This is a genomic window from Methylobacillus sp. DLP286 (genome assembly GCF_056636515.1).
This window is the reverse complement of record NZ_CM153145.1, coordinates 397,613-628,298: the sequence shown is the minus strand read 5'-3', so window position 1 is coordinate 628,298 and position 230,686 is coordinate 397,613. Positions and strand designations below refer to the sequence as shown.

At 57.1% G+C, this 230,686-nt stretch carries 205 protein-coding genes, 3 tRNA genes, 1 pseudogene and 1 riboswitch (2 of these 210 cut by a window edge); of the genes and pseudogenes, 86 read left to right on the top strand and 123 right to left on the bottom strand.

The genetic code is table 11. The features are described from left to right. The 3 genes in view from ACWXTG_RS02945 to msuE are tightly spaced (each overlapping or abutting the next) and all read right to left on the bottom strand, a layout consistent with a single transcriptional unit that may run on beyond the window. Positions 1 to 749, bottom strand: partial view of an AMP-binding protein gene (locus tag ACWXTG_RS02945; protein ID WP_480220631.1) — the 5' portion only. 184 nt of this gene lie to the left of the window's left edge; 749 of the gene's 933 nt are visible here — the first part of the coding sequence; it begins with the start codon at positions 747 to 749; its stop codon lies off the left edge, out of view. Continuing rightward, the gene (locus ACWXTG_RS02940) at positions 746 to 2,155 is read right to left on the bottom strand and encodes an LLM class flavin-dependent oxidoreductase (RefSeq protein WP_480220630.1); all 1,410 of its coding nucleotides are present in this window, start codon (positions 2,153 to 2,155) and stop codon (positions 746 to 748) included. The genes ACWXTG_RS02945 and ACWXTG_RS02940 overlap by 4 nt, the downstream gene beginning before the upstream one ends. Beyond that, positions 2,152 to 2,742, bottom strand: a complete 591-nt coding sequence (msuE, locus tag ACWXTG_RS02935) for an FMN reductase (protein WP_480220629.1) — start codon at positions 2,740 to 2,742, stop codon at positions 2,152 to 2,154. The genes ACWXTG_RS02940 and msuE overlap by 4 nt, the downstream gene beginning before the upstream one ends. Before the next feature lie 78 nt (positions 2,743 to 2,820). Between msuE and ACWXTG_RS02930 the strand changes: the two genes are divergently transcribed. After that, entirely contained in the window at positions 2,821 to 2,970 is a 150-nt protein-coding gene (locus ACWXTG_RS02930) for a hypothetical protein (RefSeq protein ID WP_480220628.1), read from the top strand. 178 nt (positions 2,971 to 3,148) lie between these two features. After that, the gene (locus ACWXTG_RS02925) at positions 3,149 to 4,375 is read left to right on the top strand and encodes an SfnB family sulfur acquisition oxidoreductase (protein WP_480220627.1); all 1,227 of its coding nucleotides are present in this window, start codon (positions 3,149 to 3,151) and stop codon (positions 4,373 to 4,375) included. A 139-nt stretch (positions 4,376 to 4,514) separates the two neighbouring features. Here ACWXTG_RS02925 and ACWXTG_RS02920 read toward each other — a convergent pair whose 3' ends face one another. Both ACWXTG_RS02920 and ssuD read right to left on the bottom strand, forming a co-directional pair. After that, positions 4,515 to 5,720: an acyl-CoA dehydrogenase family protein gene (locus ACWXTG_RS02920; protein ID WP_480220626.1), complete on the bottom strand. Its 1,206-nt coding sequence runs from the start codon at positions 5,718 to 5,720 to the stop codon at positions 4,515 to 4,517. Between the two features lie 10 nt (positions 5,721 to 5,730). Then, complete coding sequence (ssuD, locus tag ACWXTG_RS02915; protein ID WP_480220625.1) at positions 5,731 to 6,888, bottom strand: FMNH2-dependent alkanesulfonate monooxygenase; 1,158 nt, start codon at positions 6,886 to 6,888, stop codon at positions 5,731 to 5,733. 347 nt (positions 6,889 to 7,235) lie between these two features. Between ssuD and ACWXTG_RS02910 the strand changes: the two genes are divergently transcribed. The 3 genes from ACWXTG_RS02910 (at position 7,236) to ribA (ending at position 10,348) form a co-directional block, all read left to right on the top strand. Beyond that, a complete protein-coding gene (locus ACWXTG_RS02910) occupies positions 7,236 to 8,444 on the top strand; it encodes an acyl-CoA dehydrogenase family protein (RefSeq protein WP_480220624.1) in 1,209 nt (402 codons plus the stop codon). A gap of 71 nt (positions 8,445 to 8,515) precedes the next feature. Further along, positions 8,516 to 9,565: a sigma-54 interaction domain-containing protein gene (locus ACWXTG_RS02905; RefSeq protein ID WP_480221197.1), complete on the top strand. Its 1,050-nt coding sequence runs from the start codon at positions 8,516 to 8,518 to the stop codon at positions 9,563 to 9,565. Positions 9,566 to 9,718: 153 nt separating this feature from the next. Next, a complete protein-coding gene (gene ribA, locus ACWXTG_RS02900) occupies positions 9,719 to 10,348 on the top strand; it encodes a GTP cyclohydrolase II (RefSeq protein ID WP_407996538.1) in 630 nt (209 codons plus the stop codon). A 78-nt stretch (positions 10,349 to 10,426) separates the two neighbouring features. Here ribA and ACWXTG_RS02895 read toward each other — a convergent pair whose 3' ends face one another. The 5 genes from ACWXTG_RS02895 to ACWXTG_RS02875 all read right to left on the bottom strand — a co-directional run bounded on the left by ACWXTG_RS02895 (position 10,427) and on the right by ACWXTG_RS02875 (position 16,193). Beyond that, positions 10,427 to 10,666 (bottom strand): hypothetical protein, encoded by a 240-nt coding sequence (locus ACWXTG_RS02895; RefSeq protein ID WP_309565186.1) that lies wholly within the window; start codon positions 10,664 to 10,666, stop codon positions 10,427 to 10,429. A 94-nt stretch (positions 10,667 to 10,760) separates the two neighbouring features. Next, positions 10,761 to 14,288, bottom strand: a complete 3,528-nt coding sequence (locus tag ACWXTG_RS02890) for a DUF748 domain-containing protein (protein ID WP_480220623.1) — start codon at positions 14,286 to 14,288, stop codon at positions 10,761 to 10,763. Between the two features lie 188 nt (positions 14,289 to 14,476). Next, the gene (locus ACWXTG_RS02885; RefSeq protein WP_309565184.1) at positions 14,477 to 15,067 is read right to left on the bottom strand and encodes a YceI family protein; all 591 of its coding nucleotides are present in this window, start codon (positions 15,065 to 15,067) and stop codon (positions 14,477 to 14,479) included. A 35-nt stretch (positions 15,068 to 15,102) separates the two neighbouring features. Next, positions 15,103 to 16,044 carry a M14 family metallopeptidase gene (locus ACWXTG_RS02880; RefSeq protein WP_480220622.1) on the bottom strand — a complete coding sequence of 314 codons (942 nt, stop codon included), beginning with the start codon at positions 16,042 to 16,044 and terminating at the stop codon, positions 15,103 to 15,105. Then, positions 16,041 to 16,193 carry a hypothetical protein gene (locus tag ACWXTG_RS02875; protein WP_309565182.1) on the bottom strand — a complete coding sequence of 51 codons (153 nt, stop codon included), beginning with the start codon at positions 16,191 to 16,193 and terminating at the stop codon, positions 16,041 to 16,043. The genes ACWXTG_RS02880 and ACWXTG_RS02875 overlap by 4 nt, the downstream gene beginning before the upstream one ends. A 108-nt stretch (positions 16,194 to 16,301) precedes the next feature. Between ACWXTG_RS02875 and ACWXTG_RS02870 the strand changes: the two genes are divergently transcribed. The 21 genes from ACWXTG_RS02870 to ACWXTG_RS02770 all read left to right on the top strand — a co-directional run bounded on the left by ACWXTG_RS02870 (position 16,302) and on the right by ACWXTG_RS02770 (position 42,499). Continuing rightward, entirely contained in the window at positions 16,302 to 16,817 is a 516-nt protein-coding gene (locus ACWXTG_RS02870; protein WP_407994775.1) for an RNA polymerase sigma factor, read from the top strand. Between the two features lie 46 nt (positions 16,818 to 16,863). After that, entirely contained in the window at positions 16,864 to 17,910 is a 1,047-nt protein-coding gene (locus tag ACWXTG_RS02865; protein WP_480220621.1) for a FecR family protein, read from the top strand. 872 nt (positions 17,911 to 18,782) lie between these two features. After that, a complete protein-coding gene (locus ACWXTG_RS02860) occupies positions 18,783 to 22,208 on the top strand; it encodes a TonB-dependent receptor (protein ID WP_480221196.1) in 3,426 nt (1,141 codons plus the stop codon). A 97-nt stretch (positions 22,209 to 22,305) separates the two neighbouring features. After that, positions 22,306 to 23,358, top strand: coding sequence for a hypothetical protein (locus ACWXTG_RS02855; RefSeq protein WP_480220620.1), 1,053 nt, complete (start codon positions 22,306 to 22,308; stop codon positions 23,356 to 23,358). Between the two features lie 88 nt (positions 23,359 to 23,446). Continuing rightward, positions 23,447 to 25,612: a calcium-binding protein gene (locus tag ACWXTG_RS02850; protein WP_480220619.1), complete on the top strand. Its 2,166-nt coding sequence runs from the start codon at positions 23,447 to 23,449 to the stop codon at positions 25,610 to 25,612. Between the two features lie 382 nt (positions 25,613 to 25,994). Then, positions 25,995 to 27,665 carry a type I secretion system permease/ATPase gene (locus ACWXTG_RS02845; protein WP_480220618.1) on the top strand — a complete coding sequence of 557 codons (1,671 nt, stop codon included), beginning with the start codon at positions 25,995 to 25,997 and terminating at the stop codon, positions 27,663 to 27,665. Positions 27,666 to 27,867: 202 nt separating this feature from the next. Beyond that, entirely contained in the window at positions 27,868 to 29,574 is a 1,707-nt protein-coding gene (locus ACWXTG_RS02840) for a type I secretion system permease/ATPase (RefSeq protein ID WP_480220617.1), read from the top strand. Between the two features lie 11 nt (positions 29,575 to 29,585). Further along, positions 29,586 to 30,965, top strand: a complete 1,380-nt coding sequence (locus ACWXTG_RS02835) for an HlyD family type I secretion periplasmic adaptor subunit (RefSeq protein WP_480220616.1) — start codon at positions 29,586 to 29,588, stop codon at positions 30,963 to 30,965. 12 nt (positions 30,966 to 30,977) lie between these two features. Further along, entirely contained in the window at positions 30,978 to 32,345 is a 1,368-nt protein-coding gene (locus tag ACWXTG_RS02830; protein ID WP_480220615.1) for a TolC family outer membrane protein, read from the top strand. A 14-nt stretch (positions 32,346 to 32,359) separates the two neighbouring features. Continuing rightward, positions 32,360 to 33,298, top strand: a complete 939-nt coding sequence (locus tag ACWXTG_RS02825; RefSeq protein WP_480220614.1) for a hypothetical protein — start codon at positions 32,360 to 32,362, stop codon at positions 33,296 to 33,298. 64 nt (positions 33,299 to 33,362) lie between these two features. Beyond that, positions 33,363 to 33,809, top strand: a complete 447-nt coding sequence (gene gspG / locus ACWXTG_RS02820; RefSeq protein WP_457136486.1) for a type II secretion system major pseudopilin GspG — start codon at positions 33,363 to 33,365, stop codon at positions 33,807 to 33,809. 22 nt (positions 33,810 to 33,831) lie between these two features. After that, complete coding sequence (locus ACWXTG_RS02815) at positions 33,832 to 35,019, top strand: type II secretion system F family protein (RefSeq protein WP_480220613.1); 1,188 nt, start codon at positions 33,832 to 33,834, stop codon at positions 35,017 to 35,019. Next, positions 35,016 to 36,731 carry a GspE/PulE family protein gene (locus ACWXTG_RS02810; RefSeq protein ID WP_480220612.1) on the top strand — a complete coding sequence of 572 codons (1,716 nt, stop codon included), beginning with the start codon at positions 35,016 to 35,018 and terminating at the stop codon, positions 36,729 to 36,731. The genes ACWXTG_RS02815 and ACWXTG_RS02810 overlap by 4 nt, the downstream gene beginning before the upstream one ends. Beyond that, the gene (locus ACWXTG_RS02805; RefSeq protein ID WP_480220611.1) at positions 36,712 to 37,569 is read left to right on the top strand and encodes a hypothetical protein; all 858 of its coding nucleotides are present in this window, start codon (positions 36,712 to 36,714) and stop codon (positions 37,567 to 37,569) included. The genes ACWXTG_RS02810 and ACWXTG_RS02805 overlap by 20 nt, the downstream gene beginning before the upstream one ends. Beyond that, positions 37,569 to 38,093, top strand: a complete 525-nt coding sequence (locus ACWXTG_RS02800; protein WP_480220610.1) for a hypothetical protein — start codon at positions 37,569 to 37,571, stop codon at positions 38,091 to 38,093. Before ACWXTG_RS02805 ends, ACWXTG_RS02800 begins: the two co-directional genes overlap by 1 nt. Continuing rightward, on the top strand, positions 38,075 to 38,641 hold the full coding sequence (gene pilO, locus ACWXTG_RS02795) for a type 4a pilus biogenesis protein PilO (RefSeq protein WP_480220609.1): 567 nt from the start codon (positions 38,075 to 38,077) through the stop codon (positions 38,639 to 38,641). The genes ACWXTG_RS02800 and pilO overlap by 19 nt, the downstream gene beginning before the upstream one ends. Beyond that, positions 38,638 to 39,174 carry a hypothetical protein gene (locus ACWXTG_RS02790; RefSeq protein ID WP_480220608.1) on the top strand — a complete coding sequence of 179 codons (537 nt, stop codon included), beginning with the start codon at positions 38,638 to 38,640 and terminating at the stop codon, positions 39,172 to 39,174. Before pilO ends, ACWXTG_RS02790 begins: the two co-directional genes overlap by 4 nt. 50 nt (positions 39,175 to 39,224) lie before the next feature. After that, positions 39,225 to 41,132 carry a secretin N-terminal domain-containing protein gene (locus ACWXTG_RS02785; RefSeq protein ID WP_480221195.1) on the top strand — a complete coding sequence of 636 codons (1,908 nt, stop codon included), beginning with the start codon at positions 39,225 to 39,227 and terminating at the stop codon, positions 41,130 to 41,132. Further along, positions 41,129 to 41,614 (top strand): type II secretion system protein, encoded by a 486-nt coding sequence (locus ACWXTG_RS02780; protein WP_407996516.1) that lies wholly within the window; start codon positions 41,129 to 41,131, stop codon positions 41,612 to 41,614. Before ACWXTG_RS02785 ends, ACWXTG_RS02780 begins: the two co-directional genes overlap by 4 nt. Before the next feature lie 2 nt (positions 41,615 to 41,616). After that, positions 41,617 to 42,018, top strand: coding sequence for a type II secretion system protein (locus ACWXTG_RS02775; RefSeq protein ID WP_407996515.1), 402 nt, complete (start codon positions 41,617 to 41,619; stop codon positions 42,016 to 42,018). Further along, positions 42,005 to 42,499 carry a type II secretion system protein gene (locus tag ACWXTG_RS02770; protein ID WP_309565162.1) on the top strand — a complete coding sequence of 165 codons (495 nt, stop codon included), beginning with the start codon at positions 42,005 to 42,007 and terminating at the stop codon, positions 42,497 to 42,499. Before ACWXTG_RS02775 ends, ACWXTG_RS02770 begins: the two co-directional genes overlap by 14 nt. A gap of 179 nt (positions 42,500 to 42,678) precedes the next feature. Here ACWXTG_RS02770 and ACWXTG_RS02765 read toward each other — a convergent pair whose 3' ends face one another. From ACWXTG_RS02765 to rpsF, 9 genes are all read right to left on the bottom strand, one after another. Beyond that, entirely contained in the window at positions 42,679 to 43,044 is a 366-nt protein-coding gene (locus ACWXTG_RS02765; protein WP_480220607.1) for a hypothetical protein, read from the bottom strand. Positions 43,045 to 43,418: 374 nt separating this feature from the next. After that, positions 43,419 to 43,508, bottom strand: a tRNA-Ser gene (locus ACWXTG_RS02760). Positions 43,509 to 43,675: 167 nt separating this feature from the next. Continuing rightward, positions 43,676 to 45,037, bottom strand: a complete 1,362-nt coding sequence (gene radA / locus ACWXTG_RS02755; RefSeq protein ID WP_407995248.1) for a DNA repair protein RadA — start codon at positions 45,035 to 45,037, stop codon at positions 43,676 to 43,678. After that, complete coding sequence (gene alr / locus ACWXTG_RS02750; protein WP_480220606.1) at positions 45,037 to 46,113, bottom strand: alanine racemase; 1,077 nt, start codon at positions 46,111 to 46,113, stop codon at positions 45,037 to 45,039. Before alr ends, radA begins: the two co-directional genes overlap by 1 nt. Positions 46,114 to 46,115: 2 nt before the next feature. Continuing rightward, entirely contained in the window at positions 46,116 to 47,504 is a 1,389-nt protein-coding gene (gene dnaB / locus ACWXTG_RS02745; protein WP_480220605.1) for a replicative DNA helicase, read from the bottom strand. 123 nt (positions 47,505 to 47,627) lie between these two features. Continuing rightward, complete coding sequence (rplI, locus tag ACWXTG_RS02740) at positions 47,628 to 48,074, bottom strand: 50S ribosomal protein L9 (RefSeq protein WP_309565157.1); 447 nt, start codon at positions 48,072 to 48,074, stop codon at positions 47,628 to 47,630. A gap of 11 nt (positions 48,075 to 48,085) precedes the next feature. After that, the gene (rpsR, locus tag ACWXTG_RS02735) at positions 48,086 to 48,313 is read right to left on the bottom strand and encodes a 30S ribosomal protein S18 (protein ID WP_011479550.1); all 228 of its coding nucleotides are present in this window, start codon (positions 48,311 to 48,313) and stop codon (positions 48,086 to 48,088) included. 12 nt (positions 48,314 to 48,325) lie between these two features. Further along, the gene (gene priB, locus ACWXTG_RS02730; protein WP_480220604.1) at positions 48,326 to 48,625 is read right to left on the bottom strand and encodes a primosomal replication protein N; all 300 of its coding nucleotides are present in this window, start codon (positions 48,623 to 48,625) and stop codon (positions 48,326 to 48,328) included. A gap of 6 nt (positions 48,626 to 48,631) precedes the next feature. Then, positions 48,632 to 49,015, bottom strand: a complete 384-nt coding sequence (gene rpsF, locus ACWXTG_RS02725) for a 30S ribosomal protein S6 (RefSeq protein WP_309565155.1) — start codon at positions 49,013 to 49,015, stop codon at positions 48,632 to 48,634. Positions 49,016 to 49,317: 302 nt separating this feature from the next. Here rpsF and pgi point away from each other — a divergent pair, with 302 nt between their 5' ends. Next, positions 49,318 to 50,970 carry a glucose-6-phosphate isomerase gene (gene pgi / locus ACWXTG_RS02720; protein ID WP_407995245.1) on the top strand — a complete coding sequence of 551 codons (1,653 nt, stop codon included), beginning with the start codon at positions 49,318 to 49,320 and terminating at the stop codon, positions 50,968 to 50,970. Positions 50,971 to 51,074: 104 nt separating this feature from the next. Here pgi and ACWXTG_RS02715 read toward each other — a convergent pair whose 3' ends face one another. The 4 genes from ACWXTG_RS02715 to ACWXTG_RS02700 are packed head-to-tail and all read right to left on the bottom strand — an operon-like array spanning position 51,075 to position 53,976. After that, positions 51,075 to 52,013 (bottom strand): S49 family peptidase, encoded by a 939-nt coding sequence (locus tag ACWXTG_RS02715; protein WP_309565153.1) that lies wholly within the window; start codon positions 52,011 to 52,013, stop codon positions 51,075 to 51,077. Further along, positions 52,006 to 52,368 (bottom strand): Rieske (2Fe-2S) protein, encoded by a 363-nt coding sequence (locus tag ACWXTG_RS02710; protein WP_480220603.1) that lies wholly within the window; start codon positions 52,366 to 52,368, stop codon positions 52,006 to 52,008. The genes ACWXTG_RS02715 and ACWXTG_RS02710 overlap by 8 nt, the downstream gene beginning before the upstream one ends. After that, complete coding sequence (locus tag ACWXTG_RS02705; protein ID WP_407995243.1) at positions 52,347 to 53,003, bottom strand: HAD family hydrolase; 657 nt, start codon at positions 53,001 to 53,003, stop codon at positions 52,347 to 52,349. The genes ACWXTG_RS02710 and ACWXTG_RS02705 overlap by 22 nt, the downstream gene beginning before the upstream one ends. Further along, entirely contained in the window at positions 52,987 to 53,976 is a 990-nt protein-coding gene (locus tag ACWXTG_RS02700) for an RluA family pseudouridine synthase (protein WP_480220602.1), read from the bottom strand. The genes ACWXTG_RS02705 and ACWXTG_RS02700 overlap by 17 nt, the downstream gene beginning before the upstream one ends. A gap of 590 nt (positions 53,977 to 54,566) precedes the next feature. Here ACWXTG_RS02700 and ACWXTG_RS02695 point away from each other — a divergent pair. Then, positions 54,567 to 57,284, top strand: coding sequence for an Rne/Rng family ribonuclease (locus tag ACWXTG_RS02695; protein ID WP_480220601.1), 2,718 nt, complete (start codon positions 54,567 to 54,569; stop codon positions 57,282 to 57,284). A 300-nt stretch (positions 57,285 to 57,584) separates the two neighbouring features. Here the strand turns inward: ACWXTG_RS02695 and ACWXTG_RS02690 are convergent. Both ACWXTG_RS02690 and uvrB read right to left on the bottom strand, forming a co-directional pair. After that, a pseudogene (locus ACWXTG_RS02690) lies at positions 57,585 to 58,721 on the bottom strand (IS3 family transposase). 57 nt (positions 58,722 to 58,778) lie between these two features. Then, a complete protein-coding gene (uvrB, locus tag ACWXTG_RS02685; RefSeq protein WP_480220600.1) occupies positions 58,779 to 60,818 on the bottom strand; it encodes an excinuclease ABC subunit UvrB in 2,040 nt (679 codons plus the stop codon). 119 nt (positions 60,819 to 60,937) lie between these two features. Here uvrB and ACWXTG_RS02680 point away from each other — a divergent pair, with 119 nt between their 5' ends. Together ACWXTG_RS02680 and ACWXTG_RS02675 are read left to right on the top strand one after the other, a co-directional pair. After that, positions 60,938 to 61,990 (top strand): S1 family peptidase, encoded by a 1,053-nt coding sequence (locus tag ACWXTG_RS02680; RefSeq protein WP_480220599.1) that lies wholly within the window; start codon positions 60,938 to 60,940, stop codon positions 61,988 to 61,990. 134 nt (positions 61,991 to 62,124) lie between these two features. Then, the gene (locus ACWXTG_RS02675) at positions 62,125 to 63,318 is read left to right on the top strand and encodes a pyridoxal phosphate-dependent aminotransferase (RefSeq protein WP_480220598.1); all 1,194 of its coding nucleotides are present in this window, start codon (positions 62,125 to 62,127) and stop codon (positions 63,316 to 63,318) included. Positions 63,319 to 63,383: 65 nt separating this feature from the next. Here the strand turns inward: ACWXTG_RS02675 and ACWXTG_RS02670 are convergent, their stop codons facing one another. Both ACWXTG_RS02670 and ACWXTG_RS02665 read right to left on the bottom strand, forming a co-directional pair. Then, positions 63,384 to 68,279, bottom strand: a complete 4,896-nt coding sequence (locus ACWXTG_RS02670) for an autotransporter domain-containing protein (RefSeq protein WP_480220597.1) — start codon at positions 68,277 to 68,279, stop codon at positions 63,384 to 63,386. A 69-nt stretch (positions 68,280 to 68,348) separates the two neighbouring features. Further along, complete coding sequence (locus tag ACWXTG_RS02665; protein WP_480220596.1) at positions 68,349 to 70,055, bottom strand: EAL domain-containing protein; 1,707 nt, start codon at positions 70,053 to 70,055, stop codon at positions 68,349 to 68,351. Positions 70,056 to 70,255: 200 nt separating this feature from the next. Here ACWXTG_RS02665 and ACWXTG_RS02660 point away from each other — a divergent pair, with 200 nt between their 5' ends. Together ACWXTG_RS02660 and ACWXTG_RS02655 are read left to right on the top strand one after the other, a co-directional pair. Further along, positions 70,256 to 70,759: a hypothetical protein gene (locus ACWXTG_RS02660; RefSeq protein ID WP_480220595.1), complete on the top strand. Its 504-nt coding sequence runs from the start codon at positions 70,256 to 70,258 to the stop codon at positions 70,757 to 70,759. Positions 70,760 to 70,823: 64 nt separating this feature from the next. Then, positions 70,824 to 71,777, top strand: coding sequence for a hypothetical protein (locus ACWXTG_RS02655; protein WP_309565142.1), 954 nt, complete (start codon positions 70,824 to 70,826; stop codon positions 71,775 to 71,777). Positions 71,778 to 71,792: 15 nt separating this feature from the next. Here ACWXTG_RS02655 and ACWXTG_RS02650 read toward each other — a convergent pair whose 3' ends face one another. Next, positions 71,793 to 72,290 carry a DUF2059 domain-containing protein gene (locus ACWXTG_RS02650; RefSeq protein ID WP_480220594.1) on the bottom strand — a complete coding sequence of 166 codons (498 nt, stop codon included), beginning with the start codon at positions 72,288 to 72,290 and terminating at the stop codon, positions 71,793 to 71,795. A 118-nt stretch (positions 72,291 to 72,408) separates the two neighbouring features. Continuing rightward, positions 72,409 to 72,822, bottom strand: coding sequence for a hypothetical protein (locus tag ACWXTG_RS02645; RefSeq protein ID WP_407995231.1), 414 nt, complete (start codon positions 72,820 to 72,822; stop codon positions 72,409 to 72,411). Between the two features lie 368 nt (positions 72,823 to 73,190). On the opposite strand from ACWXTG_RS02645, the gene ACWXTG_RS02640 reads away from it, so the two are divergent. The 4 genes from ACWXTG_RS02640 to ACWXTG_RS02625 all read left to right on the top strand — a co-directional run bounded on the left by ACWXTG_RS02640 (position 73,191) and on the right by ACWXTG_RS02625 (position 74,739). Continuing rightward, the gene (locus ACWXTG_RS02640; protein ID WP_407995230.1) at positions 73,191 to 73,580 is read left to right on the top strand and encodes a cupin domain-containing protein; all 390 of its coding nucleotides are present in this window, start codon (positions 73,191 to 73,193) and stop codon (positions 73,578 to 73,580) included. A gap of 215 nt (positions 73,581 to 73,795) precedes the next feature. Further along, entirely contained in the window at positions 73,796 to 74,044 is a 249-nt protein-coding gene (locus tag ACWXTG_RS02635) for an AbrB/MazE/SpoVT family DNA-binding domain-containing protein (protein WP_480220593.1), read from the top strand. Then, on the top strand, positions 74,044 to 74,391 hold the full coding sequence (locus ACWXTG_RS02630) for a type II toxin-antitoxin system PemK/MazF family toxin (RefSeq protein ID WP_480220592.1): 348 nt from the start codon (positions 74,044 to 74,046) through the stop codon (positions 74,389 to 74,391). Before ACWXTG_RS02635 ends, ACWXTG_RS02630 begins: the two co-directional genes overlap by 1 nt. A gap of 262 nt (positions 74,392 to 74,653) precedes the next feature. Further along, a tRNA-Leu gene (locus ACWXTG_RS02625) sits at positions 74,654 to 74,739 on the top strand. Between the two features lie 51 nt (positions 74,740 to 74,790). Here ACWXTG_RS02625 and ACWXTG_RS02620 read toward each other — a convergent pair. Genes ACWXTG_RS02620 through ACWXTG_RS02605 form a run of 4 tightly spaced genes read right to left on the bottom strand, consistent with a single transcriptional unit; the run spans position 74,791 to position 78,019 of the window. Continuing rightward, the gene (locus tag ACWXTG_RS02620; protein WP_480220591.1) at positions 74,791 to 75,780 is read right to left on the bottom strand and encodes a phage integrase; all 990 of its coding nucleotides are present in this window, start codon (positions 75,778 to 75,780) and stop codon (positions 74,791 to 74,793) included. A gap of 2 nt (positions 75,781 to 75,782) precedes the next feature. Then, positions 75,783 to 76,973: a zonular occludens toxin domain-containing protein gene (locus ACWXTG_RS02615; RefSeq protein WP_480220590.1), complete on the bottom strand. Its 1,191-nt coding sequence runs from the start codon at positions 76,971 to 76,973 to the stop codon at positions 75,783 to 75,785. Then, positions 76,970 to 77,293, bottom strand: a complete 324-nt coding sequence (locus ACWXTG_RS02610; protein WP_480220589.1) for a DUF2523 domain-containing protein — start codon at positions 77,291 to 77,293, stop codon at positions 76,970 to 76,972. Before ACWXTG_RS02610 ends, ACWXTG_RS02615 begins: the two co-directional genes overlap by 4 nt. Further along, positions 77,294 to 78,019 (bottom strand): virulence factor TspB C-terminal domain-related protein, encoded by a 726-nt coding sequence (locus ACWXTG_RS02605; RefSeq protein ID WP_480220588.1) that lies wholly within the window; start codon positions 78,017 to 78,019, stop codon positions 77,294 to 77,296. Positions 78,020 to 78,109: 90 nt separating this feature from the next. Between ACWXTG_RS02605 and ACWXTG_RS02600 the strand changes: the two genes are divergently transcribed. After that, the gene (locus ACWXTG_RS02600) at positions 78,110 to 78,421 is read left to right on the top strand and encodes a hypothetical protein (protein ID WP_480220587.1); all 312 of its coding nucleotides are present in this window, start codon (positions 78,110 to 78,112) and stop codon (positions 78,419 to 78,421) included. Positions 78,422 to 78,839: 418 nt separating this feature from the next. Here the strand turns inward: ACWXTG_RS02600 and ACWXTG_RS02595 are convergent, their stop codons facing one another. The 6 genes from ACWXTG_RS02595 to ACWXTG_RS02570 form a co-directional block, all read right to left on the bottom strand. Beyond that, positions 78,840 to 79,064: a major capsid protein gene (locus tag ACWXTG_RS02595; RefSeq protein ID WP_309566164.1), complete on the bottom strand. Its 225-nt coding sequence runs from the start codon at positions 79,062 to 79,064 to the stop codon at positions 78,840 to 78,842. Beyond that, entirely contained in the window at positions 79,051 to 79,284 is a 234-nt protein-coding gene (locus ACWXTG_RS02590) for a hypothetical protein (protein WP_309566165.1), read from the bottom strand. Before ACWXTG_RS02590 ends, ACWXTG_RS02595 begins: the two co-directional genes overlap by 14 nt. A 69-nt stretch (positions 79,285 to 79,353) precedes the next feature. Continuing rightward, positions 79,354 to 79,557, bottom strand: coding sequence for a hypothetical protein (locus ACWXTG_RS02585; RefSeq protein ID WP_309566167.1), 204 nt, complete (start codon positions 79,555 to 79,557; stop codon positions 79,354 to 79,356). Between the two features lie 2 nt (positions 79,558 to 79,559). Continuing rightward, the gene (locus ACWXTG_RS02580; protein WP_309566169.1) at positions 79,560 to 79,847 is read right to left on the bottom strand and encodes a hypothetical protein; all 288 of its coding nucleotides are present in this window, start codon (positions 79,845 to 79,847) and stop codon (positions 79,560 to 79,562) included. A gap of 2 nt (positions 79,848 to 79,849) precedes the next feature. Beyond that, the gene (locus ACWXTG_RS02575; protein WP_309566171.1) at positions 79,850 to 81,085 is read right to left on the bottom strand and encodes a replication initiation factor domain-containing protein; all 1,236 of its coding nucleotides are present in this window, start codon (positions 81,083 to 81,085) and stop codon (positions 79,850 to 79,852) included. Further along, positions 81,085 to 81,264: a MerR family transcriptional regulator gene (locus ACWXTG_RS02570; protein ID WP_226756689.1), complete on the bottom strand. Its 180-nt coding sequence runs from the start codon at positions 81,262 to 81,264 to the stop codon at positions 81,085 to 81,087. Before ACWXTG_RS02570 ends, ACWXTG_RS02575 begins: the two co-directional genes overlap by 1 nt. Positions 81,265 to 81,381: 117 nt before the next feature. On the opposite strand from ACWXTG_RS02570, the gene ACWXTG_RS02565 reads away from it, so the two are divergent. The 3 genes from ACWXTG_RS02565 to ACWXTG_RS02555 all read left to right on the top strand — a co-directional run bounded on the left by ACWXTG_RS02565 (position 81,382) and on the right by ACWXTG_RS02555 (position 83,871). Beyond that, entirely contained in the window at positions 81,382 to 81,657 is a 276-nt protein-coding gene (locus ACWXTG_RS02565; protein ID WP_480220586.1) for a helix-turn-helix transcriptional regulator, read from the top strand. 59 nt (positions 81,658 to 81,716) lie between these two features. Further along, positions 81,717 to 82,451: a hypothetical protein gene (locus ACWXTG_RS02560; RefSeq protein ID WP_480220585.1), complete on the top strand. Its 735-nt coding sequence runs from the start codon at positions 81,717 to 81,719 to the stop codon at positions 82,449 to 82,451. A gap of 85 nt (positions 82,452 to 82,536) precedes the next feature. After that, the gene (locus tag ACWXTG_RS02555; RefSeq protein ID WP_480220584.1) at positions 82,537 to 83,871 is read left to right on the top strand and encodes a hypothetical protein; all 1,335 of its coding nucleotides are present in this window, start codon (positions 82,537 to 82,539) and stop codon (positions 83,869 to 83,871) included. A gap of 311 nt (positions 83,872 to 84,182) precedes the next feature. On the opposite strand, the gene ACWXTG_RS02550 is transcribed toward ACWXTG_RS02555, so the two are convergent. From ACWXTG_RS02550 to ACWXTG_RS02530, 5 genes are read right to left on the bottom strand one after another with little or no spacing between them, the layout of a single operon-like run. Then, on the bottom strand, positions 84,183 to 85,544 hold the full coding sequence (locus tag ACWXTG_RS02550) for a sensor histidine kinase (RefSeq protein ID WP_480220583.1): 1,362 nt from the start codon (positions 85,542 to 85,544) through the stop codon (positions 84,183 to 84,185). Continuing rightward, positions 85,541 to 86,212 (bottom strand): response regulator, encoded by a 672-nt coding sequence (locus ACWXTG_RS02545; protein ID WP_407994018.1) that lies wholly within the window; start codon positions 86,210 to 86,212, stop codon positions 85,541 to 85,543. The genes ACWXTG_RS02550 and ACWXTG_RS02545 overlap by 4 nt, the downstream gene beginning before the upstream one ends. 14 nt (positions 86,213 to 86,226) lie before the next feature. Continuing rightward, complete coding sequence (locus tag ACWXTG_RS02540; protein WP_480220582.1) at positions 86,227 to 89,316, bottom strand: efflux RND transporter permease subunit; 3,090 nt, start codon at positions 89,314 to 89,316, stop codon at positions 86,227 to 86,229. Beyond that, on the bottom strand, positions 89,316 to 90,413 hold the full coding sequence (locus tag ACWXTG_RS02535) for an efflux RND transporter periplasmic adaptor subunit (protein ID WP_480220581.1): 1,098 nt from the start codon (positions 90,411 to 90,413) through the stop codon (positions 89,316 to 89,318). The genes ACWXTG_RS02540 and ACWXTG_RS02535 overlap by 1 nt, the downstream gene beginning before the upstream one ends. Then, entirely contained in the window at positions 90,410 to 91,687 is a 1,278-nt protein-coding gene (locus ACWXTG_RS02530; RefSeq protein ID WP_480220580.1) for a TolC family protein, read from the bottom strand. Before ACWXTG_RS02530 ends, ACWXTG_RS02535 begins: the two co-directional genes overlap by 4 nt. A gap of 139 nt (positions 91,688 to 91,826) precedes the next feature. On the opposite strand from ACWXTG_RS02530, the gene ACWXTG_RS02525 reads away from it, so the two are divergent. Beyond that, positions 91,827 to 92,300: an HAD domain-containing protein gene (locus ACWXTG_RS02525; RefSeq protein WP_480220579.1), complete on the top strand. Its 474-nt coding sequence runs from the start codon at positions 91,827 to 91,829 to the stop codon at positions 92,298 to 92,300. On the opposite strand, the gene ACWXTG_RS02520 is transcribed toward ACWXTG_RS02525, so the two are convergent. From ACWXTG_RS02520 to alkB, 3 genes are all read right to left on the bottom strand, one after another. After that, positions 92,269 to 92,994, bottom strand: coding sequence for a GNAT family N-acetyltransferase (locus tag ACWXTG_RS02520; protein WP_480220578.1), 726 nt, complete (start codon positions 92,992 to 92,994; stop codon positions 92,269 to 92,271). The genes ACWXTG_RS02525 and ACWXTG_RS02520 overlap by 32 nt on opposite strands. 4 nt (positions 92,995 to 92,998) lie before the next feature. Then, positions 92,999 to 93,697 carry a glutamine amidotransferase gene (locus ACWXTG_RS02515; RefSeq protein ID WP_480220577.1) on the bottom strand — a complete coding sequence of 233 codons (699 nt, stop codon included), beginning with the start codon at positions 93,695 to 93,697 and terminating at the stop codon, positions 92,999 to 93,001. A gap of 93 nt (positions 93,698 to 93,790) precedes the next feature. Then, entirely contained in the window at positions 93,791 to 94,432 is a 642-nt protein-coding gene (gene alkB / locus ACWXTG_RS02510; RefSeq protein ID WP_480220576.1) for a DNA oxidative demethylase AlkB, read from the bottom strand. Positions 94,433 to 94,648: 216 nt separating this feature from the next. Here alkB and ACWXTG_RS02505 point away from each other — a divergent pair, with 216 nt between their 5' ends. Then, positions 94,649 to 95,272 carry a DNA-3-methyladenine glycosylase family protein gene (locus ACWXTG_RS02505; RefSeq protein ID WP_480220575.1) on the top strand — a complete coding sequence of 208 codons (624 nt, stop codon included), beginning with the start codon at positions 94,649 to 94,651 and terminating at the stop codon, positions 95,270 to 95,272. 23 nt (positions 95,273 to 95,295) lie between these two features. Here ACWXTG_RS02505 and ACWXTG_RS02500 read toward each other — a convergent pair whose 3' ends face one another. Next, entirely contained in the window at positions 95,296 to 97,518 is a 2,223-nt protein-coding gene (locus tag ACWXTG_RS02500; RefSeq protein ID WP_480220574.1) for a RelA/SpoT family protein, read from the bottom strand. 301 nt (positions 97,519 to 97,819) lie between these two features. Between ACWXTG_RS02500 and ACWXTG_RS02495 the strand changes: the two genes are divergently transcribed. The 7 genes from ACWXTG_RS02495 to cyoE all read left to right on the top strand — a co-directional run bounded on the left by ACWXTG_RS02495 (position 97,820) and on the right by cyoE (position 104,177). Then, the gene (locus tag ACWXTG_RS02495; RefSeq protein ID WP_309565087.1) at positions 97,820 to 98,176 is read left to right on the top strand and encodes a hypothetical protein; all 357 of its coding nucleotides are present in this window, start codon (positions 97,820 to 97,822) and stop codon (positions 98,174 to 98,176) included. A gap of 326 nt (positions 98,177 to 98,502) precedes the next feature. After that, positions 98,503 to 98,988: a serine protease inhibitor ecotin gene (gene eco / locus ACWXTG_RS02490; RefSeq protein WP_480220573.1), complete on the top strand. Its 486-nt coding sequence runs from the start codon at positions 98,503 to 98,505 to the stop codon at positions 98,986 to 98,988. A 431-nt stretch (positions 98,989 to 99,419) separates the two neighbouring features. Further along, positions 99,420 to 100,307: a ubiquinol oxidase subunit II gene (gene cyoA / locus ACWXTG_RS02485; RefSeq protein WP_309565085.1), complete on the top strand. Its 888-nt coding sequence runs from the start codon at positions 99,420 to 99,422 to the stop codon at positions 100,305 to 100,307. 2 nt (positions 100,308 to 100,309) lie between these two features. Next, complete coding sequence (gene cyoB, locus ACWXTG_RS02480) at positions 100,310 to 102,289, top strand: cytochrome o ubiquinol oxidase subunit I (RefSeq protein ID WP_480220572.1); 1,980 nt, start codon at positions 100,310 to 100,312, stop codon at positions 102,287 to 102,289. 2 nt (positions 102,290 to 102,291) lie between these two features. Further along, complete coding sequence (locus ACWXTG_RS02475) at positions 102,292 to 102,909, top strand: cytochrome o ubiquinol oxidase subunit III (protein WP_309565083.1); 618 nt, start codon at positions 102,292 to 102,294, stop codon at positions 102,907 to 102,909. After that, positions 102,910 to 103,245 carry a cytochrome o ubiquinol oxidase subunit IV gene (locus ACWXTG_RS02470; RefSeq protein ID WP_309565082.1) on the top strand — a complete coding sequence of 112 codons (336 nt, stop codon included), beginning with the start codon at positions 102,910 to 102,912 and terminating at the stop codon, positions 103,243 to 103,245. It abuts the gene before it with no gap. Positions 103,246 to 103,256: 11 nt separating this feature from the next. After that, entirely contained in the window at positions 103,257 to 104,177 is a 921-nt protein-coding gene (gene cyoE, locus ACWXTG_RS02465) for a heme o synthase (protein WP_480220571.1), read from the top strand. A gap of 80 nt (positions 104,178 to 104,257) precedes the next feature. Here the strand turns inward: cyoE and ACWXTG_RS02460 are convergent, their stop codons facing one another. Next, on the bottom strand, positions 104,258 to 104,749 hold the full coding sequence (locus ACWXTG_RS02460; RefSeq protein ID WP_480220570.1) for a hypothetical protein: 492 nt from the start codon (positions 104,747 to 104,749) through the stop codon (positions 104,258 to 104,260). Positions 104,750 to 104,790: 41 nt separating this feature from the next. Next, positions 104,791 to 105,093 (bottom strand): hypothetical protein, encoded by a 303-nt coding sequence (locus tag ACWXTG_RS02455; protein WP_480220569.1) that lies wholly within the window; start codon positions 105,091 to 105,093, stop codon positions 104,791 to 104,793. A gap of 120 nt (positions 105,094 to 105,213) precedes the next feature. Between ACWXTG_RS02455 and ACWXTG_RS02450 the strand changes: the two genes are divergently transcribed. Further along, the gene (locus ACWXTG_RS02450; RefSeq protein ID WP_480220568.1) at positions 105,214 to 106,407 is read left to right on the top strand and encodes a CynX/NimT family MFS transporter; all 1,194 of its coding nucleotides are present in this window, start codon (positions 105,214 to 105,216) and stop codon (positions 106,405 to 106,407) included. A 71-nt stretch (positions 106,408 to 106,478) separates the two neighbouring features. On the opposite strand, the gene ykgO is transcribed toward ACWXTG_RS02450, so the two are convergent. From ykgO to ACWXTG_RS02435, 3 genes are all read right to left on the bottom strand, one after another. Next, positions 106,479 to 106,604 (bottom strand): type B 50S ribosomal protein L36, encoded by a 126-nt coding sequence (ykgO, locus tag ACWXTG_RS02445; RefSeq protein ID WP_011479510.1) that lies wholly within the window; start codon positions 106,602 to 106,604, stop codon positions 106,479 to 106,481. An 80-nt stretch (positions 106,605 to 106,684) separates the two neighbouring features. Beyond that, positions 106,685 to 106,969: a cupin domain-containing protein gene (locus ACWXTG_RS02440; RefSeq protein WP_480220567.1), complete on the bottom strand. Its 285-nt coding sequence runs from the start codon at positions 106,967 to 106,969 to the stop codon at positions 106,685 to 106,687. 19 nt (positions 106,970 to 106,988) lie between these two features. Beyond that, on the bottom strand, positions 106,989 to 107,981 hold the full coding sequence (locus ACWXTG_RS02435) for a serine/threonine protein kinase (protein WP_480220566.1): 993 nt from the start codon (positions 107,979 to 107,981) through the stop codon (positions 106,989 to 106,991). Between the two features lie 255 nt (positions 107,982 to 108,236). Here ACWXTG_RS02435 and gdhA point away from each other — a divergent pair, with 255 nt between their 5' ends. After that, positions 108,237 to 109,580 (top strand): NADP-specific glutamate dehydrogenase, encoded by a 1,344-nt coding sequence (gdhA, locus tag ACWXTG_RS02430; protein WP_407996480.1) that lies wholly within the window; start codon positions 108,237 to 108,239, stop codon positions 109,578 to 109,580. 71 nt (positions 109,581 to 109,651) lie between these two features. On the opposite strand, the gene ACWXTG_RS02425 is transcribed toward gdhA, so the two are convergent. The 4 genes from ACWXTG_RS02425 to ACWXTG_RS02410 form a co-directional block, all read right to left on the bottom strand. After that, a complete protein-coding gene (locus ACWXTG_RS02425) occupies positions 109,652 to 111,352 on the bottom strand; it encodes a ShlB/FhaC/HecB family hemolysin secretion/activation protein (protein ID WP_480220565.1) in 1,701 nt (566 codons plus the stop codon). Between the two features lie 86 nt (positions 111,353 to 111,438). After that, a complete protein-coding gene (locus ACWXTG_RS02420) occupies positions 111,439 to 113,361 on the bottom strand; it encodes a beta strand repeat-containing protein (RefSeq protein WP_480220564.1) in 1,923 nt (640 codons plus the stop codon). 308 nt (positions 113,362 to 113,669) lie between these two features. Next, positions 113,670 to 115,568 carry a PAS domain-containing sensor histidine kinase gene (locus ACWXTG_RS02415; protein WP_480220563.1) on the bottom strand — a complete coding sequence of 633 codons (1,899 nt, stop codon included), beginning with the start codon at positions 115,566 to 115,568 and terminating at the stop codon, positions 113,670 to 113,672. A 6-nt stretch (positions 115,569 to 115,574) separates the two neighbouring features. Beyond that, positions 115,575 to 116,192 (bottom strand): response regulator, encoded by a 618-nt coding sequence (locus ACWXTG_RS02410; protein ID WP_480220562.1) that lies wholly within the window; start codon positions 116,190 to 116,192, stop codon positions 115,575 to 115,577. A gap of 187 nt (positions 116,193 to 116,379) precedes the next feature. Here ACWXTG_RS02410 and ACWXTG_RS02405 point away from each other — a divergent pair, with 187 nt between their 5' ends. Further along, positions 116,380 to 116,772: a response regulator transcription factor gene (locus ACWXTG_RS02405; RefSeq protein ID WP_480220561.1), complete on the top strand. Its 393-nt coding sequence runs from the start codon at positions 116,380 to 116,382 to the stop codon at positions 116,770 to 116,772. A 6-nt stretch (positions 116,773 to 116,778) separates the two neighbouring features. On the opposite strand, the gene ACWXTG_RS02400 is transcribed toward ACWXTG_RS02405, so the two are convergent. The 17 genes from ACWXTG_RS02400 to ACWXTG_RS02320 form a co-directional block, all read right to left on the bottom strand. Continuing rightward, positions 116,779 to 117,330, bottom strand: a complete 552-nt coding sequence (locus tag ACWXTG_RS02400; protein ID WP_405029489.1) for a hypoxanthine-guanine phosphoribosyltransferase — start codon at positions 117,328 to 117,330, stop codon at positions 116,779 to 116,781. Between the two features lie 5 nt (positions 117,331 to 117,335). Then, positions 117,336 to 118,211 (bottom strand): UTP--glucose-1-phosphate uridylyltransferase GalU, encoded by an 876-nt coding sequence (gene galU / locus ACWXTG_RS02395; RefSeq protein ID WP_480220560.1) that lies wholly within the window; start codon positions 118,209 to 118,211, stop codon positions 117,336 to 117,338. 21 nt (positions 118,212 to 118,232) lie between these two features. Beyond that, on the bottom strand, positions 118,233 to 120,146 hold the full coding sequence (locus tag ACWXTG_RS02390; protein ID WP_480220559.1) for a polysaccharide biosynthesis protein: 1,914 nt from the start codon (positions 120,144 to 120,146) through the stop codon (positions 118,233 to 118,235). A 92-nt stretch (positions 120,147 to 120,238) separates the two neighbouring features. Further along, complete coding sequence (locus ACWXTG_RS02385; RefSeq protein ID WP_480220558.1) at positions 120,239 to 120,799, bottom strand: sugar transferase; 561 nt, start codon at positions 120,797 to 120,799, stop codon at positions 120,239 to 120,241. After that, positions 120,762 to 121,915 (bottom strand): IS3 family transposase gene (locus ACWXTG_RS02380; RefSeq protein ID WP_480220557.1). Its coding sequence is split into 2 segments (ribosomal slippage): positions 120,762 to 121,675 and positions 121,675 to 121,915, totalling 1,155 coding nucleotides; the frame shifts between segments, so codons are not numbered across the junction. The genes ACWXTG_RS02385 and ACWXTG_RS02380 overlap by 38 nt, the downstream gene beginning before the upstream one ends. 109 nt (positions 121,916 to 122,024) lie before the next feature. Next, positions 122,025 to 122,975, bottom strand: a complete 951-nt coding sequence (locus ACWXTG_RS02375) for a UDP-glucose 4-epimerase family protein (RefSeq protein WP_480220556.1) — start codon at positions 122,973 to 122,975, stop codon at positions 122,025 to 122,027. Continuing rightward, the gene (locus ACWXTG_RS02370; protein ID WP_480220555.1) at positions 122,975 to 123,742 is read right to left on the bottom strand and encodes a glycosyltransferase family 2 protein; all 768 of its coding nucleotides are present in this window, start codon (positions 123,740 to 123,742) and stop codon (positions 122,975 to 122,977) included. Before ACWXTG_RS02370 ends, ACWXTG_RS02375 begins: the two co-directional genes overlap by 1 nt. A 10-nt stretch (positions 123,743 to 123,752) precedes the next feature. Next, positions 123,753 to 124,484: a glycosyltransferase family 2 protein gene (locus ACWXTG_RS02365; RefSeq protein ID WP_480220554.1), complete on the bottom strand. Its 732-nt coding sequence runs from the start codon at positions 124,482 to 124,484 to the stop codon at positions 123,753 to 123,755. After that, positions 124,481 to 125,191: a glycosyltransferase gene (locus ACWXTG_RS02360; RefSeq protein WP_480220553.1), complete on the bottom strand. Its 711-nt coding sequence runs from the start codon at positions 125,189 to 125,191 to the stop codon at positions 124,481 to 124,483. The genes ACWXTG_RS02365 and ACWXTG_RS02360 overlap by 4 nt, the downstream gene beginning before the upstream one ends. Before the next feature lie 95 nt (positions 125,192 to 125,286). Then, positions 125,287 to 126,513 carry a glycosyltransferase gene (locus ACWXTG_RS02355; RefSeq protein ID WP_480220552.1) on the bottom strand — a complete coding sequence of 409 codons (1,227 nt, stop codon included), beginning with the start codon at positions 126,511 to 126,513 and terminating at the stop codon, positions 125,287 to 125,289. After that, on the bottom strand, positions 126,514 to 127,350 hold the full coding sequence (locus tag ACWXTG_RS02350; protein WP_480220551.1) for a methyltransferase domain-containing protein: 837 nt from the start codon (positions 127,348 to 127,350) through the stop codon (positions 126,514 to 126,516). It abuts the gene before it with no gap. Next, positions 127,337 to 128,263: a glycosyltransferase family protein gene (locus ACWXTG_RS02345; RefSeq protein WP_480220550.1), complete on the bottom strand. Its 927-nt coding sequence runs from the start codon at positions 128,261 to 128,263 to the stop codon at positions 127,337 to 127,339. The genes ACWXTG_RS02350 and ACWXTG_RS02345 overlap by 14 nt, the downstream gene beginning before the upstream one ends. Before the next feature lie 63 nt (positions 128,264 to 128,326). After that, on the bottom strand, positions 128,327 to 129,655 hold the full coding sequence (locus ACWXTG_RS02340) for a flippase (RefSeq protein ID WP_407996467.1): 1,329 nt from the start codon (positions 129,653 to 129,655) through the stop codon (positions 128,327 to 128,329). Positions 129,656 to 129,658: 3 nt separating this feature from the next. Then, positions 129,659 to 130,636, bottom strand: coding sequence for a GDP-L-fucose synthase family protein (locus tag ACWXTG_RS02335; RefSeq protein WP_407996466.1), 978 nt, complete (start codon positions 130,634 to 130,636; stop codon positions 129,659 to 129,661). A gap of 17 nt (positions 130,637 to 130,653) precedes the next feature. After that, the gene (gene gmd / locus ACWXTG_RS02330; RefSeq protein ID WP_480220549.1) at positions 130,654 to 131,739 is read right to left on the bottom strand and encodes a GDP-mannose 4,6-dehydratase; all 1,086 of its coding nucleotides are present in this window, start codon (positions 131,737 to 131,739) and stop codon (positions 130,654 to 130,656) included. Then, positions 131,736 to 133,148, bottom strand: a complete 1,413-nt coding sequence (locus ACWXTG_RS02325; RefSeq protein ID WP_480220548.1) for a mannose-1-phosphate guanylyltransferase/mannose-6-phosphate isomerase — start codon at positions 133,146 to 133,148, stop codon at positions 131,736 to 131,738. The genes gmd and ACWXTG_RS02325 overlap by 4 nt, the downstream gene beginning before the upstream one ends. Continuing rightward, positions 133,145 to 133,486 carry a MarR family EPS-associated transcriptional regulator gene (locus tag ACWXTG_RS02320; RefSeq protein WP_309565052.1) on the bottom strand — a complete coding sequence of 114 codons (342 nt, stop codon included), beginning with the start codon at positions 133,484 to 133,486 and terminating at the stop codon, positions 133,145 to 133,147. The genes ACWXTG_RS02325 and ACWXTG_RS02320 overlap by 4 nt, the downstream gene beginning before the upstream one ends. Positions 133,487 to 133,616: 130 nt before the next feature. Here ACWXTG_RS02320 and ACWXTG_RS02315 point away from each other — a divergent pair, with 130 nt between their 5' ends. The 3 genes from ACWXTG_RS02315 to ACWXTG_RS02305 all read left to right on the top strand — a co-directional run bounded on the left by ACWXTG_RS02315 (position 133,617) and on the right by ACWXTG_RS02305 (position 135,689). Continuing rightward, complete coding sequence (locus ACWXTG_RS02315) at positions 133,617 to 134,315, top strand: SDR family oxidoreductase (protein ID WP_407996463.1); 699 nt, start codon at positions 133,617 to 133,619, stop codon at positions 134,313 to 134,315. Then, positions 134,284 to 135,405, top strand: a complete 1,122-nt coding sequence (locus tag ACWXTG_RS02310) for a PA0069 family radical SAM protein (protein WP_480220547.1) — start codon at positions 134,284 to 134,286, stop codon at positions 135,403 to 135,405. The genes ACWXTG_RS02315 and ACWXTG_RS02310 overlap by 32 nt, the downstream gene beginning before the upstream one ends. 122 nt (positions 135,406 to 135,527) lie before the next feature. Next, a complete protein-coding gene (locus ACWXTG_RS02305) occupies positions 135,528 to 135,689 on the top strand; it encodes a hypothetical protein (protein WP_480220546.1) in 162 nt (53 codons plus the stop codon). A 96-nt stretch (positions 135,690 to 135,785) separates the two neighbouring features. Here the strand turns inward: ACWXTG_RS02305 and ACWXTG_RS02300 are convergent, their stop codons facing one another. The 8 genes from ACWXTG_RS02300 to typA all read right to left on the bottom strand — a co-directional run bounded on the left by ACWXTG_RS02300 (position 135,786) and on the right by typA (position 144,622). After that, positions 135,786 to 136,181, bottom strand: coding sequence for an RNA-binding S4 domain-containing protein (locus ACWXTG_RS02300; RefSeq protein WP_480220545.1), 396 nt, complete (start codon positions 136,179 to 136,181; stop codon positions 135,786 to 135,788). A 1-nt stretch (position 136,182) separates the two neighbouring features. Beyond that, positions 136,183 to 138,327: a Lon protease family protein gene (locus ACWXTG_RS02295; protein WP_480220544.1), complete on the bottom strand. Its 2,145-nt coding sequence runs from the start codon at positions 138,325 to 138,327 to the stop codon at positions 136,183 to 136,185. A 38-nt stretch (positions 138,328 to 138,365) separates the two neighbouring features. Continuing rightward, positions 138,366 to 138,815: a molybdopterin synthase catalytic subunit MoaE gene (moaE, locus tag ACWXTG_RS02290; RefSeq protein ID WP_309565047.1), complete on the bottom strand. Its 450-nt coding sequence runs from the start codon at positions 138,813 to 138,815 to the stop codon at positions 138,366 to 138,368. Further along, positions 138,816 to 139,067 (bottom strand): molybdopterin converting factor subunit 1, encoded by a 252-nt coding sequence (gene moaD, locus ACWXTG_RS02285; protein WP_407996457.1) that lies wholly within the window; start codon positions 139,065 to 139,067, stop codon positions 138,816 to 138,818. Beyond that, entirely contained in the window at positions 139,064 to 139,243 is a 180-nt protein-coding gene (locus tag ACWXTG_RS02280) for a hypothetical protein (protein WP_287110344.1), read from the bottom strand. The genes moaD and ACWXTG_RS02280 overlap by 4 nt, the downstream gene beginning before the upstream one ends. Before the next feature lie 5 nt (positions 139,244 to 139,248). Further along, complete coding sequence (locus tag ACWXTG_RS02275) at positions 139,249 to 140,571, bottom strand: DNA recombination protein RmuC (RefSeq protein ID WP_480220543.1); 1,323 nt, start codon at positions 140,569 to 140,571, stop codon at positions 139,249 to 139,251. 272 nt (positions 140,572 to 140,843) lie between these two features. After that, the gene (locus ACWXTG_RS02270; protein ID WP_480220542.1) at positions 140,844 to 142,565 is read right to left on the bottom strand and encodes a tetratricopeptide repeat protein; all 1,722 of its coding nucleotides are present in this window, start codon (positions 142,563 to 142,565) and stop codon (positions 140,844 to 140,846) included. Between the two features lie 248 nt (positions 142,566 to 142,813). Beyond that, the gene (gene typA / locus ACWXTG_RS02265; protein ID WP_480220541.1) at positions 142,814 to 144,622 is read right to left on the bottom strand and encodes a translational GTPase TypA; all 1,809 of its coding nucleotides are present in this window, start codon (positions 144,620 to 144,622) and stop codon (positions 142,814 to 142,816) included. A 345-nt stretch (positions 144,623 to 144,967) separates the two neighbouring features. Here typA and ACWXTG_RS02260 point away from each other — a divergent pair, with 345 nt between their 5' ends. Continuing rightward, positions 144,968 to 146,344: a DEAD/DEAH box helicase gene (locus ACWXTG_RS02260; protein ID WP_480220540.1), complete on the top strand. Its 1,377-nt coding sequence runs from the start codon at positions 144,968 to 144,970 to the stop codon at positions 146,342 to 146,344. Between the two features lie 44 nt (positions 146,345 to 146,388). Further along, the gene (locus ACWXTG_RS02255) at positions 146,389 to 147,744 is read left to right on the top strand and encodes a DEAD/DEAH box helicase (RefSeq protein ID WP_480220539.1); all 1,356 of its coding nucleotides are present in this window, start codon (positions 146,389 to 146,391) and stop codon (positions 147,742 to 147,744) included. 60 nt (positions 147,745 to 147,804) lie between these two features. On the opposite strand, the gene ACWXTG_RS02250 is transcribed toward ACWXTG_RS02255, so the two are convergent. The 6 genes from ACWXTG_RS02250 to ACWXTG_RS02225 all read right to left on the bottom strand — a co-directional run bounded on the left by ACWXTG_RS02250 (position 147,805) and on the right by ACWXTG_RS02225 (position 156,718). Next, positions 147,805 to 148,218: a group II truncated hemoglobin gene (locus ACWXTG_RS02250; RefSeq protein WP_480220538.1), complete on the bottom strand. Its 414-nt coding sequence runs from the start codon at positions 148,216 to 148,218 to the stop codon at positions 147,805 to 147,807. Positions 148,219 to 148,221: 3 nt separating this feature from the next. Beyond that, entirely contained in the window at positions 148,222 to 149,424 is a 1,203-nt protein-coding gene (purT, locus tag ACWXTG_RS02245) for a formate-dependent phosphoribosylglycinamide formyltransferase (RefSeq protein ID WP_480220537.1), read from the bottom strand. A gap of 98 nt (positions 149,425 to 149,522) precedes the next feature. Further along, positions 149,523 to 150,941 (bottom strand): sigma-54-dependent transcriptional regulator, encoded by a 1,419-nt coding sequence (locus ACWXTG_RS02240; RefSeq protein ID WP_309565038.1) that lies wholly within the window; start codon positions 150,939 to 150,941, stop codon positions 149,523 to 149,525. Positions 150,942 to 150,970: 29 nt separating this feature from the next. Beyond that, positions 150,971 to 153,313: a TonB-dependent receptor gene (locus ACWXTG_RS02235; protein ID WP_480220536.1), complete on the bottom strand. Its 2,343-nt coding sequence runs from the start codon at positions 153,311 to 153,313 to the stop codon at positions 150,971 to 150,973. A 214-nt stretch (positions 153,314 to 153,527) separates the two neighbouring features. Next, positions 153,528 to 156,035: an ABC transporter permease gene (locus ACWXTG_RS02230; RefSeq protein ID WP_480220535.1), complete on the bottom strand. Its 2,508-nt coding sequence runs from the start codon at positions 156,033 to 156,035 to the stop codon at positions 153,528 to 153,530. Next, positions 156,032 to 156,718, bottom strand: a complete 687-nt coding sequence (locus ACWXTG_RS02225; RefSeq protein ID WP_480220534.1) for an ABC transporter ATP-binding protein — start codon at positions 156,716 to 156,718, stop codon at positions 156,032 to 156,034. The genes ACWXTG_RS02230 and ACWXTG_RS02225 overlap by 4 nt, the downstream gene beginning before the upstream one ends. Before the next feature lie 2 nt (positions 156,719 to 156,720). Between ACWXTG_RS02225 and ACWXTG_RS02220 the strand changes: the two genes are divergently transcribed. Next, positions 156,721 to 157,347: an arylesterase gene (locus ACWXTG_RS02220; RefSeq protein WP_407996446.1), complete on the top strand. Its 627-nt coding sequence runs from the start codon at positions 156,721 to 156,723 to the stop codon at positions 157,345 to 157,347. Positions 157,348 to 157,374: 27 nt separating this feature from the next. Here ACWXTG_RS02220 and tilS read toward each other — a convergent pair whose 3' ends face one another. From tilS to ACWXTG_RS02180, 8 genes are all read right to left on the bottom strand, one after another. Next, a complete protein-coding gene (gene tilS, locus ACWXTG_RS02215; RefSeq protein ID WP_407996445.1) occupies positions 157,375 to 158,640 on the bottom strand; it encodes a tRNA lysidine(34) synthetase TilS in 1,266 nt (421 codons plus the stop codon). A 127-nt stretch (positions 158,641 to 158,767) separates the two neighbouring features. Next, entirely contained in the window at positions 158,768 to 159,757 is a 990-nt protein-coding gene (locus ACWXTG_RS02210; RefSeq protein ID WP_405029488.1) for an acetyl-CoA carboxylase carboxyltransferase subunit alpha, read from the bottom strand. A gap of 6 nt (positions 159,758 to 159,763) precedes the next feature. Then, positions 159,764 to 163,213 (bottom strand): DNA polymerase III subunit alpha, encoded by a 3,450-nt coding sequence (gene dnaE / locus ACWXTG_RS02205; RefSeq protein ID WP_480220533.1) that lies wholly within the window; start codon positions 163,211 to 163,213, stop codon positions 159,764 to 159,766. A 75-nt stretch (positions 163,214 to 163,288) separates the two neighbouring features. Next, positions 163,289 to 168,217 (bottom strand): hybrid sensor histidine kinase/response regulator, encoded by a 4,929-nt coding sequence (locus tag ACWXTG_RS02200; RefSeq protein WP_480220532.1) that lies wholly within the window; start codon positions 168,215 to 168,217, stop codon positions 163,289 to 163,291. A gap of 9 nt (positions 168,218 to 168,226) precedes the next feature. Beyond that, complete coding sequence (locus tag ACWXTG_RS02195; RefSeq protein ID WP_480220531.1) at positions 168,227 to 169,852, bottom strand: methyl-accepting chemotaxis protein; 1,626 nt, start codon at positions 169,850 to 169,852, stop codon at positions 168,227 to 168,229. Between the two features lie 19 nt (positions 169,853 to 169,871). Then, positions 169,872 to 170,396: a chemotaxis protein CheW gene (locus ACWXTG_RS02190; protein WP_480220530.1), complete on the bottom strand. Its 525-nt coding sequence runs from the start codon at positions 170,394 to 170,396 to the stop codon at positions 169,872 to 169,874. Position 170,397: 1 nt separating this feature from the next. Continuing rightward, positions 170,398 to 170,763 carry a response regulator gene (locus tag ACWXTG_RS02185; RefSeq protein WP_480220529.1) on the bottom strand — a complete coding sequence of 122 codons (366 nt, stop codon included), beginning with the start codon at positions 170,761 to 170,763 and terminating at the stop codon, positions 170,398 to 170,400. A gap of 20 nt (positions 170,764 to 170,783) precedes the next feature. After that, positions 170,784 to 171,164: a response regulator gene (locus ACWXTG_RS02180; RefSeq protein ID WP_309565027.1), complete on the bottom strand. Its 381-nt coding sequence runs from the start codon at positions 171,162 to 171,164 to the stop codon at positions 170,784 to 170,786. 404 nt (positions 171,165 to 171,568) lie between these two features. Between ACWXTG_RS02180 and ACWXTG_RS02175 the strand changes: the two genes are divergently transcribed. The 4 genes from ACWXTG_RS02175 (at position 171,569) to ACWXTG_RS02160 (ending at position 174,102) form a co-directional block, all read left to right on the top strand. Then, positions 171,569 to 172,714, top strand: coding sequence for an FIST signal transduction protein (locus tag ACWXTG_RS02175; protein ID WP_480220528.1), 1,146 nt, complete (start codon positions 171,569 to 171,571; stop codon positions 172,712 to 172,714). Between the two features lie 95 nt (positions 172,715 to 172,809). Further along, positions 172,810 to 173,310, top strand: a complete 501-nt coding sequence (gene tpx, locus ACWXTG_RS02170) for a thiol peroxidase (protein ID WP_309565025.1) — start codon at positions 172,810 to 172,812, stop codon at positions 173,308 to 173,310. A gap of 48 nt (positions 173,311 to 173,358) precedes the next feature. Next, positions 173,359 to 173,658 (top strand): hypothetical protein, encoded by a 300-nt coding sequence (locus tag ACWXTG_RS02165; RefSeq protein WP_480220527.1) that lies wholly within the window; start codon positions 173,359 to 173,361, stop codon positions 173,656 to 173,658. 3 nt (positions 173,659 to 173,661) lie between these two features. Further along, entirely contained in the window at positions 173,662 to 174,102 is a 441-nt protein-coding gene (locus tag ACWXTG_RS02160) for a phytanoyl-CoA dioxygenase family protein (RefSeq protein WP_480221194.1), read from the top strand. Positions 174,103 to 174,113: 11 nt separating this feature from the next. On the opposite strand, the gene ACWXTG_RS02155 is transcribed toward ACWXTG_RS02160, so the two are convergent. The 6 genes from ACWXTG_RS02155 to ACWXTG_RS02130 form a co-directional block, all read right to left on the bottom strand. Continuing rightward, positions 174,114 to 174,518 carry a group III truncated hemoglobin gene (locus ACWXTG_RS02155; protein WP_480220526.1) on the bottom strand — a complete coding sequence of 135 codons (405 nt, stop codon included), beginning with the start codon at positions 174,516 to 174,518 and terminating at the stop codon, positions 174,114 to 174,116. 170 nt (positions 174,519 to 174,688) lie between these two features. Continuing rightward, positions 174,689 to 177,295, bottom strand: coding sequence for an aminopeptidase N (gene pepN, locus ACWXTG_RS02150; protein WP_480221193.1), 2,607 nt, complete (start codon positions 177,293 to 177,295; stop codon positions 174,689 to 174,691). Positions 177,296 to 177,413: 118 nt separating this feature from the next. Continuing rightward, positions 177,414 to 177,791 carry a nucleotide pyrophosphohydrolase gene (locus ACWXTG_RS02145; protein WP_407996435.1) on the bottom strand — a complete coding sequence of 126 codons (378 nt, stop codon included), beginning with the start codon at positions 177,789 to 177,791 and terminating at the stop codon, positions 177,414 to 177,416. Further along, complete coding sequence (locus tag ACWXTG_RS02140; protein ID WP_480220525.1) at positions 177,784 to 178,941, bottom strand: THUMP domain-containing class I SAM-dependent RNA methyltransferase; 1,158 nt, start codon at positions 178,939 to 178,941, stop codon at positions 177,784 to 177,786. The genes ACWXTG_RS02145 and ACWXTG_RS02140 overlap by 8 nt, the downstream gene beginning before the upstream one ends. Positions 178,942 to 178,959: 18 nt before the next feature. Next, the gene (locus tag ACWXTG_RS02135) at positions 178,960 to 179,763 is read right to left on the bottom strand and encodes a polyamine aminopropyltransferase (protein ID WP_407996433.1); all 804 of its coding nucleotides are present in this window, start codon (positions 179,761 to 179,763) and stop codon (positions 178,960 to 178,962) included. Next, positions 179,763 to 181,631 (bottom strand): ribonuclease catalytic domain-containing protein, encoded by a 1,869-nt coding sequence (locus tag ACWXTG_RS02130; RefSeq protein ID WP_480220524.1) that lies wholly within the window; start codon positions 181,629 to 181,631, stop codon positions 179,763 to 179,765. The genes ACWXTG_RS02135 and ACWXTG_RS02130 overlap by 1 nt, the downstream gene beginning before the upstream one ends. 80 nt (positions 181,632 to 181,711) lie before the next feature. On the opposite strand from ACWXTG_RS02130, the gene ACWXTG_RS02125 reads away from it, so the two are divergent. From ACWXTG_RS02125 to ACWXTG_RS02110, 4 genes are all read left to right on the top strand, one after another. Beyond that, the gene (locus tag ACWXTG_RS02125) at positions 181,712 to 182,113 is read left to right on the top strand and encodes a Fur family transcriptional regulator (RefSeq protein ID WP_480220523.1); all 402 of its coding nucleotides are present in this window, start codon (positions 181,712 to 181,714) and stop codon (positions 182,111 to 182,113) included. A 152-nt stretch (positions 182,114 to 182,265) separates the two neighbouring features. Beyond that, positions 182,266 to 182,685 carry an RNA polymerase-binding protein DksA gene (gene dksA / locus ACWXTG_RS02120; protein WP_287110365.1) on the top strand — a complete coding sequence of 140 codons (420 nt, stop codon included), beginning with the start codon at positions 182,266 to 182,268 and terminating at the stop codon, positions 182,683 to 182,685. A gap of 142 nt (positions 182,686 to 182,827) precedes the next feature. Further along, entirely contained in the window at positions 182,828 to 184,048 is a 1,221-nt protein-coding gene (gene zigA, locus ACWXTG_RS02115; RefSeq protein ID WP_480220522.1) for a zinc metallochaperone GTPase ZigA, read from the top strand. A gap of 112 nt (positions 184,049 to 184,160) precedes the next feature. Continuing rightward, positions 184,161 to 185,183 carry a CobW family GTP-binding protein gene (locus ACWXTG_RS02110; RefSeq protein WP_309565015.1) on the top strand — a complete coding sequence of 341 codons (1,023 nt, stop codon included), beginning with the start codon at positions 184,161 to 184,163 and terminating at the stop codon, positions 185,181 to 185,183. 72 nt (positions 185,184 to 185,255) lie between these two features. Here ACWXTG_RS02110 and ACWXTG_RS02105 read toward each other — a convergent pair whose 3' ends face one another. Next, on the bottom strand, positions 185,256 to 186,236 hold the full coding sequence (locus ACWXTG_RS02105; RefSeq protein WP_480220521.1) for a CobW family GTP-binding protein: 981 nt from the start codon (positions 186,234 to 186,236) through the stop codon (positions 185,256 to 185,258). 115 nt (positions 186,237 to 186,351) lie between these two features. On the opposite strand from ACWXTG_RS02105, the gene ACWXTG_RS02100 reads away from it, so the two are divergent. From ACWXTG_RS02100 to ACWXTG_RS02090, 3 genes are all read left to right on the top strand, one after another. Next, the gene (locus tag ACWXTG_RS02100) at positions 186,352 to 186,606 is read left to right on the top strand and encodes a PLD nuclease N-terminal domain-containing protein (RefSeq protein ID WP_309565013.1); all 255 of its coding nucleotides are present in this window, start codon (positions 186,352 to 186,354) and stop codon (positions 186,604 to 186,606) included. 68 nt (positions 186,607 to 186,674) lie between these two features. Then, positions 186,675 to 186,977 (top strand): DUF1840 domain-containing protein, encoded by a 303-nt coding sequence (locus tag ACWXTG_RS02095; protein ID WP_407996428.1) that lies wholly within the window; start codon positions 186,675 to 186,677, stop codon positions 186,975 to 186,977. Between the two features lie 39 nt (positions 186,978 to 187,016). Beyond that, a complete protein-coding gene (locus tag ACWXTG_RS02090; RefSeq protein WP_480220520.1) occupies positions 187,017 to 188,075 on the top strand; it encodes an AI-2E family transporter in 1,059 nt (352 codons plus the stop codon). Positions 188,076 to 188,214: 139 nt separating this feature from the next. Here ACWXTG_RS02090 and ACWXTG_RS02085 read toward each other — a convergent pair whose 3' ends face one another. The 8 genes from ACWXTG_RS02085 to nrdA all read right to left on the bottom strand — a co-directional run bounded on the left by ACWXTG_RS02085 (position 188,215) and on the right by nrdA (position 197,854). Continuing rightward, positions 188,215 to 188,577, bottom strand: coding sequence for a DUF3325 domain-containing protein (locus tag ACWXTG_RS02085; protein ID WP_480220519.1), 363 nt, complete (start codon positions 188,575 to 188,577; stop codon positions 188,215 to 188,217). A gap of 87 nt (positions 188,578 to 188,664) precedes the next feature. After that, the gene (locus ACWXTG_RS02080) at positions 188,665 to 190,200 is read right to left on the bottom strand and encodes a PepSY-associated TM helix domain-containing protein (protein ID WP_480220518.1); all 1,536 of its coding nucleotides are present in this window, start codon (positions 190,198 to 190,200) and stop codon (positions 188,665 to 188,667) included. After that, the gene (locus ACWXTG_RS02075) at positions 190,197 to 190,469 is read right to left on the bottom strand and encodes a hypothetical protein (protein ID WP_407994092.1); all 273 of its coding nucleotides are present in this window, start codon (positions 190,467 to 190,469) and stop codon (positions 190,197 to 190,199) included. Before ACWXTG_RS02075 ends, ACWXTG_RS02080 begins: the two co-directional genes overlap by 4 nt. Beyond that, positions 190,466 to 191,383 (bottom strand): alpha/beta hydrolase, encoded by a 918-nt coding sequence (locus tag ACWXTG_RS02070; RefSeq protein ID WP_480220517.1) that lies wholly within the window; start codon positions 191,381 to 191,383, stop codon positions 190,466 to 190,468. The genes ACWXTG_RS02075 and ACWXTG_RS02070 overlap by 4 nt, the downstream gene beginning before the upstream one ends. Before the next feature lie 107 nt (positions 191,384 to 191,490). Next, entirely contained in the window at positions 191,491 to 193,725 is a 2,235-nt protein-coding gene (locus tag ACWXTG_RS02065; RefSeq protein WP_480220516.1) for a TonB-dependent siderophore receptor, read from the bottom strand. 128 nt (positions 193,726 to 193,853) lie between these two features. Further along, positions 193,854 to 194,267 (bottom strand): class I ribonucleotide reductase maintenance protein YfaE, encoded by a 414-nt coding sequence (gene yfaE / locus ACWXTG_RS02060; protein WP_480220515.1) that lies wholly within the window; start codon positions 194,265 to 194,267, stop codon positions 193,854 to 193,856. After that, complete coding sequence (nrdB, locus tag ACWXTG_RS02055; RefSeq protein WP_309565005.1) at positions 194,264 to 195,397, bottom strand: class Ia ribonucleoside-diphosphate reductase subunit beta; 1,134 nt, start codon at positions 195,395 to 195,397, stop codon at positions 194,264 to 194,266. The genes yfaE and nrdB overlap by 4 nt, the downstream gene beginning before the upstream one ends. Before the next feature lie 180 nt (positions 195,398 to 195,577). Next, the gene (gene nrdA / locus ACWXTG_RS02050) at positions 195,578 to 197,854 is read right to left on the bottom strand and encodes a class 1a ribonucleoside-diphosphate reductase subunit alpha (protein ID WP_309565004.1); all 2,277 of its coding nucleotides are present in this window, start codon (positions 197,852 to 197,854) and stop codon (positions 195,578 to 195,580) included. A 150-nt stretch (positions 197,855 to 198,004) separates the two neighbouring features. Beyond that, positions 198,005 to 198,217, bottom strand: a riboswitch (cobalamin riboswitch). A gap of 190 nt (positions 198,218 to 198,407) precedes the next feature. Between nrdA and ACWXTG_RS02045 the strand changes: the two genes are divergently transcribed. Next, complete coding sequence (locus tag ACWXTG_RS02045) at positions 198,408 to 198,731, top strand: thioredoxin family protein (RefSeq protein ID WP_309565003.1); 324 nt, start codon at positions 198,408 to 198,410, stop codon at positions 198,729 to 198,731. 21 nt (positions 198,732 to 198,752) lie between these two features. On the opposite strand, the gene ACWXTG_RS02040 is transcribed toward ACWXTG_RS02045, so the two are convergent. Then, complete coding sequence (locus ACWXTG_RS02040; RefSeq protein ID WP_407994096.1) at positions 198,753 to 199,949, bottom strand: hypothetical protein; 1,197 nt, start codon at positions 199,947 to 199,949, stop codon at positions 198,753 to 198,755. Positions 199,950 to 200,068: 119 nt separating this feature from the next. On the opposite strand from ACWXTG_RS02040, the gene ACWXTG_RS02035 reads away from it, so the two are divergent. Further along, positions 200,069 to 200,980 (top strand): LysR family transcriptional regulator, encoded by a 912-nt coding sequence (locus ACWXTG_RS02035; protein WP_480220514.1) that lies wholly within the window; start codon positions 200,069 to 200,071, stop codon positions 200,978 to 200,980. 40 nt (positions 200,981 to 201,020) lie between these two features. Here ACWXTG_RS02035 and crcB read toward each other — a convergent pair whose 3' ends face one another. The 5 genes from crcB to ACWXTG_RS02010 all read right to left on the bottom strand — a co-directional run bounded on the left by crcB (position 201,021) and on the right by ACWXTG_RS02010 (position 208,682). Then, entirely contained in the window at positions 201,021 to 201,407 is a 387-nt protein-coding gene (gene crcB / locus ACWXTG_RS02030; protein WP_480220513.1) for a fluoride efflux transporter CrcB, read from the bottom strand. Between the two features lie 196 nt (positions 201,408 to 201,603). Next, positions 201,604 to 202,641: a Gfo/Idh/MocA family protein gene (locus ACWXTG_RS02025; protein WP_480220512.1), complete on the bottom strand. Its 1,038-nt coding sequence runs from the start codon at positions 202,639 to 202,641 to the stop codon at positions 201,604 to 201,606. 64 nt (positions 202,642 to 202,705) lie between these two features. Further along, positions 202,706 to 203,959, bottom strand: coding sequence for a lytic murein transglycosylase (locus ACWXTG_RS02020; protein WP_480220511.1), 1,254 nt, complete (start codon positions 203,957 to 203,959; stop codon positions 202,706 to 202,708). A 187-nt stretch (positions 203,960 to 204,146) separates the two neighbouring features. After that, positions 204,147 to 208,208: an ATP-dependent RNA helicase HrpA gene (hrpA, locus tag ACWXTG_RS02015; protein WP_480221192.1), complete on the bottom strand. Its 4,062-nt coding sequence runs from the start codon at positions 208,206 to 208,208 to the stop codon at positions 204,147 to 204,149. Positions 208,209 to 208,322: 114 nt separating this feature from the next. Next, positions 208,323 to 208,682 (bottom strand): winged helix-turn-helix transcriptional regulator, encoded by a 360-nt coding sequence (locus tag ACWXTG_RS02010; RefSeq protein ID WP_407996414.1) that lies wholly within the window; start codon positions 208,680 to 208,682, stop codon positions 208,323 to 208,325. Positions 208,683 to 208,807: 125 nt separating this feature from the next. On the opposite strand from ACWXTG_RS02010, the gene ACWXTG_RS02005 reads away from it, so the two are divergent. The 4 genes from ACWXTG_RS02005 to ACWXTG_RS01990 all read left to right on the top strand — a co-directional run bounded on the left by ACWXTG_RS02005 (position 208,808) and on the right by ACWXTG_RS01990 (position 211,612). Then, positions 208,808 to 209,827: a zinc-binding alcohol dehydrogenase family protein gene (locus tag ACWXTG_RS02005; RefSeq protein ID WP_480220510.1), complete on the top strand. Its 1,020-nt coding sequence runs from the start codon at positions 208,808 to 208,810 to the stop codon at positions 209,825 to 209,827. Positions 209,828 to 209,894: 67 nt separating this feature from the next. Continuing rightward, the gene (locus tag ACWXTG_RS02000) at positions 209,895 to 210,197 is read left to right on the top strand and encodes a hypothetical protein (protein ID WP_407996412.1); all 303 of its coding nucleotides are present in this window, start codon (positions 209,895 to 209,897) and stop codon (positions 210,195 to 210,197) included. Then, on the top strand, positions 210,194 to 210,640 hold the full coding sequence (locus ACWXTG_RS01995; RefSeq protein WP_480220509.1) for a copper chaperone PCu(A)C: 447 nt from the start codon (positions 210,194 to 210,196) through the stop codon (positions 210,638 to 210,640). The genes ACWXTG_RS02000 and ACWXTG_RS01995 overlap by 4 nt, the downstream gene beginning before the upstream one ends. A gap of 33 nt (positions 210,641 to 210,673) precedes the next feature. Further along, the gene (locus ACWXTG_RS01990) at positions 210,674 to 211,612 is read left to right on the top strand and encodes a YihY/virulence factor BrkB family protein (protein ID WP_480220508.1); all 939 of its coding nucleotides are present in this window, start codon (positions 210,674 to 210,676) and stop codon (positions 211,610 to 211,612) included. A 24-nt stretch (positions 211,613 to 211,636) separates the two neighbouring features. Here the strand turns inward: ACWXTG_RS01990 and ACWXTG_RS01985 are convergent, their stop codons facing one another. The 4 genes from ACWXTG_RS01985 to ACWXTG_RS01970 form a co-directional block, all read right to left on the bottom strand. Beyond that, positions 211,637 to 212,458, bottom strand: coding sequence for a class I SAM-dependent methyltransferase (locus tag ACWXTG_RS01985; protein ID WP_309564992.1), 822 nt, complete (start codon positions 212,456 to 212,458; stop codon positions 211,637 to 211,639). A gap of 90 nt (positions 212,459 to 212,548) precedes the next feature. After that, positions 212,549 to 213,274: a hypothetical protein gene (locus tag ACWXTG_RS01980; protein WP_480220507.1), complete on the bottom strand. Its 726-nt coding sequence runs from the start codon at positions 213,272 to 213,274 to the stop codon at positions 212,549 to 212,551. A gap of 100 nt (positions 213,275 to 213,374) precedes the next feature. Beyond that, the gene (locus ACWXTG_RS01975) at positions 213,375 to 214,892 is read right to left on the bottom strand and encodes an alkaline phosphatase (protein WP_480220506.1); all 1,518 of its coding nucleotides are present in this window, start codon (positions 214,890 to 214,892) and stop codon (positions 213,375 to 213,377) included. Between the two features lie 20 nt (positions 214,893 to 214,912). Further along, positions 214,913 to 215,683 carry a PEP-CTERM sorting domain-containing protein gene (locus ACWXTG_RS01970; RefSeq protein ID WP_480220505.1) on the bottom strand — a complete coding sequence of 257 codons (771 nt, stop codon included), beginning with the start codon at positions 215,681 to 215,683 and terminating at the stop codon, positions 214,913 to 214,915. A 264-nt stretch (positions 215,684 to 215,947) separates the two neighbouring features. Here ACWXTG_RS01970 and ylqF point away from each other — a divergent pair, with 264 nt between their 5' ends. The 10 genes from ylqF (at position 215,948) to ACWXTG_RS01920 (ending at position 229,302) form a co-directional block, all read left to right on the top strand. Beyond that, the gene (ylqF, locus tag ACWXTG_RS01965; RefSeq protein ID WP_480220504.1) at positions 215,948 to 216,871 is read left to right on the top strand and encodes a ribosome biogenesis GTPase YlqF; all 924 of its coding nucleotides are present in this window, start codon (positions 215,948 to 215,950) and stop codon (positions 216,869 to 216,871) included. 318 nt (positions 216,872 to 217,189) lie between these two features. Then, entirely contained in the window at positions 217,190 to 217,888 is a 699-nt protein-coding gene (locus tag ACWXTG_RS01960; RefSeq protein ID WP_480220503.1) for a PEP-CTERM sorting domain-containing protein, read from the top strand. Between the two features lie 175 nt (positions 217,889 to 218,063). After that, complete coding sequence (locus ACWXTG_RS01955) at positions 218,064 to 220,070, top strand: UvrD-helicase domain-containing protein (RefSeq protein ID WP_407994122.1); 2,007 nt, start codon at positions 218,064 to 218,066, stop codon at positions 220,068 to 220,070. Between the two features lie 151 nt (positions 220,071 to 220,221). Continuing rightward, positions 220,222 to 221,373, top strand: a complete 1,152-nt coding sequence (locus ACWXTG_RS01950) for an MFS transporter (protein WP_309564985.1) — start codon at positions 220,222 to 220,224, stop codon at positions 221,371 to 221,373. Positions 221,374 to 221,424: 51 nt separating this feature from the next. Next, entirely contained in the window at positions 221,425 to 223,530 is a 2,106-nt protein-coding gene (locus ACWXTG_RS01945; protein ID WP_480220502.1) for an AsmA family protein, read from the top strand. An 80-nt stretch (positions 223,531 to 223,610) separates the two neighbouring features. Continuing rightward, a complete protein-coding gene (locus ACWXTG_RS01940; protein ID WP_480220501.1) occupies positions 223,611 to 225,509 on the top strand; it encodes an ATP-binding cassette domain-containing protein in 1,899 nt (632 codons plus the stop codon). A 98-nt stretch (positions 225,510 to 225,607) separates the two neighbouring features. Next, complete coding sequence (locus ACWXTG_RS01935) at positions 225,608 to 226,792, top strand: GGDEF domain-containing protein (protein WP_480220500.1); 1,185 nt, start codon at positions 225,608 to 225,610, stop codon at positions 226,790 to 226,792. Between the two features lie 98 nt (positions 226,793 to 226,890). Beyond that, positions 226,891 to 227,460 (top strand): alkyl hydroperoxide reductase subunit C, encoded by a 570-nt coding sequence (gene ahpC / locus ACWXTG_RS01930; RefSeq protein ID WP_309564982.1) that lies wholly within the window; start codon positions 226,891 to 226,893, stop codon positions 227,458 to 227,460. A gap of 99 nt (positions 227,461 to 227,559) precedes the next feature. Further along, a complete protein-coding gene (gene ahpF / locus ACWXTG_RS01925; protein ID WP_407994127.1) occupies positions 227,560 to 229,113 on the top strand; it encodes an alkyl hydroperoxide reductase subunit F in 1,554 nt (517 codons plus the stop codon). Positions 229,114 to 229,227: 114 nt separating this feature from the next. Continuing rightward, positions 229,228 to 229,302 (top strand) — tRNA-Arg (locus ACWXTG_RS01920). 133 nt (positions 229,303 to 229,435) lie between these two features. Here ACWXTG_RS01920 and ACWXTG_RS01915 read toward each other — a convergent pair. Together ACWXTG_RS01915 and ACWXTG_RS01910 are read right to left on the bottom strand one after the other, a co-directional pair. Next, complete coding sequence (locus ACWXTG_RS01915) at positions 229,436 to 229,942, bottom strand: FxDxF family PEP-CTERM protein (RefSeq protein ID WP_309564978.1); 507 nt, start codon at positions 229,940 to 229,942, stop codon at positions 229,436 to 229,438. A 349-nt stretch (positions 229,943 to 230,291) separates the two neighbouring features. Then, positions 230,292 to 230,453 carry a hypothetical protein gene (locus ACWXTG_RS01910; protein WP_407996017.1) on the bottom strand — a complete coding sequence of 54 codons (162 nt, stop codon included), beginning with the start codon at positions 230,451 to 230,453 and terminating at the stop codon, positions 230,292 to 230,294. 66 nt (positions 230,454 to 230,519) lie between these two features. On the opposite strand from ACWXTG_RS01910, the gene ACWXTG_RS01905 reads away from it, so the two are divergent. Continuing rightward, positions 230,520 to 230,686: the 5' portion of a hypothetical protein gene (locus ACWXTG_RS01905; RefSeq protein WP_480220499.1), read on the top strand. It continues 1 nt past the right edge of the window; 167 of the gene's 168 nt are visible here — the first part of the coding sequence; the start codon lies at positions 230,520 to 230,522; only part of the stop codon is in view: it crosses the right edge, with 2 bases visible at positions 230,685 to 230,686.

Genomic DNA, 230,686 nt, shown 5'->3' with positions numbered 1-230,686 from the left:
TTGGGCGATGCCACGAAATGCTGCGGCTGGATTTCATGGCGGTCGCGCGCGGACGAGGCCGCCACCTCGGGCGCCGCCAACGTCATGCCGCTTTCCAGCCAAGTTTTCAGTACCTGTTCCAGCCCGCCCTGCCATTCGGTGCCTTCGTCTACCCATAGCACGGGTTGCGAACGCAGGTTGCGGTACAGGTCGGAGGCTACACCGGGACGCTTCGCGCCATCGGCGACCGACTGTGTAACTGCATGCAGCGCGACGATTTGCCACGAGGCGTGCTGATGCCCGGTCGGCTGCGAGGTGAACAGGGTCGCCGGGCCGGCGCTGGCGTAACCGCTTTCCAGCCACGAGGCGATGGTTTTCCTGTCCTGCACGAACGTATGGGTCGGCGCGGCCGCTTGCAGCGCTTTTCTCAGGTGCTCGCCCTGCGCATGGCGATCGACCGTGACCACCCTGACGCCTGCCGCATGCGCGGCCAGCACCAGCAGGATCAGCTCCGGCTCCAATGCGCCGCTCACCGCCAAGCGGGCCTCGGCAACCAGCCCGTGCCGCGCCAATCCCTGGCGCAGGCGTTCCAGTGCTGTAGGCAGGTCATGCCAGCGGAACGCTTCCCAGCGTCCGCGCTGCTTGTGCAGCAATGCAATCGCATCGGGCCGCTGCGCCGCCCAGTCGGCTACATTTGCCAGGATATCCTGCGAGAAACTAACGTCCAGCGCCTGCGAATCCGGCGTTGCCAGCAATGCGCTCCAGGTCATGCCGTTTTCTCCTGCAAGTACGGCGCCTGCTGTTCATGCTTGATGCGCTCGATGTCGCGATAGCGCGCAGCGGGATGGTTGGCCGGCAAATAAGGGCCTTCGCCGAACAGCTTCTCGCGCAGCGTGCCTTCGCGGTATTCCTTGGGATAGACGCCGCGGCGCTGCAATTCCGGCACCAGGTGCTCCACCACATCCTCGAAGGTCTCGTGCGCCACGGCATAGGCCAAGTTGAAGCCGTCGAGGTCGGTAGCCTCCACCCATTGCTGCAACTGGTCGGCCACGGTGGCGGCCGAACCGACGAACAACGGACCCAGGCCGCCGACGCTGGCCCACTTGGCCAGTTCCTCTATGGTCCAGGTCTTGCTGCCTTCGGCCAGGTGCTCCACCGCGGAAATGATGGCGTTGGTCTCGACTTTGCGCACGTTGTCCTTAGGGGCGTAGCGGCCGAAATCGATGCCGGTCCAGCCCGAGGTCAGCACTAGCGCGCCATCGTAGGAGCCGTAGCTTTGGTATTCCTTGAGCTTGGCATGCGCCTTGGCGTCGGTCTCGTCGACGACGATGGTGACCAATGCATAAATGAACAGTTTTTTCGGATCGCGCCCGGCCGCCGCGGCGCGGTTGCGGATGTCCTGCACGTAGGCGCGCGTGGTTTCCTGGGTCGGCGTGGAAATGAACACCAGCTCGGCGTTCTGCGCAGCGAAATCCTTGCCGGCGTTCGACGCCCCGGCCTGGAACAGCACCGGGGTGCGCTGCGGCGAAGGCTCGCACAGGTGGTAGCCGGGCACCTCGAAATACTTGCCCTTGTGGCCGATCTCGTGAATTTTCCCGGGGTCGGCGAACACGCCCTGCTCGCGGTCGCGAATCACGGAGCCCTCCTCCCAACTGCCCTCGAACAACTTGTAGAGCACCTCGAGGTACTCATTGGCGACCTCGTAACGGTTGTCATGGCGCTTGAGGCCGCCCTGGCCGATGTTCTTGGCGCCGCTTTCCAGGTAGGAGGTCACGATGTTCCAGCCCACGCGCCCCTTGGTATGGTGGTCGGCCGTGGAAAGTCGGCGTGCGAACGTATAGGGGTGCTCGAACGAAGTCGAGGCGGTAATGCCGATACCCAGGTGCCTGGTGGCAAGCGCGATCGGGTTGGCCAGCTGCAGCGGGTCGTTGACCGGAATCTGCACGCCTTGCAGGAAGGCGTGGTCGTTGCTGCCCTTGTAGACGTCGTAATATCCGATCACGTCGGCAATGAAAACGGCGTCGAAAATGCCGCGTTCCAGAATCTTCGCCAGGTCGGTCCAGTATTCCAGGTCCTTGTATTGCCAGGAGCGGTCGCGGGGATGCCGCCACAACCCGGGGGATTGGTGGCCGACGCAATTCATTTCGAACGCATTGAAGCGGATGGTCTTGCTCATGCCCTAGCCTTCTGGACGGATGGATTGTCGATGGCAATCGCCTGCAGGTAGGGCAATGCCCGCTCCACAGCAAGGTTGATGCGTTCATTCAACTGCGGGCTGGCAATGGCATAGCCGCCCAGATCCAGCTCCTTGAAATCGGCCTCGCTGCCGTATACGCCCACTGGCAGGGTCAATGCCTGGAAGAAGCTGAACAGGGGCCGCAACTGATGGTCGATCACCAAGGCATGGCGCTCGCTGCCGCCGGTCGCCGCGAGCAGCACCGGGGTATTGGCCAGGGTTTCGTGCCCGACAAAGTCGAACAGGTGCTTGAACAGGCCAGTGACCGATGCGCGGTATACCGGGGTCGCCACGGCCAGCAGGTCGGCCTCTTCTATCTTGAGGATTTCATCGACGGCGGCCTTGGGCAGCTCGAGGCGGCTCAGGCTGCCTCCCAGCGACGGCCCCAGCTTTTGCAACTCGATGAAATGCACGTCCAGCGGCAGCCTTTGCTGCAATTCAGCAACGATGGCCTTCAATAATGTTGTCGTGCGTGACGGATTGCTCAGGCTTCCCGACACGGCGACCAGCTTCAGTCTTTTACTCATTGCCGCCCTCCTGTTTACTTATTACTAATTGCGGTGCTTTCTTCGCCCGCAAATAACAATTAGTAGATAGCAGCAACCGTGCCAAAACTAAAAATCATTAATATTCATATGGTTGATAGTAAAAATAAGAATTTTTACCTGTTGCTTGACAGGCTGAATGCTGAAAATGTGCTGCTGTATCAGCAGCCTGAGGAAGGGAAAATAAGATTGCTGCAGGACAGGCAGTAAAGGGATTGCTGATTGAGCAGCATATTGTCAGCAATATGCTGCTGATGAATAGCGCTCAATTAAAAGGAGTTTAAAATTAAGCAATTGAATTTAAACAAGTTATCCATATGGCATGCTAAATGCAAATCTCGGTCAGGATCGTTGTATCCCACATATTCATTATTTAAAGAGGTAATCCATGACAGCCACATCCGTACCGATCGAAGAAACCGACCTCCCTCGCGCGCCGGCGCACATCATCCAGACCGATGCAGAAGCCATTGAAGTCGCCAGGCAAGTCGCCGCGGAAATCGCCAAGGAGGCGGCAGTCCGCGACGCCGAGCGCCGCTTACCTGCGCCAGAGCTCGACCTGTTCTCGCAAAGCGGGCTGTGGGGCATCACGGTGCCGCGCGAATACGGCGGCGCATTCGTCTCCAATACCACATTGGCCGAAGTAATCGCTATCGTTTCCGAAGCCGACCCGAGTATCGGCCAGATCCCGCAGAACCACCTTTACATGGTGGAAGGCATACGCCTCGACGGCACCGAGTTCCAGAAGCAGTTCTTTTTCGACCTGGTGCTGAAGGGCGTGCGGTTCGGCAATGCCTTCTCTGAAATCGGCACCAAGAGCGTCAATGACGTGCAGACCCGCATCACGCCGACCGAGGGCGGCTACCTGCTTTCCGGCAAGAAGTTCTATTCGTCCGGGGCATTGCTGGCGGACTGGGTGCCCGTCATCGCCAAGAACGAGCACGACAACACGACCGTGGCTTTCGTCAAGAAAGGCACGCCCGGGCTGACCGTGATCGATGACTGGTCCAGCTTCGGCCAGCGCACGACCGCCAGCGGCACCACCATCCTCGACAATATCTTCATCCCGGCGGATTACGTCCTGCTGCACCACCAGGCGTTCGACCGGCCGACCAGCATGGGGCCGGTCGCGCAGATCATCCAGGCTGCGGTCGATACCGGCATCGCGCGAGCGGCCTTGCGCGACACCATCCATTTCGTGCGCCACCATACCCGCCCCTGGATCGACAGCGACCTTGAGCACGGCTATGAGGACCCGTTGACGATCAGAGATATCGGCGACCTGCAGATCCGCGTGCATGCGACCGATGCCCTGCTCAAACGCGCGGGCGAACTGCTCGATGAAGCGCAGCGCAACCCGAACGAGGATACCGTAGCCGCCGCCTCGATCGCCGTGGCGGAAGCCAAGGTGCTGAGCACTGAAACCGCTCTGCTCGCAGGCAGCAAGCTGTTCGAGCTGGCCGGTGCGCGCTCGACGCTCGCCCAGTTCAACCTGGACCGCCATTGGCGCAACGCCCGCACCCACACCCTGCACGACCCGGTGCGCTGGAAATACTACGCCGTGGGCAATTACGCGCTCAACAACGTCAATCCGCCGCGCCATCCGTGGATTTAAAGGCACTAGGCGCGATGGCATGAACGCGGGGTTTCTCCCGCGTTTATCGAGTACATAAAGACGTTAAATATCTGAAGTTTAGCTCGCTAAAGCAATGACAATAAAAAGCCCGGAGATCCGGGCTTTTTTGATTTCTTCATCAGGAATAAAACGACGGCGTGGGGTATTGCTGGTTCAAGGCCCAGTCGCCCAGCTCCCTGAGTTTGAAATCGACCGGGTCGTGCAATGTATAGACCCTTAAATTGCGCCAGAAGCGGTCAAGACGCAAAGCTGCCGTGGTGGCGCGCGCGCCCGTCACCTCGAACATGCGCTGGGTGACGTCCAGGCCGCTCCTAGTGGTCGCCACCTTGGCGGCGGTCACGGCAATCGCCACCTCGCCGCGCTCTTCCTCGGTCAACCTTTCCGCCTTGGCCCAAGCGGCATCCAGCAATGCGGCAGCGCGGCTGGTCAATAACCTCGCCCCCTCCAGCCCGACCCAAAATTCGCCGTAGTGCAGCAAGGTATAAGGGTCTTCCTGGATATGGCTTGCCAACGAGCCGGACCAGACACGCGATTGCTTGAGGGTGTATTGCCGCGCTTCCGCCAACGCCCCTTCGGCAATGCCCAGGTAGATATTGGAAAAGATCAGTTGCGCGATCAATGGCCGCAAACAGGCGAACGGCGTGCTGAGCGGGCCGGGCTGCGTCAGCAGCTCGGACTCTTCCACGCGCACGTGCTCGAAATCCGCGCTGCCGCTGTCGGTCTGCCGCTGGCCGATATTGTCCCAGTCCTGATGCAGGACGATGCCCTCGCGCGCCGTCGGGATCGCGGCGATGAGGAGCTTCTGCGTCGCAGCATCGATCGCGGATGCAATCAGCATGTCGGAATCCGTCGCACCGGAGCAAAAGCTCTTCTTGCCATGAAATTCGCGCCGTCCGTCCACGATTTGGCTGCTCGTGCGCGTATCCAGCGGATTCAAGGCATTGCCCCAGAACCAATTGTTCCTGGCCGTCTCGCGAAACCACGGCTTCCATTGAGTATCCGTGCCGAACAGCCTCACCGTGGCCAGCATGAGGTGCTGGAAGGCGAATACCTGCGCGACCGAGCTGTCCACGCGCGCGAACTCGCGCACCACCTCCAGGGTTTCCATCCAGCTCGCTCCCGTCCCTCCCAACTCCCGGGGGATGATCAGCCCGAGCAGGCCGCTCCTTCGTATCTCGTCGCGCTCCTGCTTGGGAGTGCCGCCCTGCTGATCCCTGGTTACGGCGGTCTTGGCAAACTGCGCGGCAAGCGCGCGTGCAATATCCAGGGAAGTTGCCCGGGTATGTCCAGACTCCAGCGCAGCTATGACTTCAACTTGATTCACGGATATCCTCTTACTTGACAACCGACAGCTTGTCCGAGGCGGGCGGCGGCACGATATCGTTCGCCACCATTTCGCCGAACGGGCCTGTCAGGTTGATATTGCCGAGCGCATTCTGCTGCTCGATCGGCAGCAGCGGGAACAGCAGCTCGGCAACGCGGTAGGCCTCTTCCAGATGCGGGTAGCCGGAAAAGATGAAGTAATCGATGCCCAATGCCGCATATTCGCGGATGCGTTCCGCGACCTCCTGCGGATTGCCTACCAGCGCAGTACCAGCCCCACCGCGCACCAGCCCCACGCCGGCCCAGAGGTTGGGCGCCACCGTCAGTTTGTCGCGGCGTCCGCCGTGCAAGGCAGACATCCTGCGCTGCCCCTCGGAGTCGAATCGCGAGAACGCTTTCTGCGCCGCGGCTATCGTCTCGTCCGTGACGTGGGAAATCAGGTCATCCGCCGCCTGCCATGCCTGTTCGCTGGTCTCGCGCACGATCACATGCATGCGGATGCCGAACTTGAGCGTGCGCCCATGCACGGCGGCCCTTGCCTTGACCGCCTCGATCTTTTCCTTCACGGCTTCCGGCGGCTCTCCCCATGTCAGGTAGACATCGATCTGCTGCGCGGCAAGCTCGACCGCCTCCGGCGAAGACCCGCCGAAAAACAGCGGCGGATAAGGCTTTTGCACTGGCGGATACATGGTCTTGGCATTCTTGACCTTGATATATTGCCCCTCGAAATCCACCGATTCGCCTGCCGCAACCCCGCGCCATACCTTGAGGAACTCATCCGCCTCGGCATAGCGTTCGGAGTGGCTGAGAAAATTGCCGTCCCCATGCTGCTCGTCCGGATCGCCGCCGCTCACGACATTGATCAGCAACCGTCCGTCGGAGATACGGTCAAGCGTGGCCGCCATGCGTGCGGATACCGTCGGGGAAATAATGCCGGGGCGGATCGCGACGAGGAACATCAAGCGCTCGGTGAAGTTGACGAGAGAGGACGCCACCACCCAGGAGTCTTCGCACGAGCGGCCTGTCGGGATCAAGACGCCCTTGAATCCCAGCTCGTCAGCGGCCTGGGCGATCTGCTTCAGATAATGGTGGCTAACGGCACGGCCGCCATGGCTGGTGCCAAGGTAGCGGCTATCGCCATGCGTGGGAAGAAACCAGAATATATCCATCTAACGTTGTCCTTGAACTGATAAACATCACCTGCCCTATTCAGCAAGCTCCATGCCACGAGCCAAGTCAATGTTTTCTAAGAGGTTATAAAAACCACATTCGCATAGGTGCTTATTAATCAGCACAAAACTGCTCGATTGCTGATAGGAAAGCACATCACCCAGCCTCCTGTGCTGATTAACAAGCAACAACCAGTAGCCCAGATTGCATCAGCCTTTACGGGAGATCAAGCCCAGCCTAGCCTCGCGTATTGCTTCCCTGGCAGCAGAATACCGACAAAGCCTTGGCAGGACGGCATGGCACGATAGCTGCTATATCCTTATTAATTTATTAAGGAATATAACTTTTGGCTATTTCAACGACCATACTCCAGGACGATGTCGAGGTACACGAACCGCCATCCATCCAGGAAACCGCGAAAGCGCTGGCAGCGGAATTCCGCCTGACGGCGGTAGAACGCGACGAAGCAGGTGGCACGCCGAAGGCGGAGCGCGACCTGATCCGCAACAGCGGCCTGCTTGCATTGTCGATCCCGGAAACCGAGGGCGGCCTGGGCGCCAACTGGCAGGACACCATGCAAGTCGTGCGCGAGTTCGCCAGGGCGGATAGCTCGATTGCCCATGTGTTCGCCTTCCACCACCTCATGCTCGCTACCGTCAGGCTGTTCGCACGCCCCGACCAGTGGCGCCCATGGTTCGAGCATACCGCCAGGCTGAACTGGTTCTGGGGCAACGCGCTCAACCCGCTGGATGACCGCACCACCAGCCGCCAGGTCGGCAACTGGTATGAGTTTTCCGGCAAGAAGAGTTTTTGCTCTGGCGCGCTGGATTCCGAGATGCTGATCGTTTCAGCCTATACCCATGACAGCCACGACCTCGTCGTGGCGGCGTTACCCACTGGGAGAACCGGCATCAGCGTATTGCAGGATTGGCACAACATAGGCCAGCGGCAGACAGACAGCGGCAGCGTCAACTTCGAGAAGGTACGCGTCGAGGCCAACGACATCCTATCCGACCCCGGGCCGCTGAGCACGCCGTTCTCCTGCCTGCGCCCCCTGCTCGCCCAATTGATCCTGACCAACATCTATCTGGGCATTGCGGAAGGCGCTTTCGAGGACGCGCGGCACTACACGCTGAACGAGGCCAGGCCCTGGCACCGCTCCGGGTTGGAGCATCAAACGGAAGACCCTTACATCCTCGCGCATTACGGCGAGTTCTGGGCCAGCCTGCAAAGCGCCAGGGCGCTGACCGACCTTGCGGCGGCAAGGTTCGACCAGGCATGGAGCAAGGGAAGGCAATTGACAGAGGAAGAGCGCGGCGAAGCCGCTATCGACATTACGTCCGCCAAAATCATCGCCACCCGCACCGGCCTCGACATCACCAGCCGCATGTTCGAGGTTGCCGGATCGAGGGCCACCCATGCGGGGCTCAGGCTAGACCGGCATTGGCGCAACCTGCGCACCCACACATTGCATGACCCCGTTGACTACAAGATCAAGGAGCTGGGCGAATGGGCGCTGAAACAGCAGTACCCGACGCCGACATTCTACTCATGAACATATTGGACAACGATTACATGGGACTCACCTACCAAGAATTTGACGGCATTTACTCGAAAGAGGATGAAATGAACTTGTTGACACTACCCAACTCGCAATCGCTCAGCACCTCGATACGAGCGACGGCACAGGTGTTCGAGGACCCGAAATCCCTGGCGCTCCTCGCACGCATCCAGAAAATCGCCCCCAGCGACGCCAATGTGCTGATCATCGGGGAGACCGGCACCGGCAAGGAGCTGATCGCCCGCCACGTGCATGACTTGAGCCACCGCCGGGGAAAACCTTTCGTGGCGGTCAATTGCGGCGCCTTTTCCGAGACCCTGGTCGAAAGCGAGCTGTTCGGCCACGAGAAAGGCGCCTTCACCGGCGCGTTTTCCGCCAAGACCGGCTGGTTCGAGGCCGCCCACGGCGGCACCATCTTCCTTGATGAAATCGGCGACTTGCCCCTGAGCATCCAGGTCAAGCTGCTGCGCGTCCTGCAGGAGCGCGAAGTGGTGCGCCTGGGAGCGCGCAAACCCACGCCGATCGACGTGCGCCTGGTGGCCGCCACCAATGTGCGCCTGGAAGAAGCCGTACTGGCGGGACATTTCCGCGAAGACCTGTTCTACCGCCTGCGCGTGGCCCTCCTGGAAATTCCGACATTGCGCGACCGCCCTGGCGACATCCTGCCCCTGGCCGAGTATTTCGTCAGCGAATACCGCCGCCGCCTGGGTTACGGCGAGGTGGAGATCGACGAGGACGCCAAGCGCAAGCTGCTTGCCCATCCCTGGCCCGGCAATATCCGCGAGCTCGAGAACGCCATCCACCATGCGCTGCTGATCTGCAAGAGCCACCGCTTGCGCAGCGAAGACCTGCAACTCTCTTCCATGCAACTGTTCCACCGCGCCCGCCAGGAACACGACGGCCATGGCGCAGGCGACCCGCTACAGCACGCATTGCACCAGCTGTTCGAGGCCGGCCATGAAAGCCTCTACGAGCATATCGAGGACACGGTGGTGCGCACGGCCTACCACTATTGCCACAACAACCAGGTGCAGACGGCGCGTCTCCTGGGCGTAAGCCGCAATATCGTGCGGGCAAGGCTGATCAAGATGGGCGCGATTTCCGCATTGAAATGACGGGGCCCCAAGGATATTCGCCACATGCCGGAACCAGCCGGCGCAACACTCGACCGCCCAACAAAACGGCAACAAACCCTGGCGTCATGGGCAGATTTACTTTAATCTGCCTGTCTGCGTTTCGCAGCAGCACTCAACCATTGCATTACCCATATGAGCACGATCAGTAAAATTTCTTCATCCACCCTGCCCACCAAGTACGGTCAATTCATCATCCATGTCTATCACGACGTGCAAACCGGCCAGGAGCATGTCGCCCTGGTGGCAGGCCATGTGCTCAACAATGAGAACGTGCTGGTACGCGTGCACTCCGAATGCCTGACGGGCGACATCTTCTCCTCCAACCGTTGCGATTGCGGCGAACAGCTGGTATTGGCGCAGAGCATGATCGCGGAAGCCGGCCAGGGCGTGCTGCTTTACCTCAAGGGGCACGAGGGGCGCGGCATCGGCCTTGCCAACAAGATCCATGCCTATGCGTTGCAGGACCAGGGGCTGGATACCGTCGACGCCAACCTGCACCTCGGCCTGCCGATTGATCAGCGCAGCTATACCGCCGCAGTGGATATCCTTAAGGATCTGGGCGTGCACTCCCTGCGCCTGATGACCAACAACCCGGAAAAAGTCTCAAGCCTGCAGCAGGCCGGCCTGGCCATCAATGAGCGCATTCCGCTGGTGATCCAGCCAAACCAGGACAACCTGCAATACCTGCTGACCAAGCGCGACAAGCTAGGCCATTTCTTCGCACAAACGGAAATGCAAAATCCTGACTTTGGCGAGCTTTGAGCTTGTAAGACTTTGAATAGGCTCTTATTCCAGAAAAATATATAAAAAAAGAGCGGGTTAGCCGCTCTTTTTGTTTGATCAGTTGAAATTCCGCTTCACGTGATGCAGGTGATAGCCGTGCTGCTCGATATCCTTGATGATCAGGCCGGCATCATAGTGCAAGTGGCGCTGCTCCTTGTCCACTTCCACATCCGCGGTCTGGTGTATTAGCTTGGCATAATCCGGGTCGGGCACGTCCACCTTGGAAATATCGGCCCCTGCCCTGACCGAGATGTACTTGTTGTTGCTGGTCGCACTTTTATAGATATCCACTTTCATGATGATCTCCATCTGGTTGATATTAAAAAGTATTCAAAGGTACAACAGTCCGTATCTCCTTATGACCGCAATATGCCGCAGAAGTGCGATCCGCCTAATCCCTCCGTGCCGCGCCCAACTCCAGCGGCATCTTCACCTCGCCGTCATCGCTGGATTGCTTATTCAAGGGCTTCACCTGCAATTTGCCGGCATCGAGCGCCACTGTCTCGAGCAGGTATCGCTGGACCACTTCCTGGCGCGCGTTGCCCAAGGCTTCGAGCCATGAAGGTTCGAGCTTGGCCTGCTTGTTCAACGCATCCAGCAATTTGCCGTAGTAAACACCCTCGTCCTTTTCCGCCTTGACGGCATCCAATGCCTCCGGCGAGAGCTGCTCCTTGGCGAGCTTGTCGAGCGCGGATCTTGCCTTCCTGTTTGAAGTATCCACCGGGCCCGGCTTTTCGCCAGGCTGCAGCTTGATGCCCATCTTGGCGGCGACCTGGTTGCGCACGAACTGCTCCTGCAAGGCGCGCCCGTCCGCCTTTTCGTCAACCACGGGGGCCACCTGTAATACCAGGGCTGGCCGCTTTGCCAACGCCTCGCTGATCACCTTGAGTTTCTCCTGCTCAGGCGGCGCAAGCTCGGCGCTGCCAGGGTCGAACGCCAATGCCTCCAGCTTGTCGGAGCTGATGCCGAGCAGGTTGCCCAACGCCCGGAACGGCGAAGTCACCAGCTTGCCGAGCACGTTCACGATCGCCTTCCACACCACCTTGCCGTAACTGAATTCGGGGTCGTCCAGGCTGCCTGACACCGGCAAGTCCAGGTCGATAATGCCGCTGCTGTCTTCCAGCAATGCGATCGCCAGGTCCAGCGGCAGGTTCACCGCGTCCTCGCTATCCACCTTCTCGCCCAGCTTGAGCTTGTTGACGACGAACTTGTTTTCCCCCGCGAGCTGGCGGTTCTTGATCTTGTATTCGAGGTCTACCGACAGCTTGCCGGAGTCTATCCGCCGCCCGGCGAACTTGCCGGAATACGGCGTCAGGCGGTTCATCTCCAGGTTGCGGAATATCAGCTTGAGGTCGGTGAATTCCGTTGCCTGGAACGGCTGCACGGAACCGCGAATCCGCGCCGAACCGTAATCGTCGACCTTGCCGTCCAACTCCACCTGGGCCGTCGTGCTCGGGTTAGTGGACATGCCGTTGATCACGCCGGACAAGGTGTTGATATGGGTGCCGAATTGCGGCGTGAGCGAGAGGTCGGCGAATTCGAGGTTGGCATTGTCGATGCGGATACGCTCAACCGCGACCGGGAACGGGTCGGCGGCCTGTTCTGCAGGCTGGCCCGTAGATTGATTGGACGGCGGCGCAGCCTGGGCTGAAGAATCCGCCGGCTGCTCGCGCAGGATGCGCTGGACGTTGAGCGTGCGGTCCTCGTAAATGATGAACTTGCCGCGCGGCTCGTTGATCTTCAATTCGCCGATACGCAGGCTGTCGGGCGCCAATGCCAGCCTAAGATTATTCGTGGACAGGCTGCGCCATCCCAGGAACGCCTGCCCGGTATCCTCTTCCACGATGTCCAGCCTGTCGGCGCTGAAGCCGCCCTTGTACTGCACCGCGAGCTTCTGGCCCTGCTTGAGGCTCAGGTCGCCTTGCGTGCTCAGCGCCCCGCTATTCAGCTTGAGCATGGCGAACTGGTTGACGTATGGCGCAAAAGGCTTGAGCGAGAAATCCGCGAGCTTGAGCTTGATGTCGCCCTGCATGGGTTCCGGCGCCAGCTTGCCGCTGGCGTTGAAGCTGCCGCCCTGCTTCACCTTGAACGCCAGGCTGACAGGCACTGCCCGCTTGGTGTCGAGGCTCACGTCCTTGACTTCCAGGCTGGCGTTTTCAATATCCAGCGCCACAGGGCTCTTCGTGCTTTTGTCGGTAAAGTGCAAGCCGGCGCCCTCGACGGCAAAACGCTTGAGGTCGAACGCCCAGGGAGCATCGTCCGCGACAGGCTTGGCCTGTGCCGTTTTAGGCTGGCTTTTCTGCGGCGTGGATGGATGGGCAGGCTCCAGGATCGCCTGCCAATTGACCTGCTTGGCGTCGCGCAGTACGTCCGCGCCCAGCCCCTTCAACACCACCGCCTCCAGGCCGGCCTTGCGCGCAGCAAGGTCGACCTGCCCGCCCTGTACCGAAAGGCTTTCCAGGCGCGCGACGGGTTTGCCGTTGGCGCCCGAGCGCACGGAGAACGGCCCGATATTGCTCTGCAATTCGTCCACCCTGCTTTGCCCTTGCTCGCTGGCAAACTTGAGGTTGAGCGACAAGCTGTCAACGGCGACTTGCAGGGGCTGCTTGAAGGTTTCGTCCAGGTAGTCCAGCTTGAGGCCGTCGATGCTGGCCTGGTTCAAGTGAATATTCCACGGATTTTCTGCAGCATCAGCACCAGAATCGACTTCGGCAGGCTGTTCCTCGGATTGCTCAGAAGCGGTATGCAATTGCTGCCAATTCACACCGCCATCCCGTTGCCGCACTGCCTTCAATTCGCCTTGCGCGATATTGAAGCTGCCGATATCCAGTTTGTGCGCCTGCAGGTCGAGGGCGACATCCGCAACAGTCACCGAAGGCAACTCCAGCAAAGGCTTGCCCTGCTGAGCCAGCTGGATGCCTTCGAGCACGAGCTTGAGCGCATCGAACTGCACCTGCGCCTGGTCTTGCATCTTGAACTGCAGGCTCGGCAATTCGATCGCCAGTTGTTTCAGCTCAAGCCGGCCTTGCTGCGCTTGCGATTGCAGCAAGACGGCGGCCGCATCCTCCAGCGCCAGGCTGAAGTTGTTGATGGTGGCTTCAGGCTTGTCCTGCACCAGCGCGAACTGGTAATCCAGCCGCGTCTTGAGCTGCCCTGCCTCCAGCTTGACCGGCAACGCATCGGGCGGCAATACCTCGAGCAGCTTCGCCAGCTTCAACCCCTCCAGCTCGACCTTGCCGCTGGAAACAACCGGGTTGAGGCCGAGTTCGCCCTTCCATTTCAGCGTGCCGCCCTGTTCGGGCAATTTCGCCAGGATGGCGTAATCGCCAAGGTCTTCCGGCAAGGTGGAAAATCCGTCCAGCTCCAGCCCCAACGGCTCGAGCACTGCCCGGAAGGCCTCGGGACGATTGCGGTCCACGTATTCGATATCGCCGCGCTCGATCAGGATATGATCCACGAGCAAGCGCGCCATGCCTTCGCTCTTCTCTTCCTCCGGGTTCTCGTTGAGCTTGGCGATCAATGCCGCCCAGTTGCTTTCTCCGCCGGGCAATACCTCGAAGCTCACATGCGGCGCACTCAGCTGGATATCCTTGAGCCGCCATGCGAAACGGAACAGCCCGCTCAGTTCGAGGTCGGCATGCAGGCGCTCGAACCCTGCCAGCGAAGCGCCTTCCTTCGTCGTCAATTGCAATTGGTCTATCGTCAATGCAATCCGCAGGGGGTCGTAATCGACCCGCCCTACTTTTAAATGGCTCGCCAGCTTGTTTTCGGCAATCCACGGCAACAAGCGCTGGACAATCGGGTTGACGGCGAAGTAGCCGAACAGCAGATAGGATATCCAGAACCCGAGCACCATGAGAAAAGGCAGGCTGGTCAACGCCCGCCAGGTTTTCTGCACCAGTATGTTTCTATCTGCCATCGGAAACCTCCTCGCCAGTCTGCTGGCTTATTGCTGTTAGCGCACTCTTTGATTAATGTCAGGCCGTCATGCCGAATTGAAAAGACTGACGAACCCCAATGAAAATATCCTGGCTAGGCGCTGTGCCAAAGGCAATATAAAGGTATAACAAGACAGAGCCGCAACGCCAGGAGAATTGATTACCCGCGCTAGTGCTTATGATCGAACACCAGGCTGAACGTCACCGGCACCACCGTGCTGATCGAAGGCAGCTGCGCCACTTCCCGCAGTTTATCCACGCCCTCGGTATAACCGAGCGCCGCGGCATCGAGCAACAGCGGCTCTATGGTGCTGACCAGCAAGCCCTGCTTGCCAAGGCCGACCACGCGCAAGCGGGCTTCCAGCGGAATGTTCTTGCCGTTGATGGCAAGCTGCAGCTTCACTGCCTCGATTTTGGCCTCGCCCGCAGCGGGCGCCTTGAATGCATTGACGGTATTCCCCGTGATATCGGCCTGGGGGAAGTTGGCGAGGTCGAACAGCATGGTCTTCATGCGCTCATCCCGGATCGGGATATTGGTGTTCACGCTGGCAAGCTTGATTGTCGCCTTGAAGGCGCCGTCCTGGCTGATCGTGCCTGCCAGTTGGTTGAAGCGGTGCGTCTCGCCGATAGTGTTTTTCTTGACCGATACAAAATTGAGGACAGACGCCTCATTGTTCAACGCCCAGTCCGCCACGGCGCCCTGGGAAAACAGCAAGCCCATGCCCAGCAGGCTCGCAGCGACTGCAGAAAGCTTATTCATCCTAACCTCCATCCATATACTATTGTTGTTCAATATCAAACCCGGTCGATCGCCTTGGCGAGGTAGAACCATTCGCTTCCCGGCTCGGCCCCGGGATTGGGAAACACGATGTGCACCGTTTCTGCCGCACGGATTTCCTCCCCGTCATGGCGGGTCCCGATCAGCGTCCCCGCATCGAGGCGCTCGAAGCTGCGCCATTCCTTCGCCAAGCGGTCTTCGGGATGATGCTTGTCCACGACCTCGAACAAGCGCAGGGTTTTCCTGTCCGGGGTTTCCTGCGGCTTTTGCTGGCCGCTCAATCCCAGCCACGCCAATGTATTCAGGATCGCCCGGTATGCCACTTCGGGCGCTACAGCATCCTCATGCTGCCCGCACTCCAGGGTCAGGCCATAGCCGCCCTGCGAGCGCATATATTCCGTGGTGCCCACGCCGTAGCGCACATCGGCGTCTTCTTGCCCAGCCTGGGCTTGCCGGTGGGCAACGCCGTTTGCATAAGTATCCAGCCAGCCGTCCACGAACAGCTTGACGCCCAGCCGCCGGGCCAGCGACTCTTCCTCGGCATCATGCTCGAAAGGCTCCAGGCTTCCCTGGTTATTCTTGGGCCCCAGCATAGCAAACGGTTCGCCGGGGGTATGGAAAGAATGCAGGTCCAGCAATACGTCATGGCTAGCCAGCAACGGGCAGAGCCAATTCGCCACGTGGTCTTCAAACTGCTGCGGATCGTCTGTCGGGAATAGCTTGCGGTTGAGGTTGCGCTCGCCTGCACGGCTGTATTGCGCACGCGCCAGCGGGTTGCAGACCGGCACGAATGTCACGCTGCCAACGACGATGCCGAGTTTTCCGCGCTCCAACTCATCGACCACACGGCGGATTGCCAGCGTGCCGCACGGCTCGTTGCCATGCACGCCGCCCAGCACGATCAGGCGCTTTCCTGGCTGCATCCCGCAGAAAGAAATGGACTCAAAGTGATGGCTCATGCCTGATTATCACCGCTTACGCCCTGTTTGCGCAATGTTGCCGCCTTTGACTTGAGCTGTTTCCAGCCAGAAGCATATTGGCTGTTTACAACCAATTGGTTGTAAACAGCCACCATATTGCAGCCAAGCTTTTCTTTGAATAGAAACACGATATCGCTGCAATCCCATACAAATCACATCCTTACAAATAACTGACGCGCTAGGCCTGTTTATTGCTACCTATTCCCACAAGGTCATCTTTTGTAGGGTAGATCAGCATGAGACTCACTCCAACATGGCATGGTATCGACTTACACTGGGCTTATTCAGATTTGCTGCCTACTATCTACCGTCACACCGGCTACCGTCGCACCGCCTGCGACGTGCTGCATGATGCGCTGATCCGGTTTGCCATCTCCAGCAATGCCGGGCGCATGGAACAACCTCATGCCTACCTGCGCACCATCGTTCGTAACCTGCTGGTCGATGGCTACAAGGACCAATCCCGCTTCCTGCCCTTGGTGGACGAAGAGATCGGCGCAAGCCATGAGCTGGAGCAGCCGGTGGCGCCCTCCACCGAGCACTTGCTCGATATGCAGCAGCGGCTCTCCATCCTGCTCAACATCATCGACCACATGCCAGCACGCTGCAAGGAAGTGTTCGTGCTGTTCCGCATCGAGGGATTGGCCCAACAGGAAATTGCCGAGAAACTGGGCATCTCCGTCAACATGGTGCAGAAACATATTATGCGCGCCATGCTAGACTTGCTCGAAGCAAAAGACCTGATCAATTAGCCATATCCGGGTAGCGCCTTTGCAGGCGCCGCCGCCAACCAAGAAAATGAGCCATAGCCCTGCACAACGGAACGCACGCCAAGCCGCCATCAAGTGGTTTGTCATCATGCAGGATGCCGACACCGAACATCCCGAGCGCAGCCGTTTTGAGGAATGGCTGCTTTCCCACCCTGCGCACCAACGTGCCTATCAGGAAGTATGCGCCTTATGGGAGGACCTGGATTCCTCCGACCGCTTGCTGCATCTTGAAAGCGCCATGCAGCAGAAAATTTTCATCGAGAAGACTGATCGCAGCAAAAAAATACGCACCACCATCACCCGCACCCTCAGCGTCATGTTCTTTGCCGCTCTCGGCATCGGCGGCTATTACGGCTACGAGTCATGGCAGAACCAGCCCACCATGCACATGGCGGCCAGCACCGCAATCGGCCAGATCCGCTCCCAGGTACTGGAAGACGGCACCAAGCTCATGGTCAATGCCAATAGCGATATCGAAGTCACCTACACCCGCAAAGAACGCCGCGTCATCCTGAAACGCGGCGAAGCCAGTTTCGATATCGCAAAAAATCCCGACCGGCCCTTCGTCGTCGATAGCGGCCTTGCCCGGATCACCGTGCTGGGCACCCGGTTTGCCGTCAACAGATTCAGCAGCAAAGTGCGGATCAGCGTCGACCATGGCGTGGTGCGGATCGAGCCTCAGCAATATCTGACCACGGAAAAAACCGCCCCCAACCGCTATGCCGAGCACGTCTTGACGCTGCGAGACAATGAAGTGGCGGAAATCAACCTCAACGGCGAGGCCAAGCGACTGCAACGCTCAGCGGAGGATGCCTTCAGCTTTGAGTACGGCACCATCACCTTCGACCAGGCCGGCCTGGAGGAAATCGCGGAAACCCTTTCCCGCTACCGTACTTTGCCGGTCAGCGCCGAGTTCGCCGCTCAACAGGACGTCAGCATCACGGCCGTCATCCAGTCGAAATATGTAGAGCGCTTCATCAAGGAACTGCCTGTCATTGCTCCGATCAAGGTCACCACGGAGGGCGACATGACCCTCCTGACGCCAAAGAAAACCCAAGCCTCCCGTAAGCAATAGCATCTTGCGACACTGTTTTATACAGGCATCGCTCGTTTGCAAGATATAGGTCGGAACAAATCATCACGCATGAGCGGAGAATGTATTGGTACCTGCCCCTTCCTACTTTCAAGTCGCCATAAAAATATTTCCGAATTTTCATCACAGACATCAGGGTTTTGTTTCCCTGGCGGTTATATCGGTAGTAAGACCGATTTTTCAGGAGAATTAAATTGGATATCTTCAAGCTCATGTACCGTATGGTGATCGCATTGACCGCACTGCTCTTCATCATATTGCTCGGCACCCTCTCGTTTTCCTTGTAGGCAAACGGCAATATTCCAATCGAGGTTTAGCTGAAAAGCTAAAAAACCAAGCGAACTCCTATTCATGTCCGGTTTAGCCCGACATAGGAAGGTTTTCATACTAACTCTGCCGCCTCAATCGACATCCCTCTTGCCGCACTGCCGGCTGCTAAATAAAACCAGTTTTTTACACTCCCAACCTCCCTTCCAAAAATCCCAAAAAAGTCAGGAAAATCTCCCTTACGATTAACTTATTGTTTTAAATAGATAATTAATCGCCACAATCAATTTTCAGTTTTTCTCAAAAAAATGCCGTCAGGGTTTCTCAAACTCAACGGTTAAACAAACATGAAGGGCGAATCTTGCACTTTTCATCCGACTTGAAGAAATCCGCCTGGCGTCAGGCCGTGCCTTCAATGCCGAGAAATTCGATCACAAAAACAAGAATAAAAAATTATTAGACATACACATATGGAGCAAGGGATGAGTCGTAGAGGGAGAATTTTTCATGAACCACCACAATTCAAGAAGCTATCACATGCATTGCACCGCGTTTATAGCCATAAAAGCGCTGTACTGCTAACGGCAATGGTCGGAATCATGCCGTTTCAGCCACAGGCAGCCGAGCTCGACACCACATTGCCAAAAAGCAATGCAAGCACCGGCTCGTTTGCGCCCAGCAATATCGACATCCCCAGCCAGCCGCTGGATGCAGCACTCAAGCAACTCGCACGCACTACAGGCATCAGTGTCGCCTTCGACAGCAAGCTCGCCACAGGCAAGACGGCTCCAGCCGTCAAAGGCCGCATGAAAGCGGACGAAGCTCTTAGATTGCTGCTCGCAGGCAGTGGCCTAGAATCCACGATCGATAAAGATAATGCCGTCATCAAGCCTGCAGCAGAAAAATCCGCGATCGACTTCCAGCAAGTAGATGCTGTGGAAGTACGTGCCAAGCGTTTTTATGAAATTGGTCCCTTGCCAGGATTAGGACTCACAAAAGAAGAAATCCCGGGCAACGTACAAAGCATTACAGCAAAAGAAATCAAGGAGGCCCACTCTCTGAGTATGGCAGACCTCTTCAACCGCAAGCTCCAATCCGTCACGGTAAATGACTATCAGGGCAACCCCTTTCAGATGGACGTGCAGTATCGCGGCTTTACGGCAGGGCCGCAGATTGGTTCTCCGCAAGGTTTATCAGTATTTTTCGATGGTATTCGCGTCAACGAACCTTTTGGCGATGTAGTGAACTGGGACATGATTCCCATGAATGCAATTGCTACTGTTGATGTATTTCCTGGCTCCAACCCGATCTTTGGCTTGAATACACTAGGAGGGGCTTTCACCGTTAAGACCAAGGATGGCTTCAATAATACCGGCTTTGATGCAGAAATTCTCACCGGCTCCTATGGCAGAAAACAACTTCAGGCCGAAGGCGGTTGGAATAACGGGACAATAGCTGGTTTTGCTGCTGCCAATATATTTATGGAGGATGGCTGGCGCGAGAACTCTCCTAGCAAAGTGAATCAAGTATTTGGAAAAGGCAGCTATCGGGGAGACAAACTCGACCTTAACCTCAGTACCTTGGTCATTTGGAATGATTTGGTTGGCAATGGTGTATTGCCAAGTGAAATGTATAAGCAAGATCGCAATAGCGTATTTACATCTCCCGACACTACCGACAATCGCCTCTGGCAAGGTCAGCTTTCAGGTAGCTATTTCGTCAATGACAACTTCACGATTACCGGGCAGATATACAGAAGAAACAGCAAAAGACGTCAAAAAGGAGCTGATGTATTTACAGATTATGACCAAGAGCTTAAATCCTATAAAAAATCAGTGTCTGACTATACATGTTTATTCAATAGTAATAATTCTTATGGCTTGCCAGACTACATAGTTATTCCAGTAGAAAACTATGATCCTAATACTAATAATATATTTACAAGTAGCTTCTTTGCTGACCTACTAGATGGTGACGGCATTAATCCTAATGATTACTCAGCATTTATAAACACGGAACTATCTGGAGATTTTCTAGCGGCAGTGAGAGATCAAACGAGAATTTTCAGAAACTTTACTGAAAATGTTATTTATAACAGGGATACCCCTAATGTTGCTGAAATAGGTTCAACATCAACTAATTATTTTGACGAACCTATCTATAATGCAAATCTTAATTTCCCATATGCATCAATTGATAGCGGAGGATTAGGCGTTGCATCAACCACATTTGAAAATTACTTTTTCACAACAGATACCAACGGTAATATTACAAAAAATTATTATTTTGTTTTACCTGCCACAAATGAATCAAGTTGTCTAACAACTCAAGCTTCTGGTTTAGAACAAACTGATTCCAATGGAAATCCCATTCTAGTGGATGGTATTGGTCTTGGACAACCTGGAGTTGTAGATGGCACTCCTACAGCAGTGTTTACTGATAATCAAGTTAATCAAATCACCGATGGAGCATCTATTCAATTCAACTGGAATTTTGAAAAGCATAAATTAATGATAGGAGCATCTATTGATGATGCTCATGCCTCCTATTCCAATACTCAACAATTAGGTTTCCTTACAGCTAAGCGCAAAGCATTTTTAGATCCAAACTTAGCTAACCCTCAGTTTGCAGGTGCTGATATTACATTAGCCAATAATGATTTTGATGGAACAAATACCACAAAAAGTATTTACTTCAGTGAAAACTGGACACCAATTGAATCATTACATTTGAGTTTCTCTGGTCGTTATAATGAAACTCAAGTAAAAAATAAAATTGCTGCAAGACGTGGATTAGCTAATTACGGTATTGGAGATGTTGGATCACTACCATGGATATTCGATATATGCCCTAATGGTAATTGTGATGGTATTGAAACAGGATATCGAATTCCACAAATATACAATGAGTTAAATTCTGCAGAAACTGAAAAATTTAGTTACTACTCTTTTAATCCATCCTTAGGTGCAACTTGGCAAGCAAAAGAAAATTTAAATTTATATGTTAATTTAGCAAAAGGCACACGAACTCCTAGTGTTGTTGAGCTTGGTTGTGCATTAGATCATAGCCCTACAGGAATTTTTTATTCTGATGGACAAGGTGGCTCATATGAAATTCCCAAGAGCTTATTAGAAAATAGACAATGTACTTTGCCAACTACAATGTCTGGAGACCCTTATCTCCCACAAATTAAATCTACAAGCTATGACATAGGGGTACGTGGAACAATCAATGAAAATATCAAATGGAATTTTGGTCTTTACCAAACTGATCTTAAAGATGATATTTATTATGTAAATGTGGGAAACAATCAAGGATTTTTTGACACAGTAGGAAAAACCAGGCGCCGTGGAATAGAGACTGGAATTTCAGGCATCTATAGTAAATTTAGCTTTTCTCTAAACTATGCATTGACTGATGCTACGTTTGAAGACGACTTTTTGATGATTAGTCGTGACAACAGTAGTTCGTTTTCACTTGGCCAATACGGTGAGGTTATTCGCGTAAAACCGGGTAGTCGCATGCCCGGAGTGGCACTCCATAACTTAAATGCAAGTATTAATTATGCAGTTACTGATAAATGGACTGTAGGTTTAAGTGCGGTTGCACATTCTGAAAGTTTTGTTCGGGGAAATGAAAACAATGAACACCGCCAAGGTGTTACAAGATATCGCCAACTGACCATTCCTGGTATTGGAGCTACAACAGTTGCCAGGCAACCTACGAGCAATCCAGGCACAGTAGATGGATATTTTGTTTTCAACTTTCAGACCAGCTACAAAATCAATACCGAATGGACTGCCTCTTTATTAATCAACAACCTTTTAGATAAAGAGTACTTCAGCGCAGGTCGCTTAGGACATAACCCATTTTCGCCTTCGATTTATGGTGCAATCGGCCCAGATGGTTATAACCACAATTCAGGAGATTGGCTAAGTACAAACTTTGTTGCCCCGGGTGCACCTCGAGGTATTTGGTTTAGTTTGCGATATGAATTTGACTCAAGAAAATAAAAGGATAAAAAGCAAGGGCATTTGTAACTGCCTTTGAAACCCAGATTCAACTACAACCAGCTTAGAACTTGAACGGGACTAATTGGATTGTGGTGGATTGGCACCCCGCAGGCAGCCACAAATGCCTGCTAATTGTAATCTCAAGGAGATGATGATGAAAAGCTCGTTGATTAACTTAGCAGTAATTTCTGCATTTTCTTTTTCTTTTCAAGCACATGCAGGATTTGTCACTTTACCCAGCACAGGATTTTCAACCTCAGCCTATACCAATTGCTATAACAATGGCCGTGTAATTCCTTCTGGCGGTATCGCTAATAATGTCAAAGGCAATTTTGGCTCCTACCCTATTGCTGCTGCAAATTATCCAGCAACTGGTTCTAACGATACTTGCTGGGTTGCTAAGCCAGCAAGTACCGTTGTTCTTCCTGCGGGAAAAACAGGATACACATTAGTGGGAAGCCGCTCAGTTCCAATTCCTCCAGTAACTGGAGCACCATCTGGGTTTACTTCCATTGGAACTGTGACAGATATTGCATGGCGTAACTCCACTACAAATATGTGCATTATTTCCACTCAAGTAATTATGACCAATGCGGATCATGATAGCGGCACTCCAGGCACACAATATTTTGAAGTTAATGACGTTGCTCGTGGTGGTTTTAGTGGATCAACTAACGTTGATATTGCATATACTATTTTTACAACTCCTGTAACTACAGCATCCCCTGTATATAGAGCCGGAAGAACCTTTACATCTGTACAACACCGCGCTTTAGCATACGATACTTTAGCTAATAAGGAACAGAATGGGACTAATTATTTAGACCTTCCGACAAAAAATAGTGTAAATACTGCCATTACAGGGGAAAATACTCCCATTGGCCCAAGCACCCCAGCTAGCACAACATTGGCCACTCAAGATGCTGTTGTAAATTCAAACTGGGTTGATTTTACTCTGGACACTGTTTATGTAGATGATGATGGCTCGACTAATGCTGCCTCAGCATTTACTTACATTGAAGCCTCTTGCAATGCTGCTCCGACAGTGACTACTGGAAATCAGGCAATCCGTTTGAGACAAACGGCACAGGAGAATACAACATTCAAAGAAATAGCTATAGATGGTTATGCAATTGGCAGTACACCTTAATTAGATTTATTAATTAATTTGTAGTTTTATTTCTCAAATATTGGAGCAAGATTTGCTCTTGCTCCAAAAATTAAATAAAGGAAATATCATGGCTATCAAAATATTTAATAGTACAGAAACTACCTATATAGGTACATCAAATAGCGATTTAATTATTGGTAATGATCTTGATAACTTTATTGATGGTGGTGACGGAAATGATATCATCATTGGAAAAGGAGGAAATGACGTACTACTTGGGGGAGAAGGAAATGATTTAATTTTTGGAGGTGATGGTGATGATATTATTGATGGCGGCAACGGCAATAATATAATTTTTGGAGGCAATGGTAACGATAATATTTATGCTGGCAACGGTAACAATATTATTCACGGAGGAGATGGTGATGATGCCATTTTCTCTGGTAGTGGAGATGACATCCTCACAGGTGGCGAAGGAAATGACTATATCTCTGGGGGAGGCAGTTCCGCAGGAGACGAAACAGTTGATGGCGATATCTTCTTAGTTACTTCAAATGACATATTATTGGGTGCTGACGGTAATGATACTTTTGTCATTGGCAGTGAAGAGGATGCTGAAGGTGTCATTATTCAGGGAGGAACTTCTCGTTTGGATAATTCCGGCAATCAAGCCCGCTATACCGATATCCAAGAAGCTGAAGAGGGCAATGAAGATGCTGGTTTCGTTGCGTATGACAACGTTACAGGTCAATTTGTACCACTTGATGACATAGATATTGCTGAGCAAACACAAACTGATGTTCGTCTTAATCTTGTGACTCGTCCTGGATCAAGTGCAATCAGTACTTATGCTAGCAGCATTGCTGGTTATAACGCTGTTGATACTATTTACTTTACTCAATCCGGTGATTTCTCTGAATCATTAATTTTTTCCGGTATTGAACGTATTGAATTAGCCAGTGGCGTCAATATCGTTCTTTCCGCTGAACAATTAGAGGAAAATGGTGAGTCTCTAAGCCTAGGTGAACTCAATCCTGGCACTCATATCTACGGCGTTGCTGGCGGTCCTACCGAATCCGTTACCATCAAGCTGGAATTCGAGGAAGAAGAATTCGAGCCTGATGTTGAAGGAGCTGACGAGGTAGAGTATCAAGCTGCCGAATTTGAGGTGGATGACTACTCCGTTGCCGAGCTCTTCCATAACGTGGACATCATCTACGATGCCACTGAAGGCGAGGCTGGCAGCTATGTCCGTATCGATGGTGCCAATGAAACCGACGGTGCGCGCGAGATCGTGCTGGGTAGCGATGGCGTGGATTACGTGACTGCACGCCTGGGCGATGATGTCGTCTACGGCAATGGCGGCAATGACTTGCTGGTTGGTCACGGCGGTGCGGATTACCTCGACGGCGGCGAAGGCGACGACATCTTCCTGATCGGCGGCTTCGGCAGCGGCGTACAAGGCACTACCTCTAAGGCTGACGATGGCAACCCTGAGTGGATCGCCACTGGCGAGAAGCATGATGTGATTGTAGGCGGTGAAGGTACCGATACCCTGCGCATCACCACTGGCATCGGTGCAAATACCCAAGCTGCAGGCACTATCGTGCTCAACGATGCCAACTTCCAGGAAATGGAAGTGGTGCAGGTAGGCGGCACCGTGGGTCGCTTAAACGTGGAAAACACAGCCCTGCAATTGCTGAATGACCACTACTTCCACGACGCTGGTGGTACTGTCGCCGACCTCTCCAATGCCAGGGGAAACAATGGCGGCACCATCAATAATGTCGTAGTGGATGCTTCCGGCGTGACAGCCAACGGCCTGACCTTTGAAGGCAACGGCAACACCCAGACCTTCATCGGCACGACTCAGGATGACCGCTTCGTTAGCAACGGCGGGCACGATACCCTGACTGGCGGTTCTGGTTCCGATACCTTTGCCTTTGGCAAGATTTGGACGCAGACCGTGACCGGCGATGACGACGAAGTGCAATGGTATGAAAACGTCGGGGTTGATCTCACTAACGCTGACACCGATACCATCACCGATTTCGCCAGCGGCGTCGACAAGATCGAGCTCAATACGGACCAATTCGCTTCGTTGGTCGGCTTCAATGCCGGCAACCTGGTGGTCGGTTCGGGCCCGCTCGATGCAGATGACTACCTTGTGTTCAACACTTCCACCAATACCCTGCAGTATTACGCAGACGGCAATGGCGGAAGCACAGCGGTAGATATCGCGGTCCTGACAGGCGTTACCTCGATCACTGCGGCAGATATCGTGGTTGTTTAAAAGGGTCTATTGAAGTTTTGTTCACGACCGCGCCAGAGCCAGTTTTTGTACGGAGCAAGGCATGAGGAGTGAAGTTTGGTTATTCCAAATAAACGACGAATAACGCAGCACCGTGCAAAAAACCGGCCCGGCCCTTCGGGTTGCTGTGACAAATGATGCCATGCTGCGTTGCGAGACTTGACAAGGGAATGACCATTGCCTGCGTCCCGCGCCTTGCCTATCACCATTTGTCGCAGCAACGCGGCTCGCGAACAAAGCATCAACAGACCCTGGCAACAGGGCCGGTCCCGTACCGGCCCAATCGGCTTTCTACGTTTTTACTTCCAGGAATACTGTTTACGTGACTAAAAGCAACAACTCCGCTCAACTGAAGAAGTCCTTGATGGATCTCATCTCTCTCTTCCGTCGAGTGATTTTCTTCGGTTTTTTTACCAACCTTCTTGTGTTGGCGCCATCGTGGTACATGCTCGAAGTCTATGATCGCGTGATTTTCAGTCGCAATCTTGGCACTTTGCTCATGCTCACCATGATGGTGGTCTTTATTTACCTGATCATGGAAAGCCTGGAATGGGTGCGACGCGGCATGATGCTGCAAGCGGCCTGCCAGCTCGACCAATCATTGAACCATCATATTTTCAATGCCGCATTCGCCGCCAAGCTCGCCAATGCCGGCTTCCCCGCACAGCGCGTGTTTGCCGACTATCGCAGCCTGCGGGAAATACTCTACTCCCCCGCCCTGCTCGGCCTGATCGATATTCCTTTCATCGTGATCTTCGTTGTCGCGATCTTCTTCATCCATAGCAGCCTGGGCTACCTGACCCTGCTTGGCCTGGCAATACAGACCGTGGTCGCGCTGCTCAACCAGGTGCGCGTGCAGCCGGTACTGCAGGAAGCCAATCAATACGCCCTGGCGGCACAAAGTTATTTCAGCAACATCCAACAGCATGCCGACGTGGTAAGGGCCATGGGCATGCAGGCGCCGCTCGAGGCGCGCTGGCAGGACAAGCAGCAAGCCTTTCTCAGCAAGCAGGCCATGGCCTCCGAAATCGCAGGCAGGCACGCGGCATATTCGAAATTCCTGCAAATCACCCTGACATCGCTGGTGCTGGGGCTGGGCTGCTACCTGGTCGTCAGCCAGGCACTGGTCAACGGGGCCGCGATGATGATCGTCGCCTCTATCCTGGCCGCACGGGTGCTGGCGCCGTTCAGCCAGCTTATCGCCCAATGGCGCAGCCTTGCCAATGCATGGCAGGCATACGGCAGGTTAGACGAATTGCTGGAACAACACCCGGCCAAGCGGCCCGGCATGGCGCTGCCTGCGCCGACCGGGCAGATCTCGGTGGAAAACCTCAGTTACGCCCTGCCGGACAACGCGCGTGAACCTTTGCTGCGCAATATCCAGTTCCGCATGCATCCGGGCGAGGCGCTGCTCATTAGCGGCCCTTCCGCCTCCGGCAAGACAACCCTCTCGAAATTGCTGGTCGGCCTGCTGCAACCCAGCACAGGCAAGGTAAGGCTGGATGGCGTGGATGCCTTCCAGTGGGACAAGGCGGAGCTCGGGCAGCACCTGGGCTACCTGCCGCAAGAAATCGCCCTGCTAGACGGCTCGGTCGCGGAAAATATCGCCCGCTTCGGCACGCCAGACCAGGAGAAGCTGGCAAGCGTGGTTGAACTGCTGCAATTGCAAGCCTGGATAGACTCTTTACCCGATGGCCTCGATACGCGCATCGGCCATGAGGGCCACTTGCTCTCCGGCGGCCGCAGGCAGCTGGTCGGCCTGGCGCGCGCCCTGTACGGCAGCCCTTCGGTCGTGGTCCTGGATGAACCGAATGCCAACCTGGACGAAGCCAGCGAACAATGCCTGCAGCATGCGGTGCGCACACTCAAGGCGCAGGGAACGACCTTCGTCATCATCAGCCACTTGCAAGGCATCCGGCACGTTGCCGATACCATGATGGTGATGATGAAGGGCCAGATGCTGCGCTACGGCAAGCCGGATGAAGTGCTGGCCTCGTTGCAACAAGCCGGCAACACGCCGAGGATGCAGGCATGATACGCAGTATCGCGACGAGATGCCGGGTCAAGCCCGGCACGACAAGGGAACAAGGCAGGCCGGTGTCGCCATGCCGCTATCCTGCGTTGTCATGCCGCCTCCCTGCTCTGTCATTCCGGGCGAAGACCCGGAATCTTGCTGCTCCCTCTGGCAACGACGAGATGCCGGGTCAGGCCCGGCATGACAAGGGAATGAGGCAGGCATGAACAGGCCGCCCGCCTCCCTGCGTGGCTACCTGACCTTGTTCAGGCGTGAAGCCTGGGCCATTGCCGCATTCAGCATGGTGACCAATATATTAATGCTCGCACCCACGCTCTACCTGCTGCAACTCTATGACCGGGTATTGCTGAGTCGCAGCGAGATGACGCTGCTCGCCGTCACCCTCATCACCGTGTTCCTGTTCATGGTGATGGCGTTTTCAGACTGGGTGCGCTCCATGGTCGCGATCAAGGCCGGCGTGCGCTTCGATCAGTTGCTGACCTCCAGGCTGTTCTCGCTCGGCCTGGCAACGCAGGCGCCTGCATCGAACGGTACGCACCAGGCCATGCAGGAGCTGACCTTCATCCGCCACTTCGTCACCAGCAACGGATTGTTCGCCTTCTTCGACCTGCCCTGGACATTGCTGTATGTGGCGGTGCTGTTCGTGCTCAGCCCGATATTGGGTACATTGGCAATTGCCTTGTGCCTGGTCCAGTTCGGACTTGCCCTCTGGAACCAGCGCAGTACGGCGCTGCCTTTGGAAAAAACTGCCGAGGCCCGCCAGCAGGGGCTGCAATTCCTCGACAGCAAGCTGCGCAATATCGAGACGCTGCACGTTCTCGGCATGCTGCCTTCCTTGTGGCAGCGCTGGGTCAGCATCCAGTCGCGCTGGCATGCGCTGGACGCCCAGGCACACCAAGTGCAGAGCCGCAACCAGCAGGTCAACAAGTTTGCGCGCTACACCATGCAATCGGGCATGCTGGGCGTAGCCGCCCTGCTGGCGGTGAAAGGCGATATCTCGATCGGCGCGATGATCGCCTCCAACGTGCTGATCGCGCGCGCATTGCAGCCTTTCGACGTCATCGTGAGCACCTGGAAGCAGTTCATCCAGGCCAAGGCATCTGCCGCCAACATCGACCAATTGCTTGCCAACGCCCATAGGGAGGAAGACCTTGCGTACCTGACGACGCCGGACGAACCGATCAAGGGCAGGCTGGCGCTGGTGCAGGTGGCCGTGAAGGCATCCGGCGGCAAGCCCCTGCTCCGCCCCTTGAACCTGGACATCGAGCCGGGCGAGATTCTCGGCATCCTTGGCCCTTCAGGATCGGGCAAGACCACGCTGGTGCGCTGCATCGCGGGCATCTGCGATAACCGCGAAGGCGAAATCCTCGTCGACGGCATTGCGCTCTCGCGTCTGCCTGCCAATGTATATGCGGCAGCGATCGGCTACCTGCCGCAGGAGGTCGCCTTGCTGGAAGGCAGCATTGCCGAGAATATTGCCCGCTTCACGCAGCCGGACCCGGAGAAGGTGATCCAGGCTGCGCAAACCGCGGGCATTCATGACGCCATCCTGCGGCTGCCGCGAGGCTACGACACCCGCATCGACGCCGAGGCGCCTGCGCTCTCCGGCGGCCAGCGCCAATTGCTCGGCCTGGCGAGGGCCATCTACCAGCAGCCTGCCGTCATCATCTTGGACGAACCGAACTCGCACCTCGACGACCAGGGCGAAGCCAGCCTGATCACCGCGCTGCTGCTCCTGAAAAACCAGGGCAAGGCCATCGTCATCGTCTCGCACCGCACGCACATCCTGAACATTACGGACAAGCTACTGGTGCTCGACCAGGGCGGCATGGTCTGCCATGGCCCGCGCGACCAGGTGATCGCAGAACTCAACCGGGCAAGGCAAACCCCGGCAAGCAAGGTGGCATAAGGATGAACAACATGAACCTGCCTTTACATCACACGGCGCCCGATGCGCCTGCGCACGAATCCAAGGTAATCCCCTTGCACGAGCAGGCAGCCGGGCATGTCCATGAACAGCGCACGACCCGGCTGGGCTTTATCATCCTGCTGCTCGGTTTTGGCGGTTTTCTCGCCTGGGCCGCCTTGGCCCCGCTGGACGAAGGCGTGCCGACCGAGGGCGTGGTGACGGTGGAAGGACGGCATAAAACCGTACAGCACCTGAACGGCGGCATCATCAGCCAGTTGATGGTTCACGAAGGCCAGGCGGTGCAGGCCGGCGACGTGCTGTTCACGCTGGATGCCACCGCGAGCAAGGCGCGCTTCGACGAGGTGCGCCAGCGCTACCTTGGGCTGTTGGCGCAGGAAAGCCGCCTGCTCGCGGAAAAGCTGGGCGCGGGCAGCATTGTGTTTCATGAAGAGCTGATCAAGCAGCAAGGCGACCCTTATGTGCAGCAGCTCATGCTGAACCAGTCGCAACTGCTGCGCGCACGCCAGCAGGCCTTGCGCGCCGATGTCGAGGCGATGCGCGAATCCATCCAGGGCCAGCAGGCCCTGATCGAAGGCTACCAGGGGGTGGCCGGCAGCTATCAATCGCAATTGGAACTGCTGACCCAGCAACTGGCCGGCATCAGGCAACTGGTGAGCGAGGGCTTCGCGCCGCGCAACCAGCAGAACGAGCTTGAGCAAAAGCTGGCCCAGACCTACGGCATGATCGCGACCAACGACTCGAACATCCTGCGCAGCCGCAAGGCCATCCTCGAGCTGCAGCAGCGCATCACCGCACGCGAGCAAACCGAGAAGAAGGAAATCGACACCGAGATGGCGCAGGTGAAGCTCGCGGTGCAGGCCGATGCCGAGAAGTACAAGCCGCTCTGGGATGAATTACAGCGCATCACCGTCACTGCGCCGGTAAGCGGCCAGGTCGTCGGCTTGCAGGTGCATACCGTCGGCGCAGTCATCCAGCCCGGGCAGAAAATCATGGATATCGTGCCGTTCGACGAACCGCTGATCCTCGATGCCCGAATCCCCCCCCACCTCATCGACAAGATCCATACCGGGCAGGATGCGGACGTGCGCTTCTCCAGCTTTTCCAATACGCCGCAATTGCTGCTGGAAGGCCAGGTGAAGACGGTTTCCAGCGATTTGCTGATAGACCCCGGCACGGGCGGCCAGGCGCCTTCCAGTTATTACCTCGCGCGCATCAACATCACTGAGGACGGCATGAAAACCCTTGGCGACCGCCGCCTGCAACCTGGCATGCCGGTACAGGTGGTGATCCGCACCGGCGAGCGCACCCTGCTTACCTACCTGATGCACCCGCTGGTGAAGCGGATTGCGGCCTCGATGAAGGAAGAGTGAGGAGCCCGCAGAATGATGGCCCGCCGTTACCGCATGAAATTGAACCGATTGGCGCTGGGGCGCATGCTCTGCGCAATGGCAATCTGCGCCAGCGCCCCGCTGCATGCCGCGGAAAACCTGCTCAGCCTCTATGAAAAAGCCTTGCAGTACGATGCGCAGTACAAGGCGGCCGAGGCCAACATGGCGGCGGAACGCGAGGAGATCAACAAGAGCCGCGCCTTGTTCATGCCCAGGGTGCAATTCGGCGCCAGCGTCGGCCGCGGCGCCACCGACCGCACCACGCAAACCAGCCTGGGCGCCATCGACACCCGGCTCAACTATGACATCCAGAACTATGCGCTGAGCCTGAGGCAGCCCTTGTTCAACAAGGAAAACATCGCCACCTACCGCGGCGCGGAGGCGAACGTGCAAAGCAAGGAAGCCCTGCTGCTCAAGGAAAACGCTACGTTGATCAGCCGCCTTGCCGCCACCTATTTCGAAACCCTGTACGCGCAGGAGAAAGTGGAGGTATTGCGCAGCAATATCGCGGCCACCAGCCAGCAGCTTGACCAGGCCCAGCGGCGTTACGACAACGGCGAAGGCACCGTGACCGAGATCAACGAGGCGCAAGCCAACCTGGAGCTGGCCCAGGCAGAGCTCATCACCACCGAGAATTCGCTGGCGGTGTTCAAGCAGACCTTGAGCAATATGAGCGGCGTCGCCGTGACCGACATCGCCCCGCTCGACATTGCCCAGCTGCCGGCCGGGGTGCCGGATTCCGACGACCTTGAATTCTGGATGCAGCAGGCGCTGGGCAACAACCCGGAGATCACCGCCGCCCGGCTCTCGGTGGAAGTTGCAAGGCAGGATGTGGAAAAAAAGCGCGCGGGGCACTTCCCCACGCTGGACCTGGTCGGCGTCCGTTCCTTTAGCGAGAACGACAGCAACAATACCCTGGGCTCGCGCTTCGACACCACTACCATTGCGTTGCAGCTCAACATGCCGCTGTTCGCTGGCGGCTTCACCAGCGCCAGCGTGCGCCAGGCGTTCAACAGGGTGGATGCGGCCGAAGAGCTGCTCAACCTGCGCATCCGCGACATCGAGGCGAATACGAAAAAATACCTCAACAGCATACGCAGCGGGCTGCTGGCGCTCTCCGCCTACCGCCAGGCGGTGAAATCGAGCGAGATCGCCCTCGAAGGCACGCAGAAAGGCTTTGCCGCGGGCACACGCACCAATATCGAGGTGCTGAACGCGCAGCAAAAGCTGTTCCGCAGCCGGCTGGAACTCAGCCGCGTGCAATACGTGCTGGTCAACGACATCATCAATCTCAAGCAAGCCGCCGGAATGCTCAACGAGGCCCAGCTGCATGCATTGAACCAGTATTTTGCGGCGAATTGACCATGATGCCCGCCATGCCCACGCCTCCCGCCTCCCGCAAGCCCGGCACATGCTTTAAGCGCTGCTGGGCAACCGGCCTGCTCATGTTCTTGTCCACTGCGCATGCCACGGGCTTCGAGCCGATGCCCATCAGCGGCGTGCTGCTGGAGCACGGCAGCAGTGCCTATATTCTCTGCAACACAACCGGCAAGTTCGACCCCGAAGGCCGCCATATGGCCCCGCGCAAACCCACGGTCGAGCATAGCAATGCCTGCGCTATATTTCCCGAAAACGAAATCGCCGCTCCGTTGCCCGGCTTCAAGCTGTTCAAGCACGCCAACCGCCAAGCCGTGATGAACAATGCGCTGACGGGGCAAACGGACAAGAAAATCGCCAGCGTGATGGATGTGGTCTGGCGCAACCCGGCCGCGGGCGAATGCATCTACGGCACCAGAGTTTTGGCATTGTCCAGCCTGGATGCCGATTACAACATGCAAATGCCCGGCAAGCAGTTCTTCCGCATCACGGATATCGCGAGAGGCGGCTTTGCAGGCCAGGACATCGAGGTCGCCTATGCGATGTATGCCACGGGGGCGGAGCCCGTCTACCGCATCGGCCGCACTTTTACTGCCGTGCAGTATTACAAGCGCCCTGGCTACGAGCGCCAGCCCCTGACCGAGCCTGCCTTCAGCGAAGCCATCAACGGCGTGGAAACATCCGAGCGCGCCGTTCCTTCCTTCAGCCAGCAAACCGCTTCCCTGAACGACGACTGGGTCAATTTCACGACATTGGTCGGCCTGCCCAAGCGCCCGGCCTCCCCCATGCTGTACGTGAAAGCGCTTTGCAACAACGAAACGCCGGCCGAACAGCCGCAGGCGATCCGCCTGCGCCAGGCCATCGCTCCCTTTATCGAACTCAGCGTGCCTGGCTTCGTACCCGGTCACACAACCAACAGTACAACACCGCAACCTTGAGGATACCGCCATGCCGTTCTCCCGCACCCGCTCATTGAAAACTGATATGACAGGCAACACTTATATGACCGGCAATCCTTGCGTTCAGCCCTTGCCTGCCAAGCAGACAAACCTCGGCTTCACGCTGCTGGAGCTGCTGGTCGTGATGGTGATCATCGGCCTGCTGGCAGGTTACGTCGGCCCCAAGTATTTCGCCCAGATCGGCAAGTCGGAAGCCAAGACCGCCAAGGCGCAAATCGAGGCGCTGGGCAAGGCGCTGGACCAATACCGGCTCGACACCGGGCGCTACCCCAGCACTGAGCAAGGCCTGGCGGCGCTCAATGCGCAGCCGTCGGACGAGTCCCGCTGGCATGGCCCTTACCTGCAAAAAGCCCTGCCGCAGGACCCATGGGGCAAACCTTACCAATACCGCTCTCCCGGCGAGCATGGGGATTACGATTTGTGGTCGTTCGGCAAGGATGGGCAACTAGGCGGCAGCGAGGAATCTGCCGACATCGTGAGCTGGCAGTAGCGCCTGACGGACACCATCGCGCATGAAATTCGAGCTTAAAGTCGCACGCGGCGCAGAAGTGCAATCGCTGACCCTTGAGGCCAGCGATGGTTTGCAAGCGCAGCTGCAGGCGGAAGCGCAGGGCTACAGCGTCTTGGGCTTGAAGCATCTTGAAAGCGCAGGCATAGGCGCCCGATTGCGCAAGCCCAGGTTCAACCTCATGCTGTTCAGCCAGGAGCTGCTGTCCCTGCTGGATTCGGGCCTGAGCCTGGTCGAGGCCATTGAAGCCCTTGCAGAGAAGGAAGGCCATGCCGAATCGCGCACATTGCTCAAGCAATTGCTGGCTTTGCTGTATGAAGGCTTGCCGCTGTCGGGCGCGCTGGAAAAATTCCCCAATACCTTTCCCCCGCTCTATGTGGCGTTGATCCGCAGCAGCGAGCGCACCGGCGACATGGTACAGGCGCTGAACCGCCATGTGACCTACCAGGGCCAGCTGGATGCAGTCAAGAAGAAGATCACCACGGCCTCCATCTACCCGGTATTGCTGATCGTCGTCGGCGGCTTGGTCATGCTGTTCCTGCTCGGCTACGTCGTGCCGCGCTTCAGCGCCATTTATGAAAGCGCCGGGGACAACCTGCCCTGGATGTCGCAATTATTGCTCTCCTGGGGCCGCCTGCTGCACGAGCATGGAAAAGTCGCCCTGCTGGCCTCCGTCATTGTCTTTAGCGTGCTGGGCATGGCCTTGAGCCGCCCCGTGGTCCGCAACACCCTGTTGCAGCAACTATGGAAAATCCCCGCGCTGGGCGAAACCATGCGCATCTACCAGCTGGCTCGCTTCTACCGCACGCTGGGCATGCTATTGCAAGGCGGCATCCCGCTTGTGACCGGCATGCAGATGGTCGCTTCCCTGCTGCAGCCCAGCCTGAAGCACCAGCTGCAACTGGCAGAGCATGACATCCGCGAAGGCAAGCCGTTGTCGAGCGCGATGGAGGAGCACGGCATGACCACCTCGATCGCACTGCGCATGCTGCGCGTGGGCGAGCGTACGGGGCGGATGGGCGAGATGATGGAGCGCATCGGCAGCTTCTACGACGAAGAAATCGCCCGCGCCGTGGATTGGTTCACGCGTTTGCTGGAGCCGCTGCTGATGGTGGTGATCGGCCTGATCATCGGTGTTGTGGTGGTGCTCATGTACATGCCGATTTTCGACCTGGCCGGGAGCATACAATGAACCAGCCGCTGGACCACCCCTCCCTGCTCCAGGCCGGTTCCGGCCTTGCCCGGATCGACCTGAAAAAAGTGCAGCAGGCGCGCGCACTGGCGCAGCAAGGCAAGCAGCCGCTGCTGGACGTGCTGGAAGAGATTTCCGGCCTCGATGCCGACACCTTCATGCATGCGCTTGGCAGGCTCATGCGCTACCCCGTGCTCGGCATCCTGCAAATGTACGAGTGGCAGCCGGATTTCCAGCTGCTGCCTTTTGCCGAGGCCGGCAGGCAGGAATGCCTCGCCTTGCGCGACGAGGCCGGCAAGCTGCACATGGTGCACGCCAATCCTTTCGATGCGCAGCTATACAGCCGCATGAATCAACTGCTGCCCGAGCCTGCGCAATGGAGCATCGCCCACCGCAAGGATATTGCCGCCTTCCTTTCCCGTTTCGAGGAAAGCATGCGCGCCATGGATGGCCTGGTGCCGGAACAGGTCGAGAGCGAGAGCGGCAGCAGCGCCATCGAGGACATTTCCTTGCGCTCGATCGCAGAAGACACCTCGCCGGTGGTGAAGCTGGTGCGCTCCACCCTGTATGACGCGCTCAAGGCAGGCGCCAGCGATATCCACATGGAGACCGACGCGCACGGCCTGACCATCAAGTACCGCATCGACGGCGTACTGAGCAGCGTGGGCAGCATCCACGGCGTGATGCAGGCGGAACAAGCCATTTCGCGCATCAAGGTGATGTCCGAGCTCGACATCGCCGAGCGGCGCATTCCGCAGGACGGCCGATTCAAGGTCATGGCGCTCGGACGCGAAGTCGACCTGCGCGTTTCCATCATGCCCAGCGTGTTCGGCGAGGACGCCGTGCTGCGCATCCTCGACCGCAAGGCGCTTTCAGATCAGGCGCAGGGATTGAGCCTCGACGTGCTGGGCTTCGAGCCGGACATCATGGCGCGCTTCCGCCTGCTGGCCGAGGAGCCCTACGGCATGCTGCTGGTGACCGGGCCAACCGGTAGTGGCAAGACCACCACGCTGTATGGCGCGATCTCCGAGATCAACCACGGCCAGGACAAGATCATCACCATCGAAGATCCGGTGGAATACCAGTTGCCCGGCGTGCTGCAGATCCCGGTCAACGAAAAGAAGGGCCTGACCTTCGCGCGCGGTCTGCGCTCCATCCTGCGCCACGACCCGGACAAGATCATGGTGGGCGAAATCCGCGATTCGGAAACCGCGCAGATCGCGGTGCAATCCGCGCTGACAGGCCACCTGGTCCTGACCACTGTACACGCCAACAACGTATTCGACGTCATCGGCCGCTTCACCAACATGAACGTGGACCCGTACAGCTTCGTCTCGGCCATCAACGGCATCATGGCGCAACGGCTGGTGCGCACGATCTGCCCGCATTGCGCCATCGACGACACACCCGACCCCGCCTTGATCGCCAAGTCCGGCATTGCGCAGGAGTCGATCGGCGAATACCGCTTCCGCGCCGGACAGGGTTGCGGGCAATGCCATGGCACCGGCTACAAGGGGCGCAAGGCCGTGGCGGAACTGCTGGTGTTCAACGACGTCATCCGCGAGCTCATCATCACGCGGGAGCCGGTGCGCAAGGTCAAGGAAGCCGCGCGCGCAAACGGTACCCGCACCATGCGAGAAGCCGCGCTCGATATGGTCAAGCGCGGCGAAACCACCCTACAGGAGATTAACCGTGTTACCTCGCTCGTTTAGCTGGCCTTCCGCCTCGTGGGCCTTTCCATGGCGGGACGAACTGCGCGTGCTGATCCAGCCGCGCACGCTCACCATGCTCAGGATCAAGCGCGGCATGAAGGCCAGGGTCGTGGCAAAGGAAGATATTGCATTGCGCTCAACCAGCGAGTCGTTCCAGAACCGGGAATTCTGGCAGCCGGCGGTTTCCAGCCTGCACCAGCAATTGCAAAGCCGCCAATGGCAAGGCTGCCAGCCCAGGGTGGTAGTCTCCAACTATTTCGCGCACTATGCCATCGTGCCGTGGAACGCCAGCCTGCATACCCGCAAGGAGCAAAGCGCGTTCGTCAGGCATTACTTCACTCAGGTCTACGGCGAGTTTTCACGTGCATGGGATATCCGCACCACGCCGGTGGCCTACGGTCACCCGACTTTTGCCAGCGCCATTGACGAGAAGCTGCTGCAAGCCCTGCGCGAGGAGTTTAACCAGGCGCGAATGCCGGTGCAGCACATCCACCCCCACCTGATGATCGCCACCGATGTCATCCGGCGCAAGCTGGCGCGCATGCCTTTACCCAATGCCTTGAACCTGGTCATGCTGGAAAACGAACGCATCACCATCGCCTTGGTGCAACACGGGCAGTGGCTGAGCCTGCAGAGCTATGCCGCGGAAAGCGACATCGAAAACCAGTTCCAGGCACTGCTGGACCGCGAATCCATCATCGCAGGCGTGGACAACAGCGAGTGGCCTGTCGTGTTCTACGCCGCGGACGGACGGCCAGCGCTCCAGCTTCCCGGGCGCAAGGTGCACAACATCCTGCCCTCCCCGCAAGACCAACACGGCATGGAGGCATGGCAGTAATGCTACCCGTCATCTCCATCAACCACGCCCCTCTGCTGCAAGACCGGCCTGTCAAGGGAATCGTGACGCTCCTGCTGGCAGCAGCCTGCGGCATCGCGCTGTTGGGCTGGATGCAGCAATTGAATTCCGAGCGCCAACGGCTGAACGCAGACCTGCAGCAGATGCAGGCCCCGGTCAGCGCTCCCAGGCTCAATCCCAAGGAAGACCAAGCCAAGCAGCAGGAGATCGCGGCAGTGCAAGCCGCCATGCACGAACTCGCCTTGCCGTGGCAGAAACTGTTCCTGGCGCTGGAAAGCATCAAGGTCGCGGATATCAAGCTCGCCAGCATTGAGCCCAACGCCAGGCTGCACAAGCTGAGGATTACCGCCAATACCAATGAAGTGGTCAATATGTTCAAATACGTGCACGGCCTCTCCGAGCAGTCCGTATTCAACGATGTGCTGTTGATGTCGCATGAGTTTCATCACGACCAGCCCATGCCGGTGCGTTTTGTGGTGGAGGCCGTATGGATACAGCAGCCATGAGTGTCGACAAGCTGCATAAACTGCGCTACCGCCTCGGCCAGCTCGACGGGCTCAGCAAGCTGGGGCTGGGTTTGCTGGCAACCTGCCTGCTCGTTGCCCTCGCCTATGCCTGGCCGCAGGCCAGGGCATTGCAGCAGCTCAAGCTCGATGTCGCCGACATGCACCGCGCCATGCCGCAGCACCAGGGCCAGTGGATAGACCGTTCGCCGCAGGCTTCGCTCAATGCCTTCTACCAGTTCCTGCCGCGCGAGAGCGAAGCCACCACCCTGCTGAACCAGGTGCTGGACATTGCAGGACAGCACGGCCTGGTGCCGGAAAAGGTCGACTACACCCTGAGCCGGCAATCATCGGCAGCGTTCTCCAAGTATCAGCTCAGCCTGCCGCTACAGGGACAATACCTCGACATCCGCCGCTTCATTGCCGACGTCATGAACACCCTGCCATCGGCCGCGCTGAACGATATTTCGCTCAAGCGCGAAGACATGCTGAGCGACCATGTCGAAGCCAGGCTCAAGCTCACGCTCTACCTGCGCAAGGACGGGCAATGAAGCAGACGCCGAGACAGTGGCTGGTGTGGGCAGCATTGACCATGACGCTGGCTGCCACGGCGTGGACCGCCTTGAATGGCGAACAGGCCGACGAGGTGCAAGTCGCGGCGGCGCGCCCGCAGGGTTCGCGTAACGATGTGAAGGGCCCGTCGAAATCCAGGACGGCTACCGCGGATGTCAAGCCAGCGGGTGCGGACTCCCTGGACATGGCCCGGCTGCGACGCGCGCCCTGGCAGGACAGCGAGCACAATTTATTCGGCGGCGGGCAACTCGTCGCCCAGGCCGAAACCGCACAACAACCCATCGTGCAGCAGGCCATGGAAATTCCACCGGTCCCCTTTACGTATGCGGGCAAGCTGGAGGACCACGGCCAATTCACCGTCTTTCTCTCCCTCGGAGAAAAAAATGTCAGCGTCAAGACCGGCGATATCGTCGGCGACTGGAAGATCAAGGAAATCACCCCTTCCCGCATGATCCTGAGCTATCAGCCATTGCGTGCTGATGTGCCATTGATGATTGGAGAAAGCAATTGAACATCACATCGCACGCAAGCCTGAAATTCAGCGCGGTATTTATCGCGATCATGCTGGCCGCCTGCTCCGGCACGGAAATGCGGCAGAACCAGACCAACCTGGAGTTCCAGCAAGCCAGGGACATGATCAACGCCGGACAGGTCGAGGCCGGGATAGAGCGGCTCAAGAGCCTGGTGCGCACCTTCCCCGACAATCCGGAATACCGCAACTACCTCAAGCAGCAGCAGGACATTCAGCTTGCTATCTCGTTAAAAGAGGCAGACCAGCTCAAGCAGCAAAAGCGCTGGGGCGAGGCCGACATCGCCTACCGGCGCGTGCTCGAACTCGACAGCCAGAACCAGCGTGCGCAGAACGGCATCCAGCAGATGCGCATCGCCACCACGCACGACGCCATGATGCAGCGCGCCGACGAACTGCTCGCCAAGCAGGACTGGGAAGGCGCGCAGAACCTGGCGCGCACGGTATTGGCGGAAGATTCCAGCAACCGCAGCGCGCGCGCCCTGTTCGAGCAGATCGAGCAACAACGCATGGACAAGGCGGTGAACCCGCCGCACATCCGCTCATCCTTCAAACGCCCCATTTCCTTGGAGTTCAAGGACGTCGCCATCAAGTCGGTGTTCGAGTTCATCTCCCAGGCTGCCGCGATCAATTTCACCTACGACCAGGAACTGCGCAGCGACCAGCGCACCAGCGTATTCCTGCGCAACACGCCGATCGAGGAAGCCATCGATGTCATCCTCGCGAGCAACCAGCTCGGCAAGAAAGTGCTCAATGACAACACTCTGCTGATCTATCCCTTGAGCCGCAGCCAGGAATACCAGGAAACCTTCGTGCGCAGCTTCTACCTGAGCAACACCGATGCCAAGAAGCTCATGGCCATGATCAAGACCGTGGTGAAGACCAAGGACATCTATATCGACGAGAAGCTCAACACCCTGGTGATGCGGGATACGCCGGAAGCGATCCGCACCGCGGAAAAACTCATCATGTCGCAAGACATGGCCGAGCCGGAAGTCATGCTCGAGGTCGAGGTGCTGGAAATCAACCGCCGCAGCCTGGAGAATATCGGCATCCGCTATCCCACCAATGTCAGCCTCGGCGTGCAGGGTCGCGATACCGTCAACGGCACCACCACGCTCACGCCAGGCAAGCTCACCATCAACGAGCTCAAGAACTTCAATTCCAACCTCGGCGTCTTCAGCATCAGCGACCCGGTGCTAGCATTGAACCTGCTGCAGCAGGACACCGACACCAACCTGCTCGCCAACCCGCATATCCGCGTCAAGAACCGCGAAAAAGCCAAGATACACGTCGGCGACCGCATCCCGGTGCTCACCAGCGTCGCTAATTCCACCGGCTTCGTATCGCAGACGGTGAACTACATCGAGGTAGGGGTCAAACTCGATGTCGAGCCCACCATCCTGCTGCGCGATGAAGTGTCGATCAAGATCGGCCTGGAGGTCAGCAACCAAACCGACCGCATGGAGACGAGCTCAGGCACCGTCACCTATACCATAGGCACCCGCAACGCCAGCACCATCCTGCGGTTGAAAGATGGAGAAACACAAATCCTTGCCGGCCTGATGCGCAACGACGAACAGAAGATCACAAACGGCGTGCCAGGACTTTCCAAGCTGCCGCTGGTCGGCAAACTGTTCAACAACAATAACAACGACCTGAGCAAGAAAGAGATCGCCCTCTTCATCACGCCTCGCATCATCAGCAACCTCACCCCGGAAAATGCCATCTACACGACCTTCCCGGCCGGGATAGACCGCAGCGCATCTAGGCCGGGCCGGGCCGCGGAACCAAGCGCCGTCACCGCGCAAGCCGCACCTACTGCGCCGGTCAAGACGCCGCAGGAAACCCAGGCCGAACGCGCCGAGTCGGATCGCTCCTTTGCCGGATCGGTCATGCGTCCGGTGGAAGACATTGCGAGCCCGGACGAGCGACAATGAAGCAGTCCTTAAAACCCTCTTACGGCTTTACATTGATCGAGCTCATGGTGGCGCTGGTGCTGCTGGCGCTGATCCTCAGCTCGGCCGCGCCCGTGATGCAGGTGACGGCCAAGCGTGCCAAGGAACAGGAACTCAAGCGCCACCTCTGGCAATTGCGCGATGCGATCGACGCCTACAAGAAAGCCGTGGATGACGGCCTGATCAAGAAAACTCCCGGCCAATCCGGCTACCCTCCCAGCCTGCAAATCCTGGTGCAGGGCGTGGAAAACCCGCGCGATCCCAAGAAGCGGAAAATCCACTTCCTGCGCAGCATTCCGCGCGACCCGTTCGCCTCCGACCCCGAGCTGCCGAATGAAGCCACCTGGGGCAAGCGCAGCTATGCCAGCTCGTTCGAGGAGCCTGCCGAGGGCGAAGACGTCTACGACGTCTACTCCCTCTCCGGCGATACCGGGCTCAACCAGCAGCCGTACCGGGAATGGTGAGCATGCGGCCAAGTCCAGGACAAAAACCAGCAAGGATACTGGGATTCACCCTGATCGAAGTGCTAGTGGTGCTTGCCATCATCGCCACGCTGCTGAGCCTGGTCACTCCGCGCTATTTCTCCAGCATAGACCGCGCCCGCGAAAACTCTCTCAAGCATGACCTCATCGTCATGCGCGATGCCATCGACAAGTTCTACAGCGATACCGGGCGTTATCCCGATACCCTGTACGACCTGGTGGAACGCAAGTACCTGCGCGCGATCCCGGAAGACCCCATCACCGAAAGCGCCGAGACCTGGATGCTGGTACCGCCTGAGGATGCCAATATCCCAGGCGAAATCTACGACATCCGCAGCGGCTCGGAGGCCATGGCCGCGGACGGGAGCTACTATGCCGAATGGTAGGCGACAGCAAGGCATGGCGCTGATGGGCGCGCTACTTGTGATCATCCTCATGGGCTTGGCCCTGGCTGAAGCGGGAAACCGCTGGAGCGACATGCAGCGGCGCGAGCGCGAGCAGGAGCTGATGAAGGTAGGCGACACCATACGCAAAGCCATCGGGTCCTATTACAACCAGTCTCCCGGTATGGTGAAACAGTTTCCGCCTACATTGGACTCGCTATTGAAGGACAACCGCTTCCCCACGCCGCAACGCCATTTGCGCAAACTCTATATCGACCCCGTCACGCAAAGGGAAGGCTGGGGCCTGCTTTACGCGCCCAGCGGCGGCATCATGGGAATATATAGCCTCTCGGGCGAACGCCCTTTCAAAACCCGGAACTTCCCGCCGCCCTATCAGGAATTTGAAAAGAAAAAAGCCTATATAGACTGGATATTTGCCTACATGCCTGAGACAGACAACAGCACAGCCATGGGACTCGAATAACACGATAAGAGCGAACAAAGCTGCTTAAATGAAATAATCCGCCTCGATCCGTATCAAGGCGGGTTATTGGTCCCAACAAACACTATTCAATTTTCATCAAGGCCCAACCCTTCCTCCGTTACCTTGCCCGTAAGGGTCTGCCCCGTTATCAAAAGTGGAGCCAGGACTGGAGGGGGTGCCTATAGGTGCGCCGGGAGGAGTGCCTGGCGGTGTTCCCGGCCTGTTTGGCGACCCTGTATTGGTCGGATCCCCTGGCGACCCTTGAACGCCTGTACCTGTTGTACCTGTTGTACCTGTTGTACCTGTTGTACCTGTTGTACCTGTTGTACCTGTTGTACCTGTTGTACCTGTTGTACCTGTTGTACCTGTTGTACCTGTTGTACCGCCGGGTGAAGTACTTGGGGAAGTACTAGGCGAGGTACCTGCCGCACCTGTTCCTGCCGCACCTGTTCCTGCCGCACCTGTTCCTGCCGCACCTGTTCCTGCCGCACCTGTTCCTGCTGCGCCTGTTCCTGCTGCGCCTGCAATGAGAATATTGTCTTCAACCATATCGGCTGCCGCCGGGTATGCAACTGTTAAAGCCAGTAATACTAAAAGGCTTGCTCTCATAATCAGTACTCCTTGTTAGTGAGTGAATGGAGAAAGTGTTTTCTATTAAGCCAGGAATCATGCTCCAACAGCCTAGAAAACGGTATTCGCCTAAGAGTTATGTTGCAGGAATAATGCTTGAACCCTGGCAATAAAATAAGCCAGGTATAACTGAAACAACTGTAGGAATATCATTCAGGCGCACAGCGAGCATCGTCACCGATTTAGCCAAAGAGATGTATGGATTGAACATCTGGAAGGTTGCCATCAACACTTGATTTGATAGCCCAGAAATGCAAAAACCCCGACCTATCGGGGTTTCGAACAATGCTGGCGGAGAGGGAGGGATTCGAACCCTCGACAGAGTTGCCCCTGTGCCACCTTTCCAGGGTGGTGACTTAAACCACTCATCCACCTCTCCGCAAAACGAGGCCGGATTATATATTAAATCTCCGGCGCAGACCAAGCGTTTTGCCCAAGAAAACGCGTATTTTTTACGACCCAGTCAATTGCAGATGGTTACAATTTTTGGGCAATACTCCATTTACCCATACCAAATCATCAGGTTATAACAGGCCGCAGCCACAGTCATCCGTTACGCAATAGCTGCAAGGCTTGATCAAGACGCTCCACGCCTTTGACGTCCAAGCCTTCAATTGCCTGCTTGGGCAAGTTGGACTTGGGGACTATCGCATGGGTGAAGCCGAGCTTGGCAGCCTCCCGCAGGCGCTCCTGCCCGCGCTGGACCGGGCGGACCTCCCCTGCCAACCCCACCTCGCCGAATACGATCAATTTATTGTTCAGGGGTTTGTTTTTCAGCGAGGAGACAATCGCAAGCAGCACCGCGAGGTCCACGGCGGGCTCGCTGATCCTGACGCCCCCGACAGCATTGATGAACACGTCCTGGTCGAAGCAGGCTACGCCGGCATGGCGGTGCAGGACGGCCAGCAGCATGGCAAGCCGGTTCTGCTCCAGGCCGACGCATAGGCGCTTGGGATTGGGCGCATGCGCCTCGTCCACCAGTGCCTGCACTTCCACCAGGAGCGGCCTGCTGCCTTCCTGCGTCACGGTGATGCAGGAACCTGCCACCTGTTCTGCATGGTGCGACAGGAATAACGCCGAGGGATTGCTGACCTCGCGCAAGCCTTTCTCCGTCATGGCGAACACACCCAGCTCGTTCACAGCGCCAAAACGGTTCTTGAAGGCGCGCACCAGCCGGAAGCTGGAGTTCTGGTCCCCTTCGAAATACAGTACGGTGTCGACTATATGCTCCAGCACGCGCGGCCCTGCGAGCGAGCCTTCCTTGGTGACATGGCCGACCAGGATCATGGTCACGCCCGCCTGCTTGGCAAAACGCGTCAGCTGCGCGGAACATTCCCGGACTTGCGCCACGGAACCGGGCGCAGACTGCAAGGCCTCGGAATACATGGTTTGTATCGAGTCGATGACGGCTACTTCGGGCTTATGTTGCTGCAAGATAGCCAGTATTTTTTCCAGGCTGATTTCCGCCAACAGTTCGACCGGGCCGGCGTCAAGCCCCAGGCGCTTGGCGCGCATGGCGATCTGCTGCGCGGACTCTTCGCCCGAAACGTAAAGAGCCTTGCGCATGCTGGCGATATGGCACAAGGTCTGCAATAGCAAGGTGGACTTGCCGATGCCGGGATCTCCCCCAATGAGCACCACGCCGCCCGGCACCAGACCTCCGCCCAGGACGCGATCAAACTCATGAATGCCGGTCGGGTGGCGCGGCACGTCCGCAGCCTCGACATCGGCCAGTTTCTGCAAGCCGCTGGACTGCGCAAGCGCGGCATAGCGGTTCTGGCTAGGGGCGGCTTCCACCACGCTTTCGACCAAGGTATTCCATGCCATGCACGAGGGGCATTGCCCTTGCCACTTCGGGGTTTGCCCGCCGCACTCGGTGCAGCTATAAACCGTCTTTGCCTTCGCCATCAGCCTGTCACCCTGAACACAACGCGCGGCGCCACCGCGCACAACAACTCGTACCCTACCGTGCCTGCAGCCTCGGCAACCGCATCCACCGGCACCGTTTCGCCCCAGAGCTCCACCTCGCTGCCGATGCCGGCATCGGGTAGCTGGGTAATATCCGCAAACAGCATATCCATGGAGACGCGTCCCAGGGTTTGCGTGAGCTGCCCGCCAACCGCGATGGGCGTGCCGTTGGGCGCATGGCGCGGATATCCATCCGCATAGCCGCAGGCGACGATGGCGACTCTGGTTGTCTGCGTCGCGGTGAAACGCGCGCCGTATCCGAGGATATCCCCGGCCTCCAGCGTTTGCACAGCGATCACTTCGCTAGTGAAGCGCATCGCGGGCCGCAACCCGAAACTGGCCGCGCCGATGCCCGATACCGGCGATGCGCCGTACAATATGATGCCCGGCCTGACCCAGTCGCGATGTGCCTCCGGGAAGCGCAAAATGGCAGCGGAATTGGCCAGGCTGACGGGATGGCTCAGCCCGGCTGTCTCAGCATCAAATACATTGAGCTGCCCGGCGATGCCCTGCTCGTCATCCGCTGTCGCAAAATGCGTCATCAAGCTGACGTCTGCCACCGCAGGACAAGCCTCCAGCCGCTTCAAGGCTTGCTTGTAGGCCTGCGGCTTGAATCCCAGGCGGTTCATGCCGCTGTTCATCTTGAGGAATACCGAGATAGGCTTGGCGGGCGCGACTGCCGCCCTCTCCTCGAGCATGGCGAGCTGCTGCTCGTTGTGCACGACAATGCTGATGTCGTGCTGGGCGACGGCATCGAGCTCATCCATGCCGAACACCCCTTCCAGCAACAGCAAGCGTTGGCTATAGCCCGCTTCACGCAAGGCCAGGGCTTCGCCCAGGCGCAACACGCCGAAGCCGTCGGCTTCTTCCAGGCCTGGCGCTGCCCGCAACAGGCCGTGGCCGTAAGCATCCGCCTTGACCACCGCCAGCACCCTGGAGCCCGGCGCACGCTCGCGCACAAGATTAAGGTTATGGCGCAGCGCGCCCATGTCAATCGTCGCTTTGGTCGCACGCATGCTTACTCGTCATAGTTGTCCTGGTATTGCCCCACGAAATTCTCGAAGCGGGTGTTTTCGCCAAGGAAGGTCAGGCGCACGCGGCCAATCGGGCCGTTACGCTGCTTGGCGATGATGATCTCGGCGGTGCCCTTGTCCGGGCTGTCCGGGTTGTATACCTGGTCCCGGTAAATGAACAGGATCAAATCGGCATCCTGCTCGATCGCGCCGGACTCGCGCAAGTCAGACATGACCGGGCGCTTGTCGGGACGTTGCTCCACGCTGCGGTTGAGCTGGGACAAGGCGATCAAGGGCACGTCCAGCTCCTTCGCCAGGGCCTTGAGCGAGCGCGAGATTTCGGAAATTTCCGTGGCGCGGTTTTCGCTCCTGCCGCCGCCGGAGGAAGTGCCTGTCATCAACTGCAAATAGTCGATCACGATCAGGCCCAGCTTGCCCACTTGCCGGTGCAGGCGGCGCGCGCGTGCGCGCACTTCGAATGAGCTCAGGCCGGCGCCTTCGTCGATATAGATGGGCGCCTCGTTCAGCTTGCCGAGCGCGGTCGTCAGGCGCACCCAGTCTTCGTCCTCCAGGTTGCCGTTGCGCATGCGGTGCTGGTCCAGCTTACCGATGGAGCCGATCATACGGGTCACCAGCTGCGTTGCGCCCATTTCCATGGAGAAGACGGCGACAGGCAGGCCAGTGTCCAGGGCCACATTCTCGGCAATATTGAGCGAGAACGAGGTCTTGCCCATGGATGGGCGCCCGGCGACAATAATCAAGTCGCCGGGCTGCATGCCCGAGGTCATGCCGTCTAGGTCGGTAAAACCAGTGGGGATGCCTGTGACGTCGCTGTGGTTGTCGCGCTGGTAAAGGTAATCGATACGGTCAGCCACTTGCGGCAACAGGGTCTTCATATCCAGGAAGCCCTGGGTCGAGCGCTTGCCGCCTTCGGCAATCTGGAAAATCTTGGCTTCGGCCTCATCCAGCAGCTGCTGGGCGTCGCGTCCCAAGGGGTTGTAGGCGCTCTCGGCAATATTGGAGCCGACTTCGACCAGTTTGCGCATCACCGAGCGCTCGCGCACGATTTCGGCATAACGGCGGATATTGGCCGCGGTCGGCGTGTTCTGCGCCAATGCCGCGAGGTATGCCAGCCCGCCTACGCTGGAAAGCTCGGCCGAGTTTTCCAGCGATTCGGCCACGGTCACGATATCGGCGGGCTTGCTGCGCTCGAACAGGCGGCTGATGTGCTGGAAGATCAGTTTGTGGTCATGCCGGTAGAAATCGTCGGCGCCGAGGATATCGGCAATGCGGTCCATCGCCTCATTTTCAAGCAGCAGGCCGCCCAATACTGATTGCTCTGCCTCTACGGAATGCGGGGGAAGTTTCAGGGATTCTAGTGTATCGTCAGCCATGGCGCATTATAACAATTAGGCTTGCGGGTTGGTTGCCCGTTCTCGGCAATATGCGCTGGAATCTTCAAAACAAAAGGGCTGCCGATGGCAGCCCTTTCGATGGCTTGAAAGCCGGATGCAGTATTACTCGCCGAGCACGGAAACAGTGATCTCGACAACAACATCGTGGTGCAGCGCGATGCTGATCTGGTGGTCGCCAATCGCCTTGAGCGGACCTTCTGGCAAGCGCACTTCGGATTTAGAAACTTCGAAGCCCTGAGCAGTCAGCGCTTCAGCGATATCGCCATTGGTCACAGACCCGAACAAGCGGCCGTCGACGCCAGCCTTCTGAGTAACTTGCAACAAGAAGCCAGCCAGCTTCTCGCCACGCTTCTGCGCAGCAGCCAATTGCTCGGCCTGTTGCTTTTCCAGCTCCGCACGACGCGCCTCGAACTCGGCCTTGTTGGCTTCGGTCGCACGCTTTGCCTTGCCTTGAGGGATCAGGAAATTACGGCCATAGCCGTCCTTCACCTTGACGATGTCACCGAGGTTGCCCAGGTTAACTACTTTTTCCAACAGAATAACTTGCATGGTCTCACCTCTTAGTGCTTGTCAGTGTATGGCAGGAGGGCAAGGAAGCGGGCGCGCTTCACTGCAGTAGTCAGCTGGCGCTGATACTTGGCCTTGGTGCCAGTAATACGGGCTGGGATGATCTTGCCGTTTTCGTTGATGAAGTCCTTCAGCAGATCAACATCCTTGTAATCCACTTGCTTGATGCCCTCTGCCGAGAAACGGCAGTAGCGGCGGCGTTTGAACATGTCACGTGCCATGATGAAAACCTTTCAGATAATTCTTTCCAATGTTTGTATATGCAATACCAGCTGCGAGCTCTTGAGGCTGCGCCTTGCGAGAAACCCGACCACCTTCACCTGCGTCCCTTCGCTGATTTTCTGTGCTTCCAGCGCCAGCGGCCCCATGGCCATGCTTGACACCTCACATTCAACCTTGCGCTTCATTCCCGCCTCGACCTGTTCAGACATATGCTTTAGGACGAAACTCGATACCGGTATTCCTGCCGGGGTGTAACGCAGTTCCGCAACCTGCGTGAACTCGCCGTCCAACTCCAGCCTGTTTAAACTCACTACTTATTAAGCTGTGGCTTGCTCTGCAGCGGGTGCAGCAGCTTCGTCCTTGGCCAGCAATGACTTGGACTTTTCTTCCTTCATCATTGGGGATGGCGCAGTCACGGCTTCGTCGGTATTCAGGGTCAGGTGACGCAATACTGCATCGTTGAACTTGAATGCGTGCTCGAGCTCTTCCAGCACTGCCTGGCTAGCCTCGATGTTCATCAGCACGTAATGCGCCTTGTGGATTTTCTGGATTGGGTAAGCCAGCTGGCGGCGGCCCCAGTCTTCCAGGCGATGGATGGTACCGCCATTGGAAGTCACGAGCGTGCGATAGCGCTCGATCATCGCTGGCACTTGCTCGCTCTGGTCCGGATGGACGATGAAAACGATTTCATAATGTCGCATAGAATCTCCTTTTGGATTGACAGCCTCCCGCATGCGCAACGGTGAGGCAAGGTGGAAAACCCGGAAGTATAGCTAAAAAATATCAATTAATCCATCACAACCTGCATCATCCCGCCTTCAGGCGCAAAGCGCTGAATACTAAAATTGTCTATTTACTCAGAATTGAATAGAATCATCAGGATTGAACCTGGTCATTATATGCAGCAAGCTGTTCGGATTGACATGCCAGCTTACGCCAAACCTCGCAAACAGACAGATGACCAAACCACTTTAAAAGATTACCAATAAACATATAATCCGCAATGACGAACCCAACAAACTGTCCGGTCTGGCATGACCTTAGCGCCCATTATCACGAAATCCTCCCCCTGCAGATGCGGGACATGTTTACCAAGGATGGGCGCCGATTCGAAAAATTCTCCCTGAACGCCGAAGGCCTGTTGCTGGATTATTCCAAGCACCGCATCACCGATGAAACGCTGCCGCTGCTGTTCAAACTGGCGCGCGACTCCAAGGTCGAGGAATGGCGCGACCGCATGTTCTCGGGCGAGAAAATCAATTTCACCGAAAACCGTGCCGTGCTGCACACCGCCCTGCGCAACCGCAGCGACACACCTATATATGTCGACGGCAAGGACGTCATGCCGGAGGTCAACCGCGTGCTGGCGCAGATGCGCAAGTTCAGCGACGGCATCCGCTCCGGCGAATGGAAGGGCTACTCAGGCAAGCGCATTACCGACGTCGTCAATATCGGCATCGGCGGCTCCGACCTCGGGCCCGTCATGGTGTGCGGCGCGCTCAAACCCTATGCCCAGGCCGGCCTGAACGCGCATTTCGTCTCCAACATCGACGGCACGCACCTCGCCCAGACCCTGGAGCAATGCGACCCGGAAACCACGCTGTTCATCGTCGCGTCCAAGACCTTCACCACCCAGGAAACCATGACCAATGCGCACTCCGCGCGCACCTGGTTCCTGCAGGCGGCCAAGGATGAAGCGCACGTTGCAAAACACTTCGTCGCGATTTCCACCAATGCGGACGAAGTCGGCAAGTTCGGCATCGACGCCGCCAACATGTTCGAGTTCTGGGACTGGGTGGGCGGACGCTATTCCCTCTGGTCCGCGATCGGCCTGTCCATCGCCATCTACATCGGCATGGACAACTTCGAGGAACTGCTGCAAGGCGGCCATGAAATCGACCTGCATTTCAAAAACACGCCGCTGGAGCGGAACATCCCCGTGATCATGGCGCTCCTGGGCGTCTGGTACAATAACTTCTTCGGCGCCGACAGCCTCGCGATACTGCCTTACGACCAGGGCCTGGCTCGCTTCCCCGCCTATCTGCAGCAAGCCGATATGGAAAGCAACGGCAAGTTCGTCGCCCGCGACGGCCGCATCGTGCAATGCACCACCGGCCCCATCATCTGGGGCGAAGCCGGCACCAACGGCCAGCATGCGTTCTACCAATTGATACACCAGGGCAACCGCCTGATCCCCTGCGATTTCATGATGCCGCTGCATAGCCAGTACAGCGTGGGCAAGAACGGCAACGAGCACCACTTGATCCTGCTTGCCAACTGCTTCGCGCAGACCAGCGCCCTCATGCAAGGCAAGACGCTGGATGAGGCCAAGGCCGAGCTCGTCGCGCAAGGACTGAGCGGCGATGAGCTGGAAATCCTGCTGCCGCACAAGGTGTTCGAGGGCAATCGCCCGAGCACCACCATCCTGTTCGACAAGCTCACCCCCAAGACCCTGGGCAAGCTGATCGCCATCTACGAACACAAGATATTCGTGCAAGGCATCATCTGGAACATCAACTCCTTCGACCAATGGGGCGTGGAATACGGCAAACAGATTGCCAAGAAAATCCTGCCTCAATTGAACGACGGCAAGGAGTCGAACGAGTATGACAGCTCGACCAACGGCCTGATGAATTACTTCAAGTCGAGAAAATAGGCTGCCAGCTTTAAAGGACTCAGCTCTTATCAATAAAAAAGCCACGATATTCGTGGCTTTTTTATTTCATCGACCGACTTTACTTGAGTCGTTGATGCTTATGCTTACTCCAGGCCCAGCTTCTTGCCGAGGAAACTCGCGCTTACGCTGGCGCCCAGGCGCTTGGCAAACCGGTCGGCCAGCCCTTCCTTGGCGGTGAAATCGACCAGGTTTTCCTGCTTGATCACCTCGCGCGCCACATAGTCAGAGCTGCCGAAGGCATCGGCCAGCCCCATTTCCACGCTGCTCTCGCCGCTCCAGAACAATCCGCTGAACGTTTCGGAAGTTTCCTTGAGACGCTTCCCGCGACCCTCGCGCACCACTGCGATGAATTGCGCATGGATCTGGTCCAGCATCTGCTGGGCGAATTCCTTGTGCTTGGGATTGACGGGAGAAAACGGATCCAACATGGCCTTGTTGGTGCCGGCCGTCATCAAGCGCCGCTCCACGCCGATCTTGTCCATGACGCCCGTGAAGCCGAACCCGTCCATCAATACGCCGATCGAACCGACGATGCTGGCCTTGTCGACATAGATCTTGTCCGCTGCCACGGCGATGTAATAGCCGCCCGAAGCGCAGATGTCCTGCACCACGGCATAAACCGGGATATTAGGATGCAGCTTGCGCTGGCGCTTGATTTCGTCGTTGATGATGCCCGCCTGCACCGGGCTGCCGCCAGGGCTGTTGATGCGCAGGATGATGCCCTTGGTGCCCTTGCTGTCATAGGCCGACTTCAGGCTGGCGATCACGCTATCCGCGTTCACCACGTCATCGCTGCCAATCACGCCGTTGATGTCGATCAATGCCGTATGCTCCACCGATGCGGACGAACTCTCGTTCCAGCCGGTGACATAAAACAGGATGATGAACAGGTAGAGGAAACCGAGCGACTTGAAGAAAATGCCCCATTGGCGAGAACGTCGCTGCTCCTTGACCGTGGCCAAGGCAAGCTGATGCAGTGTTTCGCGCTCCCAGTTGGAGCCGTTAGGATAGTTGTCAGACATTCATTAAGCTTTCCAGGTTGATCAATATTTGCTGTTGTTGCTCTTCGACCCGCACAGGCTGCAAGCTCCGCCCATGACACGGCCCTGCTACGCAATATCCGGTCTCCGGCTGGAAATGCGCGCCGTGGGTCGCACAGATCAGGTATTGCCTGCTGACGTCAAAAAACTCGCCATGGTTCCAGTCCAGCTCCAGCGGAATATGCGCGCACTGGTTGACGTAGGCATAGACTTTTCCACCGAACCTCACCGCGAACCCGGTGACATGGCTGCCGAGTTCGGGAAGGTCGAAGCGCACGCCCTTGCCGCCGTCTTCCAGCTCACTGCTTTGGCAGATCAGGCGTTCGCGTCCAGCCATTGGCTGAGTGTAGCAAAATCATCGAAATGCGCCAGCGGAGAATGCGGCAGCAATCGCTCCAGCGGATGCGCGCCATAGGTCACCCCTAGGCTGGAGACCTTGGCGTTCTGCGCCATCTGCAAGTCAAAGCTGGTATCCCCCACCATCAATGTGCGTTCGGGCTCGACGCCGAACTCGTCCATGAGCTCGAGCAACATTTGCGGGTTGGGCTTGGAGAGGCATTCGTCGACGCAGCGCGTACCGTGGATGAACTCGCCCAGGCCGCTATGGGCCAAGGCATGGTTCAGGCCGCGGCGGCCCTTGCCGGTGGCCACGCCCAGCATGTACCCTTGTTGGTTGAGCCTGCTTACCGTATCGTAAGCCTGGTCAAACAGCACGACGTCATCCTGGTGCGCGTTGTAGTGCACATTGTAGCGTGCCGCCATCTGCTGGATCTGCTCCTGCGTAATCACGCCAAACAATTGCTCGATCGCTTCGCGCAGGCCCAGGCCGATAATGCTGCTGGCGGCCTCCTGCCCCGGATCATCCAGTCCGGTCTCGACAGCGCCCTTGCGGATGCTGTCCACGATGATCTGCGTGGAATTGGCCAGCGTGCCATCCCAATCAAACACGATCAGGTCAAAGCGCTTGGCCATGCTTGGACTCCGCATTCAATATCTCAACAAACTTCTCAAGTTCCTTAGGTAAAGGTGCGATTAATTTCAACTTTTCTCCATTGATAGGGTGTCTTAAATTGGTTTCGGCGGAGTGCAGGAACATGCGTTTCAAGCCGCGCTTCTGCAGGGATTTGTTCAAAGCAAAGTCGCCGTATTTGTCGTCGCCGGCGATCGGGAAACCCAGGTGCGACAATTGCACGCGCAATTGATGGGTACGGCCGGTTACGAGCTGGGCTTCCAATAAGGTGAACTCGCCCAAGGGCTTGCGCAGATAAAAGATGGTTTCGGAGTCCTGGCCGTCATCCTGCACGGCCACCCTGCGCTCGCCGCTCGGCAGCACGAATTTGTGCAAGGACAACTTGACTCGGCGCTTCTGGTCGGTCCATTTGCCATGCACCAGCACCAGGTAGCGCTTATCCGTCTGGTTGTTGCGGATGGCGTCATGCAGGTTGACCAGCGCCACGCGTTTCTTGGCGAGCAACAGCACGCCGGAGGTTTCGCGGTCGAGACGGTGCACCAGTTCGAGGAACTTGGCATGCGGGCGCTCCAGGCGCAATTGCTCGATCACGCCGCGGCTGATGCCACTCCCCCCGTGCACGGCGAACCCCGCCGGCTTGTCGATCACCAGCAGCGCCTCGTCCTCGAAGATGATGGCATCGTCGAACTTGGAGGCCTGCGGCTTAGCCATCGACTCGGCCTGCGGCTCCGCCATGCGCACCGGCGGCACACGCACCTGGTCCCCCAGACTGAGCTTGCAGCTCGAATCCACGCGCTTGCTGTTGACGCGAACCTCTCCGCTGCGCAGGATGCGGTAAATATGGCTCTTGGGGACCCCCTTTAGTATTTTGGCCAGGAAATTATCAATTCTTTGGCCTTCACTGGCTTCATCTATAGTGAGCAGGTTGACAGCGGCGGGATTAAATTGATTTCTTGTTTTGCTTAAATTAGTCATCTCACCTATACTACGACCATCTTGAGGTAAATGCGCTAAGCGCTTCTTCAAGAATGACAACTGGAATGAAAAAACACCTTGGTTAACTCGCTCGCCAATGAACATCAAGTAGCGATTTGTAACAAAAATGCGCTCTAGCCGCCGCAGACCGATATGGCTCATGTGGCGCAACAGCCCAGGATATACTGAAAAAATAGCATATTAGCCGATAATGACGGCTAATCCGAGACAGAAATAGACGTACCGGGGTTTAGACCCAATAGTTTACGAAAGCTTTCGTTAACAAATTCAAGCTGATACTGTGGCACAACGGTATTAGAAAATCTTTTTCCGGGTGGCCCAAGACGGCACCTTTAAACTGCACTAAAACGCACATTAGGAAAAAGCGGCCTGAAGGCAAACAACTGCCTAGCTGAAAAATTGAGAAACTATTGCTTCGCGTTACCTCCTGCGGACTTTGATCTGCTCGTATCGTGTTGTTATCGCTTGCCTACATTGAGCAGGCGCATACATTGAAGTTTCAGTCATACCGCTGCTGCCCCAAGGCCATGCAAGGCCTGCTGCCCGCTTGAAGAGCGCGGGAGCCCGTAATGAAACGCATGCTATTTAATGCGACGCAATCAGAAGAATTACGCGTCGCGATTGTCGACGGACAAAAACTCATCGATCTCGATATCGAGTCCGCCGGCAAGGAACAACGCAAGAGCAACATCTACAAGGGTGTCATCACCCGCATAGAACCTTCCCTCGAAGCCGCTTTTGTCAACTACGGCACTGACCGTCACGGCTTTCTTCCTTTCAAGGAAGTCGCCCGCAGCTATTTCCTGAACGAAGGCGATGCAGGCCGCAGTCCGCGCATTCAGGATGTCCTGAAGGAAGGCCAGGAACTGATCGTCCAGGTGGACAAGGACGAACGCGGCAACAAGGGCGCCGCCCTCACCACCTTCGTCTCGCTTGCAGGCCGTTACTTGGTGCTGATGCCCAACAATCCTCGCGGGGGCGGCGTTTCCCGCCGTATCGAGGGCGAAGACCGCAACGAACTGCGCGACACCATGGCGCAACTGCAAGTGCCTAACGGCATGAGCATCATCGCGCGCACTGCCGGCATCGGCCGCAGCGTGGAAGAATTGCAGTGGGACCTGAATTACCTGCTGCAATTGTGGACTGCCGTCGAAAGCGCCTCCACCATCCAGAGCGGCCCGTTCCTGATCTACCAGGAAGGCAGCCTGGTCATTCGCGCCATTCGCGATTATTTCCAGCCGGATATCGGCGAGATCCTCATCGATACGCCCGACATTCATGAACAAGCCGTGCAGTTCATGAACCACGTGATGCCGAACAACGTATCGCGCGTCAAACTCTACCGCGACGAGATCCCGCTGTTCTCCCGTTTCCAGATCGAGCACCAGATCGAGTCCGCGTTTGCGCGCGAAGTACGCCTGCCTTCCGGCGGCGCGATCGTCATCGACCACACCGAGGCCCTAGTGTCCGTGGACGTCAACTCCGGCCGCTCCACCAAGGGCAGCGACATCGAGCAGACCGCGTTCAATACCAACCTGGAGGCTGCGGACGAAGTCGCCCGCCAGCTGCGCCTGCGTGACCTCGGCGGCCTGGTCGTCATCGACTTCATCGACATGGAAAGCCAGCGCAACCAGCGCGAAGTGGAAAACCGCCTGCGCGATGCGCTGCACCACGACCGCGCCCGCGTGCAGACCGGCAAGATCTCGCGCTTCGGCCTGCTGGAGCTTTCGCGCCAGCGCCTGCGCCCAAGCCTGGGTGAAAGCAACCATATTCCCTGTCCGCGCTGCCACGGCACCGGCCACATCCGCGGCATAGAATCGACCGCATTGCACATCCTGCGCATCACGCAGGAAGAAGCGATGAAGGAGAACAGCGCCATCATCCAGGTACAGCTCCCTGTCGAGGCGGCCACCTTCCTGCTCAACGAGAAGCGTTCGGAAATCCACAAGATCGAACAGCGCATGGGCGTGCAAGTGGTGTTGATCCCCAATATCCACATGGAAACCCCCAACTACAACATCCTGCGCATCCGCCATGACGACGTGGAAGAAACAGGCCGCGCCAGCTATGAAATGGTCGAGTTGCCGTCCGAGACTATCGAGACCGCGATTGCCCAGGAGCCCAGACCCGCAAAACCCGAAGCTGCCGTGAAGGGCATTACGCCCGCATCGCCTGCGCCTGCTCCAACGGCCAAGGAAAATCCCAACAGCACCTCCCTGCTCAACCGCTTCAAGTCTTGGCTCGCCAGCGTCACCGCGCCCAAGCCCGAAGCCAAACCGCAGGAAGAAAGCCAGCGCCGCGACAATGGCCGCAACCAGCGCCGCAATAACACCCGGCGCAACGAGCGCAACGGCAATGAGCGTACTGAACGTACCAGCAATGACCGCCAGGCGCAAAACGAGCAGCGTCAGGAACAGCGCAAGGAGCCACGGGGCCAGCAGGACCGCCGTCCGCAACAGGCTGAACAACGCGCCGCCCAAGGACGCCAGGAAAAGGCCGAGCGTCCAGAGCGCAACGAGCGCCCGCCCAAGGCTCAGCAGCAGGCTACGCCTGCCCTGCAGGCAGAAACGCCTGCAGAAGCTGGCAGCGAGCAACGCGGCAACCGCCGTGGGCGCAATGGCCGCCGCGAGCGCCAGCCCCGCAACGAAAATGCAAACCGCGAAAACCGCCAGCAAGCGGCAGAAGACGTGCGTTCAGTTGCAGAAGCTCCTGTTGCTGCGACAGTAGCAGCCGAACTGCCGGTGGAAACCAAGGCAGCAGCCGCTCCGCAAGCAGCTCCTGCTCCCCAAGTGAAGGAAAAGGCCGAGGCAGCCCAGGCTGAAACAAAAGCAGCGCCTCGCGAAGAAGCGCCTCTGCCAGTCGCCAAGACAGAAGCCGCCGCGGTTGAGGAAACCCAGCCGGCCATTGTGGAAACGACAGCCAAGGCAGCACCAACCAAAGCGGCAAAAGCGCCTGAGAGCGAACCTGCCGGGGACAGCGCGCCTGCTGCCGCCGAGCCGGCGAAAGCTGCCGAAACCGTGACTGAAGAAGCCCCGATTGAAGCTGCCAAGCCTGAGAAGAAGCCGCGCGCGCCCCGCCGCCGCAAGGCCGAGGCAGAAAAGCCGGCCGACTTGGCGGATTCCGGCTTGCAACTGGTAGAAACCAAGGCCGATGCAGTTAAAGCAACCGCCCCTGTGGAGGAAGCACCTGCAAAACGCGCGCCGCGCAAGCCTGCGGCCTGGCAGCAAAAGGCGGCCAAGGACGAAGCCGGCAACGACGAGCTGGTGATGGTGGAAACCCAGAAGTAATATCAAGCAGCAACAAAAAAGCCCTGGCTTGTGTCAGGGCTTTTTTATTCTTGAGTTCAAATTTTACCGAAATCAATAAATCAATAAATCAATAAATCAATAAATCAATAAATCAATAAATCAATAAATCAATAAATCAATAAATCAATAAATCAATAAATCAATAATATTTTTGGTTTTAATCCAGATAAAACTCTACAACGAAATACCCGTTGAGTAGCCATCATTCAAGGATAGTTTCACCGCTGCGATCCCAAAGCATCGCCCAGAACTGTTGCCCCCAATCAGTCGCATGACCATCTAGATAGCGTGACTTTCCAAGGGCTGTTTTTCGAACTCTACCGGAGAAACGTCGTTTGCATAACCATGGCGACGTTTCGGGTTATAAAATATCTCGATGTAGTTGAAGACATCCCGGCGAGCTTCCTCGCGGTCGAGATAGGTTTTGCGGCGGATTCGCTCCCGTTTGAGTAGCTGGAAGAAACTCTCAGCGACAGCGTTGTCATAGCAATTTCCCCGTCGGCTCATGCTGGCCACCAGGCCATGGGCTTTCAGAAAGGCTTGCCAGTTGTGGCTGCTGTACTGGCATCCCTGGTCCGAATGGACGATCACGGGCGCCGTGGGATTTCGCCGCCAGACCGCCATCAGCAAGGCATTGATTGCCAGTTCGCTATCGATCCGCGAGCGCATCGACCATCCGATGACCTGACGCGAGAACAGGTCCAGTACCACGGCCAGATACAACCAGCCTTCGTTGGTTCGGATATAGGTGATGTCTGTCACCCAAACCTGATTGGGCGCTTCGACATCGAATTTCTGCTCCAGCTGATTCTCAGCCACGACCGCGGGCTTGCCGTAGCGACCGGCCCGACGACGGTAGCCCACCTGTGCCCGCAGCCCTTCCTGCCTCATCAAACGATAAACCCGATGTTTGCCGCAGCGCTCGCCCAGATCGCGCAGGTCATGTGCAATCTTGCGATAACCATAGACGCCACCGCTCTCCAACCAGGATTGCTTGATCAGCCCCAGCAGTCGTTGATCATCCTGCTGACGAGGCAACACGGGTTCGGCCTTCCAAGCGTAATAGCCGCTGGGATGAACGGCCATCATGTGGCAGAGCCGGCGCACCGGATACTGCGTTTCATGGGATTGAGTACCTTACCGGGACTCTTTGGCAAAGTACGCTGCGGCCTTTTTTAGGATGTCGCGCTCCTCGCTGACCCGCTTCAGTTCGGCCTTGAGTCGGCGAATTTCTGCCGCCTGGCCTTGCAACTCGCTACGCTCAACCTCGGGCACGCTGTAACGCTTCAGCCACTCGTACAGGGTCGGCAACGTCACGCCCAATCGACTCGCCACTTCTGAGGCGGGATGACCACGATCCGTGACCTGTTTGACCGCTTCAATCTTGAACTCTTCCGGGTAACGCTTGCTGCTCATGACTTCTCCTTTTGCCTAAGTTTAAGGCTTCGGAGCGTCTAATGGTTCCGGGGCGATTCAATCCGCCAGTTCGTCCGGCACCTCGGCGCCGTAAAAACTGTTCTTGAGTTTTTTCAATTGGTCGCGGTAGTCAGCGGCCTTCTCGAATTCCAGGTTCTTTGCGCTCTCGTGCATGGCTTTCTCCAGGCGCTTCATTTCCTTGACCAGCTGCTTCTCGGTCATCTTCCCGTAGCTGGCCTGCTCTTCAGCCGCCTTGCGGTCACGCTGGTGATCCTCCTTGCTGTAGACGCCCTCGATGATGTCCTTGATGCGCTTGCTGACGCCCTTCGGCGTGATGCCGTGCTCGGCGTTGAACGCCATCTGCTTGGCGCGGCGGCGCTGGGTTTCATCCATCGCCAGCTTCATGGAGCGCGTTACCTTGTTGGCATAGAAGATCACCTTGCCGTTGAGGTTGCGCGCCGCGCGCCCCGCGGTCTGGATCAGCGACCGCTCCGAGCGCAGGAAGCCCTCCTTGTCCGCATCCAGCACGGCGACCAATGAAACCTCGGGAATATCCAGGCCCTCGCGCAGCAGGTTGATCCCCACCAGCACATCAAACTCGCCCAGGCGCAAGTCGCGGATGATTTCCACGCGCTCCACCGTATCGATGTCGGAGTGCAAATAGCGAACCCGCACGCCGTGCTCGGAAAGGTAATCAGTGAGGTCTTCCGCCATGCGCTTGGTCAGCGTGGTGGCCAGCACCCGCTCGCCCGCATCGACCCTGAGCTTGATTTCCGACAATAAGTCATCCACCTGCGTATCGGCCGGCTTGACGATGATCTCGGGGTCGACCAGCCCGGTAGGCCGCACCACTTGCTCCGCGATGCGCTGCTGATGCGTGGCTTCGTATTCCGCCGGCGTCGCGCTCACGAAAATGCATTGTGGAATGATGCGCTCGAACTCCTCGAACCTGAGCGGCCGGTTGTCCATGGCCGACGGCAGGCGGAAGCCGTAATCGACCAGGTTTTCCTTGCGCGCGCGGTCGCCTTTGTACATGCCGCCGATCTGCGGCACGGTGACATGGCTCTCGTCGATGATCATGAGCGCATTCTTCGGCAGGTAATCGATCAATGTCGGCGGCGCATCGCCAGGCTGCCGCCCCGTCAAGTGCCGGCTGTAATTCTCGATGCCTTTGCAGAAGCCGATCTCGTTGAGCATTTCCAGGTCGAAGCGCGTGCGTTGCTCGATGCGCTGCGCTTCCACCAGCTTGCCGGTCTTGATATAGAAATCCACGCGTTCGCGCAACTCCTGCTTGATGGTCTCCATCGCGCGGATCGTGGCCTCGCGCGCCGTCACATAATGGCTGGAGGGAAAGATGCGGAAATTGTGGATCTTGTTGAAAATCTGCCCGGTCAACGGGTCGAACACCGTGATGCTCTCGATCTCGTCGTCGAACAGGCTGATGCGCACCGCGGTTTCGCTGTTTTCCGAAGGGAACACGTCGAGCACGTCGCCACGTACGCGGAAAGCGCCGCGCGAGAAATCAAAGTCGTTGCGTTCATACTGCATCGCGATCAGCTTGTTGACGATATCGCGCTGACTGATTTTCATCCCCAGGTGGATATGCAGCACCATGCCGTGGTATTCGCCCGGGTCGCCGATACCGTAAATCGCCGACACCGTGGCGACAATGACGCTGTCCTCCCGTTCCAGCAACGCCTTGGTGGCGGACAGCCGCATCTGCTCGATATGGTCGTTGATGCTGGAATCCTTCTCGATGAACAAGTCGCGCGACGGCACGTAGGCCTCGGGCTGGTAATAGTCGTAGTACGAGACGAAGTACTCCACGGCATTCTGCGGAAAGAACTCCTTGAACTCCGAGTACAGCTGGGCGGCCAATGTCTTGTTCGGCGCCATCACGATCGCGGGACGGCCGGTACGGGCAATGACGTTCGCCATGGTGTACGTCTTGCCGGAACCCGTCACGCCGAGCAAGGTCTGGAACTTCAGGCCCTCGTTCACGCCGGCCGTGAGCGCCTCGATCGCCGCCGGCTGGTCGCCTGCGGGCGGGAACGGCTGAAAAAGCTTGTATTTGCTGTTTGGGAAAGTGACAATCACATCAATCACCAATGAGAAAGAACTGAGATTCTAACAGGCAAGCGAAGTTCACGTCCCTGTTGATCCACCTTCTTTCAAACCCGGTTGCCTCTTTTTCCTGCCCGAGCCTGGAGGTAGTTATGCGTTATCTGCTGTGGATTGCCGCATCATGGCTGCTGACGCCAGCGCTACCCGCCCATGCCATCGACCGCGAGAAAATGATCGAGCCCTTCTTCTCCACCGTCATGGTGAGGGCCTACCGGGCGGATGGCGGCTTGGGTTACGGCTCCGGCATCGTCGTCGCCAGCGACAGGGTCTTGACCAACTGCCATGTGCTGCGCGAATCCGGCAAGCCCTGGATTTCACGCGGCGAGGATGTCTACCAGGTCGAATCGGTGCAGGCCGACCTCTGGCACGACCTCTGCCTGCTGCACACTGTTCCCCTGCCGTTCAAGCCCGTGACGCTAGGAGAAAGCACCGCGCTGAAGAAAGGCGAACAAGTCATCGCCATCGGCCACTCCAACGGCGTTGCCTCCCCGCTGATCTCGGCAGGCAATATCAAGTCGCTCTACTCCCTGGACCACGGCAGCATTATCCGCAGCACCGCAAGGTTCGCGCTCGGGGCCAGCGGCAGCGGCTTGTACAACGAGGCCGGCGAGCTTGTGGGCATCAACACCTTCAAGACGCTGGGCCGCCAGGCTTACTACTATGCCCTGCCGGTGGAATGGCTGAAACAGCTGGAGGAACGCCAGCCGCAAACCCGCTTTCCCTTGATCGGCCAGGCCTTGTGGGAAGCGACGGAGCAATCGCGCCTCTATTTCCTGATGATTGCCATCCCGGAAATACAAAAGGACTGGCAAGCCCTGAGCAGGATCGCCACGCAATGGACCATGGCGGAGCCCGACAACAGCGAGGCGTGGTACGAGCTCGGCTACGCGCAGGAACACCTGCAGCAGCCACAGGCCGCGGAAGCCAGCTACAAACAGGCGCTCAGCCTCGATCCGGCGAATACGGACGCCATGTTCCGCCTTGGCCTGATGGCGGCGCATCAAGGCAAGAAGGACGAGGCCTATGCCATAGAGCAATCGCTGGGCAAGATCAGCGAGAAGCTGGCAATGGAATTCCGCAAGGCGACCGCATGCGCCGACGACTGCAACGACATGGCCGCCAGGCCGGCTTCTTCTACACAGTAAATTGCGCCTATTGCCTCAACTATCGCGCAACACCAGCCAAATATCGCACGCCGCCATATTCCGCATTGGGAATAATATGAGTAAAATTAACGTTTTGCCGTCGTCTTCATTATTTCTCTATAGGATTTCAGATCTTGGAACTCTCGCAGCGCGTTCAATCCATCAAAGAATCACCCACCCTGGCTGTCACCGCACGTGCCGCCAAGCTTAAGGCAGAAGGCCGCGACATCATCGGCCTGGGCGCAGGCGAACCGGATTTCGACACTCCACTACACATCAAGGACGCCGCTAAAAAAGCGATTGACCAAGGTTTCACCAAATACACCCCTGTTGCCGGCATTCCCGGCCTGAAGAAAGCCATCGTCGCCAAGTTCAAGAACGAGAACGGCTTCGACTACACCGAGAAGGAAGTCATCGTCGGCGTGGGCGGCAAGCAATGTATCTTCAACCTCGCGCTCGCCGTACTGAACCCGGGCGACGAAGTCATCGTGCCCGCGCCTTACTGGGTATCCTACGCCGATATCGCCCTGGTCGCCGGCGCCAAGCCCGTCATCATCGAATGCGGCATCGAGCAAGGATTCAAGCTCACCGCCACGCAGCTCGAGGCCGCCATCACGCCGCAAACCAAGCTGTTCATGATCAACTCGCCATCGAACCCGACCGGCGCGGTATATAGCCTTGAAGAACTCAAGGCGTTGGGCGAGGTGTTGAAGAAACATCCCCATGTGCTGGTCGCCACCGACGACATGTACGAGCACGTCAACCTCACCGGGGACAAGTTCTACAACATCCTCAATGCCGCGCCCGAGCTCAAGGAGCGCTGCATCGTGCTCAACGGCGTTTCCAAGGCCTATTCCATGACCGGCTGGCGCATCGGCTACGCCGCAGGCCCGGCCAAGATCATCAAGGCGATGGAAATCCTGCAGTCGCAATCCACCTCCAACCCGACCTCGATCTCGCAGGTGGCGGCCCAGGCTGCATTGGAAGGCCCGCAGGAATGCATCACGCCGATGCTGGACGCTTTCCGCGAACGCCACGAGTTCGTCGTCAAGCGCTTCAACGAGATCAAGGGCCTGAAGTGTATCAAGGCGGGCGGCGCATTCTATGCGTTCCCCGATGCGCGCGAAGCCATCAACAACCTATTTGTCGCAGGCAAAATCAAGCAGGCCACCGACATGGCACTGTCCGAATACCTGCTCGAACAGGAAGGCGTCGCCGTGGTGCCCGGCTCCGCTTTCGGAGCAGAGGGCTACTTCCGCATCTCGTTCGCCACTTCCATGGACAACCTCAAGAACGCGCTGGAGCGTATCGAGCGCGCATTGGCCTAGCCGACACGCTCACTTGAGCAATAAAAAAGCCTGCACGAAGCAGGCTTTTTTATTGGCATCCGCGATCAAAACCGCCAGTTCAGACTGGCGCGCAAGCCGTGGTCCTCGGCTTGCCGCGCAAACTGCCCGAAATAGGATAGGCTCAGACTCAAGGCATCACCCGTCACTATGTCGAGCCCGGCATCCACCACCAGCGCTTCACGACGCACCGGCGTCCCGGCGATACCGAAGGCTTCCCCTCCGCTGAAAGCCAGTTGCGACCGCTCGCTGGTATCACCGCTCGCATGCCGCCATCCCAGCGAGCCGCGCAATACCGCATGGGTACGCTCCCCGCTTTCGAGCTGGCGTGCCGCGCGCAGGCCCAGGGTGGTGAAGGTAGTGTCCGTACCTTGGCTGCGGCCTCTCAGGGCGGCGCCTTGCTTCTCATCGAAACCATCGGTATGCAGGTTGACATGCGCCAGCGTCACGAAAGGCTCGAGGGCGAGCCTCCCCGCCTCCAGGCGGTAGCCCAGGTCGGCGAAACCCTGCAAGGTGCGGCCCTTGTAATCCGCCTTGCTTTCCGCCGCAAGCCCGGGGAAATCCACGCTGCGGCGCGTATTGACGTCATGCCAGCTGTGGCTGGCCCCCAGCCTGAGGCCGAGGCCGTCCCACTCGGCACCGCCGTAGAGCCCCAGGTGATAACTGCGCACATTGGCGGAAGAGCGCCTGCCGCTGGCATCCTGGCTGCTGTCGGAGTAACCTGCCAGCGCTCCGGCGCGCCAGCGTTCGCCCAGCTGGGTATCGGCGCCGAAGAGGATGCCGCCTATGCGCCGGCTCAACCTGGCGGCATCCTGGGTACCGCTATCATGCCCCCAGCTGCCCAGCGCCTGCGTCCAGGCGGTATAGCCCTCCCTTTCCACGGCATCGCCATTGCGGGCTGCCGCCACAGCGCCAAATGCCTGGCGGGTGCGGTCAATCGCCGCATTGCGCACGAAACGGCTGTCCTCGATCAGGGTATTGCGCGCCGAGGCATGGATTTCGCCCGACAATTGGTCCATTGCCGCCGCGGTGTCCTGCTGCTGCAATGCCGCATCAATAAATTGGTTGCTCCCGGCGGCAAGCAATACGCCGCCCAGGACGGACCGCTGGTTACGGCTCAGGCTGGACTGCACGCTATCAACGGCCCCTTGGTCGATAGCCAGGCTGACTTCCACGCTGTCAGTATTGTAGAAGGTATTGAGGTTGACCAGCCCGCCCCCGGTCCAGGTGCTTGACGAAAACGGCGTCCCGATGGAGCCGTCGGTGGTCAACACCGTATAGCGGTGGTTGAGCAGGTAGCCGCCGTTGCCGTTTTCCTGGGTGACCTCCAGGCTGATGCCCGCCAGGTCGGACACGCCGGTATCGGTGATATGCACGAGGTCCGCCTGGCCTGCCGCATTGATTTCGGCGACATAGGTACCGCTGAAACCGGCGACAGAGCCGTAGGTCTGCGTACCGATGGAATTGCCCGGGCCGATGGTGCCGCTGCCGCTCAACGAGCCGCTGAAAATGAAGTTGCCGCCCAGGGTGGCGCTGCTATCCACGACCGCATTGCCGACCACCAGGATAGGCGATGCCGCCGTTCCGCCATGGGTGGCCGCTCCCTGTCCCAGGTTCACGTCGCCCACGATGTTGGTGGCGGCGGTACGGCTGAACATGATAACGGCATCCTCGGCATTGAGGCCGCTGTTCAAGGTCGTCGCACCGGCAAAGGACACCACGCTCTGGCTCGCATGCACGGTGCCGTCGATGGTCGCATCGCCGTTGAACACGGCAGTGGAGCCGCCGCCGAGATTGAGCTCGCCATTGATCGCGGTATTGCCGCTGTTGAACACCAACGTCGTATTGTCGCTGCCGCCAACGCCGCCCGCCACGGTCGTCGCGTCGCCGTTGAATTGCAGCTGGGCATGGTCGATTCCGCTGACGTTGCTGCCGATGTTGGTATCGCCGTTGAACGTGAAGCTGGCGCCATTGCTAGCCACCGTCTGCGCGATATTGGTAAGGCCGTCGAAACTCACGCTGGAGCCCGTGCCCGCCACTACGCCTCCCCCGATGTCAGCGCCGTTGGTAAAGGCGATGGTCGTGCCCTCGCCGCCGCTGACATTGCCGTCGATCGGGCTGCCATCGGTATTGACGACGGTAGCGCCATCCCCGGCCGTCACGTCATGGATACCCCTGACGATGCCCACCCATTGCGCGCCGGAACCGACGATGAGGTTGGTCGTCCCGCTGCGGCCCTCTTCCAGGCCGTCGATATCCACGATATCGCCGCTGGAAACGGACCCGTTGGCGAGGGTGAGATTGATGATGCCATCCATGCCCTGCTCGTTGCGGTTAACCTGCAGCAGAACGCCATTGTTCCGGGTGAGGTTGGAACCCGCCCCGACCAAGATATCCTGCATCTGTCCGGCCTCGTTCAGCTCGGATAGTATGGAAGCGCCCGCGGCATTGATGCTGGTATTGCCCAGGCTTGCACTGGCATTGTTCACAAGATGAATGCCGGCACCCTGCTGGGAAACCAGGCTGGAGCCGCTGAGCTCGAGCCTGCCGCCCGCCGTGGCGAATGCTGTCGCCACGTTGCTGCCGCTGGTCAGCACGGATGTATCCTGCAACCGCACCAAGCCGTCCAATATCGCCGACACGCCATACGCATCCTCCCCGCCGGTGGTAATGCTGCCCGACTCGAAGACCACCGTGCCGCCGGTGCCATCAAACCACCCAGCCGATACGCCCATGGCCCTTGCGCCGCTGGTTTCTATCGTGACGCCGTTGGCGTTGATCAGGGATTGCGCGCCGCTGGCCTGGATTCCCACGGCATCGTCGCCGGACGTACTGATCAAGCCTGCTTCCACGTCGATACGCCCGCCGTTGTATGCGTACAACCCCCGGCCGACGGACCCCGTCGTCGTGATCGCCACATTGCCGGCCGCTATCCTGCCCCCTTCATTCTGCGCAAACAGGCCATAGGAATTGTGCCCTTCGGTAGAGATGCTGCTGCTATCGATGTTCACCACGGTTTCCTGCCCGGCAAACGCGCCGCTCGTTGCCGCCCACGCCAGCACGGCATGGGAGTTTTCTCCTTTGGTGGAAAGCGCCACTCCGTCAAGCCCTGCGCTTCCGCCGGTATCCGCGCGGACAGCATAGCTGCGGTCGCTGCCGGTCATGCGCACAGCGCCGCCTTTAAGGACAACGCTGGCGCCCTGCGATGCGGCAGCGCCTACGGGAGCATCGCTGCCGTTGGTGCCTGTGCCGCTGACGATCAGCTCGCTATTGTTCGCGACAATGCTGGAGCCCGCCCCTGTCGCGCTGACCCCGCGCCCGTAGGCGCCGCTGTTCGTCTGGCTGACCGTCACGCCATCCAGCCGCACCTGGCCGCCGTTGGTCGCAGAGGCGCCGTAAGCACGGCTGCCTGATACGTTGATGATGGTATCGCTGGCCTCCGCCACACTGCCGTTCCCGTCGGCGACCAGGCCATGCGCGCCCTGTCCCAGGGTCGATATGCTACTGCCTTGTAGGCTGACCTGCCCGCCCGTATTGGCCACTGCGCCATGACCGCTGCCCGAAGCCGCCACTGTCACACCGAACCCTTCGTACGTTCCGCCGGCAACGGCCAGCACGGCACTGCCACTGCCGGCATTGCCCACAGCGCCGCCGGTCATCGCAATTCCGCTGGCATCGGATTTCACCACGGCGTTGGCGGCGCCATTCACGGTGCCGTTGAAATGGCTGTCGGCCAACAAGGCCGAGGCATTGTTCACCGCATTGAGGTAGCCGTCCGCCACGTTCCAGCGCCCGCCCAGCGTCGCATCGTCCAGCCTGATGTTGCCCCCGACCTGGATAGATGGCCCGTTGCTAGCTCCAGTGGCCGATGCGCCGTTTTCCAGTTCGACATTGCCGCCTATGCTGACGACGTCTGCGCTACCGCCGCTGAAAGTGAAGCCGGCCTGGCTGCCGATCAGGCTGCCGCTAATGACGGTGCTGCCGGCGAAATCCGCCGAGGCCTGTTCCTCGCCGCTGCCATCTGCAAGCAGGCTCCCCGCGATGGTGGCGTTGGGTGCCACTTGCGCATGCGCGCCCGCGTCGACGACGATATCGCCATCCGTATTGCCGATCACTTCCCCGTCGGCATAGACTTTCCCGGCCAGCAGCCGGGACCAGTAAGTGTCGAATACGGTTTCGCCGTTGTTCCTGGCCTTGAGGTACATGGCCCAGAATTGGGACGGTTCGCCGCTGGCGGTTGCGGGAGGGTTCCAGGCGTGGATCAATTCGCCGTTGAAATAATATTCGACCAGGTTCTGCTCGGGCAGCAGGCGCAAATCCAGCGTATTCCAACCGTCGTACTTGATCAGGCTGGCCGTCTCGGCAAGCGTCACCCAATCGCCGCTGTCCCATACCTGCAGGCGACCAACGCCATCCTGGTTGTTGAAATGGATGATGGGAAATACGGCCTCGCTATCGACATACGCCCCCTCCGCCACCACCGATTCAGGCATGGCGCTGCCCCACATGCCGGTATTGACATAGTCGGTCGCCGTTCCGCTCTGCCAATCCCCGTCGACCCACATATCGCCCCGGAGGAAGGAAGCGCCCGCAGGCACTGTGGTCTGTTGCGAATAGCCTTGCCAGTTATTGAAGGAGTCGCTTGCCGCAGGCGGGTTGACCTCCAGCTTCAAGGCATCCCGCCCTTGCCACTCCACACGCTCCAGCGAAGGGGAACCGCCCCTGTCCTTCTTCCAGGCCGATGGGTCCATGTCGACCGCATAGGGCGTATAGACCGCGGGCTCTGCCGACGCCATTGGCGAGTATACTGCGCAACATGCCAGCAGGGCCAAGACCGCACTGACGCCGGCCCCGCTGCCGCAGCCTTTGCTCTTGGCCGTTTCAGGCACCACCAGGTGCATCCGGCGCGCAGCGCTCCATATCGTTTTATAAGCTCGGTTCATCCCTGCCCTCCCCTTGGATTGAAAAAAATAGAATGGCGCAGCCGGTCAACCTTGGTTGATCAGCCTGCCCTAGCCTGCATTCGCAGTGATATGAAGATGAGTGATCGACGGCGTGCCGATGATTTGGGCGAAAGCATAGTCAGGCATGGGCTTATGGAAGTAATAGCCCTGCATCAGATAGCAGCCGCTGTTGCTGAGTATGTCGAGCTGCTCCCGGGTCTCGACGCCCTCCGCGATGACGCGCAGGCCCAAGCGGTTGGCAATCGAGAGAATGCCGTCGGCAATCGCCATGCTGTTGGAATCCGAGGCGATGTTCTTGACGAAAGACTTGTCGATCTTGATGCTGTCGACCGGCAGGCGGTTGATGTAGCAGAGGTTGGAATAGCCCACCCCGAAGTCGTCCAGGGAAATATGCACGCCCAGCTTGCGCAGCTTCGTCATGACGGGCACCACCACGTCCAGGTCTTCCAGCAGCAAGCTTTCCGTGATCTCCAGCTCCAGGCAATCCGGGTCGACCTCGAACTCGCGCAATATGCTTTCCACCACGTCGGGGAAAGACGTTTCCCTGAACTGCTTGGCGGAAATATTGACCGCGATCCGCTCCAGCCTCAGCCCCTGCGCGCCCCATACCTTCAGCCGCTTGCACACTTGCCGCAAGGTCCACTTTCCAATCGGCAGGATGAGGCCGCTCTCCTCCGCGATCGGGATAAAGCGCTCCGGCAGCACCACGCCTCTCTCGGGCTGGTGCCAGCGCAACAATGTTTCCGCCCCGATGATCCTGCCTGCCTGCACGTCGATCTGCGGCTGGAAATACAGGCTCAGTTCATTGCGCTCCAGGGCGCGGTGCAAGGCGGCCTCGAGGAAAAAGCGCTCCCTTTCGCAGCCGATCACCTGCTCGGAATAGATATAGACGTCCCGCGCATCGGACTCGCGGCACGGCAACAATGCGGACGAGGCATGCGACAACAGCTCCAGGCTTCGTTCCGCATGCCATGGATATACGGCAACCCCGATATTGCACGAGAGGATGACCTCGCCGCCCTCGACCTGGAAAGGCGTGGAGAATAGGGACTTGACCTCTTCCACTACCTTGAAGATGCCCGCATCGGCAGCATCATGGCTGGTATGCAGGACGGCGAACTCCTCCCGCTTGAGGTGGGCGACCGGCATCCGGTCGTTCAGGCGCTGCGCAATGCCATTGAGCAGGATGGCAGCAGCCTGCTCCCCCAGCACTTCCGTCACCTGCTCGAACCGCGCCACCCTCACGACCAGCACCGCCACCTTGCGCAATGGATGCCGCCTTGCATGTTCGACAAACTGCTCGAGGTGTTCTAGGAACAGTGATTTTCCAGGCAAGCCGGTCACGGCATCGTAGGACTGATCCGGCAAAGAATGGGATACGCCATCCGGCCTGGAAGGCCCAGCAGCAAATAATTGATCTGCCAGCACCGGATATTGATTGCGCGAATCACTGGCAATGCTACCATTCAGCATATATAGCTGGCGTCCATCCGGCTTGCGCTCGCCCTTTCCGCTCTTGGGCGTGCCGTCGAGGTGATATCGGCTGGGCCAGATTGTTTGTGGAGTGACGCCTATATGCTCGGCGATCAGACGCTCATAGCGAGGACATGGGCTGTAAAGAGCATTGCTCAACGTTGTGCGTGACAAGCCGTACCGCCTGGATAGCGCCTGCAAGTTGGTTTTGGTCTTGCGCACGGCGGCAATGATGTCTGCCCGATGCCAATCTCCAGTTATCAATTTTTTTTCATCATTCATAGCGACTTGTTGCCAAACATCCAGATTGATGATCAATGAAGATGAGTTATTAAAAGACATCCTAATTCGGATGTCAATAGTAAACAATCGGAAAATTATTTGTAATAACGGAGAAATAATAACGATGAACCATAAATATAAAAGCGTTTATGGGCCATTTACTCCATCCGGAATAATTTCCGATTTTTAGAAGAATTCGGATGAGTGGAATATCAAAGAAGTTACTCAAGGTCATTGGCGGGCAATCTGCAAAATCCTGGGCCGAACAAAACGGCCTTCCAGTGCAAACTGTTCATGAATGGCTCAAGCATGACCGCATGCCCCGCGGAGCCAATTTCCAGCTATTGATCAACGCAACCGGCATTGCCAAGGAATGGTGGATTTCCGACAGCGACCACCTCCCGCCCCTTTCGCCACCCAATACCGCGCCGCAACAGGCAACGGCCTGCAACCCCTGCATCAACAAATCCCTGCTGCACGGCTGCATTGAAGCCTGCAAGCATTTCTACGGTTCGGATTTCAGCTCCGCTCCGGAGCAAGCGCAGATCAGTTATGCCGCGGATTGCTACAATGCCGTGATCGCCATGGTGCAGGACAATTCACAGAGCCCGGCGAACTCCGTGCAGCTGACAAAGGAAGACATAGGGCACTTGATGAAAATCGCGATCAAGCTCGGGAAACTGCACAGCTTTACAAAGACTTAGGCTGGTTGCGGCGATTACGCGGTAAAATGACCCCAATTCAAACCAACAATATTGCCGTCCATCAATGAAGCTCAACCTCTGGCTGCTCATGATCATGTTGCTTGGCAAGCGCGAACGCACCTTCAACATCGTCGCCACCACTTCGCAATACGGCGTGCAGAAAATCCTGGCCGTGGACGGCAGCAACGTATACGGGCAATCCCTCAATCCCGAGGGCGCGCTTTCGCGCAACGTGATCGCCAGCCCGGTCGAGCGCTTTCCCTACCAGAACATCGTGGTCGAGTACCGCTATTCTGTGGCAGGCAACAACCGCTTCCGCCGCTACACCTCGCTGGGCCGCCTGATGCTGGCGCTCCCGCTCATCCTCACCCCCATCTACCGCTGGACCGCCAACATCAAGCACTTCCTCGGCAGCGTGTTCCTCAACCGCAGGCCGACCGAAACCCGCGAACGCTACGACCTGCTCAAATACATCGTCGCGCACAAGGCCGTCTCCGAAACGCCGTTCACGCTCAACGAACTCATGGGGGAAATGGTCGGCTACCTTTGCTTCACGCAGGAAGACCGCATCTGGTACATGCAGAAAATGAAGTACCAACTGGCCTCGCTGGTGGAAACGCATGACTTGGAAATGACGGCCAAGGGCCATTACAAGGTCACCGGCCTGGCATGGAAAAGCCTGAGCGACTTCCAGGAGGAAAACCGCAGGCATCGCGACAGCGCGCGCATTCAATGGGTGATCGTCTTGCTGACGATGGCGATCGGGCTATTCGCGATTTCCAATACCGGCGTCGTGCGCCTGCCGGTATTGCTGGACCTTGAGCAGGAGGCCCACCAGGTCAAGAACATCGTGCAATCGCACTGGCACTCGCTGCTGCAACACGACGAGCCTCCTCTTGACGAGCAGAAGGCGCTGGATTCCATCATGATGCTGCGGACGGAGCCGCAAAGCGTCGAGCAGATCATCCCCACGCCCCCGGCAGATGACAGCCCGCCACAAAAGAAAAAAGCGGATTAATCATCCGCCCCCGCCTTACTTTGCCTGCTTGATACGCTCCACCGCTTCCTGGGCGATCTTCTGATATTGCGGAATCACCTTCTGGTTGAGCTCGCTGGTCAGCTTCATCGACTCCGCCGCCAGTTGCGGCATTTTCTGGTTGATGGACTTGCCGGCGGGCGAACTATAGAAATTGATCGCGGCCTGCAGCTCTTCCTGCGTGAACGTACGGCGGTATAGCGGCAACACCAGCTTGACGATGGCGTCGTAAGACAAATTCTCCTGCTGCACCTTCACCGCCTTGTCGCCGGCCTCCTCCGCGATCTTCTTCTGCTTGTCGTTCAACTGCTGGTATTGCAGCGATTGCAGGAGGTTGTTCCGCAACGCCGTATCGGCATTGGCGCGCATGGTCTCCAGGGCGCCCTTGACGTTGGACACCTCCATGAACTTGAAAATCAGATCATCGGAAGGCGTGGCGGCGTGCGCGCTGCCCAGCATGGCCAGCATACAGATGGCGAGCGTTTTCTTTAGCATTTGAATCTCCTGTCTTAATCAATATGGTCAACCGCGACAGTTCCAGTCGTGAAACACAAGATTATCATTTTTTTCATTTCAAGGGCATTCCCGCTAGGAGCAAACCCATGTCCCGGCATCACATGATACGGAACAACCGCAGCGTATCGCCAGGCGGGCTGAAAATCTTGTATTCCTGGGAAATGCCGTTTGAAACATTGATCTCCTCGGAACTTGGCCTGCCCTGGCACGAGCCGCGCCCCGTATCCACCTTGAGCACGTGCTTGCCGTCGGTGAGGAAGAACGTCACATATTCCCCCGGCATGATGGTGTAGGAACGGATGTTGTCGATATAAAGCTCGTTCTCGCAACCGATCCCGATTTCCTTCGGCGCAGGGTCGCGGCGCACCGTGACATACGCGCCGGTGAAGAATTTGGGATAGGACGCATATACCCGGTCAGGCGGCACCGGCGTACTTGATGCATTCTGTAGCGCAACCCCGGCACATGCGCTCAATGAAAGTAAAAGCGCCGACAATATTATTTTTCTCATGATGACCTGACAGATGGGTATTTCCAAAAGACTGCCAATCCGGGGTTAGGTTCAGTGAACAAGCGATTTTAGGATTGGAGCTCAAGCCATGCCCGGATGCTTCTCATCATTTTCTCTAGCCCAAAATCATGACGATCAGTACCTCAAACTAAGTCATCTGTCGCATAGGCTTTGCCCCGCCATCAGCGATGATGTGTGCCGCTTCATTGTAAAAGCATGTTAAGCAGCTCAGGCATTTAAGCAAAAAATAATCAAGCAAACCTATTGGAGAAGAAAAGATGAGAACTATCATATCCGCCCTCTGCCTCGCATTCGCCGCAACGGGCGCACAAGCCGCAGATCAGATTGAAAGAATGACGGCAGAAAAAATGCAGTCATTCAGGCCGGCTCAAATCGACTGGAAGGATGAGCCGATTCTGCCCAAGGGCGCCAAAAGCGCACTTATCCTCGGCGACCCTTCCAAACCGGGCGTCTTCATTGCCTGGCTCAAGTTTCCTGCCAATTACCCGATTCCCGCCCATACCCATCCATTCACCGAAGTCATCACCGTGCTGAAGGGCAAGCTGGGCAATGGGATGGGGGATGTTCTGGACAAGAAAAAAGGTGAAACGCTGAAAGTGGGAGAAAGCTTTGTATTGCCTGCAGGCCATGCGCATTACGTATGGACGGAGGGTGATGAAACCATCGTGGAATTGATTGCCACCGGCCCTTGGGATATTACCTATACCAACCCCAAGGACGACCCAAGGAAAAAGTAAACCAAGAGAAGGCTCAATTGAGCCTTCTACCTTTCAGCAAACTGATGCACAAAAACGTCCCTAAGTGCTAGCGAATCCAGAGTAGAACCGCATAAACCACACCTACCCTTGGCCTTAATATCAACACTTATCCATGTTGATACATAGTAGACACAGAAATTCTTTGATATCCGCCTTTAATGTATCTACAATGAAGATACTTAAACGGAGATCATATGAAACTCTCAATTCAGAAATGGGGTAATAGCGCCAGTGTTCGGTTGCCGGCGGCACTCTTGGAGCAATTGGGTGCTAGGGTTGGGTCAGCCTTGGAGGTGTCGATCACGAAGGAAGGTTTGTTACTGAAGCCTGAGCGTCGACCACACTATAAGCTGACAGATCTGCTGGCTGAGATGCCTGCGGGCGAGCTGCCTGCTGTTGAGGGCTGGGATGATATGCCTTTGCTTGGTCAAGAGACACTGTAATGGCGTATACGCCAGATCGAGGTGATATTGTTCATCTTCAGTTTGATCCTGCTGCAGGCAGTGAAATGAAAGGCCCTCATTTTGGCCTGGTCGTCAGTCAGAAAGCATTTAACAAGCTGGGGCTTGCTGTCATCTGTCCAATCTCTCAAGGCGCTGCAGCCTCTGCACGTAGCTATGGCACGGTGGTGACGCTCATGGGATGCGGAACAGATACGCAGGGGGCTATCCATTGCCATCAAGTGAAGTCATTGGACTGGCGTATCCGCAAAGCCAAGTTAAAAGAGGCTGCGCCTGATTTTGTGATGGATGAGGTACTGGCCAGGCTTGAGGCGATTATTCTGGGATGAGTGTACCGTGCTGGCCTTCAGCACGGTGGTATGTCTGCAACAGGACGAACTTACCATCCCCCGTGCAGGCAGCTCACTTACTCAAGACGTTTCCTATCCAATAATGAGCGTTTGTCAGTAGATCCCTAATCGGCTTGCTGATTTAGATTAAATACGACTGAAAGTGGCCTCCAGCCTAGGCTTTATCATTTTCAGCTACTAAGCGTCGCTATCCAGTGATAGAATACGGCCTCGCTCCGTTCGGTGCGATTCAAGCACTCCTGCCCGGGTGGTGAAATTGGTAGACACAAGAGACTTAAAATCTCTCGCCCTTTGGGCGTGCCGGTTCGATTCCGGCCCCGGGCACCAAGCAAAATCAATCACTTATATTTTCCATCACTTTTTGAAACTCCCTTTGTGTCAATAAAGTGTCAATCTCGCAAGCGGGTTGAGCGTCTTTGCTTCCTGTAGATGATCTGGCGCCATGTGTGCATAGCGCATGGTCATGGCTAGCGTGGAATGCCCAAGCAGGCGTTGCAGCACTAAGATATTGCCACCGTTCATCATGAAGTGGCTGGCGAAGGTATGGCGCAGCACGTGCGATAGCTGGCCTTGTGGCAGTTGTAGATTGCTCTTTTCGACAGCGTGCCTGAATTGGTTATAGGCTGGCTTGAAAAGATTGCCACCTAGCGTTTTTGGCTTGAGTGCCGCCAGTTCTGCATATAGTGCTGCATCAATTGGGATCGATCGGTTTTTGCCGGATTTTGTGCGACTCAGGTGGATCATGCCATCTCTGACCTGGCTGACTTTTAAGCTCTCTGCTTCGCTCCACCTAGCACCCGTTGAAAGGCATATTTTGGTGATGCGCAATGCGTCATCACTCAAGCAAGCCAATAGTTGCCTGATCTGATCCTGGGTGAGATAAGCGAGTTCTTTTTCTTCGATCTTGAATTGCCGGATTTTGGAAAGAGGGTTTTCTTTGTTCCAGTATCCTAGCCTTTTCAGTTCGTTGAATACGGCCCGCAAATAAGCATGGTCACGGTTGATGAAGTTGGCCGATATACCAGCCTCAAGGCGTCTTGCACGGTAAGCTGAGAACTGTTCGGCATTGAAGTCATCGGCAAATGGATTGCCCAGGGCTTTGCAGATGTTCTTGAGTTTAGGCAGTGTGTTCTTTGACTTGAGGTGCTGGCCGTGATGTTCATGCCATAAATCAACCAGGTCACTTAGCTTGCGCTTGTCTTTTTTGGGAGGTTGCCATGCTGGCGTCTGAATGACCTGGGTTTTCACCCAGGCTTCCCAGGCCAAAGCTTCAGCTTTGGTGGATAAGGTCTTGCGGAAGCGCTTCGCGCCTTGTCCGCCTGGCTGGATATCGACTCGCCAGCCAGAGGTTACTTTCTTGATCGTCATGCTTAGTTGCTATGGTTTGGGTTAAACGCCCATGGGGAAGCGGCAGTGCGTTCGCGTGCTATCAAACTCGGGCTACGCACTTCGTCAGCTTGTGGCTGACGAACGTCTACCGACGCGGGTGCTACCGAGTTTCCCGAATCAGTGATTCGGGCTTCGGATGCAGCACGCTCTAAGTCACGGCGTCTAAGCTCGTCCTGGCGCTGTTGGTCTGCAAGAAGTCTCTCCCGTTCCGCCTGTTGAGTACGCTCGGTGACACTCTGCCCCGGATCGAAATCGACGAAGAAGCCCTTGGCGATGATCTGCTTGCACATAGGCTCATCGGTGTTGAGTTCCGTGCCTTGCTGGCTGTAGCACTTGCATTGGCCACGGAAATCGACGCAGGCCGCGTTGATCGGCGCGGTCACTGGCTTCGTGATCTCATCGTAGACCGGCTTCGTATGCGGCAGCCCCGGCACGCGCTCCACCTGTTGCGCGTACCAGTCGAGCTTTTGGGCTTGTGCAGGCGGCGGCTGCATTGGTTGCGCTGGCTGGACTTGCATCAAGCCGCCCTCTGCTTTGTCCGGTTCCGTGCCGTGCCTGTCGCTGAACCCGCCGATGGTGCTGATCAGGAACCAGATCACCGCAATGAACACCATAGGCAGCAGCACAACCAGCACCAGGCGCGCCGGGATGCGTCGCTTCATGGTGTGCATATCGGCGGACTTGTACCAGCCAAACACCTCTTTCGGATAAACGAAGTGCTTTTCTATCGAGTCTTTCAGGCTCTTGACGTTTTCGCGTACCGACTGGAATTCATGGATGGTGGACTTTTGGAAACCGTAGAAGCGCACCACGTGGTAATGACGGCCAACCAGCCGACGCAGATTGCCGTCCAGCAGCATGGGATGCTGGGTGATCAAGAACAGATCATGGCCGTCGTGGCGATGCACTTCCAATTGGCTGACGTGCTTTGGGACGGCGGCACCATTGGCCCGCGGGCGGAATGTCGTCTGGCATTCGTCAATCACGATGATGGCGCCCTTGGGGCAATCGACCCAGTCTTCACCCTTGTCCATCTTGTGCCAGTCCAGAGTGAGTTCCGGGATGCCGTGATAGAACACCGGACGATTCTCTTTGTCAGCCAGGTCTTTGACTGTCTTGAGGGTGAACAGGCTTTTGCCGGAGCCGGGCAAGCCGGTAATAAGCGTAATCATTTGGTGAGCCCGAACTTTCTGATGAGGCCGCCCGTAATGCCGCGAATCACCAGGCGTGCAGCATAGGCACTGGCGAGTACGTTGAGCGCCTTGTCAATCTTGAGCACGCCCAGCATGCCGAGCATTTCCGGCGATACGGCATTGAAGTTGGCATAGACATGCTGCATCAGGTTGTTGATCAAGACGTCCACGCCCTGGTAAGTGATGAAGCCGAAGCCCAGCGCGATCAGCAGCTTGATGATGCCGTGCATGATGGATTGGCCGAAGCCGCCCACCAGGGCCGCGACCACCCACGCGACGATTCCCTTGAACAAAAACATTTAGACCACCTCCACGATACGCAGGGCCGCGAGATAGGCCGCAGCCAACAGAAAGAGGCCGATCATTTCAAAGTATGGACATACCTTGCTGATCGGCACGGTAATGGCATGGCCGCCAATGCTGAACTGGATGTCGGAAAGGCATTGCGCAGCGAACTGGTAGACGCCGTTTTCCGAGACCAGGCCGCCGACATTGACGGTCTTGTTGCTATCCCCTTCCCCATTGAGGAAGGCCGTGACATCGGCTTCATGCTCGCCATTAAGCAGCTTTTTGCCCAGGGAGGCGGCATTCTCGAATTGCTGCATGTCTTCCAGGTCATCGCAGCGGTCCTGATGAATCTTGCGAGCAATCGCGCAATTGACCGCATCGCCTTCACATTGGAACGCCCCGCAACTGCCGGACCAGGAGCCCTTCTTGGCTTCTTCATCCGCCTGTTTGCAGACCGAAGCAGTCGGGTTCTTTTGGCAGTAGCTGGATTGGCTTTGCGTGGTACTAGTCGTGCTGCCGTCCGGGTTGGTCACGGTTTCCGTGATGTCAGGCGATCCGCCCGTCGGGTTCGGCGTGATGGTGATGATCGGTGACGGCGTTTCCGTGGTCACTGGTTCGGGATTGGGATTTTCTGGTGTAGGGGCCGGGGTTTCCGTCTTGGTTTCCGGAGGGTCTTGCTTGGTCAAGGGCTGGCTGCCTGGGGTGCCAGGATTCAGGCATACAGTCGTGCCGTTCATGCTCGCCCAGGACTTGCCCTGTTTTGCGCATTCGCACTCGGGACATGGCGCAGGATCAGGCAACGAATTGTCCATATCAGGAGTACAAGATTGACCAGTATTCTCACGAACTTCATTGCTGTAGTACCAACTGCCATCCGTAGTCTGGATGCCGATCCCACTACCCAGCCTATAAATGCACTGGTCAATGCAGGCAAGCGTCCTGAAATTGAGGAACCGTTTCATTCCGCCGCAGGCCCCATTGCAGCCAGCTTCACAATCTGGTGGTACTTCGGCACAAGAACCGTCTGGCTGGCGTACCTCAGGAGGCGTACACGCCGGGACCGTACACATGACAGGAGTCGCCTCATCCTGATTCTGCCGGATCCACGTGCCGTTATTGCCCGTACAGGAAACATATAAATTCAAATAGGTCAGGTTGTGATAACCAGGCAAATTAGGATGAGTCGCACGGCAACCATAGGTACGGTGATCTGTCTGTGCACCCGCAGCAGGAATGTACCCGTAACCGGAATTTCCCGGTGCGGTGTACCAAGCAAGCCAGGGCGTACAGAGTGCCTCAGGATCAGGGCCGTTCAATGCGCCGGTATAACCACTGCCGGCAGCCTGAAACACCCATAGTTTGTGATTGGCGGGTATTTGCTCATCGGCAGCATGCGCCAGCAACGGCAGCATAAGCAGCACTGCCAATATCACGCGTTGAACAATATCCATAGCGCCCCCAAGATTCCCAACATCACCAGCCAGCCTTCCATTGCCGTCCCCTTAAACGAAAAAGGCCATGAGGGCTTTACGCTCATGGCCGATTGGGTTTTACAGATTAACCTCCGCGTACCGCAGCGTAGGCTTTCTTGGTGCCCCACACGAGCAGCAGGGCCACGCCGACCAGGCCGACCGCAGTTGCCGCTTCACCCAGCAAGGTGGTGATGGGGGTGACGTCGATTTCAGCGCGTGCGGCACCGCTGGCAATGGCCAATGGTGCAGCGACAACAGCGCCACGGGCGAACGCAGAGCCGTACTTCTTCACTTGGTTAATGGCTTTCATTTGAATCTCCTTTTTCTTTCAACATATGAATGACTGCCCGGAAGGCAGCCGCTACAGCCCAGCAAATCCCGATCGCAATCGAGAGCTGAACACCTTGTGCAGCGGTGAGATGCATCACACCGTTCTGCAATTCGGTAGGACTCACCACGAGCGCCGTGCAGGTGGTGTAGTCGCTTGGTTGGGGTTCCATGACCTGGTATTGGCCGGAACCGATGTCCATGAGGCATTTCATGCAAAGCCCACAACGAGCATGCCGCCTAGGCAGAGGCCGATCGCCAGCCACAATAAGTTAGTGATGAGGCGCATCTTCTTCTCCCTCAAAGAACGAGTGGATTTCGTAATCACCCTCGTCGATGTTGTTGATGGCCGTGTCTATGGCTTCTTGTGGGTCATATAGACGGCCTGCCTTTTTGAGTGACCGCGTATAGAACAGGCCCTGGGTAAGGAACTCCCCTGTTCGGCGGTACTGGATGACATAGACACGGCGCAGCATGGTTAGGCAGCCTTGGATTGTGCGGTTTCTTTGGATGGATAGAAGCCACGGCAGACAAAGCCGGAAGTGGTCATTTCTATATCCAGTTCGGCCTGCACCGGGAAAGGCAGGTTCTTGAGCTTGTCGAAATTGTCCGACTTGCCGAAGTTGATATGCACGGCATCAAAACCGGCCTTATCGTCACTGTCGTTGAACGGGGTTTCCACGACGATCTTGGTGAAGTCGTGCTTGGTGCCCTCTACCGTGTCATTGAAACGGCGAACGCCTAAAACTTTGAATTGCTGACGCATGGTTATTCCCTTTCGAGGTCAAAAGATTCGTAGTAAGCCGCCATTGGAAAGACGGTTTTTTCGAGGTTGTGCAGGAATTCGCCCGCATCGAGGTAGCTAGGCACCTTGATGCCATCGGGCAACTTGCCTTCACGCATGACCAGATCAAGCACTTTCTTGGCATCGCCCTCGATCTGGAACATCAGGTTCAGTGCAGCCCCGCATTGATGCTTGAGCCATGTCTTGGTGCGCTCATAGCAGGCCTGCACTGTTTTTTGGGTGGTTAAGATACGTTCAGCACGATCGCTGAAGGTGGATAGCAACGGGTAAGCCGCAGCAAAGTAGTCCTGGGGCCTGATAAGACACTCAAGCGGTACAACTCTGCTTTTGGCGAGGAATTCGACCTCGTAGCGCATCCACGGGGATGTTGGGCAACCCAGTTGCTTGCCTTTTTCATAGCCTCGGAATGACTTGCCATTCCCGCGAGTGCCAACGTAGAGGGTGCGCCCCTTACCATTAGGATTTTTCCAGTTTCCCCGCATTTCAACATCAGGATTGCGCCCACCGGCGTTAAAGTGCCCATCGTCGTATGCCTTTTCTAGGGATTCCGGGGTGTGGTATTTGCCCTCATAGTCATCATGGGCCAAGTCGATACGGGTGATCTTGCCTACCGTGGCAGATTTCAAGAATTCATAGAGGCGACGTTCCCAGCCATACTTAGCCGCAGCGCAGCCCGTCCCGGTGAGCTGGATCAGTAAGGTATTGCGCTGGCCCCCGTGGCAGACATGGCCGTATTTGTCGCCCAACACGTAACTGGTGTTGTAGAAGTGCATGCCACGATCACGTTTGGAGGTAATGCCAAAGCCAAAGATGGATTCACAAGTGCGCGATACATCCATGATGAAGTGCTCATCCGTGATGCCGTTCAGCTCGAACGAACTCTCATGGCAGGTGATATGCAGCCAGTCGATAAAGCAGACTTCATTTTCTGAATGCTTTCTTTCGGTGAGTTCGAGAAGTTTTCCCCCTTCCGTCACTAACTGAAATTTCTTTCCCCCCGTGTTACAGAGGGGGGGCAGCGTCTGCGCTGGCGCCGCTAACGCTGTCGCCTGCGCCGCCGCAGCAACCCGCTCAGCAGCTTCGCGCAGGCCTTTTTGTACTTCTGCATTAATGGCGTCAAAGTCGGATTGCACTAACGTGGCACGTGCAATCACGTGGGCGTCTGCGACAGGTACGAATTTGCGCTTAATGGAAGCCATTACAGGGAAAACTCCTGATCCAGGGCGTGTTTGTTGAGTAAGGCGAGGTTGACCAGACGGTATTTGCCGATCTCGATGACTGGGAGGTAACCGCGATTAATCCAGCCTGTGACGGTGTCTTCGGTGACGCCGACCAGGTCTGCGAACTTGCGCCGGGACATCACCGGTACAGATGGCATTTGACTTGTATCTACTGGACTGTCCATAATCGCGATAGGCCTCTATATATTTCATTGGATGGCTATACGTGAAATCACGTATACGTTAGATCACACTGTAAGGATATTTACGTATAGATGTCAAGTGCTGTCGGAAGAAAAATTAGAGCAATCCGAGAGTGCCTCGATATGGGAAGGCAGGAATTCGCCGATTTAACCGGGATTCCTAAAGGCACATTAATTGGTATTGAGCAAGATAGGCATGAGCCAAAAGCTGGGGTCTTGGAGACTATCGCTAAAGTTTGGCCTGAATATGCCGCTTATCTCTTAACAGACGAAACGAACGTAAAACAAAAAAATCCAGACCTAGAAGCTTTGGCCCGGGAATTGGAAGATCAGAAAAAGGCGAGTTAATCGCTCGAGAAGTAAAAACAAAATGGTTTAGTAAGTGATGTATCTAGGGAGGGAGCATCATGAAGTTAGATCAGGAAGACAAAGAATTCTTCCAGCGTAGAACACGCAAAGAAACCCCGCATGGCCTTTTGGCGTTCATCCTTGCCTCGATAGTCGTATCAGGCAGCTTGTACGTGTTGTATCAAAACAAGCACAGCAAGCCAACAGTGCAAGAAGAATCCCCAATACCCCAGGTCGATCAGTCAAGCAGCGCCTGGGAGCAATCCCCGCAGCCAACATATAAAGAGCAACTAGCTTATCAAGCTAAGCCAGAGCCTGCATATGTGCCTCATCCTACCAAGCCGACCGTGTACAAATGTAAACATCCAGACGGCAGCATCATGTACAGCGAATCACCTTGCAGCGTTGGAGCCACGACACAAATCGTGAGCGTGCAAGAAAACGTCATCGACTCTAGCGTATTGCGTAACAAGGCCAACCAAATGCGAGCCATGGCCGTGCGAGGTGATACAGAAGTACTGAGAGTTAGCGATATTCGCTACATGTCCGAAGTGGATGTTTGGAAAAGAATTAAAGAATTAGAAATGGACCTGCAATCCATCACGGCCAGCCCAGAAAAAATGAGTGCAGCCCGCACAGAAATCAATGTCCTCAAAAACAGAAAAGTGCGAGAACTCAGCTATGACGATGAAAACGAACGAGCAGGATTGCGGCGCTTGCTCAACAGTCAGGATAGCGGCACCCGACGCGAAGCGCTGAATAAATTGAATTATCTGTATAGAAGGTATGGATAGTTAATAAAAGACGATGGCAGCAGGTGTAAATTTTGTAATCAGAATATAAATAGAAAAATAACCATTTAAATAAAAAGAGGTTTAAATGAATCCATTATATGAGAATGTTTGCAGTTCATTGTCTGAGTTAGAGGATTACATACTGACGAGTGGAAGTGGATATGACTCTTCAATGCTGGAACATTGGGGCTGGAATTGTCCAGCTTTAGATGTGAATGATATAGCAGCTATTCCAAGAATATTAAGAGAGCGAATAGAAAGAGAAAATCCACAAGATATTCCAGAAGAGTATCAAGAATTTATACAAAACATCCCTTCTAAAATTAGAAATATGCAACAAAATACAGTACCTTATTTATTTAATGGTCATGGAGTAAATGCATACCCAGCTTTCATGGCGCTTTTTGATTATATTGAGCGGGTGCTGAATACTAATTTATTACCTCTTAAGATAAATGTTGATTGGCATGAAATTAAAGATAAGAATCTACTTCCTAAAAGTATTGGGATAAGGCTAAGTGGGTTGAACAGTAAGCTAGCAGAACTTGAACCAGAAATTGAAAAATTAAAAGCTGATATTGAAGTAATTAAGGATGCTAGAGACGCTGCGGATATGCTTCCTACAAGCATGCAGGATTTGCAATCCGCACAAATTAAAATTAATGATAGTGTTAATAATGTAAATGAAAAAATTGCTAATTTTCAAAAAGAAGCCGCAGAATTATGTGGAAAAATAAATCAATCTGAAGCTGAATCAACAAGATTATTAGCAAGCATCCAAAATCAGGGTATAGAGGCTGATAAGGTCGTTGCTAAATGCGAAGAGGCATATCAAATTACAACAACTAAAGGATTGGCGGCCGCTTTTGACCAACGAGCATCAGCGTTAGAGAAGTCTATGTGGGTCTGGGTGAGTGGGCTAGTAGTGGCCTTGATTATTGGGGCAGTAGTAGGTGCAAATAGAGTAGAGCTACTTTCCGATGCATTAAATCAGAAGACTCCTGAATGGGGAGTCATTATGCTACATATGGTTTTATCAGCACTAAGTGTTGGTGCACCACTGTGGTTCGCATGGATGGCAACTAAACAAATTGGACATAGATTTAAATTAGCTGAGGATTATGGATTTAAGGCGTCAGTAGCTAAAGCATATGAAGGATATAGAAAAGAGGCTTCACGTTTAGATGTGCAATTGGAAACTCGGTTATTTAGTTCAGCATTATCTAGGCTAGAGGAGGCACCCTTAAGATTGATAGAAACACAAAGTCACGGAAGTCCAGCACATGAATTTTTGGCATCAAAAGCAGTGAGCCAAGTAATTGATAAATTACCAGATGTTAAAGGTGCAATATCTGAAACAGTTGATTCTGTTAAGTCTCGAGTAAAGCGTGATAAGCCAAATCCAGACCTAGAGGGTTAATGATATATATCATAATTAACTCATAATCCGTTAATACGTGATCTGATTTAATTCCTTAATTCCATAAAAGGTATGAGCTATTTGGGTGTCAAAGATCTGTCAACGGTATTGACGCCCATTGCTTTGGTAAGACATTCAATCTCTAACAAAATAGGGCTTTGGGCGATATAGGTGAGTTTAAATTAAAACTTAAAATCTCTCGCCCTTTGGGCGTGCCGGTTCGATTCCGGCCCCGGGCACCAGCAAATCAATCGTTAAAACTCAACAATCAGCCTCCTGAGTGACAACCAACTGTCAACGGATAAACTGGATCACTCCTGCGTTATTGCCGGCAATATGATCCGTACCAGAATGCCTTCGCCATGGGCTGCCGTTTCCAGGGAAACCTGCCCGCCATGACGCCGCACGATTTCGCGAACGATGGATAAACCTAGGCCGCAGCCTTCAGGGCCTTCGTCCAGGCGATAGAAACGGTTGAATACATTCTCTCTCTGGTCTGGCGGAATGCCGGGGCCGTTGTCCTCCACTTCGATCACGACCTCTTGCTCCTGCTGCCTGCAGCGGATGGTGATGTTGCCGTGCACGGGGGTGTAGCGCAGAGCGTTGTCAACCAGGTTGGCGAGCATTTCCTGGATTTGCCACAGGCTGCCGATGACCTTGGTAGGATGCAGGTCGAAGCCAAGGTCTATGCTTTTCGCATCGGCGCGCGCCAGCCATTCCGTCGCCATCGCCTCGATCGCCTTGCTGATGTCCAGCTCGGCGAACTTGTTGACTTCGCCCTCTCCTTCCGCACGCGCCAACGCCAACAGCTGGTTGGCAAGACGCACGATGCGCCGGGTGCTCACCACCATGCGTTCGTGAGACTGCATTCTTTCTTCCGGGCTTTGTTCGGAGGCCAGTTCAAGCTGCATCTGCAAGCCTGCCAGCGGGGTGCGCAACTGGTGTGCGGCATTGGCCAGGAACTGGTTTTGCAGCTTGAGGGAATGGTCGAGCCGCGCAAGCAGCGAGTTGAGCGCGACGATGATCTCGCGGATTTCCACCGGGGCCTTGCCTTCGTCCATGGGGCTGAGGTCGGTTTCGGAGCGTGCGTTGATCTGCGCGCGGATTTGCGCCAACGGCTGCAGGCCCCGCCCTACCCCGACCCAGAGCACGACGATCGAGAAAATCGCGAAAATGAGCTCGGGCACGATCATGTGGATCAGGGTCTTCTGCACCAGACGATTGCGCTTGTAGGTGGTTTCCGCCAGGTAAAGCACGGCATCCAGTGATGGGCTCTTGATGGCGACGACACGGATCGGGTCGCCCTGGTATTCAGCCTCGTAGAAGTAAGGCTTGTTGTCGGTGGAAGGAAGCTGGATGGGCAGATCCGGCACGCCTGCAATAAACTGGCCTTGGAGGTCGAAGATGGCGGCCTTAGCCGCATCGTAGCTATCCTGTTCGCTACGCAAGAGATTGCGCTCGATTTGCGGATAGGCCTCATGCCACTTTGCCGGGTCGTTCGGCAGCGAACGTTCCAGGTTATACGCCAGCTTGAGCAGGTGCTGGTCGTACACTTCGCGCGCTGGCTCCAGCGCCATGAAGTAATCGGTGAGGATGCCGACCGCCACCAGCGCGCTCAGCGCCACCAGCAGCCAGCGCAGCAGTTTGCGCCGTAGGCTGTTAGCCGCTTTCATGGCGCCGGCTCTTCCAACAGGTAGCCGAAGCCGCGTACGGTGCGGATCTGGATGCCATGCGCATCCAGCTTGCTGCGCAGGCGCGAGATGTAGACTTCCACCGCGTTGAGGCTGATGTCCGTCTTCCAGTCGCACAGGGTTTCGATGATGGCCTCCTTGCGCACCACTTTGCCGAGATTGCGCAACAGGTAGACCAGCACGTCCCATTCGCGGATCGAGAGCTCGATCGGCTCGCCGTCGACGCTGGCGCGCTGGGCGCCGAGATCCACCACCAGCTTGCCGCAGGCCAGGGTGTTGCGCTCGCTCAATGTATGGCGGCGCAGCAAGGCGCGGGTGCGCGCATGCAATTCAGCGAGCACGAAGGGCTTGAGCATAAAGTCGTCCGCGCCAAGGTCCAGGCCGTAAATGCGGAAATCGACATCGTCGCGCGCGGAGATGATGAGGACGGGAATGCTGCTGTTGTGCTTGCGCAGGCGGCGCAACACCTCAAAGCCATCCATGCCCGGCAGGCCGATGTCGAGCAGCAGCATGTCGTAATGCCCGGCCTCTATCATGGCATTAGCCTTGGTGCCAGTTTCCGCCAGGTCGACGGCATAGCCCGCCTTGGAGAGCGACTCGCAAGTGCCCTCGGCGAGGATGGCATCGTCTTCAACAACCAATATGCGCATGGTTTTCCTTAAGCTTAATAAGCACTCTGGGTGCTGGCGCTCCTGGGATAATGGCGGTAAATCCAGCCGAACACCACAGGCAGCACCAACAGGGTCAACAAGGTAGTCGTGACCATGCCGCCCACGATCACCAGCGCCAGCGGACGCTGTGCCTGCGAGCCGATGGCATGGGACAAGGCGGCGGGCAGCAGCCCCAGGCCGGCCAGCATCGCCGTCATCAACACCGGGCGCAGGCGCATGGCGGCGCCTTCGAGAATAGCCTCGTCCAGCGCGTGCTCCCCCTGATTATACAAACTCTTGATATACGAGATCAGGATCACGCCGTCCTGGATGGCGATGCCGAACAGCGACAGGAAGCCGATGCCGGCGGAGATGGAAAGCTCCTCTCCCGCCAGGTAGAGCGCGGCAATGCCGCCGATGGTGGCGAACGGCACGTTAAGCAGCACCAGGCTGGCGTCCTTGGCGGAACCGAACGCGGAATACAGCATGATGAAGATCGCCAGTAGCGTCAACGGTACGATGATGGCCAGCTTTTTGTGCGCCTCCTTCATCTGGTTGAACTGCCCGTCCCACTGCGTGCGGTAGCCGCGCGGCAGCTCGACCTGCTCCGCCACCAGCTTCTGTGCCTCGGCTGCGGCGCTACCTAAGTCGCGGTCGCGCACACCGAAGCGGATGGCGATGAAGCGCCGCCCGGATTCGCGGTAGATGAAGAACGGGCCGTCGCTGAGCTCCACCTGCGCCACCATGGAAAGCGGGATGCGCTGCCCGTCCGGCGTATCGACGAACAGGCGCTGGATCAGGTCCAGGCGGTTGCGCTGGCCTTCGGGGAATCGCAAGGCAAGGTCGAAGGTACGCTCGCCTTCCAACACTTTGCTGATCGGGTTGCCGCCGATGGCGTTCACCACCAGCGCCTGCACATCGGCCACATTGAGGCCGAAACGCGCATTGGCTTCGCGGTCGACGCGGATATTCATGGTCGGCTGCCCCAGCTCGCGGAAGATGCCGACATCGCTCATGCCCTTGATGCCTTGCAGGATGGCCTGCACTTCCAGCGCCTTTTCATGCAGCACCTCCAGGTCGTCGCCGAAAATCTTGACCGAGTTCTCTCCTTTCACGCCCGACAGGGCTTCCGCCACATTGTCCTGGATGTATTGCGAGAAGTTGTACTCGATGCCGGGAACCTGCTGCAGGTAGGCCTCCACCCGGCGTATCAGGTCGCTGCGCGTGACGCCTTGCGGCCACAGTTCGGGCTTTTTCAGGTACACCCCGAACTCGACGTTGAACACCCCGGTGGCATCGGTGCCGTCGTCCGGACGCCCAATCTGGGCCACGACGGTCTTCACTTCCGGCTGTTCGCGCAGGTAGCCGCGCACCTGGGTGGCGAAGCCTGAGGAATATTGCAGGTCCACCGTATTGGGCAGGGTGATGCGCAACCAGAGGTTGTTTTCCTCCAATGTCGGCAGGAAGCTGGTACCCAGCCGGCTGGCGCCGAACAAGGCGACGGAAAAAGCCAGCAAGGCTGCCAGCGCCACCAGGCCGGGGTTGCGCATCAATCTTGCCAATACGGGGCGGTAGAGCTTGACCAGGACGTTGATCATGCCCGGGCGATGTTCGAGCTTGTCCGGCTTGAACAGGAAGGAAGCCGCCGAGGGGATGAAAGTCAGGCTCAGCACCATGGAAGCGAGCAAGGCGAGGCCCATGGTATAGGCCATGGGATGAAAGATCTTGCCTTCCACGCCGCCCATGATGAACAGCGGCGCATAGGCCATGATGATGATCATGGTGGAGAAGATCATCGGGCGCTGCACTTCCGCCGCTGCCGCGACGATGGTCTGGCGCAGGTTGCTGGTGCCGTTTTCCATGCGGCGCATGATGTTCTCGATCACGATCACCGCCGCATCGACGATCAGGCCGAAATCGATCGCGCCCAGCGAGATCAGGTTGGCGGGAATAGCCAATACCATGCCGGCGAAAGAAACGCTGAGCGCTAGCGGGATCACCAAGGCCACGGCCAATGCCGCGCGCAGGCTGCCGAGAAAGACGAACAGCACGATCAATACCAGCGCCATGCCGAACAGCAAGGTGTGGTGCACCGTGCCCATGGTCAAATCCAGCAGCTCCTGCCTGTCGTAGAAAGGCTCCAGCTTGATGCCTTGCGGCAGGATGCCGCCGCGGTTGATCTCGTCGACCTTGTGGTGGACGCGCTCCAGCATTTCCGAGGCATTGCCGCCGCGCCGCATCAGTACAATACCTTCCACCGCGTCAGGGTCCTGGTTGTATTGCACCACGCCCAGCCGCGGCGCGAAACCGAACTCCACGCGCGCCACGTCGCCCACGCGGACCGGCAGGCCGTTACGCGAGACGATCACGATATTGCGCACGTCCTGCAGGGTCTTTATCAGGCCGATGCCGCGCACCACGTACTGCTGCTCCCCTGCCCGCAGGTTGCCGCCGCCCGCATTGGCGTTGGCGTTGCTCAGCGCCTCCACCAGTTCGTTGAGCGAGATATTGTAGGATTGCAGCTTGCGGATGTCGGGCAGCACCTGGTATTGCTTGGTCGGGCCGCCGAAGCCGTTGATGTCGGCAATACCGGGCACGGTTTTGAGCTGGCGGTAGATTTCCCAATCCTGGAAGGACTTGAGCACCATGACATCGTCGCCGCTCTCCGAGGCCACGCGATAGCGCAACACCTCTCCCAGGGCATCCGCATCCGGGCTCAACTCGCTCTGCACGCCCTCCGGCAATGCGGCGCTATCCAGGTGCAGCTGCACGTTCTGCCGAGCGGTGAAGGAATCAGTGCCGTCCTCGAATTGCAGCGTCACCACCGACAGGCCGAACAGCGATACAGAACGGAAGGTTTTGAGCCTGGGCAGGTTGGCGAGCGCGGTTTCCACCGGCACGGTGATCTGTCGCTCCACCTCGTTGGTGCCGCGTCCCTGCCATTGGGTGATCACCTGCACGTTGAGCGGCGAAATATTCGGATAAGGCTCGATCGGCAGCTTGGTGAAGCTGATATAGCCCAGCACCAGCAAGCCGATCGACAGCCCGAGGATCAGCAGGCGCCGGCGCAATACGCCCGCGATGAAGGTGCCGGTTGCCTGCACTACATGGCTCCCGAGAGCTTCTGGTTGAGCAGGGTTGCGCCGCGCACCACCACCTTCTCGTTGGCGGACAAGCCTTCCGTGACAGCAACCAGGCCTTCCCGGTACGGCCTGACGTTCACTTGCCGCCTGCGGTAATTGCCGTCAGGCGTTTCCACAATCAGGTAATCCACCTGCTGCGAGCGCACCACGGCATCGACCGGCACCAGCAATGCCGGACGCTTGCCGACATTGAGGCTGGCCGTGGCGAACAAGTCCGGGCGCAATGCGCCGTCGTTCGCCACCAGGCAACGCACGCGCAACGTATTGGTTTCCACATCCAAGGTAGGAGACAGGATATCGACGCGCGCGCTATAGCGCTTGCCGGGCAGCGCCTGCACCTCGAGCTGCAACGGCTGCCCCTGGCGGATGCGCTGGTAATCCTGCTCATAGACGTTGCCGAAAAACCAAAGCGTGGAAGTGTCGGCGAGCGACATGAAGCTGTCGCCCAGGTTGATGAAAGCGCCCGGGTCGAGGTTGCGCTGCGTGACCACGCCGCTGATCGGCGCGCGCAGCAACAGGTGCTCATTGACGCGCCCGCTTTGCTCCAGGGCGGCGATGTCTTGCTCGGAAGCGCCCATCACCCGCATGCGCTCGCGCGCGGATTGCAGCGTGGACTCGGCATCCTGCGCCAGTTCCTGCGTCGCCTTGCTGGCCTGCAAGGTGCGCCAGGTATTGCGCGCCAGCAGCAGTTCGTTCTGCGCCGAAACGTATTCGGGACTATAGAGCGCCGCCAACGGCTGGCCCTGCCGGACCTGCGCGCCCTCGAACACCAGGATGCGGTCCAGCCTGCCGGCGATGCGCGCCGATACCAGGTGTATCTTCTCGGCATTGAACGCGAGCCGCCCCATCACGGGCACCATCTCATCGATTTCGCGCTGCTCGGGCAAGGCGCTAGCAAAGAAATCCGCAGCAACCTTGTCCGCGCTCAGCGCTTCTTCTTTCTGCGCTGGCTGGCTGACGGCTTCCGGCTCGAGCGACGTGGTTGATGTCCACGGAATCAGCCAGCCTCCCAGTCCTACACCCGACATAAATACCAGCGGCAATAAGAGGCGCTTCATGGCGATTCCATCCCTTGTCCGATTGCCGCATCCAGCGCGGCCTTGGCTTGCTGCAGCGCGCTATCGACCCAGGCGGCTGACAGCTCGATGTCGCGCAGGTTCTGCTGCGCCAGCAATAGCCCGTTGAAATCCCCGGCGTTGTTTGCGTAGCCGTTCAAGGCGAGTCGGTAAGCGGCTTGCGCTTCCGGCAAGCGGCGCTGTTGCAACAGCTCCTTTTCCTTGATGACCTGCTGCAACTGGCTGTAGGCATTGGCGATCCCCAGTTGCACCTGGCGCCAAGCCAGCTCCGCCCCGGCCAGAGCGGAAATCACGCCTGCATTGGCCTCGCTGACACCTGCTTTCTCGCGTTCGAAGAACCAGGTCGGCAGGATCAAGTCCACCTCCACGCCGTATTCATTGCCCGCCAGGCCGTAGGGCGGGTTGTTGCTGTGCTTGGTGAGGATGAGCTGCAGGTCGGGGTAATAGGCTTTTTTCGCCAGGTCCAGGCTTTTGCGCGCAGCTTGCAATCGGTAGGCCGAATCGCGCAAATTGGGGTGCAGGCCCTGTGCCCGGCTGGTCAATTCAGGTAGCGGCGGCAGTTCCAATTCCGACCATGTCTCGGTTGTGACAGCAAGAGGCTGAGCTGGGTCTCGCCCGATCAAAGTGTTCAGCCCCTGCTGGGTCTGCTCGATCTGGCGCTGGGTCTGGTAGATGTCGTTTTCCGCACTGCCATGCGCCACCTGGGCATTCATGTACTCCACGAATGCCGCGGCATTGTTGGCATAGCGCACCTTGGCCACCTGCTTGATCTGGTTGAGGCGTTCGATCGTGTTGCGGTTGATGTCGGCCTGTTGCTGCAGGGCGAGCAACTGGTAATACTGGCGCTTCAATTCCGCCAGCAGGCCGACATACAAGCCGTCGATCTGCGCGCCAGCGCTGCCTGCCTCGGCTTCCAGGATGTCGGCGGCCAGGCGCTTCTTGCCCGGGAACGACATGGTTTGCGTCAAGCGGTAGCTCATGCCCTGGGAGTGGTCGATATTGAGCGGGCTGCGCGGCACCGGCGTCTGCTCCATGCCGATCATGGGCCGATCCCATGCCAGCGCCTGTGGAATGCGCGCCTCGATCTGCACGCGCTCCTGCTCCGCCTGCACGAACTGCGGATTGCGCGCGCGCAGCTCCTGCGCCAGCTGGCGCAGGGTCAACGGTTCAGGCTCTGCCGCCTGCAAAGGAGTTACGGCCCATCCAGACGATGCCAGCACAGCCATGCACAGCAAACGGTTCCATATGTTCTGCATGATGGCCGGATTGTAGGCAGGCGGTCCATACATCAACCTTAACCCCGGCTGACAATAATCTGACGATGCCTGCGCTTGTCATATGGGTTTCATATTGAAGGCGCACACTGCCCGTGCACTCAAATACAGGCTCAACCTGATGATTCTTTTCCTCAGCTTCGACGGCGTATTGCACGCCACGGGAAAGCGCCGGCAGAAATTCGACAGGCTCGCGATGCTCGAGCAATGGCTAAGGCAGCATCCCGAAGTCAACATCGTGATCAGCAGCAAGTGGCGCAACAGCATGGACATTGCGGAATTGCGCCAGTTATTCAATGAGGACGTACGGCACAGGGTGCTCGGCGTCACGCCGGCATCGTGCGACCAGGCGCATGACCGCTACTGGCGCCTGAGCGAGATTTTCGATTGGCTGCAGTATTGCGGCACCCAGCAGGAATGGCTGGTGCTGGACGACGGCGTATTCCCCGAACGCTTCAACCGCCTGGTCAAGTGCAACCCGCTATTGGGCCTGACCGACCAGGACCTGGACTCCCTCACCCGCATCAAGAGGCAGTTGCTGGCGCAGCAGCCCGGCCAGCGCCTCAACCAGCTGCAAGACTGCGCTCTGGCATGAAGGCCTGCAAGCGCTGACGCTGCTTGCCTGCCGCATCGATATTATCCGGCGACAACCATTGCTGGTATGCCTGCGATAGCATAGTCCACTCGCGGTCGATAATGGAAAACCAGGCCGTATCCCGGTTGCGCCCCTTGTACACCACCGCCTGGCGGAAGATGCCCTCGAACTGGAAGCCCAGCCGCAACGCGGCAGCCCGGGAAGGCGCGTTCAGACTGTCGCACTTCCATTCATAGCGCCGGTAGCCAAGGGTGTCGAACACATACTGCATCAGCAGGAACTGGGCCTCGGTCGCCGCCGTGGTCTTCTGCAATGCTGGCGAATACACGACAAAGCCGACCTCGACCGAGCCTGCCGCAGGAGCGACCCGCATCAGGGCGAGCGTACCAAGCGCATGATTGGTGGCAGGATCGACGATCGCGTAATGCTGCGGATCTGCCGACGCCTGCAATGACGCGACATATGTGCGGAAATCGTCCAGCTTCTCCGGCCGTTCCAAGGGAATGTAAGTCCAGTCCCGGCTATCGGGCGCCTGCTGGTATGCTGCAAACAGGCTTGCCGCATGGCGATCTTCTATGGGTTCCAGCCGGCAATAGCGGCCTTGCAAGGTGACGCGGGATGGGAGCGGGCGCGGCGTCCAGCCTGGCACGGGTTCCCCGACCGGCTGTCCGTATTCGTTAGTGCGGTAACCCATGGCGTCAGGACAACTGATCCAGCCATTGCGCGATCACTTGCTCGAGCTTGGGTGCAAGCTGCGGCGCCAGCGCCTGCCCCTGCTTGCGCAGCTCGGGTATCGACAATCCGCCTAGCTCGCCGACGTGCCCGACATACCAGCGCTCCAGCCCTGCCGCCGTCACCTCGATATGGAATTGCAAGGCCAAGCCATGCTTGCCATAAGCAAACGCCTGGTTGGCGTACAACGCCGAAGATGCCAGCCTGACCGCGCCTTGCGGCAGGTCGAAGGTGTCGCCATGCCAATGCAGCACCGGGTCGCCCTCGCCCAATGCCGCCAAGGGCGATTGCCGGCCTTCCGCAGTCAGGCTCAACGGGCTCCAGCCGATCTCCTTGCCCGCCTCTCCTGCATAGACCCTGGCGCCCAACGCCCGCGCCATGACCTGCGCGCCCAGGCATATGCCTAATGTCGGCTGCCCGTGTTGCAAGCGAGTCTCTGCCACGTCGATCACCGTCTGCAGGAAAGGAAAGTCCGTCGTCTGATAGACGCCGATGGGACCGCCCAATATCACCAGCAAATCGGCATCGCGCGCCTGTTTGAGCTCCGTGCCCCTGGCATTGGGCGTATCGACGTAATGCACTTCGTAACCTGCGCGGCTGAGCAAAGGCGCAATTCCGTCGAGGTCCTCGAACGCGATATGGCGCAAGGCGATAGCGGTTTTCATGACATGTTCCTTGTTATTGTGGTCAAGAATGAAACAGGCTTCATTTAACAACAAACGCAACTTGGACGATAGGTTTAGACGATAGCTCGACCGCTAACCTGCCGCGCGAAAAGTCAGGTTGATACGTACATCGCCGGTCAACGGGTGCTGGCCCGGCTTGAGCGGCAGGATGCCATGGTAGCGCAACCTGGCCGGGCCGCCCCAGACCACGACATCGCCATGATGGAGCTCGGTGCGCAACACCGGGTCGCTTCGCCGCAGGCCTCCGAACAAGAAGGTGGCCTCCAGGCCGAGAGACACCGATACGATAGGCTGCGAGAAATCCTGCTCGTCTTTGTCCTGGTGCAGACTGAGCTTGGCACCCGCCTCGTAGCGGTTGATCAGGCAGGCATCCGGCACGAACTGGTCGAACCCGGCAGTAGCGGCGGCGGATTGGGCCAGCGCGGTAAAGGATGGCGGCATCTCCGGCCATGGCCTGCCGGACAAGGGGTCATGGGCGGCATACCGGTACCCGGCACGGTCAGACACCCAGCCCAATGGGCCGCAATTGCTCATGGCAACCGACATGGCCAAGCCGCCAGGCGTCTGCATATGTCGCCATGGCGCTTGGGCCAATACGGTTTGCAAGTCATGCAAGAGCTGCTGATCCTGCTTGCCGGCAAAACCGCGCAGGATATAGGCGCCAGGGACAAATGCCGCTAGAGTCGATGCCTCGTTGAACAGGTCACCGTGCATCGCGTTTATGCCTGACGCCCGTTGGCTTGTCTTCTGACTTCATTGGGGTCATTGGCTCCATCCTGACCAGTTTTGTCTTTACATGTCATGCAATCAGTCTAGCAAAACTCAACAGGTATGGGCTGGGTGTTTCTTGCGATTGAATTTATCGCCATCTGTCTGACGAAGCGCGTTATGCTGCCATTCTCCCCGGAAACTTGAGAGCACTTGATATCCATGCAATCCCCTTCAGAAGCCAGCCTGTTCCTGGCATCGATCGATCCCGACTGGGCCAGGCTGGTGGAAACGATAGGCCCCAGGCCCGACATCGCCCCCGACACGCAGGAGCCCTATGAGGCGCTGCTCAGGGCGGTAGCCTACCAGCAACTGCATGGCAAGGCTGCCGCCGCGATCCTCGGCAGGCTGCTGGAGTTGCATGGCGGACAATTCCCCGCACCTGCCGCATTGCTGGCCACCGATGTCGCGCAATTGCGTGCCTGCGGGTTTTCCGGGCGCAAGATCGCATATATCACCGGCCTGGCTGAGGCATCGCTCGCGGGGAGCATCCCGGACCATGCGACCGCGCTGGCAATGGAGGACGAGGCATTGATCGCCCAACTCACCGCATTGCCGGGAATCGGGCGCTGGACGGTGGAAATGATGCTCATGCACACCTTGAGGCGCGCCGACATCCTGCCTGTCGACGACCTCGGCGTACGCGAGGGATTCCGCCGCATGAAGGGGCTGAGCACGACGCCCACCCCACGCAGCCTGCGGGACATCGGATTGGCGTGGAGCCCTCACCGCAGCAGCGCCGCCTGGTATCTGTGGCGCGTGCCCAGGAACTATCCTGCGCTATAAGCTGGATAAGTTTTACAGCAGGGCTATAAGTGCCGCTTCGCTAAATTCACGCTAGGCACTTGGCGCAACAAGGCCAGCAATCTCGTCAACTGGTCTAGGTCTGCAATCTCGATGGAAAAACTCATCCTGGCCTGGTTATTGCGGCTTTGCGTCTTGACCTGCGTCACATTCACCCGCTCGCGCGCAAACAGGTCGCTGATGTCGCGCAACAGGCCTTGGCGGTCATAGGCCTCGATATCGATATCCACGCCGGCAAGCTTTTCCTGGCGGTTGCCCCATTGCGTTGCCAGCAGCCGGCCGTGTTTTTCCTCAGGCAAGCGCTTGATGAACGGGCAGGCCTGGCGATGGATGGTCACGCCCCGTCCCCGCGTCACATAGCCGATAATCGCATCAGGCGGTGCTGGCTTGCAGCACTTTGCTATATAAGTCATCAGGTTGCCGACGCCTTCTACCAAAACACCTGAAGAATCGGTATCGCTTTCCGACTTGAGCAGGAACGGCACGTCCTGCTCAGACTTGGCCGGTAGCTCGCTTTGTACGGCCTGGGTGATCTGGTGCTCGCCGACTTCCCCGCGCCCGATCGCCGCCAGCAGCTCTTCCAGCTTGGGAAAATGCAGCTTCTGGGAAATTTTTTCCAGGTTGATATCGACCGCGCCCAGGCGATGCAGCTCCTTGTCCAGCCGTAGACGGCCCTGGGCGGCATCCTCCTCGAAGTTCTGGTAGCGGAACCAGTGCCGTACCTTGGCGCGGGCGCGCGAGCTTTGCAGGTAGCCTAAATTAGGGTTCAGCCAGTCCCGGCTCGGCGCACCCTGCTTTGCCGCGAGGATTTCGACGCGCTGGCCGTTCTGCAGCTTGTAGTTGAGCGGCACGATGCTGCCGTCCACCTTGGCGCCGCGCGTGCGGTGCCCGAGGTCGGTATGCAGGATATAGGCGAAATCCACCGGCGTCGCGCCGCGCGGCAAGTCGACGACCTTACCCTGCGGGGTAAGCACGTAGACCTTGTCCTGGAACAGCTCGTTCTTGAACTGGCCGATGGCGCCACCGTCGTCCGACACGTCCTGTTTCCATTCGAGGATCTGCCGCAGCCAGACGATCTTGTCGTCAAACTTGCTGTCGGCCTTTCCCCCTTCCTTGTAGCGCCAGTGCGCCGCCACGCCCAGCTCGGAGTGGTGATGCATTTCATGGGTGCGGATCTGGATTTCCAGCGGCAGGTTGCGCGGCCCGATCACCACGGTGTGCAGCGAGCGGTAGTTGTTGCTCTTGGGACGCGCGATGTAGTCGTCGAACTCCTTGGGGATCGGCTGCCAGAGATTGTGGATCAAGCCGAGCGCGGCGTAGCAATCCTTGATATCGTCGACCAGGATGCGCACCGCGCGTACGTCATAAAGCTCGTTGAAGGAAAGCTGCTTGCGCCGCATCTTGTTGACGATGCTGTAGATATGCTTGGGGCGCCCCATCATTTCCGCCTGGATGCCCGCGGACTGCAATTGCTGCTGCAATACATCCAATACCTCCTTGATATATTGCTCGCGCCCGACGCGCTTCTCCGCCAGCAGCTTGGCGACTTCCTTATATAGCTTGGGCTCGAGGAAGCGCAGGGACAGGTCTTCCAGCTCCCACTTGATATGCCAGATGCCCAGGCGGTTGGCCAATGGCGCGAAAACCGTCTTCGCCTCGTGGGCGATGCGCTGCTGCTCTTCTTCAGGCGCGCCTGCGAGGCTGCGCAGGGTTTCCACCCGGTCGGCGAGCTTGATCAGGACGACGCGGATATCCTCGACCATGGCGAGCAGCATCTTGCGCAGGCTTTCGACCTGCGCCTGCTGCGCCTCACCGTCCTTCTTGCGGTCCTTGGCATGGCCGATGTCAGGCCGGCTGAAGCCCTGTATCTGCTCCATGCGCGCAATACCCTCGACCAGCGCCACGATCTGCGGGGAGAACGCTTCCTGCAGCTTCGCCTTCCACTCGGGCAGGTGCTCCGGGCAGGCATGGAGAATGGTCGCGGCAATGGTTTCGGCATCCATGCCCATGCCGGCCAGGATGGAAGCCACCCCCAGCACGTGGTGCAGGACCGGCACGGCCGTGATTTCATGGTGGCCGGCATAGCGTGGCGCGGCAAAATCCGCGCTTTTGCGGATGAGCGCGACTTCTTCGGGAATAAATTGCTTGTCCAGCGACGCGAGCCAGGACTCGACATCGAGCATCCCTTGCTCGCTGGCTTGAGAGAGGAGATCAGGAACAAAAACCATGATGCATTATGTCATCAATTTGCCATCGTTGTATTCGACACTGCCTTTTACAACAGTTTTCCCCGGGAGTTCCCAACCCCTCCGAGAGCCGCTTCCAGCCTTGCTGAAAATATGATCAGCCTGGGCTTGCGCTGCCCCCACAAGCACTTAGCGCCGCAATCCTGATAGCACCCACAATTTTATCCACAGAATATGTGCATGAAACGGTGCAATCGAACGATGCGGGCACTTTTTGGCCCGGTGGCGGTCTAGATGGACTGGCAACACCCAATAAATGAATAACCATATGAGGAAGGCTAACATGATGAAACGTACTCTTGCCGCGCTGACCATGATCGGTGCTTTTTCTGCACAGGCCTATGCCGCTGAAGACGTGTCCAAGCTTGATCCCCAACCCGGGCAGTGGAGCACGGTGATCGCGATTTTCGATCACCTGGAGAACCACTACCTGTTGAAGACTTCCGTCCATGACGATATCGAGTCCTGTTCCGCCCGCCTGCAAAACACCGCGGAACAGATCAAGAAAGCCGGGAATGTGGTGTACACCGCGCCGCGCAACACCAAGGTGAGCTTCACCAAGGAAGAAGGCGTGGAAAACGAATCCAAGGTACTGGAAATCCGCTGCGTGCTCGAACCGTTCCGCCCCGAGCGCGTGTAACCGTACGCGTTTGCTTAATCACAATGGCGCCACTCCTGGCGCCGTTTTCATTTGGGCTGCGTTAGTTTTTCCGACAGGCGTTTCAGATAACAACGGAACCCTGCTTCATGCCATGCGCTGCATACTGTCAACCTCATCATTCAGTAACGACCAGCCATGCATAAAGTCCTCATTTTCGCGATTGCCGCCGTTCTCATCTACATCCTGGTCTATTGGGTCGTGGAAATCGTCGAGCTGTCAGGGCATGCCTGACCTGCCCACGCGGCTTACCAAAACCGCGCTCCCGGAGTAAAGTAACGCTACCTTCATTCCCGAGGAGCCCGGCCATGCCGTTACAGTCCCATCAAACCGCCCTCGCCGCCCTGGCGCTGCTGATGCTCAACGGCTGCGTCCATGCAGGCAAGCTCGACGAGAAAGTCCCCTATCCCAAGGCTGAAGCGGGCTATCAACGCTATGTCATCCAGTTGCCGGCATTGGCCGAAGAGCACGATGTCAAATTGGAACTGCAAGTCGGCAAAACCATGCAGGTAGACTGCAACCGCCATAGCTTTGGCGCAACCCTCGTCGAGCATACCGTGCAGGGATGGGGTTACCCCTATTACGAAGTGGATAGCATCAACGGCCCGGTTTCCACCCGGATGGCCTGTCCGCCCGGCACCGAGGCCTCGAAATTCGTCGCTGCCAACGGCAACGGCTTCGTCGTGCGCTACAACAGCAAGCTGCCTGTCGTGGTATATATCCCGGCAGGTTTTGAATTGAGGTACCGTACCTGGCAGCCCTCGCAGGAATTCAAGACTGTCGCACCGGAATGACCTATTCCCGGTCGTTCCTCCCAACCGCCTAAGCCAGGCTGATCTGTAACATTCTGTTACCGCCAGGCGACAGTTGTAACAAATTATTTCAGCTGCCATCCAAGCCCTGCCCATCGAAGTGGAAATTGTCCTTATTTGATGTGGGCCTAATTCGTTTAATCGTATAAAATATAAGGTTGGTAAGGGGATCAACCCAGGAGTCGGGGACTGATCGTCAGGGGCAGCAACTCCTCCCCTTCCAGGATTGCTTACTTAATCACGGTTTGATGGTGGCAATTGAATGACCAGCCTGGAGTGTCGCTTACAAGCAACACTTCAAGATATCGGCGGCTTACCAGCCGATGATAGGTATCCTTAGGCGGTAAGCAACAACACCGTCCATGGATGTATGGCAGTGGTTTTATACGTCTTTTACATGTTGAGATGCTGAAATGATAAAAAAGCGATATCCCAGACTTTTCAGTCTATTGTCTTCTCTAGGTGTCACGTTGTTGCTAAGCGGTTGCGACTTTGTGCTGTTCGATCCCAAAGGCCAGATAGGAGTTGAAGAAAAATCCCTTATCATTACCGCGATATTACTGATGCTGATTGTCGTGGTCCCGGTCATCATCATGACGATCGTATTTGCCTGGCGCTATCGCGCTTCCAACACCAAAGCCACCTACGCCCCAGACTGGGCGCACTCCAATAAGATCGAAGCAGTTGTCTGGACTATCCCCGTCCTCATCATCCTGGTTCTCGGCACCATCACCTGGAAAACCACCCACTCCCTGGACCCGCGCCAGCCCATCGATTCCGAGCATCCCCACCTGACGGTCCAAGTCGTATCGCTGGACTGGAAATGGCTGTTCATCTATCCGGAACAAGGCATCGCCACGGTGAACGAACTGGCCTTCCCTGCCAATGTGCCGGTGCGCTTTGAAGTGACTTCCGGGTCCGTCATGAACTCCTTCTTCATCCCGCAGCTGGGCAGCCAGATCTACGCCATGGCCGGCATGAAGAACACCTTGCACCTGATCGCCAACGAAGAAGGCGTCTACCACGGCTTATCCGCAAACTACAGCGGCCACGGCTTCTCGGGCATGAAATTCAATGCCAACGTGACCTCTCAGGAAAAATTCGATGAATGGGTACAGCAAGTCAAGCAATCCAGCGCTGCGCTCGATGCTGACAAGTACACCGCTCTTGAAAAAGCTTCCTTCAACAATCCGATTGAGCGTTTCTCCACCGTAACGCCTGATCTCTATGACGGAATTGTCGCGAAGTACACACATTCTTCTGGTTCGAATGCGCACTCACTCTCGGAGGGCAAGGAGTAAAAATGTTTGGCAAATTAACCCTGGAAGCGGTTCCCTACCACGAACCGATTATCATGATCACGCTGGCAGTCGTCGGCGTGCTGGGCATAGGCATTGCCGCCGCCCTCACCCACTTCAAGAAATGGAAATGGCTCTGGTCGGAATGGCTGACGTCTGTCGACCACAAGAAGATCGGCGTCATGTACATCGCCGTCGCCCTCATCATGCTGCTGCGCGGCTTTGCCGACGCCATCATGATGCGCGGCCAGCTGGCAGTCGCCTCGGCCGGCGCTGAAGGCTTCCTGCCTCCGCACCACTACGACCAGATTTTCACCGCCCACGGCGTCATCATGATTTTCTTCATGGCCATGCCGTTCATGGTCGGCCTCATGAATATCGTCGTACCGCTGCAAATCGGTGCGCGCGACGTCGCCTACCCTTTCCTCAACTCGCTGAGCTTCTGGCTGTTCGTGGTCGGTGTCGCGCTGATCAACATTTCGCTCGGCGTCGGCGAGTTCGCTCAGACCGGCTGGCTGGCATACCCTCCGCTTTCCGGCATTGAATACAGCCCAGGCGTAGGCGTCGACTACTGGATCTGGAGCTTGCAGATTTCCGGGCTGGGGACCTTGCTTACCGGGGTCAACTTCTTCGTGACCATCATGAAGATGCGCGCGCCCGGCATGACGCTGATGAAGATGCCCGTGTTTACCTGGACAGCGCTCTGCACCAACATCCTGATCCTGGCGGCTTTCCCTGTCCTGACGGCGACCATTGCATTGCTGACCCTGGACCGCTACCTGGGCACCCACTTCTTCACCAACGAGCTCGGCGGCAACCAGATGATGTACGTCAACCTCATCTGGATCTGGGGCCATCCTGAAGTGTACATCCTGATCCTGCCAGCCTTCGGCATCTTCTCCGAAGTCGTTGCGACCTTTACCAAGAAGAAGCTGTTCGGCTACACCTCCCTGGTATGGGCGACCGCGGTGATCACCATCCTGTCGTTCATCGTCTGGCTGCACCACTTCTTCACGATGGGCGCAGGCGCCAACGTCAACGCGTTCTTCGGCATTGCGACGATGATCATCTCGATCCCGACCGGCGTGAAGATCTTCAACTGGCTGTTCACGATGTACCGCGGCCGCATTGAGTTCTCCACCCCGATCATCTGGACCATCGGCTTCCTGATCACCTTCACCATCGGCGGCATGACCGGCGTATTGCTGGCAGTGCCTGGTGCCGACTTCGTGCTGCACAACAGCCTGTTCCTGATCGCCCACTTCCATAACGTCATTATCGGCGGCGTGGTGTTCGGCTACCTGGCTGGTTTCGTCTACTGGTTCCCCAAGGCGTTCGGCTTCAAGCTGAATGAAAAGCTGGGCCGTATCGCTGCCTACCTGTGGATCAGCGGCTTCTTCCTGGCTTTCATCCCGCTGTACATGCTGGGCTTCATGGGCATGACACGCCGCCTCAACAACTATGACAATCCGGCATGGACGCCGTTGCTGTACGTTGCCCTGGTAGGCGCGTTCGTTATCGGCGCGGCTATCCTGGTGCAACTGCTCCAGCTGTATGTCAGCATCCGCGACCGCAAGCAGAACCTCGACCTGACTGGCGATCCATGGGGCGGCCGCACGCTGGAATGGTCCACTTCCTCTCCTCCTCCTTTCTATAACTTCGCCCATGTACCTGTGGTCAAGAACCTGGATGCGTGGTGGGATATGAAGCAGGACGGCAGCGCCAACAAGGCGCCTGCCAAGTACGAGAAGATCCACATGCCCAAGAATGCTTCCGAAGGCGTGATCATCAGCGCGTTCAGCCTGGTGTTCGGCTTTGCCTTCATCTGGCACATCTGGTGGCTGGTGATCCTCAGCACCATCGCCATGCTGGTGACCGTGATCGCGCGTAGCTACAACGAGGATATCGACTACTACGTGCCGGTCGAGGAAGTCACGGCAGTTGAAAACAAGCACCTTCAAGTTAAACAAGCGAGTCAGGCGTAACCATGTCTAGTCAAACTTTGCATACACAACACGCGCATGCCGATGAGCATGCGCACCACCACGACGCCGGCGCCACGAAGATATTCGGGTTCTGGATTTACCTGATGACGGACTTGATATTGTTCGCGACCCTGTTCGCGACCTATGCGGTCCTGAGCCACAGCTTTGCCGGCGGCCCCACCGGCAAGGATATCTTCGAGCTCGACTACGTGCTGGGCGAAACCTTCCTTCTGCTGTTCAGCAGCATCACCTACGGCTTTGCCATGATTGCCCAGCACAAGGGCAACAAGCAGGCCGTGCTGAACTGGCTCGCCGTCACCTTCCTGTTCGGCCTGGGCTTCATCGTGATGGAAGTCAACGAGTTCCATCACCTGATTCATGAAGGTTTCGGTCCCGACCGCAGCGCCTTCCTGTCCGCGTTCTTCACGCTGGTCGGCACCCACGGCCTGCACGTGACTTGCGGCCTGATCTGGATGGCAGTGCTGATGGCGCAAGTCTGGAGCAAGGGCCTGACCGACACCAACAATACCCGCCTGATGTGCCTGAGCCTGTTCTGGCACTTCCTGGACATTGTCTGGATCTGCGTATTTACTGTTGTTTATCTGATGGGAGTGCTGTAAATGTCACACGGGCACGTTGAGCGCGCTGGCGCAGGCCACGGCAGCGTCAAGTCTTACCTGATTGGCTTTATTCTTTCTGTGATCCTGACGGTGATTCCGTTCGGGCTGTTGATGTTCCCCAACGAGCTGTCCTCGTCCACAGTCCTCGCCACCATCCTGGTGTTCGCCGTGGTACAGATCGTGGTGCACCTTGTGTACTTCCTGCACATGAACACCTCGTCGGAACAGAGCTGGAACGTGACGGCCTTCATCTTCACCGTGATCATTCTCGCGATCGTGGTAGTAGGCTCGCTGTGGGTCATGTTCCACCTGAACCACAACATGTTGAGGCATTAAAAGCCAGATTGATGAAGCAATACCTACTCATCACTAAGCCAGGCATTATCTTCGGCAACCTGATCTCGGTTGCCGGAGGCTTCTTCCTGGCTTCTAGGGGCGAGATCGATTTCGCCCTGTTCCTGGCGACCGCCATCGGCATCTCGCTGGTGATTGCCTCTGGCTGTGTCCTCAACAATTACATCGACCGCGACATCGACAGCAAGATGGAACGCACGCGCAACCGCGTGCTGGTGCGTGGCCTCATTCCAGCCAGGAACGCCGTGATCTACGGCTGCCTGCTGGGGATTGTAGGGATCGCCCTGCTCTACGCCACCACCAATATGCTGACCGTCTGGCTGTCCCTGTTCGGGTTTGCGATCTATGTGGGGGCGTACAGCCTCTACCTGAAGCGCAACTCGGTCTATGGCACATTGATCGGCAGCCTGTCCGGTGCCGCGCCTCCGGTGATCGGCTACTGTGCAGTCAGCAACGAGTTCGACATGGGGGCCGTGATCCTGCTCGTGATCTTCAGCCTTTGGCAAATGCCGCACTCCTACGCCATCGCGATTTTCCGGCTCAAGGACTATACGGCAGCAGCCATCCCTGTGCTGCCGGTGAAAAAAGGCATCCTCGCTACCAAGAAGCACATCGTGCTTTATATCGTGGCCTTCGTGATCGCAACCATCATGCTGACCTTCAGCGGCTATACCGGTAACCACTACCTGGTAGTGGCCGGCGTCATCAGTATTTATTGGCTGGGTCTGGCACTGGCCGGCTACAAGACGAACAACGACCAGATCTGGGCAAAAAAACTGTTCATGTTCTCGATCGTGACCATCACGGCCTTGAGCGTCATGATGTCGATCGACTTCAAGGAGCCGCGCAAGGATGGCGTCTGGGTCGCGGCCCGCACGCCGTCGGCTGCCGAGCATCAGGTCAAGGTAGATTAGGATTAGACAGGGATCAAGGTCTATTTGATCAAATAAAAAGCCGTCGCATGCGACGGCTTTTTATTTGCCTGTTTCTCAGTTTATGCATATTGCTCCATGGAGGTCCCCACCACTACGCGCGCAGTCTCGGCCTCGGCTTCTGTCTTGGCATATGCCACCAGGACGGCATGGCCCTTCTCTACTGCATTCGCTAGCAACTCAGCGTAACGTCGATCCTGGCTGGAAATCCCTTTACCTGCCCCGATGAAGCCGCCAACGGCCGCCCCCCATCCCACCATGAATAGAGGGCCCACCAGCGGACTGGCTACAAACAGGCTGACATTGGCTGCCACGATGGCTAATTGCCCGAGGGCGCCTACCCCGGCACCCACCGCGGTACCGATTGCGCTATCCACGACGACATTCTTCAGCGTTTCCTTGTCGTCCTCATCCTGCTCAATATGGTCGGTGCGTCCGATTGCGATTTGCACCTGCTCCTGGCTAAAGCCTTGGTCGATTAACGCTTGGGCTGCCTTCTGGGCATCATCCACGGTCGGGTAAATGCCGGTCACGCTATCCAGATAATCCGCCATTGTTCTTCCTTTTCTAGGTGAATTGCAAATAATGAAAGCCTTTAACGCGGGCTCACGGCTCCGCGGTTGATTTGTTCGGCATCGGGGTCGATCGCGGGCGCATCGCTTGGCTTACGCTTATTAGGCAGCGACTTTGGCGCAGGAGTTTTTTGCTCGGCATCGGAGCGGACAGGACGCTGCAACTTATCCCTGGTAGGGTCCGAATTATGGGTCGGCGGGGGCTGGACTTCAGAATCCCGTTTGCCCGGGGTAAGCGGGTCATCCAAGTCCAGCTCGACGCTGTAAGCATGGCAAGCCAGCATTGCAAACAGGCTGCCCAGGGCTATTGCGGTAAATTGGCGCATGGTATTCTCCATGGATTGTGTGCTTTACTTGATGCCGGATACCCTTAGCATAAAGATGAACGACTCCCTACCCTATCAGCCTATTCCGAAATGCCCGTCAGACAGGGCTGACGCTTGCTTATGATCAACACTAGCCCTGACAGTCCGCATCATCGCCCGCAAACCGTATTGCTCGTGGTCGCCGTTATCCTGGTCGGCATCAACCTGCGGCCGGCATTCTCCAGCGTTTCCCCGTTGCTGGCTCACATCAGCCTGAGCCTGGGCCTGAGCGGCAGTGCCGCCGGCATGCTGACGACGCTGCCCGTGGCTTTTCTCGGGCTGTTCGCCCCTTTCGCTGCCTGGCTGGCAAAACGCTACGGGGCAGAAAGGCTGGTCATACCGCTGCTGCTGGCATTGGCGGCCGGCCTTGCCTTGCGTGGCGTATGGAATACCGCCAGCCTCTTCCTCGGCACCGGCCTCGCAGGCATGAGCATCGGTTTGCTGGGCATATTGCTGCCCAGCGTGATCAAGCGTGAGTTTCCGCGCCACCCCGACCTCATGACCGGGGTCTACACCATGGCCTTGTGCCTGGGCACGGCGCTGGCAGCGGGATTCTCCGTGCCTTTGCTCGAAGCTTTGGGCAGCCTGCCATTGGCGCTCGCCTTCTGGTCGCTGCCCGCAGGACTGGCCGCCTTGTCGTGGTGGCCGCTCCGTCGCTTGGCAGGCAGCCCCTCCGCCGTCGCGGATCGCCGCCGCAACCCGCATTTATTGCGTGATCCCCTTGCCTGGCAAGTGACATTGTTCATGGCTACGCAAAGCGCGTTGGCCTATTGCGTGTTCGGCTGGCTGCCTACCATATTGCAGGCCCGCGGCGTCCCTGCCGTGCAGTCCGGCTTGTTTCTTTCCGGTTCCGTGATGGTGCAGGTCATCTCGGCCTTGTTGGTTCCGTGGTTATCTTCGCTCATGCGGGACCAGAAACTCGTCAACGGCATCATGTTCGCCTTGATCTATACCGGCTTGATGGGCGCGATATATGCGCCTGTTGGCTATATGTGGTGGTGGATGGTATTGCTGGGGCTGGGCCAAGGCGGAGGTTTTGCCATGGCACTGACCATGATTGTGTTGCGCACCCGCAATCCGGTACAGGCTGCGCAGCTTTCCGCCATGTCGCAAGGGCTGGGCTATATCCTGGCCTCCCTGGGTCCCTTGTTGCTGGGGATCATTCATGAGGCAAGCGGCAATTGGGATAAAGCGGGCTGGCTCATCACTGCCGTCACGCTCGCAGGCCTGTACCATGGCAGGAAAGCCGGCGCGAAGCGTTTTGTGCTGGAATAAACCGGTAACAACTGAAAAGATTAAAGGGAAGCTATGCTTCCCTTTAATTTTAAGTCATCAAATTTGACTCATCAGCGCTGACGCGCCTTGAAGCGCGGATTGCTTTTGCAGATCACGAATATCTTGCCATGGCGGCGCACGACCTTGCAGTCGCGGTGGCGCGTCTTGGCGGATTTGAGTGACGACAGGATTTTCATAACAAGCTCCTCATTCAGAACCTGCCGGATTATCCTCGCTTCCCGCCAAAATTGCAACAATGTTGCAGTTTTAGCTTGCACTACCCTAGCTGATAATGCTTACGCAGAGCCTGCTTGACGCTCCAGGTGCAGGAGAGGCCGGCAGGGAAAGTGACCAGATCGCCCTTGCCGAAATTGACCGGCTCGCCGCCGCCGTCAGGGGTGATTGTGACCTCGCCCTCCAGGATATAGGCGATTTCCTGTTCGCCGAAACTCCAAGGAAATACCGAGACCTCCTTGGCCCAGGTCGGCCAGCGGGAGACGCCAAGCTCGTTCAGCCGTTCAGCGCTGGGATTATGCTCTACCTTGATCGCACTACTCATCATTGCCTCCTTAAAAATCACACTAACGATTGCCGCCTGCTGCCGAGAGCGGCGGTTCCTGCATCAATGCCACCTGCTCCCGCAGTTCCAGGATACGGTCCTGCCAATACTGTTGGGTATTGAACCAGGTAAACGTCATCGGAAATGCCGGATCGTCCCAGCGCTTTGCCAGCCATGCGGAATAATGGATCAGGCGTAAGGTACGTAGCGCCTCGACCAAGTGTAACTCTGCCGGGTTGAAATCATAGAAGCATTCGTAGCCCTCGAGCAGTTCGCCAAGCTGCAGGCTCATTTCGGCATGCGATCCGGAAAGCAGCATCCATAAGTCCTGAACGGCCGGCCCTGTCCTGCTGTCGTCAAAATCCACGAAATGCGGCCCGTCATCCGTCCACAACATATTGCTCAAATGGCAATCGCCATGCAAGCGCAGCGATGCCACGTTTCCTGCCCGCTGATAACAGGACCTCGCTCCCTCCAGCGCCTGTTCCACCACGCTGCGGTATGCGGGAAGTATGTCCGCGGGAATGAAATTGTTGGCCATCAACCAAGCGGCAGGCTCTTCGCCAAAACTCCTGATATCGATGGCGGGCCGGTGCTGGAATGTTGTCTGCGCCCCTATCGCATGGATACGGCCGAGGAAACGCCCTATCCATTCCAGGCGCCCTGGCTGGTCCAGTTCTGGGATGCGCCCGCCGCGCCGGGGAAAGACCGCGAAATGGAAGCCTTGGTAATGCTGCAATGTTCTGCCTGCCAACGCAAGCGGCGCTACTACCGGTATTTCTTCCTCTGCGAGCTCCAATGAAAACGCATGCTCCTCCAGTATCTGCGCTTCGCTCCAGCGTCCGGGGCGGTAGAACTTGGCGACCACCGGCGCCTGGTCCTCGACCCCGACTTGGTAAACACGGTTTTCATAGCTGTTCAAAGCCAGCAGGCGCCCGTCTCCCAGAATGCCGACGCTGCTCATGGCGTCAAGAATCAGGTCTGGGGTCAGGGTGGAAAACGGCGTCATTGTCATCGGAAAAGCTTTATAGGATTAAGGTGAGATTCGAGAAACCGGCGTGATTGCATATTCAGCGCCTGGTTTATCGCGCGGGATAGCTTATCACGCTATCGCTGAATCAAGCATCCACTTGCCGCCATACCCTACCTACAACGCGAATGCACGAATTTGGGGCAATAAATCATCAGCATATGAATTATTTTGGTGCATTTTTACCTTCAATAAGAGAAAATGCACTACTTTTGATCATGCTCATGGAGATAAGAGGGAATGAAGTATCAATCGGCACATGATTTCCTAGCCGTTGTCGCACAAAAAAATCCCGGTCAGCCGGAATACCTGCAGGCAGTCACTGAAGTAGTGGAAAGCCTGTGGCCGTTCATCAGCGCCAATCCGCGTTACGCTGAACACGGCGTCCTGGACCGGCTGGTAGAGCCGGAGCGTGCCATTCTGTTCCGCGTATCCTGGGTGGATGACAAGGGCGAGGTCCAGGTCAACCGCGGTTACCGCATCCAGCACAATGGCGCCATCGGCCCATACAAGGGCGGCTTGCGTTTCCACCCTTCCGTGAACTTGTCCATCCTGAAATTCCTCGCTTTCGAGCAGACCTTCAAGAACGCATTGACCACATTGCCCATGGGCGGCGGCAAGGGCGGCTCCGATTTCGACCCCAAAGGCAAGAGCAATGGCGAGATCATGCGCTTCTGCCAGGCGTTTGCCAGCGAGTTGTTCCGGCATGTAGGTTCCGACACCGACGTCCCTGCCGGCGATATCGGCGTGGGAGCGCGCGAGATCGGCTTCATGGCCGGCATGATCAAGAAACTCACCAACCGTGCCGACTGCGTGCTGACCGGCAAGGGCCTGAGCTACGGCGGATCGCTGATCCGTCCCGAAGCCACTGGCTACGGCACCGTCTATTTCGCCGAAGAGATGCTGCGCCATAGCGGCCGCACCATTGCGGGCCTGCGCGTCGCCGTTTCCGGCTCCGGCAACGTGGCCCAATACGCGATTGAAAAGGCCCTGGCGCTGGGCGCCAAGGTGATTACAGCCTCCGACTCCAGCGGCACGGTGATTGATGAAGCCGGTTTCACCACCGAAAAGCTGCAAGTCCTCATGCAGGTCAAGAATGTCGAGTATGGCCGCATCAAGGACTATGCCGAGCGTGTCGGCGCACGTTTCGTCCCCGGCGCCTCCCCATGGAGCGTCAAAGCCGATGTCGCATTGCCATGCGCTACACAGAACGAACTGACCAAGGATGACGCGGCCACCCTGGTTGCAAATGGTGTGCTGTGCGTAGCCGAAGGCGCCAACATGCCATGTACCGCTGAAGCCATGAAGCTGTTCGACGAGCACCGCGTCCTGTACGCGCCGGGCAAGGCGACCAACGCCGGCGGCGTGGCGACATCAGGCCTCGAGATGACGCAGAACGCCATGCGCCTGTCTTGGACGCGTGAGGAAGTCGATGCGCGCCTGTTCGACATCATGAAGGGCATCCACGATGCCTGCGTGCAATACGGCGCCCGTGAAGACGGCAGCGTGAACTATGTCGACGGCGCGAACATTGCCGGCTTCGTCAAGGTGGCCGACGCCATGCTGGCGCAAGGCGTGATCTAGGTTCCTGTCCGCTTCACAAAAAGAGCACCTCATGGGGTGCTCTTTTTTTATGCCTGCTCACTCATGCCGCTTTAAAACGGTATGCCGAAATTGAAGCCGAATGCGAGGTCCTTCAACGCATTGCCGCGCCCGCCCGACGTAATCGCCTTGGAAAGGGAAAAATCCAGGTTGGTACGGTCAGGCTGGTCGCTGATCAAGCGCACGCCGAGAGAGACCGAACTCATATGGTCGAAGTCCTGCGTCTTGGTATGCTCGTAGATGCGCGCCGACTCAAGCAACACATAGGGTTGCAAGCCGACCATCTGGTAAAACGGCAATTTGTAATTGAATGGCACGGTACGGTTCAGCTCCAGGGTGATCCCCCACCCCGAATCGCCCACCAAGCGGCCGGGACGGTAAGCGCGGCCATGCTGGTAGCCGCCGAACTGCACTTTCTCGGTGATGGGCAAGTTATCCGGCGAATACTGCACAGTGCCTGATACCGACGTGCCCCAGGCCCCATCAAGGTAGTTGCGCTGCACGAAGCTCACGACGTACTTGGAAAAATTCAAGTCGATGTCGCTGTTAATGGGCGGTGCAGGGAAATTGGTGGCAATCTCCTTCGAAGCGCCCATGGCGTCCAAGCCGCGGCTCATCGTCAACTGCAACCGTCGCCCGCGCCGCGCGGTGCTGTCGCTATAGCTGCCCCCTACCGAGAGCGTGCGCACGTCGGAGGTCGTGGTAATGGCGGCGCCGTTTTGCTTGCTGTGGATCTCATCCTCGAAATTATTAGCGGTCAATGACACGTTCGCCAGCAGGCTTCTATCCTGGCGCAGCACCAAGGGATAGCTCAGGCCGACGCTCAGCCGCTGCGACTTCACCTGCCTGCCCAGGTCTGACGCCAGCTCCGCAGTTGGCTTGCCGTCATAACCGGAGGCCTCCACCCTCGCCACCAGCCCCTCCTTGCCGATGGGCTGCGCATAGCTCAACGCATAGTATTGCTCGTTCTCTGCGGAAATCAGGGTGGATGCCGTGATCTCCTCCGCCAGCCGGGTATTGCCGCTTGCCTTGACAGTAAAGATGCCGCGCGTGAACGGCTGCACAGTCTCCAGCCGGCCCAAGGCCTCCATGGCCTTGCGCTCTACCTTGAGGGACAACTCGGACGCGCCATCCATCTGTTGGGGCAATGGGAGGGAGGCTTGTATCTTCAAGCCCGGCAACAAGCCCAGCATGGTCGTATAACGCTCCATGGTGGGGCGGGTCAATGGCTTTTCCGCCAGCAGCGGGGCGATGATCTCGCGGATCTTGCCTTCGGTGGCTCCCGGATTGCCCTCGATCTTGACGGAACCGATATGCCCTTCGATGACGACGACCTTGATGATCGGCTCATTGAAGTTTTGTGCGGGAATATAGCAGAACGATAACGGCAGGCCGCGCTTCTGGTAAAACTCGGTGACCTGGTTGGATAATTCTATGATCTTGGCAATAGTGATCTTTTTATTGGCATAAGGGGCGAAAAAAGCGCTGACCTCCTCGAACGGCACCGCTTTCACGCCATAAATCCCGAAACTGGCAGGCTGCACCTCCGTCGCCAGTATCTTCTGCACCTCCGGGGATATCCCGCTTTTTTGCTCCACCTGCACTTCGGCTTGCGGCCTGGTTCTTGGGGCCTCGGCCTTGGGCAAGGTATCCACCGGGTTTTCCACTGCGTATGAATAAGGCGGGCCCGCCAGCATGCTGGCCACCAGCACGCCTACTCCTGCCCTTGCCAGGCATTTTTTTCCCTTCTGCATCTTCTCCCCTATGCAGTCCATCCATGCAACTCAATAAAAATCCCGGCAGTAGGAACTACTACCGGGACCTTATGGCTTTCAAGGCATTACTGCCCCAAAAGAGCGCCCAACAGGCCGGACAAGCCATTCCCTGCAGAATTGCCGCCATTGGCCGCAGGTGAGCTTGCAGCAGCCACCCCCCCATTCTGGGTGATGCCACTCAGAATATTGGTAACAGGTACAAGCAGACCACCACCATTATTGCCTGACAACAATGCCGTGACTGGTGTCAGAAGATTACCTGCAGGAGCTCCCCCCTCTGCAGAGCCCAATGCCAAGACGTTGGTGAGAGGCGTCAATAAGCCGCCATTGAGAGATGTGCCGTTACCCGCCAGGTTTGTCACTGGGGCCAACAAGTTGCCGTTGGGTAATGCTCCTCCCAGCAGGCCGGTTACAGGTGCCAGCAACCCATTCAAACCGTTCACATTGCCAGTGCCAGCGGCCAGCACATTGGTGACCGGGGCAAGCACGTTGCCTAATCCGCCCAGGTTGCCCGACGAGAGGTTCAGAACGGGCGCCAGCACACCGCCATTGCCATTCCCGGCGGCACTGCTGGTGAGCGGCAAGACGCCAGCTGGGCCGATCAATGGATCCAACGCTGTCTCATTACCCTCCGCACTCGCCAACGGCAACACGCCGCCTTGGCCCACCAGGGGATCAAGCAGTGTCGGCTGGCCATTTCCGGCTTGGCCGCTAGTCAATGGCAAAACGCCATTCTTGCCCACCAACGGGTCGAGCAATGTCTGGTCGCCGCCTGCGGTGGTCAAAGGCAGGACGCCATTGGTGCCGACCAGGGGATCAAGGACACCGCCCGCCCCAGCCAGTACATTAGTGACCGGAGCCAAGGTGCCATTGCCCGCGACAGAACCAACGACACTCTTGGCCAGGCCGGCCACGCCATCGACCGCATATTTGCTGGTATCCGCCACTTGCGCGATCAGGCCGTTGCCCAGACCGTCCAGGCCTGGCAAGCCATTGCCGCCGCCGAGCAGATCAGTTACTGGGGACAAGCCGCCCTCAACGCCAGGAATAGCGCTGCCGAGGCTGGAGCCAAGCTGTCCCACCACGCCGCCGACTGTCGTGGTCAAGGGCGTCACGATGCCGTCCACAGTGCCACCGACAGCGGTAGTTGCGCCAGCCAGCGTGCCTACTGTATTACCCACGGTTTGCAAGGTAGGAGCCAGTGTTGACGCTACAGGGGCAGTGACGCCCGCGACAGTATCCAGCAACGGATTGGCAACCCCCGCTACCGTATTGACCACAGGAGCAAGCGTGTCCGTGACAGGCGACAATGTCTGCACCACCGGAGCAAGCACGCCTGCCACAGGCTCAACCACCGGCTGCAAGACGCCGCCAGCCGTAGTGATCACTGGCGCCAACGGGCCGGCAATCGGCTCGATCACTGCACCAAGGCCGCCAAGCACCGGGGTGATCGCATTGCCGGTTGCCGACGTCAGCGGCAGCAGTGCTCCGTTCACCCCGTCCGCCACAGGGCCCAAGGCGGTTGCCAACGGTGCGACAACACCGGAAAGTGATTCGGACGTAGGCCCGAGCGCCGTAGCAACGGGGGCGACAATATCTCCCAAGGCGCCGGTCACGGGCAATAAACTATCGGTGACGGGAGCAAGCGCGCTGGTTAACGGATTGACAGTATGTATGACTGGAGTCAGCACAGGCTGCAAGGCTGAAACCACTGGCGTCAGCACAGGATCCAGCGCCGTTCCTAGCGGATCGGTCACTGGCTGCAAAGCGGTGGTAACAGGCTCGATGACGTCATTGGTCAGACTGTTGACGGTATCAATCGTGTCATTGAGCGTATTCGAGGTGGTCGTCACCACAGGTGTATTGCTGGATGATGTTGGTCTGACGTTGCTTTTACCGTCGCCATCGCAGCCGACCAACGCGATGGAAGAGCAGATGACGGCCATGCTGATCGCATTGTTCAGCGGCACTTTTGATTTGGTGGACATTGCATTCCCCTTCAATGTTGATGGAGCCAATTAGTACTTGGTTCCGTTTCCATACATAACGCCAAGCGGCCCAAATAACATAAAGCGACTTGTTGGGTAGCTTGTTGTCGATCCAGTGACTGTTCATTTCATATATAAGCCACATATTTATCATTTTTATCACTTTTATCAAAAGTGTCAATTATTTTCCTGTATTCATGCGATGAAAATAAAAAAGCCATTTCCGAATTGCTTGGGAAATGGCTTATATATTGGAAAGGTAGAGGAAAATCAGCCAATTGACTTCAAGACAATTGATGGCTCCTAATTTAATCTTTGAGCTTCTTCAGCCACAAAGTGACCACACTACCCTCGCCATAGACAGAGGAAACGTCGACCCATCCGCCATGAATCTCCATGATTTCCTTGACCAGGCAGAGCCCCAGGCCTGTGCCGGGAATGCTGCCTGAGGTATCGGCGCGGTAAAAACGCTCGAACAAATGATCCATGTGCTCCTTGCTCATGCCGATCCCATGATCCTCGATCGCAATCCCGACATAGGTATGCTGATATCGCTGCTGTTCCTGGATATGCAGGCGGATCTCGGTGCCCGGATCGGAATATTTATGCGCATTGGAAAGCACGTTCACCAGGGCTTGGATCAGTTTGTCAAAATCCGCAGACACTTTGAGCGCATGATTGTTGAAGTGGAAGCTGATCGCCCGCCCATCGCCGCTGACGAGAAACTCTTTGAGCGCAGTATCGACAATGTCCGTCAGCCGATAAGGCTTGATATCGAAACTCATCCCCTTCCTTGCCTCGATCTTGGCAAGGTCGAGCAGGTCGTTGATCAGCTTGGTCAACCTCACGGATTGCCGGTGCACGGTGGCCAACATGTCTTTTTGCTGCTCGGCGGTGAACTCGCGCTTCAGGAGCAGTTCCGTGAAGCCATGGATGCTCGACATCGGCGTTCTCAGTTCATGCGCCGCCATGGAAAGGAACTCCCCCTTCATGCGATGCAGTTCCGACTCTTGGGTAATGTCGCGAAAATAATGGATGCTGCCGACAAAATAACCATCGGGGTCATGCGCTTCGCGGACGGAATGCTTGATGACCGTCAACTTGGGTTTCGTCATCCGCATCACCACGGCATCCGGCAAGTGCTGGGATGCCGCCCTCTGCTCATCCTGGCAGAGCGATTTCAATAACCGGACGAACTCATCCTGGGAAATCGCATGCAATTGCTCCGGCTTCAAGCCGGTCATATTCAGGAAGGCAGGATTGAAGGAACTCAGGATGCCTTTCTTGTTGAAGGTCACGAAACCATCCGGGCTAAGTTCAAACGTGCTTTGCATGATGCCATGCAGGCGGCTGGAGGTTTCCTGGGCTGCTTTCTTTTCGGTAATGTCGCGCGCAACGGCAATATAGTTGAAGACCTGCCCATTGGCATCGAACAAAGGTTCGATATCAAGGTCAACCCAATAGCCTGAGCCATCTTTTGCAGTCCGCAGCAGCTCGGCTTGGAAGCTTTGCTTGGCGTCTAGCTGCCGCTTGATCTGCGCAACCGTTTCCTCATCTCCGTCCATCAGGTCCCCGAGATACCGGCCGATCACCTCTTCGGGCAAGTATCCCGAACGACGCACATAGGCATCGTTCACCCATTCCACATAGCCCAGCGCATTGGCAATGACCACGGAGTTGTCGGTCATGGAGACGATATGGGTGAGCGTCCTGGATTCGGTTTCCCGCATTGACAGCAAGGCATGCGCCTGGAACAACTGTTTTTTCTGCACAGTCAGCTTGCGCATATTGACTACAGATGAATTGGAGATGCGGGATCCCGCACGTCTCGAAATCCTAGGGCCGATGCGAAGTTTGCTCACATCCGCTGTATCCTCGATCCAGGGCACCAGCAGGAAGGCAACACAGTCCTCTTGATGCAATGCCACCTTGCCGCCTAACAGCAATCCGCTTACCTTATGCCGCAAAAGGCAGGCCTGCCCGCGCATGTTCAGCAACGACGCCAGGCAAAACTCCTCAACCGGGGAAATGCTCTCGAAGCAGTCAGGCAGCTTGCGGCCATTCAGCCGCCCGCAATCCAAAACCTGCAGCCCATCGCCCGACTCCTGGATAACCAGTTGTTCATCGACAATGATATGGAAGGGAAAAGCAGCCAGGAAATCTGGTATTGAACGGGGTAATTGTAGCGCTGGCCTAAATTGACGCATGAGCTTTCATCTGGCCTTGTCCGATGCATTGGCGATCATCGACTCAATGATGGGTTCGAGTTGACTCAGGGCGACTGGTTTGCGGAACAACAATACGCCTTCAGGCAACCCGCCCTTGTCTTGGATATAGTCATCGTTCAATGCCGTCAGTGCAATGATATTCAGCTTGCTGAACCGATTGGAGCTTTTCAGGTGACGCAACATCTCGAAGCCGCTCATGCCGGGCATGTTCAGGTCGGTGATCAAAAGGTTCGGGACTTCACGCCCAAGGCTGATCAGCCCCTCGAACCCGTCTGTGGCCACATCGATGCGTACAGGGTGCTTCCAACTGGAAAAGAAATAAGTAAAGAGATTGCGCAATGCGCTGTCATCCTCGACCAGAAGAATATGAAATGCTTTTGGCGCTACGGCCGCGCCGCTCGCATGTGCAATGGCCTGCTTGCGCTGGCCGAGGATATGGTCAATCGAAGAGCGCGCGATCCGGCGATGCCCCCCTGCCGTCTTCCACGCCTTCAGCACCCCCGACTCGACCCATAATTGTACTGTGCGCAAGGAAACCTCCAGCACCCTGGAGGCATCCCTCGTGGATATGAACTCTTCCTTCCCAGTATCTTGATTAACCATGACGCTATTATTGGAATGTAATATAGACATTATCCTGAGTTATAAATAAAAATCAATCAGATAGATTCACTCCCCTATCATGTGCGTTGACATATTTAATCAATATGATAAAAATGATAAGAATACCACTCATAAATAGCATTATGGTGTCATGCCAATAAAACCAACAAAAAAAGGGGAGCGCGAATTGCGTAAGATACTCATCATTGAAGATCAAGAAGACGTGCGCAAACTCATCCACATCAGCCTGGGAGACGATCAGTATGCCATTTACGAAGCGACCAACGGGGATAGCGGCCTGGTCTTGGCAGAACAATTGAAACCGGACCTGATCCTGATGGACATCATGATGCCGGGCATCATGAACGGCTACCAGATATGCGACACATTGAAGGGAAAGAAAGACTTCAAGAACACGAAAATCGTTTTCCTGACCGCCCGCGCCCAAGAACAAGACATGCTGGACGGCTATCGCTCAGGTTGCGACGACTACCTGGTCAAACCCTTCAGCCCGATCAGGCTGGCGGAAATCGTCAAATCCCTGCTCGCAAACAGCAATGCCCCGGCCAAACACTACTAAGTCAGATCAATCCTGCAGGGCATAGATGGCAGGCAGGTTACGCCACCAGCCATAAGCATCCATGCCGCAGCCAAAAACATACTGATCCGGGACTTCCAGGCCGACGAAATCCGCCTTGATCGGCTTATCCCGCCCCAGCGCCTTTTCGACCAGCACCGCCACTACAACACGTTTGGCGCCTAGCGCCAGGCATTGCGCCTTGATTTCCGCCAGCGTCACGCCCTCATCCAGGATATCGTCCAGCACCAAAACGGTCCTGCCGCGGACCTCCTCCCCAGGCTTTACCTTCCAAACCAGTTGCGCATCACCATGCGTACGGTTGTGATAACGGCTCGCCTGGACATAGCCGAATTCCAAGGGAAATGTCAGCTGGGGCAATAGCTGCCCGGTGAATACGACCCCTCCTCCCATGACACACAGGACGAGGGGCTTCTCTTCCTTCAGCAGGGCAATCACCTCCTGCGCAACCCTCGCCACTGCTTGCGCTACATGTTCCTCATCATGAATCAGAATGGACTGCTGCAAGATGAGCTCGGGATTGCCCTGTAACACAGACACAACGACTACTTGGTCAGGTCACGCAAATACTGTGCAAACTCTGTGCCGAATTCCTCATGTTTCAAGGAATATTCGACATTGGCCTTGACGTAACCCAGCTTGCTGCCGCAATCGTAGCGTTTTCCGTCAAAGCGGTAGGCCAGTATTTTTTGTTGCTCCATCAAGGCGGCTATGCCATCGGTCAATTGGATTTCACCGCCTTTGCCAGGTTTGACGTTCTCCAGGCATGCAAAAATCTCAGGCGTAAGGATATAACGGCCGACAACGGCTAGGTTGGATGGCGCCTCTTCAGGTTTCGGCTTCTCCACAATGCCATTCAACTGCAGGACATTGGGTCCGCTCACCTCTGTCGCATCCACAATGCCATAGCTGGCAGTCTCACTAGGCTCGACATCTTCAACACCCAGGATGCTGACGCCTTCCTTTTCAAACAGCTCTGTCATTTGTTGCATTGCGGGCTTGTCGGCATCGATCAAGTCGTCCGCCAGAATCACCGAGAAAGGCTCATTGCCGACGACAGATTTGGCAAGCAGTACTGCATGTCCCAGGCCAAGCGCCTCAGCCTGGCGAATATAGATGCAGGAAACATTTTTCGGCAGAATGTTCTGGATCTGGTGCAGCACATCCAGCTTCTTACTAATCTCAAGTGTTGCCTCAAGCTCGAAAGACTTATCGAAATGGTCTGGAATCGAGCGCTTGTTGCGCCCAATGATGAAAATCAGCTCTGTCGCACCGGCCGCCACGGCTTCCTCTGCCGCATACTGGATCAATGGCTTATCTACGATGGGCAACATCTCTTTAGGACTTGCCTTGGTTGCCGGCAAGAAACGTGTACCCAAACCAGCTACAGGGAATACTGCCTTGGTAATTTTTTTGGTCATCTCTTCAATGTCTTTCTTGATTTAATGTATGGTTGAAGACTCGGATGGCAACACTAGCGCCGGGTTAGCATGGATGTCCCCCGCATACTCCTCCACCCACATGCCCAGCTCTTGCTTGATGACAGATTCATCTATGAGCGATGCCCTGTCTATCCACTTCAGCAATGCTTGCACCCAAGCCTCATCTACGTTCCGCGCCACAGCGATACGCAACTTATCGTGCGGCGTCGGTAAAGTGAGTTCGTCGTCGGCCAAAAGTTCCTCATAGAGCTTTTCGCCGGGACGCAACCCAGAATATACGATCTCAATGTCATCTTCATTAAGACCGGATAGCCGTATCATATCACGCGCCAAGTCCACAATCCTGACAGGGTCTCCCATGTCCAACACGAATATCTCCCCTCCGCTTCCCATCATGCCGGCCTGCATCACCAACTGGCACGCCTCGGGAATCGACATGAAATAACGGGTAATCTCGGGATGCGTGACCGTAATCGGCCCGCCTGCCGCAATTTGTTCCCGGAACTTAGGGATGACACTACCGCTGCTGCCCAGCACATTGCCAAAACGCACCACGACGAAGCGCGTGCCCGACTCCTCCTGCAAGCCTTGGCATACCATCTCCGCCAAGCGCTTGCTGGCCCCCATCACGTTTGTCGGGTTCACCGCCTTATCGGTCGAGACCAGCACAAACTTGGCAACCCCTGCAGTTTTACACGCCTCGGCCAGCGTGTAAGTACCGTTGACATTATTTGACAATGACTCGGCCACATTGCGGTTCTCCATCATGGGCACATGCTTGTACGCTGCCGCATGAAACACCACCTGGGGCATGTAGCGCCCAAGCACTTGCCTTACCCGCCGGGCATTTCTCACATCGCCCACCACATACTCGATGCTGGTAGCGGTCTCAACCCTGTTGAACTCTTGCTCCAATCGATACAGCGCATATTCCGACTGATCCAGGCAAACCAGGCATGCCGGGCGATATTTCAGCACCTGGCGGCATAACTCAGAACCGATGGAACCGCCGGCGCCGCTGATCAGCACCGCCTGCCCTTCAATCAAATGTTGCAAACCTTCCCCGTCAAGACTGACCGGCTCGCGTCCTAGCAAATCCTCCACCTCCACCGGCCTGAGCTGAGCCATGCTCAGGCGTCCGCTCATCAGGTCTTCAAAAGACGGCACGGTGAGCGCGGTCAAGCCGCTCTTGTTGGCTAGCTCAACCACTTGCCTGCGCCGTTGATGGCGCGCGGACGGCATGGCGACAATCACATGGCTGACGGACAAATCATCGGCAATCTGCGGTAATTGCTCAATCTCCCCCAATACATTAACACCCAGCAGCTCCCGCCCAAGCATGGTTTTCTTGTCATCCAGCAACCCGACGACATGCCATTCACGGCTTTTGGAAAGGTCTTTCAACAAGGCAATCGCCGCCTCTCCTGCCCCGAGCACCAGTACGGGTTTTCCAGCCAGCTGCGCCGAACCGTACAAACGATGCTCTTTCCAGGCGCGGTAGGCAAAACGGCTGCCTCCCATGAATAGCAATAACAACATCGGATCCATGAGCAATACCGATCTTGGGACAACGCCATCCGGTTTGAACATGAACAAGATGGCAACGACAGCAGCGGCACTAATGGCAATCGCGCGAATCAAGCGCTGTAAATCTGGAAGGCTGGCAAAGCGCCAAACCCCGCGATAAAGACCCGAAAACAAGAATACGAGCGCCTGCAAGGGGATCACCCAAGCAGCATTTTCCAGCATGCTTTGCGTGAAACTGCTCGGAATGTCGAAATTAAAGCGGAAAAGAAAAGCCACCCACCATGCCAACACCGCAACAACAATATCATGAAGCCACGCGCTTAAAGACCGTGGGTTATTCAAGCTAATATAATTAGACCACTTAAATGTTGGATGGATGTTCAACACGCATCAAACCCAAAATGAAATAAATGCATTCTACTAAAAACCGTTTCCCAATAACCCATGATTCACAACAATTAACACATGCCCTGAATTACTTAACGCACGACACGATCACCGCTGCCTTTACCCAACAACGTTTGGAATATCAATTTAAAATAAAGCGATATCCGCATATCGCGCAACATTCGCGCATCGGTTTCAGCCAACAGCTTAGGAACGGACATATCGATATCATTCACTTGCGCAATTCCCGTAATGCCAGGGCGCGCATCATAGACACCTCGCTTTGCCCGTTCGGCAATCAACTCCTCTTGATTGAACAAATTAGGCCGAGGCCCGACAAGGCTCATTTCCCCTTTCAGTACATTCCATAACTGCGGCAACTCATCCAACTTGGTCTTGCGCAAAAAACTTCCCAGCTTTGTAATTGATGAAGCTGAAGCCAAATGGCTTGCAACTGAAGCCGTATCCACCTGCATGGTGCGAAACTTCACCAAGGTGAAAGGTTGCTGGTAGCGTCCGACACGCACCTGGCGAAATAAAGGTGCCCCTGTATCCCACAACCCTAACACATAGATAATCAGCAGTAATGGTAAGCCGTGAATCGCCCCTACTATCCTAGACAGTCGCCAGCCCCTCGAAATAACGCTTTTCATACTCTACTGGCGATAGGCCATTATTGAAACTGTGTCGACGCCTAGGGTTGTAAAACATTTCGATGTAATCAAATATATCCTGGCGGGCAGCTTCTCGATGCTCGTAAATCTTCCGCCGTATCCTTTCCCGCTTCAGCAATTGGAAAAAGCTTTCTGCGACAGCGTTGTCGTGGCAATTGCCTCGTCTACTCATGCTAGGTTTGAGACGGTGCGCTTTTAAAAAAGCCTGCCAATCATAGCTGCTGAACTGACTACCTTGATCTGAGTGGACTAGCACCTCTCCATCTGGTCTCCGCCTCCATACCGCCATCAGCAATGCGCTGATCGCCAAGTCACGATCCATCCTAGGTGCCATTGACCACCCGACGACTTGGCGTGAGAAGAGATCCAGCACGGCAGCCAAATATAACCATCCTTCATGGGTTCGAATATAGGTAATATCCGTCACCCATACTGTGTTGGGAGTGTTCACGTCGAATTGGCGCTCCAGATGATTAGGCGCGACCACAGCGGGCCGTCCGCCAAGCTGACCAGGGCGACGCCGGTAGCCAGTTTGAGAACGTAACCCTTCTTGACGCATCAATCGCGCAACACGGTGCTTGCCACAGGTCTCCCCTAAAGCTCGAAGATCATCTTTGATCTTGCGATAGCCATAAACCCCACCACTCTCCAGCCAGGATTGCTTGATATGGCCTAGCAAGCGCTGGTCTTCTTGCGCTCTTGCAGACTGTGGTGTCTGTTGCCATGCGTAATAACCGCTGGGATGCACACTCATCATGCGACAGAGACGTCGGATAGGGTGAGAGCAGGCGTGCTCTTGAATAAATGCGTACTTTACCCGGACAGCTTGGCAAAGTACGCGGCGGCCTTTTTTAGGATATCTCGCTCATCAGTGACGCGGCGCAGCTCAGCCTGAAGGCGACGGATTTCTGCTTGCTGATTGGAGACGTGCTGTAGTTCGTCTTCAGGCGTGTTGAATCGTTTGATCCAAGCATAAATGCTATGGCTTGAAACGCCCAACCGCTCCGCGACTTCTGCTACTGAAAACTGACGTTCAGTGACTTGCTTGACGGCGGCCTGTTTGAATTCTTCGGTGTAACGTTGTTGCTTGCTCATGATGTCTCCTCAACTTCCATAGTTTGAGGCTCTTGAGCTGTCTAGGAAAGTGGGGGCGATTCACCGAGAACCAAGCCCAAGAGTGAGAATACAACATCAAAAAACCGAATCAAGATTGACTTTCTGAACCAAAGCAACGTCGCAGACCTTCATCCACCGTAACAGGCGGCGCCCATCCCAACATTTCCTGAGTCTTGGAAATATCGACCTGCAAAGAACCTAAAAGCCGCTGGGCAACCATCCTTTTACCCAGCATGGTCAAACCCGTGTTTAACACACCGGCTGGAATCGGAATTAACCGGGAAGAAACGCCAGCAGCCTTGGCCAAACGACGCAGCAAATCGGAAGTGGATACATCCTCGCCGTCGCTAACCAGGAAAACCTGGTTAGCGGCAGCTGGATGATCAATGCATGTAATGATCAGGCTCACCAAATTATCAATCGCCACCAAGGAACGCTGATTATGGATGGCGCCGAAAGGCAGAGGCAATGATCTCCGCATCAAATTCATCATATTGGCAAAATTACCTTTCACCCCAGGTCCATAGACCAGCGGAGGCCGAATGATCACAACCTCCATCCCAGTTTCCCTCGTCAAAGCCAACAAACCTTGCTCCGCCTCGAACTTTGAAATGCCATATACATCTGCAGGGGTAGCGACATCATTCGCGGTAAAAGGCTTTCCAGGTAGGGTCTGTTCGCCATTGACCTTGATGGAGCTTATAAAAATAAACCGCTTTATCCCCGCTTTTGCAGCTTGGCGAGCAAGGTTCATTGTCCCTTCAACATTCGTTTCCCGATATGCATCCAAAGGATTGGCAAGCGGTTCACGCATGACATGAACTCGGGCAGCAAGATGGACAACAACATCCATCTCAGCCAAGTACATTTGCCAATCAGTATGACCATCAACGACTGGTACTAAAATATACTCATGCTTGGCAACTTCTTGAAACAGCTTGCTTCTGGCACAAGCGACCACTTTATGAGCAGAATCTGCCAGAGCAGTACACAATGCTCGACCAACAAATCCACTTGCCCCTGTAATCAAAATACGCATTAATTCGTATTATCTATATGAGGTTTAGTGAAAAATTGTGGTAAGCGAGACAAGACCTTACTCGGAATAAACAGCGGCCCCACATTCAAGCCATGCAGCTTACATGCGCGATACGCTTCCAGATTGCCCTTGATCACGCCACGGATGCTGTTATTGGAAGTGCCACCCACGCGCATTCTGATCCAGATACGCGGGACATAAACTGACCGGATACCGTGAACTTCAAGAAACCGCATCGTGAGCTCAAAATCCGCCTGTCGTGGGAAGCGAAGGTCAAACCCTCCCAATGATTCATAGACGCTGCGCCTCACAAAAAAAGTGGGATGAGCTGGCATCCAGCCCCGCTTGAAAAGACCCGGTTCAAAATCTCTAGATTTCCAGTACCTAATCACGCGCGACGTATCAGATTGATCTACATATAAAAGATCGGCATAACAGGCTTGCACATCCGGATCCTTGAAAACCTTGGCCACCTGATCTAGCACCGTATCATCGGCATAGAAATCATCCGCATTCAGCAGCCCAATCACATCACCTGTCGCCAGCTTCAGCCCCTTGTTCATCGCATCATAAATACCTTGATCCGGCTCCGAGACATACTGCGCAACACTGGAAGCATTTTTTACAATCTCCATGGTGCTATCCTGAGAGGCACCATCTACAATAATATGCTCACGCTCGTTATATTGCTGCGACGCCACTGAACCAATCGTATCCGCAATGGTTGCAGCACTGTTATAGCAAACGGTGATAATAGAAATTTTCAATGGACTAGTCTTAAGATTTAATTAATTTACGTTGGCTATGTAATAAAACCAGCCTCTTGATCAACAAGAAAAAGAGCCTAATTCGATAGATAAGTTGCTGATACACAGAAAAATTGCTTTTTTGTGCAGTAGGTGAAGCATTTTTATCATGTCGCCGATATAGCATCAGCGCTTCAGGAAGGAACTTAACTTTTCCAACACAGTTAGCCAATAATCCCAGCCACATATCATGCATAGGCACATTCTCAGGGATAGGCAGGGCATAAGCCAGCAACTCTTTCCGAAACGCCATACAGCAACCTAAGTAGCTATTCTTATACAAATTTTTCACAACCCCTTCACTGGACTTTCTCAATCCAAAAAATGAAGGATGTAATTCATTCAAGTTTTTATCAACAACCCGGCAATCACTAACCACGAGCAAATAGTCAGTCAACACCTGCAAACATCTATCTACTTTGTTAAGCAACCAAATATCGTCTTGATCACATAAAAAAATATACTCGCCAGATGCTTGGGATAACGCACGTTCAAAATTTCTCACAACACCCAAATTTCCATCATGGTTTACAATCTTGATACGCTCATCCTGAACAGCTGTAATAATATCCAAAGTGTTATCAACTGAACCATCATCGGAAATAAGGATTTCATCCTCATCATTTAGCTGGGGCAGTATTGATCGCAATTGCGCCTCAATAAAACAAGCACCATTATATGTAGCGATACAGACGGAGATCATTTGAGCACAGCCAACCATATTCGTTTAAGAAATCTATATAATGGGTAAGCAAGCAAAATAAAACCCCCATTAATCCGGCTTCGCCTACCAAATATTATCTCGCTAGCAATCCGTTGATAGAAATGCATCGGCGCAGATGAAACTCCAGCTTCATCACATATTGAAATAACCGATGAACAATATCTCCATCGCACATGTGAAATAGAAAGAAAATATATATAGTCTGATATAGAAACTCGTTTCCCTACCACATAATACCCATATATATTATGTAGTGATTTTCTATATATTAATGACTGATGCCTGACATTTAGCTTACTAATGTTTGCCCTCACCAATCGACGACTATGACGATATATCCAGTCAGAATAAATTACATCCACATCGTTATTGGCAATGTCGATAGCTCGCAACAATGCATCTTTTGAAGCAAATACATCACCCGAATTCATAAATAATATCCACTCTCCGGATGCAACAAACACGCCCTTATTCATCGCATGATAAATTCCTACATCCGACTCATTAATATAATGATTGATAATATCTTTATATTCAAAAGCCAATGCTCGAGTTCTATCGCAATCGCCGCCGTCAATCAGCAGATACTCAAATTCGGAATAGCTTTGCTCTTTAACGCTTTTTAGTGTTCTCTCGAGCGCCAAAGGATCATTTTTACATATTGTAACAATAGAGATTTTACTCATACGATTGAGCTTACATACTTCGTTATATAGCTATTAATGCATTTCATTTAAAAAATTTAGCCTTCATTAAACAAAAACTATTAATTATCTTTACCTTAATCAATGGCTTTTTCATAAATCTCTTGATATTTTTTCGCAACATAATGATAAGAAAATCTATTAAGCGCATACTCTCTAGCAGAGCGACTTAAATGTGCATGGCGAGATTCATTCTCAATCACCCAATTAATACCAAAAGAAAAATCCTGACAATCAAATGCTTTTGCCAAATAACCAGTGCCCATATGGGAAGCAATATCAGAAAGACCGCATGTATTAAAAGCTACAATTGGCGTCCCGCAAGACAATGCCTCAACTCCAGTATTAGGAAGGTTATCTTGTCGGGAAGGAATAAGCATTACATCTACAGCACTGTAAAGAATTCTCAATGTCAAGTTATCGTTCACAACTCCAGCATAGTGAACTGGAAAACCAAGGTGCTCTTGAAATTCTGGTTCACTCTGGCCAAAAATTACCAACTCTACATTATCAATTGTGAGCTCTTTCAGAGCTGACTTAAGAAGATCAAAACCTTTTCTGAAATCAGCTGTGCCTCTTGACGCCCCAAACAATAAGAGTTTCTTATTGCTCGGAAGCCTCAACAAATTACGAGCAACAGATTTATTTACAGGTTTCCAAAAATCCGTATCTATAGCATTAGGTATTACCGTGATAGGCCAATCCTTCATTAAAGCACTGTTTTTAGCACAATCTGCTAACCATTGACTAGGAGCAACTATATGCACTGGCTTTTTCCACAATTTTTTTTTCCTCAGCCATACCCATCTATTGATATCCAACCCAGCTTCATATATTGGCCGATTATCTCTCAAATATCCATTTCGCCATCGATCATCATCGGCATAATGCTCAGCTCCACAGAAGGCCCACATATCATGCAAAGTCCAAACCAATGGCTTCTGAATTTTCCCGATATCAGATATTGACATCATCTCAGCATTGACCCAGTGTAAGTGAACTAAATCAACTGGCAACGAATTTAGCAATTTAGGCCATTTTGAAGGTAAAATTGCAAATGAATATAAGGTGGGATTAGTAGTAGAATGTAGCCGCTTTGGCAGTGCTCCTATGTATGGACGGAATCCCGTTATTAATTGCTTCCATTTCTCCCTATAACCTTGCACCGTCCAATCATCAGATATAGCAGATTCAACATATAAACTAGAGTCAATATTTATTGATCTCAATGCATGATGAATACGGTATGTAGCCTTAGCTGCTCCTCCATCCTGATCAGAATAATTAACTAACGCAACTTTCATTTAAAATGACCATAATTTCTTGATATAAGATATGGAATTTCTAACTCCATTAATAACTGGTCCAACCACTTTCACTAGCCTCTCCGCCACTCTCGCTTTGGCTAGATTCACTGCACCATTCTTTTTATACACTTGAATATGAGGCGCTTTATCCAAATTACCCAAATACTGCAATCCTAGCGCTCTCATAACAATTGGAAATGTATGCCGCAAATAAAAAGTAGATGGCAAATGACACTTAATGACTGGATAAAAACAGTTAGCAAAAATTAATATTCCTTGATCAGAAACTGAAGATGCCATGTCATATGCAATTTTAATTGGATCCTCAACATGTTCCAACACATCTTGGGCAACTGCCGCATCATACTGATACCCCTCCATAGTAGATATAAATTGAATTCTTCCTTGCAATCTATTAAGTTCCAAAGCTACTCGGGAGGGATAAGGCTCTAGCACAAAAACCTCGATATCTTTAATAGAGTTAACGATTACCCTTGCCAACTCAGAGAAACCACCTCCGTATTCAATTACAGATTCAATATTATGCTTTTGTAAGTATTGCGCTATAGCATTTCTATGAGAAATTGACTCTGGATCAACAGCGGTAAAGATACCGTTCATCAACCAGACAGGATGGCCATAATAGCCTGACAACTCATCATAAGATAACTTATTTCTGTTATCTAAGCCAAACTGCTCCCATACCTTATCCATCTCCTCCCACACCCACTGCACGAGAGGAGTCTTTGCAGGCAGGCCAGTTAAGTATCTTTCTTGATCAGAGGTCAACCACTCTTTATGGAAAGTAAATCCCCATATGTTAATATCTGTCATTTCTATACCTTTCCCACAGCATATTACGGCAATATTTACTGACTCTACCAATCAAGGTGGTTCGATTTTTTTTCATCCATTCTTTTATCCGATTGACTGCCAAGTCAGACTCAACAATAGTATTAGGGAAATTGCCCAAGCCTTCCTCATGAGATAGAGAAAACTGTCCAATCTCCTCATCAGGACAATTTTCTCCCGATCCATCAAACCCAATGTTATAAACGAGAGTACGTGTTGAGTTTAGACATAATCCCTTATAATTAAAAATTGTGGCATACCAGAAAACTGCCCAGGTATCAATTTCACCGCTAAGATTTCTTATAACTTGGCTCCACCATATCTTACCCGAGCCATCCAGATCAAATCGTTTAATTTTCTCACTATTCCAGGAGGTCACCAGTTTCTTTGGATTTTTCTCAAAATGTTCCCACCTATCCCACCACGTTGCCCACCCCCAACAATTCATGACTCTCCAAAGAAACGCATCGCCAATATCAGTCGAATCTATAGGATAGTTCCATCCACTGATATGCCACACTCTCTTCTCATCGACATAATGATGCAATGCCCGATTCATAAAAGTAAGAAAGTCAGGACTTGTCACTATATCATCCTCCATGACAATTACTTTTCCATACTTTTCACAAACCGTAGTAACTCCATCTATAATCGAGCGAGCAAGTCCCATATTTTCACCTCGCTCAATTACAGTTACAGACTTAAAGCCATCAACCTTATGAATATAAGTTCTCACCTCTGCAACCGCATCAAGATCACTATCTTTTTTTGCTGCATCAGAATAAATTATCAAGTCACTTTCACACGCCAGCTTATTCAGCTTAAGTGCATCAATAACTCTAGCAACATGATTAGGCCTATTGTATACAAATAAGACTATTGGAGCATATTCCATATATAAAAAAATAACACCCTAACTTTACAATTAAAAAATTTAGACATCTCGAAAAAATTTACTCTAAAACTCAGGAAGAAGTGCCTTCAATTTTACCCAAAATATAGGTCGAGATTTTCTACTAAACAAATCAAAAAAAAATGCTGCAAAAAATTGAGAAGCAACAGTAGATAAAGCCGCTCCATTAATTCCAAACTTTGGAATAAAAATCAAATTCAAACCGACATTAACACAACACCCTGAAACAGCTCTATAAAAACGGTACTTTTGCAGATTTTCTATTGTAAACCAGCTACCACTCGCCACTCCCAAAACCACAAAAATTCCAGCCCAAACATGAATCACCAATACCGAAGTTGAAAGAGAGTAAGGTTCACCATATAAAAATAAAATAATAAAATCACCTAAGAAAGTAACAAAAATCGCCACTACAACTGCAAAATAAAACAACAACCTGAACAATTTCTCAAGCCTTAAATAATAAATCTCCTCACTCTCTTTTTTACTTTCTATCATTGCAGGAAATACAGAATTTACTATTGCAATAGGAATAAAATACCATAGTTCACTTAATCTGACTGCCGCAGAAAACAATCCAACAGCCTCACTATCCATCATTTCGCCAATCATAATTTGATCAATACGCATATAAATCATGATTGCCATACCTGAGAGAATAAGTGGCCAGCTATCTTTTAATAACTCTAAAGCCACGCACTTATCAAACTTCCACCATCTAATATTTAGATGGTTATAATAATATGCTGCCAGCAAAAATAATCCGGTTAATACAATTTCACACAGACCAGCCCAAGCAAATGCTACTAAAGGAGCGGAATTTAACAATAAGAGAATTTTTACAAGACTAAGCAGCGTAAAGGATAAAACTGCAGGAATAACACTATATTTAGATTTTACTTTTGCCTGAAAATAAAAATCTATGACATTGAGTGACTGAAAAATGAAACCTGCTGCAGTGATGCCAACCAACCACATCACATCGGGCTCACCATGTTTAACAAAATAAATTGCCAGCATTGTAATAATCAATGCTATCAATCCAGAAAACAGCTTTAGAATAAATGCAGTGCCAAGTAGCTTATTTGTTTGATCTGGATACTTCACAATATCTCTAACAATAATGCTATCCAGACCTAATGTCGCAAATGCTGAAAATAATGCAGTAAATGCAATTGCGTAATTCCACAATCCAAATTGTTCCGGCCCTAAGTAACGAGCAATCCACACTCCAACTACAAGGCCTACACCCATTCTCAACACTTTATCAGCAATCAACCACCCACTATTTCCTAGTGCAGCTTGCAAATTAACACGCCCATCCAATCGACTCTGGATGAATCTTGGCAAATACTTAATCCACAATTGATTCATATGCTATTGATAAACCAAAAAATCTTGATAGGCTATGACTAGGCCTTGCTTTAAAGCTGTATTAGCTCTCCATCCAGCCTTCGTAAGTCTTGTCACATCCATGAGCTTCCTCGGTGTTCCATCCGGCTTGGTGGCGTCGAATTCGATGTTGCCTTGATAGTCCACGATTTGTTTGACGAGCTCCGCTAGTGCTTTGATGGTGATGTCTTCGCCTACGCCAACGTTGATAAGCGGTGGTTCGAATCTGCCGCTCTGGCTTTCGTCGCTACCCAGCAATGCTCGATATTGGTCTTGCGGCAGATTCATGAGATAAACGCAGGCATCAGCCATGTCGTCGCTGTAGAGGAACTCTCTTCTGGGAGTACCAGTGCCCCAGACGGTGACGGTGGGTTGGTGGTTCCGCTTGGCTTCGTTGAATTTACGTAGCAGGGCTGGGATAACATGGCTATTCTCAGGGTGGTAATTATCGCCAGGGCCGTAAAGATTAGTTGGCATGGCGGCGAGGTATTGAGTGCCGTATTGGCGGTTGTAGCTCCAGCACATTTCGATACCGGCAATCTTGGCCAACGCATACGGGCGGTTGGTCGGTTCCAATGGACCGGTGAGCAGGTGTTCTTCTTTCATGGGCTGCGGGGCATGCTTGGGGTAGATGCAACTAGAGCCCAGAAACAGGAGCCGGGTAACGCCGTGCTTCCAGGCGCTGTGGATGACATTGGTCTGGATGGCAAGGTTGTCACGGATGAATTCTGCCGGGTAGGTGTTGTTGGCGACGATGCCGCCGACCTTGGCTGCGGCCAGGAAAACGTATTCCGGCTTGTATTCGGCAAAGAATTGGTCCGTGGCTTTTTCGTCGGTCAGGTCGAGTTCGGCGTGGGTGCGCTTGAGGATGTTGGTATACCCCTTGGCTTCGAGGTTCCTGACGATAGCGGAACCAACCAGGCCTCGGTGGCCCGCCACATAGATGCGTGCATGCTTATTCATTAATGCGCCCTACCCTGCTATTCGTTGTAGTCATAAGCAGCGAAGCCGTGCTTCTTGACGAGTTCGTCACGCTCGGCGCTCTTGAGGTCTTCTCGCACCATTTCGGAGACAAGTTCCTGGAAGCTGATCTTGGGAGTCCAGCCGAGTTTTTGCTTGGCCTTGGCCGGGTCGCCCAACAGGGTTTCGACTTCGGTAGGACGGAAATAGCGCGGATCGACTTGGACGATGGCTTTGCCGTTGCTGTCATAGCCTTTTTCGTCGACGCCCTGTCCTTGCCAAGTAATGGCGATGCCGAGCTCCTTGGCGGCGGCGTTGACGAAGTCGCGGACGCTGTACTGGACGCCGGTGGCAATCACGAAGTCTTCTGGGTGCTCTTGTTGCAGCATGAGCCATTGCATTTCGACGTAGTCCTTGGCGTGGCCCCAGTCGCGCAATGCGTCAAGATTACCTAGGTAGAGGCTGTCTTGCAGCCCCAGTTTGATTCGCGCCAGAGCGCGGGTGATCTTGCGGGTGACGAAGGTTTCGCCGCGCAGCGGACTTTCGTGGTTGAACAGGATGCCGTTGCATGCATAGATGCCATAGGCTTCACGGTAGTTGACGGTTATCCAATAGCCGTAAAGCTTGGCCACGGCATATGGGCTGCGTGGGTAGAATGGAGTGGTTTCCTTCTGCGGGACTTCTTGCACCAAGCCATAGAGTTCTGAGGTAGAGGCCTGGTAGAAGCGGGTCTTCTTCTCGAGACCGAGGATGCGGATGGCTTCGAGAATGCGCAGGGTGCCAATACCGTCGGCATTGGCGGTGTATTCGGGAGTTTCGAAGCTGACGGCCACGTGGCTCATGGCAGCCAGATTGTAGATTTCGTCCGGCTGGACTTGCTGGATGATGCGGATGAGGTTGGTAGAGTCGGTCAGGTCGCCGTAATGCAGGATGAAGTTCTGATTGTCGACATGCGGGTCCTGGTACAGATGGTCGATACGATCGGTATTGAACAACGATGCACGGCGCTTGATGCCGTGGACTATATAGCCTTTATTCAATAGAAATTCAGATAGATAGGCGCCATCCTGCCCGGTAACACCCGTAATCAAAGCAACCTTGCTCATTGTTTCTCACACCTTCCATAAGTATCTTCAAAGCGGACAATATCGTCCTCTCCAACATATTCGCCGCATTGCACTTCGATGATATGCAACGGCACATCTCCCGGATTCGATAATCGGTGACGGTGGGTTTTGGGAATATATGTGGATTCGTTTTCTGTTAATGTGACTTCCCGATCGCCATTGGTAATGCGGGCAACGCCGGACACTACCACCCAGTGTTCAGACCGGTGGTGATGCATTTGCATTGAAAGGCTGGCGCCGGGGTTGACCGAGATGCGCTTGATCTTGAAATTGATGCCTTCCTCCAACACGGTATATGCTCCCCAGGGACGCTGAACTGTCCGATGCAGCTCGGTAAGCTCAGGTTTTTGCTTCTGCACCAACGCCACCAACTGCTTGATGTCCTCGGTCCGTCCGCGATCACAGATCAAGGTGGCATCAGCGGTCTGGATGATGGCGAGGTTGCTGACACCCAATGTTGCCAATAAGCCATGCGTGTTCCATAACAGGCTGTTGTTGGTATCCAAAGCGATGACGTCGCCCTCGCAGACATTGTCATCGGCATTCTTGCCATTGCGCTGATAGATCGAATCCCAATTGCCTAGGTCGCTCCAGGCCATATCGACCGGTACGACAGCGGCGCTGCTCACTTTTTCAGCCAATCCGTAGTCAATGGAAACATTGGGCAGTTTTGCATATTCTTCGGCCAGGTTTCCGCTATCGAGCTTGCTTATCAATGCACTGATTTCAGGCTGATGTTCGGCCAGCAATTGCATAAAGATATCGGCACGGAAAACGAACATGCCGCTATTCCACAAATAGCCTTGCGCCAGGAACGCTTCAGCATTGGCCCGGTCGGGCTTCTCCACGAAACGGGCGACTTCGTATATGGCATGCCCGGAATTGCCTCCGACAGTCGTATCGGCAGGCTGGATATATCCGTAACCGGTTGCCGGCTCGGTGGGCGATATGCCAAGCAGGGTGAGGTATCCCTGGGCCGCTCCCTCTTCCGCAGCAGTCCAAGCCTGATGGAAAGCTTCTTCATTATCAATCGAATGATCAGAAGGAAAGACGCCGACGATCGCGTCCGGGGATTGAAGATGGATGCGGCTGACAGCCCATGCAATGGCAGGCAGTGTATTGCGGGCGCACGGTTCTGCCATGACGCCGTTGATTGCCTCCGGCAGGATGTCGGCAAGCTGGCCCTTGACCTCGAACTTGTGATCCTCGTGAGTGACGGTAATCAGGTTACTGGACTGTACATGACGGGAAAGACGCAGCGCAGTTTGCTGAAGCAAGGTTTCCTTGCCGTTCAAGGCAAGAAGCTGCTTGGGCCGCAATGTGCGTGACAACGGCCATAACCGCGTACCCGAACCTCCGCAAAGCATCACGGCATAGCGCTCGCTCATTTGACTCCCTCATCCACCGATTCACCTGCTGCCCGGCGCAGCTCTTCGATTTCCGCCTGCAGGTTTTCATATTCTTGCATTTTGTATTTAAGGAACCGCATGGTGATACCGGCTTTCTCCTCTATCCCTTTAGGCGTCAGCACATACATATAGGCCAGCTTATTCTTGCTGTTGCGGAAGTTGGAAACCTTGAGCAAGCCGACTTCAGCCAAGGCCTTGAGGCAGAAATTCGTCTTTCCCAGGCTGATACCCAAAGCCTTCGCCAGCTCACGCTGGCTGATCTCAGGTTTTTCCTGTACCAGCTTGAGGATTTTGTACCGGTATTCGTCAGTGAGCATGAATATATTGGATCGCACTGCGTTCAAATGATGAACGCAGTTTACAAAAACTTTTCAATCCTCACAACCCTGAAAAATTCACCCCCGGATGTTATCCTAGTTAGCCCTAGTCACTACGGAGCATTGAAGCATGGCAACTGTCCTCATTACCGGCGCCAATCGGGGCCTGGGCCTTGAATTCACACGGCAATATGCCGAAGCCGGCTGGCATGTATTGGCCTGCTGTCGCCAGCCGGAATCGGCCGAGGAGCTGTTGCAGCTTGCATCACGTTTCAAGGACTTGGTCAGCGTGCATAAGCTGGACGTGGGCAATTTCCACCAGGTGGACGAATTGGCCGCCTCGTTGTCAGGCCAGCCGATTGACGTATTGATCAACAATGCCGGGATTTACCCTGATAGCCCAACCCAGTTCTTTGCAGATGCGGATTATGAAGCATGGATCGAGGCATTCCGCATCAACAGTCTGGCGCCGTTCAAGATGGCCCAGGCCTTCACTCCCCATTTGAAACAAGGGCAGGTCAAGAAGCTTGTCAATATGACCAGCAAGATGGGCAGTATTGCGGACAACACCAGCGGCGGCAGCTACATATACCGCTCCAGCAAAACCGCGCTCAATATGATCACCAAAAGCCTGGCGATCGAACTGGCAAAAGAAGGCATTACGACCCTGGTGCTGCATCCCGGCTGGGTACTGACTGATATGGGCGGCCCTAACGCATTGATCAACACCGAGCAGAGCATTAGCGGCCTGCGCCAGGTGATAGACCACGCCACGCTTGCGGATGCAGGCAAGTTTTATGCATATGACGGACAAGAAATCCCCTGGTAATCCATTGCACCCCCATGCCGTGCTGCGCCCGTTGGTGTTCAAGGGGCGCGGCGCGATCAGCAACCACAGCGGCCGCTTCGATCATCTGCAACATGCGGATATCGATGACGGCTGGAGCAACCTGGAACAAGACCTGGCGCCGCTTGCCACCGAAGTGCTGATCGACAGCACGCGCAGCATCATTAACTGGGTCAAATCACCGGACATCCCTTTCGACCGCTCCATCAATCCCTACCGCGGGTGCGAGCATGGATGCATCTATTGCTTTGCGCGCCCTACCCATACCTACCTGGGCCTTTCGGCCGGGCTGGATTTCGAAAGCCGCATCCTGGTCAAGCCGGATGCGGCACGCCTGCTGCGCAAGGAGTTGAGCAATAAGAATTACCGCTGCGCGCCCATGGCGATGGGAACCAACACCGATCCCTACCAGCCGCTGGAAAGGCAGCAACAGCTTACACGGCAGATCCTGCAGGTATTGGCGGAGTTCAAGCATCCCGTCAGCATTGTCACCAAAGCCGCCATGGTGGAGCGCGATATCGATATCCTGTCCAAGATGGCAAACGAAGGGCTGGCCCAGGTCTTCATTTCAGTCACCACCTTGAGCAACCGGATCAGCCGCGCGCTGGAACCACGTGCTGCAGCGCCACAGCGCCGCCTGGAGACGATCAGGCGCCTGCATGCGGCCGGGGTTCCGGTAGGCGTGATGACAGCGCCGATTATCCCGGTGCTGACTGACCCGGAGCTCGAGGATATCCTGGCTGCTGCCCACGATGCCGGGGCCGCCAGTGCGGGCTATGTGCTATTGCGGCTGCCCCTGGAAGTCGCGCCGCTGTTCGAGGAATGGCTGCAGCACCACTACCCGCTCAAAGCCGGCCATGTGATGAGCATCATCCGCCAAAGCCGGGACGGGCAAAACAACCAGTCCGAATTCCATGAGCGCATGAGAGGCAACGGAATATTCGCTGACATGATCCGCCAACGCTTCAAGCTGACGACCAAGAAACTAGGGCTCAATCAGCGCGGCCTGGAGATGAATACCGGGCTGTTCCGGCCACCGGGAAAACCTGAACAATTTGGATTGTTCGATTAGAACAAGCAATATATCGCGCTTCCAAAAAGAAGCAACAAGCCGCGATCATACTCCAATATGAAAGGTCGAATTTTGACACTCAAGATAAAAAGCGTAAGATACGAGCGAAAGGAGTCTAGCACATGAGCACACAAGAACACGATTTAAGGAAAATCGACGCAGAGATTGCCAAACTGATGGCTGAAACCAGCAAGATCAATGCTGAAGCAAAATGGTATCCATTCATCGCAGTGGCCGGTATTTTTGGTGCTGCCATTGCTATTGTGAAGCTGTTCTTGAGTTAGACAAATAGCATTAATCTAAATTTAAAAAGCCCTCTTCATGAGGGCTTTTTCATTAATATCATCAGGTATTGCAACGAACAAGCCTGCAGTACTTAGTCACCAATCAATACCGGTAAACTTCTTGATGTCGCGGCGCTGGCGCTTGGTGGGGCGGCCCATGCCGCGTTCGCGCTGTGCATGTTCTTGCTCACGGGTCACGGCAAGGTTCTCGCGTTTCGCGATGCTCTCAGGCGTCTCTTCATACAATAGCACCGCTTCCGGTGCGCTGCGGCGTTGCGTGCTGAGCCCGCGCACAACCACCTCCATTTCCAGCTCCTTGCGGCGGATGTGAATCACTTGTCCCAGACGGACTTCCTTAGCCGGCTTAACGCGGTCTCCGTCCACATGTATCTTGCCGGTATCGATGGCATCCGTCGCCAGGCTGCGGGTCTTGAAAAATCTTGCGGCCCAGAGCCATTTGTCCAGGCGGCACTTGTTGTCCTGTTCGCTCATGCTATCGGCCTGTAGGGTGGTGATTACGCTGGTAGATGTCCTGGTATGCCTGCAAGCTGCGCTGCACATGGCCAAGCACACTGCCGGCCGGATAAACACCGGCTGCATCCGCACTGCCTGCCGCCAACCCGGTCAACAGCTCTATCCCGTCCAGCACATGCTCCATGGCATAGAGATGGAACCTGCCCTCCGCCATTGCACGGATGATATCCTGATGCAGCAGCACGTGGCGCAGGTTGCTCGCTGGCAGCAATACGCCTTGTTGGCCATCGAGCCCCAGCTTTTCGCACAGGCGGAAATGCCCTTCTATTTTCTCGTTGATCCCGCCTATCGGCAGCACTTCTCCATGCTGGTTCAATGCGCCCGTCACTGCGATGCCTTGCGCCAATGGCAGGCCAGAAAGGCTGGAAAGCAAGGCATACAGCTCGGCGCACGAAGCGGAATCGCCCTCCACACCGTGATACTCCTGCTCGAACACCAGTGAAGCGTTGAGCGACAAAGGCGCCTGCTGCACGAACATGGCGGCCAGCCAGTGCTGCAGGATGAACATGCCCTTGTCATGTTGCGGCCCCGTCAGCTTGACCTCGCGGTCGATATTGATGATGCCGTGCCGGCCGGGATGACAGCGTGCGGAAATCTGCACCGGCGACCCGAACGCGGCATCCCCCATGTCGATATGGGTCAGGCCGTTGATGCGCCCTACCTGGCGCCCCGTCACCGCTATCTTCAGCTCGCCGTCGAGGATGGAATCCCTGATCTGCTCCTCGGCATAATCGTGGCGCTGCCGCGTTGCCGACAACGCCTGCTCGACCTCTGCCGCATCGACTGCGCCGCCCTGCGACGCCAAGGCCGCCGCCTCATGCAGCAAAGGCAGCAAGCGCCCAAGCGCCAGGCTGACCCGGGACTGGTCCTCCTCCCACTCGTGCAATACCTGAAGCAAACGCGCTACCGCGGCGGCAGTGAAATGCGGCAAGCCGTTTTCAGCCGAACAACGCGCGATATAGCCGGCTACCTGGCGATACACATCGGGCGTGGCTTTTGCGCTGTCCGCGAACTCGACCTTGATGCGGAAATATTCCAGGAAAGGCGCATGCTGCTCGTGCAAGTGGTAATAATCGTCGCGGCTCGCCACCAGGATCAGCTTGAAATCGAGCGGCAAGGCATCGGGCGTCAGCGCATTCAATGCGGCATTGCCTGAGGCGCTGCCCGCATCCTCGATCTGCAGCTTGCGGTTGCGCAATACGCGCCCCAGCTTTTCCAGCAATGGGTTCGCCCCTGCCTGCTGGTCGCCAAGGATATCCTCCAGGTGCAGGATCAGCACGCCGCCGTTGGCGCGCAACAAATTGCCTGCCTTGAGGCGCATGAAATCCGCCAAATGATGGTCAGCCGATGCCTCCACGCCTCCAAACAGCGAGGTATGGCTGGGATCGTCGTCATAGATGACTGGGCTTCCGGCAAGGCCGTGGTTGCTGAGCAGGAGATTGGCGCGAAACCGCCCGAGAAAAGCTTCCTGCATTTCATCGGTTTCGTTATTGGTCGCCAAGGCGAACAGTTCGGTATTATCGAGCACTTCCTGCACTAGCTGCGCTGACCAGCGGTCGAACAGTTCAGGTTCAAGCAGGCCCGGCAGTATTTGCTGGCGAATCTTCGCCAGCTCTTGCTCCAGAGACGACTTGAGATTGCCCTCGGGGCTAACGGCTGCAGGGCTGCCATGCCGGGACTCGCCCGGAATTCTTGACTGCAGCAGGGCGGGAATGGTCCGCAATTGCCTGCGTGCAAATTGGTCAAGCAAATGCCGCAGCTCGCTCCCCTTGCCTGCTTGCAGGCGCAACAGGATTGGCTTTTCCGGCAGCTGGAAGTTCAGCAGGTACACCAGGTCCGGCGGCACCGGCTGCTGCGCCAGCGCCCGTTCCATCAGGCTCTTCATCAACGAGGTCCGGCCGGAACCGGGCTCGCCGATCACCAGCATATGGTAGCCGGGATGCTGCATGCGCAAGCCTAAGCTAGCCGCTGCAAATGCACGCTCCTGGCCTATCCATTGTGCCGCATGCCGGTCATCCGGCAGCAATTCTGCGGTGGTATCGAATCCCAGGGTGTGCGGATGAATGGATATATTGAGTTGTTGCGGTGTCAGCTTGCTTAGCATCAGATGGGCATGTTGTCAGGGTTGAGGTTGCAGGAATGCTATTGCCAGCGCTCGCGCGCAGACTGGTCGCTTTCGCGGGAATCCAGCCATTTTTCACCTTCCGGGGTCGCTTCCTTTTTCCAGAAAGGCGCTTCGGTCTTGAGATAGTCCATGATGAACTCGCAGGCGGCAAAGGCATCGCCCCGGTGTGCGCTTGCCACGACGACCAGCACGATCTGCGCCTGCGGCTGTAGCGTCCCGATGCGATGGATCACGACCGCATCAAGTATCGGCCAGCGCTGTCTTGCCTGCTCGATAATGGCGGCAAGCGATTTCTCGGTCATGCCGGGGTAATGCTCCAGCGTCAGGCTGGAAACGGCATCGCCGTCATTCAGGTCGCGCACCTGCCCGGTGAATGACACTACCGCGCCCGCCTGGGGGTACTGCAGACGCAAGCGGGTGATTTCCTCGCCTACGTCGAAATCCTGCTCCTGCACGCGTGCCGTCATTCAGCCTCCCGTGACGGGCGGGAAGAATGCTACCTCGTCGCCCGGCTGCACCAGCGCCGAATCCGGCACCAGCTCCTGATTGACGGCCGCACGCAGGCTGGCGTTGCCGGCAAACTGTTCCTGCCAGGCACCGCCGCGCCCGGCCAGCTTGTGCTTCAATGCGGAGACAGTATCAGGCTCGGGCCAGTCCAGGCGTTCGCCATCGCTACCCAGCGTTTCGCGCAACCTGGCGAAATACAGCAATTGGATCATGCGCCGGTCACGTCCTGGTCGGTCACCGGGCCGCGCTTGCCATTGATGGCATCCATCATCAGCACCAATAATTTTTGCTTGTGCTCTTCATTGTCCATCAGGCTCGAACTGAAGGTGATGCCGAACTTGCTGGCATATTGCTGGATCAGCATGATCAGGCCTTGTTCATCGCTCATATTGTTTACTCCTCTAAATCGTTGTCGGGCAATGCCAGGCCGGCCTGCGGCTCGCCTTCCAGCTCCACGCGCTCGATCTGCGCGAAGCGGCGCGAAATCTTCTGGCTGGTGGTGTGCACGTCCTGCACGTCTTCGTGCGCCTGGCGGATATGGTCGGCAAGCTTCTTCATGCGTACGTCGAAGCGCGAGAACTCCTTGGAAAGCTTGCCCAGCTCGTCCTTGATGATATGCACCTGCTTGCGCGTCTCCACGTCCTTGAGCACTGCGCGCGCGGTATTGAGCACCGCCATCAAGGTGGTGGGAGACACCACCCACACCCTACGGCTCATCGCGTAATCGACAAGGTCTGGATGATAGGCGTGGATCTCGGCGAACACGGCCTCTGCCGGGATGAACATCACCGCGCCGTCCGAAGTGACGTTGGGGATGATGTACTTGCCGGCGATGTCATCGACATGTTTTTTGACATCGGTTTTGAACTGGCGTTGCGCGGTAATGCGTTCCGCATCGGCAATATCGCGATCCAACATGCGGTGATAGTTTTCCAGCGGGAACTTGGAATCCACCGCCACGGTGCCGGTAGGCTCGGGCAGGAACAAGGCGCAATCCACACGCGTGCCGTTGCTGAGCACGTGCTGCATGGCATAGGAGGTCACGGGCAATACGTTGCGCACCAAGGCTTCGAGTTGCACTTCGCCGAAAGCGCCGCGGGAACGCTTGTCGCCCAACAACTCCTGCAGGCTCACGACATTGGTGGTGAGGCCATCGATCTTTTTCTGCGCTTCGTCGATGGTGGCCAGGCGTTCCATCACGCGCACAAAGGTATCGTTCGTTTTCTTGAAGCCTTCGTCGAGACGCTCCGAGACCTTGCCGCCGATCTGCTCCAGCCTGCCATCCACCGTCTTGGTCAAGGCTTCGATACTGCCTGTGAGCTGCGTCGTGGCCTTGAGCATGGTGTCCTGGATCAATGCCTGTTCGGCCTTGCCCTGTTCGGCCAATATGACATGCAAGCGCTCCAGCATGGTTTCACGCGTTTGCGCCAGGTTTTCTATCTGGCTCAATTCCAAGGCCTTCATGGCATCGCGCGTCTGTTGCAGCTCTTGTGCAACCGCGGCACGCAGGCGCTCTGCCTGTTCACTTGAAGATTGATTAAGGCGGTCCCCCAGTTTATTCAGACCGTCATTGAGATCGCGCAGCATCTCGCGATGCTTTTCCTCCAATTGCTGCAGCAGCCGGTTGGCGTCACCGCCCCGTGTTTGGCGATAGGCGAGCCAGAGCAGGAGCAACAGGGAGGCGGATGCGGCAAGGAGGAGCAATATATCTATCATAGGGATGAAATTATAACGCATCCCTCGCCGGCGTCTGCTGACCTTTTAGGGCAGCTAACAAAACTCTCCCGACGTTGTTGCGCTGCCTTGTCGTACTGCTTGTAGTGTCTGCGGCAGAGCGCCTAGCCAGGATCGCTTCGCGGAGTCTTGTTAGCCGCTCTTAGTTGGCGGCCGGATTGCGCTTCCCAGCAGGAAGAAAAAACCAGCAAAAAAAGGCCGCCCGGACCAGATCAGGGAAAGCAAGGAGAAGCCCGGGGCGGCCAGAAAACGATCTAGACGAATACTCTCAATGACCAGGCCGATATTTCCGCAATCTCGGCCACAACCAGGTTGAATGCTGCCAATGCCATGACCTTCATGCTGTTGAAGCTCAGCATGCCTTGGGAAAACCGCGCAGACGGCTTGATGTCGAACGCAATGCAGATGCGCTCCTCGTCCGAGTGAAACGGTACGGTGCGGTGGAAGAGCGAGGATGGAAACAGCACGATATCGCCTACCGAAGGTCTGATGGTCTTCACAGGGAAATCGTCATGCAGCTTGGGATAGTCGTCGCCATGGGTGCTGAACTCGATGCAACCGTCGTCGCCTCCCTCCACCTGCCGCGGCAATGCCAGGTAGACGCAGCCGCTCAGCCAGCCGATCTCGTGGATATGGGAAGTCAGGTGCCCGCCCTGGCGCATGCGCACGTACCAGGAGCTGGCGAACTCGACCTGTTCGGGAAAGTGCCGCATGAGGTCGCAGTCCCGTCCCTGGAATGCCTGCGCATAGGCCGATACCTCGGCGCGGATCAAGTCCGCGAGCTCGCAGAATGAATCCTCCTTGCGCTTGAACAGGTTGCCGGCAGACTGCATGCCATGGTGCAGGCGGCCTTGCTTGCGCTCGGCGATTTCCGTGAGCTGGATGTCGTCGAGCAATTGCGACAGCAAAGCGCTGCCCGGCTCTGCCAGGGGCTTGATGCTGCGATGAAAGATGAAATCCATGGGTTGCTTGCAGAAGCGGTAGGCATCCTCGGTATGGAAGTTGGTCGCATAATGCGTGGACAAGGTCGCGAGGAAAGGCGAGACATGCTCCCTGGCTGCCAGCATGGGCAGCAAGCGGCGGCGAAATATCTCGTACTGCTCCGACTTGTAGAGGCAATAGAGGATTCTCTCTTGCCAGTCTTCCTGCTGCGAATCCTCGAAATAGGGGATCGCTTCGATGAATCGCCCGGCATCGTAAAGGAACTGCGCCATATTGAAGGAGGCTGCCTGGTGGCCGGGCTTCATACGCAAGGCCTGGAGGTAGCAGGTCACGGCGTTTTCCATATTGCCCTGGTCGCGGAACACCTCGCCGAGGTTATTGTGCGCATCGGCATAGTTCGGCTGCAGGGCAATCGCCTGGCGGTAATGCGAAATGGCCTGCTCCAGCCCGCCGCGGTCGCGCAAGGCGGTCGCCAGGTTGAAATGTCCTTGCGCATGGTCGGAAATCGCCAGCGACTGGCGATAGCATGCAATCGCATCATCGAGATGACCCTGCTGCTGCAAGGCGGTGCCCATGGCGCCATAAGCCTCGAAAAATCCCGGCTCGATCACGACGGCTTGGCGGTAGTGCTTAATCGCCTCGTCAAGCGACTGTTTTTTCTGCAACAAGACGCCGAGATTGAAATGCGCTACCGCGAGAGCCGGGCTGATCTGGATAGCCCGCCGATACGAGGTGACCGCTTCATCGTCATGCCCGAGCTGGGACAACACCGATCCAAGATTGAAGTGCATCTCGGAAATCGAAGGGTTGATGGCCAGCGCCTTGCGGTAGCACTGCACCGCGTCCTGGAGCTTGCCCTGCCCCTCAAGCGCGACCCCGAGCACGTTGTAGACGACCAGCGCCCCGGGATATTGCTTGAGCAATGCGCGCGCCCTCGCCTCCGCCGCATTCAACTGGCCAGTATTGTATAGGTTAAAAAGCGCATGAACCTCGCCCTGGCCAGGCTGCCTGGCCGCCTGCACACCTTGCTTCATACCACATCTCCATAGTTCATTATATGCATTGCAGCTCTATCGGCCGCTGATGCAAAACCGTACCGTTCCCCACGGTGCGGGTTATATACAATTTTGTATATTTATAGGCATTCTGCATGAAGGGGCATCGCCCTGGCAATAGTTTCTGTTACAAATTTGAAACAATTTTAAACACGACGCCATTGCCAGGCTTAGAAAAGCAAAAACCCCGGCAAGCCGGGGTTTTGTTTACTGCGATAAAAGAACGATTAGTCCTTGGCCGCACGCTTGCGCTCGTGCTCCAGCAGGTAGCGCTTGCGGATGCGGATGTTCTTGGGCGTGATTTCCACCAGTTCGTCGTCATCGATAAACTCGACCGCGGATTCCAGGGTCAGCTGCACAGGCGGGATCAGGCGAACGGCTTCATCGGTGCCGGAAGCACGGACGTTGGTCAACTGCTTGCCCTTGATCGGGTTGACCACCAGGTCGTTGTCGCGGCTATGGATGCCGATGATCATGCCTTCGTATAGCTTATCGCCAGGGGAAGAGAACATACGGCCGCGATCCTGCAGCTTCCACAAGGCATAAGCCACGGCTTCGCCCTGCTCGGAGGAAATCAGCACGCCATTGCGGCGGCCAGGCATATCCGCCTTCACCGGGGCGTATTCATCGAAAATATGCGCCATGAGGCCGGTACCGCGCGTCATGGTGAGGAATTCGCTCTGGAAGCCGATCAGGCCGCGTGCCGGAATCTTGTATTCCAGGCGGGTGCGGCCGTTTCCGTCGGACTCCATATTCTGCAGCTCGCCGCGGCGGCGGCCCAGCTCTTCCATCACGGCGCCCTGGCAGTCGTCTTCCAGGTCTACCGTGAGGATTTCATAAGGCTCGCACTTCTGGCCGTCGATTTCCCTATACACCACGCGCGGCTTGCCCACGGCGATCTCATATCCCTCGCGACGCATGTTTTCCAGCAAGATGGTCAAGTGCAGCTCACCACGGCCGGAAACGCGGAAAATGTCCGCATCGGCGGTATCTTCCACCTTGAGCGCCACGTTGGTCAGCAGCTCCTTATTCAGGCGGTCGCGAATCTGGCGGCTGGTGACGAACTTGCCTTCGGTACCGGCCAGCGGCGAAGTGTTTACCATGAAGTCCATGGTCAAGGTAGGCTCGTCCACCGCCAGGATAGGCAGGCCGACGGGATTGTCGCGGTCGGCGACGGTGACGCCGATGCCGATTTCCTCGATACCGGAAATGATGACGATATCGCCGGCCTCGGCTTCTTCCACCTGCACGCGCTCCAGGCCGCGGAAGCCCAGCACCTGGTTGATACGGCCCTGCGCGACTTGCTCGTCGCCCTTCATGACGGAAACCACCTGGCCCGGCTTGATGCGGCCATTGCGGATACGGCCCACGCCCAGGCGGCCGGTATAAGTAGAATAATCCAATGCGGAAATCTGCAGTTGAAGGCCAGCTTCGCTATCGCCCACAGGCGGCTGCACATGGCTGAGGATGGTCTCGAACAGGGGACGCATATTGTCGGACTCTTGCTTCAGGTCCAGCTTAGCAAAGCCGTTCAGGCCGGAAGCGTAGACCACCGGGAAGTCGAGCTGCTCGTCAGTGGCGCCGAGGTTGGCGAACAGGTCGAAGGTCTGGTTGATGACCCAGTCGGGACGCGCACCGGGACGGTCCACCTTGTTGATCACCACGATGGGACGCAAGCCGAGCGCCAACGCCTTCTTGGTCACGAAACGCGTCTGCGGCATTGGGCCCTCTACGGAGTCGACCAGCAGTACCACGCCATCCACCATGCCCAATACGCGCTCTACCTCGCCGCCGAAGTCGGCGTGCCCTGGCGTGTCGACGATGTTGATGTGGGTGCCTTCATAATTGACGGCGGTATTCTTGGCGAGAATGGTGATGCCACGTTCCTTTTCGATATCACCGGAATCCATGACACGTTCTGAAACCTGCTGGTGGGCGGCAAATGTGCCGGCCTGTTGCAGGAGCTTGTCCACCATGGTGGTCTTGCCATGGTCAACGTGGGCGATGATGGCGATATTACGAAGGGCGCGCGACATGTGTGATTACTCTATTTGCGAAAAAGTGCGCGATTTTAACACAGACTTGATTAAATCCGCGTTAAAACCTTTGACAAATTAAGGACAACCTATATACTGCCGGACTGATTCAATTCTGACGGATTGATGATTCATCGCCCTAGCCTCTCGAAGCCTGTGCAATTTTACGGCTCTCTTGCTTTTGTTACCGGTTAGTGGCTATGCCCGTGCGCCGGTAAGAATGCTAAAAAAATTTAGTCATTGCGCCTGATACTGATACTGCCAACAAGGCAGGTTCATGATGGCTGCTTGCGCCCTTTTGGGGCCTTTACGAGGCCTCGTCAGTTTTCCTTGAAAGGGAATTTTGTGTCTTTTGAAAGTTTGAACCTACATCCTGCCATCCTGCGTGCCTTGACCGAGGCTGGCTACAACACCCCAACACCTATCCAGGCCCAGGCGATTCCTGAAGTCCTGGAAGGCCATGACCTCATGGCCTCTGCCCAGACCGGCACCGGCAAGACCGCCGCGTTCACCCTGCCAGCACTCAACCTGCTTGCAACACCGCATCCAGCCAAGAGCCGCGGCCCGCGCATCCTGGTATTGACCCCGACACGCGAACTGGCTACCCAGGTAAACGAGGCGGCCCGCAAGTACGGCAAGTTCCTGCGCGCCCGTACTGTCAGCATCGTCGGCGGCATGCCGTACCCGTTGCAGAACAAGCTGCTGTCGCAGCCGATTGATATTCTGGTAGCAACGCCAGGCCGTCTGCTCGACCATATGGAACGCGGCCGCATCGACATGTCCCGCCTGCAGATGCTGATCCTGGACGAAGCCGACCGCATGCTGGACATGGGCTTCATGCCTGATATCGAGCGCATTTCCTCCGCCTTGCCGGGCGAACGCCAGACATTGATGTTCTCCGCCACGTTCGAAGGCCAGATCGCCAATATCGCCAAGACCCTGCTCAAGGATCCCAAGGTCATCCAGATCGCGGCGCAAAAGGAAAAGCACGCCAATATCGAGCAGAAGTTGCTGTTCGTGGACGACATGGCGCACAAGAACAAGCTGCTCGAGCATTTGCTGATCGCGCCTGAAGTGAACCAGGCCATCGTCTTCACCTCCACCAAGCGCCATGCCGACCTGCTGGCGGAAGACCTGTACGCCGCCGGTCACAAATCCGCAGCCCTGCACGGCGACATGACCCAGGGCGCGCGCAACCGCACACTGACCAAGCTGCGTCACGGCGACGTGCGCGTATTGGTGGCTACCGACGTCGCAGCCCGCGGCATCGACGTGCACGGCATTACGCACGTCATCAATTACGACCTGCCGAAGTTTGCGGAAGACTACGTCCACCGCATCGGCCGCACCGGACGTGCAGGCAATACCGGCGTGGCGCTCTCCTTCGCCTCGCATATGGATAGGCACCAATTGCGCAAAATCGAGCAATATACCGGCCAACGCCTGGAAATTTCCGTGATCGAAGGCCTGGAGCCCAAGCGGCCTGCCCCGCGCATGGACCGCAACGACAAGCCGCGCAGCGGCCGCCCCGGCCAGCGTCCGGGCGGCAATGGCGGCGGCTACAAGTCGCGAGGCCAAGGTTTTGGCAACCGCGACGGCAACCGTTCGGAAGGCCGCACCTTCGGCGACCGGGCTGCCAGTGGCCGCCCTGACGCCAACCGCGGACCAGCCAAGCGTCACGATGGCGACCGTCCGGCACGCCGCCCGCGCAGCTTTGCCTAATCGCTTTGTATAGTTAACTTGTGAACACTCAACCTGAAGACAACGTGAATACAGACACTACCAGCTTTGCATCACTCAACCTGGCGCCCGAGTTACTGAAAGCACTGGATGAGTCGGGCTACACCACGCCGACTCCGATTCAGGCTCAGGCTATTCCCGTCGTGCTGGAAGGCAGCGACCTGATGGCCGGCGCGCAAACCGGCACTGGCAAAACGGCGGCTTTTACCCTGCCCTTGTTGCAGAAACTGCTGCCGCTCGCCAGTAGTAGCGCCTCACCTGCGCGGCACCCGGTACGCGCCCTGATCCTTGCCCCTACGCGGGAGCTTGCGATCCAGGTCGAGGAAAGTGTCAAGACGTATGCCAAGCATACGCCGCTGCGTTCACTGGTTGTCTTCGGCGGAGTGGATATCAAGACCCAGACGCCCTATCTCATGAAAGGGGTGGAAATCCTGGTGGCCACCCCGGGCCGCCTGCTTGACCATGTCGAACAGCGCACAGTGCAACTGGGCCAGGTGCAGATGCTGGTGCTGGATGAGGCCGACCGCATGCTGGACATGGGCTTCATGCCCGACCTCAAACGCATCCTCGCGCTGCTGCCGAAAAAACGACAGAACCTGATGTTCTCAGCAACCTTCTCGCCTGAAATCAAGAAGCTTTCCGAAGAGTTCCTGACCAAGCCCACGCTGATCGAAGTCGCTCGCAGCAACGCGACCTCCGAAAACGTCACGCAAAAAATCCTGCTGGTGGAAAGCGAGCACAAGCAGCATGTGCTGGCCGACTTGCTGCGCAAGGAAGCGACGCAGGCCATCGTCTTCACCAAGACCAAGCTCTCCGCGAGCCGCCTGGCGCGCCACCTGGAGCGTGAGGGCATTGCCGCCGGCGCGATTCATGGCGACAAGAGCCAGCTTGAGCGCATCCAGGCGCTGGACGCCTTCAAGCAAGGCAAGATCACGGCACTAGTGGCGACAGACGTGGCCGCACGCGGCCTCGATATCGACCAGCTCCCCATGGTAATCAATTACGAGTTGCCCAGCGCCGCCGAGGATTACGTACACCGCATCGGCCGCACCGGCCGCGCAGGCGCTTCCGGCATCGCAATTTCCCTGGTGGCCAGCGAAGAGGAGAAATTCCTCAAGGAAATCGAGAAGCTCATCAAGCGCGAATTGCCGAAGGAACAGGCCACTGTTCTCCAGCCTTCACGCCGTGGCCAGGAAACCCAGCGGCAGAAGTCAGGCAGCGTTGCGCCGCGCCAGCGCCAAACAGCCCGCAATAAAGAAGATGAATGGTTCTTCAAGCCATATGAGCCTTCCACAGATGCACCGACGCCCAAGCCCATGCATTCCCGGGAAAAGTCGAAGAAAGAGATTCCCGCCCTGCTCGGCGGGTTGAACCGCAAGTAATAAAAAGGCGCTGAATGCGCCTTTTTATTACCTTCAGACAATCCTGCAAATCATCCTGGGCTAACCTTCGCGGTTGCGCATGAAATCCGCCACGCCATAAAGCGCAGCCCCCATTTTCTCGATGATGGCCTCGTCCACGCCGGTATCGTGCATGGCCTTGACCATGCAATACATCCATTGGTCGCGGGCGGACTCATCAATCGGGAATGGCATATGCCGCATGCGCAGCCGGGGATGCCCGTAACGCTCCATGTAAAGCTGCGGCCCGCCGGTCCACCCGGTCAGGAACATGAATAGCTTTTCGCGTGCCGACGTCAGGTCTGGCGTATGCATGGCACGAATTCCCGCAGCGCGCGGGTCGGTATCCATGATGTCGTAAAAGCGCTCCACGATGGCGCGAATCTGCTCTATCCCGCCCAGCAGCTCGAACAGGGTTGCCTTGCTGCTCCCCGGCTCGCCTATCTTGTCCAGCATGTCTCAAATTCCATCGTGCGTTCTGACCAGCCTTGCCGCCTTGCGTGCGCGTTCACGTGCTTCTTCCACATTGTCGGCCGTCGCCAACGCCACGCCCATGCGGCGGCGCTCGAATGACTCCGGCTTGCCGAACAGTCGTACATCGGCCTCCGGAACGGCCAACGCCTGCTCGACGCCCTCGAACACGAGTTGCCCGCTGTCCCGCCCGCCATAAATCACGGCGCTGGCCCCGGGCCGGCTCAAGCTGACATTGACCGGCAAGCCCAGAATAGCGCGCGCATGCAGGTCGAACTCGCTGAAACGCTGGCTGCCCATCGTCACCATGCCGGTATCGTGCGGGCGCGGACTGACTTCGGAGAACCAGACCTGGTCGCCCTTGATGAACAGCTCGACCCCGAATAACCCCAGCCCTCCCAGACTTTCGGTCACCGCCCGTGCAATCTCCTGCGCACGCTTCAATGCCAATGCCGTCATGGGCTGCGGCTGCCAGCTCTCGATATAGTCGCCCTTTTCCTGCAAATGGCCGATAGGTTCGCAGAAGCTCGTCTCAACTTCGCCCCCTGCATTCAAGGCGCGTACGGACAGCAGGGTGATTTCATAGTCGAAATCGATCTGCCCTTCGACAATCACCTTACCCTGGTTCACCCGTCCGGCCGTGGCGGCATATTCCCAGGCGGCGGCAATCTGCTCGGGGGAAGTGACGCGGGATTGACCCTTGCCGGACGACGACATGGTGGGTTTGATGAAACAGGGATAACCGATGCCGCTTTCAATCGCTGCCCGCAACGACTGCTCGCTATCGGCAAACGCATAAGGCGAAGTCGGCAGCCTGAGCTCCTCCGCAGCAAGGCGGCGTATGCCTTCACGATTCATGGTGAGCTGCACGGCCTTGACGGTGGGAACCACGCGGGTCTGCCCGGCCAACTCGACCTCGGCCAATAACCGGGTGTTCAGCGCCTCGATCTCGGGCACGATCAGGTGGGGATTTTCCTTGTCGATCAACTCGCGCAAGGCAACGGGGTCCGTCATGTCGATGGCATAAGCGCGATGCGCGACCTGGTGGCCGGGTGCGTTCTGGTAACGATCAACTGCAACCACCTCGACCCCCAGCCTCTGCAAGGCGATGATCACCTCCTTGCCCAATTCCCCGCTGCCAAGCAGCATGACACGCGTGGCAACAGGACTGAGAGGGGTACCGATCTTCATGAACACTCCGGAATTGAATAGCATGGAAATGCCCGGAATGATACCACGAGCAGCGCATTGACGCCGTTCAGGCAAGCGCCAGACGATACCCTGCACGCTCAAATCTTGATGCCGTGACGCTCCATGCGGTAACGCATCGCCATGCGGGTGATGCCCAATTGGCGGGCGGCTTCCGACACATTGTTGTTGGATTGGCGCAGCGCGTTCTCGATCAGCACTTTTTCTGCGGATTCCAGGGTGACGCCACGCTCCGGGATCGCCATGGCCTGCTCGGCCTGTATGCTCCCCGGCAAGGCCAGGTCATGCGGCATGATCTGGCTTTCGCGGCTGAGCAACACGGCACGGCTCACCTGGTGCTTGAGCTCGCGCACGTTCCCGGGCCAGTGGTAATCGCGGATCATCTGGCTGGCGTCCACGGAGAACGGCCGCGGCTGCAACCCGTAGCGCCGCTCGGTTTGAGCGGCAAAATGCTTGGCCAACAGCAGGATGTCATCCCCGCGTTCGCGCAACGGCGGCATGTTCATGGTCAATACGTTGAGGCGGTAGAACAAGTCGGAGCGGAAACGGCCCTCCAGCACCATTTGGTGCAGGTCGCGGTTGGTTGCGGCCACGAACCGCGCCAGCACGGGGTGTTCCTTGGTCGAGCCAAGCCGACGCACCATGCGTCTTTCCAGCACGTTAAGCAGTTTGGCCTGCAAGGCCAATGGCAATTCGCCGATCTCGTCCAGGAACAGGGTGCCATCCTCGGCGGCCTCGATCAGGCCGCAACGGGAGCCTTGCGCACTCGTGAAAGCGCCTTTTTCGTGGCCGAACAGTTCGCTCTCGATCAACTCGGCAGGCAAGGAAGCGCAATCCACATGCACAAAAGGCCGGTCGCTGTTCGCGCATGACAAGTGCAGCAACCGTGCGGCCACGTCCTTGCCCGTGCCGGTTTCTCCCTGGATCAATACGGTTGGCGGAATGGCATCGGAAAAAGCCACCAGCTGCGCAAATCGCGCTATCTGCGCCTTCACGCTGCTCATGGCCGGGCTGTCGCCCAGAAGCTCGACGCCTTCGGCAGCATGCATGTTGCGCTGCCGCGAATAATCGAGATGATGTTTTAATTGGGTGGCAGCTTGCGCCTTTTCTATCGTCAGGAGCAGCTCATCAAGATCCACCGGCTTCTTGAGGTAATCGGTTGCCCCCAGCTTCATTGCATACACTGCATCCGCCACTTCGCCGTAGGCCGTCATGGAAATCACGGAAATGCCTTTGGCGACCAGCTCTGGCAATAAATCCAGGCCGTTGCCGTCGGGCAGGCGCATATCCAGCAATACCAGATCAGGCGCCATCTGCCGCACAAGCTCACGCCCCTCTTCAAGCGTGGCGGCATGCTCGCAGTCATATCCCGCCTGCTGCAGCCGCTTGGCCACAGCACGCGCAAAAATCACTTCATCCTCGACGAGCAGGACACGTACCTTGGGCCCAGATCGTCCGACCTGAAACTTCTGATCCTGCCCAGCTACCTGTTCCTGCATCGCGAGGTCACTCCTTAATACAACTTAGCTTAGTTGGAAGATGCTACATTCTTGGGACCGCCAAACTCCCAGCGCACGCCGATCCAGCCTGCGCGTGGAGCGCCTGGGGCACGTAGGCTCGCCCTGTGATCTTCGCCGCCATCATAAGTGCCGTCAGCCAGGAAATAGGATTCCCCGATCATGCCGCCGCTACTGTATTCGCGATCGAAAATATTGATGGCCTTGGCAAACAATTGCCAGCCGTTGCCGAAGTTATAGCGGGTATCCAGATTGACGATGGTGTAGCCGCCCAGTTTCGCACCTTCCCCTTGGTCCTTGTTGTTCTCGTTGCCATGGGCATATTGATCGGAGAACATCAGGACATTGGTGCCTATGCTCCACTTCGGCGTAATGGCATATTCACCACGGAACTTCAGGCGGTGGGCAGGAATAGCAGCCAAGCGATCACCCTTGTTGACGTTGATGCTGCCACCAGAGGCGGTGGTATTCACCTCGTTGACCAACTCAAGATCGCTCTCATAGGTCGCCTTGATGTAGCTATAGCCCAACATCCAGTTGAAACCGCCGTGATTGCCCATCAGGCTGGTGTCCAAGCCCATGCGTCGGGTTTTACCTACATTGTCGAAATAACCCCTGCCGCTGGTTCCAGGTACATAGATGAACTGGATATCGTCGTAGTTCTGCGCACGATACACACTGGCCGTCCAGCGCAAGTCCTCGGTCAAATTGCCACGTACTCCTGCTTCGTAGGTTTTCGCCACCACCTGTTTCAGAGGTGGATCACCCGCCATCGCATTAGGCAGCTTGCAAGACTCTTCAGGATTGGCGCACCCTAATTCGATAGCGGTCGGCGCGCGACTGCCTTCGTTGTAGGAACCATAGAACGTCCAATCCTTGGTTGGCGTGAAATTCAGGCCGATTGCCGGATTGATGCGATTGAAGCTGTGATCGCCGGACAATGATTCATCGTTACTTGTATCAGGAATCAGATGATCGCGATTCTCCACCTTTGTATGGTTGTAGCGCGCGGACATCGTCAGGTGCCAGAAATCATTCAGTGATAGCGTGTCAGTTGCAAACAGGCTCCAGGTACGCGTGCGCCCTGTCAGTTCGACCTCGCCTTCATCGCCAAACAATCCGATGCCGTCTACGCCGCGGCTTGACGTCAAGTTTCCAAACTCGGTCGATTGGCTGAAACGTGTCTTACTCTGGTCGAAACCAAACCCAACGATGAATTGGTTTTTCTTTTGCAACCAATCCTGATTGAAGCTCAGCTGGGTAGTAAAGCCATAACTGTCCTTACGTGCACGACTGCGATTAAGAGCACCTGCACATGACTCCTCGGCATCCTCTGGATCCGTCAAAGTACTACAGTCCGCCATATAATCATTATCATCCACGTCATCGTTGCCATCCCCGTTCAAGGTACGGGTCCTGGACTGGCGGTAGTAGACATTGCCGCTCAGCATCACGTCGTCATTGAACCAATGCGAACCGGTCAGGTTGAGAAACGACAGGGTGTTGCGTGTCTGATCTGGACGCGTAAGGATAGTGTCACGACCCAGCGCGCGCATCATCTCCGACGGCACCAGCCCGTTGCCGATCATGTCATTGTCGGCGCCGGTATAGCTTAGGTCCAGTTTGGTGGTTTCATTCTGCCAGCCCACCTTGGCGAACAATTGCCGCACATCAGTCGGGGAATGGTCGCGCCAGCCGTCCTCACGGAATGAATTGGCCGTGATGAAGAAATCAACCGAGCCGTCCTCGGAAACACCGCCATACTCGACAGATCCAGTCTTGCGGCCCCATGAGCCAACGCTGGCCTCCAGGGCAGCACCCTGGTTGTCGCGGCCGCTCTTGGTCTGCAGGGACAATGCGCCGCCCAGCGTATTGAGGCCGAACAGTGGATTGGACCCGGGGATCAAGGACATATTGGCAAGCGCGTTGACCGGGATCAGGTCCCAGCTCACGACGTCGCCAAACGGCTCATTGACGCGCACGCCGTCCACGTATACGGACAAGCCCTGCGGCGTACCCAGCAATGGGGATGCGGAATAGCCACGGAAACTGATATCGGGCTGGAACGGATTATTCTGCGTATCGTTGACATTGACCGCAGGCACATTGTTTTGCAGGTAGTCTGCAATCGTGACGCTGCGCTGCTTTTGCATTTGAGGGCCGGTGATGAGCTGGATGCCTGCAGGCACTTGCGCCAATGGCAGACCGAGCGAAGGCAGCGGCGTCGTGCCCACCACGTTGACCTTATCCGTAGTGATAGGCGTTGCATCTGCTGCATATGCCTGGAAGCTGATACAGGCATTGGCAACCAGCACTGCAACCGTGCTCAACCTCAGATTCTCTCTCTTTAACATACAATCCTTCCATAGTTGTTGTGATCGCCGGTTTATATTTATGATTCCGGCATCTCCCATCTATCAAGTTTCATGCCGGATTTCAGGCAGGCGGTAAGTGATTGTATTCATGGATTTCTGTGAAAGAGAATATCAGAACTTCATTTGAATCGGTTATAAACAACCAATTATGGTGGTTATATATAGCCAAATTGGCTGTATATAACCACCCCATTCATATACTTTGCAATATAGCGCGCGGAGATTGATTGAGGAAGCGCCGCATGCCCAGCCATGCGGCGGCAGGCACCAGCAAAGCAGCCAGCACCATGACGCCCAAGGCACCCCGCAAGTTGAACTGGTAAGGAATATTGAACACCTGGCTGCTGAGGTAATACGCCATGATGGCAGCCGCCAGCGTGGCAACCAGCGCCGCAAGGATGCCGATGACGGCAAACTCGGTCCAGAGCGCCTGCAATACCTGCCGCCTGGAAGCGCCCAGCACGCGTAGCAGCGTTGCCTCCTTGACGCGCTCTTCGCGAGTGGCCACCAGGGCAGCATAAAGCACGGCCAGCCCGGTCAACAAACTGAAGGCAAACACATATTCAAGCGCGTGGCTCATCTTGTTCATGATCTCGCGCACCTGGTCAAGCAAGGCTGCGACATCAATCACCGTCAGATTGGGAAACTCGCGTACCAGCTGATTGAGCAACTGTTCTTGGCCGCCTGGCAGGTGGAAACTGGTGATATAGCTGGAAGGATAATTATCCAGCACGCCTGGCGGCGTCACGGCAAAGAAATTGGCACGCATGGTATCCCACTCCACCTTGCGCAGGCTGGTGATTTCCAGTTCCAGCCGCGTCCCGGCGACATCATAGGTCAAACGATCGCCCAGCTTGAGGTGCAGGTCGTTTGCGATCCCCTGCTCCAGCGACAGCATGGGCTTGCCATGTTCCAACGGCTGCCACCAATGTCCCTCAAGCAACTGGTTATCCTGCTGCATGTCAGCTGCCCAGGAAAGGTTGAATTCGCGTTCCGCCAGCCGCCGCGCCCTGTCATCCTGGTAATCTTCCACGTTAAGCGGCTTACCGTTGATCTCCAGCAAGCGTCCGCGCACCATGGGGAATATCTCGACATGATGAAGGCCGCTGCGGTCGAAGAACTGCTTGATCGGCCTAATCTGCTCTGGCTGGATATTAATGATGAACCGGTTCGGCGCATCCTCCGGCAACGTCTGCTGCCAGCTCGACAGCAGGTCGCCCCGGACGATGGCCAGCAAAATCAGCGCCGTCAGCCCAAGGCTGAACCCCAGCACCTGGGCTACCGCCAGGCCCGGCCTGCGCTTCAAGGCTGCCAGGCCCAGCAGCCAGGAGCCGGTCGCGTTCTGCGGCAAGCGTGCGAGCAGACGCACGCCGAGCCAGGCCAGCAAGGCGACTGCCAATAACAGGCCTGCCAATGCCAGCAGCACGATAGCCCCCAGCTTTGCATCGCCCGCCTGCCACAAGATCAACCCAGCCAATACCAGCAGGGCCGGGACGAAATGCAGCCAATGCGCCTGATATTGCTCGCCCAGGTCGCGCCGAAGGATGCGCAAGGCAGGCACATCGCGCAAGCGCGCAAGATGCGGCCAGACCACGGCCAGCATGGCGGCAAAACCCGCCGCCAGGCCAGACACGGCAGGCATGATGCCAGGCGCCGGCAGCGTTTCCAGCAGCAACCTGTCCGCCAGCACCGCCAGGCCGGCCTGCGCGGCAAAGCCAAGCAATACCCCAAAGCCGCTGCCGAAAGCGGCGATCAGCAGGGTCTGGCTCATGAGAATACGGAAAATGAAACGCCGCGAAGCGCCGAAGCAACGCATCAGAGCGTAGCTATCCAGGCTTTTCTGCACATAGGGCTGGCTGGCAAGGAACATCGCCACCATGGCCAGGATCACGCTCACCATGGCAGACAGGCCGAGGAACTGCTGTGCCTTTTCCAGGGCGTTGCGCATCTCTGGCCGGGCATCGGTAACTTTCTGCAATTGCTCTCCGCGCTCCAGTTTAGGCTTGAGCCAGGCAGCGAAATCATCGATCTCGGCAGCCTCCCCGGCCAGCAACAATTGGTACTTGACCCGGCTGCCGAACTGGATCAACCCGGTCGAGGCCAAGTCTGCCGCATTGAGCATCACGCGGGGCGCAATGCTGAACATGTCCCCGCCACGCGACGGCTCGCGTTGCAGGATGGCAGAAACCTGCATATTGCGCTCGCCCACTTCCAGGCTGTCGCCCACGTTCACGCCCAGCCTGGAAGCCAGGCGCGGCTCTATCCAGACCGTACCCGGCGCCGGTATCCCAGTTGCGGCTTGTCCGCCAGTCAGCATCAAGGCCGGCTCAACCCGCTGCAGCAATACCGTCAATTCGCCGCGCAAGGGGAAGCCCTCCCCCACCGCCTTGATCTCGGCCAGCTGGCTGTCATCGCCATGCAGCACCATGCTGGGAAATTCGGTGGCATGCGTCGATTGCAAGCCACGCTGCCTGGCTTCATCGATATAGCGATCCGGGATGGCATGGTCCGCTGCTACCAATATGTCGCCGCCCAGCAGCATACCGCCCTGCCGCACCAGGGCGGACTCAATGCGGTCGGTAAAGAAGCCAACCGAGGTCGTGGCAGCCACGGCCAGTACAAGGGCGAAGACCAAGACGCGCACCTCGCCAGCCGCCCACTGGCTGCGCAGCTGGCGCCAGGCAATCAGGAAGGCCATCATGCGTCACTCTCTTCGTGCAATTGGCCGTCATGCAGGCGCAACCTGCGCTGGCAGCGCGATGCGAGTTGCATGTCATGCGTGACGAGGATCAAGGTCGTGCCGGATTCGGCATTCAGGCCGAACAGCAATTCAATAATGCGCTCGCCGGTATGCTCGTCCAGGTTGCCCGTCGGCTCATCGGCGAACAGGATGGCGGGTTGCGGCGCAAAAGCCCGTGCTATCGCAACACGCTGCTGCTCGCCGCCGGACATCTGGCGCGGGTAGTGCGAGAGACGGTGTCCAAGCCCCACCCGCTCGAGCGCGGCGCTGGACTTTTCCTTGGCATCCTTGCGGCCAGCCAGCTGCAAGGGCAGCATGACGTTTTCCAAAGCAGTAAGGGAAGGCAGCAATTGGAACGACTGGAATACGAAACCCATGCTCTTGCCGCGGATAGCCGCCCGGCCGTCTTCGTCCAGGTGGCTGATCTCGGTGCCGTTGACCAGCACTTTTCCGCCGCTGGGACTGTCCAACCCTGCAAGCAGGCTCAGCAATGTAGACTTGCCCGAGCCCGAGCTGCCGATAATGGCGACTTTCTCCCCGGCTGCCACCTGGAGCGAGAGCGACTGCAAAATATCGAGCCTACCCGCCCCGTTTTCTATATATTTGTCGAGATTAACCGCTTCAACTACCAAAGGTGTTTGCATCAATGATGTTCCGTTTCATATTGTTATTCAGTCTTGCCTGCGCCATGGTGGCCAACACCGCGCATGCCGCCACCATCCTGGTCTATGGCGACAGCCTTTCCGCAGCTTACGGCATTCCGCGCGAGCAAGGCTGGGTAGCCCTGCTGGAAAATCGCCTCAAGCAGCAATACCCCGGCTACAAGGTCGTCAACGCCAGCATCAGCGGAGAGACCACCAGCGGCGGGGTTAGTCGTATTGCGGCAACACTCGCTCAGCACAAGCCAGGTATCGTTATCCTGGAGCTAGGCGCCAATGACGGCCTGCGCGGCCTGCCTGTCGCCCAGATGCGCAACAACCTTGCCGGCATGATCAAGTCCGGCCAGGAAGCCAAGGCGCAAGTGCTGCTGGTAGGCATGATGATTCCACCGAACTATGGCCCTAAATACACGCGAGAGTTCACTGCCAGCTATGCAGCGCTGGCAAAAGAATTCAAGCTGCCCTTGGTCGAGTTCCTGCTGGAGGGCGTCGCCGGCAAGGTCGAGTTCACACAGCAGGATGGGCTGCACCCCAAAGCCAATGCCCAGGAAGCCATCCTGGAAAACGTCTGGAAGCAGCTGGAGCCGCTGCTCAAGTCCGGCAAGCCGGCCTAGCACAGCCGCGCTGCTTCTCCTTATGCGTCAGTATGGCGAACCCGGCTGCAGGGGCTGCCAATCCAGCATCATGCCCTGCTCGCCAGGCCTTGCCTGCCAACCTTCTGTAACCCCGATCCCCGGCACCAGCACCAACTCGTCATCAAGGTAAACCAACGGCAGGCGTTCGCGCAGCCATGGCGCGATATTGGCTTCCTGGTAGAGTTGCTTGAGCGTACGGGTCGGGCGCTTGGCATCAGGCTTGAAACGCTCTCCACCATTGCGGTAGCGTATGCCGAGCTTGCGTCCCTGCAATCGTGACATGGCCAAGCCGTTCGCAACATCATACCGGGCCAGCAATTGACCGTTCGCGGGCAAAAGCAGGCTATTTTCACCCTGCCACTGCAAACCGGCCCGATCTGGAATAGGCGGCTCCACGCTCAGGCTGGCCCAGCCGCGGTAACGCCGCAGGTAATTCGCTTCATGCACCCGGACTTTGATGATAGCCTCGTCACCGGCATGTTGCAGCTGCTGCAACATCTCCTGCAACCGTGGCAATCCCGGCATCGGCAAGCCATATGAGGCCAGCCACCAACGCAGCAGGTTGCGCGCGCGCTGGCCGGACAACATGCCCAGACTCTCGACATTGACCTTGCCATCCGCGATCACGGTCGCAGCATCCAGCGCTGCAAGCTCATCCAGTAAAGCCATCGCCTCAGCCATATGCATGGCTGAGCGGGCTAACGTGCTTTTCGCAGCAGGATAACGCTGTTCTAAAACTGGAAAAACTGCATGGCGCAAGAAATTCCTGTCATAACGCATATCCAGGTTGCTTTCGTCTTCCACCCATTGCAAGCCGGCTTGCCTGGCATACGCCTCGAGCTCGGTACGGGAAACATCGATCAAGGGGCGCAGCAGCCTGCGGGACGGGTCGTGCATCGCCATGCCTGCCAGCCCCTTGGCGCCGGCCCCGCGCAGCAACTGCAGCAGCAAGGTCTCGGCCTGGTCATCCTGATGGTGCGCCAACAACACATAATCAGCGTGGTGGGCCAGCAAGGCAGCATACCGTGCCCGCCTGGCGCTCGCCTCTATGCCCATGCCAGACTGCTGTTCGACATGCACATGCGCACAATGGAATGGCACTTCCAGCCTGAGGCACTCTGCCGCACAGAACTCGGCCCACTGGTCCGCATTCGGGCTCAGGCCATGATGCACGTGCATGGCTTCCAGTACGAAATCATGATTTGCCCTGGCTTGCACAAGCAACTGCAGCAACACGCGCGAATCCAGCCCGCCGCTGAATGCGAGCAGCAAATGCTGTCCTGGCCTGGTATGGGATGAAATAAAACTACCCATCCGGCGCATCAGCTCGGATACGCAAGTGGATGAGGTGGCAGGATCGCGGGAACGGGGAGGTTTTCCCTCATTCCCGGATAAGGGCTTACTTGACAGGGACTTCCTTGAACTTGCCATAGCTCATGAGGCGCTCATGGCGCGCCTCCAGCAAGTTGTCTACCGACTTGACCTGCAAATGGGCCAGTTCGTCAGCCAGGGCGCGGCGCAGGTTCTGCATCATGTCTTCCGGCGCACGGTGCGCGCCACCCATGGGTTCGGGCACGATACGGTCAACCAGGCCCAGCGTCTTGAGGCGCGCTGCGGTAATGCCTAGCGTCTCTGCGGCTTCCGATGCCTTGTCGGCGCTCTTCCATAGAATGGAGGCGCAGCCTTCGGGCGAAATGACGGAATAAGTGGAGTATTGCAGCATCATCAGGTGGTCGACCACGCCCAGCGCCAATGCGCCTCCCGAGCCGCCTTCGCCGATGATCACCCCGATAATCGGCACAGTGAGCTCCGCCATCACATAAAGGTTGCGCGCGATCGCCTCGGACTGGCCACGCTCCTCGGCACCGATGCCGGGATAAGCGCCTGGCGTATCGATCAGGGTGATAATCGGCAGCCTGAACTTCTCGGCCAGGCGGTAAAGGCGCAAAGCCTTGCGATAGCCTTCAGGACGCGGCATGCCGAAATTGCGGTACTGGCGCTCCTTCACGTCGCGGCCCTTCTGGTGGCCGATCACCATCACCGGCTGCCCCTCGAAACGGGCGATGCCGCCCACGATGGCGGGATCATCCGCAAAAGCGCGGTCGCCATGCAGCTCTTCAAAATCGGTAAAGATGCCGCGGATGTAATCCAGGGTGTAAGGCCGCTGCGGATGGCGCGCCACTTGGGAAATCTGCCAGGCGGTGAGCTTGGCGTAGATATCCTTTGTCAGGGTCTTGTTCTTTTGTTGCAGGCGCTCGATCTCTTCCGAGATATCCAATGCGGAATCATCCTGCACATAGCGCAGCTCTTCGATCTTGGCTTCCAGTTCGGCAATCGGCTGCTCGAACTCGAGGAAGCTGGTTTTCACGTTGTTGGTTTTGGCGTTCATAGGGCGTCAATTATAAAGTATTTTCACGTTTTCATCGCTGAGCCAACCCTTCAGCCCATACAATAATTCATCCTGCAGTTCCACACGCCAGTTATCGCCAAGCATGAGCTCCACCTGCGCATCCTTGTTGTGGTAAGCCACCTTCACGGCGCAGCCGCGCCCAGCCTCGGGATTGCCAGGCTTGCAATAAGGGGCCAGCAATGCCCGTAGCTTGTGGGCATCGGACTGGCCGTTGCAGCTCAGCTTGAGCAGGTTGGCATATGCACTGCGCGCGCCGGCGATATCGGTCAGGCGGCGCGCATTGACGCGCAAGCCGCCCGAGAAGTCGTCATGACTGACGCGCCCCTCCACCACCAGCAGCTGGTCCTCCTTGATCAAGGTCGCATTCTCGTTGAGCAGCTCCCCGCTCACGACAATGTCCACGCGCCCCGCCATGTCGTCCAGCGTGACGATCGCCATCTTGCCGCGGCCTGTCATGCGCACGCGCACGCCCATCACGATGCCGGCCAGCAGCTGCGGCTGGTCGCTGGGCTTGAGGCTGGCGAGGTTGTTGCGCACGAAGGTCGCGACTTCCTTCTGGTAATCCGCATAAGGGTGGCCGCTGAAATAAAAACCCAGCGCGGCCTTTTCTTCCTGCAGGCGTTGCTTTTCCGTCCATGGCGGCGTTTCGGGCAGTACATGCACGGCGCTGTCGATCACAGAGCCGAACAGGCTGTCCTGTCCGCTCGCCGCCCCGCTCTGCTCCGCGGCGCTGATCGCCAGGCTGACGCCAGCCAGCAATGCCGCCCGGTTGGGTTCGAGCTTGTCGAACGCCCCGGCGCGGATCAGCGACTCGATCACGCGGCGGTTGACCTTGCGCAAGTCCAGGCGGCTGCAGAAATCGAACAGGTCCTTGAAGTCGCCGCCTTCCTTGCGGGCGGCGAGAATCAGCTCGATCGCGGCCCAGCCCGTGCCCTTGATCGCACCCAGGCCGTAAATGATCTGCTTGGCATTGATCGGCTTGAAGCGATATTCGCTGGCATTGATGTCTGGAGGCAGCACTTCCAGCCCGTTGACGAGGCAATCGTCATAGAACAGGTGGACGTTGTCCGTATTGTTCATGTCCGCCGACATAGTGGCAGCCAGGAAAGCCGCTGGATAATGTGCCTTGAGGTAGGCCGTATGGTAGGCAACCAGGGCATAAGCCGCCGCGTGCGACTTGTTGAAGCCGTAGCTCGCGAACTTCTCCATCAAGTCGAACAGTTCGCCGGCCTGCTTCTCAGGCGTGCCGTTCTTGACCGCCCCTTCGATGAAGATGCTGCGCTGCTGCGCCATTTCCTCGGGCTTTTTCTTGCCCATGGCGCGGCGCAGCAGGTCGGCGCCGCCCAGGCTGTAGCCCGCCACCACCTGGGCGATCTGCATCACCTGCTCCTGATACACCATGATGCCGTAGGTTTCTTTCAGGATAGCCTCGGTCGCCGGGTGCGGGTATTCCACGCGCTGCAAGCCATGCTTGCGGCGGCAGAAATCGGGGATCAGGTCCATCGGACCGGGGCGGTACAGCGCCACCAGCGCGATGATGTCCTCGAAGACGTCCGGCTTGGCCTGCTTCAGCATATCCTTCATGCCGCGCGATTCCAGCTGGAACACGGCCGTGGTATTGGCAGCCTTGAGCAGCTGGTAACTGGCCTTGTCGTCTATGGGCAGCGTCTCGAAATGCAACGGCTCCAGGCCCTTTTCCGCACGCTGCTGGTTGGCGCTTTCCAGCGCCATGTCCAGGATGGTCAGCGTACGCAGGCCCAGGAAGTCGAACTTGACCAGGCCCACGGCCTCGACATCGTCCTTGTCGTACTGGCTGACCACGCTCTCGCCGCCCGCCTGGCAATAGATCGGGGAAAAGTCGGAAATCTTGCCCGGGGAAATCAATACGCCGCCCGCGTGCATGCCGATATTGCGGGTCAGGCCCTCCAGCCTCAGCGCAAGTTCGAGCAGCTCGGCAACCTCTTCCTCCTGCTCTCGGCGCTCCTTGAGCTGCGGCTCCTTCTCCAACGCGTCGCTGAGGCTGATGCCCAGCTCGTTCGGGATCAGTTTGGCCACGCTATCGACGAAGTTGAACGGCAGGTCCAGCACCCGGCCCACGTCCCGGATCACGGCCTTGGCGGCCATGGTCCCGAAGGTGGCGATTTGGGAGACCGAATCCAGGCCGTACTTGCGCTTGACGTAATCGATGACGCGGTCGCGGCCTTCCTGGCAGAAGTCGATATCGAAGTCGGGCATGGAAACCCGTTCCGGGTTGAGGAAACGCTCGAACAGCAATGCGTAGCGCATCGGGTCGAGATCGGTAATCCCCAGGCTATAGGCGACCAGCGATCCGGCGCCGGAACCCCGGCCCGGCCCGACCGGCACGCCGTTGTTCTTGGCCCAGTTGATGAAGTCCGCCACGATGAGGAAATAACCCGGGAAACCCATCTGGATGATGATGTTGGTCTCGAATTCCAGGCGCGCCTCATATTCCGGGCGCTTTGCTTCACGCCTGGCCTCATCGGGATACAGCACCTTGAGCCGCTCCTCCAGGCCGGCCTTGGCCTGGGCGACCAGGTACTCATCCAGGCTCTCGCCATTGGGCGTCGGGAATTGCGGCAGGTAATTCTTGCCCAGCGTCAGGGTCAGGTTGCAACGCTTGGCGATCTCGACGCTGTTGGCAAGCGCTTCGGGGATGTCGGAGAACAATTCCGCCATCTGCGCCTGGGACTTGAAATACTGCTCAGGGGTAAACAGCTTGGGGCGGCGGTTATCCGCAAGCACATAGCCTTCGGCAATACAGACGCGCGCTTCGTGCGCCTTGAAGTCGTCCGGCGTCATGAATTGTACGGGATGGGTCGCCACCACCGGCAGCTCCAACTCGCTGGCGAGGGCGAGTGCGCTGGCGATATAGGCTTCCTGCTGGGCATGGCCTGCCCGCTGCAGCTCGATATAAAACCGCTGCGGGAACAGCGCCGCCCATTGCCCGGCAAGCGCCTGTGCCTGGGCGTAGTTGCCCTGCAGCAGTGCCTGCCCTATGTCGCCGCCCATGGCGCCGGACAACAGGATCAGGCCCTCGGTGCCGTTTTCGTGCAGCCATTCGCGCTTGACCTCGGCGCGGCCGCGATACTGGTTTTGCAGAAAGGCGCGGCTTAGCAGCTCGCACAAGCGCAGGTAGCCCGCATGCGTCTGGCATAGCAATAGCAAGCGGTGGGGCTGGTCGCGCTTGGATTCATTTTCCAGCCAGATATCGGCGCCGATAAGCGGCTTGACGCCTTTGCCGCGGGCGGATTTGTAGAATTTGACCGCACCGAACAGGCTGCTGAGGTCGGTCAAGGCCAATGCGGGCATCTGGTCTGCCACCGCCTGCTTGACGTAATCGCCAATGCGTACGGTACCATCGACCACGGAATACTCGCTATGGCAACGCAGATGGATGAATGAGGGATTCGACATACTGCCCTGATTTTACCTGATTCAGGCGGCCTTGCTATCAGGAGATTGCATCCGGGCCTCCCGGCCGGACCAATATCAGGCCAGCAACTGGCGCAACGCGGCAGCCAGCTCGTCTTCCTGTACCGGCTTGCCGAAGAAAGCATCCACGCCCAGGCTTTTTGCCAGGGCCTGGTGCTTTTCCGCCGTGCGCGAGCTCACGATCACCAGCGGGATATGGCGCGTGCGTTCGTCGTCGCGCACATTGCGGGCGAGTTCGAAACCATCCATGCGCGGCATCTCGATGTCGGTAAGGATCACGGCCGGCAAGGACTGCTGCATGGCCTGGATGGCTTCCATGCCGTCCTTGGCCGTGACGACCTCGTACCCTTCGCGCTCGAGGAAGCGTCCCAGCACCTTGCGCATGGTGAGGGAGTCGTCCACCAGCAATGCCACCGGCTTGCTTGACGCCAACGGGGTGTCCACTGTCACGGCGATGTTGAGGCTGCCTGCCGACAAGGCCTCGCGGTTGGCAAGCTGCAATGGGTTGACGATCAGCACGATACCGCCATCGCCCAGCACGGTGGCCCCAATCAAGCCGGGCACGCGGGCAAGTTGCGGGCCGATCTGCTTCATCACCACTTCCTGGTTGCCGACAATATCGTCCACATGCAATGCCACACGGTAGTGGCCGCTACGCAGCAGCATGACCGGCGTATAGCGCTGGCTTTCCGCCGTTGCCTGGGCATCGCCGCACAACCTGCCGAGGAAGTAGATCGGGTAATCATGGCCGGCCCAGCTCAACTTGCCATCCGCGTACGCCGCCGTCAGTACGTCCGGCTTCAGCTTCACCACCTGCTCCACCATCACCGCCGGCAATGCGAACTGGCGATTGCCGTACCTGACCAAGACCGCCTGCGACACGGAAAGGGTCACGGGCAGGAAGATGCTGAATATGGTTCCCGTGCCCTGGGTGCTGTTGACGTCGATACGACCGCCCAACGCCGTGATGTCGCTGCGCACGGCGTCCAACCCCACTCCCCGGCCCGATATCTGCGACACGGTGCGCGCCGTGGTGAAGCCCGGCTCGAAAATCAATGCCAGCAAAGCCTGGTCGCTCACCTCCTGGTCGGGCTGCAGCAGGTGCTGCGCCAATGCCCGTTCCCGCACCCGCCCCAGGTCGACGCCTGCGCCGTCATCGCTGACCGTGAGCATGATTTCATCGTTTTCCTGGCACACCTTGAGCGTGATAGTGCCCGCCGCGGGCTTACCATGCTTGCGCCGCACGTCGGGCGACTCTATGCCGTGCGCCACCGCATTGCGCAGGATATGCTCCACCGCCGCGCCCATACGGTCCAGCACGCTGCGGTCGATCTCGGTGTCGGCTCCGTCGAGCGTGAGCTCGACCCGCTTATCGAGCTCGCGCGCCGTCTGGCGTACTATGCGATGCAGCCGCTCCGTCACCAGCGAGAACGGCACCCGGCGCACGTTCATGAGGCCATATTGCAGGTCGCGGCTCATGCGCCCCTGCTGCTGCAACGCAGCCTCGGTCTCATCAAGGTTGCGCAACAGGCCCTGCTGGATGGTGGAAACGTCGTTGACGCTTTCCGCCATCATGCGCGTCAGCTCCTGCAAGCGCGTAAAGCGGTCGAATTCCAGCGGATCGAATGTTTCGTTCGACTCCTGCAGCAATGTCATGCGCGACTGCAATTGGCTTTCCGCCTCGATTTCCAGTTCGCGCAAGTAGCTGCGAAGACGCTGCACGCTTTCGGTCAGGTCGAGCGAGGACTGCTTGAATGCCTGCATTTCGCGCTCCAGGCGCGAGCGCGCGATGCTGACTTCTCCCGCCTCGTTGATCAGCCGGTCCAGCGCCTCGGCGCGCAGCCGCAAGTATTGAACGCGGCGTTCCCGCCCAGCGCGCTGGATCGCCGACTGGCGGCCCGTGGCCAGCGTGGTCTGCCCGCCCAGGACATCTTCCAGCAAGGCGCCGATATGGTCCAGCCCTGCAAACATCTCGGCGAAATCCTCGGCCTGCGGCACCTGCTTCAAGGCGCGCATGACCAGGTCTTCCATGCCATGCACCGCGTCGCCCAGGCTGCCTTGCCCTGCCATGCGCGCGCTGCCCTTGAGGGTATGCAAGGCACGTTGCAGCATGTCCGGATGCTCAGCCTCATACGGGGCCGCATGCCAGGCGCGCAGCTTGCTGCCGATCATGGGCATGAGGTCGCTGGCCTCCTCGACGAACAAGGCAAACAGCTCTTGGTCCACCGCCTGTTGTGAGGCAGGAAGGTCGGCAGTCGGAGCTTCGGAGGTATCTTGGTCGCGAACGGATTCAGCAGGTGCGGCCTCTTCGGTTTCCGTCGAGGGCGCCTGCGTCTGGGACTGCTCCATCAGGCCGCTCACCTTGGCCTCGGCTTCCAGCAGGCTGGCCACGGCATCCTCGGTCTTGGCCAGGCGCGGGGCCAATGGCACGACATTGCTGCCGGTAGAGGCATCAATCACCGGTATCGCCGCCTCCGCCGCCGCTTTCTTGAGTGCGCGCAACAAGGCCGTGGCAGCGCGCGACTGTTTGCGCTCGCGGGCCTTGCCCAGCATTTTCTCCAAGGTGGAGACCGCATTCTGCAACAAAGCCGCGGTTTGCTCCGTCCAGTTGCCTTGGTGCGCGTCCAGCCAATGCTCCAATGCGCGCGCCAGGTCTGACAATGCGTTGAACCCGGTGGAACCGGCGTTGCTGGCCAGGGTATGGGCGGCCCTGCAGGTTTCCTTGTCCGGCGTGAGCACGGGCTCGCTGCGATGCAGCACGACCTGCAGCCAGTCCTGCAATTGTTCCAGGTGCTGCCCCGCCTCTTGCAGGAACACTTCGAACAAGGCGCGGCTGATCTTGCGCGTGCCACCGATCAGCACTTCCTCCGGCTGCTCCTTGGCCGCCGATCCAGACAGGCTGGATTCCAGCTCATCCGCACGCGCTTGCCAAAGCGCGGCTTCGACCGGCTGCTGTGCCTTGTCGCGCAACGACGCGACCCAGCCGGCGAAAGCAGCCGTCGCATCCTCAATAAAGGCAATCATTGCGCTGGTTGGCGTGAGCTTGCGTTCGATCACGCGGTTGAGCAAGGTCTCGACGATGGCAGCCACATTGCCGAGATCGGCCAAGCCGACTGTCCGGCCGCTGCCCTTCAGGGTATGGAAGCCCCTGCGCACCTCGACCAAGGCCTGGTGATTGGTTGCATTGACGCGCAATGCCTGCAAATGCTGCGCGACATTCGCCAGCACCTCTTCGGCCTCGGTCAGGTAGACATCCAGCAGCTCGTCGTCAGGCAATTCAGGCGTTGCGGTATGGGTCTCTGGGATTTCCGCCGCCTCGGCAGGCTGCGTCCCCGGTTCTGCATTCTGCACTGCCTTCAACCTTGCCAGCGCATCCTCGAGCGCAAACGCCCCGCTCACGGCATGAGGATATTGCTCGACCGTCATCCCGACCAGGCTCAGGCTGTCCGCCAGCGATTCAAACACTTCCTGCCCTGTAGCTATTCTCCCCTGCTGCAACCCGGCGATCACCTCTTGGGCGGCCTGTGCCAGAGCCTTGACTTCGGGCATTTCCAGTATGTCCAGGGCGTTGGAGACTTGCTGCAAAGGCGTGCTTGCCTGAGACAACGGGGCGGCATCGCCCGGCTGGCGGAAATAGGCATCCAGCAGTTGCTCCACCTCTTGCAATGCCGCCGCCGTCTCGCGCGCCAATGCATGCTGCGCCGCCTGCTGCACCGCAGGCGCAGGCGCCAATGCGGGCAGTTCGCCATGCAATAGGGTTTGCAAGCGCTGCAGTTGCTTTTCCATTTCAAGCTCAGCCTGCTCGCCTTGCCGGCCGTAATGCTGCAGAGCATCCGACAACAAGGTCAAGGCAGAGGCGACTTCGACCAGGGCAATATCCTGCTGGGGATGATGGCCTTGCTGCAAGGCCAATACCTGGTCATGTACTGCAGCGAACAACTGCTTCACCGGTTCATTCGATAACGCCGGGTAGGTGTTGAGGATGCCCGCAAAGCGGGTCATGAAGTCATTGAAGACGGCTTCGCCTTCATGCGCGCGCGCCCACAACTCCTTGAGCGCATCCAGGGCCACTTGGCATTGCCTGATATATTGCTGCTCTTCGACGTCGGGCACGAAAGTCGCCTCGGCGGGGATCAACCCGTCCAGCTCGAACAACGCTTTCACTTGGACAATACGTTCGGTAGCGAGCTTGCTGATGGCGAGGAAATATAAAAGGTCCCGCAACAAGAGGCTGGCCGGGCGGTTCACGCCCTCGCCGGCAGAGCGCAACTCCTGGTCAAGACGGCGGCACAGCCGCTTGACGCCGACAGCCTGGCGATGGCTCTCCTCGGCCAGGGTCTCGGTGAATGCAGTTGCCACCCACCATAGGGTTTTCTGCGCCGACTGGGATTGCACAAGCTGCACGCGCTCCAGCGCGGCGGTCATGTCTTGTAACGCCTCTGCATCGCCTTTCAGCCAGGAAAGCAAGGATTTCTGGAATTGGGCGCGTTGTTCCTTGAGGGTAGCCAGCAAGCTTTGCGAGTCCAGCGTTTCGGTGGGGATGTCCTTGGGAAGGCGCAGGCTGGTATCCGGGAAGAACAGCTCCGAATCCTCCAAGGCTTCACCGTGCAAGGACGCCAGTTTCTGCAAGGGCAACGACAGGCGCAAGGGCTGGTCCGGCTCTCCATTCATGAGCTCCTGCAGGTATTGCTGCAAATGCAGGATGGCGTAGCGCAGCGTGTCCAGATACTCAGGCTCCAGGCTGAGCTCCGACTTGTCCAGCTTGGAAACGATAGTTTCGATTTCGTTGCAATAGCGCTTGCATCCTTCCAGGCCCACCATGTCGAAAGCGCCATTGACCTGATAAAGATGCGTCTTGGCAAAACGCAATGGCGACAGATCGGCGGGGTTGGCCCCGAGCGCGGCCAGTTGCGCCAACACCTGCTCCAGGGCCTGGTCTATTTCACCCTTGACCCAGCTCAGCGGGCCGATATCGAAATCTTCCACCAATATGTCCTAATTGAGCTTGAAGCCAGCCACCGAGGCCCGCAACTCCTCCGCCAGACTGGTGAGCTGGCCGATGGAACTGGCCGTTTTCCTGGTGCCTTCCGAAGTTTGGGACGTAATGCTTTGGATCTGCTGCATATTCAAACTCACGGTGGCAGCCGCCTTGGTTTGCGCCTCGGTCGCATTCGAGATTTCCTCGATCAGGCGCGCAAGATTATTGGTCACATTCTCGATTTCACCCAGGGCCTTGCCGGCGGCATCGGACAGGCGTGCGCCTTCCACCACGCCCTCCGTGCTTTTCTCCATCGCCGCAACGGCGCCGTTGGTATCGGTCTGGATCGTCTTCACGATTGCGCTGATCTGCTTGGTCGCCTCAGAGGAGCGCTCGGCAAGGCGCTGCACTTCTTCCGCCACCACGGTGAAGCCGCGGCCGGCCTCGCCGGCGGACGCCGCCTGTATAGCGGCATTCAAGGCCAGGATATTGGTTTGCTCGGTAATGTCGGAAATGAGGTCGACGATTTCGCTAATTTCCTGCGAACTCTCGCCCAGGCGCTTGATACGTTTGGAAGTCTCCTGGATCTGGGTACGGATTTCGTTCATGCCGGCGATCGTGTTCTGCACGGCCCTCGTGCCCTGGTTGGTCGCATCGAGCGAACGCCGGGCCACGTCCGAAGCCTCTTCCGCATTGCTTGAAACCTGCATGATGGACTGGGTCATGTGGTTGACCGCCTCGCCTGTTTCCGTGATCTGCTGCGACTGCAGCTCGGCCGCGTTGAGGAGCGCGGCTGAGGTTTCCTGCGCCTGGGCGGTCGCCTGGTTCACTTGCTCTGTCGCGCGGTTGATCTCGGTCACCAGGTCGCGCAGGCTGTCTATGGTGTAGTTGATGGAGTCGGCAATCGCGCCCGTGATGTTTTCCGCCACTTCGGCCTTCACCGTCAGGTCACCATCCGCCAGGTCGCCCATCTCATCCAGCAAGTTGAGGATCGCTTCCTGGTTATTGAGGTTGGTCTGTTCGATTTCCTCAAACCGGCCGCGCGCGCCCGCAACCTGCTGATAACCGATGCGCACGAGCAAGGCCAGTGCCAGCAGGCCAGCGACAACTGACAAGGCCAGCCACCATCCTGCCTTACCTTGATCAAGGTAGGCTTGCCAGGTTTGGTGCGTGGCCTGCACGGCCAGGTCGCTCTGCGAGGCCAGCTGGGCCAATTCCCCTGGGGACAAGGCTTGCTCGCGCAGGTCGTTCCAAACCTGCTCCAGCCGCGTGAAGTTCTCGGCCACGTCACTGATTTGCAACAAGGCAGCCTCCTGCAATTCGCGCAAATCCGCCAAGCGGGCAAAAGCCTGGTCCAGCGTGGTGCGCAGACGGTCGCCGGCGGTAGCGTCCCCTCCCGCGCTCAAGGCGGCATCCCGCGCCACTTGCTGCGCCGCCACCTTCAGGCTGGTGGCGATGTCGGCGAAGTGGTTGTTGCGGGCCACCTGCAACTGGTTGAACAGCAAACCGAGCAAGGCAAGCACCAGCGCCAATAGCAAGGCGCCCAGCATTGCCTTGCTGGTCTTGCCTACCTGCGGCAGGGCTGGGTCCTCGGCCCTCTTCCTGCCGAATAGGTTCTTGAATATTGCAAAACTCGCTGCCATAAATATCTCCCCTTTTCCGTCAGGCGGCTACCTGCAGAAATTCTTTTTTTTCGAGAATGAGGGCTATATCCAGCACCTCCCATTGATGATGCTGATCGTCTTCGTACCGGGCCGCCACATGGAATGGCACATCCGCCACCATGTTCAGCGGCTTGAAATCCTCCAGGTTGCGCAGCCCGGCCAGGCTGTCGATGAGAAAGCCGGCATTGATGTCGAAATCATCATGTACCAGCAGCAATCTGCTCTCGGCCGTGATGACTGATGGCTGATGGCTGACCCCGAGGAACCTTGCCAGATCGGTGACGGCATAGAGGTTGCCGCGAATATTGGACATGCCGAGAAACCAAGGCTGCACCAGTGGCACGGGCTGGATTTCCGGCACCGGCAACACCTCGCTGATATCCCGCAAGGCAACAAGGTAGCGCTGCCCCCCGGCATGGATGCCCAGCCTGGAACTGTCCGACCCCGTGTCGGCGGTCACATGCTGGAGGCGCTCCAAGATGCTTTGCTGATAAGCCTGGAGATTGAGCCTGGATTTAGCCACCTCAATCGATCTCCGCGATCTTGGATAGCAGCTCGTCCGCGTCCACAGGCTTGATGACACAGTCCTTGGCGCCCTGCCGCAAGGCCCACATGCGGTCGGTGGCCTGCTCCTTGCCGGTGCAGACGATGACGGGGATATGCGCGGTGGCGGGATTCTTGGATAAAGACCGCGTCGCCTGGAAACCGTTGAGGCGCGGCATGACCACGTCCATCAGCACCAGGTCGGGTATGGCCGCGCTCACCTTGTCCAGGCAATCCTGGCCGTCTTCTGCCGTACTCACCTCAAAGCCGGCTTTTTGCAGAAGCTCGCTCAAATACAGGCGGTCGGTCGCCGAGTCGTCCACTACGAGAATTTTCTTGATCGTCATTTATTTTTGTCCCGTCGCATTCATTCTTGTTCCATGGTCAGCTCGCCCGGACTGTGCCTGTACTGGCGTACGGCATCCAGCAAAGCATTCTGGGTAAAGGGCTTGGTCAGGTATTGATCGGAACCGGCCATGCGGCCGCGTGCGCGATCGAACAGGCCGTCCTTGCTGGACAGCATGATCACGGGAATGGATTTGAAGCGCGCGTTGCGCTTGATCAGGGAGCAGGTCTGGTAGCCATCGAGGCGCGGCATCATGATGTCGACGAAAATCACGTCCGGCAGATGATTGGCGATCTTGGACAAAGCATCGAAGCCGTCCTCGGCCAGAAACACTTCGCAGCCCGATTGCCGCAAGAAAATTTCGGCGCTCCTGCGTATGGTATGACTGTCATCAATGACCATCACCTTCACACCAGATAGATCAGTTTCCCCCACCCTTTATCCCCTGTATTGACAGGCTGCATTGAGCAGCAGGCTTAGAGCGGCTAGCAAAACTCTCTTGGGTCCGCCCTGTCTTGTAACGCTTTCGGCAAGATGCCTAGCCAGGATCGCTGCATTGAATTTTGTTAGCCACCCTTATCGGCGCTCATGAGAAAGCGCCCGGTTTTCACACCATTCTATCTACAGACTTCGACGCCGTGCAATACCGGTGCCATAAAAAGCAGGTTGTCAATCCGCGAACAAAAAGGTTAAATAACCTGCCTATCAGGCACGATGACTTGGAACGTCATCTGCATAGTCGCACAAAACAACAATAACCAGAAGCGCCGCGCCAACCATAAGCGGCCGTATAGGGAACGGAGATCATGCTAGTCAGACAGGAAGCCCTCACGACGAAGATGAGCATCAAGGATTTGCCATCGTCTTCACCATTACCCAATGCCAACCTCGTATTGGTATTTGGCTCGGTCAGGCGTTTCAGCGATGGCAAGCTGCCGGCCCAACTCAAGGAGCGCTACCCTGCCGCCCAGATCGTCGGCTGCACCACTTCGGGGGAAATCGGCCCGTATGGCGTTACCGACGATAGCCTGCAAATCACGGCCATCGCCTGGGACAAGACCATGCAGCGCGTCACCCATGCCCGCGCCAATAATATGCAGACGTCGGCCGAGACGGCCATCAACCTCGCCAAGCAACTCAAATCGGACAGCCTGCGCACCGTCCTGGTCTTTTCCGATGGCCTGCACATCAACGGCTCGGAATTGCTGCAGGGCTTTCAGAGCGTACTTGGCGACATCCCGATCGTCGGTGGCATGGCGGGCGACAATGCCGAGTTTTCCAAGACACTGCAATTGCTCAACGACAGCGTTGAAGAAGGCCTGGTCATCGCCATCGGCCTCTACGGCGAAAAGCTCATCACCGCCAGCGGGGCATTGGGCGGATGGAAACCTTACGGCCCCCCACGCAAGATCACGCGCTCGGAAAAAAACGTGGTGTATGAAATGGACGGCAAGCCCGCCCTGCCGCTCTACCGCATGTACATCGGCGAGCAGAATGCCAAGACCCTGCCCGGTTCGGGCCTGCGCTTCCCCTTTGCAGTGATCGAGGAAGGCAAGCGCGAAGTGGAAAAAGTCCGCACCCTGCTTGCCATCGACCCCGCAAAAAACAGCCTCACCTTCGCAGGCAATGTGGAGGAAGGCGAAACGGTGCGCCTCTGCCAAACCACGCACGACCGGCTGGTGGAAGGCGCAAGCGGCGCTGCGAGGCTGGTGACCGGCAACCTGGATACCAGCCAGCCCGGCCTGGCCTTGTGCGTCAGCTGCGTCGGGCGCAAACTGGTCATGGCCGACCAGATCGCGGATGAAATCCAGGCGGTACAGCAAACGCTGGGCAGCCAGACCGTGCTGACCGGCTTCTACTCTTACGGGGAATTCTGTCCGCGGCCCAACACCACGGACAATGTATTGCACAACCAGACCATGACCATAGGTTACCTGAGCGAAGCGTTATGATAGCCGAGCTCTAAAATAACGACGCTTCAACAATAGCAACACTGATGCTGGTCAATAACCGACACCACTCAACCAGATAGAAAAGGACTTAATTTATGGCAACCGTCACCCTCAAAGGCAACCCGGTACAGATCGGCGGCAACCTACCGCAAAAAGGCGAAACCGCTCCCGATTTCCAATTGGCTGATGCGAAACGCAACCTGGTCGGCCTTGCCGAATTTGCCGGCAAGCGCAAGGTATTGAACATCTTCCCAAGCATCGACACCCCCACCTGCGCCACCTCGGTTCGCACGTTCAACAAGCAGGCCAGCGGGCTCGAGAATACCGTGGTGCTATGCATTTCGGCAGATTTGCCGTTTGCGCAAAGCCGTTTCTGCGGCGCCGAAGGCCTGGAAAATGTCGTCACGCTCTCCACCTTCCGCGATACCGCCAAGTTCTCCAAGGATTACGGCGTGCAAATCGCCGACAGCAGCCTAGCGGGCCTGACTGCACGCGCCGTGGTGGTGCTCGATGAAAACAACAAGGTGCTGCACAGCGAGCTGGTATCCGAAATTGCCAACGAACCCAATTACGACGCCGCACTAGCCGCACTGTAACGACTTACGCAGCCGTGGCCAGCCCGCGGCTGCATTCCCCCCTTCATCATGCACCCTGGCAACACTGCCCGTTACCCCACGCATGGGTTCCAAGTTTTCAGGCATGCGCTTTCGCCATCCTGGCTGCAACGCACACGCGATGCCATCGCATCCATCATCAGGCAATACCGCGCCAATGAGCCTTTGGCGCAACAGAACGGTGTCAGCCTGGGAGAATTCGCCCTGGCGAAACCCGAACGCAATCCCGGCATTGACGGCAGCAAGCTGATCAATGAGCCCTTCATCATTGGAGATATGCTTGCGTTGGACAGGCGCTTTGTTTCATTGCTATCGGAAGAGCCGCTTTAGTCGATCGCGGCGAACCTGCTGAACACAAAAGTCGACAAGGTTGTATTCCACTACGCCAACCTGACGCGAAAACCCGCCGGAACAGGCCCGGCCATCAGTTGGCACCGCGACAATGAAAACACCTTTTTCTGTCCGGAGGATGACAACTTTTTGCGCCTGCTGATTCCCTTGCAAGGCATGTCGCAGGAAAACGGCGGAACGGCAGTCGTTCCTGGCAGCCACCTGGACGACAGCATGGACAAGAACACACTGGATAAAGACGCTACTGCCCACCCGGATGTCGAGGCAGGCGACGTACTGATCATACATCCGCGCCTGCTGCACGCCCAACCGCAGCCACAGGGAGCGGGATGTCGTCATCGTGCAGTTCGGTATCGCAAGCGCAAGGTTGCGGTTTCAGGAGGCGCTGGAAATGGGCGCCCTGCACGCCCGCGACACTTTTAGCGGGCTTTGAGTCAGTCCGTTGCCAGACAGGCCGGCAACTCTCCCGGTTGGCGGTGCATCTGGTAGCCCATCCACAAACTGTTGGCGATCTTGCCTGCCATGAGCTCGGCCTGTGCCTGCATGGCCCGGTTGGGTTGAGCGGCAAGCGTTTGGCGGAACAAGGCTAGCCAATGCTCGAACAGCTCAGCGCTCAAGTCCGGCAAGGCAATATGCTTGGGCATGGGCGTCCCGGAAAAACGTCGGCTTCCCAGCAAAATCGCACACCAGAAATCCTCCAGCTTGGCTAAGTGCGTATCCCAGTCGGCGATATGTCCGTTGAATATCGGTCCCAAACGCTCGTCCTGACGGATGTCGGCATAGAAAGCATGCACCAATGCCTTGATTTCGTCTTCCGTACAGATCGGATCGTTGCCCATTGCTCTCTCCTTCGTCGCTCGATTAAGAAAACCGCTTGAAAACCAATTGTTTCAACAATTGACCGTCAAAATACAATCAAGGCAAACTGCGTAAATCAGTAAGCTGAATTGAAGTGCTGGGTTTAAGAGCCCATAGCGGCTCATCAAATCTTGTGAGCCGCTACAGGCATCTATGCCTGCAGGCACTTGCTTACCACCTCGAATACGTCATTCGAGAGGTTGGGAGTGTCCATGATGGCGCGCAGGGCTTCCTGCATCTGGGATTGCAGCACAGGCGTGTAGCGTTTCCATTCGCGGAAAGGCGTTACCTGGCGCGCGGCGATCTGCGGATTGATCGCGTTCAATTCGATGACCGCGTCCCGGAGCAAGGCGTAGCCTTGCCCGCTGGGGTCGTGGAACTTCACCGGGTTGTTCACGGCAAACGCCGAATAGAGCGCCCTGACGCGGTTCGGATTGCGGATATTGAATTCGGGATGCTGGCGCAACCGGGCAAAATCCTCGAAGGTGCTTTCCCGGTTGGCAATCGCCTGCAGGGAGAACCATTTGTCCACCACCAGCTGGTAGCCCTTGAAGCGCTCGTAGAAATCCGCAAACACCTCATCGCGTTCCGGCTTGTTGCTGTCCGCCAGGCTGGACAAGGCGGCCACGCGGTCTGTCATGTTGTCGGCCTGGTCGTAATGCGCCTTGCCGCGCGCGGCGCACCCGGTGCCATTGGTCACGGTCAGCAAATCCAGCAAGGCGTTGCGCAACGCGCGGCGGCCCATCGCCGCTGGCGAAATGGAGAACTCGCCCGTGCTGCGGTTATGCTCGTACAGCGCGGCCAGCGTATCCTTGTGCGCACGCTTGATGGCATTGAGGATGGCGGTGCGCGCCTGGTCGATCGCGGCTGGGTCGACCACCTCCTGCGCCTGGGCGATGACCGCGATGGAGGGCAGCGACAAGGCGCGCGCCAACAAGGCCTTGTCTGTGTCCTCCCTCAAGCCTTGCTCTAGCAGGACGCCAAAATCGGCGATGAATTGCGCGATATCCGCTTCATTGTCGGCCATGACTCGCTGAATGGTGCGCAACGCAATGGTCTGACCGGCCTCCCATTTATTGAAACCGTCCGTGTCCTTGAGCTGCAATAGGCGCAGGTCGTCGTCGCTGAGGTCGGTGGACAATTTCACCGGCGCGGAAAAACCGCGCAGTATGGAAGGCACGGGACGCGATGGCACGTCGTCGAAGGTGAAGCTTTGCTCGGCTTGCGTCATCTCCAGCACCTGGGTGGCATGCGTCTCCTCGCCCGCTTCATTGAGCAATCCCACCGCAACCGGGATCAGCAACGGCTGCTTGCCACTCTGTCCTGGCGTGTCCGGCTGGGATTGCTTGAGGGTCAGCGTATATTGCCCGGCTTCCGGGTTGTAACGGCCGCTCGCCTGCAGGCTCGGCGTGCCAGCCTGCTTGTACCAGCGGAAAAACTGCGACATATCGCGCCCTGAGGCGTCCGCCATGCACTGGACGAAATCGTTGATGGTGACCGCGTGGCCATCGTAGCGCTGGAAATAGAGATCGGTGGCCTGGCGGTACTTCTCCTCGCCAAGCAGGGTATGCTGCATGCGGATCAGCTCCGACCCTTTTTCATAGATGGTCATGGTGTAGAAGTTGCTGATCTCGATGAATTGGTCGGGCTGCACGGAATGCGCCAGCGGGCTCGCATCCTCGGGAAATTGCAGCCTGCGCAGCTGGTCGACGTCGTCGATGCGCTGGACCGCGCGCGAGTTCATGTCCGCGCTGAACTCCTGGTCGCGGAACACGGTCAGGCCTTCCTTCAATGAAAGCTGGAACCAATCCCGGCAAGTCACGCGGTTGCCGGTCCAGTTATGGAAATACTCGTGCGCGATCACCGCCTCGACGCTGATGAAGTCGGCATCGGTCGCGGTTTCCTGGTGCGCCAGCACCAGCTTGGTGTTGAAGATGTTGAGCGAAGTATTCTCCATCGCCCCCATGTTGAAGTCGCTGACCGCCACGATGTTGAACAGGTCAAGCTCGTATTCGCGCCCGTACTTGTCTTCATCCCATTTCATGGCCTTCTTGAGCGACGCCATGGCATGTCCGCATTGCCCTTCGTCCCCTTGGCGCACGTAGATGTGCAGATCCACATCGCGGCCGGACCTGGTCTGGAAGGTATCGGCGACACGCACCAGGTCGCCGGCGACCAGGGCGAACAAATAGCAAGGCTTGGGGAACGGGTCGTGCCATTCGGTAAAGTGGCGGCCTTGCTCCAGATCGCCAGCAGCCACCAGGTTGCCGTTCGACAGCAGCACGGGGTAATGCGCCTTGTCCGCCTCGATCCGCACCGAGAAGATGCCCAGGACGTCGGGCCGGTCCTGGAAGTAGGTGATGCGTCTGAACCCTTCCGCCTCGCACTGGGTGCAGAAGGTGCCTTGGGACTTGTACAGCCCTTCGAGCGCGGTATTGGTTTCCGGGTGTATCTCGGTCGTGATCGCGAGCGTGAATGTCTCCGCCGCATCATCGATGACGAGCCTGTCGCCTTCCAGCACATAGCCGTCGAACGGCGCCCCGTCCAACTCCACCGCCCGGACAATTTGGTCCTGCCCGTTCAATACCAGTCGGTTCGAAGTAGCCGACGGGTTCTTCACATAGGCGACTTCCGACCTGACAATGGTCTTGTCCTCGAACAATTCGAACTTGAGCGCAATATGCGAGGCAAGGTAAGGCGCAGGCGTGTAGTCCTTGAGGTAGATCGTTTTTGGCGCGGCTTCGGTATCTGGGAACATGGATGGCGTTTCTTCCTGGCTGGATTTGGAGTTGGATGGACTCAATAGTAGCAAGAGATCCTGTCCGTGGCATGTCGTTCGTCGCCATGACGCAAGGACAGGCATTCGTCACCGACTGTCACTGCTCCTGGTATGCGGTGTATTTGGCGTTGCTGCCGCGCGCCTTGTCGGCGGGATATTTCTTCGCGTTGAGGTCTATCTTGGCATTGGCTGCCGCAATCAGGTCGATGCCGCACACCTCGGCAATACGCAGCAGGTAAACGAAGGTATCGGCGAGCTCGTGGCCGACCTCGGTCTTGCGTTCATCGGTCAGCGTGGCGCTCTCGGCCGGGCTGTCCCACTGGAAATGCTCCACCACTTCCGCCGCTTCCACGATCATCGCCATGGCCAGGTTCTTGGGCGTATGGAACTGGTCCCACTCGCGCTCGGCGACAAAATGGTTGATCCTCGCGCGCAGGTTTTCCAGGGAATCCGGCCGGGTGCTGTCGTCAGTCATTGCTTTTCTCCTTGCGGTTGGAGCCGGCCACCATCTTGATCTCGAACACGCGGCATTCCAGCGGGCCGTTGAACAAGGGAGTGCGCTTGGTGGGCGATAGCCGCATCAGCTTGGGCAGGCGCATGTCGTTGGTGAGGAAATAGGCGTTCCAGCCGGCGAACTTCTTTTTCAGCGCCTCGCCCATTTTGGGATAGAGCACCGCCAGTTCTTCATCTTCGCCGATGCGTACGCCGTACGGCGGGTTGGCGACCAGGATGCCCTCGGCCGCAGGAGGAACCGCCTCGGTGAAATCGCGATGCGCAATTTGCACTGCTTCCAGCAATCCGGCCTGCCCCAGGTTCTTGCGGGTCACCCTCACCGCGCGCAGGTCCGCGTCGCTGCCGTAGATACCCTGGAATGTCACGGGCTTGGCCCGGCTCTTCGCCTGCTTGAGCAGGGATTGCCATGCGCCGGCATTGAAATTCTTCAAGCGCTCGAAACCGAAGCTGCGGTTGCTTCCAGGCGCGATATCCAGGGAGATCATCGCCGCCTCCAGCAGGAAAGTGCCGCTGCCGCACATCGGGTCGAGCAAGGGCGTGCCGGGCTGCCAGCCGGAAAGCTTGAGGATGCCTGCGGCCAGGTTTTCACGCAACGGCGCCTCGATGCTGGCGCGGCGCAGGCCGCGCTGATATAAGGCATTGCCGGAAGTATCCACGTAAAGCTGGTACTCCTCCGCGCCCAGGTAGGCGTGCACACGCACGTCCGGTTCGCGTGTGTCGATGGAGGGCCGGCTGCCGACTTCCTCGCGGAAGCGGTCGCAGATGGCGTCCTTGATGCGCAGCGTCGCGAATTCCAGGCTCTTGAGCGGGCATTTCACGCCGGTCACCTTGACCATGAAATCCTGCTCCACATCGAACCATTGCGCCCAGTCTATCTTGTATGCGCCCTGGTAGAGCTCGTCCTCGTTGCTGTAGCGCCCCTTGCCGACTTGCAGCAGGATGCGCGTGGCGATGCGGCTCTCGAGGTTGGCGCGGTAGCAGAGCAGCATGTCCCCGGCAAAACCCACGCCCCCGTCGGTCGGCTTGATTTGCCGCGCATGGAGGCTTTTCAGCTCGTCTTCGAGCAGGGATTCCAGTCCGCGCGGACAGGTGGCAAAAAACTGATAATGCATGCGGTATCCTGAAGGCTGTTAGGATTCCAGCAACAAGCGGTTGCTGGTACTCGGGTTGTGCTCGCGCAAGCGCTCGACGAACTCAAGGAACTCGACCTTGTGCTCTGCTTCGAGCGCCTTGGCGCGAACGCGCAGCGTGCTCCAGCGCAGGTCGTTCGGCGCCCGCTTGAAGCCGAACACGACCACATTGCCGGGCCTGCCTGTAGGCATCACCAGGATGCGGCCATGGAAGCTGGTCTCGATACGCTGCAAGTAGACGTCGTAATTCTTGTCGCTGCCCCAGAGGTTGATCGCGCACATGCCGTCCAGCGTCAGCGCCTCGAAACAGGAATCGAAGAAATCCTGCGAGCATAGGTCGGGCGGCAAGCCGTTGCTGCCGAAGGCATCCATCATGAGCATGGAAGTCGTGCCCGGGTTGTCGCGCAGGAAAGCGGCGGCATCGCCCTCGATGATCTCGAAACGCTCGTCGTCTTCCGGGGTGAAGAAGTGGCTGCGCGCCACCTCGATGATGCGCGGATTGATTTCCACCACCCGCGTCTTCACCTGCGGCATGTGGTGGTAAACGTATTTGGGAATCGAGCCGCCGCCCAGCCCCAGCACCACCAGGTCGCGCGGCTGCTTCTGGAACAGCAGGTACACCATCATGCCGCGCGAGTAGCGCAGCTCCAGCGCGTATGGGTCCTTGATACGCATCGAGCTCTGGATGGTGTCCGACCCCAGGTGCAGGGAGCGCACGCCGTCGAGCTCGCTCACATCGACGCTGTCTTCGCTGGTAATGGCCTTGTGTATGCTGCGCGCGATCTTGCGCCCTACCCTGAACATCAGGCCGCCTCGCTTTCTGCCGCGGGTTCGGCATGCTCCAGCGACTTGAAGCGGCTTTCGAGCTCGATCAGCAAGGTATCGACCTTCTGGATTTCAATGATCACGCGGCTGCCGGGCGCCAGCTCGGGCATGCCGTGCACCTTGGCGATCAGCGGCATGCCGTCGAGGCGCACCAGGCTCTCGCGCCAGACAGTGGCACCGATCTCATGGGTGTCTTCCTGCAACAGGTATTGCAGGCACCAGTAGCGCTCCATGCGCGTCTGGAATTCGTTATAGGCGTTGTAGGTCAGGTCGAAGTTGCGCATCACCACCGCCAGCTCGTCGCTACCTGGCGGATAAACAGGCTCCTGCCCCTGCACCACGGCAACGATCTGGCGCTGGTTGACCAGGTCCACCGCACGGCGCAATGGCGAAGTGCTCCAGCTGTACTGGTTCACGCCCAGCCCCTGGTGCGGCTCGGCCTTGACCGTCATGTAGACCTTGCCGCCGTTCTGGGCCCGGTAGATGCCCGGCACATTGTGCTCGGCCAGCAGGCCGCCCCAATGGCTGTTGGCCTCGATCATCAGTTCGGCCACCAGCTTGTCGATCGGCGCGCCGCGGCGGCGGCCGACAATGCGCACCCGTCCGTCGTCAACGTAGAAGTTGTAGTCGAGCTGGACCGGGCGCGTGGGATCGTATTTGCCGCGTGCCTTTTCCAGCGACTCGGCCAGCCGGAACAGGAACAGCAGGCGCTGCCAATAGGGATGGCCCGTATCCTGCTCCAGCGTGTTCTCGTTGAAGAAAGGCTCCAGCGTGTCATGGCGCAGGTTCTCGGCCACCTTGACCTGCTCGACGCGGCTTTCCCGCTTGATGATGCTCAAGTCGGGCGCCACGTCCAGGTAAAGCGAAAGCGCCGGCCGCCACTCGCCCTGGTTCAGGCTGAACGGCGTCACCACGTCTTCCGGCAGCATGGTGATCTTGTTGCCGGGCATATAGACGGTGGAAAGCCGCTGCATGACGACCTGGTCCAGCTGGCTGCCCGGCAGGATGCCGAGCGCCGGTGCGGCGATATGGATGCCCACCCTGGTCACGCCGTCCGCCAGCGGCACCAGGGTGAAGGCATCGTCGATCTCGGTGGTCGTACTGTCGTCGATGCTGAACGCCTCGGCCTCGGCACGCGGCAGATCCGCCGGCAATACGGGAGTATCCATGTCGGGGAAACCCTGCCCTTCGGCGAAGTATTCCCGCAGGAACGCGCCGAGGTGGTAGTCATGCACGGATGCAATCGCGCCGCACGACGCCAGCACCCGCACGACATGCTGGTTGGTTTCTCCCGCCGCCTGCTCCAGCGCCTTCCATTCCAGGCTGTTCTTGTCGGGTTGGTAGAGCAAGGCGTCGATCACCTTGCCATCAAACTCTGCCGGCAACTGCCCCGCCTTGAGCTGCTCGACATACTGCGCCACCTTCTCGGCTTGCAGGCGCTTCTTTTCCAGCCCGGCCAGCGCGGCCTGCAGGGTTTCCTCGGGAGCGGCCTTGTAGCGTCCCTTGCCCTTGCGGTAAAAATACATGGGCGCGCTATGCAGCCGGATGGCGACGGCAGCCGCCTGGATGGAGGTCGGCTTGCCGCCGTAATACTCCTCGGCAAGCTCCTCGAAACCGAACTCGGGCTCTCCGCAGCATTCCCAAAGGAATGGGACATCGAGGCCCTCGGCCTCCGTGCTGGCGTTTTCCATGAATCCCGACAATGCGCCCTCGAAGCGCAGCAATACGTTGGCGGACTTGATCTTGGAGCGCTTGCCAGAAATGGCCTCCACTTGGAGAGAGCTGGGGTTTTCCGTCATGACCGAGGCAACCTTGAAACTGCCCTCTTCTTCAAAAAATACGTTCATAATCCTGCTTTTTGGACGTGCCCTGTTGACGGCACGTGATGATTGTCTGTAATTTAGCGCCTATGCATAACGCCGAACGAATGATACATGAGATTGGGCAGCGCCCGACCTCCTCACGTGTTGCCGTATTGAATGTCCTGATGGAGTCGGAATTCCCGCTCACGCATCATGAATTACTGCAAACCCTGACCAAGGAAGCGCCCTTCGACCGCGTCACCCTGTATCGCGTTCTCGACTGGCTGGTGGAGTGCAACCTCGTGCATCCCATCATGGGCGACGACCGTGCCAGGCGCTTCCAGCTGACCCAGCGCAACGCCAAGCACCACCATGCGCATTTCGAATGCTCCTCCTGCGGCAAGATATTCTGCCTGGACGAAGTCAAGCCACGCATTCCCAATAGCGTACCCTCCCATTTTACCGTTGAGTCGGTCGAACTCAATATAAAAGGTCAATGCGACCACTGTAATTCCGTAAGAAACTGATCCCTCTAGGCCAGGCTTTCTTTAAGGCGCTGGCCGGTCTTTACGCATCCAAGGCATCAACCTCCCCTTAAGATAAAATTAATTGCAATACAGTTGCACATCAAGACGCCACACCCTAAAATGCAACTTTGTTGCATTTATTATTCAAAACCATGCCGAATCCAGACGTCGTCAGCATTGAAGAATTGCTTTCCATGCCTGAAGAACATTACATGAACCCGCAGCAGCTTGCCTTCTTCCAACGCCTGCTCGAGCAGCAGCTCGCCCATATCCGCGACAACGCCGCCGAGACCAGCAAGCACCTGAGGGAACACGAAGAATTTCCCGACCCGGCCGACCGCGCCACGCAGGAAGAACTGCATACGCTGGAACTGCGTACGCGCGACCGCGAGCGCAAGCTGGAAAAGAAAATCAACGCGGCATTGCAGCGCATCCGCGATGGCGAATACGGCTATTGCGAAGAGTCCGGCGAGCCTATCGGCCTGCAACGACTGCTCGCCCGCCCTACCGCCACCCTCTCGCTGGAGGCGCAGGAGCGGCATGAAAGGCGCGAACGCCAATACAGCCATTAAGAGCGGCTAACAAACCTCAGCGAAGCATTCCTGGCCAGGCGCTCTGCCGCAGGCAGTACAAGCAGTACGACAAGGCAGGGCAACAACGCCAGGAGAGCTTTGCCAGCCACTCTTTAAGAATCATCAAACTCCAGGAACCACTATGCAAACCACCCGCAAACTCCCCGTCACCGTGCTGTCCGGCTTTCTCGGCGCCGGCAAGACCACCTTGCTCAACCACATCCTGAACAACCGCGAGGACAAGCGCGTCGCCGTCATCGTCAACGACATGTCGGAGGTCAATATCGATGCGCAACTCGTCCGCGAGGGTGGGGCCGACTTGTCGCGCTCGGAAGAGAAACTGGTGGAAATGAGCAATGGCTGCATCTGCTGCACCTTGCGCGAAGACCTGCTGGTCGAGATCAAGCGCTTGGCGGAAGCCGGACGCTTCGACTACCTGCTGATCGAATCCACCGGCATTTCCGAGCCGCTTCCCGTCGCCGAAACCTTTACTTTCCGTGATGAAAACGGCGCCAGCCTTTCCGACATCGCACGGCTCGACACCATGGTCACCGTGGTGGATGCCTTCAATTTCCTGCGCGACTATGCCTCGCACGACATGCTGGCGGAACGCGGCTCCTCGATGGGCGAAGGCGACGAGCGCACCGTCGTCGACCTGTTGATCGAGCAGGTGGAGTTCTGCGACGTCATCGTGCTGAACAAGACCGACCTGGTCGGCCAGGAGGCATTGCAGCAATTGCACGGCATCCTGAAAAGCCTGAATCCGCGCGCCCGGATCGTGGAAAGCGAATTCGGCCGCGTGCCGCTCGACCAGGTGCTCGACACCGGGCTGTTCGATTTTGCCGAAGCCCAGGCCGCCCCGGGCTGGCTCAGGGAATTGCGCGGCGAGCACACGCCGGAAACCGAACAATACGGCATCACGAGCTTCGTTTACCGCGCGCGCCGACCTTTCCACCCGGAACGGCTGTGGCGATGGTTCTCGCGCGAGTGGCCGAACGTCGTCCGCTCCAAGGGACATTTCTGGATTGCCAGCCGACCTGCATACTGCGGCAGCTGGTCGCAGGCCGGTTCCATCACCCGGCACGGACCGGCCGGATACTGGTGGGCCGCCACGCCCAAGGCCTACTGGCCCGAGGACATGGAATCGCTCAGCATCATCCGCTCGCGCTTTTCCGGCGAATTCGGCGACCGCCAGCAGGAGATTGTGCTGATCGGAAGCAAGATGGACGAAGCCGACCTGAGGCGGGAATTCGACCACTGCCTGTTGACGGATGCCGAACTCATGCTCGGCATGCAGGCCTGGGCTGATTTCGACGACCCCTTCCCCATCTGGGATCGTCAGCCGGAAGAAAGCGCCGCGTGACTGCCGCCGACACGCTAGGCACGCTCATTCTCGTTTAAAATGCGAATACCGCAACCCGATGCGGCATCCTGTCATCCTCACAACATACCCAAGGGACTCAAGGAATTTTTCAATGACGCTGGACCATCGTATCCCGGTGACGTTGCTGACCGGTTTTCTCGGCAGCGGCAAAACCACGCTCCTCAACAAGCTGCTCAACCACCCCGGCATGAAGGACACCGCCGTCATCATCAACGAGCTCGGCAGCGCCGGGCTGGACCATATCCTCGCCCGTACCGTCGAGAGCCAGCATATTGCCGACAACACCGTGCTGCTGGAATCCGGCTGCCTGTGCTGTACCCTGAGCAACGAGCTGGCGGACACCATGCGCGACCTGTTCTTCAAGCGCCAGCTGGAGGCGATCCCGGCTTTTTCCCGCCTGGTGATCGAAACCACCGGCATGGCGGACCCCGGCCCCATCATGGCCAACCTGCTCAACGAGCCGGTGATTTCCTCCACCTATCGCCTGGATGCGGTAGTGGTCACCATAGACAGCACCTACGGCCTGCAGCAGATCGCAGGGCACGGCGAGGCGCGCAAACAGGCTGCCGTGGCGGATGTGCTGCTCATCACCAAGACCGACCTGGCGTCGGCGGAAAGCCTGGACGCGCTCTCCGCCACGCTGCAGGAGCTCAACCCCGGTGCCACCCAATACCGCATCAGCCATGGAGAGATAGATCCCTCCGCGGTGATTGACGCGGGCCTGTTCAACCCCGGCGGCACGCAGGCGCAGCCGCAGCGCTGGCTGCGTGCGCCGTCGCGCTCCAAGGCCAGGCGCGGCATGCTGCCGCAAGCGGTGCATGAAGACGAGATCGGCAGCTTTACCGTGACCATGCCCAAACCGTTGACCTGGCTACAGCTCGAACCCGTATTGCAATGGCTTTGCGCCACGCATGGCGAAAACCTGCTGCGCATGAAGGGTATCATCCATGCCGAGGACCAGCCGGCCCCGCTGGCGGTGCATGCAGTGCACCACACGCTTTACCCGCCCAACCTGCTGCAAGGCTGGGATGAAGACGAGCCGATTACCCGGATTGTCCTGATCGGCAAGGGGCTAGATGAAATCAGGATCCGCGATGCGTTGATGCAGATATAGTGCCTGTGGAAGCTTTGATTGCGGGCAGTATGAGTTGCTCAAGAAGGCAACCACGGGTTTGAGCTGCCAAACTTAATCCATAAACCTGGCAAGCGGCTGCAACAGCTGCCTCTCGTCATTACCGATTCCCGACTGGGTAATCAGCACCAGTCGGCTGCGTCGGTCCCGGCCCTGCCAATGCGGCAAGGGCTCGGGCGCATGCAATACGTGCTGTACGCGGTGCACCGCTATCGGGTCGGCCTCTCCCTCAATATGGAACACGCCTTTGAGGCGCAACAGGCTGGGGCTGGCATCGTCACGCAACAGCGCAAGCCATCGCTCGAAATCCGCCCTGGGAACAGGCTTGTCCAGCGCCAGGCTCAAGGTGGTTGCCTCCGCGCCATGCAAGGCCGGTGTCGCCAGCGCCGATAACCAATGCGGGAAACCTGCGGCTGGCGGCGTCCCAAATAAGAGTGAGAATCCTGATGCGTCAGGCCGGGCTGGATCCAGCCTGGTTAGCGTCGCTAGAGGATTCAGTTGGTGCAGGCATGCCTCGAGTCGATGCAATACGTCGCTGCCGGCCAGATCGGTCTTCGAAACCAACAGACGGTCTGCCAGCTGCACTTGCTTCATTGCCTCCGGATGGCGCTCCAAGGTTGCCCTTCCCAACAGGCCATCGACCACCGTGACCACGCCATCCAGCTGGTAGGCTGATGCAACATAGGCATCGGTCATCAGGGTGTGCAGGACAGGGGCGGGATCGGCCAGGCCGCTGGTCTCGATCACCACGCGTTGGAATTGCCGCACGCCGTTGCGGGAAAAGCGCCAATGGATGTCCTTCAACGTCTGCTTGAGGTCGGTACGCAGCCGGCAGCACAAGCAGCCATTGCTCAGCTCCACCACCATGGGCTGCTCCTGCTGGTGCGCCACCAACAGGTGGTCGAGGCCGGTCTCGCCGAACTCATTGACGATGACCAGGGTATCCTGCGCCTGCGGATGCCGCAGCCACTGGTTGAGCAATGTGGTCTTGCCGGCGCCGAGAAACCCGGTCAGCACCGTGACTGGCAAACGCATCCTGTCAGCCACGCATTTGCCCCGTCAAGGCATTCAATCTCCGCTTGCCAAGCCCTGCGGCGAGTCGGTAAAGTCCTACTTGTAATTCAGTGTAGTCTGATATTACGGATTGCATGTGCAGCGTACGCTCCTATCCGAACTGCAGCAGGGAGTCTCTGCCGTCTCTTCCACCACCAAGAAAAAGGAAAACATCATGCAAAGCGTCATCGGTATATTGATCCTCATTGCAGACATTTATGCGATTATCAAGATTATCCAGAGCTCGGCAGACACGGTAAAGAAAATCCTCTGGATTCTTGGCGTATTGGTCTTCCCCGTGCTTGGCCTGATCGTCTGGTACCTGGCCGGCCCGGGCAGCAAAACCGACTAATCCCCACCGCAGGCTGTCTTGCGTTTGCCAGATGGCCTGCCTACATATTCAAGTTCAAGGCCGCCACCATGCTCGTCACCTTTTCCACCGCCCGTTATAGCGACATCATGCTGTTTGGCGACGTCGCCAAGCAACTGCTCCAACTCATGGGCCATAGCGGCACGATTCCCGGAGCAATCCTCGCCGCCGACGTGCCGCGGGCATTGCAACATTTGCAGCAAGGTCTCGAAGGCGCTGCCGCGCCCGACAGTCCCGAATCGCCGGACACTGAGGACGAAGCCGTCCATGTCAGCCTGAAGAAAAGAGCCCTGCCATTGATAGAGCTGCTGCAATCCGCGATTCAGAACCAAAGCGACGTGATGTGGAAATAGGCTGTGCGCCAGCGTGTTTAACAAGTAGACTCCCGCCTCATGAACAGTGCCGATTTTCATCATAAGTCCTTCATCTTCCTGCTCCTGCTGGTTTCCGCCGGGCTCATCATCATCCTGCTGCCTTTTTACGGCGCGGTATTCTGGGGCGTGATTCTCTCCATCCTGTTCACGCCGCTGTACCGGCGCCTGCTTGCAGCCACGAAAAACCGCCGTAACCTCGCGGCGCTCGGCACGTTGAGCGCCTGTATCATCATCGTCATCGTGCCGGTCGTCATCATTGCCAGCTCCCTGGTGCATGAGGGCGCTACGCTGTTCCAGAAACTCAAGACGGGGGAGATCAACCCTGCCGTGTATACGCAGGAAATACTGGATGCCGCGCCGGCTCCCGTACACCGGGTTTTGGAACGCGTCGGCCTGACCGACGTCAGGAGCTTCCAGGACAGGCTTTCGCAGCTTGCCATGCAGGGCAGCCAACTGTTGGCGACCAAGGCGCTCAGTATCGGGCAGAACACCTTCCAGTTCGTGGTCGGCTTTGCCGTCATGCTTTACCTGATGTTCTTCCTGCTGAGGGACGGCACCTCGCTTTCCATGCGCGTGAAGCAAGCCATCCCGCTCAGCGCCGAACACAAGCGCCACCTGTTCAACAAGTTCACCACCGTCATCCGCGCCACGGTCAAGGGCAATATTCTCGTCGCGATTACCCAGGGCGCGCTGGGCGGGCTGATTTTCTGGATACTCGGCATCCAGGCGGCGCTGCTATGGGCCGTGATCATGGCGTTCCTCTCATTGCTGCCCGCGGTGGGCGCCAGCTTGATCTGGGCGCCTGTTGCAGTCTATTTCCTCGCGACAGGCGCCATCTGGCAAGGCATCATCCTCATTGCATTCGGGGTCTTCGTGATCGGCCTGGTGGATAATATCCTGCGCCCCATCCTGGTCGGCAAGGACACCAAGCTGCCCGACTACGTGGTGCTGATCTCCACGCTGGGCGGCATGGCGGTGTTCGGCCTCAACGGCTTCGTGATCGGGCCGCTGATCGCCGCCCTGTTCATCACCATGTGGGATATTTTTGCCAGCTCGCGCGTCATTGACAAGAATTAGGCCCAATTAAGTCGTCAACAATGGCCTTGAAAGCCCCGAATAAATTCAGTGCGGCGATTCTGGTGAGCCTCCCTGCCGAGGCAGTAAACACAGTACGGCAAGGCAGAGCAACGACCCCGAAGTACTTTGTTCACGGCGCTTAGCCGAGCATGAGAGCCAGCAGGCTGAGCAAGCCCATAACCAAAGCGCTTGCACCCATCCGGACAACCTGGCCGGGGAAATAGGAAAGCACCAGCACCATGCTGATCGCTGCCACCGACACAAAGCCGCTCCAGACCACGATGCCTATGGTCGGGTTCCATCCATGGATGCTGGACAATATCCCCAGGGCGAGAAGACTCCAGCCCATCACCTTCAAGCACTTTTTCCTGCCCGGCGGCAGATCGGCTCCCCGCATTGCCTGGACATAATGTTTTTCCATGGCCAGGCACAATGCAGTCATGCCCGCATAAGCCAGGGCATACGTCACAAAGCAAGCAGCCAACAAAGAAGTATTACCCATCAAGTCAACCCGTATTCTTAGCAGGATCGGCTAGCACAATGCCAAGCCAGAACAATCACACTTCAGCAATCAAGGAATAAAAAAACGCTAGCCTTTCCGCCTGGCAGGCACGCCCCGCATCGCGCCGGAAACCTTGGGCACCGCGACGGCAAGCAACACGCCGAATGCCACGATCGTGCTTTCAACGCCTAACGCCACGCCGTCGCCTCTTTGCAAGAAAGACAGCAAGTTGGGCTGGCCGCTCAACCACGAGTACACCGGCAACAGCCAACACAGCGCAACGGCAAAGACAAGCTGGTCGCGCCAGCCAGCCAATGGCTTGCGTACCAAGGCATGCGCAAGGCTTGCCAGCCATGTGAACAGGAAGGCGCGCACCTCCCAGTCGGAGCGCCCTGCCAGGTCAGCCGGCAATATGCGATTCGCCCAGAAATAGATCAATATGGCATTGATGCTGCCCATCACGGCTGCCACATTAAGCGCCTCGATCAACCGGTAGACGCAGCCACTGGCAGCGCCGAACTCATTTTCAGGACGCTTGCGGCGCTTGATGGTGAACAGCACCAGCCCTGTGGCAATCAAGCCGCAACTCACGATGCCGCCAATAAAATACAGCCAGGAGACCGTCCAGCCGCCGAACACCGCCACATGCGTGCCGACAAAAGCGCGGAAAATGTAGGTGGAGTCGCGCCATTCTGTCTGCGCCCCGATCAGCTCCCCGTTGACGCCATTGAATGCGGCATGATTAGCCACGGCCGAAATCTTGTGATTGATGCTCTCGTAGAATTCGACTACCGCGGAAGCGTCGCCGCCGTTCTTGATGACCACCCACTCCACGACATCAAGTGACTCCCTCGCCCGTGGTAGCAATGAAGATATATTGAGCAATGCTGCCTGTTCGCCGACGTAAGGCAGGTCGAAAGACTGCACCGCGTCTGCACGAAGTCCCCGAGGGTCCTCATACGCGGCCTTGATACCCAAAGGCAGGAAAACCAGCGGCTGCATTACCAATCCTGTATAGGTAATCATCAAGAGAAATGGCAGCATCATGACCCCTGCTACGTTGTGGGTGTCTAGCCATGAGCGCTGTGAAGATGATTGCTTGCGAAATGTGAAAAAGTCTTTGAATATGCGTTTGTGGATCACAATGCCGCTAATCAGCCCTACCAACATCACGACCGCAGCCAGCCCGACAATGATGGTGCCGGGGATACCGGCCAACAGGGTGTAATGGAAATGGGTGAGCATTTCCCCGCCTTCGGTTTCACGTATATCAATCTCTTGGCCGGAATAAGGATCAAGGGCCACTTCATGATTCTTTCCCTTGTCACGCCATCCAACATCCAAAGTGGGATGACGCTCCCCCGCCGGGATAATTCTCCAAAGACTGCCTTTCTCCCTAAGCGCGTGCTGTTCCAGGTAAGCCTGGCCTACCTCAAGCTGCTTTTCAAAGGAAGGCAGCGGAGCAGAGCGGTCAATGCTGGCCTCGGGCTGCATCCAGTGCGTAATGCTGTGCTCGAATACCGCCATGGTGCCGGTCAGGAATACCGCAAACAGCAGCCATCCCAGGTACAAGCCAAACCAGGTGTGCAGCCATGCCATCGATAAGGAAAACGTCTTCTTCATTTTACGAGCCGGGCCAGTCCCCACAATATGGCAAGCACAAGCGCGACCAGGACAATCCAGCCCCAGGCGCGCCAGGCGCTGCGCGCGGAAAATGCCCATATCATCACCGCGCAATATACCGTCCACGGCAACAAGGTGCCGTAATAGACCGCATCCGCACGATGACCGGGCCACCACAGCACCCAAACCAGGTTGAACAAGGCCGTCAGGATATAACCGCCGACAAACGCGGCCAGCACTCTCAAGCCGATATCGCGAGACGGTTTCATTGACCTAATGTTCCCGCATTGAATTGCTCATGCCTGCCCAGGAAAAACTCCACTGCCCGGATGCTGCCCGTCAGCATGGCGGTGCCATGATTCTCCCCTTCCTGCAACCGGAAGAAAGTATCCAACCCATGCGGACGGCTATGCTGCAACTCTTCAGCCAACTCGCGCGTGGCATCCACCATGCGCCTCTGCTGCATATGGGCCATTCTGGGCGATTGTGAAGCGGAGCCGGCCAGCGGCCGTTGCTCCAGACCACCCACCATCAGCAGCAAGCGAGATTGTCCCAGGTCAATAGACGAATGCGTCGAGAATCGTTTCTGCTCCTCGAGGATGAATTGCTTGTTCCACCAAATGGAAGGGCTGGAAGCGATGTAAACCTGGAAAGCCTGGGGGCGTGTGAATAATGCATGCAGGGCAAACAAGCCGCCGTAGGAATGTCCAAACAAGGCCTGTTGCTTCGGATCGATATTGACTTCCTTGGCAATCATAGGCTTCAACTCGTGCTCGACAAAATCCAGAAAACTGTCTGCCCCTCCCTGCCTGGGAGCACGCTGGTCGCCAGTATTGGATAAGTCGGGTGCTGGCGGCGTCAAATCCTCGGCGCGGGACGTCTCATCCAGCATTGCCTGCGTCGGATAGCCTATTCCCACCACCACTGCCGGCACTATGCCGGTCGCATCGCGCCGCTGGGACTGCCCATGTACCAGCATGGAAACCGGATAAAATAATGCATTCCCATCCAGCACGTAAATCACGGGGAAGCCACCATCAGGCGGTTCAGACATGGGCTTGGAAATAAAAATACGGTAAGTCTTGCCTGTCGCTGCCGAACGGATATCCTGCTGCTGGGCTATCGGCAAAGTCGCTTCCCGCCAGGCGCTATTCTCTTCCGCAATACTGGCACCAGGCTGCATTGCCCATAAATACAAGAGGCCTGTAAATAAAATCGGATTCAGCTTCACATTATTCATCCATAAAAAAGCGATTGCCCGCTCATCGCGGACAATCGCCCTGGATCACATTACCAGTTGTACTTCAGGGTAGCGTTGACTACACGGCCTGAACCGTAGTAGCAGGCAGTTGAGCCTGTACAAGTAGTCACATACAACCTATCCGTCAGGTTGCTGGCATTGATTGCAAACTCGGCGCCAGCATATCCCAATGACTTCAGGTTATATCGTAGTGCGGCATCATAAGTCGTATATGCATCGGTATGCAGATAAAGATTATCTGCTGGCCCTGCAGCACGGGCGACACCATAACTCCCACCAACGTAGCGAGCGCCTAGTCCTACGCTTAAACCATCCAAATAACCAGTAGTAAAAACGTAATTTGCCCACAATGAAGACATGTGCTTGGCAACTTGAGGAATAGCCGCGCCTTTGCTTTCGGTCAAACTGTTGTTACTGGTAATTTCACTATCCATATAGGTATAGCTACCGAGTAAGCTCAGATTATCGGTAACAGCAGCTTTACCTTCCAGCTCGAAACCACGTATCCTCGCATCGACCTGCGTATAACACGTATTCCCGGTTGCATCTGGGCAAACAATTGTATTAGGGACACCAGCCGTCACTACCCGATTAGCCTGCGTCAACTCATATACAGAAGCAGTGATCAAGCTATTGCTGCCTGGTGGCTGGTATTTCACGCCTGCTTCGTACTGCTTACCTTTTACAGGCTTCACATCTGCATCGTTCAGCATGGCAACGCCTAACATGCCTGGATCGAACGAGGTGGAGTAACTGATGAACGGAGCAATACCATTATCGAATTGATAAACTGCGCCAGTACGCCATGTAAACGCATGATCGTTATAAGCAAATCGACGACCATTGACGGCATTGAACATCGTATTGTCGAAGTAGTCGTAGCGACCGCCCAGACTGAAGCGCCAGTTGCCCAATGCAGCCTGCTCTTGAATATAAGCGCCTGTTTGCTTTTGATCTACATCCTGAGACCAACCCAATGTCATCGCATAGTCACCCGCACTGGTATATCTTGGATTCAACAGGGAAATATCAGTTGCAGTACCATTAGAACGTTCATTCTTCCAACTGAACCGTTGCGCATCCAATCCGAGTAACACCGTGTGCTGCAATTCTCCGGTCGCAAAATCGGCTTGCAACTGATTATCAACCGCTACGCCATCAGACTTACCTTCACCCAAAGTAGACCGACGCTGAAGTAATCCATTAGAGCCATCATTTCTTCCACCAATTACCGACTTATAGGTATTCTCAATACTTGTATATCGCAAATTCTGGCGGAACTGCCATGTATCATTGAAACGATGGTCGAATTCCCAGCCTACCGTAGACTGTTCACGATCATAAGTATTCCAGTCCTTGTCACCATAGAACGTATCGCGATCGAGACGGCCGCCAATCGCAGAGTTGAATGCCACCGTGCCGTAATATGGCAGGAACTGGAAAGTTGCTCCTCCCTTGTCACGTTGATACTGTGCCAACAATGTCAGGCTAGTCTTGTCCGAAATCTGCCAGAGCAGACTTGGTGCGAAGTAGGTCCGTTGCAAATCGTTATGTTTGATCTGGGAACCACCATCATTGAACGAACCCACCAGCCTGAACAAAACCGACTGATCGTCAGCGAGGCTGCCGCCGATATCGAATGCTGCTTTGTATTGATCGAAGCTGCCGCCTTGCAAACGCACTTCGTTGACCTGGTTTGCCGTTGGCCGTTTGCTGACAAGATTGATCATGCCGCCGGGAGTAATCTGTCCGTACACGGCGGCCGATGGTCCTTTGAGCACTTCTATACGCTCCAAACCGAAGTTGTCGAAACTGGCACGGTTCCACATGCCGCCAGCGGGTACTTTGAGACCGTCCTGAAATAGATTGGAGATACCAGCATCGGCTTCCATACCGCCTTTGATACCGCGAATGGAATAACTGTCGGCTCGGCTATCCATACCGCCGACCTCGGATCTCACGCCTGCAGTGTATGCAACTGCCTCGTTCAAGGTCTGCGCATTACGGTCGTCCAGTTCCTTTCGGTCGACAATCGAAATGGATTGCGGCGTTTCTACGACGGGCGTATCGGTCTTGGTTGAACTTTTGGTCTTCTTGGCGACATAGCTGCCGCTTTCATCGCCAGCCTTGGCGCCGACGACGGCTACTTCCGGTAATACCGAACTATCGCTATCCGCTGCGATGGCAGGCATTGCGAACAATGCGCCGACCACGAGATACACAAGCTTTGGTTTCTGGACTGCCAATATTGGAGTTTGCTTCATTGCTTTTCCCTGACAAAAGAAAAGCAGCGATTTTATTAAAAATCATTCTCAACAGCATTGGTAAATAATAATTGTTACATTTTATTTACACTTTTGTACTGATGAGTTCGGCAAAAAAACAACAATTTTTAGAATAAAGATAAATTGCTTGCCGATGCAGCGGATTTGGTGGTTCTTTTTCTACGTGTTTTCTTCGCAGGAGGCTGCTCCGGTAGAGACAACGCATCGGCGAAAAGCGGCTGCTGCACGGGGAACATGTCTTCCTGCCCTTGCCAACCCCGCAGTTCGGGCCTGAGCTCGCAATCCACCCTGACATCCGACCGGGGCACGCAACAGCACGGCAGGATTTCGTCGGCGGCAACGAATGCCAATGGTTGCTCGAGGTATTGCACCTCGCCGTCCAGCAGGCGCACCCGGCACATGCCGCAATAGCCTCCCCTGCACTGGTACTCCACTTCATGGCCGGTACGCTCGAGGCCGTCGAGCAGCGTTTCTTGGGGGATGAGGCTAAAGCTGGTGTGCTGGGTGCGGACCGTGCTCAAAGCTCGAAGTCGCCGAGATCGTCGGAGCTGACCTCGGAATCGATCTGGCCGATGAGGTAGGAGCTCAGCTCCACTTCCTGCGGTGCGACCTGCACCGTATCGGACGCCAGCCAGGTATTGATCCAAGGGATGGGGTTGCTCTTGGCATTGGGGAACGCGGCAGGCAAACCGACCGAGGCCATGCGGTTGTTGGTGATGTATTCCACGTACTGGCAGAGGATGTCGCGGTTGAGGCCGATCATGGAGCCGTCCTTGAACAAATAGTCGGCCCATTTCTTCTCCTGCTCCGCCGCGCGCTTGAACATCTCAAAGCATTCGTCCTGCAGTTCGCTGGCGATACCGGCGAACTCGGGGTCGTCCTGCCCGCTGCGCATGATGTTGAGCATATGCTGGGTGCCGGTGAGGTGCAGCGCCTCGTCGCGCGCGATCAGGCGGATGATCTTGGCATTGCCTTCCATCACCTTGCGCTCGGCGAATGCAAACGAGCAGGCAAAGCTGACATAGAAGCGGATCGCCTCCAGGATATTGACGCTCATCAGGCACAGGTACAGCAGCTTCTTCAACTCGCGCAGGTTGACGGTCTTGGTCTCGCCGTTAATGACGTGGTCGCCCTCGCCCAATTGCGAATACAGCATGGTGTAATGGATCAGGTCATCGTAATAGGCGGAAATATCGCTCGCCCGCGCGACGATGTTCTCGTTGCGCACGATATCGTCGAAGATCAGCGCCGGGTCGGAGACGATGTTGCGGATGATGTGGGTGTAGGAGCGCGAATGGATGGTTTCCGAAAACGCCCAGGTCTCGACCCAGGTTTCCAGCTCCGGCAGCGACACCAGCGGCAACAAGGCGACGTTGGGACTGCGGCCCTGGATGGAGTCCAGCAGCGTCTGGTATTTCAGGTTGCTGATGAAGATGTGCTTCTCATGGTCGGGCAGGCCCTGGTAGTCGATGCGGTCCTGCGACACGTCCACCTCTTCCGGACGCCAGAAGAAGGAAAGCTGCTTTTCGATCAGCTTTTCGAACACCGGATATTTCTGCTGGTCGTAACGCGCCACGTTGACCGGCTGCCCGAAGAACATCGGCTCTTTCAGTTGTTCGTTGTCGACCTTGGAAAAAATGCTGTATGCCATGACTTGTCCCGATATATCCCGTCAGGGCGGCGCATGGCCGCCCTGCTCTATTTAGAACGGCTAACAAAACTCTCCTGGCTTTGTTGCCCTGCCTTGTCGTACTCATTGTACTGCCTGCGGCAGAGCGCCTAGCCAGGAGCGCTTCGCTTAGTTTTGTTAGCCATTAATTAGTCCCGTTGCCTAGATTTTGCACGCGCCGCTTTCGCAGCCGTCGTCCCCAGCATCGCCGCCTTCGCTCGCGCCATCGCGGGTGTTGTGGTAGTACAGGGTCTTCACGCCCAGCTTGTAGGCTTGCAGCAGGTCCTTGAGCAATTGCTTCATCGGCACCTTGCCGCCTTCGAAGCGCTTGGGATCGTAATTGGTGTTGGAGGAAATCGACTGATCGACGAATTTCTGCATGATGCCCACCAGCTTGAGGTAGCCGTCGTTGTTGGGCAATGACCACAGCAGCTGGTACTGGTTGCGCAGGCGCTCGATCTCAGGCACCACCTGGCGCAGGATGCCGTCCTTGGACTGCTTGACCGACACCAGGCCGCGCGGCGGCTCGATGCCGTTGGTGGCGTTGGCGATCTGGCTGGAGGTCTCGGAAGGCATCAGCGCGGTCAGGGTGGAATTGCGCAAGCCGTGCGCGACGATGTCCTTGCGCAGTTGCTCCCAGTCCAGTTGCAATGCTTCCTGGCACACCGCATCGAGGTCCTTCTTGTAGGTGTCGATGGGCAGCAGGCCTTGCGAATAAGTGGTTTCATTGAACGCGCCGCAAGGGCCGAACTCGCGCGCGAGCTGCACCGAGGCCTTCAACAGGTAGTACTGGATCGCCTCGAAGGTGCGGTGGGTCAGCCCCAGCGCCGCATCGTCGGTGTAGCCGGTGCCGTTCTTGGCGAGGTAATAGGCGTAGTTGATCACGCCCACGCCCAGCGAGCGGCGCTTGTCGGTAGCGTTGAGCGCGGCCTTGACCGGGTAATCCTGGTATTCGAGCAAGGCGTCCAATGCACGCACGACGAGATCGGCCAGCCCTTCCAGTTCGTCGAGGCTTTCAAGCGCGCCGAGGTTGAACGCGGACAAGGTGCACAATGCGATCTCGCCGTTCTCGTCGTTGATATCCTCGAGCGGGTGCGTCGGCAGCGCAATTTCCATGCACAGGTTGGATTGGCGCACCGGGGCCAGCTTGGGGTTAAACGGGCTGTGGGTATTGCAATGGTCGACGTTCTGGATATAGATGCGGCCCGTGCCCGCCCGTTCCTGCATCAGGAGCGAGAATAGGTCCACTGCCGGCAGCGTGCGCTTGCGGAGGCTGTCGTCCGCCTCGTATTGCGTATACAGGCGCTCGAACTCGTCCTGGTCGGCGAAGAAGGCGTCATAGAGGCCGGGCACGTCGTGCGGCGAGAACAGCGTGATGTCGCCGCCCTTGATCAGGCGCTGGTACAGCAGGCGGTTGATCTGCACGCCGTAGTCTAGGTGGCGCACGCGGTTTTCCTCGACGCCGCGGTTGTTCTTGAGCACCAGCAGCGATTCGACTTCCAGGTGCCACAAGGGATAGAACAAGGTCGCCGCACCGCCGCGCACGCCGCCCTGCGAGCAGGACTTCACCGCCGCCTGGAACAACTTGTAGAACGGCAGGCAGCCGGTATGCTGCGCCTCGCCGCCGCGGATCTCGCTGCCCAGCGCGCGGATGCGGCCCGCGTTGACGCCAATGCCCGCGCGTTGCGAGACGTATTTCACGATCGCGCTGGTGGTGGCGTTGATGCTGTCCAGGCTGTCGTCGCACTCGATCAACACGCAGGAGCTGAACTGGCGCGTCGGCGTGCGCACGCCGGACATGATGGGCGTAGGCAGGGAAATCTTGAAAGTGGACACCGCATCGTAGAAACGCTTGATGTATTCCAGGCGCGCCTTGCCCTCGTACTTGGCGAACAGGCTCATCGCCACCAGGATATAGAGGAACTGCGGGCTTTCGTAGATTTTCTTGGTCACCCGGTTCTGCACCAGGTATTTGCCTTCCAGCTGCTTCACGGCGGCGTAGGAGAAATTCATGTCGCGCCAGTGGTCGATATGGTCGTTGAGCTCGTTGAACTCTTCACGGCTATAGTCGGCGAGGAGATGCTGGTCGTACTTGCCCATCTCGGTGAGCTTGGTGACGTGGTCGAACAAGTGCGGCGGCTCGAACTGGCCGTAGGCAATCTTGCGTAGGTGGAAAATCGACAGGCGCGCCGCCAGGTACTGGTAATCCGGCGTATCCTCGGAGATTAAGTCCGCGGCGGACTTGATGATGGTTTCATGGATGACGTCGGTACGAATCCCGTCGTAGAACTGGATATGCGATTTCAGCTCGACCTGCGATACCGATACGTTGTCCAGTCCCTGCGCCGCCCAATCGATCACGCGATGGATCTTGTCCAGGTTGATCGGTTCCCGGCGACCATCCCGCTTGGTGGCATTCATGGATTCATACTTTGTCATCTAAGGCTCCCTGTCAGGAAGCAAGGCATCCTCATGACCACGCATCGATTGCCGAGGCAACCGAGCAACAATCACAAAGCAGCATGACGGGCAAGGCGCCGACGCATCAGCGCAATACCCTATCCGGCCGAGGACACCCCGCCTCAAACGTTATGAAAATGATCTACGGCAGGTTTCCTGGCTCCCAGGTCCACATGACCGGCCTGTCTTCCCGGGCCTCACACTTTCAGGCCCAGTGACCCTTGTTGGCATGCCACTCACTGGTTACAGTTGCGGGGGCAGCTGCGGCTTGGCAAGGCACCGCCCTGCGACCGCATTCCCTTTTTCCGACTCAATCGAACAACCGTCGAACACCGTAGATGGGATGGACTATAGCGCAATAAAATGTGCTTGTGTACACTCAAAAACACTAGATATTGTTTTTTTGAGATATATGCAGGATTTTTAAGGGGAATTTTTTTGCGAATTTTTTACTCGGATTTTGGTCATTCATGGACACGGCCACCATGCCACAATCCCCTATCATGAAACGCAAGTTCCGCCAAGCCAGATAATGAAACCAGCCCTGAATCCAGAACCAAGCCGCGACGATATCGATGCAACGCCGGGATGGTTGTTGCTGGAGTTCGGCGCCAGCTGGTGCGGCTTTTGCCAGGCGGCGCAGCCTTCGCTCAGCGCGGCATTACGGCAATTCCCCGCCCTGCGTCACGAACGCATCGAGGACGGCAGAGGCAGGCGGCTGGGCCGCAGCTTCAAGGTGAAGTTATGGCCTACCTTGATCCTGTTGCGGGGTGGGACGGAAGTCGGGCGCGTGGTGCGCCCGGAAAGCCGGGAAGACATCTCGGCGCTGCTACAGGCGCACTTGCCTTCATCCTAACAATCCAGCGCTACACCCTTTTCAAGCCACCGGTTTACGGGCTACCAGGACAGTCAGATTGTCATCGGCCTTCACGCAACAAGCGTGACGCAACCGCACAGCGGCGTCGGAGACCAGCAAATCTTCGGCAATACTGGCCTCGCCTTCATTCAGGCCGCGCGCCAGCGCGACCACCTCGGCAATCTTTTCATCGGCAAAGGCCAGGCAGGACCTGGTTGCCGCATCCATCGCCTGCTCATGCGCCAGCGTCGCCGGCACATGCAGCAAGGAACAGCTGGGGGCTACCCAAAGCCTGTCGCCGAGCTTATGCGCCAATGGCTGCAACAGACCGAGGCTCTGCCTCAGGTCATTGCGCAAAATGCCACGGCCGTCCACGATGCCGGCGGACAATATCCAATGCCCAGGCAAGGCATTGAGCCATGGCGCCAATTGCTCAGGCGCACTGACCAGGTCGAGATGAATGCCGTCCACTGGCAAATGCGTGACAAAGCCTTGATAGCGGGCGACATTGCCGAAATAGGTGCCGAGCAATATCGCCGGCCGCTGCGTGCGGAACCAGGCATATGCGCGTTCGAAAGCGCCCAGCCATGCATCATCCAGGTCCAAGGCTAGAATGGGCTCTTCAAGCTGCAGGCAGGCAATCTTGCGGTGGTACAGCTCCTTCAGCAAATGCGCATACTGTTCCGCCAGCCTATCCAGCAGCTGCAAACGGTCGCAGCCATCCGCGCCGCTCAAATACAGCAGGCTGACAGGCCCCAGCAACGCCGCCTTGACCGGCATGGAACGCGCCTGCGCTTCGTCGAGCTGGCTCAGGAATTCATGGGCGTTGATCGTGAAGCTGGTATCCGCATCGAGCTCCGGCACGATATAGTGGTAGTCGGTATCGAACCACCTGGCGGTTTTCATGGCCGGTTGGACGGCATTGCCGCGCGCCAGCGCAAAATAGTCATGTTCGGATAAAACGCCCTGAAAGCCAAATCTTCTGGGAATCGCGCCGAACATCACCGCATGGTCGAGCACGTGGTCGTAAAATGAGAAATCCCCTGCGGTGATGAAGTCCAGCCGCTTTTGCTTGCTCCAATGCCGCTCCCGCAGACCCTTGCCTATTTCCTGCAATCCCGCCGCAGTCAGGTCGCCCTTCCAGAACGCCTCCAGGGCGTATTTGAGCGCACGTTTTTCACCGATGCGCGGATACCCGAGAATATGTGCGCTTGCCATACCCAATGCCTTGCTTGAATTTTTAACGAAACCGCGAATTTTCCGGCAGGCAAGCAATTTAAAAAAGCGAAAGTTTTTTTGGTAAAATTGAATTCATTTCATATCTATCCAAGCTTCTTATGCTGGAAATCCGCCACCTGAAATCCTTGATCGCGATTGCCGACACTGGAAAACTGGCCCATGCCGCAGAGCGGGTCTTCCTCACGCAATCCGCGCTCTCGCACCAGATCCGCGTGTTGGAGAAACATTACGACACCACCCTGTTCCAGCGCACCGCGCACGGCATCCGCTTCACGCCCGCCGGGGAACGGTTGCTGGCATTGGCAAAGGAAATGCTGGAGGCACAGGAAAAGGCCGAGCGCGACCTGATCCGCCTCAAGAGCGACCAATCGGGGGAGTTGAGGATCGTGCTGGAGTGCCACACCTGCTTCGACTGGCTCACCCCGGTAATGGACGCCTTCCGCCGCGCCTGGCCGGAAGTCGAGCTGGATTTGGTGGCCGGTTTCCATAGCGATCCCTGGCACTTGCTGCACGACGGCAAGGCCGATCTCGTGATCGGCAGCCTGCCGGAGAAACAGCGCGAACTCGGCGCGATTCCGCTATTCAAGTTCGAGATCATGGGGGTGTTGCCGCCCGAGCACGAGCTGCGCAACAAGCCGCGCCTGATGGCGGAAGACTTCGCGGGACAAACCCTGATCACCTACCCCGTGCCGGAAGAGCGCATCGACGTCATCCGCCAGGTGCTCAAACCTGCCAATATCGAATTCAGCCGCCGCACCAGCGAGCTCACCATCGCCATCATGCAATTGGTCGCCAGCCGCCGCGGCATTGCCGCCCTGCCCAACTGGGGCATACAGAGCTACGTGGAGCATGAGTACGTGATTGCGAAGCCCATCGGCCGCAAGGGGCTGTGGTCCGAGCTGCATGCGCTCGGCATGCCGGACGTCATGGCAAGGCCCTACACGCACGACCTTGCACGCATCATCCGCGATACCTGCGCGGAAAGGCTGAACGACATCAGGCTGCTTTGAACCTTCCGCTTGCCGGCCGCGCCTCAGCCGGACAATGCGTTCAAGCCTGCATCGCAATCTTGGCCAGCTCGAAACCGAGCCACATCACCGCCAGCCCGACGACGATGCTTGCAACGACGTACGCGGCAGCAATGCCGATATGGCCTTCGCGCAGCAATACCATGGTTTCCAGCCCGAAGGCGGAAAACGTGGTAAACCCGCCCACCAACCCGGTAAAAAGCAGGACGCGCATATCGGCTGAAATGAATCCCTCCCTCGAGGCAAGCCCGGCCAGGATTCCAATGATGAGGCAGCCGATGATATTGACAGTGAAAGTGGGGAACGGGAACCGCCAATCCAGGCTGTAGCGCAAAACCAAGCCTGAAAGCTTGAAGCGTGCAACTGAGCCGATTGCGCCCCCCAAGGCCACGAGCATTAGCTGATTCATCACATACCTTTCAAAAAGCGAGTTTGGAAAATTGGAGCAGGAATTATATCGGCCGGCAAGCCTGACCAGGCGGCGGCACGGAAGGCGGCCTGGGCCTGCTGCAGGACAGGGTCGAGCGATCCTGCCTCAGCTACCCGGCAGGAAAGGCCCGTAGACCGTATAACGGCAGGGCCGTTGGCGGCCTGCCGTTCCCGGCTCAATCCTGGGAAATCTCGACCCGCTGGCCTTGCGCGGCGGATTGCATCGCCGCCACGATCGCCTTTGCATTGCCACGCGCATCCGCTAGGCTGAGGAACGGCGGCTTGCCGTTGAGCACGCAATCGCTGAAATGCTCGATTTCGAGGATGAAATGGCTGCTCGCGGGCAGGCGCTCTTCCCAGAAGCGGCCATCCTCGGTCCACCAGGTGATCACCGGCACGTCGCCCGCCTGCTGCCAGACGGTGTGACATTTCAGGCCGCCCTTGCTGCCGGTCACCTGGTATTCGGAGCGGCGCGAGCATTCGAAGCCGATATCGAACTGCCCTTGCCTGCCTTCGCCGAAATCGAATACGCCGCTGGTGGCGATGTCCGCCCCGCTTTCAGTGTATTGCGCTATCGTCACGACGCTCTTGGGTTCGGTGCCGAAACAGCTGCGCAACGAATGGATGGCATAGGGCCCGATATCCCACATCGCGCCGCCGCCATGGTCCACGTCTTTTTCCAGGCGGTAGAGCCGCGCGGGCTTCATGATGAAGGAGTAGCTGGCGCGCACGAACTTCACGTCGCCGATGACGCCGGAACGCAGCAATTCCTGCACGCGCGCGAACTGAGGGTGGAAAACGTACATGAAGCCTTCCATGACGGTCACGCCCTGCTGCTTTGCCGCGCTGGCAATGGCATCCACGTCGGCCACGGTCAGCGCCAGCGGTTTCTCGATCAGCACGTGCTTGCCTTTCGCGATCGCCTTCAACGCCCATTCAGTATGCTCGTGGTTGGACATCGGCAAGTAAACAGCCTCGACATTGTCATCGTCAAGCAATGCCTCAGGCTCGTCATAACTTTTCACCGCGCTTGCCGCCTGGGGCGCATGCTTTTGCACGGTTGCAGCGGCGGCACCCGGACGGCGGCTGGCAATCGCCACCAGCTCGGCATTGGCCGCATCGACGATGGCGGGCAACAGGCGCTCGTTGACGCGGGCCGCGCCCAGTATGCCCCAGCGCAGCTTTCGATCTTGACTCACGCGATCCTGACTCATGTGCGGTTCTCCTTTAACTATTGTTTGAATATTTCACTGTTTGAAATTTTGTCAGCAAGCTTGGTCAAGGCTGCGTACCGGGAAAGCCTGGGATCAATTCGGTATCCACCGTCTGGCTGGCAAGCGTGATGGCGACATGCTGCATGAGGTTGGGCGATGCGTAACCGTCCGCAGGCAAGGCATGGGCCAGTTGATAGCCGCGGATCGCCGCCTGGGTCTTGGGGCCGGGCAAGCCGTCACTGCCGCCGGTATCAAAGCCCAGGTCCGTCAATTGCCGCTGCAGGCGCTTGACGGCATCGATGCTCACCGCCTCCCGCTCGGCCCCGGCGCCGCCAACCAAGGCAGGCCCGCCCTGCAGGCGGCTGGCTAGGTGCGCCACTGTCAGCGCATAGCTGGTGGAACGGTTCCACTGCATCACCACGTTGAAATTATCGAACACCATGAAGGCCGGGCCACGCCAGCCTTGCGGCAGGACAATCGCCGCATTGAGGCCGGCTGGCAGCGCGGTCTGGTCCGCCGCCTGCACGCCAATGGCCTGCCATTGCTCCACGCTGCGCTTTTGGTTGATGGCGGCCTGCTGCCAGGCAAAATCCTCGGGCAACGCCACCTCGACGGCGATAGGCTCGTCGCGCTTCCAGCCTATCGAGCTCAAGTAATGTCCCGCGGAAGCCATGGCATCGGGGATGGATTGCCAGACGTTGATCCTGCCGTCCCCGTCGCCGTCCTCGGCATAGGCCAGGAAGGTCGAGGGCATGAATTGCATGTGCCCGACCGCGCCCGCCCATGACCCCACCATGTTGCCGGCCTCGATATGGCCTGCATCGATGATGCGCAAGGCATCCAGCAGCTGGCTGCGGAAGAACGCATGGCGCCGCCCCTCGTAAGCGAGCGTCGCCAACGCCTTGGGTGTGGAAAAACTGCCAAGCGTCTGCCCGTAATTAGTTTCCAGCCCCCAGAAGGCCAGCAATACAGCGGCGGGCACGCCGTACTTCTGCTCCACGACTTGCAGCACAGGCGCTTGCTCCTGCAGCAAGCCCTGCCCGCGCGCGATCTGCTTTGGCGTCACGCGACGGCCGAGGTAGCCGAGGAAGGTCTGTACGAACTCAGGCTGCGCCTGGTCCAGCTCGACCACGCGGTCTATCGGCTGGGCATCCGCCAGGGCAGCCTGCAACGTCGCTGCTGAAATCCCTTGCGCCTGCGCATCGCGGCTGAAATCCTGCACCCATTCGTCAAAGCTTTGCCCGTCTGCATGCGACAGCATGGTGTAGAACAGGCTGCAAGCCAATATACAAACTAGCGAACGGCGCAATTTGAACAACGCTTCCTCCTTAATAATTGCGGCAATGCTTAATGCATCATTAAATTAGGCACTAGCTGGCGACAATGCGTATTAAAAGCCGCTAACAAAACCCAGCGAAGCGATTTCGGCTAGGCGTTCTGCCGCAGACAGTACACCAAGTACGGCAAGGCAGAGCAACGACGCCAAAAGGGTTTTGTTAGCGGCTCTAAGCACGAACCATGTCTTCCCAGGCCTTATCCAAGCGCTTCACCGATACTGGGAACGGTGTCTTCAACTCCTGCGCAAACAAGGAAACGCGAAGCTCCTCGATCAGCCAGCGATAATCCAGCACGGCAGGCGGCACTTCATGGTTAGCCTTGCGCAAGCCCAGCACGTGCGACTCCCAACGCTCCCACACTTGCTGCACGGACTGGCCGCTGCGCGTATCGCGCTCTACCGCGCCTGGATACTTCTCCAGGCGCAGGCGCATGGCCTTGATATAGCGCGGCAAGTGCTGCAGGGTTTCCCACGGTGTCGCGCTGAAAAAACGCTTGGGCAGCAAGCGCGCGAGCTGGCCTTCCAGCTCCTTCTTGATTCTGGACAGGCTGGCAGGAGCAGCGTTCAACTTTTGTGTGAGTTGCGTGTATTCCGCGGCAATTGCCGTCGCCAGCCTGCCCGCACCCTCGACCACCGCCGGCAGGCGCGTTCGCGCACGGGTCTTCAATGCCATGAAGTCCTGGTTGCTGCGCGGCAGCTCATCCTCGCCGATGAAGGCCCGGTCGCTGATCGCGACCAGCATGTCCTCGCGCAACTCGTCCGGATTCATGATGTTGCGCAACTGCAAGGCATATTGGTTGAAGCCGGGCAGGCCTTTTTCCAGTTGCTTCATCTGCTCCTTGAGCTCGAAGCGCATCAGGCGACGCACCCCGGCGCGATGCGATAGCCGGGCGGCCAGCTCGGTATCGAACAGCTTGATGGCGACGCTGTCGGCGTTGTCCTCCAATGCCGGGTAGCCGGTCAACTGGCGTCCGTCGCGGCTGAAGCTCAGGGTCGGCGGCAAGTCGCCGAAATCCCACTGCTTGAGTCCGGACTTCTCGATGCCGGGCGAACTGCTGCGGAAAGTCAGCTGCGCCGCCTGGCCCAGCTGCGCCTTGAGCGCATGCCAGTCGCGGCCGCTGCCAAGCTCGCGGTTTTTCTCGTCCACCACGCGGAAGTTCATGTAAAGGTGCGCATCCAGCGCATCGGCCTGCCATTCCCCGGCGCCCAGCTTCAAGCCGGTGCGCTGTTGGACATAGCTTGCCAACGCCGGCAGCAATGCCCCGTCTTTTTTGGATGCTGTTTCCAGGAAGCCGGTCACGAAATCCGGCACCGGCACGCAGACGCGGCGCAAGGTCTTGGGCAGCGCCTTGACCAGCGCCGTGACCTTGTCGCGAATCATGCCCGGCACCAGCCATTCTGCCTCCACCGGGTTGAGTTGGTTGAGCAAGGCCAGCGGCACGGTGGCCGTCACGCCATCCAAGGGATGCCCAGGCTCGAAGCGGTACTTGAGCGGCAGCTTCACGCCGTCCAGCTCCAGGCTTTCCGGGAACTGCACCTCGGTAATGCCCGCCGCGCCGTGGCGCATCAGGTGGTCGCGCGTAAGATAGAGGATTTTCGGATTGTCCTTTTCCGCGTCCTCGCGCCATTTCTCGAACCCGGCGCCGTTGACGATGCCTTCTGGAATAACCGCGTCATAGAACGCAAACAGCGTATGCTCGTCCACCAGCACGTCTTGCCGCCGCGCCTTGTGCTCCAGCTCCTCGATCTCGGCAATGAGGCGGCGGTTGGCGGCGAAGAACGGCGCGCGGGTATCGAACTCCATGTTCGCCAGCGCCTCGCGGATGAAAATCTCGCGCGATTCCTTCGGGTTGATCGGGCCGTAATGCACGCGGCGACGCGGCACCACGGTAAGGCCATACAAGCTCACGCGCTCCCAGGCCGCCACTTGCGCCGGCTTACGGTCCCAGCGCGGGTCGCTGTAATGGCTCTGCGTCAGGCCGCGCGCCAGCGGCTCGATCCAGTCCGGTTCTATTTTCGCTACGCAACGCGCATACAACTTGGTGGTTTCCATCAGTTCCGCCGCCATCACCCATTTCGGGCGGGCTTTCTTCAAGGTGGAACCGGGCGCGACATGGAAACGGATACCGCGCGCGCCGAGATAATTGTCCGCCTCGCCATCCTTGAAACCGATATTGCCCAGCAACCCGGCAAGCAAGGCGCGATGCACCTGCTCATAAGAGGCAGGCTGCTCATTGAGCTTGAGTTCCAGCTCGTCGGCGATCTCCCGGAGTTGCTGGTACAGCTCGCGCCACTCCTTGAGCCGCAGGAACGAGAGGAAATTGCTGTGGCACTTGTTGAGCAAGTCCTTGTTCGATTTCTTGGTCTTGAACGCGTCCTCGTACCATTCCCACAGCTTGATGAAGCCGAGAAAATCGGAATGCTCGACCTTGAACTTGGCATGCGCCTGGTCGGCTGCTTCGCGCTTGTCCATGGGGCGCTCGCGCGGGTCTTGGATCGCCAGCGCGCTGGCGATGATGAGGATTTCCCTTACGCAACCCTGCTTCTTGCCTTCCAGGATCATGCGCGAGACTCTCGGGTCCAGCGGCAGCCGGGCCAATTGCCTGCCGGTTTCGGTGATGTTCTGCTCCGCATCCACCGCGCCCAGCTCCTGCAATAGCTGGTAGCCGTCGGCAATGTAGCGCGAGCTGGGCGCCTCGATGAAGGGGAACTCCTGCACGTTGCCTAACTTGAGCGCGGCCATGCGCAGGATCACGGCGGCCAGCGAGGAACGGAGGATTTCCGGGTCGGTGAATTCGGGACGGTTATTGAAATCCGCCTCGTCGTAAAGCCGGATGCAGATGCCGTTGGACACGCGCCCGCACCGGCCCGCGCGCTGGCGCGCCGCCGCCTGCGAGATTTTCTCCACCTGCAACTGCTCGACCTTGGCGCGCGCGCTGTAGCGGTTGACCCGCGCCAGGCCGGTATCGATCACGTACTTGATGCCGGGCACGGTGAGCGATGTTTCCGCCACATTGGTTGCGAGCACCACGCGCCGCCCGCCGCTGGAGCGGAATACTTTCTGCTGGTCTTCTATGGAGAGGCGCGCGAACAAGGGCAATATCTCGACATGGCGCAGGTGCTTGTTGAGGTAATCCGCCGTATCGCGAATCTCGCGCTCGCCAGGCAGGAATACCAGGATATCGCCGCCGCCGAGCCGGGAAAGCTGCTCCACGGAATCGAGGATCGCCTCTTCCATCGCCTCCTCGGCATCGTCCTCTTCCAGCCACTTGGCCTCGGCGCGCGGCTTGCGCTGGATGCCCATGATGTCCTGGCCGAGCAGCTCCACATCATCGTCATCATCCAGCCATTTGCGGATGGAGGGGTCGATATTGCCCGCCTTGCGCTTGATGCCGATGTCAATAATATCTTCTTGCGGCGCCTCTTCTCCCCGTTTCACTACGGGAACAGGCGCAGCGACTGGCGCCGGCGGCGCGATCGCCATACGGCGGCTGCCCAGGGGACGGTAGCGGATTTCCACCGGATAAGTCCGCCCGGACACCTCGATCACGGGCGCGCCATTGAAATGGCGCGAGAAGCGCTCGGCATCGATGGTCGCCGAGGTGACGATCACCTTGAGGTCGGGCCGGCGCGGCAATAATTGCTTCAGGTAGCCGAGCAGGAAGTCGATATTCAGGCTGCGTTCGTGCGCCTCGTCGATGATGATCGTATCGTAGGCATTGAGGAAGCGGTCGCCCTGCGTTTCTGCCAGCAAGATGCCGTCCGTCATCAGCTTGATATACGTTGTTTCCGAAAGACGGTCATTGAAGCGCACCTTGTAACCCACGGCCTCTCCCAGCGGGGACTTCAATTCCTGCGCAATCCTCGACGCCACCGAGCGCGCCGCAATCCGCCGCGGTTGGGTATGCCCAATCAATCCAGTGACACCACGCCCCAATTCCAAGCAGATTTTGGGCAATTGCGTCGTCTTGCCTGAGCCGGTCTCGCCGCTCACTATCACCACCTGGTGCTTGCGTATTGCATCAGCGATTTCATCCTTACGGTTGCTGACCGGCAGCTCGGCGGGATATTCGGGCTTGGGCAACTGCTCGAGGCGGGATTTGCGCCGCTGTGCGGAAGCCTGAATCTTGGCAGCCACATCCGCCAAGGACTGGTCAATAGGCTTTTTCTGCTGCAACGAGGCATTCAGCTGTTGCAAGCGCCGCCTTAACAGAAACTGGTCCTGCAACATGCATTCGGGAAGCTGCGCCTGCAATCGTTGCAGCATCTGGCGCTCGGAAACGGGATTGGGTGTACTCATAGATAGGCGTGGATTTTAGCATGGCTGCCCGTGCCAATCGTGCTTTCACAAAAGGCCCGGCTCATGCAGTCCTTGCTGGCTCCCTATATAGCGCTCTCCCCACTGCTTCAATGCATGCAGCACCGGCTCCAGGCTCCTTCCCTGTTCGGTCAGGCTGTATTCCACACGCGGCGGCACTTCGGCATACACCTGCCTGTGCACCAACCCTGCGGCCTCGAGTTCCCGCAATTGATTGGTGAGCATGCGCTGGGTGATATTGGGCAGCATCCGCTTCAGCGCATTGAAACGCTTGGTGCCGTCAAGCAAGTGGTAGAGCAGCAGGCCTTTCCATTTTCCGCCAATCAGTTCCAGGGTAGCCTCGACCGGGCACCCTGCCACGCAGTCGAAGGATTGGTGTTTTGCCATGGTGGTCACATCCAGTCACATTAGTATCGATTTATGCACTATATACAGAAATTGTGCGTACTTGTCAGTCCTGCATGCGCGGCTAAAATGATCACATCATTCGCTCATTCATTTAAGGATTACCCGTGAAAGCCGTCGCCCTGACCCGCTATTTGCCGATTTACCATCCCGAATCCCTGCACGATATGAACCTCCCTGTCCCAGTTCCCGGACCGCGCGACCTGCTGGTGAGGATAGACGCGATCGCGGTCAATCCGGTCGATACCAAGGTGCGCGCGCCCAAGGACAAGATCGAGAAGGAACCGCGCATACTGGGCTGGGATGCGGCCGGCACGGTGGTCGGGATCGGCAGCGAGGTATCGCTGTTCCAGGTCGGCGATTCGGTATATTACGCCGGCGACATCACGCGCCAAGGTTGCAACAGCGAATTTCAGGTGGTAGATGAGCGGATTGTCGGCCACAGGCCGAAATCCCTGACGCCTAGCGGGGCCGCCGCCCTGCCGTTGACCGCCATCACGGCGTGGGAATCCTTGTTTGATCGGTTGATGGTGGCAATGCCGCCGCAACCCGGGCGCCGTAAGACGATCCTGATCATTGGCGGTGCAGGCGGCGTTGGCTCGATCGCGATCCAGTTGGCGGCAAAGGTAGCTGGTTTACATGTCATCGCGACTGCTTCGCGCCCCGAATCCTCCGCCTGGTGCCGGGAGCTGGGCGCCCATGATATTGCAGACCATAACGGCGATCTGGCCGGCCAGGTACAAGGGCTTGGCTACAAGTTCGTGGACTATGTGCTGATCCTCAACAACACCGACCAGCACCTGCCAGCGGCGGTGGAACTGGTGGCGCCGCAAGGCGCAATATGCAGCATCGTGGAAAATGCGAACCTGCTCGATATCGCTCCGCTCAAGAACAAGAGCGCGCGGTTCTGCTGGGAGATGATGTTCACGCGCGCGATGTACCAGACCGAGGACATGGTGAGGCAGCATCACCTGCTCAACGAAGTCGCGCAACTGGTGGACCAAGGCATTTTGAAAACCACGGTCAACCAGGTACTGTCGCCCATCAATGCCGCCAATCTCAGGCAAGCCCACGCCCAACTGGAAGCAGGAAATACGATAGGCAAAATCGTACTGGAAGGCTTTTAAGCACCGTTGGAGCATCCGCGGCAACATGCCGCATAAGCAGTTCCAGCCTGCGTGATAAGATAGCGGCATGGAATTTGATCAATTGAAGCTGGTAGGCGGGCTGAGCGCTTTTTTCCTGCTGTTTGGATTCGGCTGCTGGTTATTGCTGCAGACCGCGACCATGGGCGACGGCCCTGCCGATGCGGATTTCTTTGGCGAACTCTGCATTGTTACCCCTGCTTCCGGCACCAAGCCCCTCACGCCATGCATTGCGTGCGTGGCGCTTTCGCACCAACTCGTCTCGCAGGCATTGACGCTGGGGCCAACCGCATTCGCCCTGCCCGGCATCAGCGCCTACGCTGAGCCGCTTACCATAGGAGAACAACCATGAATAGGCTCTTAAGCCTGCTATTGCTGTGCAGCCTGCAGGCGCAAGCCGGAGTCACCGTCGTCGAGCCATGGGTACGCACCACCGCGCCTGGGCAAAAGGTGGCGGCAGGCTATGTGCGCATCGTGTCGGACAAGGATGTCGCCCTGGTCTCGGCGAACTCAAGCTTTGCCGACAAGGTCGAAGTGCATGAGATGCAGATGGATGACGGCATCATGAGGATGCGCCCGCTCAGGCAACTGGAGCTGAAGGCGAACACGCCGGTGGAATTGAAGCCTGGCGGCTTGCACCTGATGCTGGTCGGAATCAAGAATGCAGTCAAGGCAGGAGACACCATTCCGCTCACCCTGGTGTTTGAAGACAAGAAAGCCGCGCGTGAGAGCGTAGACGTCGTGTTCAACGGTCGCGCCGTCGCCCATCAGGGCATGGAACATCACACCCATTAATCCGCCTGCCGCCGTCATAAACAGGAGAACGCTTTGGTTGCAAAAATAATACAAGGCCTCAGCCAGCAAGCCCTGCACCGGCTCAAATGCCTGCGCCAGCTGTTGATCCAGTCGGTGCTGTCCTGGTTTTCCCACCGCGCCACCAGCAAGGGAGCCGCGCTGGCCTTCTATACCATGTTCTCGCTCACGCCCATCCTGGTGCTGGTGATTGCGATTGCCGGGTACTTCCTCGGCGAGCGTGCCGCGCATGGCGAAATCGTCGCGCAAATGTCGGACCTGGTGGGCGAAAGCGGCGCGCAGGTGATTCAGAACATGCTGGCTCGGTCGAGCAACCCCAAATCCGGGATTATTGCGACGCTGGTGGCTTCTGCCCTGCTGTTCGTAGGTGCAACCACAGTATTCGCCGAGCTGAAAGCCAGCCTCGATGAAGTCTGGGAAACCACCAAGGAAAAAGCCCAGGGCGGCAGGCAAGCAGTCGGCAACCTGATCAAGACCCGGCTGCTCTCGTTCAGCATCATCCTCTCGCTCGCTTTCCTGCTGCTGACCTCATTGCTGGTAAATGCCGGCCTGGCGCTGGTGGAACAGTTCTTCGCGGAATTCGTCGGCCGCTTCATCACTGCGATCGGCATATTCAAGCATATTTCCGCACTGGTAAGTTTCGGCGTGATCACCTCGATGTTCGCCGTCATCTTCAAGATGCTGCCGGACGTCAAACTGCCGTGGTCCGATGTCTGGGTCGGTGCCGCGTTCACCGCCATCCTGTTCAGCCTGGGCAAATACCTGATCGGGATATACCTCGGCAACAGCGCTGTCGCATCAAGCTTTGGCGCGGCAGGCTCCTTGATTGCCCTGCTGCTCTGGGTGTATTACTCCGCGCAGATTTTCTTCTTCGGCGCTGAAATCACGCGGCAATATGCGCTTACGTTCGGCAGCCTGCGCGACATCCCGGCGGACAGGATTCCCCGCAAGTAAGGCACTAGGCTGCAGTATCGAGCATCAATAGACAAAGCGGTGATGCAGGTCCTGGAGGTTAAGCTGCTCGAGGATCTGTTCCAGCCTGGATTGGGCGTTGCGCCGCGGGCTGTTTTTATAGCGGGCAATGATGAGCTCGTTCTTCATCGAATGCTCCCATCCCACCAGCTCCGTCACCGTCACCTGGTAGCCATGCGCTTCCAGCTGCAGGCAGCGCAGCACGTTGGTGATCTGGCTGCCGAATTCGCGCGTGTGGATCGGGTGGCGCCAGATCTCGGATAACGGCGTCTTGCCGAACGAATCGCTCTTGTGGCGCCGCAGCACTTCCGCCACCTCTGCCTGGCAGCAAGGCACCAGCACCATGAACTGGGCTTTCTTCTCCAATCCGAAACGGATCGCATCGTCGGTTGCCGTGTTGCAGGCATGCAATGCGGTGACGATATCCACCTGCTCGGGCAAGGCAGGCGAAGTAATCGCTTCTTCCACGCTCAAGTGCAGGAAATCCATGCGCTCGAAACCCAGCTTTTCCGCGAGCGACTTGGATTTTTCCACCAGTTCGCCGCGGGTTTCTATCCCGGCGATGCGCCCTGCCGCCTGCTGCTTGACGAACAAATCATAGAGGATGAACCCCAGATAAGACTTGCCCGCTCCATGGTCGACCAGGATGGGATTGGCATTGTTTTCCATCACTTCGAGCAGCAGCGGCTCGATGAAGTGGTAGAGGTGGTATACCTGCTTGAGTTTGCGCCGCGTATCCTGGTTGAGCTTGCCTTCCCGCGTGAGGATGTGCAGCTCCTTGAGGAGTTCGACGGATTGCTGGGGCTTGATTTCCGGGATGAGCGTCATGCCGCTATTTTAGCATCGCCCTTCCAACCTATTCACCAGCGCATCATGCTAAATAAACAAATGCGCTGGCAGGCAGGATTCACGCATGCTTCAGTGCTGGTGTTGATGGTCGTGGGGCTCGTCATGATCATGGCGATGCACATGCACCCCAGGCGCGCCCTTGGCTTCGGCCAACCAGGCCACGGCCTGCTTGTCATGCTCCATGTCGCCGATATCGACAAAATCCACATGCTGGTATGCCTGCAGCACCTGGTTAGTGGTTCTTTCCACCGGCGGCTTGCCCTGGTAGCGCTCCATCAGCTTCACGGTCACGTGATGCTTGGGGTAGCGGTATTCCACCTGCAATGGGATCTGCAATGCAGGAATCCAGGTGATCTCGGTGTCTACGCCGTTCAGTTTGCCTTGGTAAATCTCGGTCGCCATCTTTTCATAGGGCTGGCCCGGCTTCTTCTGCAGGCTGGCGAGTTCGCTGGTCTTCACCAATTGCGCCAATGCCTGCCATTTATCTTCGCTGGCGCCAATGCCCAGCAAACGCAGATCGATGGAGGTATAGTCGATCGCGCGTTTTGCATCATGCATCAGGTAGACGTAATCCAGGGTGCCGTCCTGCCACTGCCAAAGGTCGCTGTGCTTGGCGTTGAAGTCGCGCAATTCGACCTGGTTGGCCTCACGCAGCATCAGCCATTCGCGCTTGACCGGCTTTTGGCAGGGCACCGCGCATTGCGACGTTTCGAAACGCGCATCCAGGCTGGGCAATGCCTCGGCGGCGGCCAGATTGGGCAACAGGGCGAGCAACAATGCCCCGGCATATCTCATGTTGTTTTGCATGTTCATACTCTCACAAACTCAAAAGCAAAATGGATGGGATGACTTGCGCCATCCCATCCGTCTCAGTCACACAACATCAAGCGCTGCATTAGAAGCCGAAAGCATCCTTCATGACGTGGAAGATGTAGTGCTGCTCTTGCACACCCTGGAACAGGTGGGCCTTGGGGCCGCCTGCGAAGATTTCCACTTCTTCAGCCGCATGGGTCTCGGAATCGAGAGGTACGGTCACTTCCTGGTGGAAGTCAGGGTCGCTGGTGTCGACGTTGGTCATGTCCTCGATACGGCCGCTGCGTGCAGGGAAGCCATAGACATCCTCGCCTGGGACGTTGGGGTAGTAACCCTTGCCGTTGGCATATGAAATCGTGGTGTATGGATTGCCGTCAGTCGCCTTGGTCAACTGGCCGTCCACCGTCACCTTGCCGAGGATAGGATTGCCGCGCTCAGGGTAACCGCCAATCGTCATGGTGTGGCTGTGGTCGGCAGTCACGATCACCAGGGTGTCGTTGAGGTCCACTTTTTCCAGCGCCTTCTTCACTGCGTCAGACAAGGCGATGGTGTCAGTCAACGCACGGTAGGCGTTGTTGGCGTGGTGGCCATGGTCGATGCGGCCGGCCTCCACCATCAGGAAGAAACCCTTGGGGTTCTTCTGCAGAATATCAATCGCCTTGCCGGTCATGTCGGCCAGGGACGGCTCCTTGCCTGTGTCGTTCGGGCGGTCATGCTCGTATTGCATGTGGGAGCGCTCGAACAAGCCCAGCAGGCGGTTGGTGTTGGCAGGGTTGATGGCATCGAATTGCGCCTGGTTCCAGACGAACTTGCCGCCGAACTTGTTCACGTATTCCTGCGCCAGGTTGCGGCCGTCGCGGCGGTCGCCCTTCCGGCCTGCGTTTTCAGGATCGTCCACGGTGTTGGGCAGAAAGCGGCTGCGGCCGCCGCCCAATACCACTTCAATACCGTCGCCAATCGCGCCGGCGCCGAAGTTGTCGATCAACTGGGCAGCGATGTCCTTCACGTCCGCATCCGCGGGCACATTGTTGTCGGATTCCCAGTCACGCGCGGAAGTGTGCGCATAGGTCGCTGCAGGGGTAGCGTGCGTGATGCGAGCGGTGGAAACCACGCCGGTGGCACGGCCGTTCTGCTCGGCCAGCTCAAGGATGGTCGCGAGCTTGGCAGCCTGCACCTTGCTGTTGTCCTTGTCGCCGTTCAATACGCGTTGGTCGACAGAAATGACGCCGTCATTGGTCTTCACGCCGGTCACCATGGCGGTCATGGTAGGCGCGGAGTCGGAAGTCTGCTGGTTGGCGGAATAAGTCTTGGACAAAGCCAGGTAAGGCAGCCTCTCGAATGCCAGCTTGTTGCGCTCGCCGTCGCGGCCTTGCAATTGGCCTTCGAGGATGCGGGCGGCCGTCACGGTGGATACGCCCATGCCGTCGCCCACGAACAGGATCACGTTCTTGGCCTTGCGGTTGTTGGGGTAAAGCTTCTTGGCGGCTGCCAAGGCCTCCTGGCCATCCTGGTACCAAGTGTTGGCGTCTTCCGCCATGGCCTGGCCACACAGAGCCATCATGACCGCCAAGGCGGAAACCTTCATTGTTGCCTTTTTCATTTTATGCACTCCCATTGTGGTTAAACTGTTTTACGGCGGCGCAATGCCAGGCCAAGCACGCCCAGGCCGGCCAGCAGCATGGCGTAGGTATCGGCTTCAGGCACAGGCGTGACGTTCAGGCTGATGTTGTCCAGGCCGACCTGCAAGGCGCCCTGGTTGCTCACTGCGGCAAAGCGCAGGGTGTAATCTCCGCCTGCGGCGAGTACGTCGCTGATATCAAAGCTGTAATCTACGTAGTTGTTCACGTTGTCATCGCCATCGAAACGGCGGCCGTTTGCTCCACCGAGATAATAAGTGCCGATAATGTCAGTAGCATGAATGGAGAAAGGATCGGCATCGGCGCGCAGGATATCGACGCGGACGTGCTGGTTGGCTTCATAGCTGCCGCCGGTAGTGGCATCCAGGCCAGCCTGGTTGATGTAGACGATGCCGTTGTCGCTCTGGTCGTTCACGAACATCTGGAAAGACAGCACGGCGGAAGTCACGGCGCTGATCGAGAAGTTCTGGTACAGCACTTGGCTGCTGGCGTAGGAAGAATCCAGGAAGCCATAGAACTGGCCGCTGGCGGCGCCGACGGTCTTGTAGCCGCTGGCGTAGGACTCGGTAGCATCTGTCGCAAGAACGGAGCCGGCAATGCCTTGCTCGGCCACTTGCCAGCCTTGCGGGTTGTAGCTTTCGGCAGCGTCGGCTTCAAAGCCGCCGTTGACGATGACTTCCTGCGCGAATGCAGGAACAGCGAACAGCACGGAGCCAGCCAGGGCCAGCGCTACGCTATGTTTTTGTAACTTCATGGTGATTCCCCTTTAAAAGAGTAAGAGTAGAAAACGGTTCGGGAGCCATACTAGGAAGCGCTTGTGTTAGATATATGGATGCAAAATAGTCCTAATGGACTAGTCCATGGCGTATTCAACCCTTCATTTCTGCAACAAAGATGCAAAACGGGGCCGGAATAGCAGCCGGGATGCTAAAATGACAGCCATGACAGGCTTGGCCGCAAGCAGCACACAAAAAGCCCGATCTTTTTTCATCAACGCATTCACATAGAGCAGCTCATCATGGCAATTCAATGGTTCCCGGGACACATGACTTCCGCGCGCAAGAAGGCGGAGGAAACCATGGAGTTCACCGATGTGGTGATCGAAGTGCTGGATGCGCGCGTGCCGGAAGCCAGCCATAACCCCATGATTGAAGACCTGCGCCTTTTCCGGCAGCGCCCCAGCCTGAAAATCCTCAACAAGGCCGACCTGGCCGACCCTGCCGTCACCCAGGCATGGCTCAATCATTTCAACCGACAGGAAGGCGTCAAGGCCGCAGCGCTTTCGTGCAAGAAGCCTGGCGATGCGAAAAAAATCCCCGGCCTCTGCCGTAGCCTCGCACCGCATAGGGGCACCAACCTCAAACCTTTGCGCATGATGATCATGGGCATCCCCAACGTAGGCAAATCCACGCTCATGAATGCCCTGCTCAACCGCCGCATCGCCAAGGTAGGCGACGAGCCCGCCGTGACCAAGAGCCAGCAGCGTTTCGACCTGAATGACCAGATGAGCATCACCGACACCCCCGGCATGATGTGGCCCAAGATCAAATACGAGAGCGATGGCTACATGCTCGCCGCCAGCCATGCCATTGGCCGCAATGCCGTCATCGATGAAGACGTGGCTGAGTTTCTCGCCGGCATCCTGCTGCAACGCTACCCCGCCCTGCTGCAGGCGCGTTACAAAACCGATGTTAGCAATATGGACGCAATCGACCTGCTCGAGGCAGTCGGCAAACGCCGCGGCTACCTGCTCAAAGGCGGCGAACTGGATATGGAGAAGACCGCGATGGCTTTTCTGGTGGATTACCGCTCCGGCACATTAGGGCGCATCAGCCTGGAAACTCCCGAATCCCGCGCCGAAATGATGGCGGAAGCGTTAGCTGCCGTTGAGGCGCAAAATCAGGAGCAAGATAAACAAGATACAGCAATAGATCAGGGCTAAAAACCTATACGATCAAATTAGAGCCAGGAGCAGGCTGTTTGCTTCTTCACAAGCTGTGCCGGGCATGGGTGCCCATACCAACAATCGTCCCCACCACCGAAATTTTCTTCAAACATTTTCTATATTTATCATGGAATTATAAAAAAAATCCCCCACCGAACATGAAATGATTAGTCCAAACGTATCAGCCACAACAGACTATTGAGCGATCCCTATTGCAGAGCTAGCATGCAAGTGCTGTCAATCGATAACACAAACAACTAGTTAAATTCATATTCATTACGCTAAGAGGGGATCCAAATGAGCATTTCCAAGATAATGGCAACAACCGCGGCGAGCGCACTATTGGCCGCTTCCTTCAGTGCTGCCGCCACCGATACGGTTTACGGCACGGAATTCGGCACTGGTTCCAGCTACACCACTAATATTCTCGATACCAGCGTAACCTTCTATGCCAAGACAGGCACAAGTAAGAAGAATCTGAAAGACGCCGTGTTCAGTTACAAGCCCGCGCAAGACGGCTATCAAGGCGTCGGCGTATCCCCGAAAAAGGGCAGCGATACCACCGTGGGTGAAATCGACAAGAACGAGTGGATTATCGCCAAGTTCGACGACGCGCAGGTCATCAGCAACATCACCCTGGGTCTGCTGTTCAACGGCCCGGAATACGGCGACAACAAGGAACAAGCCTCCATCACCGTCACCTATTTCGACAATTCCACCAGCACTTTCAAACTGGTTGCCACAGGCAATGCCACAGCGTCTTGGACCGGCCTCGGCTCCGTGACGAACCTGAGCCCGGCAATTCAGGACCTGGGCGGCGTATGGAGCCTGGACAACCCTTTCGGTGACCTTGCCGTCAAATCCTTCTCGCTGACCTCGCTCAAGGATAAGTCCGATTTCACGCTTTACAGGGTGACTGCCGTACCCGAACCCGAGTCCTATGCCATGTTGGCGCTGGGTCTCGGCCTGGTCGGATTTGCCGCGCGCCGCCGCAGCCACAAGCTTTACGCCTGATCGCGACACATCGCTTTCACAGCCCCGCCCGATATGGCGGGGCTTTTTTTATGCCTGCCATGAACTGTATCGGCTAGCTTCAAAACCCGGCTCAAGATAAAATCAGGGCCGATGTTGTTACATGCTTGTAGCAGCTTTTCCCAAGATTCATCTATAGAGCCGCAGGCAGATCAACATGCTGAATTCCATGAACCCGCAGCAGCGCGAAGCTGTGAAATACCTAGACGGCCCCCTGCTGGTGCTGGCCGGCGCCGGCAGCGGCAAGACCCGCGTCATTACGCAGAAAATCACCTACTTGATCGAGCAATGCGGCTATTCCCCCAAGGAAATCGCCGCGATCACCTTTACCAACAAGGCCGCGCGCGAAATGCAGGAGCGCGTGGGCCACTTGTTGCAAGGCAGCAATACCAAAGGGCTCACCATCGCCACGTTTCACTCGCTCGGTTTGCAAATGCTGCGCCAGGAAGCCGAGCTGCTGGGCTACAAGCCGCAATTCTCCATCCTCGACTCGTCCGACAGTTTCAAGATCCTCTCCGATGCGCTTGCCACCACGGACAAGCAATTGCTGCGCAAGACGCAATGGCAGATTTCCAGCTGGAAGAACGCCTTCATCAATCCGGACCAGGCCGCCGCGACCGCGGACGAAGAGCTCAGCCATGCCGCAGCCAAGGTCTACCAGGTTTACCAGCAGACATTGAAAGCCTACCAGGCGGTGGATTTCGACGACCTGATCAAGCTGCCGGTGGAATTGTTCGAGCAGCACCCGGATGCATTGCGCAAATGGCAGCACAAGCTGAAATACCTGTTGATCGACGAATACCAGGACACCAATGCCTGCCAGTACAAGCTGGTGAAGATGCTCACCGGCGTGGAGGGCCGCTTCACCGCCGTGGGCGATGACGACCAGGCGATTTACGGCTGGCGCGGCGCCGACGTGGAAAACCTGCGCCAGCTCACCGAGGATTTCAGCCGGCTCAAGGTCATCAAGCTGGAGCAGAACTACCGCTCCACCGTGCGCATCCTGCGCGCCGCCAACCAGGTGATTGCCAATAATCCCAAGCTGTTCGAGAAAAAGCTCTGGAGCGAACTCGGCACGGGCGACCTGATCCAGGTCAGCGCCGCCAAGGATGAGGATCACGAGGCGGAGTCCGTGGTGATGAAGCTGCTCGCGCACAAGTTCGAGCACCGCACCAAGTTCCTCGATTACGCCATCCTCTACCGCGGCAACCACCAGGCGCGCATTTTCGAGCAGCAGCTGCGCCAGCACAAGATTCCCTACACCATTTCGGGCGGGCAATCCTTCTTCGACAAGGCGGAAATCAAGGACCTCGTCAGCTATCTGCGGCTGATTGCCAACGAAGATGACGATCCCGCGTTCATCCGCGCCGCGACCACGCCGAAGAAAGGCATAGGCAACACCACGCTGGAACGCCTGGGCGAATATGCCAGCGCGCACAAGATGTCGTTGTTCGAGGCCGCGTTCGAGGGGGACTTCCAGCGCACCATGGCCAACCGGCAATTGGAAGACTTGCTGACCTTCTGCCAATTCATCAACCGTATCCAGGAACGCGCCGAGAAAGACCCTGCAGGCGAGGTGTTGAACGACCTGCTCAACGCCATCAACTACGAGGCCTTCCTCTACGATACGGAAGAGCCCCGCAGTGCGGAAAACAAATGGAAGAGCGTGCTCGACTTCGTTGCTTGGCTCACGCGCAAAGGCGACGAGGACGAAAAGAACCTGCTCGCGCTGACGCAGATGATCTCGCTCATGAGCATGCTGGAAGGCCGGGAGGATGCCGAGCCGGATGCCGTCAAGCTTTCCACCCTGCATGCCTCCAAAGGGCTGGAATACGGGCATGTGTTCCTGGTCGGCTGCGAGGAAGGCATCCTGCCGCACCGCGAGAGCGTGGACCAGGGCAAGATCGAGGAAGAGCGGCGCCTGATGTATGTCGGCATCACGCGCGCGCAGAAATCACTCCATATTTCCTGGTGCCGCAAGCGCAAGCGTGCCGGGGAACATGAATCCTGCGAGCCCAGCCGCTTCATCGCCGAGCTGCCGGAAGACGACGTGCGCCATTCCGGCCAACCGCAGAGCGATCCGGCCGCCAACAAGGAGAATGCGCGCCAGCGCATGGCGCAAATCCGCGCCATGCTAGGTGGCGGAACAGGCGGTAGTTCCTGATATTGACCGGGTCATAAATTCATATCCAGTACATCGCCGCATGGTAAAGTAGCGCCCTTAGATGACCCCTCCTTTCGTGCGCTCCGCTCATTCGGAAGCACAGGATTTTCTTTTCAAGCTTTAATTTCTCTACACATTGACTAAGGCAAGTATGGGCAGTTGGATGATTGCGCTGGCCGCGGGTGCGTTCTGCATCGGCATGACCGAATTTCTTCCCATGGGATTGTTGCCCGACATTGCACACGGGCTGGACGTCTCCATCCCGGCTACCGGCAACCTGGTCACCGTGTATGCCCTTGGCGTGGTGGTCGGCGGGCCCTTGATGGTGGCGCTTACGATCAACCGCCCGCGCAAGGCCACGCTGCTGGGCTTGATGGCGATTTTCACGTTCGGCAACATGCTGTGCGCCCTGGCGCCGAACTACTTTACCCTGGCCGCTGCCCGTATCTTCACCGCATTGAGCCATGGCTCGTTTTTCGGCATCGCCGCCGTGGTCGCGCTCTACCTGGCTCCTCCCGGCCAAGGCAACCGCGCCCTGGCACTGATGTTCACCGGCCTTACCATGGCGAACGTGCTCGGCGTGCCGCTAGGCACGCTGCTAGGCCAGGAAACCAGCTGGCGCGTCCCATTCTGGACGGTGTCGGCTTGCGGCGCGGTTGCCATATATGCCATCTGGCGCTTCATTCCCGACCTCGGCGCCATGCCCAGGCCAGACATTCGCCGCGAGATGCACGCCGTATTCCAGCCTAACGTACTGCTCGCCATGGCGATCACCGCCATCGGCTTCGCCGGGGTATTCACCATCTTCACCTATATCACGCCGATCCTGGAAGACATGTCCGGGCTCTCGCCCCACCACGTCAGCTTCATGCTGATCGCCATGGGAATCGCGGCCACCATCGGGCTCAATATCGGCGGAAAAATGGCGGATTGGAAACTATTGCCGACAATTACCCTCTCACTAACAGGCATGGCCTTACTGGGTATCGTATTCGCCTGGAGCATGCAGTTCACGCTTGCAGCCATCGCGACAGCGTTCATCTGGGGCATGGTGAGCTTTGCCGTTGGGCCTGGCCTGCAGACCAACGCCATGGCGCAGGCCGGCGACTCGCCATTGATGGCATCTACCGTCAACCAGAGCGCATTCAACCTGGGCAATGCGGGCGGCGCCTTTCTCGGCGGTGCGGTGATCCACTTCGGCTTCGGGCTGCCTGCCGTCGCTTTGGCAAGTGCGGCCGTCGCCGTATGCGGGGCGTTACTGACGTTGTACAGCATGCAGCACTACGGAAAAAAGAACCTATAACCATCAGCTCCTGCAAGCTTTGCCTGGGCTGGACAAAAGCAAAGGTGAACAATGGCGCAACAATTTGCCGGGCAACCCGCCCGCGGCTTGATCAAATTCAGCAAAGCCTTGCTCTGGCTGCTCCTGGGTCTGGTCCTGGCTTTGGTCATTTGCGAAATCCAAGGCTGGACGTTCTTGCGCGAGCCCGCCCAGTCATTCCTCAGCAAGCAGCTGGAGCGCGACATCAAGCTGGACAAGCCTTTCAAGCTGCATTTATGGGCAGGAGTACAGCTCGACCTCGGCCACCTTTACATATCTGCTCCGGAAAAATTCAATGTCCCGCATCTGGTGGATGCCGGCAACATCAGCATCAAACTGCGCTATAGCGATCTTTGGCACTACAAGAAGCATGGCGAGTTGCGCATCCGCGAAATCAAGGTGGATGAAATCGACGCGCAACTGGTACGGCACGCGGACGGCAGCGCCACTTGGGAATTTCCCAAGGACGAGAGCCAACCAGCCACGCCCTTCCCCGTCATTGAAACGCTGATCGTGAGAAATGGCAGCAGCCATATCGACGACGCGATCAGCGCCACCACGCTGGAAGCCAAATTCAAGACCGAGGAAGGCGCCAGTCAGGAAGAGCTGCGCTCCGAAGTCAGCGTCGATGGCCAGTTCCAGCATCGTCCGCTCAAGGCTTTCCTCGAAACGCCCGGATTCCTCCCCATCGCCACGCAAGACAAGGACTCCCCGCCGATCAAATCCAAGGGCTGGCTCGAATACGGCAAGCTCAGGGTGGATTTTGACGGCCAAGTGGCCGACCTTTTCGGCCGGCAGGACATCGAGGGCAACGCCGTGGTCACCGGCCCCTCGCTTTCAGTGCTGGGCGAGCTGGTCGGCAGCGTTTTCCCGACAACGGACCCATTCCGCCTCAGTGCCAGCTTGAGCAAGCATAGCGACGTTTGGGATGTCAACGTGGACTCGGCGAAGATCGGCAGGAGCAGTCTCACAGCCGTGTTCAAATACAACCCTCGCAGCAAGACCACCGGCATTCCGCTACTGAACGGGCATATCGACGGCAGCCGCTTTTACCTGGCCGACCTGGCACCTGCGTTCGGCACATTGCAAGCGGACGGCAGCAAGCCCAAGCCTGTCGAGGGGCGCGCCATTCCCAACCGGCCGCTGGACCTGCCCTCGCTCAACCGCATGGATGCCGACATCACCATCAAACTGGACTACATGGAGCTCGGCAGCGTTTTCGCCCTGCCGATTTCCCCGTTCAAGGCCCAACTTAGCCTGGACAAGGGCAAGTTCATGGTCGGAGATATCCTCGCGCAAACTGCGGACGGCACCCTGACGGGCAGCTTCTCGGTCGACGCCCAGGAAAGCAAAGACGCCGATAAGGGTAAATATCCGCCCCAATGGCAAATCAAGCTAGGCTGGAAAGACATCGATCTCGGCAAGTGGCTGCAAGTCTCCAAAGCCCGTCAGGAAGAAGCCAAGAAACAAGGCAAACCCGTGCCGCCGGCCTATATCACCGGCACCCTCAACGGACGCACCGACCTCAGCGGCAAGGGCTCGACCACCGCCGAACTGCTGGGTTCCCTCAACGGCAAGACCACCTTGTTCATCGAGCAAGGGGAAATATCGCGGCTGGTAATGGAGCTGCTGGGCTTGGATATCGCGCAAAGCGTGAGCGCCTGGCTGGGCGGAGACCATTCACAACGGCTGCAATGCGCAGTCATGGACCTCAAGGCGTCCAATGGCGTAGTGCGGCCGGAAGTCGCGCTCATCGACACGCCGGTCACGCTAGTATTGATCGACGGCAATATCGACCTCGGCCAGGAAAAACTGGATTTACTGCTTGCTGCCAAACCTAAGAACTTCTCGCCCCTGACGGTACGCTCGCCGATCAAGGTACAAGGCAGCTTCGTCGATCCCAAGGTGCGCCCGGAAGCTGTGCCGATCGCCGCACGTCTGCTCGGCAGCGTGGCGCTTGCCTTCGTCAACCCGTTAGCGGCCATCCTGCCTTACCTGGATACAGGCTCCAAAAGCAACGCCTACAATTGCAGCCAGGCGCTCAACGCCTACTCATCGCAAAAACCGGCCAAAGCGCCTGCAGACGACAAGACCCTACCGCCACAGCAAGCACCTGTGCCTGCCGTTCCCGGACATTGAACGCAAAGCCCGTTTAGCGGCCGCCTCTAGGCCCAAACGGGCCATATAGCAGCCTCGGTCCTACTGATACAATACGCCCCATGCCTTATATCTCCCTAGATCAAGCCAGCCTGGCTTATGGACATTATCCCTTGCTCGACCATGCCGATTTCCAGCTCGACGCCGGAGAAAGGGTCGGCTTGATTGGCCGCAACGGCGCCGGGAAATCCAGCCTGCTCAAGGTCATCGCCGGCGAAAGCAAGCTGGATGACGGCACCTTCTGGCGCGCGCCCAAGTCCCGCATCGTCTATGTGCCGCAAGAACCGTCCCTGTCGCCCGGACATACCATTTTCGAGGCCGTGGCCGAAGGCCTAGGCGGCTTGCGCCAGGCCTTGGTGGAATACCATCAAGTTTCGCAGCAGATGGCGGAGCCCGGGGCCGACATTGACGGCCTGATCGCGCGCATGCAAACCCTGCAACACGACCTCGAGGCGCAAGGGGGCTGGCAATCCCAAGCACGCGTCGAGGCCGTATTGAGCCGGCTGCAGCTTGAACCTGAGGCGAAGATTGCCACGCTCTCAGGCGGCTGGCGCAAGCGGGTCGCCCTCGCCCGCGCCCTCGTGGCGGAGCCGGAAGTGTTGCTGCTCGACGAACCCACCAACCACCTGGACTTTGCCGCCATCGAATGGCTGGAGAACCTGCTGCTGGACTTCAAGGGCAGCCTGCTGTTCATCACGCACGACCGCCGCTTTCTCGACCGGCTTGCCACGCGCATCGTCGAGCTGGACCGTGGGCGCCTGACGGATTTCCACGGCAATTACAGCCAATATCAGGTGAAGAAGGAAGAACTGCTGGCAGTGGAAGCGACGCATGCCGCGAAGTTCGATAAATTCCTCGCGCAGGAAGAAGTCTGGATACGCCAAGGCATCAAGGCGCGGCGCACCCGTAACGAGGGCCGGGTGCGCAGGCTGGAGGCCCTGCGCCTCGAACGGGCCGCCCGGCGCGAGCGCCAAGGCAACGTCAAGCTCACGCTGGATAGCGGAGAACGCTCCGGCAAGCTGGTCGCGGAGCTTGACCGTATCTCGCTGGCATACGATCAAAAACTCCTGATCCAGAATTTCAGCACCCGCATCATGCGCGGCGACCGCATCGGCCTCGTTGGTCCCAATGGTGCAGGAAAGTCCACCCTGCTCAAGCTGATTCTCGGTGAACTCGAGCCTGACAGCGGCAGCATCCAGCGCGGCACCAACCTCAACGTGGCGTATTTCGACCAGATGCGCGAACAGCTGGATGAAGAGGCCACCCTGGCCGACACCATCAGCCCCGGCTCCGAATTCGTGCAGATCGGCAATGAGCGCAAGCATGTCATCAGCTACCTGGAAGACTTCCTGTTCCCGTCACAGCGCTCGAGGTCGCCGGTGAAGTCGCTTTCCGGCGGCGAGCGCAACCGCTTGCTGCTGGCCCGCTTGTTTGCCCGCCCGGCCAATGTGTTGGTGCTGGACGAACCCACCAACGACCTGGACATCGAAACGCTGGAACTGCTCGAAAGCCTGCTGCAGGAGTTCGAGGGCACCTTGTTCCTGGTCAGCCACGACCGCGCCTTCCTGGAAAATACCGTCACCCAGATCATCGCCTTCGAAGGCGATGGCGTATTGAGCGAATTCGGCGGAGGCTACGATGACTGGTCCCGCCACACGCAGGCACGGGCAGCTGAGAAAACAGCAGCAAAAACCCCGGCCGAAAAGCCCCGGCAAGAAGCTCCTGCAAAGAAACCCACAGCCAAACTCAGTTTCAAGGAAAACCGTGAGCTGGAAAGCCTGCCCGCCAAGATTGAAGCGCTTGAAGCAGAGCAAACCTCAATCAATACGGCGCTTGCGAACCCGGACATCTACCGGGAAAACGCTGAACAAGCGCGCGCACTGCAGCAGAGGTTGAGCGAGATCGGCACGGAAATTGACCAGGCCATGTTGCGCTGGGAAGAACTGGAAAGCAGAAATTAGCGTAGAGTGAGCAGAGGTTGCGTGGGCGCTATATCGCTCATGCCTCCCTTGCAATACTTATGACTCATTGCACTGTGAATACCTGAGGGAACAATAGCTTGGATTCTTTTTGGAATTCATATACCGCCAACATCGCCTATTCGATCAGCCAGCTGTGCATCGCGATCATCATGGGCGGGATGTATTTCCTCGCGCCCACGGAGCGCTGTACGCGCTATTGGGCGCTCTCCGGCCTGATCAGCGTATTCGGCTCCACGCTCACCGCCTTCAGCATTTCAAAGTTCGGGCATCTGCCCCTCATTACCGGCTCCACCCTGATGATCGCGGCCATGACGGCCAAATGGTGGGGCACCCAGGCTTTCTTCGGCAAGCAGCCGGCTTATGTCGGCTGGTATTTGGTACTGGGCTTTTTCATTGGCTACAGCCTGATCGTCCTGCTGCAGCTGGCCGTCGGCATCCGCACCCTGTTCTTCTCGCTCATGCTGGCGCTGCTGACGTTCCTCAATGTGGTCGAGGTTGTCCTGGCCAGGGGGGTCAGGCTATCGTTCGCCAACAGCCTGGTCATCATCGCCTATACATTGGCGGCGGCAGACTTCATCCTGCGCGGCATCCTCGCCATCAGCGGCGGCATCGACCTCACGCCGCAAAGCCATGATCCCATCAACGTATTCGGGCTTTACCTGATCCCGATGTGGTGCAACCTGCTGGGGTCCCTCGGCTTGCTGCTGATGTATTTTGAATCCATCATCCACGAAAAAGAACACCTGGCGACACACGACGAGCTTACCAAGATTTACAACCGGCGGGCATTGGTCAACCTCGGGCGGCGCGAGATCGACTTGGCGCACCGTTATCAGCGCCCGATCAGCATCTTCATGCTGGACCTGGATCACTTCAAGCTGATCAACGATACCTATGGCCACGATGCGGGAGACAAGGTATTGAGAAGCGTGGCCCTGACCTTGAGCAACACCTGCCGCAATACCGATATCATCGGCCGCTATGGCGGCGAGGAGCTGTGCATCATTTGCCCGCACACGACCAAGGATGAAGCCACTGCCTTGGGCGAGCGCCTGCTGGAAGCCATGCGCAACCTGCACCATCAACACTGCGATAATCGCCAGGTCACCTGTAGCCTGGGCCTGTATACCTGGAACCCGAACACTGACCTGTCTGCAAGCTGGGAAGCTATGCTGCACCGTGCCGATACCGCCTTATATGCCGCCAAAGCCGCAGGCCGGAATTGCATGCTGCAATACAGCATCGAAGCCGATAATCAATAAAATTCACTTATCATATAAATTTAAACAATCAATTTTATTTAATCAACCAAATCCCCTAAACTGCAATCTCACTATTTCAACCACCCTAGGAGATTGCAATGACCACATCCCTTATCAATACCGAAATCAAGCCATTCAAGGCCACCGCATTCCACAACGGCGAATTTGTCACCGTCACCGATGCAGACTTGAAAGGCAAATGGACTGCCGTCGTGTTCTACCCAGCCGACTTCACTTTCGTTTGCCCCACAGAGTTGGGCGACATCGCCGACAACTACGATGAATTGCAAAAGTTGGGCGTTGAAGTGTACTCCGTCTCTACCGACACCCACTTCACGCACAAGGCTTGGCACGATACTTCGGATACCATCCGCAAGATCAAGTTCCCGATGATCGGCGACCCGACCGCCGCCATCACCCGCAACTTCGGCGTATTGCGCGAAGACCAGGGCCTGGCCGACCGCGGTACCTTCATCATTGATCCCAATGGCGTGATCCAGGCAATTGAAGTCACCGCAGAAGGCATTGGCCGCGACGCTTCCGACCTGGTGCGCAAGATCAAGGCCGCGCAATACGTTGCCAGCCACCCTGGTGAAGTCTGCCCAGCCAAGTGGAAAGAGGGCGAAGCCACATTGGCTCCATCCCTGGACCTCGTCGGCAAGATCTAACCGCTAGCCAAGCTGGACCGTGCCCGGGCAACCGCAAACTCCCTGCCTTTCTGCCCGGGCATTTTTTGCAGCAATATCAATACAGATTGAGAGCACATCATGTTGGACGCAAATATCAAGACACAATTAAAGGCTTATTTCGAAAAACTCACCCAGCCTATCGAAATCACCGCCTCTGTAGATGGCGGCGACAAATCGCGCGAGCTGCTGGAATTGCTTGACGACCTCAAGAGCCTGTCTTCCCGCATCACCGTCCAGCAAAGTGATGATGACACTCAGCGCAAGCCATCCTTCAGCTTGAACAGCCCAGGGAAAAACCTCGGCATCCGCTTTGCCGGGCTGCCCATGGGACACGAATTCACATCGCTCGTACTCGCGCTGTTGCAGGTCGGCGGGCATCCGCCCAAGGCAGAGCCGGAAGTCATCGAGCAAATCCGCAACCTCGAAGGCGAATTCAATTTCGAGACCTACATCTCGTTGAGCTGCCACAACTGTCCTGAAGTTGTACAAGCCATCAACCTGATGGCGGCCATCAACCCGAACATCCGCCACGTCATGATCGACGGCGCCTTGTTCCAGAAGGAAGTGGACGAGCGCAAGATCATGGCCGTGCCCACCATCTTCCTGAATGGGCAGGAGTTCGGCCACGGACGCATGGGCGTGCAGGAAATACTCAACAAGATCGACACCGGCGCGATCAAGAAAGAAGCGGAGAAACTTTCCGCCAAGGAGCCTTTCGACGTATTGATCGTCGGCGGCGGCCCTGCCGGCGCTTCTGCCGCCATCTACTCGGCCCGCAAAGGCATACGCACCGGCGTGGTCGCCGAGCGTTTCGGCGGGCAAGTCATGGACACCATGGCCATCGAGAACTTCATCTCGGTCAAGGAAACCGACGGCCCCAAGCTGGCTGCGGCATTGGAAGAACACGTCAAGAGCTACGACGTGGACATCATGAACCTGCAACGCGCAGCAGCCTTGGTGCCGGCGCATGACGACGGCTTCACCGAGGTCAGGCTCGAAAGCGGCGCCACGCTCAAGGCAAAGTCCGTCATCATCGCCACCGGCGCACGCTGGAGGGAAATCAACGTTCCCGGCGAAAAGGAATACCGCGGCCGCGGCGTGGCCTACTGCCCTCATTGTGACGGCCCCTTGTTCAAGGGCAGGAGCGTCGCCGTGATCGGCGGCGGCAATTCGGGCGTCGAAGCCGCGATTGACCTTGCGGGCATCGTCAAGGACGTCACCTTGATCGAATTCAACGGCGAATTGCGTGCCGACGCCGTGTTGCAGAAAAAACTGTTCAGCCTGCCCAACGTCACCGTCATCACCGGCGCGCAAACCACCGAGATCAACGGCGACGGCGAAAAGGTCAATGGCCTGACCTACACCAACCGGCAAACCGGCGAATCGCACCGCATCGACCTGGCTGCCGTATTCATCCAGATCGGCCTGGTGCCCAACACCGACTGGATCAAGGACACCATTACCCTGAGCAAATTCGGCGAGATCGAAGTGGATGACAAAGGCCAGACCTCGGAACCTGGCGTATTCGCCGCGGGCGACGTCACCACTGTGCCATTCAAGCAGATCATCATCGCAATGGGTGAAGGTTCAAAAGCCGCGTTAGGCGCTTTCGAGCACCTGATCCGCCACTAAACTGCAGCGGTACTCACGATACAAGGCCAAAAGCCGAAGATCGGCGCAACGGTCAAAAACCAAGCGAAACAGTACCGCTCAGGCTGCTTAGAAGGTAGAATAGCGGACTTGGATGTCCTCGTGGTGAAACGGATATCACCGGCCCCTCCTAAGGGTCAGTTTCAGGTTCGAGTCCTGACGGGGACACCAATTGACTGTCCAAACGAATTCAAAACCATCTACAGATAACGACCTTCGATAGAGTCTTCATCTGCTTCTGTTTCAAATCTGTCTTCAAAAAGCAAAAAAGCCACCCGAAGGTGGCTTTTATCAGGTTGGAGAATTAGCCCAGGTTTTTATTCCTGCGCATAGCGACAGCACCTATCAGTGCTAGACCGACACCCAGAAGTGCATATGAACCCGGCTCAGGCACGGCCTGAACGCTAATTGCACCGCTGTAGACCCCGCCAGCTACTCCATTGGCGGTGCCTTCTACATTGATGTAATAGTTTCCGGCCTCAAGATTGGCAAAAGTGAATTCGCCGCCAGCCACAGAACCTGCAAGCCATGTGTCAGAGCTGTTGTAGAGGCTGAAGCTGAGGTCGCTAAAGCCTAGAACGTTCACATCGCCGTTGGTAAGCGGCAAGTCGCTGAGCGAGAATGTGCCTGTGGAGACATCAGCCAAGCTGAAGTTGAAGGTATTGGTGAATGTAGTATCAGCGGCTACAGTATTGGTATAAGTATTGATACCAGCATGCAGTTCGCCAAGATCCACCACATCGGCGGCATACGCGCCAGAGGAAGCAACTATGAGCGTTGCGGAACCAATCGCTGTTTTGAGAATATTCATACAGACTCCTTAAAAGTTGTTGTCGATGAAATTCCCCCCAGACAAATTATAAACAGACCTGCCTCGCCACAAAGAACTTATAGTTATTCCTATATAACTTTCAAATAACCTCATCCTTAAAAATTTCCAGAATTAATAATATGCAAACCCTTGCTATCATTGCGTTCGCGGCTCTTTCCGCCGAGCTACACCGACCAGGTGCTATCTGCTGTGTATGAGGTCCCAATGGACTATGCTTTTCATGCATTCAGCAAGGTTTTATTACATTCCATTACCAAGATTAGCCCCGTTCGGAGAATGCAATTGCATCAATTCTGATGGCGTTTTGACCCCAAATCGAGGCGGATAATTATGTTTTCACATCCCGCAGGAATATTTCTGCCACCTTATTCAGCATGTTGCGCGCGGTAGATTCGTCATAGCGCTTATAGTGGCCCTCGCCAAGCAGGTTCACCAGTTGCTGCCAAGTATTGCTGGAGATTTTGCTGGGGGAATCGATACCCTGCGCCATGAACACTTTCCAGGTGTTGACAGCAATCTCCTGGGAAATGCGGTGGCCCTGCGCGCATGGCGGTAGGTGGAAACAAAGGATAAAGCGGATCCTGCCGGACGCAGGCAATCAAGCCGCGTCGAATCTCGCCAGGCTTTTGTCGCCTGGATTGCGCTCTTGAGCGGCATATTGTTTTCCATCGTGACCGCCATGTTATGGTTGACCGCCTGGCTGATTTCTCCCTGCTATCAATG

Bases quoted from the DNA above. Each gene is read 5' to 3' on its own strand.
- ACWXTG_RS01995 (WP_480220509.1), top strand. From the start codon at position 210,194: ATGAATAGGCTCTTAAGCCTGCTATTGCTGTGCAGCCTGCAGGCGCAA.
- rpsR (WP_011479550.1), bottom strand. From the start codon at position 48,313: ATGGCACGTGACATGTTCAAACGCCGCCGCTACTGCCGTTTCTCGGCA.
- ACWXTG_RS02825 (WP_480220614.1), top strand. From the start codon at position 32,360: ATGCCCACGCCTCCCGCCTCCCGCAAGCCCGGCACATGCTTTAAGCGC.
- ACWXTG_RS02710 (WP_480220603.1), bottom strand. From the start codon at position 52,368: ATGGCTGGACGCGAACGCCTGATCTGCCAAAGCAGTGAGCTGGAAGAC.
- ACWXTG_RS02665 (WP_480220596.1), bottom strand. From the start codon at position 70,055: ATGAATGATGAAAAAAAATTGATAACTGGAGATTGGCATCGGGCAGAC.
- purT (WP_480220537.1), bottom strand. From the start codon at position 149,424: ATGAAGATCGGTACCCCTCTCAGTCCTGTTGCCACGCGTGTCATGCTG.
- ACWXTG_RS02525 (WP_480220579.1), top strand. From the start codon at position 91,827: ATGATTCTTTTCCTCAGCTTCGACGGCGTATTGCACGCCACGGGAAAG.
- typA (WP_480220541.1), bottom strand. From the start codon at position 144,622: ATGTCGCGCGCCCTTCGTAATATCGCCATCATCGCCCACGTTGACCAT.
- ykgO (WP_011479510.1), bottom strand. From the start codon at position 106,604: ATGAAAATCCTGTCGTCACTCAAATCCGCCAAGACGCGCCACCGCGAC.
- ACWXTG_RS02355 (WP_480220552.1), bottom strand. From the start codon at position 126,513: ATGAAAGTTGCGTTAGTTAATTATTCTGATCAGGATGGAGGAGCAGCT.
- ACWXTG_RS02300 (WP_480220545.1), bottom strand. From the start codon at position 136,181: ATGAGCGAACAGGACAACAAGTGCCGCCTGGACAAATGGCTCTGGGCC.
- ACWXTG_RS02605 (WP_480220588.1), bottom strand. From the start codon at position 78,019: ATGAACGGCACGACTGTATGCCTGAATCCTGGCACCCCAGGCAGCCAG.
- ACWXTG_RS02335 (WP_407996466.1), bottom strand. From the start codon at position 130,636: ATGAATAAGCATGCACGCATCTATGTGGCGGGCCACCGAGGCCTGGTT.
- ACWXTG_RS02460 (WP_480220570.1), bottom strand. From the start codon at position 104,749: ATGGCGGATTATCTGGATAGCGTGACCGGCATTTACCCGACCGTGGAT.
- ACWXTG_RS02085 (WP_480220519.1), bottom strand. From the start codon at position 188,577: ATGGGTAATACTTCTTTGTTGGCTGCTTGCTTTGTGACGTATGCCCTG.
- ylqF (WP_480220504.1), top strand. From the start codon at position 215,948: ATGGCAATTCAATGGTTCCCGGGACACATGACTTCCGCGCGCAAGAAG.
- ACWXTG_RS02470 (WP_309565082.1), top strand. From the start codon at position 102,910: ATGTCACACGGGCACGTTGAGCGCGCTGGCGCAGGCCACGGCAGCGTC.
- ACWXTG_RS02580 (WP_309566169.1), bottom strand. From the start codon at position 79,847: ATGCGTCAGCAATTCAAAGTTTTAGGCGTTCGCCGTTTCAATGACACG.
- ACWXTG_RS02570 (WP_226756689.1), bottom strand. From the start codon at position 81,264: ATGCCATCTGTACCGGTGATGTCCCGGCGCAAGTTCGCAGACCTGGTC.
- gspG (WP_457136486.1), top strand. From the start codon at position 33,363: ATGACCGGCAATCCTTGCGTTCAGCCCTTGCCTGCCAAGCAGACAAAC.
- ACWXTG_RS02700 (WP_480220602.1), bottom strand. From the start codon at position 53,976: ATGACTAATTTAAGCAAAACAAGAAATCAATTTAATCCCGCCGCTGTC.
- ACWXTG_RS01910 (WP_407996017.1), bottom strand. From the start codon at position 230,453: ATGGCGCAGGGTATCGATTCCCCCAGCAAAATCTCCAGCAATACTTGG.
- ACWXTG_RS02940 (WP_480220630.1), bottom strand. From the start codon at position 2,155: ATGAGCAAGACCATCCGCTTCAATGCGTTCGAAATGAATTGCGTCGGC.
- ACWXTG_RS02385 (WP_480220558.1), bottom strand. From the start codon at position 120,799: ATGAAAAGCGTTATTTCGAGGGGCTGGCGACTGTCTAGGATAGTAGGG.
- ACWXTG_RS02705 (WP_407995243.1), bottom strand. From the start codon at position 53,003: ATGGCCAAGCGCTTTGACCTGATCGTGTTTGATTGGGATGGCACGCTG.
- ACWXTG_RS02640 (WP_407995230.1), top strand. From the start codon at position 73,191: ATGCAGTCATTCAGGCCGGCTCAAATCGACTGGAAGGATGAGCCGATT.
- ACWXTG_RS02545 (WP_407994018.1), bottom strand. From the start codon at position 86,212: ATGCGCATATTGGTTGTTGAAGACGATGCCATCCTCGCCGAGGGCACT.
- ACWXTG_RS02800 (WP_480220610.1), top strand. From the start codon at position 37,569: ATGCTACCCGTCATCTCCATCAACCACGCCCCTCTGCTGCAAGACCGG.
- ACWXTG_RS02095 (WP_407996428.1), top strand. From the start codon at position 186,675: ATGCTCGTCACCTTTTCCACCGCCCGTTATAGCGACATCATGCTGTTT.
- ACWXTG_RS01970 (WP_480220505.1), bottom strand. From the start codon at position 215,683: ATGAAGTTACAAAAACATAGCGTAGCGCTGGCCCTGGCTGGCTCCGTG.
- ACWXTG_RS02000 (WP_407996412.1), top strand. From the start codon at position 209,895: ATGGAATTTGATCAATTGAAGCTGGTAGGCGGGCTGAGCGCTTTTTTC.
- ACWXTG_RS02295 (WP_480220544.1), bottom strand. From the start codon at position 138,327: ATGCTAAGCAAGCTGACACCGCAACAACTCAATATATCCATTCATCCG.
- cyoA (WP_309565085.1), top strand. From the start codon at position 99,420: ATGATAAAAAAGCGATATCCCAGACTTTTCAGTCTATTGTCTTCTCTA.
- ACWXTG_RS02240 (WP_309565038.1), bottom strand. From the start codon at position 150,941: ATGCAGGAACAGGTAGCTGGGCAGGATCAGAAGTTTCAGGTCGGACGA.
- ACWXTG_RS02645 (WP_407995231.1), bottom strand. From the start codon at position 72,822: ATGAGAAAAATAATATTGTCGGCGCTTTTACTTTCATTGAGCGCATGT.
- radA (WP_407995248.1), bottom strand. From the start codon at position 45,037: ATGGCGAAGGCAAAGACGGTTTATAGCTGCACCGAGTGCGGCGGGCAA.
- zigA (WP_480220522.1), top strand. From the start codon at position 182,828: ATGCAAACCACCCGCAAACTCCCCGTCACCGTGCTGTCCGGCTTTCTC.
- ACWXTG_RS02235 (WP_480220536.1), bottom strand. From the start codon at position 153,313: ATGTTAAAGAGAGAGAATCTGAGGTTGAGCACGGTTGCAGTGCTGGTT.
- ACWXTG_RS02635 (WP_480220593.1), top strand. From the start codon at position 73,796: ATGAAACTCTCAATTCAGAAATGGGGTAATAGCGCCAGTGTTCGGTTG.
- ACWXTG_RS02280 (WP_287110344.1), bottom strand. From the start codon at position 139,243: ATGAGCGATGAACAAGGCCTGATCATGCTGATCCAGCAATATGCCAGC.
- ACWXTG_RS02145 (WP_407996435.1), bottom strand. From the start codon at position 177,791: ATGACTGACGACAGCACCCGGCCGGATTCCCTGGAAAACCTGCGCGCG.
- gdhA (WP_407996480.1), top strand. From the start codon at position 108,237: ATGAAGTATCAATCGGCACATGATTTCCTAGCCGTTGTCGCACAAAAA.
- ACWXTG_RS01915 (WP_309564978.1), bottom strand. From the start codon at position 229,942: ATGAATATTCTCAAAACAGCGATTGGTTCCGCAACGCTCATAGTTGCT.
- ACWXTG_RS02230 (WP_480220535.1), bottom strand. From the start codon at position 156,035: ATGATGGCCTTCCTGATTGCCTGGCGCCAGCTGCGCAGCCAGTGGGCG.
- ACWXTG_RS01945 (WP_480220502.1), top strand. From the start codon at position 221,425: ATGGCGCAACAATTTGCCGGGCAACCCGCCCGCGGCTTGATCAAATTC.
- ACWXTG_RS02595 (WP_309566164.1), bottom strand. From the start codon at position 79,064: ATGAAAGCCATTAACCAAGTGAAGAAGTACGGCTCTGCGTTCGCCCGT.
- ACWXTG_RS02305 (WP_480220546.1), top strand. From the start codon at position 135,528: ATGAGCACACAAGAACACGATTTAAGGAAAATCGACGCAGAGATTGCC.
- ACWXTG_RS02275 (WP_480220543.1), bottom strand. From the start codon at position 140,571: ATGATAGATATATTGCTCCTCCTTGCCGCATCCGCCTCCCTGTTGCTC.
- ACWXTG_RS02500 (WP_480220574.1), bottom strand. From the start codon at position 97,518: ATGGTTTTTGTTCCTGATCTCCTCTCTCAAGCCAGCGAGCAAGGGATG.
- cyoE (WP_480220571.1), top strand. From the start codon at position 103,257: ATGAAGCAATACCTACTCATCACTAAGCCAGGCATTATCTTCGGCAAC.
- ACWXTG_RS02105 (WP_480220521.1), bottom strand. From the start codon at position 186,236: ATGCGTTTGCCAGTCACGGTGCTGACCGGGTTTCTCGGCGCCGGCAAG.
- ACWXTG_RS01940 (WP_480220501.1), top strand. From the start codon at position 223,611: ATGCCTTATATCTCCCTAGATCAAGCCAGCCTGGCTTATGGACATTAT.
- ACWXTG_RS02075 (WP_407994092.1), bottom strand. From the start codon at position 190,469: ATGAAACCGTCTCGCGATATCGGCTTGAGAGTGCTGGCCGCGTTTGTC.
- ACWXTG_RS02270 (WP_480220542.1), bottom strand. From the start codon at position 142,565: ATGAAGCAAGGTGTGCAGGCGGCCAGGCAGCCTGGCCAGGGCGAGGTT.
- ACWXTG_RS02125 (WP_480220523.1), top strand. From the start codon at position 181,712: ATGATACATGAGATTGGGCAGCGCCCGACCTCCTCACGTGTTGCCGTA.
- ACWXTG_RS01975 (WP_480220506.1), bottom strand. From the start codon at position 214,892: ATGAAAAAGGCAACAATGAAGGTTTCCGCCTTGGCGGTCATGATGGCT.
- ACWXTG_RS02895 (WP_309565186.1), bottom strand. From the start codon at position 10,666: ATGAAAGTGGATATCTATAAAAGTGCGACCAGCAACAACAAGTACATC.
- ACWXTG_RS02080 (WP_480220518.1), bottom strand. From the start codon at position 190,200: ATGAAGAAGACGTTTTCCTTATCGATGGCATGGCTGCACACCTGGTTT.
- ACWXTG_RS02035 (WP_480220514.1), top strand. From the start codon at position 200,069: ATGCTGGAAATCCGCCACCTGAAATCCTTGATCGCGATTGCCGACACT.
- gmd (WP_480220549.1), bottom strand. From the start codon at position 131,739: ATGAGCAAGGTTGCTTTGATTACGGGTGTTACCGGGCAGGATGGCGCC.
- ACWXTG_RS02090 (WP_480220520.1), top strand. From the start codon at position 187,017: ATGAACAGTGCCGATTTTCATCATAAGTCCTTCATCTTCCTGCTCCTG.
- ACWXTG_RS02560 (WP_480220585.1), top strand. From the start codon at position 81,717: ATGAAGTTAGATCAGGAAGACAAAGAATTCTTCCAGCGTAGAACACGC.
- ACWXTG_RS02550 (WP_480220583.1), bottom strand. From the start codon at position 85,544: ATGAAAGCGGCTAACAGCCTACGGCGCAAACTGCTGCGCTGGCTGCTG.
- ACWXTG_RS02180 (WP_309565027.1), bottom strand. From the start codon at position 171,164: ATGGTCATTGATGACAGTCATACCATACGCAGGAGCGCCGAAATTTTC.
- msuE (WP_480220629.1), bottom strand. From the start codon at position 2,742: ATGAGTAAAAGACTGAAGCTGGTCGCCGTGTCGGGAAGCCTGAGCAAT.
- ACWXTG_RS02670 (WP_480220597.1), bottom strand. From the start codon at position 68,279: ATGAACCGAGCTTATAAAACGATATGGAGCGCTGCGCGCCGGATGCAC.
- ACWXTG_RS02785 (WP_480221195.1), top strand. From the start codon at position 39,225: ATGCTGGCCGCCTGCTCCGGCACGGAAATGCGGCAGAACCAGACCAAC.
- ACWXTG_RS02025 (WP_480220512.1), bottom strand. From the start codon at position 202,641: ATGAGTCAGGATCGCGTGAGTCAAGATCGAAAGCTGCGCTGGGGCATA.
- ssuD (WP_480220625.1), bottom strand. From the start codon at position 6,888: ATGGATATATTCTGGTTTCTTCCCACGCATGGCGATAGCCGCTACCTT.
- alkB (WP_480220576.1), bottom strand. From the start codon at position 94,432: ATGCACGGTGACCTGTTCAACGAGGCATCGACTCTAGCGGCATTTGTC.
- ACWXTG_RS02045 (WP_309565003.1), top strand. From the start codon at position 198,408: ATGAAACCAGCCCTGAATCCAGAACCAAGCCGCGACGATATCGATGCA.
- ACWXTG_RS02435 (WP_480220566.1), bottom strand. From the start codon at position 107,981: ATGACAATGACGCCGTTTTCCACCCTGACCCCAGACCTGATTCTTGAC.
- ACWXTG_RS02650 (WP_480220594.1), bottom strand. From the start codon at position 72,290: ATGCTAAAGAAAACGCTCGCCATCTGTATGCTGGCCATGCTGGGCAGC.
- eco (WP_480220573.1), top strand. From the start codon at position 98,503: ATGCCGTTACAGTCCCATCAAACCGCCCTCGCCGCCCTGGCGCTGCTG.
- nrdA (WP_309565004.1), bottom strand. From the start codon at position 197,854: ATGACAAAGTATGAATCCATGAATGCCACCAAGCGGGATGGTCGCCGG.
- rplI (WP_309565157.1), bottom strand. From the start codon at position 48,074: ATGCAAGTTATTCTGTTGGAAAAAGTAGTTAACCTGGGCAACCTCGGT.
- nrdB (WP_309565005.1), bottom strand. From the start codon at position 195,397: ATGGCATACAGCATTTTTTCCAAGGTCGACAACGAACAACTGAAAGAG.
- ACWXTG_RS02555 (WP_480220584.1), top strand. From the start codon at position 82,537: ATGAATCCATTATATGAGAATGTTTGCAGTTCATTGTCTGAGTTAGAG.
- ACWXTG_RS02860 (WP_480221196.1), top strand. From the start codon at position 18,783: ATGGTCGGAATCATGCCGTTTCAGCCACAGGCAGCCGAGCTCGACACC.
- ACWXTG_RS01955 (WP_407994122.1), top strand. From the start codon at position 218,064: ATGCTGAATTCCATGAACCCGCAGCAGCGCGAAGCTGTGAAATACCTA.
- ACWXTG_RS02375 (WP_480220556.1), bottom strand. From the start codon at position 122,975: ATGCGTATTTTGATTACAGGGGCAAGTGGATTTGTTGGTCGAGCATTG.
- tpx (WP_309565025.1), top strand. From the start codon at position 172,810: ATGGCAACCGTCACCCTCAAAGGCAACCCGGTACAGATCGGCGGCAAC.
- ACWXTG_RS02815 (WP_480220613.1), top strand. From the start codon at position 33,832: ATGAAATTCGAGCTTAAAGTCGCACGCGGCGCAGAAGTGCAATCGCTG.
- ACWXTG_RS02220 (WP_407996446.1), top strand. From the start codon at position 156,721: ATGATGTTCCGTTTCATATTGTTATTCAGTCTTGCCTGCGCCATGGTG.
- ACWXTG_RS02830 (WP_480220615.1), top strand. From the start codon at position 30,978: ATGATGGCCCGCCGTTACCGCATGAAATTGAACCGATTGGCGCTGGGG.
- crcB (WP_480220513.1), bottom strand. From the start codon at position 201,407: ATGAATCAGCTAATGCTCGTGGCCTTGGGGGGCGCAATCGGCTCAGTT.
- ACWXTG_RS02495 (WP_309565087.1), top strand. From the start codon at position 97,820: ATGATGAAACGTACTCTTGCCGCGCTGACCATGATCGGTGCTTTTTCT.
- ACWXTG_RS02890 (WP_480220623.1), bottom strand. From the start codon at position 14,288: ATGGCAGATAGAAACATACTGGTGCAGAAAACCTGGCGGGCGTTGACC.
- ribA (WP_407996538.1), top strand. From the start codon at position 9,719: ATGAGCACGATCAGTAAAATTTCTTCATCCACCCTGCCCACCAAGTAC.
- ACWXTG_RS02515 (WP_480220577.1), bottom strand. From the start codon at position 93,697: ATGAAAACCGCTATCGCCTTGCGCCATATCGCGTTCGAGGACCTCGAC.
- ACWXTG_RS01980 (WP_480220507.1), bottom strand. From the start codon at position 213,274: ATGAGATATGCCGGGGCATTGTTGCTCGCCCTGTTGCCCAATCTGGCC.
- ACWXTG_RS02880 (WP_480220622.1), bottom strand. From the start codon at position 16,044: ATGAGCCATCACTTTGAGTCCATTTCTTTCTGCGGGATGCAGCCAGGA.
- ACWXTG_RS02870 (WP_407994775.1), top strand. From the start codon at position 16,302: ATGAGACTCACTCCAACATGGCATGGTATCGACTTACACTGGGCTTAT.
- cyoB (WP_480220572.1), top strand. From the start codon at position 100,310: ATGTTTGGCAAATTAACCCTGGAAGCGGTTCCCTACCACGAACCGATT.
- ACWXTG_RS02615 (WP_480220590.1), bottom strand. From the start codon at position 76,973: ATGATTACGCTTATTACCGGCTTGCCCGGCTCCGGCAAAAGCCTGTTC.
- ACWXTG_RS02315 (WP_407996463.1), top strand. From the start codon at position 133,617: ATGGCAACTGTCCTCATTACCGGCGCCAATCGGGGCCTGGGCCTTGAA.
- ACWXTG_RS02410 (WP_480220562.1), bottom strand. From the start codon at position 116,192: ATGGTTAATCAAGATACTGGGAAGGAAGAGTTCATATCCACGAGGGAT.
- ACWXTG_RS02185 (WP_480220529.1), bottom strand. From the start codon at position 170,763: ATGACGATCAAGAAAATTCTCGTAGTGGACGACTCGGCGACCGACCGC.
- ACWXTG_RS02715 (WP_309565153.1), bottom strand. From the start codon at position 52,013: ATGTCTGACAACTATCCTAACGGCTCCAACTGGGAGCGCGAAACACTG.
- ACWXTG_RS02225 (WP_480220534.1), bottom strand. From the start codon at position 156,718: ATGCAAACACCTTTGGTAGTTGAAGCGGTTAATCTCGACAAATATATA.
- ahpC (WP_309564982.1), top strand. From the start codon at position 226,891: ATGACCACATCCCTTATCAATACCGAAATCAAGCCATTCAAGGCCACC.
- ACWXTG_RS02535 (WP_480220581.1), bottom strand. From the start codon at position 90,413: ATGAAGCGCCTCTTATTGCCGCTGGTATTTATGTCGGGTGTAGGACTG.
- ACWXTG_RS02040 (WP_407994096.1), bottom strand. From the start codon at position 199,949: ATGGCAAGCGCACATATTCTCGGGTATCCGCGCATCGGTGAAAAACGT.
- ACWXTG_RS02845 (WP_480220618.1), top strand. From the start codon at position 25,995: ATGGATCTCATCTCTCTCTTCCGTCGAGTGATTTTCTTCGGTTTTTTT.
- ACWXTG_RS02440 (WP_480220567.1), bottom strand. From the start codon at position 106,969: ATGATGAGTAGTGCGATCAAGGTAGAGCATAATCCCAGCGCTGAACGG.
- ACWXTG_RS02340 (WP_407996467.1), bottom strand. From the start codon at position 129,655: ATGAATCAATTGTGGATTAAGTATTTGCCAAGATTCATCCAGAGTCGA.
- ACWXTG_RS02070 (WP_480220517.1), bottom strand. From the start codon at position 191,383: ATGCAGCCTGGTGCCAGTATTGCGGAAGAGAATAGCGCCTGGCGGGAA.
- ACWXTG_RS02310 (WP_480220547.1), top strand. From the start codon at position 134,284: ATGCATATGACGGACAAGAAATCCCCTGGTAATCCATTGCACCCCCAT.
- ACWXTG_RS02425 (WP_480220565.1), bottom strand. From the start codon at position 111,352: ATGCAGAAGGGAAAAAAATGCCTGGCAAGGGCAGGAGTAGGCGTGCTG.
- ACWXTG_RS02885 (WP_309565184.1), bottom strand. From the start codon at position 15,067: ATGAATAAGCTTTCTGCAGTCGCTGCGAGCCTGCTGGGCATGGGCTTG.
- ACWXTG_RS01960 (WP_480220503.1), top strand. From the start codon at position 217,190: ATGGCAACAACCGCGGCGAGCGCACTATTGGCCGCTTCCTTCAGTGCT.
- ACWXTG_RS02130 (WP_480220524.1), bottom strand. From the start codon at position 181,631: ATGAACGTATTTTTTGAAGAAGAGGGCAGTTTCAAGGTTGCCTCGGTC.
- ACWXTG_RS02450 (WP_480220568.1), top strand. From the start codon at position 105,214: ATGATCAACACTAGCCCTGACAGTCCGCATCATCGCCCGCAAACCGTA.
- ACWXTG_RS02680 (WP_480220599.1), top strand. From the start codon at position 60,938: ATGCGTTATCTGCTGTGGATTGCCGCATCATGGCTGCTGACGCCAGCG.
- pilO (WP_480220609.1), top strand. From the start codon at position 38,075: ATGGATACAGCAGCCATGAGTGTCGACAAGCTGCATAAACTGCGCTAC.
- ACWXTG_RS02320 (WP_309565052.1), bottom strand. From the start codon at position 133,486: ATGCTCACTGACGAATACCGGTACAAAATCCTCAAGCTGGTACAGGAA.
- ACWXTG_RS02655 (WP_309565142.1), top strand. From the start codon at position 70,824: ATGAAGCTCAACCTCTGGCTGCTCATGATCATGTTGCTTGGCAAGCGC.
- ACWXTG_RS02790 (WP_480220608.1), top strand. From the start codon at position 38,638: ATGAAGCAGACGCCGAGACAGTGGCTGGTGTGGGCAGCATTGACCATG.
- ACWXTG_RS02590 (WP_309566165.1), bottom strand. From the start codon at position 79,284: ATGGACATCGGTTCCGGCCAATACCAGGTCATGGAACCCCAACCAAGC.
- dnaE (WP_480220533.1), bottom strand. From the start codon at position 163,213: ATGTCGAATCCCTCATTCATCCATCTGCGTTGCCATAGCGAGTATTCC.
- ACWXTG_RS02620 (WP_480220591.1), bottom strand. From the start codon at position 75,780: ATGACGATCAAGAAAGTAACCTCTGGCTGGCGAGTCGATATCCAGCCA.
- ACWXTG_RS02850 (WP_480220619.1), top strand. From the start codon at position 23,447: ATGGCTATCAAAATATTTAATAGTACAGAAACTACCTATATAGGTACA.
- ACWXTG_RS02415 (WP_480220563.1), bottom strand. From the start codon at position 115,568: ATGCGTCAATTTAGGCCAGCGCTACAATTACCCCGTTCAATACCAGAT.
- ACWXTG_RS02840 (WP_480220617.1), top strand. From the start codon at position 27,868: ATGAACAGGCCGCCCGCCTCCCTGCGTGGCTACCTGACCTTGTTCAGG.
- ACWXTG_RS02475 (WP_309565083.1), top strand. From the start codon at position 102,292: ATGTCTAGTCAAACTTTGCATACACAACACGCGCATGCCGATGAGCAT.
- ACWXTG_RS02630 (WP_480220592.1), top strand. From the start codon at position 74,044: ATGGCGTATACGCCAGATCGAGGTGATATTGTTCATCTTCAGTTTGAT.
- ACWXTG_RS02585 (WP_309566167.1), bottom strand. From the start codon at position 79,557: ATGCTGCGCCGTGTCTATGTCATCCAGTACCGCCGAACAGGGGAGTTC.
- ACWXTG_RS02575 (WP_309566171.1), bottom strand. From the start codon at position 81,085: ATGGCTTCCATTAAGCGCAAATTCGTACCTGTCGCAGACGCCCACGTG.
- ACWXTG_RS02810 (WP_480220612.1), top strand. From the start codon at position 35,016: ATGAACCAGCCGCTGGACCACCCCTCCCTGCTCCAGGCCGGTTCCGGC.
- ACWXTG_RS02695 (WP_480220601.1), top strand. From the start codon at position 54,567: ATGAAACGCATGCTATTTAATGCGACGCAATCAGAAGAATTACGCGTC.
- ACWXTG_RS02865 (WP_480220621.1), top strand. From the start codon at position 16,864: ATGAGCCATAGCCCTGCACAACGGAACGCACGCCAAGCCGCCATCAAG.
- ACWXTG_RS02165 (WP_480220527.1), top strand. From the start codon at position 173,359: ATGCACCCTGGCAACACTGCCCGTTACCCCACGCATGGGTTCCAAGTT.
- ACWXTG_RS02420 (WP_480220564.1), bottom strand. From the start codon at position 113,361: ATGTCCACCAAATCAAAAGTGCCGCTGAACAATGCGATCAGCATGGCC.
- ACWXTG_RS02925 (WP_480220627.1), top strand. From the start codon at position 3,149: ATGACAGCCACATCCGTACCGATCGAAGAAACCGACCTCCCTCGCGCG.
- ACWXTG_RS02325 (WP_480220548.1), bottom strand. From the start codon at position 133,148: ATGAGCGAGCGCTATGCCGTGATGCTTTGCGGAGGTTCGGGTACGCGG.
- ACWXTG_RS02610 (WP_480220589.1), bottom strand. From the start codon at position 77,293: ATGTTTTTGTTCAAGGGAATCGTCGCGTGGGTGGTCGCGGCCCTGGTG.
- ACWXTG_RS01985 (WP_309564992.1), bottom strand. From the start codon at position 212,458: ATGACGCTCATCCCGGAAATCAAGCCCCAGCAATCCGTCGAACTCCTC.
- ahpF (WP_407994127.1), top strand. From the start codon at position 227,560: ATGTTGGACGCAAATATCAAGACACAATTAAAGGCTTATTTCGAAAAA.
- ACWXTG_RS02660 (WP_480220595.1), top strand. From the start codon at position 70,256: ATGAGTGGAATATCAAAGAAGTTACTCAAGGTCATTGGCGGGCAATCT.
- ACWXTG_RS02565 (WP_480220586.1), top strand. From the start codon at position 81,382: ATGTCAAGTGCTGTCGGAAGAAAAATTAGAGCAATCCGAGAGTGCCTC.
- moaE (WP_309565047.1), bottom strand. From the start codon at position 138,815: ATGACGGCACGCGTGCAGGAGCAGGATTTCGACGTAGGCGAGGAAATC.
- ACWXTG_RS02455 (WP_480220569.1), bottom strand. From the start codon at position 105,093: ATGCGCCAATTTACCGCAATAGCCCTGGGCAGCCTGTTTGCAATGCTG.
- pgi (WP_407995245.1), top strand. From the start codon at position 49,318: ATGACGAACCCAACAAACTGTCCGGTCTGGCATGACCTTAGCGCCCAT.
- ACWXTG_RS01950 (WP_309564985.1), top strand. From the start codon at position 220,222: ATGGGCAGTTGGATGATTGCGCTGGCCGCGGGTGCGTTCTGCATCGGC.
- dnaB (WP_480220605.1), bottom strand. From the start codon at position 47,504: ATGGCTGACGATACACTAGAATCCCTGAAACTTCCCCCGCATTCCGTA.
- ACWXTG_RS02155 (WP_480220526.1), bottom strand. From the start codon at position 174,518: ATGGGCAACGATCCGATCTGTACGGAAGACGAAATCAAGGCATTGGTG.
- ACWXTG_RS02345 (WP_480220550.1), bottom strand. From the start codon at position 128,263: ATGGAATATGCTCCAATAGTCTTATTTGTATACAATAGGCCTAATCAT.
- ACWXTG_RS02360 (WP_480220553.1), bottom strand. From the start codon at position 125,191: ATGAGTAAAATCTCTATTGTTACAATATGTAAAAATGATCCTTTGGCG.
- ACWXTG_RS02010 (WP_407996414.1), bottom strand. From the start codon at position 208,682: ATGGCAAAACACCAATCCTTCGACTGCGTGGCAGGGTGCCCGGTCGAG.
- pepN (WP_480221193.1), bottom strand. From the start codon at position 177,295: ATGTTCCCAGATACCGAAGCCGCGCCAAAAACGATCTACCTCAAGGAC.
- ACWXTG_RS02140 (WP_480220525.1), bottom strand. From the start codon at position 178,941: ATGCATTATCAGTTTTTTGCCACCTGTCCGCGCGGACTGGAATCCCTG.
- ACWXTG_RS02780 (WP_407996516.1), top strand. From the start codon at position 41,129: ATGAAGCAGTCCTTAAAACCCTCTTACGGCTTTACATTGATCGAGCTC.
- ACWXTG_RS02110 (WP_309565015.1), top strand. From the start codon at position 184,161: ATGACGCTGGACCATCGTATCCCGGTGACGTTGCTGACCGGTTTTCTC.
- ACWXTG_RS02350 (WP_480220551.1), bottom strand. From the start codon at position 127,350: ATGACAGATATTAACATATGGGGATTTACTTTCCATAAAGAGTGGTTG.
- ACWXTG_RS02365 (WP_480220554.1), bottom strand. From the start codon at position 124,484: ATGATCTCCGTCTGTATCGCTACATATAATGGTGCTTGTTTTATTGAG.
- ACWXTG_RS02195 (WP_480220531.1), bottom strand. From the start codon at position 169,852: ATGGCAGCGAGTTTTGCAATATTCAAGAACCTATTCGGCAGGAAGAGG.
- ACWXTG_RS02135 (WP_407996433.1), bottom strand. From the start codon at position 179,763: ATGTTCAGGGTAGGGCGCAAGATCGCGCGCAGCATACACAAGGCCATT.
- galU (WP_480220560.1), bottom strand. From the start codon at position 118,211: ATGACCAAAAAAATTACCAAGGCAGTATTCCCTGTAGCTGGTTTGGGT.
- ACWXTG_RS02505 (WP_480220575.1), top strand. From the start codon at position 94,649: ATGCAATCCCCTTCAGAAGCCAGCCTGTTCCTGGCATCGATCGATCCC.
- ACWXTG_RS02905 (WP_480221197.1), top strand. From the start codon at position 8,516: ATGAACTTGTTGACACTACCCAACTCGCAATCGCTCAGCACCTCGATA.
- ACWXTG_RS02530 (WP_480220580.1), bottom strand. From the start codon at position 91,687: ATGCAGAACATATGGAACCGTTTGCTGTGCATGGCTGTGCTGGCATCG.
- alr (WP_480220606.1), bottom strand. From the start codon at position 46,113: ATGCGTGCGACCAAAGCGACGATTGACATGGGCGCGCTGCGCCATAAC.
- ACWXTG_RS02175 (WP_480220528.1), top strand. From the start codon at position 171,569: ATGCTAGTCAGACAGGAAGCCCTCACGACGAAGATGAGCATCAAGGAT.
- ACWXTG_RS02065 (WP_480220516.1), bottom strand. From the start codon at position 193,725: ATGAAGCAAACTCCAATATTGGCAGTCCAGAAACCAAAGCTTGTGTAT.
- ACWXTG_RS02835 (WP_480220616.1), top strand. From the start codon at position 29,586: ATGAACCTGCCTTTACATCACACGGCGCCCGATGCGCCTGCGCACGAA.
- ACWXTG_RS02250 (WP_480220538.1), bottom strand. From the start codon at position 148,218: ATGCTGGACAAGATAGGCGAGCCGGGGAGCAGCAAGGCAACCCTGTTC.
- ACWXTG_RS02775 (WP_407996515.1), top strand. From the start codon at position 41,617: ATGCGGCCAAGTCCAGGACAAAAACCAGCAAGGATACTGGGATTCACC.
- ACWXTG_RS02770 (WP_309565162.1), top strand. From the start codon at position 42,005: ATGCCGAATGGTAGGCGACAGCAAGGCATGGCGCTGATGGGCGCGCTA.
- rpsF (WP_309565155.1), bottom strand. From the start codon at position 49,015: ATGCGACATTATGAAATCGTTTTCATCGTCCATCCGGACCAGAGCGAG.
- moaD (WP_407996457.1), bottom strand. From the start codon at position 139,067: ATGATCCAATTGCTGTATTTCGCCAGGTTGCGCGAAACGCTGGGTAGC.
- ACWXTG_RS02520 (WP_480220578.1), bottom strand. From the start codon at position 92,994: ATGGGTTACCGCACTAACGAATACGGACAGCCGGTCGGGGAACCCGTG.
- ACWXTG_RS02210 (WP_405029488.1), bottom strand. From the start codon at position 159,757: ATGAACGCCAAAACCAACAACGTGAAAACCAGCTTCCTCGAGTTCGAG.
- dksA (WP_287110365.1), top strand. From the start codon at position 182,266: ATGCCGAATCCAGACGTCGTCAGCATTGAAGAATTGCTTTCCATGCCT.
- hrpA (WP_480221192.1), bottom strand. From the start codon at position 208,208: ATGTTGCAGGACCAGTTTCTGTTAAGGCGGCGCTTGCAACAGCTGAAT.